The following is a 178,332-nucleotide window of genomic DNA, read 5'->3' as shown; positions in this document are numbered from 1 at the left end:
CCACGACCTCACCGGCCGCCCCGGCCTCACCCCACCCGGCCCCACGCCCGGCTACCGGCCCAGCGCGGCGCTGGACCGGCACGTGCGCGCCCGCGACCGGCGCTGCCGCTTCCCCGGCTGCCGCCGCCGCGTCCCCAAGGCCGGGGAACTGGACCACGTGCGCACCTGGCCCGACGGGGAGACCTCCGCGGCCAACCTGGCCGGCTTCTGCACCAGCCACCACCGCGGCAAGCACCAGGCACCCGGCTGGCACCACGAGCTGACACCCGACGGCACGCTGACCGTCACCACCCCCACCGGGCTGACCGCGGTCACCGAACCCCCGCCCTACTGAGCGGCGGGCGGTGGACCCTGGCCCCGCGCACTGTCGCCAGCGCCGACCATCGGCCAGGCTGAGCCGTGGCGTACGACCGGGAGACCGCCGACCGGGTCCGCCGCATGCTCGCCGTCCGCGACGACGTCGTCGAGAAGCGGATGGTCGGCGGAGGGCTGTCGTTCTCCGTCGGCGGGCGGATGTGCTGCGGCGTCACCGCGACCGGCCTGCTGGTCCGGCTCGGACGCGACGGCGTGACCGCGGCGCTGGCCGAGCCGCACGTGGGCCCGATGGTGCTCGGCGGCCGGACGCTGTCCGGTTTCGTCCTCGTCGACCGGGCCGGGTACGCCACCGACCCGGACCTCGCCGCCTGGGTCCGGCGGGCGCTCGCGCTCGTGGCCGGGCACGCGTGATCGAGACGTGCACGGCGCCGTCCGCGCCTACGCTCTGACCGCCGGTGGGGACGACGGTGTCCCCGTGCAGGGAGGTCGACCATGTCGCAGCTACCCGAGGGGATGCCCGTCCTGAGCCGCGGACGGCACCGCAGCCCGGTCCGCGGGGCGTGCTTCCTCGAGTACACGTCACTGCTCGCCGGTGAGCCGTTCAGCGACGAGCCCGCCTGCGTGGACGGCGAGCTGGCCGCCGTCCTGCGCCACGCGAACGACACGCTGTCCGCTGCCGCGCGACAGCGGCTGGTGCCCCTCCTCGGCCGGGCGATCGGCCTCGCCGTCCCCGAGCCGGCCGTGGCACCGCGGCGCGGACGGGCCCGGCGGTCCGCCTGGGACGTCCGGGCGCTCGCCGCGTACGCCGGCACCGTCGCCGCGCTGCGGGAGAACGTGGCCCGCCGCTTCACCGCCGCACTCGGCCTGGAGCTCCCGGCACCGGAGTGGCGCGGGGTCGGCCGCGGGCGAGACCTCGACCGCCTGTTCTGGTCCCTGATGACCGAGCCGACGGCGGTCAGCACGTCGGCGGCCTGGGGCGACCGGCTGGTGGGCCGCCTGGTGCTGCTGCACGAGTGCTACGAGCAGGCGATGGACGAGCTCGGGCTGGTCCGCCCGGCCGCCGAGGGGCAGCTCCTCCCGTCCTGACCACCCGCCACCAGCCGCCGGCGCGTGCGACGATGTCGCGCGCCGGCGCGAGACCCCGCCCGGGGACACCCGCCGGCCCCGACCCGCGAGGCGCACCCTCCTCGGCGCCGGCCCGGCAGCTGCCGGTCACCCGCCGCGGAGGACGCCGTCTCGCGCGAGGACCGCGATGACCCTCCCGACCTCCTCCGTGCGGCCGCCCTCGCCGTGGCCCGGCTCGCGCCACGAGACCGAGCACCGCTGGCAGCTCGAGGGTGTCCGCACCCTCGGTGACGCCGTCGCCGGGTTGCGCGCGCTCGCCGCGGAGCTCCGGGCCGCCCACGCCGCCGGCTGGTCACTCGCCCAGCCGATGCGCGACGGCCACCTGCTCGCCACCCGGCCCTCCCGCCGGGAACGTTCCCGCGGCGTCGAGCCGCCGACGGCGCCGGCCGTGCCCCCGTCCCTCTCCCGGTGGCGCGTCCGGGTGGTCGACGAGCCGCCGCTGCCCGGCGACCGGGTGCTGTCCGTCGACGACGTCCCGGGGACCCCCGTGGTGACGGCGGCCGGCGGCGTGCTGCGGCAGGTGGGCGGTCCGCCGCTGCCGCCGGGCGTCCTGGACGAGCTGGCCCGCCAGGTGTCGCCCCAGGAGCTGGGCCGGCGGCGCTGGGCGGTCGTGCCCGCCCGGGTGGGCCCCGCGCGGGACCTCGTCGCCGACGGCGGTGCCCTGTCCGTGCACGCCGTGGTCGACGGCGCCCTGGTCCGCACCGTCGAGGTGCTGGGCCTGCGGCACGCCGCCGACCGGTCGACCGGTCTCCCGGCGGCCGCGGCGGCCTACGAGCGGCTGGCGCACGCGGCCGAAGCGATGGCCGCCGTCGGCGGACGCCTCGCCGAGGTGGACGACGGCCTGCTGCACGTCCGGTACGACCGCTGACGACCGCGCGCTCGAGCGTCGACCGGTCCGCGCCACCGTCAGAGCCGGGCGTGGTCGACGGCGACCTCGACCCGCACCACATCGCCGTCGTCCTTGCCGGCGCGGATCCGCGCCGGCACCGGCAGCAGCCAGCCGCCGGCACGGTCGCGCCACACGCTGGTGGGCCAGGTCCGCCCGTCGACCGTCGCGGTCACCGGCACCCGACCGAAGGGTCCCGCCGCCTCCGGCGCGTGCTCGTCGGGGACGGGGGCGAACACCCAGCCGCCCGCCCCGGGCCAGCGCAGCAGCGTCGCGTCGAAGGGCACGGGCGCATGCTGCCCGACGGGGACGACGGTCCCCGGGCCGCGCGCTGCGACGGCTGCGCCGTCCGGGACGGGCGGGACGACCGGGGCGAGGCGGACGCCGGGCGTCCCGGGCGGGGCGCGGCGCTGTGCCACCGTGCTGACCGTGCCCGCCCCCCGCCGCCGGACCGCCCGGTGACCGGCGTGGTCCTGGCCGTGGCCGCGGTGCTCGGCGCGGCCGTGGGCGCGCTCGTCGACCGCGCGGCGGCCCGATTCCCCTGGCCCCGCCCGGCCACAGTCGGCGGCGTCCTGCGCGGGAGCGGGGGAGCGGCCCCGCCCGGGGTCCTGCCGGTGGCGACCGCGGCCCTGTTCGCCCTCGTCGCGCTGCGGTTCGGCGCCACCGCCGAGCTGGCCGCCTGGCTGTGGTTCGCCGCCGCGGGCGTCCTGCTCGGCGTGATCGACCTGCGCGAGCGGCTGCTGCCCGACCGCGTGCTGGCCCCCGCGGTCGCCGGCTCGGCGGTGCTGCTCGCCGTCGCCGCCGCGGCCGGGGACGCCTGGCTCGACCTGGGGCGCGCCGCCCTCGGTGCGGTCGTGCTGTTCACCGCCCTGCTGGCGCTGGCCCTCGCGGCGCCGGGGCAGCTGGGGATGGGCGACGTCAAGCTCGGCGTGCTGCTCGGGCTGCACCTGGGCTGGCTGGGCTGGCCGGCGCTGCTGCTGGGCGTGCTGGCCGCGTTCGTCGTCCAGGCCGCGGTGTCCCTCGTGCTGCTGGCCGCGCGCCGGGTCGGCCGGCGCAGCGAGCTCCCGTTCGGCCCCGCGCTGCTGCTGGGCGCCCTGCTCACCGCGACCTGGACCGCCGGCCTCGCCTGAAACCGGTCACCCAGTGTGACCGCGGCCTCACCGAGGTCGATCGACCGGGTGGCCGGGGTCCTCCGATGCGGTGGCCGCCTCTCAAGTCGGCGAGCCGTCGTGGCGATGGGCCCTGCACAGCCGCGAGGACGGGTCAGCCGACCCGTACCGGCCGGCTCCGCCTCCAGGGAGTACCCGTGCAGAACGTCTTCGCCACCCTCGTCAGCCTCGTCGCCGTCGCCCAGGACCGCCTCCGTGAGGAGAAGGGCGCCACCGCCGTCGAGTACGGCCTGATGGTCGGCCTCATCGCCGCCGTCATCGTCGGCCTCGTCGCCACCCTCGGCACCGAGCTCCGCGGCATGTTCCAGGACGTCCTCGACGCCATCGGCGACTGACCGATCCCGCAGAGCCGATCGTCCGCTGCCCGGCGCAGCGGCCTCCAGCGCGAGGCCGCTGCGCCGGAGCGCACCCGAGACCCGAGACCCGAGAGAGGAGGACCGACGATGCAGTCGCTGCGGAGTGAGCGCGGGGCCAGCGCCGTGGAGTTCGCGCTGATCGTCCCGCTGCTGGTCCTCCTCGTGTTCGGCATCGTCGAGTTCGGCCGCGGGTTCCAGGTGAACGGCACGCTGTCGGCCGCCGCCCGCGAGGGCGTGCGGATGATGGCGCTGCAGAACGACCCGGCCGCCGCTCGGGCCACCGTCCGCTCGGTGGCCTCCTCGCTGGACCCGGCGCTCACCGACGCCCAGATCGTGATCACCCCGGCCCGCTGCCCGACCACCACCGGCTCGACGCTGGTGCGACTGCGGATCGACTACGAGATGCCCTTCGTCACCGGCCTCTTCGGGGCGTCGGTGGACATGACCGGGACGGGGGTCATGCGGTGCGGTGGCTGATCCGCCGGCTGCGTCCCCGGCTCGCCGAGGAGCGCGGCGCCGCGGCCGTGCTGCTCAGCCTGCTCCTCGTGCCGCTGCTCGGCTTCGCCGCGATCGCGGTCGACGTCGGCGCCGTCTACGCCGAGCGCGCCCGCCTGCAGGTGGCCGCCGACGCCGGCGCGCTCGCCGTCGCCCAGGACTGCGCCCGCGGCGCCTGCGGGGACGTGCAGGCCACGGCCGACGCGATGGTGGCGGCCAACGCCGGCACCGCCGACGCCGACCGGCCCGTGCTCGCCAGCGGGCCGACGCGGGTGACCGTGACCGGCCGCCAGCCCACCGAGCACTGGTTCGCCCCGGTGCTCGGCATCGACGCCACGGCGGTCTCGGCGTCGGCGACCGTCGCCTGGGGCGCCCCGGGCGGGGGGACGGCGGTGCTGCCGCTGACCTTCTCCTGGTGCGAGTTCGCCCAGCAGACCGACGGCGGGATGCCCTCGGGCACCACCGTGCGCACCATCCGGCTGACCAAGACCTCGGGCACCACCGACTGCACCGGGCCGTCGCACAACACCGTCCCCGGCGGCTTCGGCTACCTGGTGACCGACGCCGGCCGGTGCCAGGCCACCAGCGCGGTGAACGGCCGGTCGACGTCGTCGACCGGCAACACGCCGCCCTCGGCCTGCCAGCCCACCGACCTCTCCCGCTGGCTGGGCTCCACGGTGCTGCTGCCGATCTTCGACCAGTACGGCAGCACCGGCAGCAACGCCTGGTACCACGTCTACGGCTACGCGGCGTTCCGGATCACCGGCTACTTCCTCGGCGGCCAGTTCGAGACCACGCCGCGCCCGTGCACCGGCAACGACCGCTGCATCACCGGCTACTTCACCCGCTTCGTCGAGCTCTCCGACGCCTTCTCCCTCGACCCCGACGCGCCCGACCTGGGGTCGGCCGTCCTGCGCCTGATCCGGTAGGTACCCCGTGAGACGACTGCTCGCCGCCCTGGCGGCGCTCCTGCTCGCCCTCGTGGGCACCGTGGTCCTGGTGGCCTACGTCCGCGCAGCCGACGCCCGCGCCCTCGCCGGCGTGGAGACCGTGGAGGTCCTCGTCGTGGACCAGCCGGTCCCCGAGGGCACCCCCGCCGGCGACCTCGAGGACCTGGTCCGCACCGAGCTGCTGCCGGCCAAGGCCGCCGCCGAGGGCCGGGTCACCGACCTGGCCGAGCTCGCCGGGCGGGTGGCCACCGCCGACCTGCAGCCGGGGGAGCAGCTGCTGGCCGCCCGGTTCGGCGACCCCGCCGCGCTGCGCGACCCCGGCAGCGTGGCCCTGCCCGACGGTGCCGAGGAGGTCGCCGTGCTGCTGACCCCCGAGCGCGCCGCGGGCGGCCGGCTGGTCGCCGGCGACACCGTCGGCGTCTTCCTGTCGCTGACCTACGAGGACGGCACCGCGACGACGCACGCCGTCCTGCACCGCGTCCTGGTGACCCGCGTCGACGGCGGCGTCGTCCCGGCGAGCGCGGACACCGAGACCGCCGCCGCGGACGGGGAGGGCGACGCCGTCCCCACCGAGAGCCTGCTGGTCACCCTCGCGCTGCCCGCCTCCGACGCCGAGACCGTGGTCTTCGGCGTCGAGCACGGCACCCTCTGGCTCTCGCGCGAGCCGGCCGGCGCCGACACCGGGGGCACCGGGGTCCTCACCCAGACCGACGTCTACACCCGGGAGCAGAAGTGAGCCGCATCGTCCTGGCCGCCGCCGACCAGGAGCTGTGCGGCCGCGTCCTCGCCGCCGCCGACGGCGACGTGCACGTCCTGCCGCCCGGCCGCCTGCCGAGCGACCCGGCCCGCCTGTTCGAGCAGCTGTGGGACGGCGAGCTGCCCGACGTCCTCGTCGTGGGCCCCGACGCCGCCCCCGCCGAGGCGCTCTCGCTGGCCGCGCGGCTGGACGTGCAGTGCCCCGGCATCAGCGTGGTCCTCGTCGCCGCGCCGACGCCGGAGCTGTGGCAGGAGGCCATGCGCGCCGGCATCCGCGACCTGCTGGCGCCCGACGCCCCGGTGGAGGCCCTCCGGGCCGCGATCGACCGCGCCGGGGCCGCCGCTGCCGGCCGGCGCCGCGTGCTGCGCCCGCTGGAGGAGACCGCCCGCTACACCGGCCGGGTCATCACCGTCGCCTCGCCCAAGGGCGGCGTCGGCAAGACCACCGTGTCCACCAACCTGGCCGTCGGGCTCACCGCTGCCGCGCCGCAGTCGACGGTCCTGGTCGACCTCGACGTGCAGTTCGGCGACGTCGCCTCGGCGCTGGGCCTGACGCCGGAGTACACGCTGCCCGACGCCGTCCACGGCCCGGCCAGCCAGGACACGATGGTGCTCAAGACCTTCCTCACCCAGCACCCGTCGGGCCTCTACGCCGTCTGCGGCGCGGAGTCCCCGGCCGCCGGGGACTCCATCACCGGCGCCGACGTCAGCCGGCTGCTGGCCTCGCTCGCGCGCGAGTTCCGCTACGTCGTCGTCGACACCGCCCCCGGGCTGTCGGAGCAGACGCTGGCGGCCCTCGACCGGGCCACCGACGTGGTGATGCTCAGCAGCATGGACGTCCCCGGCGTCCGCGGGCTGCGCAAGGAGCTCGACGTGCTGCGCGAGCTGTGCATGATCCCGGCCGGCCGGCACGTGGTCATGAACTTCGCCGACCCCAAGGGCGGGCTGTCGGTGCGCGATGTCGAGACCACCATCGGGACCGGCATCGACGTCGTCCTGCCGCGCTCCTCGTCGGTCCCGGCGTCGACCAACCGCGGGGTGCCGCTGCTGCAGGACGGCGGCCGCGAGCCGGTCGTCAAGGAGCTGCGCCGGCTGGTGTCGCGCTTCGCGGCCACCCCGATCGTCCGGCCCGGCCGCTACCGGGCCAAGCACCGGGCGGCGTCGTGAACCTCGCGACCCGCCTCGACGTCGCCCGCGGCCGGCACAGCGCCCCCGACGGGCCCGCGCCCGTCGTCCCCCCAGCACCCGCGGCGCCCGCGCCGCCTCCCGCGGTCGACGCCCTGGCCCGGCTCAAGGACCGGGTCGGCAAGGCGCTGTTCGAGCGCATGGGCAGCCGGATGACCGACGCGAGCCTCGGCGAGGAGCAGCTGCGGGCGATCGTGCTCGGCGAGCTCGACGCCGTCGTCGACGAGGAGCGGGTGCCGCTGAGCCCCGAGGAGCGCCAGCGGCTCACCGCCGAGCTCGCCGACGACGTCCTGGGCTACGGGCCGCTGCAGCGGCTGCTCGACGACCCGACGGTCACCGAGATCATGGTGAACGGCCCGGAGAACATCTACGTCGAGCAGGGCGGCAAGCTGCGCCGCAGCAGCGCCCGCTTCGCCTCCGAGGAACACCTGCGGCGGGTCATCGACCGCATCGTGTCCCGGGTGGGCCGGCGCATCGACGAGTCCTCGCCGCTGGTCGACGCCCGCCTGGCCGACGGGTCGCGGGTCAACGCGGTCATCCCGCCGCTGGCCTTCAGCGGCTCGACGCTGACCATCCGCAAGTTCGCCCAGGACCCGTTCACCGTCGAGGACCTCATCGGCTTCGGCACCCTCACGCCGGAGATGGCCGAGCTGCTGCGGGCCTGCGTCGAGGCCCGGCTCAACGTCATCGTCTCCGGGGGCACCGGCACCGGGAAGACGACGCTGCTCAACGTGCTGTCCTCCTTCATCCCCGAGGGCGAGCGGATCGTCACCATCGAGGACGCCGTCGAGCTGCAGCTGCAGCAGGACCACGTCGTCCGCCTGGAGTCCCGGCCGCCCAACATCGAGGGCAGGGGCGCGGTCACCATCCGCGACCTGGTGCGCAACTCGCTGCGGATGCGGCCCGACCGGATCGTGGTCGGGGAGTGCCGCGGCGGGGAGAGCCTGGACATGCTGCAGGCGATGAACACCGGCCACGACGGGTCGCTGTCGACGGTGCACGCCAACTCCCCGCGCGACGCCGTCGCCCGGCTGGAGACCCTCGTGCTCATGGCGGGGATGGACCTGCCGCTGCGCGCCATCCGCGAGCAGATCGCCTCCGCCGTCGACCTGGTCGTCCAGCTGACCCGGCTGCGCGACGGCACCCGGCGGGTCACCCACGTGACCGAGGTGCAGGGCATGGAGGGGGAGACGGTCACCCTCCAGGACGCCTTCCTCTTCGACTACTCCGCCGGCGTCGACGCCTCGGGCCGGTTCCTCGGCCGGCCGGTGTCCACCGGCGTGCGGCCGCGGTTCACCGAGCGGTTCGCCGAGCTGGGCATCGCCGTCGACCCGCGGGTCTTCGGCGCCCCGCCGCCGCGGCAGCGGGGGTGGGGCGCGTGACGCCGGCCCTGCTCGTCGCGGGCCTGCTCGCCGCCACCGGCGCGCTGCTGCTCGCGGTGGTCGCGGTCGTGCCGCCGGCCCCGCGGCGGGTGCCGCTGCACCGGCTCGACCCCGCCGTGGTGCCGCAGGGATCGGCGCTGGCCGGCGCCGGGGCGGCCGCCGGCGCCGCCGTGGCGCGGGCGCTCGCCCGCCGCGGCCGGCTGGCCTCCGGGACGGCGGCCCTCGAGCGGGCCGGGCTGGGCGTGACCCTGCCGGAGTTCGTGCTGCGCACCGGGCTGGCCGCGCTCGGCCTGGGGCTGCTCGGCGCGCTGCTCGGCGGCGTCGTCCTCGGCGTGCTGCTGGCTGCCGCCGCCCCGCTGGGCGCGCGGCTGCTGCTGGCGTGGCGGACCGGACGGCGGCAGGCGGCCTTCGCCGACCAGCTCGACGACTCGCTGCAGCTGATGGCCAGCAGCCTGCGGGCCGGCCACAGCCTGCTGCGCGCGATCGACTCGGTGTCGCAGGAGGCCGAGGCGCCGACGTCGGAGGAGTTCGCCCGGATCGTCAACGAGACCCGGGTGGGCCGCGACCTGGCCGACGCCCTCGACGAGGTGGCCGCCCGCACCGCCAGCGACGACTTCACCTGGGTGGCGCAGGCCATCGCCATCCACCGCGAGGTCGGCGGCAACCTGGCCGAGGTGCTCGACGTGGTCGGCCGGACCATCCGCGAGCGCAACGCCATCCGCCGCCAGGTCAAGGCGCTGGCGGCCGAGGGCAAGCTGTCGGCGCTCGTGCTCATGCTGCTGCCCTTCGGGGTCAGCGGCTTCATCGCGCTGACCAACCCCGACTACCTGTCGGCCTTCACCGAGAGCGCCGCCGGGTTCGTCATGCTCGGCGCCTGCGGGCTGCTGCTCACCGCCGGCGCGCTGTGGCTGAAGAAGACCGTGAGCATCCGGTTCTGATGAGCGCCGTCCCCGTCCCCGTGCTCGCCGCGGCCCTCGCCGTGGCCCTCGCCGTGCCCCTGCTGGGCTGGGCGCTGCTGGCCCGCCCCGACGCCGCCACCGTGCAGGCGCGCGACAACCTCACCCGCGGGCTGGACGCCGCGCCCGTCGGCGCGGCCGTCCCCGTGGGCGGCGGCGCCGCCGGCCGGCTGGTGCGCGCCCTCACCCCGCCGGGCACCGTGGCGCGGGTCGACCGCCTGCTGGGCACCGCCGGGCGGCCGGCGGAGTGGCCGCTGGCGCGGGTGCTCACCGTCAAGCTGGTGCTGCCCGCGATCGCCGCCGCGCTCGGGGTGCTGCTGCTGAGCGCCCGGCCCGGCGCCCTGCTCGCCGTCCTGGTGGTGGCGGTGACCGTCGTCTGCTGGTTCGTGCCGGAGCTGCTGCTGACCAGCCGCGGGCAGGAGCGGCGGCAGGCCATCGAGCTGGAGCTGGCCGACACCCTCGACCAGATGACCATCGCGGTCGAGGCGGGACTGGGCTTCGAGTCGGCGCTCGCCCGTGCCGGGCGCACGGGCAAGGGGCCGCTGGCCGAGGAGCTGGTGCGCACCCTGCAGGACATCGGCGTCGGCCAGCCGCGCCGCGAGGCCTACCTCGCGCTGGCCGAGCGCACCGGGGTGGCCGACCTGCGGCGCTTCATCCGCGCGGTGGTGCAGGCCGACGTCTACGGCGTCTCCATCGCCGACGTGCTGCGCACCCAGGCCGCCGAGATGCGGCTCAAGCGGCGGCAGCGGGCCGAGGAGAAGGCCATGCAGATCCCGGTGAAGGTGATCTTCCCGCTGATCCTGTGCATCCTCCCGACCCTGTTCATCGTGCTGCTCGGGCCGGCCGCGATGGACATCGCCGCCACCTTCAGCGGGGACTGAGCCACCCAGCCCGGTGCACGTCCGCGGACGTGCACCGGGCACTCCCGCGGACGTGCGGGGGTCAGCCGGTCGAGCGCGGCTGGGCCGGGTTGGTCGGGTCGCCCTGCGACGGCGGGTTCATCGCCGGGCCGGTGGTCGCCTCGGACACCTTGGAGCCGCCCGCCGCGTGCACCGGGTCGTCGGCGGCCGCGGCCGCCGGGTCGCCGCCGGAGGGCTGGGCGCCCTCGTGCAGCGACCGCAGCCGGTTCTCCATGGCCATCACGACCTGGAGCCGGTCGGCGTGGGCGCGCTCGTAGTCGAGGAGCGTCTGCAGGCCGGTGGCGTCCAGCGTGCGGATGCGCGAGATCAGTCCCTCCACCGGCAGGTGGTCGTAGTCGGGCAACGGCAGCTGGTCGTGCTCGGTCATGCCCGACCGCCTACCCCTGCCTCCGCGGTCCGACACGGTGTGTGGCGTCCGGGTCGGTGGGTAGGCGGCGAGCAGAGCGCGCCCCGCCGCGGGCGCCGCCCCCGACAGCAGAACGAGGAAGTGGTCCCCACCCCATGGACGTGTCCTTCCTGGCGCCGGTGTTCCAGGCAGCCGGTCCCTACGCCACCGTGTGCGCCGACGTCACCCACGTGACCGAGAGCGCCGACACCGAGCTCGACCTCCGCGTCCGCGCGGTCGCCGAGAAGCTCGGGGAGCAGGGTGCGCCGGAGGCCGTCGTCGAGGCGGTGCGCGGCCGGCTGCTCGAGGGCAACGACGGCGGTGAGGCGGGCACCGTCCGCGGCCGCGCCGTCGTCGTCGCCGCCGACGGCACCGTGGTGTTCGACGCGCAGCTGGCCGACGTGCCGCGCCAGGAGCTCGCCGAGTGGTCGCCGCAGCCCGACCTGCTGCCGGTGCTGCGCGCGCTGCCCGGCCGCGTCCCGCACGTCGTCGTCCTCACCGACCGCACCGGCGCCGACCTCACCGTCGCGAGCCTCCCCGGGCAGGTCGAGGAGGAGGAGACGGTCAAGGGCGACACGTTCCAGATCCGCAAGTTCCAGGGCGGCGGCTGGGCGCACCACCGCTACCAGCACAACGCCGAGAACAAGTGGGTGCACAACGCCGACGACGTCGCCGAGCACATCGCCTCGGTGGTCCGCCGGCTGCACCCCCGCTTCGTCCTGCTGGCCGGCGACATGCGCGCCCGGCAGATCCTCACCGACCGCGCCAGCGGGCTGTGGTCGGACCTGATCGTGTCGATCGACGAGGGCGGCCGGGCCGCCGGCGCCGACCGCGAGCCGATCGAGCGCAAGGCCGCCGAGCTGGTCGCCGAGCACGAGGCGCACGACGAGGCCGACGCCGTGGAGAAGATCAGCTCGGCCGGCGCCCACGGGCTGGCCGTGACCGGGACCGCCGCCGTGGTCGAGGCCTTCCGCAAGGCCCAGGTCGAGACGCTGGTCCTGGCCGACCCCGCGGACGACGAGAAGCTGCTCGTGGGCGGCTCGCCCCTCGAGCTCGGCGTCGACCAGGCCGACATGGAGGCCCTCGGCGTCCGGGACGCGCACTCGGTGCCCGCCGAGGGGGCGCTGCTCGCCGCCGCCGTCGCCAGCTCCGCCGGCGTCGTGGTCGTGCCCCGGGCGGCCCTGCCGGGCGACATCCCGGTCGCGGCGATCCTGCGCTACACCGACGACTCGACCCCCACCCCGCAGTGACGGAGGCAGCAGCCATGACCGACCCCCGCCAGGAGGGCACCCCCGCCGGCACGAGCCCGGCCGACATCGACCGCCGCGCGGCCATCGCCGAGGCGCTGGGCAAGGAGGTGTGGCCGGCCGACCGCGACGCCCTGCTCGCCCGCGCGCAGGAGTCGAACGCGACCGACCGCGTCCTCGGCGACCTGCGCCGGCTGCCCGAGGGGCAGCGGTTCGAGAACGTGCAGGACGTCGCCCGGGCCCTCGGCCTGGGCACCGAGCAGCAGCGTTTCTGAGGAGGTCCGCGTGGTCACCCAGAAGGAGCCCAGCCCCGAGGCGCTGGCGAACGTCACCGAGCACAACGTGGAGACCCGCGCCGACCTGCTGCCCGAGGAGAAGGACATGCAGGGCAGCGGCATGGAGGAGGTCGCCGCCGAGGTGATCCTGGCCGAGTCGGAGGAGCGCACCGTGCACCCCGACCCCGACGACGCCCAGGGCGCCCACCGGCAGTCGGCAGAGACGGCGGACCTGCCCTGAGCACCGGTCCCGCACGGGGCGGCGTCCACGAGCACCCCGTCCAGCTGCGCTGGGGCGACAGCGACGCCTTCGGGCACGTCAACCACGCGCGGGTGCTCGGGCTGCTCGAGGACGCCCGGCTGGCGATGGCCGCCCCCGGCGCGGGCATCATCCTGGCCCGGCTGGAGATCGACTACCTCCGGCAGGTGCACTACCGGGTCTCCGAGCACCTGACGGTGAGCAGCACGATCACCCGGCTGGGCCGCAGCTCGATCGGCATGCGCCAGGACCTCACCCAGGACGGCGAGCTGGCCCTGCGCGCCGACATGGTGCTGGTCGCCTTCGACTACGCCGCCGACGCGACCAGCCCGCTGACCGAGCAGCAGCGGGCGCACTGGTCCCAGTGGCTGGTCGGGTGACACCGCCGTTGACCGCCGCCCATGCTGGGTAGGGCCCGGCCATGGCCAAGACGACGAAGAGCGGGGACGCGAAGGCCGACGAGATCCCCAGCACGCTGCAGCGCTCCGACGAGAAGGCCCAGCGCACCTTCGCCAAGGCGCACGACTCCGCCGTCGAGAACTACGACGGTGACGAGCAGCGCGCCAACCGGGTGGCGTGGGCCGCGGTCAAGCACACCCACGAGAAGGTCGGCGACCACTGGGAGCCCAAGGACCACGCGGGCCCGTCCGACGCGCAGGCCGAGGGTGGCGCGGACACCGACCGGGAGACCAAGGGCGGCGTCGACGCGAACGCCACCAAGGCCCACCTGATGGACCTCGCCAAGCGGCTCGACGTGCCCGGCCGCTCGACGATGTCCAAGGACGAGCTCGTCGACGCCGTCCAGAAGGCCAGCGACCGGGAGACCCGCCGGGCGCGGGAGTCCTAGGCAGGCAGCGTCCAGAGCTCGCGCTGCGGACGGCCGAGCCAGCGGGTCCCGCGCGGGGTGAGCGCCACGCCCTCCTCCAGGGCGAGCCGCACGCACTGCCCGCCCCACTCCGGCACCGGCAGGCGCACGGCCAGCTCGAGGGCGTAGACGGTGTCGGGGTGCAGCACCCGGTCGCCGTCACCGGGGACGCCGTGCTGGTCGTCCCACCGGCCGATCGCCGGCCCGGCGCCGTGCCCGTGGACGCCGACCGGGTGGGAGTAGACCGCGGCCTCCAGGCCCTCGGCGGCGGCCGCGGCACGGGCGGCGGCGAGCACCTCGTTGCCGGTGCGCCCGGCGCGCAGCGCGGCCGCGGTCAGCGCCTGCGCCCGGGTGCCGGCCGCCCACGCCCGGCCCAGGCCCTCGGGCGGCGCGGTCTCGCCGGGCTGCCGCAGGTAGACGGTGCGCTGCAGGTCGGTGGCCAGGCCGAGGCTGGTCAGCCCGGCGTCGCAGGTCACCAGGTCGCCGGGCAGCAGGGCGGCGTCCTGCGGCACGGCGGGCAGCTCCACGCCGCGCCGGCCGCGCAGCGGCACCCCGGCCCGCTGCACGGTGACTCCGGGGTGGAACCAGGGCGGGACGCCGAGGTCGGCCAGCCGCTGGTGCACCCACCAGGCGAGGTCGGCGGCGGTCGTCGTCCCCGGGGTGAGGACGGCGGGGGACAGCGCCTCGGCCAGGACGCCGTCGGTGAGGCCGTTGAGCGCGTCGAGGGCGGCGACCTCCTCGGGCAGCCGGGTCTCCAGCCAGCCCACGACGAGGTCCTCGGCCGGCACCAGCCGCCGGGCGTGGGGGCCCAGCGCCTCGGTGAGCAGGCCGTGGTCGCTCACCGACAGCCCGTCGGCCAGCGAGCAGCGCGCGGAGACGTCGATGCCGATGCGGCGCGGGGCGGCCTGCTCGACGATCCGCCGCACCGCCGCCCACTGAGCCTGCTCGTCACCCTCCCGGCCGGCCTCCCGGTCGCCGTCCCGGTCGTCGTCCTCGCCGGTCCAGGCCGGCAGGAACTGGCCCACCGGGTAGCGGGACACGGCCACCGGCGTGACGCCGTCGTCGCTGCGGTGCAGCACCAGCACCACCCGGCGCCGCGCCGACAGCCAGGTCGCCGGCAGCAGCGTGGCCAGCACCGGGTCCTCGTTGTTCTCCCGCCCGACCACCAGCCACAGGTCGATGCCGGCGCGGTCCATGAGCACCGGCAGCAGGTCGAGCAGCCGCTGGCTCAGCCACCCGTCCCGGACGTCGGCCTGCTGCCGCAGCGGCAGCGGCACCGTCCGCGTCGGGTCCGGGACCACCAGGGTCATGGGGACAGGGAAGCAGAGAACCGCGGTCCCCACCCCTCGGGGAACTCAGCCCACGTCGGTGCGGGCCGCCCCCGGGCGGGTCGGCGGGTCGACCACCTCACCGGTCGGCGCGGACCGTGGCCGCGGCACCCGGGAGGTGGCCACCCGGTCGCGGCCGGCCTGCTTGGCCTCGTACATGGCGGCGTCGGCGCGGTCGACGAGCCGCCACAGGGCCTCGGTGACGTCCTCGCCGTCGACCGGGTTGGTCAGCGCCACCCCGATCGAGGCGGTGACGGGGTGGCCGTGGGCGCCGCTGCTGCCGGCCACCGCCGAGCGCAGCCGCTCGGCCAGCCGGGCGGCCTCCGCGTTGTCGGCGACCAGGCCGAGGACGACGAGCTCCTCGCCGCCGAGGCGGGCCAGCAGGTCGCTGGGGCGGACGCAGTCGGACAGCGCGGTGGCCACGCCCCGCAGGACGGCGTCGCCGGCGGCGTGCCCGTGCGCGTCGTTGACCTGCTTGAAGTGGTCGAGGTCGAGCACCATGGCGGCCACCCGGAGCCCCTCCCGCCGGGCCGTCCGCCAGGCTCGCGGCGCCTGGTCGACGAGGTGCCGGCGGTTGGCCAGCCCGGTGAGCGGGTCGCTCTGGGAGAGCGCCTCGGTGGCGGCGAGCAGCCGCTGCACCCGCCGGCGCAGCAGGTACACGGTGACCGAGACGAGGACGAGCATCCCGCCGTCCACACCGACCCGGACGGCGAGACCGAGGGCGCCGGGGTAGCTGCCGGCCAGCGCGGCCAGGCAGGCCACGGGGGTCAGCGCCATCACCACGCCCAGCATCCAGCGGTCGAGGAACCACGCCGCGGCCGAGCAGGAGAACAGCAGCACCATCGGCGTCGCGTAGCGCACCGGGTCGTCGATGCACTGCGCGACGACGACGTAGACGAGGTGGCCGAGCAGCACCAGGCCGAAGGTCGACCAGCGGCCCACGCGGCGGCGCACCACCAGGGGCACCGCCGCCAGCACCAGCGCCGCCATCGTCGCGGTGTAGGTCCAGCCGGTGACGCCGTCGCGGGCCACCCCGTCCAGTGCCGCGTTGACCAGCCCGGTGCAGCCGCCGACCACGAGGAGGACGGCGATCACGAGCGCGGCGAGGCGGTGTTCGGCGCTGCCGGGTCCCATCCTCTCCCCGGGGGAGCTCGAGCCGTCGGTGCCGCGGGACCAGGGACGCACGACGAGCAGGATGCCGTACCCCGAGGTGGCACCGGCGTTTCCCACGCGCAGAGTCCCCCGGGTTGGGGACCGGCCCGTTCCCCTCGCCGCGGGGCACCGGCGCTGGCAGGCTGCGTCCGTGTCGCACCCCGAGCCCGGCCTCGTGCAGGTGCGGACGCTGGCCGACCACCCGATGGTCGGGTCCGGCGCCGCCGCGCTGCGGATGGTCGCGACCGGTGCGGTGACCGCGGGCCGGTTCGGGCTGGTCGAGTACCGGCTCGCGCCGCACTCGCCCGGCGCGGCCCCGCACTTCCACCGGACGTTCTCCGAGTCCTTCTACGTCCTCTCGGGCGAGCTCACCCTCCACGCCGACCGGCGCTGGCAGCCCTACGGCCCCGGGGACTTCGCGCTGGCCGCCGAGCACGGCGTGCACGGCTTCCGCAACGACTCCGACGAGCCGGTGTCCTTCCTCATCCTGTTCACCCCCGGCATCGCCCGGGAGCGGTTCTTCGCCGAGACCGCGGAACTGCGGCGCAGCGGCCGCACCCTCTCGGCGGAGGAGCGGGCGGCCTTCTACGCCCGTCACGACCAGGTGATGGTGGAGGAGTGAGCTCCCCCGTCGCGGGGCACGCCCGTCGGGAGGGACGACGTCGAGGAGGGGCGCGATGGCGCAGGGACCGTGGTTCTACTGCCTGAAGCACCACACCGTGGAGGACCGGGACGGCTGCGCCGAGCGGCACCGGCTGGGCCCCTACGAGACCCGCGAGGAGGCCGAGCACGCGCTGCAGGGGGTGGCCGAGCGCAACGAGCAGCTCGACGCCGAGGACCGTGCCTGGCGCGACGGCGACTGAGCGGGTGACCGCGGCAGGGGAGCGGCCGGTCGGCGAGCTCGTCGTCGGGGTGCTCGGCGGCACCGGACCGCAGGGCAGGGGGCTGGCCGTCCGGCTGGCCTCGGTCGGGCAGCGGGTGCTGGTGGGCTCCCGGGACGACGCCCGCGCACGCGAGGTGGCCGCGTCGGTGGCCGGGCGCGCCACCGCGGCGGGCGGGGCGCAGGCCTCCGTGCAGGGCGGGTCGAACGCCGACGTCGCCGGCGCCGCCGACCTGGTGGTGGTGGCGGTGCCCTTCGACGGGCACGCGGCGGTGCTGGCCGGGCTGGCCGGGCCGCTGGCCGGCAAGGTCGTCGTCGACTGCGTGGTGCCGATGGGCTTCGACGAGCTCGGCGCCTACGCCGTCGACGTCGCCGAGGGGTCGGTCGCCCAGCAGGCCGCCGCGCTGCTGCCCGACTCGGCCGTCGTCGGCGCGTTCCACCACGTCTCGGCGGTGCTGCTCGAGGACCTCTCCCGGCCGACCCTCGACGGCGACGTGCTCGTGGTCGGCGACGACCGCGCGGCCACCGACACCGTGCAGGCGCTGGCCGGGCAGCTGCCGGGCATGCGGGGCGTCTACGCCGGGCGGCTGCGCAACGCACGCCAGGTCGAGGCGCTGACGGTCAACCTGGTCTCGGTCAACCGGCGCTACAAGGCGCACGCCGGCATCCGCGTCACCGACGTCTGACCGCTCGAGGGGCGCTGGCGCCGGCTGCTTCTCGGGCTGGTTCCGCGCTGCCCGGGTCCGATGCCGTCCGCCGAGCGCGGAACGGGCCCGGGAAGCGCGCCGTCCACAGCGCGCCGCCCGTCCACGGCGCCTCCCGGGGGCCCGCCCGGGCGTACCGCTCACCCGATGCTCGGCGTCGTGGACCCCCTCCTGCCACCCGACCTCGTCCTGCGCCGGCGTGCGCTGCCCGGCGGCTGGTCGGACGAGGAACTGACCGCCCGCCTGCGTCGGGGCGAGCTGACCCGGTTGCGCCCCGGCGCCTACCTGACCGACCCCGCGACGCTCGACGCCGTCGCGCGGCACCGTCACCTGCTCGTCGCGACGGTCGCCGCGCTCCGGCGGCCTGCCGTGGTGAGCCACCAGTCGGCTGCGGTGCTGTGGGGGCTGCCGCTGTGGGGGGTGCCGCTGGACCGCGTGCACGTCACGCGCCGGCCGCCTGCGTCCAGCGAGGTGAGCCGGTACCTGCGCTGTCACGCCGTCCGGCTGTCCGACGACGAGGTGGCCACTGTCGACGGCGTCGCGGTCACCACGCCGGCCCGGACGCTGCTGGACCTCGCGCGCACGCTGCCCGCCGAGCCGGCGGTCGTCGTGCTGGACGCGGCGGTGCGGCTGGGTCGCGTGGCGCGCGAGGACCTGCTGCACCGGCTCGCCGGCGCGGGAGGCGTCCCGGGAAGTCGGCGCGCCGCCCGGGCCGTCGCGTTCGCCGACGGTCGCAGCGAGAGCGTCGGCGAGAGCCGCAGCCGCGTGCTGCTGCAGCGCCTGGGGCTGCTGCCGTCGTCCCTGCAGCACCCGGTCCGCACCACCGACGGGCTGTTCCTCGGCCGGGCCGACTTCGGCTGGGAGGAGGAACGGGTCCTCGGTGAGTTCGACGGGCGGGTGAAGTACGGGCGGCTGCTGCGCCCCGGGCAGGAGCCGGGCGACGTCGTCTTCGAGGAGAAGCGCCGGGAGGACGCCCTCCGCGACGAGGGGTGGGGCGTGGTCCGCTGGACGTGGTCCGACCTCACCGTGGAGGTGCTCGGACCGCGGGTGCGCCGTGCGCTGGACCGGGGGCGGCGCCGCAGTGGCTGAGCGGAGCTCTGCGGGCTGGTTCCGCGTCTTGCCGCTCCGATCGCGCCCTTGAAGCCCGGAACCAGCCCGCGCAGTGGCCGTGGGGGGCCACGATGGCGGCGTGGTGCTCGCGGGCGCGGTCGCGGTCCTGCACGGCGCCGTCGTGCTGTTCATGCTGACCGGGGCGGTCCACGCGGCCGCCGTCCAGGTGGGCACGTACACCGTGGCGCTCGGCCTCAACGCCGTCGGCTACGGACTGCTGCTCGCCCGGGCCCGCCGGCGCGCCTGAGGGCGGGGCTACTCGAAGGAGTGCTCGGGACCGGGGAAGGTGCCGCTGCGCACCTCGTCGGCGTACTCCCGCGCCGCCCGCAGCAGCTCGCCACGCAGGTCGGCGTACCTCTTCACGAACCGCGGCACCCGACCGCCGGTGAGCCCGGCCATGTCCGGCCACACCAGCACCTGCGCGTCGCAGTCGACACCGGCCCCGATGCCGATGGTCGGGATGGCCAGCTCCTTCGTCACCTGGGCGGCCAGCCCGGCGGGCACCATCTCCAGGACGACGGCGAACGCACCCGCCTCCTGCACCGCGCGCGCGTCGGCCAGCAGCTGCTCGGCACCGGCGCCGCGGCCCTGCACCCGGAACCCGCCGAGGGCGTGCTCGCTCTGCGGCGTGAAGCCGACGTGTGCCATGACCGGGACGCCGTTGTCGGCCAGCAGCCGGATCTGCGGCGCCACCCGGGCCCCGCCCTCGAGCTTGACCGCCTGGGCGCCGCCCTCCTTCATCATCCGGACCGCGGTGCCGAACGCCTGCTCCGGGGAGGCCTCGTAGCTGCCGAAGGGCAGGTCGGCCACGACGAGGGCCCGCGACGTCGAGCGGGTGACCGCCCTCGTCAGCAGCAGCAGGTCCTCCACGGTCACCGGCACCGTGGAGGAGTGGCCGAGGACGACGTTGCCCGCGGAGTCGCCGACCAGCAGCACCGGGATGCCGGCCTCCTCGAAGACCGCGGCGGCGTAGGTGTCGTAGGCGGTGAGCATCGCCCACCGCTCGCCGCGCTCCTTGGCCTGCTGCAGGTGGTGGATGCGCACCCGCGCGGTCGACGTCCCGCCGTACAGCACCGACTCGCTCACGCCTGCGCTCCTTCGCGGACGCTGGGCAGGCTCTCCCGCCAGCGGTTGGTGATCGGCAGGCGCCGGTCGCGGCCGAACGCCTTGAGGCTGATCTTGGTCCCGGGTGCCGACTGGCGGCGCTTGAACTCCGCGACGTCGACCAGCCGCAGCACCCGCGCCACCACCTCCGGGTCGTGGCCGCGCTCGAGCAGCGCGGCCATGCCGAGGTCGCGGTCGACGTAGTCGGCGATGACGGCGTCGAGCTCCTCGTAGGAGGGCAGCGAGTCGCTGTCCTTCTGCCCCGGCGCGAGCTCGGCCGACGGCGGCTTGTCGATGGAGTTCTGCGGGATCGGCTCGGTCTCGCCGCGCTCGCGGGCGTGCGCGTTGCGCCAGCGGGCCAGCTCCCACACCAGCGTCTTGGGCACGTCCTTGATCGGCGCGAACCCGCCCGCGGCGTCGCCGTAGAGCGTGGAGTACCCGACGGCGACCTCGCTCTTGTTGCTGGTGGCCAGCAGCAGGTGCCCGTGCTGGTTGGACAGCCCCATGAGCAGCGTGCCGCGCACCCGCGCCTGCAGGTTCTCCGCCGCCGTCCCCGACAGCTCCACCGAGGTCTCGTAGGCGTCGACCATCGGCGCGATCGGCACGGTGGAGAAGTGCAGGCCCAGCCGGCGCGCGCTGTCCTCGGCGTCGGCGATCGAGTGCTCGCTGGACCACCGCGACGGCAGCGCGACGCCGTGCACCCGGTCGGCGCCCAGCGCGTCCACCGACAGCGCCGCCACCAGCGCCGAGTCGATGCCGCCGGAGAGGCCGAACACGACCGAGGGGAAGCCGTTCTTGTCGATGAAGTCCCGCAGCCCCAGCACCAGCGCGCGCCACACCTCCTCGCAGTCCGGCAGCGGGTCGGCCACGGACCCGGGGCGCGGCTCGAAGGCGGGCACCGGGTCCTCCGAGACGACGGTGCGGACGACGGTCATCGGCCCGACCCGGCCCTCCCGCCGCTCGGGCACGCGCGCCGGGTCGAGGGCGAGGTCGACGCAGAGCAGGTGCTCGACGAACTGCGGGGCCCGGGCGAGCAGCTCGCCGTCGGCGGAGACGGCCAGCGAGTCGCCGTCGAAGACCAGCTCGTCCTGCCCGCCCACCTGGTTGCAGTAGACGACCGGCGCGTTGGCCTCGGCGGCGCGGCGGCGCACCAGCGGCAGCCGCAGGTCGTCCTTGGCCCGCTCGTAGGGGGAGGCGTTGGGGGAGACGACGAGGTCGACGCCGGCCTGCCCGGCCACCCCGCACGGCCCGCCCTCGACCCAGAGGTCCTCGCAGATCGTGAGTGCCACGTCGGCTCCGTGCAGCCGCACCACCGGGAGGTCCGTACCGGGCACGAAGTAGCGCGCCTCGTCGAAGACGCCGTAGTTCGGCAGGTGCCGCTTGGCGTAGCGGGCCACCACCCGTCCGCCGTGCAGCAGCGCGGCGGCGTTGCGGGGCTGGACCCGGCGCGGGTTGGCGTCGCCGGGCCGTTCCTCGTCGAGGGTCTCCTCGTCGCTCGGCGGCCGGTCGATCGCCGCCGGGCCGTGGGTGTGCGCCAGGTACCCGACGACGACGGCGAGCTCCCCGAGGCCCTCGTCGGCCAGCGTCGCGGCGAGGTCGGTGAGCGCTTCCTCGCTGGCGTGCGCGAAGGACTCCCGCAGCACGAGGTCCTCGGCCGGGTAGCCGGTGAGCGTCATCTCGGGGAAGACGACGAGGTGCGCGCCGTCGCCGGCGGCCCTGCGCGCCCACTCGACCACCAGCGCGGCGTTGCCCGCCAGGTCGCCGACGCGGGTGTCGACCTGGGCCATCGCGACTCTCAGCTGCACCGTCACGGGACCATCCAACAACCGGCTCCCGGGACCGGCCAGACCGGCATAGCCTGACCGGCGTGGCCGAGTGGCTCACCGTCGAGGTGCTCGACGGGGAGGAGCCGGCGTCGGGCTGGCGCCGGGCGTGGGAGGACGGCCTCGTCGAGGCCGCCGTGACCCAGGGCGCGCGCTACTGGGAGTGGCACGACACCCGCTGGGGCGTCGTGCTCGAGGTCGTGTTCGACGACGACGAGCGGCTCGAGCGCTTCCGTGCGCTGCCCGCCGTCCGGGCCGCGCTGGACGCGGTGCCCGACCCCGTCGCCGGCCTGCTGGTCTACCGGGGACGGGGCGGCGGTGCGGGCGTGCTCGTCCCGCGCCGGCCGCGCCCCCTGCCCGCCGCCGGCGCCGCGGCGCTGCCGGAGCCCGGACCGGAGCCGTTCCTCAGGCTGGGCGCCTGACCTCGGCGGCCGTCGACGGGCGCGGGGCCGGGACGGGTGCCGGCGCGGGCGGGGGTGTCGCGCTCTCCAGGAAGCGCAGCAGCTCCACGGGGAAGGGCAGCACGACCGTGGAGTTCTTCTCCGCCGCCACCTCGACCATGGTCTGCAGCAGGCGCAGTTGCAGCGCGGCCGGCTGGGCGGCCATCACCTCGGCGGCCTGGGCGAGCTTCTCCGAGGCCTGCAGCTCGCCCTCGGCGGTGATCACGCGCGACCGGCGCTCCCGCTCGGCCTCCGCCTGCCGGGACATCGACCGCTTCATCGACTCGGGCAGCGCGACGTCCTTGATGTCGACCCGGTCGATGTGCACCCCCCAGTCGACGGCGGGGGAGTCGAGCATCAGCTCCAGTCCCTGGTTGAGCCGCTCCCGGTTGGAGAGCAGGTCGTCGAGGTCGCTCTTGCCGATGATCGACCGCAGCGACGCCTGCGCCACCTGCGCGATCGCCGCCTGGTAGTTCTGCACGTCGACGACCACGCGCACCGGGTCGTACACCCGGTAGTAGACGACCGCGTCGACCCTGACCGTCACGTTGTCGCGGGTGATGCCCTCCTGCGCGGGGACCGGCATGGTCACCACCTGCAGGTTCACCTTGCGCAGGCGGTCCGCGCCCGGCGCGATGAGCGCGAGCCCCGGCGGCCGCGGGTCCCCGTGCAGCCGCCCGAAGCGGAGCACGACGCCGCGCTCGAACTGGGTGACGACCCGGACCGAGGTGCCCGCCAGGACCAGCAGGGCCACGACCACGACCGTCAGGACCACGAGGACCGCGTCCATGTCGCCCTCCGTCGGACGCACCGGTGAGGCGGTCCCCAGCGTAGGCCCGCGCCCGCTCGCGCGGCACTCTTCGACCAACGCCGGTTGCTCCTAGAGTGGCGGGGTGGACCCCCGCGCGGACCAGGTCGCCGCCGTCGCCGCCCTGGCCGAGCCCACCCGGCGCCGGCTCTACGACCACGTCGTCCGCCAGCCGGGGCCGGTCGGCCGTGACGAGGTGGCCGCCGCCTGTGGCGTCCCCCGCGCGACGGTGGCCTTCCACCTCGACCGGCTGGTGGGCGACGGCCTGCTCGACGTGCACTTCGAGCGGCGGACCGGGCGCAGCGGACCGGGGGCCGGGCGGCCCGCGAAGCTCTACCGGCGGGCGGCGGAGCCGGTCGCCGTCTCGCTGCCGGAGCGGCACTACGACCTGGCCGGCGACCTGCTCGCGGGCGCCGTGACCGACGCCGAGGGGTCGGGCGAGCGGCCGGCGGCCGCGCTCGGCCGCCGCGCCCACGCGCGCGGGCTCGAGCTCGCGGCCGCCGACGGGGCGCGGGGCGGGGAGGCAGTGCTGCGGGTGCTCGAGGCGCACGGCTACGAGCCGCGGGCCGGTGCGGACGGCGTGACGCTGGTCAACTGCCCCTTCCACCGGCTCGCCCGGCAGCACACCGAGCTGGTCTGCGGGATGAACCTGCGGCTGGTCGAGGGCGTGCTCGACGGCGCCGGGGCCGACCGGCTCGAGGCCCGGCTGCGGCCCCTCGACGGGGTCTGCTGCGTGCACCTCGTCCCCGTCTGACGCGCCGCGGCGGCAGCCGTTGACGGACCGGTGACCCAGGTCTCTAATACCAAGCATCATTGGTGATAGAGGAGGTCGTCATGGCCGTCCACCTGAGCCGCCCGCACGGCGTGGCGGCGGATCCCGCCCGCTCGGCGTTCCGGCTGCTGCGCACCACGTACGCGGTCGCGCCCGTCGTCTTCGGGCTGGACAAGTTCGCGAACCTGCTCACCGACTGGCCCCGCTACCTGGCCGGCTGGATCGACGCGATCGTCCCCGGGACGGCGCAGCAGGCGATGTACGCCGTCGGCGTGGTCGAGGTCCTGGCCGGCGTCCTCGTCGCCGTCGCGCCCCGGGTCGGTGCCTGGGTCGTCACCGCCTGGCTGGCGGGCATCGTCGTCGACCTGGTCACCGGCCCGGGGTACTACGACGTCGCCCTGCGCGACCTCGGCCTGCTGGCCGGCGCAGCGGCGCTCGGGCTGCTCTCGGCGCGGTACGCGCGCGGCGCGGCGGAGGTGCGGGCGTGACCGGCGGGCCGGCGGCGCGCGAGGAGCACGCCGGGCACCTCCGGGTCGTGCGGGACGACGCCGGCGTCGACCTCCCGGCCGCGGAGCGGGCCGTCGCCGCGCTGCTGCGGGCCCTCGGTCGCGACCCGGCCGCCCCGCACCTGGCCGACACGCCCCGCCGGGTCGCCGAGGCCTACGCCGAGTTCCTCACCGGCCGGCCGTTCGCGCTCACCACCTTCCCCAACGACGGGGGCTACGACGAGATGGTCGTGGCCACGGGCATCCCGGTCACCTCCCTGTGCGAGCACCACCTGCTGCCCTTCACCGGCGTCGCGGCGATCGGCTACGTGCCCGGCGAGCGCATCCTCGGCCTGTCCAAGCTCGCCCGCGTGCTCGACCACCTCGCCCGCGACCTGCAGGTGCAGGAGCGGCTCACCCGGCAGGTGGCCGACTGGCTGCGCGACCACCTCGCGCCCCGCGGCGTGGGGGTGGTCATCGCCGCGGAGCACCAGTGCGTGTCGCTGCGCGGCATCCGCGCCGCGGGCTCGCGGACGGTCACCTCCGCGCTGCACGGGCTGCTGCGCGAGGACCCGCGCTCCCGCCAGGAGTTCCTCGCCCTGACCGGCACGGCCGCCTGAGGGGAGCCGGACCCGTGACCGCACCGTTCGTCGTCGTCGGCGGGGGGCTCGCCGGCGCGAAGGCCACCGAGACCCTGCGCGCCGAGGGGTTCGACGGGCCGGTCGTGCTCGTCGCGGCCGAACCCGAGGTCCCCTACGAGCGCCCGCCCCTGTCCAAGGGCCGCCTGCTCGGCACCACCGCCCGCGAGGAGGTCCGCGTCCTCGACCCGGGCTGGTACGCGGCGCACGACGTCGACCTGCGGCTCGGGGTGCGGGCCACCGCGCTCGACCCCGGTCGGCACCGGCTGGTCCTGGACGGCGGGGAGGTGCTCGACTACGCGCGGCTGCTGCTGGCCACCGGGTCCGCCGCCCGGCGGCTGCCCGTGCCCGGTGCCGGCCTCGACGGGGTGCGGTACCTGCGCACGCTGGCCGACTCCGACGCCCTGGCCGCCGACCTCGACGGCGGGGGACGGCGGGTGGTCGTCGTCGGGGCCGGGTGGATCGGCCTGGAGGTCGCGGCCGCCGCGCGCACCCGTGGCAACGAGGTGACCGTCCTCGAGCCGCTGCCCACACCGCTGCACCGCGTGCTGGGCCCGGAGATGGGCGAGGTCTTCGCCCGGCTGCACCGCGAACACGGGGTCGACCTGCGGACCGGGACCGGTGTGCGCGGGTTCGCGGGCGACGGCGCGGTGCGGTCGGTGCTCACCGACGGCGGGGAAGTCCCCGCGGACCTCGTGGTCGTGGGTGTCGGCGCCGTCCCGGAGACCGGCCTGGCGGCGGCGGCCGGGCTCGACGTCGACGGCGGGGTGCTCACCGACGCGGCGCTGCGGACCTCCGCCCCGGACGTGTTCGCCGCCGGGGACGTCGCGGCCGCCCACCACCCGCTGTACGGCCGGCACGTGCGCGTCGAGCACTGGGCCACCGCGCTGCACCAGGGCCCGGCCGCGGCCCGGTCGATGCTCGGCCGGGACGTCGTCCACGACCGGCTGCCCTACTTCTTCACCGACCAGTACGACCTCGGGATGGAGTACTCGGGGCTGGGCTCACCGGGGGCGCGGGTGGTCTGCCGCGGCGACGTCGGAGCCCGGGAGTTCGTCGCGTTCTGGGTGTGTGGGGGCCGCGTCGAGGCCGGGATGAACGTCGGGGTCTGGGACGTCACCGACGCGATCCAGCAACTGGTCCGCTCCGGCCGGCGGGTCGACGTCGACCGGCTGGCCGACCCCGCGGTGCCGCTGGCGGACGTCGCGGCCTGAACCCGGGCGCGACGGCGGGCCCCCGTGTGCCCGGCGGCCGGACCGGGCAGGCTGGGCCCGACGTCACACCCCGGAAACGAGCGGACCCGATCATGGCCAGCATGGACCGACAGCAGGAGTTCGTCCTGCGCACCCTCGAGGAACGCGACATCCGCTTCGTGCGGCTGTGGTTCACCGACGTCTCGGGCTACCTCAAGGCCGTCGCCGTCGCCCCCGCCGAGATCGAGGCGGCCTTCGCCGAGGGCATCGGCTTCGACGGCTCGGCGATCGAGGGCTTCGCGCGCGTCTACGAGTCCGACATGCTGGCCAAGCCCGACCCGGGCACCTTCCAGGTGATGCCGGCGACCAAGGGTGGCGCCAGCGACACCGCGCGGATGTTCTGCGACATCACGCTGCCCGACGGGTCGCCGTCCTGGGCCGACCCGCGGCACGTGCTGCGCCGGGCGCTGTCCAAGGCCGCCGACATGGGCTTCACCTTCTACACCCACCCCGAGGTCGAGTTCTTCCTGCTCGAGGACCTGCCCACCGACGGCAGCGCCCCGAGGCCGGCCGACAACGGCGGCTACTTCGACCTGTCCACGCACAACGTGGCGCACGACTTCCGCCGCGAGGCGGTCTTCGCCCTCGAGGCGATGGGCATCTCGGTGGAGTTCAGCCACCACGAGGTCGCGCCCGGCCAGCAGGAGATCGACCTGCGCTACGCCGACGCCCTGTCGATGGCCGACAACGTGATGACGCTGCGGCACGTCGTCCGCGAGGTCGCGCTGGCCCAGGGCGTGCACGCGACGTTCATGCCCAAGCCGTTCACCGAGCTGGCGGGCTCGGCCATGCACACGCACGTCTCGCTGTTCGAGGGCGACCGCAACGCCTTCCACGACCCGGCCGACCCCATCCGGCTCTCGGCCACCGGGCGGCAGTTCATCGCCGGCCTGCTCACCCACGCGCGCGAGTTCACCGCCGTCACCAACCAGACGGTCAACTCCTACCGGCGGCTGCTGGCCGGCACCGAGGCGCCGACCGCGGCCACCTGGGGGCGGGCCAACCGCTCGGCGCTGGTGCGGCTGCCCTCGTACAAGCCGAACAAGGGCCAGTCCGCGCGGGTCGAGGTGCGCTCGCCGGACTCCGCCTGCAACCCCTACCTCACCTTCGCGGTGATCCTGGCCGCGGGGCTGCGGGGCATCGAGAAGGGCTACGAGCTCCCGCCGGAGGCCGAGGACGACGTGTGGTCGCTCACCGACACCGAGCGCCGGGCCGCCGGCTACGAGGACCTCCCGGTGTCGCTGGGGGAGGCGCTGACCGCCATGCAGGGCAGCGAGCTGGTGGCCGAGACGCTCGGCGAGCACGTGTTCGAGTTCTTCCTCCGCAACAAGTGGGAGGAGTTCAACTCCTACCGGCAGAACGTCACGCCGTTCGAGCTCAAGCGCTACCTCCCCGGCCTGTGACAGGACCCCCTCGCCCCCCACGACGCGCTGCGCACGCCGCGGGGCCCCGCGAGGGGGCCGTTCCCTAAGCTCACCCCGTGCCGGACACCGCCGCCCGCCTGCTCGTCGTCGTCCCCAGTGACACCGCCCCGACCGCCCGGCTGGGGGAGTGGTTGCGCGACGCCGGTCTCGAGCTCGACGAGCGGCGCCTCGACGCCGGCGACCCCCTGCCCGCCGACCTCTCCGGCCACGACGGGTTGCTGGTGATGGGCGGTCCGCAGTCCAGCGTGGACGACGACGCCACCAGCGGGCTGGGCCCGGTCCGCGACCTGCTCGCCCGCGCGCTGGCCGACCGGGTGCCCGCCCTGGGGATCTGCCTCGGCGCCCAGCTGCTCGCCCAGGCCGGCGGCGGCCGGGTGCGGGTGGGCGCCGACGGGCCCGAGGTCGGCGCCACCCTCGTGGCCAAGCGGGACGCCGCCGAGCACGACCCGCTGTTCGGCCCGGTGCCGCTGAGCCCCGACGTCGTCCAGTGGCACCACGACGAGATCAGCGAGCTGCCGGCCGGCGCCACCCTCCTGGCGGGCAGCCCGCGCTACGCCCACCAGGCCTTCCGGGTCGGGCGGGCCTGCTACGGACTGCAGTTCCACGTCGAGACCACCCCGGAGATCGTGCGCGAGTGGGCCGACGGCGACCCGGTGGGCGTCGCCTCGACCGGCCTCGACGCGCCGACCGTGGCCGAGCGCGCGGCCGTCGTGCACCCCGACCTGGAGGAGGTGTGGGCGCCGTTCGCCGCGCGCTTCGCCGACCTGGTCCGTGCGGTGAGCTCGTCGAGGGTCTGAGGTGTCGGCCACCCGGGAGGTCCCCTGGCGGGCGCGGGTGCGGCTGGCGCGCTTCGGCTTCCTCGACGCCGAGCGGGCCGCGCTGCAGCTGTCCGACCCGGCCCTGGGCCTCTGGGACCTCGACCGCAACGAGCCCGCCGACCCCGAGGCCGGCCCGGTCGTCTCCGCGCTGGCCCGCGCCGGCGACCCCGACCTCGCCGTCCGCTCGCTGACCCGGCTGGTCGAGGCGCTCGACGCCGCCGACGCCACCGGCAGCTCCGCCGCGGCGCTGCTGGCCCGGCTGCGCGGCTCGGCGCTGCTGCGCGGCCGGCTGCTGGCGGTGCTCGGCGCGAGCGCCGGGCTGGCCGACCACCTGGCCGCGCACCCCGGCGACTGGACGGTCCTCGACGCCGACGGCCACGGGCAGGGGCGCGGCCCGGTGCGGCCCACCGCGCAGGCGCTGGAGCGGCAGATGCTGATGGCCGTCGGCGCCGACCCCGACGACCCGCCGTGGGGCGTGCGGCTCGGGCGGCCCGCGCCCGACGCCACCCCGCAGCGGGTGGCCGCGCTGCGGCTGGCCTACCGCCGCGCCGTGCTGTCCCTGGCCGGCCGCGACCTCGGCGAGGGCCTGTCGGCCGAGGACGTCGCCGCCGAGCTCGCCGACGCCGCGGCCGCCGTGCTGTCCGCCGCGCTGGCGATCGCCGTCGCCGAGCAGCCCGCGAGCGCCGCGCCGTGCCGGCTGGCGGTCATCGGCCTGGGCAAGTGCGGCGGCCGCGAGCTCAACTACGTGAGCGACGTCGACGTCGTCTTCGTGGCCGAGCCGGTCGACCCGAGCGATCCCGAGGCGCCGGCGGTGCAGAGCGCCACCCGGGTCGCCGCCGCGCTCATGCGGATCGCCCACGAGGCGGCCTGGGAGGTCGACGCGGCGCTGCGGCCGGAGGGGAAGGCCGGCGCGCTGGTGCGCACGCTGGCCAACCACGCCGCCTACTACCGGCAGTGGGCCAGCACCTGGGAGTTCCAGGCGCTGCTGAAGATGCGCCCGGTGGCCGGCGACCCCGACCTGGGCCGCGGCTACGTCGAGGAGCTCTTCCCGCTGGTCTGGCAGGCCGGCGAGCGGCCGGGCTTCGTCGGCGAGGTGCAGGCCATGCGCCGCCGGGTGGAGGAGAACATCCCGCCCGCGCAGGCCGAGCGCGAGCTCAAGCTCGGCCGCGGCGGCCTGCGCGACGTCGAGTTCGCCGTCCAGCTGCTGCAGCTGGTGCACGGCCGCGTCGACGTCCGGCTGCGGGTCGGCGGCACGCTGCCCGCGCTGACGGCGCTGGTCGACGGCGGCTACGTCGGCCGCGACGACGGCGCCACGCTCATCGCCTCCTACCGCTTCCTGCGCACCGTGGAGCACCGGCTGCAGCTGCTGCGGCTGCGGCGCACCCACCTGCTGCCCACCGACGAGCAGCAGCTGCGCTGGCTGGCCCGCTCGCTCGGCTACAAGCCCGACCACCGCGGCGACGCCGTCGACGTGCTGCGCGCCGAGCTCGCGCTGCACACCCGCGAGGTGCGCCGGCTGCACGAGAAGCTCTTCTACCGGCCGCTGCTGTCGGCCGTGGCCAAGGTGCCGGCCGAGGCCGCGCAGCTCGGCTCCGCCGCCGCGGGCGACTGGCTGCGGGCGCTGGGCTTCGCCGACCCGCCGGGCGCGCTGCGGCACATGGCGGCGCTGTCGGGCGGGGTGTCGCGCTCGGCGTCGATGCAGAGGTACCTGCTGCCGGTGGTGCTGCAGACCCTGGCCGACTGCGCCGACCCCGACGCGGGCCTGCTCGCCTACCGGCAGGTGAGCGAGGCCCTCGGCGGCAACCAGTGGTACCTGCGGCTGCTGCGCGACGAGGGCCAGGTGGCCGAGCGGCTGGCCCGGCTGCTGGGCTCGAGCCAGTACGTGGCCGCGCTGCTCACCCGCACGCCCGACGCGCTGCGCACCCTCGCCGACGACGCCGAGCTCGAGCCCCGCGGCGCCGGGGCGCTGGCCGGTGCCTGGCGGGCCGCCGCCCGGCGCGCGCCCGACCCGCAGGCCGGCATCCGGGTGGTGCGCTCGCTGCGCCGCACCGAGCTGCTGCGGATCGCCGCCGCCGACCTGCTCGGCCGCCTCGACGTCGTCCGGGTCGGGCAGGCGCTCACCGACGTCGCCGTGGCCACCCTGCAGGCCGGGCTCGACGTCGCCGTCCGGGCGTGGGCGCGCGAGACGGGCACCGCCGAGGACGACGTGCCGGTGGACCTCGCCGTGATCGGCATGGGCCGGCTCGGGGGCGGGGAGATGGGCTACGGCTCGGACGCCGACGTGCTGTTCGTGCACCGCCCGAGGCCGGGCGCGGAGGAGGCGCGGGCCACCCAGGCGGCCAACGCGATCGCGCACACGCTGCGGCGGCTGCTGGGCGAGCCCGCGCCCGACCCGGCCTTCGAGGTCGACGCCGACCTGCGCCCCGAGGGCCGGCAGGGCGCGCTGGTGCGCAGCCTGGACGCCTTCCGCGAGTACTACCAGCGCTGGGTGTCGGTGTGGGAGGTGCAGGCGCTGCTGCGCGCCACGCCGGTGGCCGGCGACGCGGAGCTGGGCGCGGCCTTCGTCGCGCTGGTCGACCCGCTGCGCCACCCCGCCGAGGGGCTGACCGACGCGCAGGTGGCCGAGATCCGGCGGATCAAGGCCCGCGTCGAGCGCGAGCGGCTGCCCCGCGGCGCCGACCCGGCCACCCACACCAAGCTCGGCCGCGGCGGGCTGGCCGACGTCGAGTGGACCGTCCAGCTGCTGCAGCTGCAGCACGCCGCCGCCGTCCCCGACCTGCGGCTGGCCTCGACGGTGCAGACGCTGGAGCGGCTGGCCGCCCACGGGCTGCTCGCGGCCGACCAGGCCGAGGCGCTGCGGGAGGCGTGGGAGCTGGCCAGCCGGGCCCGCAACGCCGTCTTCCTGGTCCGCGGCCGGCCCAGCGACCAGCTGCCCCGGCCCGGCCTGGAGCTGGCCGGCGTGGCCCGGGCCAGCGGGTACGGCCCCGACACCGACCCCGGCCAGTTCCTCGACGAGTACCGGCGCACCACCCGGCACGCCCGCACGGTGGTCGAGCAGGTCTTCTACGGGCAGCCCCCGGCCTGAGCGCGCGCAGGTGGGTGGAACCCGGCGGCGTCGAGGAGGACGATCGGGGGAGGCCCGAGTGACCGGGAGGAGAGCGCGATGTCGGATCCCGTCCACCGCCCACCGGAGCACAGCGGGGGTGCGGACTCCCCGTACGCCGACATGTCCGCGGCCGAGAAGCTGGCCTGCGAGTGGGAGGCCCGTCACGACGTGGCCGCCCGCGGCAGACGGGTCGACCCGGCGGCGGCGCTGGCGCACTACCTGAGCCACAACCGCTGCGCGGAGCTCCACCACGAGCACCCGCACCCGCCGGCGGCGGCCCGGCGGCGGGCGGCCGCCGAGGGGTTCGCCGCGGAGCACCCGCTGACGGCGTCGTGGGTGCGCTGGGGCGAGCCGGACTGACCGTCGCGCCCCACCCACACCCCCGGGCCGGCCGGCGGGTGTGCCGGTGGCGCGCGCGGGGCACGCTGGGGGAGTGAGCTCCGCGCTGCCCGCCGACGACGACCTGAACGACGACCTGCCCGTCGACCCGACCACCGGCCAGCCCGCCGACCAGCCCGCCGACGCCGTGGGCGCCACCATCACGCCCTACCGCGACGGGCCGCTCATCGTGCGCGGCGACTTCCGGCTGGTCGACCAGGACGGCGCCGAGATCGACCCCGGCCGCCGGACCGTGGCGCTGTGCCGCTGCGGCAAGTCGGGCATCAAGCCATTCTGCGACGGCACCCACAAGCGCTCGGGCTTCTCGGCGCCGAGCGCGCCCAGCCGGCCGCGCCCGGCCGCCGCCATCCGCAGCGCGTCCCGGGAGGGCGGCCGGCCGGCCTGAGCCCTGCTACTGCGCCTGGATGGACTGCGCCATCCGCACCTGCTCCTCGAGCACGTCGGTGATCCGGGCCTGCACGGCGTCGAGCCGGCCGATCACCTCGCTGGTCGCGTGGATGCCCGCGGTGACCTGCTCGCTGCTGGCCTGGATGCCGGCGATCTGGTCCGACACCCGCTGGGTCGCCGTCGCGGTCTCGCGGGCGAGGTCCTTGACCTCGCTGGCGACGACGGCGAAGCCGCGGCCGGCCTCCCCGGCGCGCGCGGCCTCGATCGTGGCGTTCAGCGCCAGCAGGTTGGTCTGGTCGGCGATGCCGGAGATGATCCGGATGACCTCGCCGATCGACGTCGACGCCTCGGTGAGCGCGGCCACCTCGGAGGTCATCGAGGAGGCCTGCGCGACCGCGGAGTCGGCCACCTCGCCGGCCGCGACCGCGGCGCCGCGCAGCCGCTCGACGCTGTCGAGGAGCTCGCGGGAGCGCTCGGCGTCGGCCGCGGCCCGGCGCAGCGCGTCCAACCGCTGGGAGACCAGGTGCTGCACGTTGCGCAGCGCCGAGGCCCGCGAGTCCGACAGCTCGATGGTCTCGGTGACGAAGAAGTCCATCGTGCCGATGACCTGACCGCCGGCGGTGATCGGGAAGCACACGCCCGAGCGCACCCCGGCCCGCTGGGCGGCGGGGGCGCGGACGCAGTCGGTGACCTCGGCCAGGTCGGGGACGAAGACCAGGTCGCGCTGCCGCCAGGCCCTGCCCGACAGGCCCACGCCCTCGGCGAAGCTGGCGGCCAGGGTGACCTTGCGGAACTCCTCGCCCGCCGAGCCGGACTCGGTGCGGAAGCGCAGCACCTGCTCGGCCTCGTCCAGCCCCCAGAACGAGCCGTAGGCCCAGCCGAACGCCGAGCGCACCGTCTCCAGCGCCGCGCGCAGCACCGACGCCTCGTCGGCGGCCTCCCCGAGGCGGGTGACCACGGCGGTCACCGCGGCCCGGTCGTGCACGGTCTCCCGCTGCGCCGCCGTGGCGAGCGCGGCCGCGCGCATCGAGGCGAAGAGCCGGTGGATCGACTCCCACTTCTCGGTGCGCGAGCCGAAGAAGGGCAGCTGGTGCGGGGTGAGGTACTCGACGACGGCGGTGACCCGCCCGTCGTCGACGGCGGGGATGAAGCAGCCCTCGCGGGCGCCGGCGGCCCACGCGGCGGCCCAGCGCGGCTCGGCCCCGCGGGCGGCGGGGGCGCTGTCGAGGTGCACCGCGCGGCGCTCGCGCACGGCCTTCCCGCCGGTGGCGTCGGGCAGCCGGCCGTCGGACGGCCGCGCCCCGGCCATCGCCGCGGCGAGGGGGCCGGTCTCGTGGGCCAGGGTGAACACGCCGCCGGGGCCGGGGACCCAGACGGCGCCGTAGGCCAGCCCGCACGCCTCGGTGAGCGTGCGCACCACCGCGACGTGGGCGTCCAGCGGCGTGCGCACCCCGTCGTCGAGGGCGGCGACGACGGCCTCCAGCGTCTCGATGTCCCGCGGCATCGGCGGCAGGGCCGGGCCGCCGGCCGGGGTCTCTTCGGTGCGCCGCCACATGTGGGTCTCCGCGTGCTCGGGGACCACGGGGTCCTCCGCGGTCCTGCGCGGACAGGATCGGCAGCGCACGACCGACCTGCAGCCGAGGCGGCGAGGTCCCCGCTCAGGCGGCGAGGGCGCGCTCCCCGCGCAGCGCCGAGCGGCCGGCCTCCCACGCGCCGAGCAGGTACCGGGCGGTCAGCCCGTCGACGGCCAGCGAGCAGGCGGCGCCGAAGAGCACGTCCCCGGCCAGGGCCGGGTCCTCGGCCACCAGCGAGCCGCACATGTCCACGGCGGCGATCTGCTCGTGGACGGCGTCGGCCTCCACGTGCTCGTCGTAGAAGACCGTCGTCGTCGCGTCGTGGCCCAGCCGGCGCAGCCCGGCCGAGTAGCGGCGGCTGGGCTCGGAGGAGGTCATCTCCACGCAGGCCAGGTGGCCGAGCGCCGCGGCGCGCCAGCGCCGGTGCAGGGCGAGCAGCGACATCGTGTTCACCGAGGTGAAGGCGACGGCGGGCGCGTCGTCCCAGAGGGCGCCGTACCCGGCGTCGAGGCCGAGGTCGCGCATCATCCCGGCGAACAGCTCGCTGTGCATGCGCTCGGCCGAGCCGCCGCCGTACTCGTCGGCCTGGATCTCCACCATCGCCGCCTTGGCCCGGCCGGCCAGCCGCGGGACGGCGAAGGTGTGCGGGTCGCCCTCCTTGAGGTGGTACACCGACCTCAGGGTCAGGTACTCGCGCCACTGCTCGGCGGTGCCGCGCTTGCTCATGAAGGCCGACAGCGACGGGCCGTCGTCGGCGGCGACGAGCGCGGCCAGCTGCTGGTCGACCGGGTCGCCGGTGGCCTCCGGCGGGCCGGTGAGCTCGCGCAGCGCGGCGAGGTGGCGCCGCTCGAGGTGCGCCCGCAGGGTCAGCAGCGCGGGGTCCCACTCGAGGGCGTCGTCGACGTCGTCGAAGCCGCGGTAGTGCAGCTCGTAGCAGGACGCCAGCGCGAGCTGCAGGTCGTCGTCGAGCAGGGGGTCCGGCGCCGCCTCCGCGGTCCGGCGGGCCAGGTCGACGGTGGCGGGGGAGACGGCCCCGGCGCGGAGGTCGTCGGCCAGGGCGGCGGTCATGGGACCCCGGGGCTCGGGCAGGCGCATGGTGCGGGCCATGCCCCGCGGCGTGGCATCTGATGCGTCGTGCGCGATGTGATGCCGTCCCGGGCGGTCGGGCGGCGCACGCGCCGGGCACGCGCACCCCGCCGGGGGCAGGATCGCGGGGTGCCCTTCGACCCACCCTCCGCGGTCCTGAGCACCGCCGGCGCCGGCGGCTGGACGCTCGTCGAGCCCCTGAGCTACGTCGGGCGCAGCGACCGCTTCGTCGTCCCCTCCGGCTTCCGCACCGACCTCGCCAGCGTGCCGCGGCCGGTGCTGTGGCTGGTCCCGGAGTCGGGCCGCTACACGCTGGCCGCGGTGCTGCACGACTGGCTGTGCACGGTGGGCATCGCCACCGGGGTGGTCACCTCCCGGCAGGCCGACGGCGTCTTCCGCCGGGTCATGCGCGAGGGCGGGGTGCCGGTGCTGCTGCGCTGGCTGATGTGGGCCGGCGTCCGGTGGGGCGCCCTCACCGACCCCGAGCGGCGGCCCGGCTGGTGGGCCAGCGCGCCGGGCGTGCTGGCCATCTCGGTGCTGGCCGCGCCGCTGGTGCTGCCCTCGGTGCTGCTGCTGCCCGGGCTGCTGCTCTACGCCGTCGCCGAGCGGCTGGTGTCGGGGGAGGGGGTGCGGCCGTGGGACCGGGCTGCGCGCGACGGCCGGGCGGACGAGGCTGCCGGGCATGAGTGACACCTCCGGACCGCCGTTCCGCGCCGACCACGTCGGGAGCCTGCTGCGCCCGCCCGCGCTGCTCGAGGCCCGCGCCCGCCACGCCGCCGGGGAGCTCGACGACGCCGGGCTGCGCGCCGCCGAGGACGAGGCGGTCGCCGACGTCGTCCGGCTGCAGGGCGACGTCGGCCTGCGCACCGCCACCGACGGGGAGTTCCGCCGCGCCTCGTGGCACATGGACTTCATCTACGCCATCGGCGGCATCAGCAAGGTCACCGGCGAGGACATCGTCGTGCACTTCAAGAACGCCGACGGCACGATCGACTTCACCCCGGCGGGCCTGCACGTGGACGGGCCGCTGTCGATCGACGAGCCGATCTTCGCCGCGGACTTCGGCTACCTGCAGCAGCAGGTGACCGGCCGGCAGACGGCGAAGCTGACCATCCCGTCGCCGTCGATGGTCCACTACCGCGGCGGGGCGGCGGCCATCGACCCGGCCGTCTACCCCGACGAGGACGCGTTCTGGGAGGCGCTGTCGGCGGCCTACGCGCAGCAGGTGCGGGGCATCGCCGCGCAGGGCTGCACCTACCTGCAGCTCGACGACACCAGCCTGGCCTACCTCAACGACCCCGCCCAGCGCGCCGAGCTCGCCGCCCAGGGCCGCGACGCCGAGCACCAGCACGAGCGCTACATCCGGCAGATCAACGCCGCCCTGGCCGGCCGGCCCGAGGGGCTGACGGTGACCACGCACATGTGCCGCGGCAACTTCCGCTCCTCCTGGGTGGCCGAGGGCGGCTACGACTTCGTCGCCGAGGCGCTGTTCGGCGGCCTGGAGGTCGACGGCTTCTTCCTCGAGTACGACGACGCCCGCTCCGGGGGCTTCGAGCCGCTGCGCTTCGTGCCGCCGGGCAAGCGGGTCGTGCTGGGCCTGGTGACGACGAAGCGGCCGGAGCTCGAGTCGAAGGACGCCCTCAAGCGGCGCATCGACGAGGCCGCCCGCTTCGTGCCGCTGGAGCAGCTGGCGATCTCCCCGCAGTGCGGCTTCTCCTCCACCGTCGAGGGCAACGCGCTGACCCGCGACGAGCAGGTGGCCAAGCTGGCGCTGGTCGTCGAGGTGGCCCAGGAGGTCTGGGGCTATGCCTGACCCACCACGGCCCGACACCCCGGCCCGACCCGGTCACGGGGTGGTCACGACCGGGCCCCCGGCCCGGCGCGCCGCCCGGGGGCTTGGCATGCTCGCACCGTCCCGAGGACAGCGTCGTCCGGGCGCTGTCTGCGCACGCGAGGAGGACGCCCGTGTCCACGACGGTCAGCAGGCCCGACACCGAGGGCGGACCGCCCGGAGGCACCGGTCGCCGCCGCCCGACCCTGAAGAGCGTCCTGGTGTGGACGGCGGTGGCGGTCGTCGGCGCCGTCGCCTGGACCGTCCTCGCCCTCGCCCGGGGCGAGACGGTCTCGGCGCTGTGGATGCTGTTCGCCGCGCTGGCCTCCTACGCGATCGCCTACCGCTTCTACGCCCGGTTCATCGCCCACCGCGCGCTGCGCGTCGACGACCGGCGGGCCACCCCGGCCGAGCGGCTGCACAACGGCGTCGACTTCGACGTCACCGACCGGCGGGTCCTCTTCGGGCACCACTTCGCCGCGATCGCCGGCGCCGGCCCGCTCGTCGGCCCGGTGCTCGCCGCCCAGATGGGCTACCTGCCGGGCACCATCTGGATCGTCGTCGGCGTCATCTTCGCCGGCGCCGTCCAGGACATGGTCGTGCTGTTCTTCTCGATGCGGCGCAACGGCAAGAGCCTGGGCCAGATGGTGCGCGAGGAGATCGGCATCGTCGGCGGCGTCGCCGCGCTGATCGCCGTCTTCGCGATCATGATCCTCATCCTGGCCGTCCTGGCGCTGATCGTGGTCAACGCGCTGGCCGAGTCGCCGTGGGGCGTCTTCTCGATCGCGCTCACCATCCCGATCGCGCTGTTCATGGGCGTCTACCTGCGGGTGCTGCGGCCCGGCCGGGTGCTCGAGGCGACGGCCATCGGCGTCGTCCTGCTGCTGCTGGCCATCGTCGGCGGCGGCTGGATCGACAACACCGGCCTGGCCGACGCCCTGACGCTGTCCAAGGAGTGGCTGGTCCTCGCCCTGGTGGTCTACGGCTTCGTCGCCTCGGTGCTGCCGGTGTGGCTGCTGCTGACCCCGCGCGACTACCTGTCGACGTTCATGAAGGTCGGCGTGATCGTGCTGCTCGCCGTCGGGCTGCTGATCGCCCGGCCGGTGCTGCAGGCCGACGCGCTCACCCAGTTCGCCCGCGAGGGCACCGGGCCGGTGTTCGCCGGGTCGCTGTTCCCGTTCGTCTTCATCACCATCGCCTGCGGCGCGCTCTCGGGCTTCCACGCCCTGATCTCCTCGGGGACGACGCCGAAGATGGTGGCCAAGGAGAGCCAGGTCCGCCTGATCGGCTACGGCGGCATGCTGATGGAGTCCTTCGTGGCCATCAGCGCGCTCATCGCCGCCGTGGTCATCGACCAGGGCCTGTACTTCGCGATGAACGCCCCGGCCGGCGTCACCGGCGGCACCCCGGAGACCGCGGCCGCGTTCGTCAACGGCCTGGGCTTCCCCACGTCTGCACAGGACCTCGCGGCCGCCTCGGCCGCCGTCCAGGAGCCCAGCCTGATCTCGCGCACCGGCGGTGCCCCGACCCTCGCCGTCGGCATCTCGGAGATCTTCCACAACGCCTTCGGCGGGAACCTGCAGGCGTTCTGGTACCACTTCGCGATCATGTTCGAGGCGCTGTTCATCCTCACCGCCGTCGACGCCGGCACCCGCGTGGGCCGGTTCATGCTGCAGGACACCATCGGCAACGTCTGGAAGAAGTTCGGCGACCTGTCGTGGCGGCCGGGCAACGTCATCGCCAGCGCGGTCGTCGTCGGCCTCTGGGGCTCGATGCTCTACATCGGCGTCACCGACCCGCTCGGCGGGGTCAACCAGCTGTTCCCGCTGTTCGGCATCGCCAACCAGCTGCTCGCGGCCATCGCGCTCACCCTCTGCACGGTGCTGCTGGTCAAGCACGGGAAGCTGAAGTACGCCTGGATCACCGCCGTCCCGCTGGCCTGGGACCTCGTGGTGACGATGACGGCGAGCTGGCAGAAGGTCTTCTCCGACAACCCGGCGATCGGCTACTTCGCCCAGCGCAACCGCTACGCCACCGCGCTGGACGCCGGGGAGGTCCTCGCGCCGGCGCAGGACGTGGGCCAGATGCAGCAGGTGGTCACCAACTCCACCATCAACGGGGTGCTGCAGGCCTTCTTCGCGCTCCTGGTCGTGGTGGTCTTCTTCAACGCGCTGGTGGTCATCGCGAAGGCGATCCGCGCCCGGGGTCCGCTGCCCACCACCGAGGAGCCGGCCGTCCCGTCGCGGATCGTCGAGCCCTCGGGGCTGTTCGCGACGGCGGAGGAGAAGCAGGCCATCGCCGAGCACGAGCGGCTGGTCGGCGCCGGTGCCCGCGGTCGGGGCACGTTCACCGAGGAGGGACCGACCCGGTGACGGCCGACGTCGCCGGCCCGGTCCGCTCCGCCGCCGTCCGGGCCTGGCGCGGGGTGCGCTGGTACCTGCGCGAGTGGAGCGGCGAGGCCCGCTGGGACGACTACCTCGAGCACTGCGCCGCGCACGGCCACCGGCCGGTGAGCCGGCGGGAGTTCGAGCGGCGCCGGGCCGACGAGCGGGAGCGCACCCCGGTCAGCCGCTGCTGCTGAGCCCGCCGTCCCGTGGCCCCGGTCCTCCGTCGGAGGGCCGGGGCCACGGTCGTCCCGCGGGGACGGGGTCGGCGCCACCCGCGCCGGGACGGCAGCGGCCGAGCCGCCGGGCGGTCAGCCACCCGCCGCGCAGCGCGCCGTGGGCGCGCAGCGCCTGCAGGCCGTAGGTGGAGCAGGTCGGGGTGAACGGGCAGCACGGCGGCCGGGTGGGGCTGACCCGCTCGCGGTAGGCGACCACCAGCCGGGCCGGCCAGCGCGCGGCCCACGGCGTGCCCGGCGGGGGAGCGGTGAGCAGCGCGGCCGGGACCACGAGCGCCAGCAGGCCGACCAGGTCACCGACCTCGCAGCACGCGTCGCCGCAGTCGCACCAGTCCCCGCGGTCGCGGTCTCTGTCTCTGTCGCGGTCGCGATCGCGGCGGCGTCGGCGGCGGGTGCGCCCGGGGCGGCGGATCACGGGGGGATGCTGCCCGGTCCCGGCCGGGTGGCGGGTCGGGCGCGCAACGGTCCGCCCCACCCGCCCCACGGGTGCCCCGGCGTCACGGCCGCGGTCAGCCGGTGCGGGCCGGGTGCCGACTCTGCAGGCACGTCCCGAGGCCCGCGGGCCCGTCCGAGGAGTGCCCATGCCGTCGTCCCCCGACCGTCGGTCCCGCCGGCTCACCGAGCTGCGGGCCGGGATGTCCGTGCTGACGAGCGCGGCCGCCGACCTCGGCGTCGGCGGCCAGACCGAGGTGCGGGTGCTGCCCGACGGCCGGCTGTGGCTGGCCGAGCAGGGCATCGCGGTCACCGCCGCCGACGTCTACCAGGCCGCCCGCGGGCTGGTCGCCGCCCAGCTGGACGCCATCGCGCGGACCACGGGCGACCCGGTCGAGGACCACGCACTGGCCTGGCTGGTCACCCTGCAGACCAACGAGGTCCTGGTCGGCGTCGAGGACGGGCCGGCCCGCGAGGACGACGCCGCCTGATCCCGCAGGACGCCGCGCCCTCAGCCGGCCGGGCGCCGGCTGACCAGCAGGCCGATCTCGCCGTCCTGCAGCACCTCGCCGTCCTGGTCGAGCAGGGTGAACCGCCGGGCGAGGACGCCGGCGTCGCCGCGGCTGGTGAGCCGGGTGCCGAGGACCTCCACGCGGCAGCGCACCGTGGCGCCGATGCGCAGCGGCCTCCGGAAGCGCCAGCCGTCGACACCGAGCAGCGCGATCGAGCACTCCTCGAACACGCCGATCCGCGACGCCAGCCCCATCGCCACCGACAGGCCGAGCAGCCCGTGCGCGATCCGCTCGCCGAAGCGGCCCGCCCGCGCCGACTCCGCGTCGGTGTGCACCGGGTTGGTGTCCCAGCTCCACCCGGCGAAGGTGACGACGTCGGCCTCGGTGATCGTGCGGGCCTGGCTGGTGAACACCTGGCCGGGGGAGAAGTCCTCGAAGTGGTGGGCCACGCTGCCCCTGCCTACCAGGGGCCGGGGCACCCGACGAGCCGGGCCCCCGGCGGGACCGACGGTGAGTCCGGGCACACCCGGGATGCCGGCGCGCCCGACCCCGCTTGTGCTCTGGCGTGGACAACCCGTGGGGGCTCACGCGACGCCGTGAGCTGGACTACGGCCGGCTGACGACCGCCGGCTGACGACGCGCGCTGACACCGCAGCCCGCCGCCGTCCCCACCTCCGCTCCGACCCCCTCGAGAGGCACGTCCGTGCTCGCACGTCTCCGCTCCGTCCCCTTCGCCGCGCAGGTCCTCCTCGCGCTGGTCGCGGGCATCGCCCTGGGCCTGGTCGCCCGCGACCTCGGTCCCGTCGCCGACGGGTCGCCGAACTGGCTCACCAGCACCCTGCAGACCGTCGGCCAGACCTTCGTCACGCTGCTGAAGGTCCTGGTCCCGCCGCTGGTCGTCACCGCCGTCATCGTCAGCATCGCCAACCTGCGGCAGGTCTCCAACGCCGCCCGGCTGGCCGGCCAGACGCTGCTGTGGTTCGCGATCACCGCGCTGGTCGCCGTCAGCATCGGCATCGGCCTGGGCCTGCTCACCCAGCCCGGCCGCAACAGCTCCGTCGACGCCGCCGCGCAGGCCCCGCCGGAGACCACCGGCTCGTGGTGGGACTTCCTCACCGGCCTGGTGCCGGGCAACGTCCTCGGCCTGCAGGGCTCGGTTGGCGACGACGGCTCGATCGGCCTGTCGTTCAACGTGCTGCAGCTGATCGTGCTCTCGGTCGCCGTCGGCGTCGCGGTACTCAAGGTCGGCGAGCCCGCCGAGCCGTTCCTCGGCCTGGTCCGCTCCGCGCTGGCCGTCGTCCAGAAGCTGCTGTGGTGGGTCATCCTGCTGGCCCCGATCGGCACGGTGGGCCTGATCGGCAACGCCGTCGCCACCTACGGCTGGGACTCCCTCGGCTCCCTCGGCGTGTTCGCGGGCTCGGTCTACGCCGGCCTGGCGCTGGTGCTCTTCGTCGTCTACCCGGTGCTGCTGCGGCTGCACGGCCTCTCGCCGCTGCGCTGGTTCGCCGGCGCCTGGCCGGCGATCCAGCTGGCGTTCGTCTCGCGGTCCTCGATCGGCACGCTGCCGGTGACCGAGCGGGTCACCGAGCAGAGCCTGGGCGTCCCGCGCTCCTACGCCTCGTTCGCCGTCCCCCTGGGCGCGACGACGAAGATGGACGGCTGCGCGGCGATCTACCCGGCGCTGGCGGCGATCTTCGTGGCGCAGTTCTTCGGCGTGGACCTGTCGCTGACCGACTACCTGCTCATCGCGCTGGTGTCGGTGGTCGGCTCGGCCGCCACCGCCGGCGTGACCGGCGCGGTGGTCATGCTGACCCTGACGCTGTCCACGCTCGGTCTGCCGCTGGCCGGTGTCGGCCTGCTGCTGGCGATCGACCCGATCCTCGACATGGGCCGCACCGCGGTGAACGTGGCCGGCCAGGCGCTGGTCCCGACGATCGTGGCCAAGCGCGAGGGCATCCTCGATCTGGAGCGCTTCTCCACCGGCCGCGCCTCCGGCCCGGTCGCCGACCCGACCGGCGTCGACGCCGACCTGCGGCAGCCCGCGACCGCCTGACCCCGGGTCCGACCCCCGACGGGCCGGTGACCTGCCCGGGAGGTCGCCGGCCCGTCGGCGTCCGGTCACCCCTGGGTGGCGAGGCGCTCGTCGAGCAGGAGGTCCACCCAGTCCTCCGCCTCGTCGACGGCCCGGGCGTTCGCCGCGCTGGGACAGCGGTCCCACGCGCTGCGGGCCGCGCCGAGCGCCACGTAGGCGACCGCGATGGCGTGGTCGAGCTGGTCGAGGGTGGCAACGGTCGGGCTCATGGCGACCTCCTCGCATCGGTTAGTCCTGCAGCGCACGGTAGGCGGGGGGTGTGACGTTCCTGTTGCACGGAGGCTGCAGGTGGGCGTCCCGATACACCGGGTCCCCACTCGCCCCTCACCAGCACGAACGGGTGGCCGCGGCCTTGCCCGGCCGGCCGTCCACCCGCCAGGATCGCCCCGGCCGCACCACCGTCGGCAGCGCTGTCGGCGACCACAGCTAGGGGACCGATGGACTGGGACGCGTACGCGCACACCTACCCGCAGCTCGACGACGAGACCACCGTGCCGCCCCTGCTGCGCCGGGTGCTGGACGACTCCGCCGGCCGGCTGATCGACGTCGGGTGCGGCGAGGGCGCGCTGCTCGACCGGCTCCGGGAGACCTACGGGGAGGCCTGGTCGCTGACCGGCTTCGAGGTGTCCACGGTGCGGGCGGAGAAGGCCCGCGGTTCCGGTCACACCGTCCTCGTGTCCGGTGACGGCGTGGTCCCCGTCGAGGACGGATCGTTCGACGTCACGACGGCCTGCCACGTCATCGAGCACGCCCCCGACGACGAGGTCTTCGCCCGCGAGCTGGTCCGCGTCACGCGGCCGGGTGGCCTCGTCTACGTCGAGACGCCGGTGAAGCTCCCCGGCGCCTGGTACTTCCGGCGCAACCCGCAGGCGGGCTGGGTGCTCGACCCCACCCACGTCCGGGAGTACCGCTCGGCCGCCGCCGTCGACGAGGTGCTCACGCGGGGCGGGCTCGCCGTCGTCGCCGAGGATCTCACCCCGATCACCTACCCGCTGGCCGCGGCCGGCCTGCTGGTCCGGCGGGTCCTGCGGCTCCCCGTGTCCACGGCGCGGCCCCGGGGCCTCGCCGCCCGGGCGGTGCCCATCCCGCGCTACCGCCAGCAGGCCGTGCTGGCCCGGCGGCCGGAGGCGGCTCCCGGCTGAGGCCCGGACGCCACGAGAGCCGGTGACCCGCCGCGGCGGCGGCCTGGCGCCTACCTCGCCCGGCGGAGGGCCCGCACACCCAGCGCGACCGCACCCACGGCCAGCAGGACCCCGAGGCCCTGGAGGCCGGGGGAGTCGTCCGCCTCCCCGAGCACCACGGCGATGACGCCGAGGGCCACGGCGACGAGGACGGCGACGACGACGGAGGCTGCGCGCACACCGCGAGCATACAATGATTTTCGATCACAACACATCGACCATCGATAGGCCCGGGTCGCGTCCCGGGGCCCGGTCGTGACGAGGGCCGGTGACCTGGGCGTGCAGGTCACCGGCCCTCATGCGGTGCGGGTCGATCAGATGTCGTAGTACATCGCGAACTCGTGCGGGTGCGGGCGCAGGCGGATCGGGTCGATCTCGTTCTCCCGCTTGTACTCGATCCACGTCTCGATCAGGTCGGGGGTGAACACCCCGCCGTCGATGAGGTAGTCGTGGTCGACCTCGAGCCGGTCGAGGACGGCGTCCAGCGAGGCGGGCACCTTCTCTATGCCCAGGGCCTCCTCGGGCGGCAGCTCGTAGAGGTCCTTGTCCACCGGCGCCGGCGGCTCGATCTTGTTCTTGATGCCGTCGAGGCCGGCCATGAGCATCGCCGAGAAGGCGAGGTAGGGGTTGGCCGACGGGTCGGGCACGCGGAACTCGATGCGCTTGGCCTTGGGGCTGTCGCCGGAGATCGGGATGCGGCAGCAGGCCGAGCGGTTGCGGGCGGAGTAGACGAGGTTGATCGGCGCCTCGTAGCCGGGCACCAGGCGGTGGTAGCTGTTGACCGTCGGGTTGGTGAAGGCCAGCAGCGACGGGGCGTGGGCGAGCAGGCCGCCGATGTAGTGGCGGGCGGTGTCGGACAGGCCCGCGTAGCCGGTCTCGGCGTGGAAGAGCGGCTCGCCGTCCCGCCAGAGGCTCTGGTGGCAGTGCATGCCCGAGCCGTTGTCACCGAAGAGCGGCTTGGGCATGAAGGTGGCGGTCTTGCCGTGCGCCCAGGCGGTGTTCTTGATGACGTACTTGAACAGCATCAGGCTGTCGGCCGACCGCAGCAGCGTGTCGAACTTGTAGTTGATCTCGGCCTGGCCGCCGGTGCCCACCTCGTGGTGACCGCGCTCGAGCTCGAGGCCGACGCCGATGAGGTTCTTCATCATGTCGGCGCGCAGGTCGCTCTGCTGGTCGTAGGGCTCGACCGGGAAGTAGCCGCCCTTCATCCGCGCCTTGTAGCCGCGGTTGGGGCCGACGCCGTTCTCGCCGGTCGGGGAGCCGGAGTTCCACGAGCCCTCCACCGAGTCGATGTGGTAGTAGGCCTCGTTGATGCTGGTGTCGTACCGGATCGAGTCGAAGACGTAGAACTCCGCCTCCGGCCCGAAGTAGGCGGTGTCGGCGATCCCGCTGCTGGCCAGGTAGGCCTCGGCCTTCTTCGCCACGTTGCGCGGGTCGCGGCTGTAGGCCTCCCGCGTGATCGGGTCGTGGATGAAGAAGTTGACGTTCAGCGTCTTGTGCTTGCGGAACGGGTCGACGAAGGCGCTGTTGGCGTCGGGCAGCAGCAGCATGTCCGACTCGTTGATCGCCTGGAAGCCGCGGATCGACGAGCCGTCGAAGCCGAGGCCGTCGGAGAAGGTGTCCTCGCCGAACGTCGACGCGGGGATCGTGAAGTGCTGCATGACGCCGGGCAGGTCGCAGAAGCGGACGTCGACGAACTCGACGTCGTTGTCGCGGATGTAGGCGGCGACCTCGTCGGGACTGGTGAACATCGATCCTCCGGGAGTGGGCGAACAGCCGTCGAGCACGCTACGAGCGGGGGGTTGCCCCGCGGTGTCCCGTCTGTTTCGGGGCGGTAACAACGGCCTCCGGCGTGTCGGCGGCGGCGGGTGCCCTGGCTCGGCGGGGGTGCGCTGCGGTGAGTCCTACGCTGGTGGGCGTGGAGCCACCCTCTCAGGGACGACGCCGGGGCGCCTCCCTGGGCCTGCCGTCCGACGGACCCGGCTCGCTGGCCCCCTTCGGGACCCGGGTGCTCGCCTTCCTCGTCGACGCCGTCCTCTCGGCGGTCGTCGCGGGCCTGTTCACCGCGCCCGACCTGCCGGGCAACTGGAGCCTGCTGTCCTTCGCCGCGGTCTACGTCGTCTTCCTCGTCGCCGTCGGGCAGACGCCGGGGATGCGGCTGCTCGGCCTGCGGCTGGCGCACCCGCGGCCGGCGGCGCGGCTGGCGCTCTGGCGGGCCGTCGTCCGGACCGGGCTGCTCATGGTGCTCGTGCCCGCCCTGGTGGTGGACGCCGACGGCCGCGGCCTGCACGACCGCCTCACCGACACCGCCGTCGTCCGCGACAGGTGATCGTCCGCAGGGAGCGGCCGGCCGACCACCGCGCCGTCGGCGACGTCCACCGGGCGGCCTTCCCGACCGCGGTGGAGGCCCGGCTGGTCGGCGAGCTCCGCGAGGACGCGGGCTTCCTGCCGCACCTGTCCCTGGTGGCCGTCGACGGGGACGACGTCGTCGGGCACGTGATCGCGACCCGCGGGTGGATCGAGCCGCTCGGCGCCCCCGCGCTCGGGCTCGGGCCGCTCGCCGTCCGGCCGGCCGTGCAGCACCGCGGGACCGGCACGGTGCTGGTGCACACGCTGCTCGCCGTCGCCGAGGCGGCGGGGGAGCGCCTGGTCGCGCTGCTCGGGTCACCGCACTGGTACGCCCGCCTCGGCTTCCGGCCGGCGGCCGACCTCGGCCTCGCCCCGCCCGACCCCGCGTGGGGCGTGCACTTCCAGGCCCGTCGGCTGGCCGGGCCCGAGCAGCGCGGCACCTTCCGCTACGCCGCGCCCTTCGACCGGCTCTGACGGCCACCCTGCAGGGGCCCGCCGCGAGCGTCGATCGGCCCTCCTGCAGGGGCCCGCCGCGAGCTCGCGAGTGGCGGGGGGCAGGAGGGTCCTTCATGGGGGGCAGGGTGGTCCTCCGGTCAGCGGCGCCGGACCTGGCGGGCGCTGACCGACATCTGCCGGCCGCCGGGCAGCGGGCCGCCGGGGACGGGCATCCGCGGGCCGCCGAGCGCGGACATCCGCCGGCCGAGGCTGTTGACCTCGGCGGCCGAGAGGTTGCGCGGCAGCTTCATCACGTGGGTGCTGAGCTTGCGCAGGGGCACCTGCCCCTCCTCGTCACCCACCAGGACGTCGTAGATCGGGGTGTCGCCGACGACCCGGGCGACCTTCTTCTTCTCCTGGGCGATGAGGCTGCGGACGCGGGCCGCGGAGCCCTCGCCGACCAGGATGATCCCGGGCCGGCCGAGCACGCGGTGCACGCTGTCGAGCTGGGTGGTGCCGGCGACGCCCGCGGTGACCCGCCAGTCACCGCGCATGCCCTCGAGCACCCAGGCGGCCGCGCCCGGCTGGCCCTCCACCTGGCGGTAGGCCGAGCCCTGCGCCCGGCGGCCGAAGACGATCATCGCGGCCATCACGCCGAGGACCACCGCGAGCGGGAGGAGCAGGAACGGCGCGCCGAACAGGATCGCCAGCAGCTCCACCACGCCGGCCACCACCACGAAGGCGATGAGCATCAGCCAGGGCAGCTTCGGGTCGTTCTTGCGGGTCAGCGAGTAGGCCTGCTTGACCATGCGGGCCTGGTTGCCGATCTTCTTGAGCCGGCCGACCTTGGGCTGGCCGTCCGCGCCGACCTTCGGGGCCTTGCCCTTGCCGGCGGCGCCCGCCGCGGTGGCACCGCCCGTCGTCCGGCCGCGGGAGCCGGGACCGGTCGCGGCCTTGCCGCGTCCGGACGGCGCGGTGGAGTCTGTGGGCTTGCTGCGTGCCATGACCCCAGGATAGGGGCGCGCGGGCGGGTGGCCCGGGGGCGCGGCGGGAGATCAGCCCCGAGGGGTCAGACCGCGGGCCTCGACGGCCTGCTGGTAGAGCCGGCCGGCCCGGTAGGAACTGCGCACCAGCGGCCCGGCGAGGACGCCGGGGAAGCCGATCTCCTCCGCCTGCTGCTGGAACCCGACGAACTCGTCGGGCTTGACCCAGCGGACGACGGGGTGGTGCCGCGGCGAGGGCCGCAGGTACTGGGTGATGGTGAGCAGGTCGCACCCGGCCTCGTGCAGGGCGCGCATGGTCTCCACGACCTCGTGCGGCTCCTCGCCCATGCCGAGGATGAGGTTGGACTTGGTCACCAGCCCGGCCTCGCGGGCGGCGGTGATCACCGCGAGCGAGCGCTCGAAGCGGAAGCCGGGCCGGATCCGCTTGAAGATCCGCGGCACGGTCTCGACGTTGTGCGCGAGCACCTCCGGCCGCGAGGAGAAGACCTCGGCGAGCTGGTCGGGGTCGGCGTTGAAGTCGGGGATGAGCAGCTCGACCCCGCAGCCCGGGACGGCGGCGTGGATCTGCCGGACGGTCTCGGCGTACAGCCACGCCCCACCGTCGGGCAGGTCGTCGCGGGCGACGCCGGTGACGGTGGCGTAGCGCAGCTGCATCGCGGCCACGCTCTCGGCCACGCGGCGCGGCTCGTCGGCGTCGAAGTCGGCCGGCTTGCCGGTGTCGATCTGGCAGAAGTCGCAGCGCCGGGTGCACTGGTCGCCACCGATGAGGAACGTGGCCTCCCGGTCCTCCCAGCACTCGTAGATGTTGGGGCAGCCGGCCTCTTCGCAGACGGTGTGCAGGCCCTCGCGGCGCACCAGCGACTTGAGCTCGGTGTACTCCGGGCCGGTCTTGAGCCGGGTCTTGATCCAGTCGGGCTTGCGCTCGATCGGGACCTGGCTGTTGCGCACCTCCAGCCGCAGCAGCTTGCGTCCGGCGGGCTCGACCTTCGCGGGGGGAGTGGGGACCGCCGTCTCGCTCATGACCAGCACGGTACCCCCGGACGCCCACCGCCCCCGCTGCCTCGGGGGCAGCGGGGGCGGCGGGGGAGAGCTCTCGTCGGGGCTCAGGCCTGGCCGGCCCCGGGCGGGCCCGCGGTCGGGCCCGCGTCCTGGGCGCCGCCCCCGCTGGTGTACGGCTCGGGAGCGGTCCGGGTCGGGTCGGTCTCGCCGGCGGCGTCGTCACCGGCCACGTTCTGCGCGTCGCGGATGCCCATGTCGGACTCGTTGGGCGCGGAGTCGCCGGCCTCCCACTGGGCGCTGGAGACGGTCTTGCCGGCGTTGTCGTTGCTCGGGGAACTGGGCACGGGGTCCTCTCGGTAGCTGGGCACGGGCCCGTCCCCGGCCGGGGCCGGCGTCCACGGGTCCGCCTTCTTCCGGCGCAGCAGCACGAAGGCCACCGTCCCGGCGACGAAGGCGGCGACCACCCAGGGCCAGCGGCGCGGCGCGGGCGCCAGCCCGGCCCTCCGCCTCGCCCGCGCGGCCGTCTTCGCCGCCTTCCTCCTCGTGTCCTTACCCGCCCGCGCCGACTTCGTGCGCAGGTCGGCCGTCGCTCTCGCGGTGGTGGCCAGCAGGTCGGCGCGGCGGTGCTCGAGCTCACCCAGGGCGGACTCGACGCCGGCGGCCAGGGAGCCGCGGGCGTTCTCCAGGGCCGGCCCGACCGCGTCGCGGGCGGCCGCCACGCGGGGGGCGACCTCGCTGGTCAGCGCCTCGCGGGTGGCTGCCGAGGCGGCCCCCACGAGCGGGGCCAGGTCGGCGGCGGCCCGCGCGGCGGCGGCGCCGGCCGCGGTCAGCGCGGAGGTGACCGCGGGGCCGGCGGCACCGCGGGCGGCCTCCAGGCGCGGGGTGAGGGCCTCGACGGCGGCGTCCACCCGCTCGCGGGCCATCTCCAGCACCGGGCCGGCCGCGTCGCGGGCCGACTCCACCCGCGGCGAGAGCGCCTCCCGCGCGGAGGCGACCGCCGGGGCGGCGACGGCGACGGCGGCGGCGACCTTGGGGACGACGACGTCGCGGGCGGCGTCGAGCGCCGGACCGGCCGCGTCACGGGCGGCCTCGACGCGGGGGCCGAACTGCTCGGCGGCGGCCCGCGACGCCTCGGTCACGGCGGCGCCCAGGTGGCTGAACCCCTCCTGGAGCTCGGCCCCGATGACCTGGCCGCGGGTTTGACTACGGGACACGGATGGACCTCCGGGTTGATCGACTCCGGCCATCCTGCCCGGTCCCGCCGACGGGCACACCCCGAGGCGGCACGCCCGGCGGCGTTCAGACGCGGTTGCTGGACCCGCCCGTGCGCGCGCCGGCGAGCCAGCCGACGAAGTCGGCAACGGGCATCGGTCGGGCGATGGCGTAGCCCTGCGCGACGTCGCAGCCGAGCTCGGCCAGCCGCCGTCCGGTGGTCAGGTCCTCCACGCCCTCGGCGACCAGGCTCAGCCCCAGGTCGTGGGCCAGCGCGGCGGTGTGCCGCACGATCGCCGCGGCCCGCTCGTCGCGGTCGACGTCGGCGGTCAGGCTGCGGTCGAGCTTGAGCTCGTCGGCGGGCAGGTGCCGCAGGTAGGCCAGCGAGCTGTAGCCGGTGCCGTAGTCGTCGATCGACGTCCGCACGCCGAGCCGGCGCAGCTCGCCGAGCACGCGGCGGCCGCGCTCGGGGTCGGCCATGAGGGTGTCCTCGACCAGCTCCAGGGTCAGCGCCTCGGCGGGCAGCCCGCGCCGGTCGAGGGCGGCGGCCACCTTGGCCGGCAGGTCCAGGTCGGCGACGTTGGCCGCCGACAGGTTCACCGAGATCGGCACCCGGTGCTCGGCCCACCACAGCGCGACCGCGTCCAGCGACCGGTCGAGCACCGCGTCGGTGAGCGGGCGCAGCAGGCCGGCCTGCTCGGCGGCGGGCAGCACGAACGCGGGGCTGAGCAGCCCGCGCGTGGGGTGCTGCCAGCGCAGCAGCGCCTCGACGCCGACCGGCCGGCCGTCGTCCATGGCGACCTGCGGCTGCAGGTGGACGATCAGCTCGTCCTCGGCCAGGGCGGTGCGCAGCTCCTCCATCGTGCGCAGCCGGTCACCGGAGTCGCTGCCGGGGTCGGGTACGTACACCTGGACGCCGGTGCGCCCGGTCTTGGCCGCGTACATGGCCACGTCGGCGCAGCGCAGCAGCTCCTGGACGTCGTCGGCCGGCACCGGGGCGGTGGACACGCCGATGCTCACCCCGACGTGCAGCCGGATACCGCCCACGGGGAAGGGCTCGCGCAGCAGCCCGTCGACGACGCCGGCCCGCAGGGCGGCGGTCTCGAGGTCGGTGCCGGGCAGCAGGACGGCGAACTCGTCGCCGCCCAGGCGGGCGAGCACCTCGCCGGGCTGCAGGACGGGGGCCAGCCGCGGGCCGACCTGGCGCAGCAGCTCGTCGCCGGCGCCGTGGCCGAGGCTGTCGTTGACCTCCTTGAAGCCGTCGAGGTCGAGCAGCAGCAGCGCCGCCGGGCGGGCGGTGGTGGCCGCGGCGACGACGTCGCGGGCGGCCTCGAGCAGCGCGCGCCGGTTGGGCAGTCCGGTCAGCTCGTCGGTGCGGGCCTCGAGCTTGACCTCGCGGATGGTGCGGACCTCGCGGAAGGTGACCGCCGTCCGGGCCAGCGCGGCGAGCACGCAGCCGATCGCGGCCCACGCCGCCCACGGGGACATCCGGTCGCCCCAGCCCAGGCCCAGCACGAACAGGCTGGCCAGGTTGCACACCAGCGGGACGGCGAGCACCCGCCAGCCCACCTGGGTGTCGGCCTCGCGCGCCGGCGGGGCTCCCTGGTCGCTGCGGTGGGCGGCCACGGCCATCAGCAGCATGCCGGTCAGCCAGGTGAGGTCGAGCGGCCCGCCCTCGACGTAGTCCCCGGCGGTGGCCAGGTCGAGGTAGACGATGTCGCCCACCAGGTTGGCCACGATCCCGGCGCCGAGCAGCAGCAGGGCGGGGTCGCGGCGCACGCCGAGGATGGCCGAGACGGCGACGAGCACGGCCAGCAGGACGACGTCGGCCACCGGGTAGGCCAGGTTGGTGACGACGGCGGCGAGGCTGCCCTCGGTCAGGCGCAGGGCCGGCTCCAGCAGCACCGCGACGGCGACGGCCGTGGCGCCCAGCGCCCCGATGCCGCCGTCGAGCCACATGCTCGCGTGGAAACGGTGTACGCGGGTGCGGATCAGCGCGATGAGCGCCACGTACAGCGGTGCGAAGTAGGCGAGGTAGAAGAAGTCGGCCAGGGAGGGGTAGGGCTCGTGGGTCATCCGGGCGATGACGAGGGTGTAGACGAGGTTGCCGACGGTGTTGAGCACGAAGGCGACGGCCAGGCTGGTCCAGGCGAGCCGCTCGGCGCGGTTGCGGCGGGCGGCCAGGACGCACACGGCGGCGGCCAGCAGGCAGACGGCGTTGTAGAGGACGAGGTCGTAGGCCAGGGCCCACGCCTCGCCGTCCGGGCGCGGCCCGACGCCGGTGGCGAACAGCGCGAGGACGAGCCCGGTCAGGGCCAGGGTCCGGCGGGAGCCGCGGCGGTCGGGCGCGCTCGGCGCATCGGGTGGCACACGATCCCTCTCGGCAGGGCGGGGCCGCGGGTACACCGGGTGGGCCGCGGGTTCACCCTCCGGGGTGGGGGCCGGCCGGACCGTCCGTGCGCGCGGCCCGCCGGCGCGGCGGAGTAGGCTCGCGCGCGTGAACGGGCAGCTGCTCCTTCGCCGGCCGTGCTGATCTGACCGACGCAGACAGCACGGCGACCCCTCCTGCGCGAGGGGTTTTTTTCTGCCCGCCGCACGACCCGCCGAGGAGAACCGCGACCATGAGCCAGACGGTCAGCCAGCCCGCCACCGACCCGGCCGGCGACGGCGTCCCGCCGCACCGCTACACGCCGGCGCTCGCGCAGCGGATCGAGCTGGAGTGGCAGGACCGCTGGGCGCGCGAGGGCACCTTCCACACGCCGAACCCGGTCGGCCGGCTGGCGGAGGGCTTCGACCGGGTCGCCGACCGGCCCAAGGCCTTCCTGATGGACATGTTCCCGTACCCCTCGGGCGCCGGGCTGCACGTCGGGCACCCGCTGGGCTACCTGGGCACCGACGTGACCAGCCGGTTCCTGCGGATGGACGGCCGCAACGTGCTGCACCCGATGGGCTACGACGCCTTCGGCCTGCCCGCCGAGCAGTACGCCGTCCAGACCGGGCAGCACCCGCGGGTCACCACCGAGGCCAACATCGCGGCCATCCGGGCCCAGCTGCGCCGGCTGGGCGTCGACCACGACGAGCGGCGCACCTTCGCCACCATCGACCCGGGCTACTACCGGTGGACCCAGTGGATCTTCCTGAAGATCTTCGGGGCCTGGTTCGACGAGCAGGCCGGCCGGGCCCGCCCGGTGGAGGAGCTGGTGGCCGAGCTGGACGCCGGCACGCGGGAGCCCGCGCCCGGCACCAACCCGGCGGGCCGGCCCTGGGCGGAGCTGTCCGACGTCGACAAGCGGCGCGTGGTCGACGCGCACCGGCTGGCCTACCGGCACGAGGCGCCGGTCAACTGGTGCCCGGGCCTGGGCACGGTCCTGTCCAACGAGGAGGTCACCCCCGACGGCCGGTCCGAGCGGGGCAACTTCCCGGTGTTCCGGCGTCCGCTGACCCAGTGGATGATGCGGATCACCGCCTACGCCGAGCGGCTGCTGGCCGACCTGGACCGGCTGGACTGGTCGGACTCGGTCAAGCAGATGCAGCGCAACTGGATCGGCCGCTCGACCGGTGCGCGGATCCGGTTCGCCGCCGGGCAGGAGACCATCGAGGTCTTCACCACCCGGCCCGACACCCTGTTCGGCGCCACGTACGTGGTGCTGGCACCCGAGCACCCGCTGGTCGGGACGCTGACCGCGACCGCCTGGCCCGACGGTACCGACCCGCGGTGGACCGGCGGCGCGGCCACCCCGGCCGAGGCGGTGCGGGAGTACCAGCGGCAGGCCTCGCGGCGCTCGGAGCTCGACCGCCAGGACACCGGCCGGGAGAAGACCGGCGTCTGGCTGGGCACCACCGCCGTCAACCCGGTCACCGGGCGCGCGCTGCCGGTGTTCATCGCCGACTACGTGCTGACCGGCTACGGCACCGGCGCGATCATGGCGGTGCCCGGCGAGGACACCCGCGACTGGGAGTTCGCCGAGGCCTTCGGGCTGCCGGTCGTGCGCACGGTGCAGCCGCCGGAGGACTTCGCGGGCGGCGCGTACACCGGCAGCGGCCCGATGGTGAACTCCTCGAACGAGCATGTGTCGCTGGACGGGCTGACCGACAAGGCCGCGGCCATCGCCCGGGTGACCGAGTGGCTGGTGGCCTCCGGCCACGGGGAGGCGACGACCACCTACAAGCTGCGCGACTGGCTGTTCAGCCGGCAGCGCTACTGGGGTGAGCCGTTCCCGGTGGTCTACGACGAGAACGGCCTGCCGCGGGCGGTGCCGGAGTCGCTGTTGCCGGTGCTGCTGCCCGAGGTCGACGACTACTCGCCGAAGACCTTCGCCGACGACGACGCCGAGTCCGCGCCCGAGCCGCCGCTGTCGCGGGTCTCCGAGTGGACGACGGTGGAGCTGGATCTGGGCGACGGGCCCAGGCCCTACCGCCGCGAGACCAACACGATGCCCAACTGGGCCGGGTCGTGCTGGTACTACCTGCGTTACCTGGACCCGGGCGACGACACCCAGATGGTCGACCCGGAGCTGGAGCGCTACTGGCTGGGCCCGCGCTCGCCGGGCGACGTCGGCGGCGTCGACCTCTACGTCGGCGGCATGGAGCACGCGGTGCTGCACCTGCTGTACGCCCGCTTCTGGCACAAGGTGCTGCACGACCTGGGCTACGTGTCCAGCGAAGAGCCGTTCCGTCGGCTGGTCAACCAGGGCTACATCTCCGCCTACGCCTACACCGACGAGCGCGGCTTCTACGTGCCCGCCGCCGAGGTGGAGGAGCGGGACGGGCAGTTCCTCTTCGAGGGCAGGCCGGTCAACCGCGAGTACGGGAAGATCGGCAAGTCCCTGAAGAACATGGTGACGCCCGACGAGATGATCGGGGCGTACGGCGCCGACACCTTCCGGGTCTACGAGATGTCGACCGGGCCGCTGGAGCAGTCGCGGCCGTGGGACACCAAGGCCGTCGTCGGCTCGCAGCGGCTGCTGCAGCGGATCTGGCGGGTGGTCGTCGACGAGCAGACCGGCGCGGTCCGGGCCGCCGACGCCTCCCACGCCGAGGCCCCGGAGCCGTCCGACGACGTGCTGCGGGCGCTGCACCGGGCCATCGCCGGGGTGCGCGACGGCATGGCGACGCTGCGGTTCAACGTCGCCATCGCCCGCATCGCGGAGCTCACCAACGCGCTGACCGCGGCCTACGGCGCCGATGCGGCCGTGCCGCGCCCGGTGGCCGAGGCGCTGGTGCTGCTGGTCGCCCCACTGGCCCCGCACCTGGGCGAGGAGCTGTGGGCGCGGCTGGGCCACGACTCCTCGGTCGCCTGGGCGTCGTTCCCGGTGGCCGACGAGCGGTGGCTGGTCGAGGACACCGTGGAGGTCGCCGTCCAGGTCAACGGGAAGGTGCGCGCGCAGGTCAGCGTGCCGGCCGACGCCGACGCCGCGGCCCTGGAGCAGGCGGCGCGGGCCGACGAGCGGATCGCCGGGCAGCTGGCCGGGCGGACGGTGCGCCGGGTGGTCGCCGTCCCGGGCCGGCTGGTCAACTTCGTCGTCGGCTGATCCCCGCCGTCCCGCCTGGGCGCCCGCTCAGGCGGGACGGATGCGGATCATCGCGTGGCGCTGCGTGCCCGGCCGGGTGAGCCGCTGCCACAGTCGCGCGCTGGTGTAGGAGATCCGCCAGCGCCAGCCGTAGCGCCGGGCGAGGGCCGCCCGCGCCTGCCGCCACTCGTGAGCCGGCACGAGGACGGCGGTGGCCTCGACGGCGTCGCCGAGGAGGCGGCCGCGGACGTCGCACGGGGCGACGGTGACCCGGCTGGTGTGCCGCAGCCGTTTGACCTTGCCCGAGTCGGCGCGGGTCCAGACCACGAGGCTCCCGCCGTCGGGCGCGGCCCACACCGGGGTGGGCACCGGCTGCCCGGTGCGGCGGAACGTGGTCAGGCTGACGTAGGTGCTCCGCGGCAGCTCGGCCATGCTGCGGTGGCCGGGCTCAGGCGGCCGGCGCCAGGGTGAGGACCTGCCGCACCGCGTCCTCCACCGCGTCGACCACCTCGGCGACGGGCACGTCCCGGCCGAGCTCGGCGCTCAGCGAGGTGACCCCGGCGTCGACGATGCCGCAGGGCACGATCGCGCCGAAGGCCCCCAGGTCGGGGTCGCAGTTGAGCGCGAAGCCGTGCATGGTGACCCCGCGCGCGACCCGGACGCCGATCGCGGCGATCTTGCGCTCGGGGCGCAACCGGCTGCCGGGGCCGGGTGCGTCGGCGGCCACCCAGACGCCGCTGCGGCCCTCGACCCGCTGCGTCGACACGCCCAGGCCGGTGCACACCGACATGAGGGCGTCCTCGAGCCGGCGCACGTGCGCGACGACGTCCACGGGGTCCGGCAGCGCCACGATCGGGTAGCCGACCAGCTGGCCGGGCCCGTGCCAGGTGATCTTGCCGCCACGGTCGACGTCGATCACGGGGGTGCCGTCGAACGGCCGCTCGTGGGGCTCGGTGCGCCGGCCGGCGGTGTAGACCGACGGGTGCTCGAGCAGGAGCAGGGTGTCGGGGCCCTCCCCGGCCACGCGCGCGGCGTGGATCTCGCGCTGGCGCTCCCAGGCCTGCTCGTAGGGGACGGTGCCGGCCCGGACGACGTGCAACTCGGTCACGCCGTCCAGCCTATGCCCGGGCTCACCGGAGCCGCCGCGGCTCGAGGCGGGTCTCCACCGCGCTGCCGTCGGGGCCCAGCTCGACGCGGTAGGCCGCCTTGCCCGGGCGGTCGGCGACGGCCTCGACCATCGCGGTGCCGCGGTACACCAGGCCGACGCCGTCGTCGGTGGCGTGCCCGGCCGGGAGCGTCCCGTCGGCGACCAGCCGCTGGTACAGCGGGCGGCGCTGCTCCTCCGAGTCGTAGTGCACGCCGTTGGACGTCGGGATCAGGCCCAGGCCGTTCGTGACCGGCCGCAGGTCGGGACCGTAGGAGTCGGTCGTGCCCCCGACGTGCCAGCACAGTGACCCCGCCGACACCCCGCCCAGCACGACCCCGGCCCGCCAGCACTCGGCCAGCACCTCGTCGAGCCCGTGCACCCGCCAGACCGCCAGCAGGTTGGCCACGCTGCCGCCGCCGACCCACACGACGTCCTGCGCCAGCAGGTGCGCCCGCACGTCGGGCACCGTCGGCATCGGGAACAGGCTCAGGTGGCTGACCCGCACCGCGCTGCCGGCGAACGCGCCGTAGACCCCGGCCACCCGCACCGGGTCGTCACCGGTCGCGGTGCCGAGGTAGCACAGCCGCGGCTGCTCCGGCGCCCCCGCCAGCTCGACGGCCAGGTCGAACACCGGCCCGGGAGCCCAGTCGTAGGGCCCACGGCCGCGGGAGTCGAAGCCGATGCTGGTGGCGAGGATCGTCGGGGCGGTCGCGGGCATCAGGCGGCTCCTCGCCGGGTGCCCGGCTGCAGTCTCCGCAGCACCGCCGCGGCGGTGCGCCGGCCGCTGGCCATGGCTCCCTGGATGGACGGGGTGTCGCGGTGGTCACCGCACACGAAGAGCCCGCCGCCCAGGTCGACCGGGCGGCGCGGCTGCAGCGGCGGCAGCGCGGCCGGCTGCGCGCCGGTGACCGTGACGGTGGTGAGGTGCTCGAGGTCGGCGACCGCGACGCCGTGCAGCCGCGCAACCTCCGCGCGCACGTCGGCCTCGCGGGTGGGCAGGAGGGAGTTGCTCGCCAGCAGGGCCCGGCCGTCGGGGCCGTAGGCGGGCTGGGCGTCGGTGAGCACCACGCTGTTGACCAGCTGTCCGCCCGGTGTGCCGAGGACGATGAGCGGATCGGGCCAGGGGCTGCCCGGCAGCACGTGGTAGTGGGTGGTCACCTGCCGCGGCGCGCTCGCCTGCACGGCGGGCACCAGTGCGGCCGCGGTGGCGGGGTCGGTGGCGACGACGACGGCGTCGGCCTGCACCCGTCCGGCGTCGCTGGTGACCGACGTCCCCGACACCTCGCCGACCCGCACGCCGTGGTGCAGCCGCTCGGCGCCGACCCGCCCGGCCAGCTGCTCGCCGATCGCCTGGATGCCGCGGGCCGGCAGACCCGTGGCGCCGCGGGCGAAGCTCCGCCAGAGCAGGTCGAGGTAGCGGCTGGAGGTCTCGAGCCGGTCCTCGAGCAGCACGCCGGCGAGGAAGGGGCCGAAGAACCGTTCCCGGGCCGCGGCCCCGATGCCGGCCCGGGCCAGGTGCTCGTCGGCGCCGGTCTCGGGCGCGGCCAGCAGCCGTGACACCGGCGTGTAGGCCGCCCGTGCCGAGAAGGCGGCGACCGCCAGCTTGCGGGGCAGCGGGCCCAGCGGGGCGCGCAGCGTGTCCAGCGCCGCGCCCGGGCGGCGTCGGGGGTCGACCACCCGGTGGGCGCGCCCGCCCTCCCACACCACCGCGCCCGGGGTGAACCAGCCGAGCTCGAGCGCGGCCAGGTCGAGGTCGGCCGCCCGGGGGTAGCCGGTGTTGAGGACCTGGAAGCCCCGGTCGACGACGAAGCCGTCGACGCGCTGGGTGGCCAGCCGGCCGCCCGCGTGCGCGGCGGCCTCGAGGACGTGCACGTCGCGCCCGGCGGCGGCGAGGCGGGTGGCCACCGACAGCCCGGCCAGGCCCGCGCCGACGACGACGACCTCGGCACGGGTGGGCAGCGACATGTCCCGAACCTAGGTGCTCGCCGCCCCGGTCACCCGTCCGGGACGGGGCTGTGGACGCCGCAGCGGCCTGTGGACGGACGGAGCGGGCCGGCGGCCGACCGGCCTAGCCTCCCCGCCGTGCCTGCCACCCCGGACCCCGCCGGCCCCGCCGACGCCCTGCCCGACGGTGCCCCGCGGCCGCCCGCGGTCCCCGGGTACCGGCTCGAGAGCCTGCTCGGCCGGGGCGGGTCCGGCGAGGTCTGGCGGGCGGTGCCCCGGGCCGGCGGCCGGCCCGTGGCGGTCAAGGTGCTGCTGGCCGGGGACGCCGAGCGGCAGGCGCGGGAGGCGGCGCTGCTGGGCGCCCTGGACCACCCGCACCTGGTCCGGCTGCACGAGGTGGTGCACCAGCCGCGCCGGGGCGGCCCGCCCCGGGTGGCGCTGGTCCTCGACCTGCTGGAGGGCGGCAGCCTGGCCGACCTGCTGTCCCGGCGCGGGCGGCTGAGCCCGGGGGAGGTGGTCACCGCGCTGGCACCGGTGGCGGCGGCGCTGGCCTGTGCCCACGAGCAGGGCGTCGTGCACGGTGACCTCTCCCCGGGCAACGTCGTCTTCACCGCCGAGGGCCGCCCGGTGCTCACCGACCTGGGGGTTGCCCGGGTGCTCGGCGAGGAGGCGGCAGGTGCGGTCACGCCGGCCTACGTCGACCCCGCGGTGGCCCGTGGCGCGGCGCCCGGCCCGGCGTCGGACGTCTTCGGGGTCGCGGCCGCGGCGTTCCACGCCCTGACCGGGGTGGCACCGTGGAACGCCGCGACCCCGGCCGACACGCTCGCCGTGGCCGCGACCGCGGAGCTCCCCGACCTCGCCGAGCTGGCTCCCGGAGTCCCGCCGGCCCTGCTCGACGTCGTCGCCCGGGGCCTGTCACCCGATCCGCACGAGCGGGGCTCGGCGGCGGCCTTCGCACTCGACCTGCGGCACGCCTGCCGTCCGGAGCCGGTGCGGTTGGCCGCCACGGGCGTGGAGGGCGCGGGCGCCGGACGGGTCCCGCGCACCGAGCTGACCCACGAGGTGCCCGGGCGGCACCGGCGGCCACCGCCACGCGAGGTGCGGCCGGCCCGGCGGCGTCTGCTGCGGCTGCCCCGGCCGGGCGGTGCGCTGCTGCGCCGCACCGTCGCGGCGGTCGGCGTGGCCGCGCTGGTCACCGGCGCCGTCTGGCTGGGGACGGTGTGGACCCGGTCGGGGCCCGGGGGAGCGGGCGGGCAGGCCGCCGTGACGTCGTCGACCGCGGCGGCGACCGGCGGCACGTCCACCGCACCCGCACCGACGTCGTCTGCGGCGCCGGCACCGACCTCGTCTCCGGCACCGGCACAGACCTCGGGCCCGCCGCCCGCAGCCGAGCCCACGGTCGCCGAGCCCACGGTCGCCGAGCCCACGGTCGCCGAGGCCCCCGACTGGCCGGTGGTGCTCGCCGCGCTCTACGCCCGCCGCGCCGAGGCCCTGTCCGACGCGTCCCCGGCGGCGCTCGCGGAGGTCTACGCGCCGGACAGCGCGCTGCTGGCCGCCGACCGCGCGTACGCGGCGTCGCTCGCTGCGTCCGGCGAGCTGCTGCGCGGCTTCCGGCCGGTCGTCGAGGAGGTGCACGTCACCGGCACCCCCGGCGCCGATGGCCGGGTGGCGCTGCGGCTGGTCGACAGCTGGCCGGCCTACGAGGTCGTCGCCGCCGACGATCCCGGGGGTCCCCCGCTGCGCACCGAGGACGGTCGCGGGCGGACGGCGGTCGGCATGGTGCTCGTCCCCACCCCCGGCGGCTGGCGGATCGAGTCGGCCGGGCGGCTGGCGTGAGGCCGGTCAGCCCCGCGCGAGGGCGTCGCGCAGCGCCGCGGGCAGGTCGTGGTGGGTGAAGTCGTACCCGGCGGCGCGCAGCCGCGCGGGGACGGCCCGCTGACCGGCCAGGACGCTGGAGCGGCCGAACTCGCCGAGGGCCAGCCGGATGACCGGGGCGGGGACCGGGAGGACGGCCGGCCGGTGCACCGCCCGGGCGAGGTCCCGCACGAAGTCCGCGTTGGTCACCGGGTCGGGGCCGGTCAGGTTCACCGGGCCGGACACGTCCTCGGCGGTGAGCAGGAAGCGGATGGCACCCACCTCGTCGGCCAGGCTCACCCACGGCCAGTACTGGTGGCCCGAGCCCATCCGGCCGCCGAGTCCGGCGCGGAACACGGTGCCGAGGATCCGGACGAGCATCGCGCCGCGGCCGATGACCAGTCCGGTGCGCAGGGTGACCACCCGCACGCCGGCGTCGGCCGCCGGTCGGGTGGCGTCCTCCCACTGCACGCAGAGGCGGGCGAGGAAGTCGTCCCCGGGCGGGGCCTGCTCGTCGGTCACGCGGCCGCCGGTGTCGCCGTAGTAGCCCACCGCGGAGGCCGAGAGCAGCACGCGGCGACGACCCGGCTCCTCGGCGGCCACCACCGCCAGCGCCTCGCTGATGGTGCTGGTGCTGTCGACCCGGCTGGCCAGCAGGTCCCGGCGGTAGCGCGCGGTGAAGGGACGCGGGCGGATCGGCGTGCCGGCCAGGTTGACCACCGCGTCGACGTCGCGCAGCAGCGCGGGGTCGATCGAGCGGTGCTGGGGCTCCCACCGGTGCTCGTCGGCGGTGCGGGGGGTTCGGCGGACCAGCCGGACGACCTCGTGCCCATCGGCGCGCAGGGCGGGGACAAGCGCGTTGCCGATCAACCCGGACGCGCCGGTGACCGCGATCTTCATGAGCCTCCTCGATCCCCTGGGCCGGGACGCGGTCGGGCCCCGGCGCGCACGCCGGGGCCCGACCGTGTGACGTCAGGCGAGACCGAGGTCGCCCTCGAACTGGCCTGCTTCCAGCCGGTCCTTGACCGTGACGAGGAAGCGAGCGGCGTCGGCGCCGTCGACGATCCGGTGGTCGTAGGTGAGGGCCAGGTAGACCATCGACCGGACCGCGATGACCTCACCGAGGTCGGGGTCCTGGACGACCACCGGGCGCTTGACCACGCTGCCGGTGCCGAGGATGGCGACCTGCGGCTGGTTGATGATCGGCGTGTCGAACAGGGCTCCGCGGCTGCCGGTGTTGGTCAGCGTGAACGTGCCGCCACCGAGCTCGTCGGGGGTGACCTTGTTCAGCCGGGTCCGCTCCGCCAGATCGGCGATCTTGCGGGCCAGGCCGCCGATGCTCAGGTCGCCCGCGCCGTGGATGACCGGCACCAGCAGCCCGCGCTCGGTGTCCACCGCGACGCCCAGGTTCTCGGCGTCGTGGTAGGTGACCGTGCCCGCCTCGAGGTCGATCGAGGAGTTCACCGACGGGTGGGCCTTGAGCGCCTCGACCGCCGCCTTGGCGAAGAACGGCAGGAAGGAGAGCTTGACGCCCTCACGCGTCTGGAAGTCCTTCTTGGCCCGGTCGCGGAGCTTGGCGATCCGGGTGATGTCGACCTCGACCACGGTGGTCAGCTGCGCGCTGACCGCGAGCGACTCGACCATCCGCTGGGCGATGACCTTGCGCAGGCGCGACATCTTCTCGGTGCGGCCGCGCAGCGACGTGTCCTGCTGCGCCGCCGGCGACGGGGTGGCCGGCCGCCCACCGGCCGCGGCCGGTGCCGACGGGGCCGACGGGGCCGGGGCCTCGGCGGGTGCCGCGGCCTGCTCGGCGGCCGCGAGCACGTCCTGCTTGCGGATCCGCCCGCCGACACCGGTGCCGGTGACGGAGTTCAGGTCGACCCCGTGCTCGGCGGCCAGGCGGCGCACCAGCGGGGTGACGTAGGTGCCCGCACCGTCGGCGGGCGCCGGCGCGGATGCGGATGCGGGCGCCGGGGCCTGTCCGCCGGAGGGGGCCGGGCGCGGCTGGCTCGGCGGGGCGCTCCGCTGCTCGGCGACCGTCTCGGCGGCACCGGACCCGTAGTCGGCACCGGCCGGGACCGACGGCGGCGGGCCGGGGGGCGCGGCGGCCGGCGGCTCCTGCCGCGGTGCCGGCGGCTGCGTGACAGGGGTGTCCTGCTGGGCCGGAGCAGGGGCGGGCGCGGACGGGGCGGGCTCGCTCGCCGCCGCGCCGCTGCCGATGACGGCCAGCTGGGCACCGACCTCGACGGTCTCGTCCTCGTTGACCGTGATCTCCAGCAGCGTGCCGGAGACCGGGGCGGGGATCTCGGTGTCGACCTTGTCGGTCGAGACCTCCAGCAGCGGCTCGTCGGCGCTGACCTCGTCACCGACGGCCTTGAGCCAGCGGGTGACGGTGCCCTCGGTGACGCTCTCGCCGAGCGCCGGCATGGTCACCGGCGTCCCCTCGCCGCCGCCGCCACCGCCACCGCCACCGCCACCGCCACCGGAGCCGCTGTCGGCCGACGCCGGGGCCGGCTCCGGCTGCTGCTCCTGCTGGGGCGCGGCCTGCTGCTCCTGCGCGGCCGGGGCGGCGTCGTCGACCTGCTGGTCCGGCGTCTGCGGGGTGTCCTGGTCGTCCGCGGAGGCGGGGGCGCCGCCGCCGTCCCCGTCACCCTCGCCGCCGATCACGGCCAGCTCGGCCCCGACCTCGACGGTCTCGTCCTCCGACACCAGGATCCGGGTGAGCACCCCGGCGGCGGGCGAGGGGATCTCGGTGTCGACCTTGTCGGTCGACACCTCGAGGAGGGGCTCGTCGACCTCGACCTGCTCACCCTCCTGCTTGAGCCATCGGGTGACCGTGCCCTCGGTGACGCTCTCGCCCAGGGCGGGCATGGTGACGGAGGTCGGCATCGGGGCAGGGCTCCTTCGTGGCGGCGCGGGTGGGGGAGACGGGTTGCTCGGTCAGCTGTGCGCGTGCAGGGGCTTGCCGGCCAGGGCCAGGTGGGCCTCGCCGAGGGCCTCGCTCTGGGTGGGGTGCGGGTGGATCAGGGCGGCCACCTCGTCGGGCAGGGCCTCCCAGTTGAAGATCAGCTGGGCCTCGGCGACGAGCTCGCCGACGCGGCTGCCGACCATGTGCACGCCGACGACCGGCCCGTCCTTCTGGCGGATCAGCTTGACCGCACCCTGGGTCTTGAGGATCTGGCTGCGCCCGTTGCCGCCGAGGTCGTAGGTGAGCGTCTCGACGTCGTCGCCGTACTGCTCGCGGGCCTGCACCTCGGTGAGGCCGACCGAGGCGACCTCGGGCTCGGAGTAGGTGACCCGGGGGACGCCGGCGTAGTCGATCGGCACGACCGGCAGCCCGGCAAGGCGCTCGGCGACGAGGATGCCCTCACCGAAGCCGACGTGGGCCAGCTGCAGGGTGGGGATGAGGTCGCCGACGGCGGAGACGGTCGGCACGTTGGTCTGGCAGTACTCGTCGACCAGCACGTAGCCGCGGTCCATCGCGACGCCGGCCTCCTCGTAGCCCAGACCCTGGCTGACCGGGCCGCGGCCGACGGCGACCAGCACGATCTCGGCCTCGAACTCCTTGCCGTTCTGCAGGCTGACCTTGACGCCGTTCTCGGTGTGCTGCACCGACGACACCAGGTTGCCGAGCTCGAAGTTGATCTTCCGGCGGCGGAACGCCCGCTCGAGCAGCTTGGAGGAGCTCTCGTCCTCCAGCGGGACCAGGTGCTTGAGGCCCTCGATGATCGTCACGTCGACGCCGAAGGACTTCCAGGCGCTGGCGAACTCGCAGCCGATGACGCCGCCGCCGAGGATGATCGCGGAGGTCGGTACGCGGTCGAGGCCCAGGGCCTGCTCGCTGTCGATCACCCGCACGCCGTCGAGCTCGACGCCCGGGATGCTGCGCGAGTAGGAGCCGGTGGCCAGCAGGACGTGGCGGCCCTCGTAGGTCCGCCCGCCCACCGACACGGCGGTGGGGGAGACCAGCCGGCCCTCGCCCTCGACGTAGGTGATCTTGCGGCTCTTGATCAGCCCCTGGAGGCCCTTGTAGAGCCGGGAGACGACGCCGTCCTTGTAGGCGTTGACGCCGTCCATGTCGATGCCGGCCAGCGACGTCTTGACGCCGAACTGCTCACCCTCGCGCGCCTGGTCGGCGATCTCGCCGCTGTGCAGCAGCGCCTTGGTCGGGATGCAGCCCCGGTGCAGGCAGGTGCCGCCGACCTTGTCCTTCTCGATCAGGACGACCGACAGGCCGAGCTCGGCCGCCCGCAGCGCGGCGGCGTAGCCACCCGAGCCACCACCGAGGATGACCAGGTCGGCGGGGGAGGTGGGTGCGCTCACGACGTGCTCCTCGAAGTCCGTGGAGTGCCCCGCTCGTCCGAACGGGGGATGGTCCGCGCCCATCCTGCCACTCCGGAGATCGACCGGCCGAGGGCGGCGACCACGGCGGGGCGCAGGTCGCCGCGGACGGCGCGGGCGCCCCGCCGGTGGTGCGGGTCAGCCCGCGATCAGGTCCTCGATGGTGGCCAGGAGCGTGCGCACCGGCACGCCGGTGCCGCCCTTGGGCGTGTAACCCCACGGGGCGCCGGTGTTGTAGCTCGGCCCGGCGATGTCGATGTGCGCCCACGGCAGCCCGGCCGGCACGAACTCGGCCAGGAAGTGCGCCCCGACCAGCATGCCGCCCATCCGGTCGGCGTTGGCGTTGACGAAGTCGGCGATCGGCGAGTCGATGCCGCGGCGCAGCTCCTCGGGCATCGGCATCGGCCACATCGGCTCGCCGCTGCGCCGGCTGGCCGCCACGACGGCGTCGCGCAGGTCGTCGCTGCCCATGACGCCCGCGGTCCGCGAGCCGAGCGCGACGAGCTGGGCGCCGGTGAGCGTCGAGGTCTCGAGCAGGACGTCGGGGGAGTCCTCGGCCGCGCGGGCGATCGCGTCGGCCAGGACCACCCGCCCCTCGGCGTCGGTGTTGGTGATCTCGGCCTTCTTGCCGTTGCGGAAGGTCACCACGTCGGCGGGGCGGTAGGCGCTGCCGCTGGGCAGGTTCTCGGCCATCGGCACCGTGGCGGTCAGCTCGACGGGCAGACCGAGCCGGGCGACCAGGCAGGCCGTGGCGATGACCGCGGCGGCGCCGGCCATGTCGCTGGTCATGTGGTGCATGTTGGCGGCGGGCTTGATCGACAGGCCGCCGCTGTCGAAGGTGATGCCCTTGCCCACCAGGGCCACCTTCCGGCGCGCCTTCCGGCCGCTGTAGGTCAGCCGCAGCAGGCGGGGACCGCGCGCCGAGCCGCTGCCCACGGCGAGCACGCCGCCGTAGCCGCCGGCGGCCAGGTCGTCCTCGTCGAGGATCTCCGCCGACAGGCCGGCGGCCTTGCCCGCCTCGGCGCCGCGGGCGGCGAGCTCGGCGGGGTGGAGGTCGTTGGGCGGGGTGTTGACCAGGTCGCGCACCAGCGCGACGGCCTCGGTCACCGCGCGCACCCGGGCCAGCGGCGCCTTGGCCGCCCCGGCGTCGGGGACGACGACGGTGAACTCGGTGGGCGGCGCCGGCCGGTCGGCGGGCAGGTCGGACTTGTAGGCCGTGAACTCGTAGGCGCCCAGCAGCGAGCCCTCGCCGACGGCGTGCACCCGCTCGGCGTCGGGCGCCCCGCCGACGGCGGCGAGCAGGGTGACGACCGAGCCGCGCCCGGACAGCGCCCGGCTGGCGGCGCCCGCCGCCCGGCGGACCGCCTCGGGGGAGTAGCCGCCGGTGGGCTCCGGTGCGCCGAGCCCGACGGCCGCGACCACCGGGAAGGGGCCCTGGCCGAGGGTGGACAGCCGGGTCACCTCGTCGGGGGCGCCGCGGGCGCCGAGGTCGGCGAGCGCCGACAGCAGCCGGCCGCCCAGCAGCCGGTCGACGGCCTCGGCGCCCGGCGTGGGCAGCGGGCCGGACGTGCCCTTGCCGATGCCGACGACGACGGCGTCGGCGGGGGTCTTCTCGAGCGGGCGGTCGGTGGCGGTGATCGTCGGCGGCACCGCTCGATCCTAGAAGTCGAAGGACCCCGTCCTCCTCACCCCTCGCGAGCTCGGGGCGAGCCTCGGGACGGGGCCGGGCCCCGGATAGCGTGCCCGTCGTGAGCCCGCGGACCTCGCCCCTGCACGACCGGCACGTCGCCGCCGGCGCCAAGCTGGCCGACTTCGGCGGCTGGTCGATGCCCATCGAGTACGCCGGTGGCGGTGTCCTCGCCGAGCACGCCGCCGTGCGCGAGGGGGTGGGCCTCTTCGACGTCTCCCACCTGGGCACCGGGACCGTCCGCGGCCCCGGCGCGGCGGCGCTGGTGGACGCCAGCCTCACCAACGACCTCGGGCGGATCGGCCCGGGCCAGGCGCAGTACACGCTGTGCTGCGTCCCCGACGGGGAGGCCGACGCCGGCGGGGTCGTCGACGACCTGATCGTCTACCTGCACGGTCCCGACGACGTGCTGCTGGTGCCCAACGCGGCCAACGCCGCGGAGGTGCTGGCCCGGCTGGCCGCCGCGGCGCCGCCGGGAGTGACCGTCACCGACCGGCACGAGGAGGTCGCCGTGCTGGCCGTCCAGGGTCCCCGGTCGGCCGCCGTCCTCGCCGCCGCCGGGCTGACCGCGGGCACCGGCGGGGCGGACCTGGACTACATGGCCTTCTCCGGTGGGGAGGGCCGAGAGGTCACCGTCTGCCGGACCGGCTACACCGGCGAGCACGGCTACGAGCTGCTCGCCCCGGCCGAGCGGGCCGGTGCCCTGTGGGACCGGTTGCTCGAGGCCGGTGCCGCCGAGGGCATCCGCCCGTGCGGCCTGGGCGCCCGCGACACCCTGCGCACCGAGATGGGCTACCCGCTGCACGGTCACGAGCTGTCCCCGCAGATCACCCCGAACCAGGCGCGCAGCGGGTGGGCCGTCGGCTGGCGCAAGCCGGCGTTCTGGGGCCGGGAGGCGCTGCTGGCCGAGCGGGAGGCCGGGCCGGCCCGGCTGCTGTGGGGGCTGCGCGCGCCCGGCCGGGGCATCCCGCGACCGGGCATGGCGGTGCTCGACGGCGCGGGCGCGCGCGTCGGGGAGGTCACCAGCGGCACGTTCTCGCCCAGCCTGCGCACGGGCATCGCCCTCGCGCTGCTCGACACCGCCGCGGGCGTGGCGGCGGGCGCCGAGCTCGCCGTCGACGTGCGCGGCCGCCCGCAGCCGGTCGAGGTCGTGAAGCCCCCGTTCGTCCCCTCGCACGTGCGCTGAGCGGCGCTCAGGCCTTCTGCGTCGACTCCTTCGTCGGCTCGGGCGGGTCGGGCAGCTCGTCGGCCATCGTCGCGTTGCGCTGACCCATCGGCACCGGGTCGCCCTCGGTGGTGTCCTGCGCCGTCTGGTGCTCGGCCTCGGAGTTGATCTCCGCGCCCAGCAGGACCAGGTAGCAGGTCAGGTACAGCCACAGCATCAGCACGATGACGCCGGCGATGGTGCCGTAGGTCTTGTCGTAGGACCCGAAGTTGTTGACGTAGAAGCTGAAGCCGAGGCTGACCAGCGCCCAGATGATCGTGACGACGATGGCGCCGAGGCTCACCCACTTCAGCTGCGGCGCGTCCCGGTCGGGGGCCACCTGGTAGAGGACGGCGAGCGAGCCGGCGAACACGCCGAGCAGCAGCACCCAGCGCACCACCTGGGCGAGGACCGTCCCGACGACGCCCAGCGGGAGCGTGTCGAGCACCGCCGGCACCACCGCGACCAGCGCGAAGGTGACCAGCACGAACACGATGGCGCCGAGCGTGAGCCCGAGCGCGAGGGCCTTGCGCTTGACGAAGCTGCGGGTCTCCACCTCGTCGTAGGCGATGTTCACCGCTGTGATCACGTTGCCGGTGCCGCCCGACGCCGACCACAGCGCCCCGAGGACCGACACGAGCAGCGAGAGCGACAGCGCCCCGCCGCTGTTCTGGGTGATCGAGGTGAGCTGGTCGCCGATGAGGCTCGCCGCGCTGTCGGGCAGCTGGGCCGAGAGGCTCTCGACCTGCTCGGCGACCGTCTCCGGCGAGGCGACGAGGCCGTAGATGGAGATGGTCGCGATCAGCGCCGGGAAGATCGCCAGGAAGGCGAAGAACGCGACGCCGCCGGCGATGATCGGCATGTTGTCGGCGTTGTTCTCGGCCCAGGCCCGCTTGACGACCTGCTTCCAGCCCCGGGCGGGGATCTCGGTGGGCTTCTCGGCGTGGATGCCCGGCAGCTGCGAGGGCGAGGGGCTGCCGGGCGGGACACGGCCCGGGTCGGGCGCGGACCCGCCGCGCGCCGTCCGCTCGGCCTCCTCGCGCGCCGCCGCCCGGCGGGCCGCCTTCTCCTCGACCCGCTCGCGGATCCGGTCGACGGCGCTCTCGCGGCGCCGGACGGGGGGTCCGCCCGGGTTCCCCTCGGGTCGTGTCCGGGTCATCTCGCTCCCTCCCGGCGTCAGTCGCCCGGCCAGCTGCCGGTCAGCTTGGTGAACCCGCGGGCTCCGGCCCGGTCGATGGCGGCCTTGGTCGCGGCGAAGATCGCGCCCTGGATGGCGGCGGCCAGCACCACCTCGCGCATGCGGTACTCGCTCTGCAGGGCGTCGGGGGCGTCGTCCTCCCCGGAGACCCGCTTCCACACCTGCTTGAACACCGCGCCGGAGATGACACCGGCGAGCACACCGCCGATCAGGCCGACCGGCCGGTAGACCAGCATGGCGCCCTTGCTGGCCCGCCTGCTCTCGCTCACGTCCGCACCCTCCTCGCCGTCCTGCGCGTCGTCCGCCCCGTCCGCTTCGCGTTCCTCGCCACCGCCCGGCGTGCGCGGGCGGCCTCGCGGGCCGCCTCCTGACGGGCCCGGCGTGCCTCGGCCCGGGCCTCGGCCAGGGCGGCCCCGCTGGCCACGGCGGCCGCGGCGCGGCGGCGCTTGCGCCGGCGTCGCCAGAGGAGCAGCCCGGCCAGGCCCACCAGCGCGGCCCCGGCGCCCGCGACGACCGGAGGGCTCTCCCGGTAGGTCTCGACGGCGGTGTCACGGGCGCGCGCGGCGCCCTCCTTGGCGCGGGCCGGGACGTCGAGACGGTGGCTGAGCTCGTCGACAGTGCCGGCGAGCTGCTCGCGGGTGGCCTCGATGTCGGCCTTGATCGCGTCGGGGTCGGCGGGACCCCGGGCAGCCGCGTCGTCGGGTCGGGAGCTGCCGGACGGGGTGCTCATCGGCGGGCACTCTCCTTGACGGTCGCGATGTCGGCCTTCGTGCTCGCGATCGCCTCGGTGGGCACCGGCGGCGTCCCCTGCTGAACGTCCTTCTTCCCGATGAGGGCGAGCACCCCGGCGACGGCGAACAGGACGACGGCGACGATCAGGGCAGCCAGCCACGCCGGGAGCACGAGGTCGAGCAGCAGCACGAACGTGGCCACCAGGACGCAGAGGCCGAGGAAGCCGAACAGGCCGGCGCCGCCGAACAGGCCGGCCCCGGTGCCCAGCCGCTTGGCCTTCTGCGTCATCTCGGCCTGGGCCAGCCGGGCCTCGTCCCGGACGAGGCGGGAGACCTGCTCGGTCAGCTGGCTGATCAGTTGGCCGGTCGAGGCCTCCTCCGTCGTCGGTGGTGGCGGGGTCGCGCGCGAGGCGCCGCCCGTGGGGGGCGTGGTCATCGGTCCTCCGGTGCTGGCGGGACGGTCGACCACTGCAGGTTCCCGGCGGGGACCGCGCTAACCCCGGTGCGGGTCACACCACGGACACGGCGCCGGCCGGCCGCTGCCTACGCTCGCGGGCATGACCTGGACGTGGCGGCTCGAGGACCCCGACGGCGCACCCCTGGACCCGGCCGCTCTCGGCGTCGAGGTGCCGGGAGCGGACAACCAGGGCGACGCGGAGTCGTGGCTGGGGGAGAACTGGCGGGACCTGCTCGGCCGCGGAGTGGCCGCGGTGACGCTGCTCGACGGCGACACCCGCGTCTACGGCCCGATGGCCCTCGCCCCGGCCTGAACCTCAGGTCGAGGTCCAGGCCGGCGGCCTGCTGCAGGGGCCCACCGCGAGCGTGCGAGTGGTGGGGGCAGGGAGGTCCTCCCTCAGCCGCGCGCGGTCTTGGCCGGGTCGCGCTCGACGACGTCGCCGAGCACCTCGTCGATGCGGGCGAGCACGTCGGCCTCGAGCCGGACGCCGGCCGCCTTGACGTTGTCGTGCACCTGCTCGGGGCGGGTGGCGCCGATGATCGCCGCGGCCACGTTCTCGTTCTGCAGCACCCACGCCACCGCGAGCTGCGCCATCGACAGGCCGAGGTCGTCGGCGACCGGACGCAGCTCCTGCACCCTGGTGAGCACGTCGTCGGTCATGAACCGCCGGATGAACCGCCCGGCCTCGGGGTCGGTGGCCCGGCTACCCGCGGGCGGCTGCTCGCCGGCGCGGTACTTGCCGGTGAGCACGCCCTGCGCCAGCGGCGACCAGACGATCTGCGAGACGCCCTCGCGCTGCGACGTCGGGACGACCTCGTCCTCGATGACCCGCCACAGCATCGAGTACTGCGGCTGGTTGCTGATGAGCTGGATGCCGAGGTCGCGGGCGAGCGCCGCGCCGGCGGCGATCTCCTCGGCGCGCCACTCCGACACCCCGACGTAGAGCACCTTGCCCGCCCGCACCAGGTCGGCGAAGGCGGTCATCGTCTCCTCCAGCGGCACCGTCTCGTCGTAGCGGTGCGCCTGGTAGAGGTCGATGTGATCGGTCTGCAGCCGCCGCAGCGACGCCTCGCAGCTCTCGGTGACGTGCTTGCGGCCCAGGCCGCGGTCGTTGGGTCCCGGGCCGGTGGGCCAGTAGACCTTGGTGAAGACCTCGAGGCCCTCCCGCCGCCGGCCGGCCAGGGCGCGGCCGAGCACGGACTCGGCGCGGGTGCCGGCGTAGACGTCGGCGGTGTCGAAGGTCGTGATCCCGGCGTCGAGGGCGGCGTGCACGCAGGCCTGCGCGGCGTCCTCCTCGACCTGGCCCCCGTGGGTGAGCCAGTTGCCGTAGGCGATCTCGGAGATGGTCAGGCCGGAACGGCCGAGGCGTCGGTACTCCACGTGCCCCGACGCTAGTGCGGCCCCGGGGGATCGGCCTCCCTGGGACCGCGGCTCAGACGTCCGCGCCGATGGGCACCTCGGCCCGCGGGAACCGCCACCGCCGGATCATCGTGGCGCGGCTGATCCCGTACCAGACCAGGCCGCGCATGCGGTGCGGCTGGCCCGGGAAGCGCTCGAGCACCTTCTTCTTGATCCGCCGGCCGAGGAACACCGAGTCGACGACGATGGCGAGGAAGAAGAAGAACCAGACGAAGACGGTGTAGCTCTGCACCGCCGGGTTGGGGATGAAGTACCCGACCAGCACCAGCGCGGCCACGCCGAGGAAGAAGCTGCCGGCGTTGCGCCGGGAGTCGACGACGTCGCGCACCAGCCGGCGCACCGGGCCGCGGTCGCGGGCGGGCAGGAACTGCTCGTCGCCGCGCGCCATCCCGGCGCGGGTCTGCGCCCGCCGGGACGCCTGCTGCTCGCGCGTGCGCCGGTAGGCCTCCTTGCGCGTGGTGGGCGGCGGCGGCGGGGGGCCGGGACGGCGGCCCTGGGCCTCCACGCGCTTGGGCGTGGGCCGGCCCTTGCCGCTGGCCTTCACCAGCTGCGGGGTCAGGTCGGCGGCGTCGTCCGGGACGGGCGTGGCGGCGGCACGGTCCCGGCGCCCGGGCAGGCGGAGCTTCACGGCCGCAGTCTACGTGCGTCCCCGCGGGGGACTGGCTCTGTGCGGTCCGCGCCGTACAGTGGGAAGAGGCCCCGCCACGGCGGTGTTGACCCGCGGCAGGGAGTGCCGCAACGGACGCCCTCGGATGTGGGAGGACAACGACATGACGGTGCAGGACACCGAGACCCCCGGCAGCACCGGCGTGCTGCTGAGCGAGCCGGCCGCCTCGAAGGTCAAGGCGCTGCTGGACCAGGAGGGCCGCGACGACCTGCGTCTGCGCATCGCCGTGCAGCCGGGTGGCTGCTCCGGCCTGCGCTACCAGCTCTTCTTCGACGAGCGGTTCCTCGACGGCGACCAGACCTACGAGTTCGGTGGCGTCGAGGTCATCGTCGACCGGATGAGCGGCCCGTACCTGGGCGGTGCGGTGATCGACTTCGTCGACACCATCGAGAAGCAGGGCTTCACGATCGACAACCCCAACGCGCAGGGTTCCTGCGCCTGCGGCGACTCGTTCCACTAAGCACGCAGCGCGCACGCACGACGGCGCCCGTCCCCTCCGGGGGGCGGGCGCCGTTCGCGTCCGTCAGAGCTTGACGGGGTAGTGGGTCTCCGGGACGTCGACGGCGATCCGCTCCTCGACGAAGATCCCGTGCCACACCATGAAGACCAGCACCGACCACAGCTGACGGGCGACCCGCTTGCTCGGCACCTCCTCGGCGCGCAGCCGGTCGAGCAGGCCGAGGACGACGTCGCGGTCGAGCCACTGCTGCGTCTGGCTGCTCGTGACGACGTCGCGGGCCCAGTCGTGCAGCGGGCCGGCGAGGAAGTCCGCCGTCGGCACCGGGAAGCCCAGCTTGCGGCGGTTCATGATCCGCGGCGGGACGATCTGGCGCATCGCCTGGCGCAGCGCGTACTTGGTCGCGTCACCGCGCCGCGGCACCCGCTGCTCGACCGGCAGGGAGCTCGCGACGGCGAACACCTCGGGGTCGAGGAAGGGCACCCGCAGCTCCAGCGAGTTGGCCATCGTCATCTTGTCGGCCTTGACGAGGATGTCGCCGCGCAGCCAGGTGAACAGGTCGACGTACTGCATCGCCGTCACGTCGTCGTAGCCGGCCTCGCGGGTGCGCCGGTAGAGGTCCTCGGTCACGGCGACGTGCGAGAGGTCGGGGTCGCGCCCGGGCAGCAGCGCGGCCAGCTCGTCGTCGCGCATGTTGCGGGCGTTGCCGTAGTAGCGCTGCTCGAGCGGGGTCGCCGCGCGGCGCAGCAGGTCCTGGCCACGGACGCCCTCGGGCAGCAGGCCGGCGATCCGGGCCATCGCGCGGCGGCCCGCGGGCGGCAGACCCGAGGCCCAGGCGAGGCTGATCGGCTCGCGGTAGATGGTGTAGCCGCCGAACAGCTCGTCGGCGCCCTCGCCGGAGAGCACCACCTTGACGTGCTTGCGCGCCTCGCGGGCCACGAAGTACAGCGGCACGAGCGCGGGGTCGGCGACCGGGTCGTCGAGGTACCAGACCACCTCGGGGATGGCCGCCGCGAACTCCTCGGCGGTCACCTCCACCGGCACGTGCCGCACGCTGAGGATCGACGCCGACTCCGCGGCGATCTCGATCTCCGACTGCGCCTGCCGCTGGAACCCGACCGTGAAGGTCATCAGGTCGGGGTTGTAGCGGTGCGCCAGCGCGGCGATGGCGGTCGAGTCGATGCCGCTGGAGAGGAACGACCCGACGGTGACGTCGGCGCGCATGTGCTTGGCCACCGACTCGTCGAGGACGGCGGCGATGCGGTCGTAGAGGTCCTGCTCCCCGCCGGCGGGCACCGGCTGCGGCCGCCACGCCGGGTGGAAGTAGCGCGCGGTGGCGAGCTCGCCGTCGACGACGGTGAAGCTGGTGCCGCTCTCGATCCGGCGGATGCCCCGGTGCAGCGTCGCGGGCTCGGGCACGTACTGCAGCGTCAGGTAGTGCTGCAGCGACGCCGGGTCCACGCCACCGGCGGCCGCGCTGCCGCCGAGCAGCTGCAGCAGCGCCTTCTTCTCCGAGCTGAACACCAGCCCGCCGTCGGCCAGGCGCGCGGTGAACAGCGGCTTGATGCCGAACGGGTCGCGGGCGCCGAACGCGGTGCGGGTGTGGGTGTCCCAGATGACGAAGGCGAACATGCCGCGCAGCCGGCGGACGACGTCCTGGCCCCACAGGTGGTAGCCGGCGACGATCGTCTCGGTGTCGCCGTGCGTGCTCAGCTGCGCGCCGGCGGCCGCGAGCTCCTCGCGCAGCTCGACGTAGTTGTAGATCTCGCCGTTGAACAGGATGCGGTAGCGGTCGGCGGCGTAGGGGAGGGGCTGAGGGCTGCCCTCGACGTCGATGATCGACAGCCGGTTGAACCCGAGGACGACGTTGGGGTCCGACCAGACGGCGGTGTCGTCGGGGCCGCGGTGGTGCAGGCAGTGCAGCGCCTCGCGGACGCCGTCGACACGGTCGTCGTCGACCCGGGGGGCGTCGGTGGACAGGTAGGCCAGCAGGCCGCACATGAGGCGCAGGTCTCCGGGGGTCTCGGCTCGAGCCCGGCCGTGGGCCGGGACGCAGGTCAGACGCGCTCGCCGGCGCGGGTCTTGCGGGTGGCGATCCGCTCGGCGACGAAGGACAGGAGCGGAACGGTCCCCGCCAGCAGGATGAGCACCGTGCCGCGCAGCGTCCAGCGGGCGCGCAGGGCGAGGTCGCAGGCCGTCACGAAGAAGACGGCGTACAGCCAGCCGTGCAGGGTGCCGATGACCGCCACCGGCTCGTCGACGTGGCCGAGGTACTTGACCGGCACCGCCACGAGCACCAGGGCGACGAGCAGCACACCGACGACCCAGGCCATGACCCGGTAGCGGGTCAGCGCAGCCGGGACGCCCTGCCCGACCCGGCGGGCGAGGGCGTGCGGCAGCCGGGCGCGCTCGGCGGTGCGCTCAGCGGCCACCGGGACCCCGCTGGCCGAGCGCCCGCTCGTTGAGCTCGGCGAGGTAGGCGTTGTAGGCGGCCAGCTCGGGGTCGCCCGTGGTGTCGATCCGCGGGCGCTGGTAGAGGACGACGGCGTTGCCCGGCTCGTCCTCGTCGGGGTCGCGGCGGAGCTCCTCGCGCACCATGCGGACGTAGAACCACAGGCCCATGAAGCCGTAGAGCGGCCACTGCAGCGCGTAGCTCCAGTTCACCGCGCCGCCGCCGTCCTCGGCCTTGCCCAGCTGCCAGGCGCCGAGGAAGAACGTGGCGACGAACAGCGCGGCGACCAGCAGGTGCAGCAGCACCCAGCGGAAGGTCAGCAGCCGCGTCCACACGCCCCCGACTCTAACCGCCGGGGGGACCGCGGGGGCGCCGCGGTGAGGGGGCTCACCGCGCTCCCGCGGCGCCCTCCGGCGGCCGGTGCCGGGCCCGACGCGCGGCCGTGCCGGCCGGGCCTGCCCGGCGCCGTCAGGACGGTGAACGCGCCGGTGGAGGGTCGACCCGCCGTGATCGGGTCTCCGGTCGCCGCCCGTCCTGCGAGGTCGGTTAGTCTCGGCCCAGACTGAGGTCGGCGCACGGACCGCCGTGGGGTCCCCGCGGCCGGTCGCGCCGGAGAACCACCCGGGTCACCCGGGTGGAGGAACGAGGAGGCAGCGAGCAGTGGCTCGACGCAGCAGGCTCGCGCGGGTCGCCGCGCTCGGTCTCCTGGGGGCGCTCACCCTCACCGGGTGCGACCTCAACAACGAGTTCTGGCGCTTCGGATTCCCCGAGGGCATCACCGAGGAGTCCGAGAGCGTCCGCGAGCTGTGGACCGGCTCGGTCATCGCCGCCCTGGTCGTCGGGTTCTTCGTGTGGGGCCTGATCGTCTGGTCGGTCCTCTTCCACCGGAAGAAGGGCGACGAGCTCCCGCGGCAGACGGCCTACAACCTGCCGCTCGAGATCGCCTACACGATCTTCCCGTTCCTGGTCATCGCGGGCCTGTTCTTCTTCACGGTCGTCGTGCAGAACCAGGTCCAGGAGCGCAGTGACGACCCCGACACGACGATCGCGGTCAACGCCTTCAAGTGGAACTGGCAGTTCGTCTACCCCGAGACCACGGGTGAGGACGGCGAGCCGGTGAACACCGTGGGCGCCACCGACGAGATCCCGATCCTCGTCATGCCGGTCGACCAGGACGTCCGCTTCGAGGTCGCCTCCGCCGACGTCATCCACTCGTTCTGGGTGCCGGAGTTCCTCTTCAAGCTCGACGTCATCCCGGGCAACGAGAACGGCCGGGACAACGTCTTCGAGGTCCACGCGAACCAGGAGGGCGCCTACGTCGGCCGGTGCGCCGAGCTGTGCGGGAGCTACCACGCGTACATGAACTTCGAGGTCCGCGTGGTCAGCGGTGAGGACTACGACGCCTACCTGGCCGCCCGCGAGGCCGGTCAGACCACCTACGAGGCGCTGGAGAGCATCGGCCAGGACGGCGAGGCGACGACGACCCGTCCCTTCCGCGTGGGCGACGGGTACTACCAGCGGGCCGCGGACTGAGCCCGCCGCCCTCGTGACCACCACCGCCACCAACGCGCAGGGAGGACGACCGTGAAGGTCGAGGCGCTGATTCTCAACTTGATCGCGGTCTTCTGCGTCGTCGCCGCGGCCGTCTACGGCATCTGGTCCCGGGAGCCGATCGGCACCACGGCCCTCATCCTGTCCGCGGGGCTGTCCGGGCTCATCGGCGGGTTCTTCTGGTTCGTCTCCCGCCGCATCGACCCCCGCCCCGAGGACCGCAAGGACGCCGAGATCGCCGAGGGCGCCGGCGAGCTGGGCTTCTTCAGCCCGGCCAGCTACTGGCCCTTCGGGCTGGCCCTCTCCGCCGCCGTCACCGGGCTGGGCCTGGCGTTCTGGTACGCCTGGCTGATCCTGATCGGCGTGGTCGCGCTGCTGATCGCCACCGGCGGGCTGCTGTTCGAGTACTACGTGGGGCAGAACGCGCAGTCCAGCTGACGCCGACCGCCTGACCGAGGGCCCTCTCCCGCACCGCGGGGGAGGGCCCTCGGCCGTTCCGGCACCAGGCGGGTGTGGCGACCGGCCGTGGACGTCGTCCGCCCGTGGACGTCGTCCGCCCAGGGGCCTGCACGGCCGGCCTGCCGCACCCACTCCACGCCGCACCGACGCCGCTCCGCCGATGCCGCGAGTGCGATCCGGGGACGCCGGCCTCGGTGGGGGAGTCGGGCGGCTGAGCGCGTCCGACCGGGTCCTCGACCCGTCGATCGTCCCGGTCCAGGCTCCTCCGGCACGGAGGAGCTCCCGGCGCGGCAGGCACACGACACCACCGTCGTCGGCCCTCTGCGCTGTGGGACGGTCATGGTGGGCCACTGGGAGGTGGGTGCTTCCTCCGAGCCGTCCGCGCCTGCAGCAGAACGGGCGCGGCCCCTCCGGTGGGCCCGTCCGCGGTGGTCGGTGCGGTCCGGGTCGAGCAGCACCCCGCAGCGGCGGAGCGCGGCAGGGCCCGTCACTCCTGCACGAGGTGCCACCCCGGAACGCAGCAGGGCCCCGGTGGGAGTCCCACCGGGGCCCTGCTGGCCGCCCCCTGACGGGGGCGTCGATCACTCGCGGGTCAGTCGCGCGGCTCCTGCGGACGACCACCCTCGGACGGCCGCCCACCCTCGGAGGGGCGACCACCCTCGGCCGGGCGGCCGCTGGTGGTGAGCTCGCGCTGCGGCTCGGCCGGGGCCAGGCCGCGGTCCTCGCCGCGCTGCTCGAGCTCGACCGCGGCCGGCTCCTCGATCGGGGAGAAGAACCCGCGGATGGCCCGGCGGGCACCGCCCACCTGGTTCATCTTCTTGGGCACCGGAGCGCCGCCGTAGGCCAGCTGGCCGTGGCCGTGCTCGTCCACCGGGCCGAGCGGCTGGTGGACCTCGATGAACTCACCGTGCGGCAGCCGGCGGATGACACCGGTCTCGATGCCGTGCTCGAGCACCTCGCGGTCGTGCTGCTGCAGACCCAGGCAGATGCGGTAGGTCAGCACGTACACGATCGGCGGGATGATCAGCAGCCCGATGCGGCCGATCCAGGTCATCGCGTTGAGGCTGATGTCGAACTTGTCCGCGATGACGTCGTTGGCGCCCGAGAGCAGCAGCACGATGTAGAACGAGATCGCCATCGTGCCCAGCGAGGTCCGCACGGGGACGTCGCGCGGGCGCTGCAGCAGGTGGTGCGAGGCGGTGTCGCCGGTGAGCTTCCGCTCCAGCATCGGGTAGGCCAGCAGGAGCGTGAAGATGATGCCCGGCAGGACGACCGTCGGCCAGAACAGCGCCGGGATGTTGTAGTTGCCCGGCAGGTAGATGTCCCACGCCGGGAAGAGGCGCGTCGACCCGTCCAGGAACATGACGTACCAGTCGGGCTGGGACGCCGAGGACACCTGGGCCGGGTTGTACGGACCCCACAGCCACAGCGGGTTGATCTGCACCAGGCCACCCAGGGCGGCGCAGACGCCGAAGACCACGAGCAGCAGGCCGGTCGCCTTCCCGGCGAAGGTCGGGAAGAGCCGGTTGCCGACCACGTTGTGCTCGGTGCGGCCGGGGCCGGGGAACTGGGTGTGCTTCTGCTTGACCAGGATCAGCAGGTGGACCGCGATCAGGCCCAGGATGATCGCCGGGATGATCAGCACGTGGGCGATGTAGAGCCGCCCGACGATCAGCTCGCCGACGTAGTCACCGCCGAAGACCGCCCAGTGCGCCCAGGTGCCGATGACCGGGATCGACAGGATGATCGCCGACATGATCCGCAGGCCGGTGCCCGAGAGCAGGTCGTCGGGCATCGAGTAGCCGGCGAAGCCCTCGAAGATGCCGAGGATCAGCAGCGCGACACCGATGAGCCAGTTGGTCTCGCGCGGCCGGCGGAACGCGCCGGTGAAGAAGATCCGCAGCATGTGGCAGACGATCGACGCCATGAACAGCAGCGCCGCCCAGTGGTGCATCTGCCGGATGAGCAGACCACCGCGGACGTCGAAGGAGATGTCCAGCGTCGAGGCGTAGGCGATCGACATGTCGATGCCCCGCAGCGGCGCGTACGAGCCGTCGTAGGCGACCTCGGTCATCGAGGCCTGGAAGAAGAACGTCAGGTACGTGCCGGTCAGCAGCAGGATGATGAAGGAGTAGAGCGCGATCTCGCCGAGCAGGAACGACCAGTGGTCGGGGAAGACCTTGTTGAGCGTCCTGCGCAGCGGGCCGGCGACGATGAGCCGGTCGTCGACCTCGAGCGCGGCCTTGCCCAGGAGCGTCTTGGGCGCACCCGGGGCAGTGGCGGTACGGGCCATCAGATGCGCTCCCGGTTCCAGTAGGTGGGACCCACGGCTTCAATGTAGTCGCTGCGCGCGACGAAGAAGCCCTCGTCGTCGACCGCGAGGGGCAGCTGGGGGAGCGAGCGGGTGGCCGGGCCGAAGACCGGCTTGGCGCCCTGCGTCACGTCGAACTGCGACTGGTGGCAGGGGCAGAGGATCCGGCTGGTCTCCTGCTCGTACAGCGACACCGGGCAGCCGGCGTGCGTGCAGATCTTGGAGTAGGCGACGTAGTCGCCGTAGCCGAAGTCCTCCTGGCCGCTGCGCGGGGTGGCCTGCTCCAGCTGCGAGGGGCGCAGCCGGATGAGCATGGTGGCCGCGTCGGAGAGCCGGTTGCCCTCGGGGACCGCCGGGAAGACCGTCTCCAGCGAGCCGGGCTCCTGGTCGCCGGGGCGGATCGGCGTGCCGTCGTCGCGGACCAGCCGGACACCCTCGGCCCACTCGGTGGTGCCCAGCGGGTCACCCTCGTTGGGGTCCTTGATCAGGCCGCCGAGCGGGGCCACCAGCATCAGGCCCAGCCCGCCGCCCATGAAGGCCAGGCTGCGGGTGATGAGCTTGCGCCGCTTCAGGCCGCTGTTGTGCAGGCCGCCGACGAGGGTCGCCCCGGTGGTCACCCGGTCGAAGTGCGACCCGTCGTGCTTGTCCTGGACGGCGGTCTCGTGCGGCAGCAGCTTCTTGGTGTAGAGCACCAGGCCCACGCCGAAGAAGGTGAAGGCCAGCGCCATGAGCAGGCCGAGCAGCGGGGTGTACAGCACGCTGAAGGTGTTGCTGCCCAGCTCCCACTGCCAGTCGGGCAGGAACCACCCGGCGCCGGCGTAGACCACCACGAACGCGAAGGCCGACAGCCCGGCGAGGCCGAACATGAGGCCGACCTGGCGGACGGCGCGCTTCTCCAGCGCCGAGCCGGGCTCGGGACCCGGCTCGACGTGCAGCACCTCCACCCCGTCGTAGCGGGCGCCGAGGCGGTCGAGCTCCTCCCGGGGGAGGGTGGCCAGCTGCTCGGGGGTGTAGTCGTCGTCCGGGCCGCCGTGCAGCGGGCCGGGGGTGTCCGCGCCGCCGGTCGAGCCGGGGCGGGTGTCGTGCGTCGTCACGCCTTGCTCCCCATCCAGAAGATCCCGAACAGCAGGGCCGCGATGCCGACGACCCAGATGACCAGGCCCTCGCTCACCGGGCCGATGCGGCCGATGCCCGCGCCACCCGGGTCGGGCATGTCGGTGATCGTCTGGATGTAGTTGATGATCGAGCGCTTCTCCTCGGGGGTCAGCTGGTTGTCCCCGAAGATCGGCATGTTCTCCGGCCCGCTGAGCATGGCCGCGTAGATCTCGAGGTCGTTGGCGTCCTCGAGGCTGGGGGCGTACTTGCCCGACGAGAGGGCGCCGCCCTCGCCGACGAAGTTGTGGCACTGCGCGCAGTTGAGCCGGAACAGCTCACCGCCGGCGGCCAGGTCGCCGTCGCGCAGGTCGCCGGAGGGCAGCACGGGGCCGCCGCCGTTGGCCTGCACGTAGGCCATCAGCTGGTCGATCTCCTCGTCGGAGAAGATGGCCGGCTTGTCGGGGGCCTGGGCCTCCTGGCGGACCAGCGGCATGCGGCCGGTGTGCACCTGGAAGTAGACGGCCGCCTCGCCGACGCCGATCAGCGACGGGCCCCGGTTGGGCACGCCCTCGAGGTTCTCGCCGTGGCAGCTGATGCAGCTGCGCTCGTAGAGCTCGCGGCCGGCGGCCTCGGCGCTGGACTCGCTGCCCTCGTCGGCGGCCTGGGCCCCCGGGGCGAGGGTGGAGTAGAGGGCGCCGGTCAGGACCAGGCCGGTCATCAGGGCGGCGACGTTGGCCAGCCGGCGACGCTGCTTGGAGCGGCGGCGGGCCCGGGCGGCGGCCGCCGGGGAGCCCTCGGCCGGCCGCCGCGACCAGCGGGACCGGCGCGGCCCCTCGTCGGGCTGGGTGTCGGACTGGGGGTTCGTGGTGGACACCGGTTCCCTAGCGGATCAGGTAGATCGTGGCGAAGAGCCCGACCCACACGACGTCGACGAAGTGCCAGTAGTAGGAGACCACGATGGCCGAGGTCGCCTGTGCCGGCGTGAACCGGCCCATGGTGGACCGGATGAGCACGTACACGAAGGCCACGAGGCCACCGATGACGTGCAACGCGTGGAAGCCGGTCGTCAGGTAGAAGACCGAGCCGTACGTGGAGCTCGAGATGGTGGTCGCGTGCTCGGTGACCAGCACCCGGTACTCGTTCGCCTGGGCGAGGACGAACACCAGGCCCATGACGAAGGTGATCACGAACCACCGGCGCAGGCCGTAGACGTTGCCGCTCTCCGCCGCGAAGACGCCGATCTGGCAGGTGACCGAGGAGGCCACCAGGATCAGCGTGAACACCAGCGCGTAGGGCAGGTTGAGCTCGGTCGGCTCCGGCGGCCAGCCCTCGGTGGCCCGGGCGCGCGCGGTGAAGTACATGGCGAACAGACCGGCGAAGAACATCAGCTCGCTGGAGAGCCAGATGATCGTGCCGACGCTGACCATGTTCGGTCGGGTCAGGGAGTGCACCCGCGAGGTGTCGAAGGTGCTGCTCGCCACGGGGGCCGTTGTCACGACGCCCATCATGGCACCGGCCGGCGACACGCACCGAGCGCGGGTGGCACGGCGTGCCTGCTCCGTGACCGGGTCGAGACCGTCCCCCGTCCGGGTGCCGTCCGCACCGGGCGGGGCGGGGCCGGGGCACTAGGCTCCGGCACGTGAGCGACGCGCCCGCCACCGTCCTGGTCTACAGCTCCCGGCCCGAGGTCCGCGAGGCCGTCCGCACCGCCGTCGGCCGCCGTCCGGCACCCGACGTCGGCCCGCTCACCTGGCTGGAGTGCGCCACCGGGCAGGACGTCGTCGACACCGTCGACGGCGGCGGCGTGGACCTCTGCATCCTCGACGGCGAGGCGCAGCCCACCGGGGGCCTGGCGCTGTCCCGCCAGATGGTCGTGGAGGTCGCCGACCGCCCGGCGATCTGCGTGCTCATCGCCCGGCAGCCCGACCGCTGGCTGGCGCACTGGTCGCAGGCCGACGGCACGCTGGCCCTGCCGGTCGACCCGCTGGCCGCCCCACAGGTCGTGGCCGGGCTGCTGCGCGAGCGGGCCGGGCGCGGCCCGTCCCGCCGATCCGTCTCCCGGTGAGCGCGCGCACCTCCGCCGGGCCGTCGTGGCCCGGCCTGCTGACGCGCCTGCTGGCCGGTGAGGACCTCGCCGCCGACGACACCGCCTGGGCGATGCGCGAGATCATGACCGGCGAGGCGACGCCGGCGCAGGTGGCCGGCTTCGCCGTGGCGCTCCGGGCCAAGGGCGAGGCGCCGGCGGAGGTCGCCGGGCTGGCCGCCACGATGCTGGAGCGCGCCACGCCGGTGCAGCTGCCCGGGGCGACCGTCGACGTCGTCGGCACCGGCGGCGACGGTGCGCACACGGTGAACATCTCCACGATGGCGGCCGTGGTCACCGCGGCGGCCGGCGTCCCGGTGGCCAAGCACGGCAACCGGGCGGCGTCGTCGTCGTCCGGGGCCGCCGACGTGCTGGAGGCGCTGGGCGTGGTCATCGACCTCCCGGCGCCGGCCGTGGCCCGCTGCGTGCAGGAGGCCGGCATCGGCTTCTTCTTCGCCCCGGTCTTCCACCCCGGCTACCGGCACACCGCCGCCCCGCGCCGGGAGATGGGCATCGGCACGGTGTTCAACTTCCTCGGCCCGCTGACCAACCCGGCCCGCCCGGTCGCCGCCGCCATCGGCTGCGCCGACGCGCGCATGGCGCCGGTGCTCGCCGCGGTGGTCGCCGGCCGGGGGAGCCGCGCGCTGGTGTTCCGCGGGGACGACGGCCTCGACGAGCTCACCACGGCGACGACGTCGCGGGTGTGGGTGGCGCGCGACGGCGCGGTGACCCCGGGCGTCGTCGACCCGGCCGACCTCGGCATCGCCCCGGCCGGCGCGGACGCCCTGCGCGGCGGGGACCCGGCGCACAACGCCGAGGTGTTCCGGCGGGTGCTCGGCGGCGAGGCGGGGCCGGTGCGCGACGCCGTGCTGCTCAACGCCGCGGCGGCCCTGGTCGCCTTCGACGAGCGCGGCGGGGAGCTCACCGGCGCGCTGGCGGGCGGCATCGAGCGCGCCGCCGCCGCGGTGGACGACGGTCGGGCGGGCGCGCTGCTCGACCGCTGGGTGGCGGTCAGCCGCGCGGCCGCCGGGCGCTAGTCGGCGTTGTCGAAGCCGAGGGAGAAGGCCGCCTCGAGGTCGTGCCGCGAGTAGGCGCGGAAGGCGATGTGGGTGTCGGTCTCGAGGACGCCGGGCACCTTGTTGATCCGGCCGGCGATCACCTCGGCGACCTGCTCGAACTCCCGGACCCGCACGATCGCGACGAGGTCGGTGTCCCCTGCGACGGAGTAGACCTCGCTGACGCCGTCCAGGTCGGCGACGGCCTGGGCCACCTCGCCGATGGCGTCGGTGGCGGCGTCGATCATCACGATGGCGGTGATCACGCCGGGGATGGTAGAAGGACCCCGCTGCCCCCCACCACTCGCTCCGCTCGCGGCGTGTCCCTGCAGCGGGGCCGTAGGAGGCGTTCTCGCAGGTCAGCTGCCTGCGGTCAGTCTTTCGGGGCGGGTGCGGGTGCCCAGCTGCCGGTCGTCGGCGAAGGGGTCGCGCAGCGCCCGGCCGGCCTCCACCCGCGCGAGGAACCCGCTGAGCCCGCCCGTGCCCGGTGCCGCGCACGCCAGCGTGCCGTGCACCTCGACCAGCCGGGAGCCCGGCTTCTCCATCCACCGCAGCACCAGCTCGGTCTCGTCCACCGACGCGGCCAGCTCGCCGTCGGGTCCCGTGGGCGTCTCCGCGGTGGCGCGCAGGCCGGCCAGCGTGTCGCGCACCGACACCCCGCGGGCGGCGCAGCCGGCGGCCACCAGCCGGCCGCGGCGCACCACCGACAGCGCCCAGCCGCCCTCGCCGTCGGGCCGGGCCAGCACGAGCTCCGGGACGGCGGCCAGCGACTCCAGCCGCTGCCTCCGGCGGACGGCGCGGACGAGGACGGCGACCCGGTCGCGCAGCACCGCGGCGTCCTCGAAGCGCTCCTCGGCGGCCAGCCGGTCGACGCGGTCGAGCAGGGGGGCGACCAGGTCGCGCGGGTCGCCGGCGACCGCGGCGCGCAGCACGGCGGCGATCGCGGCGTACTCCTCGACCGACTGCGCCCCGGTGCACGGCGCGCCGCACCGGCCCATCCCGAACAGCGCGCAGGCGCTCGTGTGCACGCGCGGGGACAGCCGCGCGGTGCACTGCCGCAGCGGCAGCGCCTCGTGGACGGCGGCCATCGCCATGTCCGCGGCCCGCCGGTCGGCGAACGGGCCGAGGAACAGCCCCGCCCCCGGCCGCACCCGCCGCACCGCCGACAGCCGGGGGAAGGCCTCCTCGGTCAGCCGCAGCCACAGCGCCCGCTCGGGGAAGCGCGAGCGGCGGTTGTAGCGCGGCTTGTGCTCGGCGATCAGCCGCAGCTCCCGGACGGCGGCCTCCAGGTCGTGCGCGCACGGCAGCGCCTCGACCCGCTGGGCGAGGGCCACCATCTCGGTCATCCGGCTGCGCTGCTCGCTGGAGGAGAAGTAGCTGCGCACGCGGGTGCGCAGGTCGGTGGACGTGCCGACGTAGAGCGGCTCGTCGCGCGGCCCGCGGAAGACGTAGACCCCCGGGCCGGAGGGCACGTGCTCGGCCAGGTGCCGCTTGCGGCGGCGCTCGGGGTCGACCTGGCGGGTGAGGGAGGTCAGCTCCTCGAGCGAGGTGACGCCGAGCGGCCCGAGCCGCTCGAACAGGCCGTGCAGGACGTCGACGGTCGCCCGGGCGTCGTCCAGTGCCCGGTGGCACGGCGAGGTGGCGGCGGAGAAGAACGGGGCCAGCGTGGCCAGCTTGCAGTTGGGCACCTCGTCGCGGGAGAGCAGGCGGCGGGCGAGGACGGCGGTGTCGACCGAGGCGGCGGGGGGCCAGGCGGTGCCGGTCTGCTCGCACGCGGCCCTGAGGAAGCCGAGGTCGAAGGGCGCGTTGTGCGCCACGAGCACCGCGCCGCGGGCGAACTCGAGGAATGCGGGCAGCACCGCGGCGATGCGGGGCGCGGTGGCCACCATGGCGGTGGTGATGCCGGTCAGCACGCTGATGTAGGGCGGCACCTCGCAGCCGGGGTCCACCAGCGTCTGGAACTCCCCGAGCACCTCGCCGGCGCGCACCTTGACCGCGCCGATCTCGGTGATCGCGCTGTCCTTGGGCGAGCCCCCGGTGGTCTCCAGGTCGACGACGACGAAGGTGACCGCCGCCAGCGGCGTCCCCAGCTCGTCGATCGTGGTCTGCGCGGGGGAAGAGCCGGGGTGGGCGGCGGCCCGCTCGTGACGGGACAGCCGGGGCCCGGTGCCGCCGGGACGGGCGCTGGGGAAGTGCACGGCGGGACGGTAGGCCGGGGGTCGGACAGTCCCGCGGGCACCCGTCGGGGCACCGGCGCTCGCCCGGGCGGGGGAGGCAGGCCGCACCTGGTGGCGCGGGTGGCGGACGCTGGGGCACGATCCGGCCACGGGCCAGGGTGGCCGGCAGGTCGGGAGGGGGACCGATGCGCGCGCGGTCGCCGCGGGGGACCCGGTCGCGGTCGGCGGCGCTGGGCCTCGCCACCGCGGTCGCCGTCGTGCTGACCGTGGTCCTCGCCGCACCCGCCGCGGCCGCGCCCAGCGACCAGCCGGGGGGCACCAGCGGGGTGCTCGACAGCGAGGCCCTCGACCGGTTGCAGCAGCGGGCCGCCGAGGTGCAGGCCGACCTGCAGCAGCGCCAGGCCGAGGTCGCCGCCGCCCGGGACGCGCTGGCCGCCGCCCGGGCCGACGTCGAGACGGCGCGCGCCGCGGTCGCCGACGCCGAGGCCGCGCTGGCGCGGGACCAGGACGTGCTGGCCGACTACGCCGCGGCGGTCTACCGCGACGGCGGGGCGCTCACGCCGCTGACCGTGCTCCTGGCCGGTGGCGACCCCGGGGACGCCGCCGCCGCGCTCGCCTACCTCGAGGCGGTCGACGCGCACACCGCCGACGTCGTCGACGGCGCCGTGCAGCAGCGCGCGGCGGCCGTGGCCGGGCAGGAGGCCGCCGACGCCGCCCTCGCCGAGGCGCAGGGGCGGGCCGACCGGCTGGCCGGGGAGGCCGCCGACCTCGAGGCCGCCGCTGCCGCGGTCACCGGGGAGCTCGACGCGGCGCTCGGCGAGGTCGACCGGCAGCTCGCGCAGCTGCAGCGCGCGCAGGGCGACGTCAACGCGCAGACGGCGGCGAACTGGCGGGCCCACCTCGACCGGCTCGCCGCGGCCGGCGTGCAGGCCCCGCCGGCCTCGGCGCTGCGGGACCCCGCGGCCGGCCTGCCGGCCGGGCTGGCGCCCGTCGCGGCCGCCGGTGGGGGAGCGCAGGCCGGCGCCGCCCAGCTGCCCCGGCAGCCGACGTCACTGCTGGTGCTGCCCGCCGAGACCCTCGCCGCGGTCTCCGCCGCCATGGACACCCTCGGCCGGCCCTACGCCCCCGGGACGGCGGGGCCGGACTCCTGGGACTGCGGGTCGCTGGTGTCCTCCGTCTACGGCGCCGCCGGCATCGACCTGCCCGCCGACCAGGCCGGGCTCTTCGCCGTCAGCACGCCGGTCGACCCCGCCGACGTGCTGCCCGGCGACCTGGTGTTCCTGGGCACCCCCGAGTCGGGCCTGGGCCACGTCGGCATCGCCCTCGACCGGGAGACCATGCTGGCCGCCGACGGGCGGGCCGGCGCGGTCGTCGTCCGGCGGGTGCCCACCGACGAGGTGCTGCTCGTGGGCCGGCCGAGCCTGGGCCCGCGGCCCGCGGTGCCGGCACCGGGTCCCACCGGCGGCGCGCTGCGCGTCGAGTGCGGCAACCCGGTCCACCCGCCGAGCTTCGACGGCGCCCGCTCCTGGGGCGGCTACCCCAACGGCCTCATCCCGCCCAGCGCGCTGTGCCCGATCGGCGTGGCCGGTCACGCGCTGCGCTGCGACGCGGCCGCGGCCTGGCGGGCGATGAGCGCGGCCTACGCCGAGGCCTTCGGTCAGCCGCTGTGCATCACCGACTCCTACCGGACCTACGCCGGGCAGGTCCGCCTCTACGGCGAGAAGCCGGCCCTGGCGGCGGTGCCGGGTACCAGCAACCACGGCTGGGGGCTCGCGGTGGACCTGTGCGGGGGCGTCGAGGCGTTCGGCACGCCGCAGTACGCGTGGATGGTGGCCAACGCCGGCCGCTTCGGCTGGCTGCACCCGACCTGGGCCGACGCGGGCAACGGCCGCGAGGAGCCCTGGCACTGGGAGTACGCGGGCCGCTGAGCAGGGACTGTCGGTGGCCGTCCCTAGCGTGCGCAGCGACCGACAGGGAGACCGTCCCGACCGCGGCCCGGCACCGGGCGGCGCGGCCGGGCCACCGGAGGGACACGGCCATGCTGATCGACTGCGACTCGTGCACCGCGCGCGGCACCGGCTGCGCCGACTGCGTCGTCACCGCCCTGCTGGGGGCGCCGCCGGGGGAGCGGGGCACCGAGCCCGTGCTGCTGCCGGTGCCGCCGGTCCCGGCGGCGCGGGCGCCGGGGCGCGACGACGCCCCCCGCCCGGGTGTGGTGGTGGAGTTCGACGACGTCGAACGGCGCGCGGTCCGGGCCCTGGCCGAGGGGGGCCTGGTGCCTCCGCTGCGTCACCGGCCGGCGGGGTCGGCGCGACCGGCCGGGAGGCGCCGGACGGGCTGAGGCCGAGGTCGGAGCCCCGTGGGCACGCTCCGGCGTGGCGCGGCGACCGAGCGTGTGCTTCCCCACAGTCACCGCGACCCCCGTTTGTCACAACTGCACCACGTCCGTACTGTGGCCCGCGTTCGGCCGGGTGGTCGTCACCCGATGCGAGGTGGCCTCGGCCGGACACCGCCGAGTCGCCGGACGCCGCCCCCGGGCGCGCGCGAGGTGAACCGGGGACCCACCGCAGCACTGGGGTGAGTTCTCGTGTGCGCCGGACCCGCTCCGGCGCACGGAGATAGGGCACGTCTTCCCAGCCCGAACCCGTCAGCTAACTCGGTAGGCGGTTGCTGAGGAAGAACGGAGAGCCGCCGACCGTGGCGACCCCCCGCCCTGCCCTGGGGCACGCACGCGCACAGTCCACCGCCGGCCGCAGCACCCGCACCGCCAGTGCCGCCGGCCCGCACACCCCCTCGCTGGTCCGCCGCCTCGGCCGGGTCGTGCTCGTGGGGACCACTGCCAGCCTGACGCTGGCCCTCCTCCCCGGCACCGCCACCGCCGATCCCGAGCAGGCGGACACGGCCGCGCAGGCCGCCCGGCTCGCCGCCGAGGCCGGGCACCGGCTCGAGGTGGTCAGCGAGCAGGTCAACGAGGCCCGCGAGGTGCTCGGCCAGCAGCAGGCCGCCGTCGAGGAGGCCGACCGCGCCGCCGCCGACGCCCAGTCGCAGCTCGACGCCCTCGACGGCCGGCTGCGCGAGGTCGCTCGCAGCGCGTACACCGCCGGCGACTCGATGGCCGAGCTCGACCTGCTGATGACCAGCGACTCCGCCGAGGACTTCGTCAGCTCGCTGGCCACCCTCGACCAGATCGCCGGGCACACCACCGACGTGCTGGCCGAGGTCGGCGAGGCCGCCGCGGACGCCCGGCAGGCGCAGGCCGACGCCGACGAGGCCGAGGCCGCCGCGCAGCGGACCCTCGACGACCTCTCCGCCCAGGAGGACCGCCTCCAGGACGACATCGCCGACTACCAGGAGCAGGTCGCCGCGCTGACCGCCGCCGAGCAGGAGGCGGCCGCTGCCGCCCAGCGGGCGCTGGCCGCGCAGCAGGCCGGCTCCGTCGGGCAGAGCGCGCCGGTCGCCGCCGGGCCGGCCCCGGTCGCCTCGGCCCCCGCCCCGGCGGCCGCCGCTCCGGCTCCGGCCCCGGCCGGCGGCAGCGGCGCGGCGCAGACCGCGGTGCAGACGGCGCTGGCGCAGGTCGGCGACGCCTACGTGTGGGGAGCCGGCGGGCCCGACGCCTTCGACTGCTCGGGCCTGACCCAGTACGCCTACGCGGCGGCCGGGATCAGCCTCCCGCACTCCAGCCGCATGCAGTCGCAGACGGGCACCGCGGTCAGCCGCTCGGAGCTGCAGCCCGGCGACCTGATCTTCTACTTCAGCCCGGTCAGCCACGTGTCGATGTACATCGGCAACGGCCAGATGGTGCACGCCTCCACCTCCAGCGAGCCGGTGAAGGTCGTGTCGGTCGACTCGATGGGCGGCATCACCGCCATGCGCCGCATCGCCTAGCAGCGCCGCGGCGACCGGCCGGACGGTCGGACACCCGGGCCGGGGACCCCACGCGGGGTCCCCGGCCCGCGCCGTCCCCGGAGCCGTCCGGCCGTCCCCGGAGCCGTCCCGGGACGGGGGCGGGGCGGCACCTAGGATCGGCCGGGTGGACGGCTCGCGCCGGGCCGGCGCTCGGGCCGCCCTCCTCGCGGCGGCCGTGCTCGGTGCGGCGTTCGTCGTGGTGGTCGCCGTCCGCACGCCGTGGACGCTGCTGCCCACGCCGCCCGGCGGGGCCACGCCGGCGAGCACCGACGCCGGTCTGCCCGCCGCCGTCGTCGTGCGCGCCGAGGCGCTGGCCGCCGCGATCCGTCCCGCCTCGGTGGTCGGCCTGCTGCTCGGGCTGGCCAGCTCCGCGCTGCTGGGCCTGAGCCGCCTGGGCAGCCGGCTGGTGACCGCGGCCGGCCGGCCGGTGGGCGGGCGCTGGGGCTGGCAGGTGCTGCTGGGCACGGTCGCGCTCGTGGTCGTGGGCCGGCTGGTGACGCTGCCGGTGGCCGCCTACGGCGAGGTGGTCCGGCACCGCTACGGGCTGTCCACCCGCTCCTGGCCGCTGTGGCTGCGCGACGTCGGCGTCTCCACCGCCATCGACGCCGGCCTGACCGCGGTCGTCGTGCTGGTGCTCGTGGCGCTGGCCCGGCGCGCGCCGCGCACCTGGTGGGCGTGGGCGTCGGCGGGGGCGGCCGGGCTGGTGGTGGCCGGCTCCTTCCTCTACCCGGTGGTCATCGAGCCGGCGTTCAACAGCTTCCAGCCGCTGCCGGCCGGCCAGCTGCGCACCGACCTGCTGGAGCTCGCCGAGGAGAGCGGCTCCCCGGTGCAGGACGTCCTCGTCGCCGACGCGTCCCGGCGGACGACGTCGCTCAACGCCTACGTGTCCGGCTTCGGCTCCACCCGCCGCGTGGTCCTCTACGACACGCTGCTGGCCGACGTGCCCGACGACGAGATCGAGTCGATCGTGGCGCACGAGCTGGGCCACGTGGCCACCGACGACGTCCTCACCGGGACGCTGCTGGGGGCGCTGGGCGCCGCCGCCGCCGTCTGCCTGCTCGGCTGGCTGCTGACCCGGGCGCCCCTGCTGCGCCGCGCCGGCGCGGACGCACCCGGGGACCCCCGCGTGGTGCCGCTGGTGCTGCTCCTGGTCCTCCTCGGCTCGCTGGTGGCCACGCCCGTGCAGAACCTGGTGTCGCGGCACGTCGAGGCCCGCGCCGACCTGTACGCGCTCGACCTCACCGGCAACGCGGCGGCCTTCATCGAGATGCAGCGCCGCCTGGCCGAGACCAACGTCTCCGACCCCAGCCCGCCGGCGCCGTGGCAGTGGTGGTTCGGGTCGCACCCGACGACGGCGCAGCGGATCGCGCTGGCCGAGGACTGGCTGCGGCTGGGCGAGCGGTGACCCCGGCGCAGCGCACCCTGGTCGTCACCAACGACTTCCCGCCACGGCAGGGCGGCATCCAGACCTTCGTGGCCGCGCTGCTGGAGCGGCGGCCGCCGGAGTCGCTGGTGGTGCTGGCCTCCCGGTCGCCGGGCTGGGAGGCGCACGACGCCCGGCTGCCCTACCGGGTGGTCCGCCGGCCGACAGGCGTGCTGCTGCCCACGCCCGGCACCGCCCGCGCAGCCGCCGCGCTGGCCGGCGAGCACGGCTGCGACACCGCCTTCTTCGGCGCCGCCGCCCCGCTGGGACTGCTCGCGCCGGCGCTGCGGGCCGCCGGCGTCCGGCACCTGGTCGGCGCCACCCACGGCCACGAGACCGGCTGGGTGGCGCTGCCCGGTGCCCGCGGGCTGCTGCGCCGCATCGCCGGCGGCCTCGACGTCCTCACCTACATCAGCGAGTACACCCGCAGCCGGCTGGCGCCGGCGCTGGTCGGGCGCACGCGGCTCGCGCAGCTCTCACCCGGGGTCGACGTCGACCGCTTCACCCCGGCCGCCGACGGGGCGCAGGTGCGCCGCCGCCACGGGCTGGGGGAGGGGCCGGTGGTGGTCTGCGTGTCCCGGCTGGTGCCCCGCAAGGGACAGGACGTGCTCGTCGCCGCCTGGCCCCGGGTGCTCGCCCGGCACCCCGGCGCGCAGCTGCTGCTCGTCGGCGGCGGGCCGCTGGAGGCCGACCTGCGCCGGGCGGTCGCCGCGCGGGGCCTGGAGCGCTCGGTCGTCCTCGCCGGCCCGGTGCCGCCGGCGCGGCTGCCCGAGCACTACGCGGCCGGTGACGTCTTCGCCATGCCCTGCCGCACCCGCCGCGGCGGCCTCGACGTGGAGGGCCTGGGCATGGTGTACCTCGAGGCCGCGGCGTGCGGCCTGCCGGTGGTCGCGGGGACCTCCGGCGGCGCACCGGAGGCCGTCCGCGACGGCGAGACCGGCACCGTCGTCGGCGATCCCCGCGACCCGGCGGCGGTGGCCGACGCGGTCACCGCCCTGCTCGACGACCCGGCGCGGGCCCGGGCCCTGGGCGCGGCCGGCCGCGCGTGGGTGGAGCAGCGCTGGTCGTGGACGACGATCGCGGCCACCTTCGCCGACCTGCTCACACCCCCGGCCCGGTGAGGCCGCGCCTCAGCGGGCGTAGAGCTCCTCGACCTCGGTGTCGAACTCCTTCATCACCACGGCCCGCTTGAGCTTGAGGCTCGGGGTGAGCATGCCGTTGTCCTCGGTGAAGTCGGTGCCCAGCACCCGGTACCTCTTGATCGCCTCGGCCTGCGACACCGCCTTGTTGGCCTCGGCGACGGCGGCGTCGAGCTCGGCCCGGACGTCGGGGTCGTCGACGAGCTGCTCGACCGGGGTGTCGGGGGCCCGCCCCTTCGACTGCAGCCACAGCGGCAGCGCCTCGGCGTCGAGGGTGACCAGCGCGGCGATGAAGGGGCGCTGGTCGCCGACGACGATGCACTGGCTGACCAGCCGGTGCGCGCGCAGCCGGTCCTCGAGGACCGCGGGGGCGACGTTCTTGCCGCCGGCGGTCACCAGGATCTCCTTCTTGCGCCCGGTGATCCGGAGGAACCCGTCGGTGTCGATCTCGCCGATGTCGCCGGTGGCGAACCAGCCGTCGGCGTCGATCGCCTCCGCGGTGGCCTGCGGGTTGTTCCAGTAACCGCGCATGACCACGCCGCCGCGGACGAGGATCTCGCCGTCGTCGGCGATGCGGAAGCCGACGCCGGGCAGCGGCCGGCCGACGGTGCCGACGCGGACGGCCTCGTCGTGGTTGACCGCCGCGGCCGCCGTCGTCTCGGTGAGGCCGTAGCCCTCGTAGACGGTCACGCCGATGCCGCGGAAGAAGTGGCCGAGGCGCTCGCCGAGCGGGGCGCCGCCGGAGATGGCGCCCTTGCAGCGGCCGCCGAGCGCGGCGCGCAGCTTGCCGTAGACCAGCCGGTCGAACAGCGCGTGCTGCACCCGCAGCGCCAGGCCGGGGCCGCCGTGGTCCTGGGCGCGCGACCAGTCGACGGCGACCTGCGCGGCCCGGTCGAAGATCCTCCCCTTGCCGTCGGCGTCCGCCTTGGCCTTCGCGGAGTTGTAGACCTTCTCGAACACGCGGGGGACGGCGAGCACGAACGTCGGCCGGAAGGCGCCGAGGTCCTCGACCAGGTTCTTCACGTCGGGGGTGTGGCCGGTGACGGTGCGCGTCTTGACCGCGCCCACCTGCAGGACGCGCGCCAGCACGTGCGCCAGCGGGATGAACAGCAGCAGCGAGTCCTCGTCGCCGAGGAGCCGGTGCAGCAGCGTGATCCCGTTGTCGATCTCGAACAGGAAGTTGCCGTGGGTGAGCTCGCAGCCCTTGGGCCGGCCGGTGGTGCCGCTGGTGTAGATCAGCGTGGCGAGGCTGTCGGCGTGCAGCGTCGCCCGGCGGGCCTCCAGCTCGCTGTCGGGCACGCCCGCGCCCGCGGCGGTGAGCGCGCCGACGGCGTCGTCCTCGATGACGTACAGCGGCCCGAGGTCGGGGGCCTGCTCGCGCACCGAGTCGACGGCGACCGCGTGCTCGGGCCGCTCGACGACGGCGGCGACCGCGCCGGAGTCGGCGAGGATCCAGGCCACCTGGTCGGCGCTGGAGGTCTCGTAGACCGGCACGGTGACCGCGCCGGCCGTCCAGATGGCGAAGTCGAGCAGCGGCCACTCGTACCGGGTCTTGGCCTGCAGGGCGACGCGGTCGCCGGGGCCGACACCGGCGGCGATGAGCCCCTTGGCGACGCCGGCGACCTGGTCGCCGAACTCGCGCCAGGTGACGTCCTCCCACCGGCCGCCGCGCTGCACCCGCAGGCCGACCTCGCCGCCGTGCCGGGCGACGTTGTCGGCCAGCAGGTCGGTGAGGGCGGCGTCGGGGGCCACCTGGCTCCTCGCCGGGACGCTGTACTCGCGCACGCTCGGTCCTTCCTGCCCGCCAGGCCGGGGCGCCGGTGCCCGCGGTCCCCCCACGGGACACGTCGGCGCGAATCTACCGGGTGCCCCTACCGGTGAGTAGGCGCACGTCGGCCGCCCGGCGGGCGGGCGGGTGCCGAGCGGCTAGCCTCGTCGCATGGCCGAGCAGTCCACCCAGTCGATCGTCGTCTCGGCGCCGGCGTCCGAGGTGATGGCGGTGATCGCCGACTTCGACGCGTACCCGCAGTGGGTGGGCGCGGCCAGGACCGTCGAGGTGCTCGAGAGCGGTGACGACGGCCGCGCCCGCCGGGTGCGCTTCGTCATCGACGCCACCGTGCTCACCGACGACTACGTCCTCGACTACACCTGGGACGGCGACCGGCAGGTCTCCTGGACGCTCGTGCGCAGCAAGATCATGAAGCGGCAGGACGGCTCCTACACGCTCGCCGAGGTCGGCGGGGGCACCGAGGTGACCTACCGGCTCACCGTGGACATGGCGGTGCCGATGATCGGGATGCTCAAGCGCCGGGCGGAGAAGGTCATCCTCGACACCGCGCTCAAGGAGCTCAAGAAGCGCGTCGAGGGCTGACCGGCGTGCCGATCCTGCTGTTCACCGGTCCCGGCGGTGCCGGGACCACCACGCTGGCGGCCGCCGCCGCGGTCCGCGCCGCCCGCGCCGGCCGCCGGGCCGTCCTCGTCACCGGCCAGCAGCCGCCGTCCGGCGCGGCGGGGCAGCCCGGGCTCGACGTCGTGCGGGTCGACCCGCAGGCGGACCTCGCCCGGTTCTGGGCCGGCCGGGCCGCCGAGCTCACCGGTGCGGTGCCCGGCCTCGCGCTGCCGCCGGCCACGTCGGTGGTGCCGCTGCCGGGGACCGGCGAGCTGGCGCTGCTGGCCGCCGTGGGCCGTGTAGCCGACACCGACACCGACGTCGTCGTCGACGCCGGTCCGCTGGCCGCGGCCGCGGCGCTGGTCGCCCTGCCGGGCGCGCTGCGCTGGTGGCTGGACCAGGCACTGCCGACGCGGGTGCGGGTGCTGGCCGCCGTCCGCACCGCCGCCGTCCGCGCGGGCACGCTGCGCCGCGGCGCCGCCGACGTGGCGCTCGGGGTGGTCCCCGAGCTGGAGGCGCTGCTCGACCGGCAGCCGCTGACCGACCCCGGCGCGACGGCCGTCTGGCTGGTCGCCCCGCCGCGTCCGGCCGCCGTCGCCGACCTGCGCCGCGCCGCCACCGCCCTCGCGGTGCACGGGCAGCGCCCGGCCGGGGTGCTGGTGCGCGTGCTGCCCGGGGGCGGCGCCGGCGACTGGTGGGCCGCCCGGCTCGGTGAGCAGGAGGCCGCGCTGGCCGCGCTGGCCGGGGTCGCGCCGGTGCACCCGGTCCCGGAGACGGCGTCCGCGCCGGAGGACGCCGGCGCGCTCGCCGCCCTCCTGCCCGATCTGCCGGGCCCGTCCGCGGGCCCGGTGCCGCCGGCACCCGAGCGGGTGGAGGACGGCTGGCGGCTGACGCTGCCGCTGCCGTTCGCCGAGCGGGCGGACGTGGCGCTGACCCGCTGGGAGGACGAGCTGGTGGTGACCGCCGCCGGCACCCGCCGGTCGCTGCGCCTGGACGCCCTGCTGCGGCGCTGCGTGGTGACCGCGGGCACCCTGACGGCTGCCGGGACCGATGCCGCGCGGCTCGAGGTGGGGTTCGCGGCGGACCCGGAGCTGTGGCCGGCCGACCTGCTGGCGGCCCACGCCGGGGACGGCGGCGGGCACCCGGGCGAGGAGAGGGGGACGCGGTGAGCGAGGGAGCCGACTGGCTCGACCAGGCGCGGCGGGTGGTCGCCGGGCTGGGGCAGGCGGTGGCGGAGTCCTGGGCGGAGACCGAGCCGGGACCGGGTGCGGAGGCCGCCGGGCACGTCCCGGGCGGCGACTGCCGCTGGTGCCCGGTCTGCCGCCTGGCCGCCGTCGCCCGCCGGCCGGAGGTGACCGAGGCCCTGGCCGACGCGCTCACCACCGCGGCCGCCGCGCTGCGCACCCTGGCCGAGGAGCAGCCGCCCGAGCCGGCCGAGCCGCCGCGGGCGGCGCCGGAGCCGGTCCCGGGCGACGCGGACCCGCCGGCGCCGGTGCAGCACATCGAGATCGGCTGAGTGGCCACGACCGGGGACGCCGGTCCCGCCGACCTGCCGGCCCTCGGGGTCGACGTCGGTGGCACCAAGGTGGCCGGCGGGGTGGTCGCGCCCGACGGCACCGTGCTGGCCACCGCGCGCCGCTCGACGCCGACCGCCTCGGTCGCCGAGACCGAGACCGCGGTGGCCGACGTCGTCACCGAGCTCGCCGGTGCGCACGGCGGGCCGCTGGCCGCCGTCGGCGTGGGGGCGGCCGGCTGGTTCGACCGCAGCGGCGACGTGGTGCTGTTCAGCCCGCACCTGGCCTGGCGGCACAGCTCGCTGCGCCGCGACCTCGTCGCCCGGCTGCAGCGCACCGTGTGGGTGGGCAACGACGCCGACGCCGCCGCCTGGGCCGAGTACCGCTTCGGGGCCGCCCGCGGCGCGGAGCTGGCACTGTGCGTGACGCTGGGCACCGGGATCGGCGGCGGCATCGTGGCCGGGGGACGGCTGCAGCGGGGCGCGCACGGCGTGGCGGGGGAGTGGGGCCACATGCGCGTGGTCCCCGACGGGCGGCTGTGCCCCTGCGGCAACCGCGGCTGCTGGGAGCAGTACGCCAGCGGCAGCGCGCTGGCCACCACCGCCCGCGAGGTGGCCACCCGCTCGCCGGCCGCGGCGGCCCGGCTGCTCGACCGGGTGGACGGCGACGCCGGCCGGCTCACCGGCGAGGACGTGGCCCGGGCGGCCGCGGAGGGCGACCCGGTGGCGCTCAGCCTGGTCAGCGACGTCGGCGAGTGGCTCGGGCAGGGCATCGCCGACCTGGCCACCGTGCTCGACCCCGACGTCGTGGTCATCGGCGGCGGGGTGAGCGTGCTCGGCGAGATGGTGCTGCGGCCGGCGCGCGAGCGGCTGGACCGGGCCCTGCCGGGGCGGGGCTTCCGGCCCGGCCCGCGGGTGGTGGCCGCGGCGCTGGGCGCGCAGGCCGGGCTGGTGGGGGCCGCCGACCTCGCCCGCGCCGCCGCCTGCACCGAGCGCCGCGGCTAGACGACCGCGCCGTCGTCCCCCTCGTCGGTGGAGCGCTCCCGCATGCGGGAGAGGAACAGCCCCGCGCTGCCCACCAGCGCGGCCACCCCGAGGACCAGGCCGGTGTCGGTGGTCAGGCCGAGCACCCGCGGCGCGCCCACCAGCACGACCCCGGCGGCGGCGAGCAGCACCGCGTACAGCGTCGAGGGGGAGGGCAGCGGCACCGGCGGGGCCGGCGGTGGCTCGTAGTGCTCCTCGGGCTCCTCCCGCTCCGGCACCACGGCGGGCGCGGGGCCGCGGGGCGGGAGGGCGTCCTCGACCACGGTCCGGCCGTGCTCGGCCTCGTACGCGGCCACGATGCGCGCCCACTCGGCGTCCTCGTCGAGGTCGCGGCGGGCCGGGCGGCGCACGGCCTCGGCGGGGGCGTGGTCGTCGGCGTGCCGGTCGACCAGCGCGCGGCCCTCGCCCAGCCGGGCGCGGTCGACGAAGAGCCGGTCGGCCGGCGGGCTGGGGTAGGTGACCGTGCGGGTGTAGGGCTCGACGTCGGCGGCCGGTTCCAGGTACGCGGCGATGCCGGCCTCGCGCAGCACGTCGAGCAGGTGCTCGCCCACCCGCGGGTCGACGTCGCGCACCGGCGCCCAGAGCGCGGCGTCCAGGCCGTTGTCGAGCCGGCCGCGGCCGCGGCGCGGGCCGGTCACGCGGTCCTCCGGGGACGTCGCACCGGCCGGTCTGGCACCACGGGGAGTCCTCCTCGGCGTCCGGCGACGGTGCCACGCGGGGGTGGCGACGCGCGGGTGCCCGGGGCGGATTGTCGCCGGGGCTCCCGCCTCCCTAGTCTGGCAGTTCCCCAGGGAGGCGTGTTGTTCTACTGGTTCCTCAAGTTCGTGGCGATCGGCCCGGTCGCGAAGCTGGTGTTCCGGCCCCGCGTCGAGGGCCGCGAGAACGTGCCGGCCACCGGCGCCGCGATCCTCGCGAGCAACCACCTCTCGGCCGCGGACTGGATCTTCATGCCGCTGTCGCTGCGGCGCCGGGTCACCTTCCTGGCCAAGGCGGAGTACTTCACCGGCCGCGGCGCGAAGGGTGCGCTGCGGCGGGCCTTCTTCTCCGGCGCCGGCCAGGTGCCCATCGACCGCTCCAGCGCCACCGCCGCCGAGGGCGCCATCCGCACCGGCCTGCAGATGCTGCGCCAGGGCCGGCTGCTGGGCATCTACCCCGAGGGCACCCGCTCGCCCGACGGCCGGCTCTACCGCGGCAAGACCGGCGTGGCCCGCATGGCGCTGGAGACCGGCGTCCCCGTGGTGCCCGTGGCGATGACCTACGCCCCGCGCCGGATCCCGTTCGGGCACAAGCTCGTGCGCATCCACGTGCGCTTCGGCGAGCCGCTGGACTTCTCCCGCTACGAGGGCCTGGCCGGCGACCGCTACGTCGAGCGGTCGATCACCGACGAGATCATGTACGAGATCATGACGCTGACGGGGCAGGAGTACGTCGACGTCTACGGCGCCGTCGTCAAGCGGGGCATGGACGCCACCGGCGCCAGCGCCGCGGAGGTCGTGAGCCGGTTGCAGCCGCCCAGCGACGAGGCCGGCCACCGGGCCCCGGACACGCTGGCCGGCTGAGCGGCGCGGCGGTGCGGCGCTACTTCTACGACACCGAGTTCATCGAGGACGGCACCACGATCGACCTCGTCTCCATCGGCGTCGTCGACGAGACCGGCCGGGAGTTCTACGCGGTCAGCACCGAGTTCGACGAGCGGCGGGCCATCCCGTGGGTGCGCCGCAACGTCCTCGACCAGCTGCCCCCGCCGGCCGACCGCGCCTGGCGCAGCCGCCGCCGCATCCGCGACGACCTGCTCGCCTTCCTCACCGGCCCGGGGGAGGAGGTCGAGCTGTGGGCGTGGTTCGCCGCCTACGACCACGTGGCGCTGGCCCAGCTCTGGGGACCGATGACGGCGCTGCCGCGGGCGGTGCCGCGGTTCACCCGCGAGCTGCGGCAGCGGTGGGACGACGTCGGCCGGCCCGAGCTGCCGCCCAAGCCCGCCGGCACGCACGACGCCCTCGTCGACGCCCGCTACAACCTCGCCCGCTGGCGCGCGATGGAGACCGCCCGCGGCCGCTGAGCCGCCCCGCGTCCGGTGCACCTCCGCGGCGGTGCACGGACCGGGCGGGTCAGATCGGGGGTGCCAGGACGGCCTGGGTCTGGGTCACCGAGGCCACCGGGCGGCCGTCGTCGTCGGTGACCTCGGTGAGGACGACGACCGTCGAGCGCCCGACGTGCAGCGGCCGCGCCGTGGCGTGCGCGGTGCCGCCGCGGACGGCCCGCAGCAGCGACGTGGCCGAGGCGAGCGTCGACGTCGACACGCCCGGCGGCAGGTTGAGGAAGGCGCAGACCGCGCCGACGGTGTCGGCCAGGGTCATGAGCGCGCCGCCGTGCAGCGCCCCGCCGGCGGTGCACCGCTGCGGCGCCCAGGGCAGCCGGCCGGTGACCTCCCCGGGTGCGGCGGTGTCGAGCTCGACGCCGGTGGCGACGGCGAAGGGCATGAGGGCGAGCAGGTCGGCCGGGTCCACGGGCGGATCCTGCCGGTCCCGGGGCGGGGGACGGTGACCGCGGTCACCCCGCTGGGGCAGGATCGGTCCTGACCTGCGGTTCGTCACGGGGAGGCGTGGTGCGCATCGGGATCCTGACCGGCGGTGGGGACTGCCCCGGTCTCAACGCCGTCATCCGGGCCGTCGTCCGGAAGGCGACCGCCTCCGGCGACGAGGTCGTCGGCTTCCGCGACGGCTGGCGCGGCCTGCTCCAGGACGACGCCGTCCCGCTGGACCTGGCCGCCGTCCGTGGGCTGCTGCCCCGCGGCGGCACCGTGCTGGGGACCTCGCGCACGAACCCGTTCGCGCTCGAGGGCGGCCCGGAGCGGGTGCTCGGCTGCCTGGCGGCGCACGGCATCGACGCGCTGGTGCCGGTGGGCGGCGAGGACACCCTCGGGGTGGCGGCCCGGCTGACCAGCAGCGGCGTCCGGGTGGTCGGCGTGCCCAAGACCATCGACAACGACCTCGACGGCACCGACTACACCTTCGGCTTCGACACCGCGGTCGGGGTGGCGATGGAGGCCATCGACCGGCTGCACACCACCAGCGACAGCCACCACCGCACGCTCGTGGTCGAGGTGATGGGCCGGCACGCCGGGTGGATCGCGCTGCACGCCGGGATGGCCGGCGGGGCCAACGTCGTGCTGGTCCCGGAGCGGCCCTTCGACGTCGACGCGGTGGTGGCGCACTGCCTGCACCGCTTCGAGTCCGGCTACTCACCGATCGTGGTGGTGTCCGAGGGCGCGCGGCCGGCCGACGGGGAGCTGGTCACCTCCACCGGGCAGACCGACGCCTTCGGTCACGTCCGCCTCGGCGGCATCGGCGCGGCGCTGGCCGCCGTCCTCGAGGAGCGCACCGGGCGGGAGTCCCGGGCGGTGGTGCTCGGGCACGTCCAGCGCGGCGGCACGCCGTCGGCCTTCGACCGGGTGCTGGCCACGCGGTTCGGGCTGGCCGCGGTCGACGCCGTCCACGCGGGGCTGTCGGGCGTGATGGTGGCGCTGCGCGGCACCGACGTCGTCCCGGTGCCGATCGCCGAGGCCACCGCCCGGCTCAAGCTCGTGCCGCTGGAGCGCTACGCGGAGGCGGAGGTGTTCTTCGGCTGAGGCCCGTCGGCCCGCAGCGGCGACCGCCGTACCCTCGCAGGCGTGACTCTGCCCGATCCTGTGCAGCTGGTGCCCGGCCTCGACCGGTGGCGGGAGCTGCCCGCCGCCCAGCAGCCGGCGTGGCCCGACCGTGCCGCCCTCGACACCGTGCTGTCCACGCTGTCGACCGTGCCGCCCATCGTGGCGCCCAGCGAGGTCGACGAGCTGCGCGGCCGGCTGGCCGACGTCGCCCGGGGGAAGGCGTTCCTGCTGCAGGGCGGGGACTGCGCGGAGACCTTCGACCTCAACACCGAGCCGCACCTGCAGAGCACCACCCGCACGCTGCTGCAGATGGCCGTGGTGCTCACCTACGGCGCCAGCGTGCCGGTGGTGAAGGTGGGCCGCGTCGCCGGGCAGTACGCCAAGCCGCGCTCGTCGGACACCGACGCCCTCGGCCTGCCCTCCTACCGCGGCGACATGGTCAACTCGCTGGAGCCGGTGCTGGAGAAGCGGGTCCCCGACCCGAACCGGCTGGTGCGCGCCTACGCCAACTCGGCGGCGGCGATGAACATGATCCGGGCCTACGCCCGCGGCGGACTGGCCGACCTGCACGCCGTCCACGACTGGAACAAGGACTTCGTCGCCTCCTCGCCGGCCGGCGTCCGGTACGAGGTGATCGCCCGTGAGATCGACCGCGCGCTGGCGTTCATGAAGGCCTGCGGCGTCGACGACACGGCGCTGCGCGGGGTGGAGCTGTACAACAGCCACGAGGCGCTGATCCTCGACTACGAGCAGGCCCTGCTGCGGGTGCACGAGGGCCGGCCCTACGCCGCCTCGGCGCACTTCGTGTGGATCGGCGAGCGCACCCGCCAGCTCGACGGCGCGCACGTGGAGTTCATGTCGCGGATCGCCAACCCGATCGGCGTCAAGATCGGCCCGACGACGACGCCGGAGCAGGCCACCGAGCTCGTCGAGCGGCTCGACCCCGACGGCGTCCCCGGCCGGCTCACGCTGATCAGCCGGATGGGCAACGGCAGGATCCGCGACGTGCTGCCGCCGATCGTGGAGAAGGTCACCGCCAGCGGCCACCAGGTCGTGTGGCAGTGCGACCCGATGCACGGCAACACCCACGAGTCGCCCACCGGCTACAAGACGCGGCACTTCGACCGCGTCGTCGACGAGGTGCTCGGCTTCTTCGCCGTCCACCGGGCGCTGGGCACCTGGCCCGGCGGCATCCACGTCGAGCTGACCGGCGAGGACGTCACCGAGTGCCTCGGCGGCGCGATGGAGATCAGCGACGAGGACCTCAACAGCCGGTACGAGACCGCCTGCGACCCGCGGCTGAACACCGGGCAGTCGCTGGAGCTGGCCTTCCTGGTGGCGGAGATGCTGCGTGGGTGAGCTGATCGACCTCCGCTCGGACACGGTCACCCGGCCCACGCCGGGGATGCGCCGGGCCATGGCCGAGGCCGAGGTCGGCGACGACGTCTACGGCGAGGACCCCGCCGTCCGCGCGCTCGAGGAGCGGGTCGCCGACCTGTTCGGCCACGAGGCGGCGCTGTTCGTGCCCTCGGGGACCATGGGCAACCAGATCGGCATGCGGTTGGTCTGCGAACCCGGCCAGGAGGTGCTCTGCGACGCCGACGCGCACGTGGTCACCTACGAGATGGGGGCCGCGGCCGCGGTGTTCGGCATCTCCACCCGCACCGTGGTCTCCGACGGCGGCCTGCTCGACGCCGACGCCCTCGTCGCACAGGTGCGCCCCCGCGACGACTGGCACCTGACCGCCACCGCCGCCGTCGCCGTGGAGAACACGCACAACCGCGGCGGCGGGCGGGTGCAGCCGCTCGACGAGCTGGAGCGCCTGTTCGCCTGGTCGCGCGGCGCCGGGGTGGCCGTGCACCTCGACGGCGCCCGCGTCTGGAACGCCGCGGCGTCCTCCGGCGTGGACCTGGCCACCTACGGCCGGCTGGCCGACACCGCGTCGGTGTGCCTGTCCAAGGGCCTGGGCACGCCGGTCGGCTCGGTGCTGGTGGCCTCGGCCGAGCGCATCGCCGCCGCCCGCCTGTGGCGCAAGCGGCTCGGCGGCGGGATGCGGCAGGTCGGCGTCCTGGCCGCGGCGGGGCTGTACGCGCTCGACTCCCACCTGCCCCGGCTGGCCGAGGACCACGAGCACGCCCAGGTGCTGGCCAAGCGGCTCGGCGTCGACCCGGCGACGGTCGAGACCAACATGGTGGTGCTCGACGACGTCGCCGCGCCCGTGGTCGCCGAGGCGGCCAGGGCGCGCGGCGTGCTGGTGTCGCAGGTGAGCCCGCGGCGGATCCGGCTGGTCACCCACCTCGACGTCGACCGGGCCGCCGTCGACCGCGCCGGCGACGTCCTCGCCGACCTCCTCGACCGCTGATCGAGGCGCAGGAGGCGATCCCCCCGTCCTCAGGTCGAGGACGTGGGGATCGCCCCCTGTGCGTGGTGTCCGGCCGGCTCAGTACGTGCTGGTGAGCAGCAGGTCGGGGGTGCCCGCGGGCTCGCCGGTGATCCGCCCCGGGGTCGCGCCGCCGGTGACGGCCGCCGCGACGGCCGCGGGGGAGGCCGTCGGGGCGCCCTGCAGGTACAGCGCGGCGACGCCGGCCACGTGCGGGGTGGCCATCGAGGTGCCGCTGATGGTGTTGGTCGCCGTGGTGCTCGTGTACCAGGCGCTGGTGATGCCGACGCCGGGCGCGTACAGGTCGACGCAGGACCCGTGGTTGGTGAAGGAGGCCGAGACGTCGTTGCGGTCGCTCGCGGCCACGGTGAGCGCCGCCGGCACGTTCGCCGGGGAGCTGGTGCACGCGTTCGCGCCGTCGTTGCCGGCGGCCACGGCGTAGGTCACCCCGTCGGCGATCGAGGCCTTCACCGCGTTGTCGATGGCCGTGCTCAGGCCACCGCCCAGGCTCATGTTGGCCACCGCCGGGGCGCCGGCCGCGTGGTCGCGGGTGACCCAGTCGATGCCGGCGACCACGCCGGAGGTCGTGCCGCTGCCGTTGCAGCCCAGCACGCGGACCGGCACCAGCGTGACGTCCTTCGCCACCCCGTAGGTGGTCCCGCCGATCGTGCCGGCGACGTGGGTGCCGTGACCGTTGCAGTCCTCGGTGGTGTTCTTGCCGCTGACCGCGTTGAAGCCGGCGCGGAAGCTGTTCGCGACCTCGGTGTGGGTCGAGCGGATCCCGGTGTCGATGACGTAGGCGGTCACCCGGGCGCCGGTGGCGGTGTAGGAGTACGTGGTGCTGAGGGGCAGGTCGGACTGGTCGATCCGGTCGAGGCCCCAGGTGACACCGGGCTGCGTGGTGTCGACGCCGACCACCTGGTCGCGCTCCACGGCGACGACGCCCGGCTGGCCGGCCAGCCGGGTGGCCGCGGCCTCCGGCAGCGTGACGGCGTAGCCGCGCAGGGCCGCGGTGTAGAGGTGGTCGATGGACCCGCCGAGCCCACGGGCCCGCTCCGCCGCCTGCTCGGGCGGGGTGGCGCGGTCGACGGTCACGACGTAGGTGGCGCGGGGCCCGTCGGCCGGCGCGGCCAGGGCGGGGCCGGCGGTGACGCCGAGGCCGGTGGTCGCGAGCGCGGCGACGGCGCCGGCGACCAGGGTGCGACGAGTGGGCAAGGACGGCTCCTCGGATCAGCTCCCCGCGGCCGGGTGGCCGTGGGCAGATGCGACCCAACGCGGTGTCGTAGCTCACTGCAAGTCAGGACACGTGTTCCCAGCGTGAGCCCGCGTGTCGCCGTCCGCCGGTCGCGTCGGTCAGGCGGCCGAGGAGACCCCGTCGGCGGGATGGCCGTCGCGCAGGGCGCGCAGCAGCGCGATGTCACGGGCGTGGCCGCGGTCGGCGCTGGGCGTCTCCACGACCACCGGCACCCCGGCCACCGTGGGGTGCGCCAGCAGCTCGGCGAACGCAGCCACCCCGATCGAGCCCGCGCCGATGGTGGTGTGCCGGTCGCGCTTCGAGCCGCGCCCGTCGAGGGAGTCGTTGGCGTGCACCAGCCCCAGCCGGCCGGGCCCGACGGCGGCCTCCAGCGCGTCCAGCACCGCCGTCGTCCCGCCCGGGGTGGCCAGGTCGTGCCCGGCCGCCCACGCGTGGCAGGTGTCCAGGCAGACGCCGACCGCCGGGTGCGAGTCCAGCGCCGCGAGGTAGGGGCCGAGGTCCTCCACGGTGGCCGCCAGGGACCGGCCGCCGCCCGCGGTCGGCTCCACGAGCAGCCGCGGGCCGTCGTCGGGCAGTGCGTCGAGCACCGGCAGCAGCCGCTCGCGCAGCTGGCGCAGCGCGGCCTCGTACCGGTCCTCGTCGACCGCCGAGCCCGCGTGGACGACGACGCCGCGCACGCCCAGCTGCACCCCGCGGGCGAGGTCGGCGGCGATCGTCTCGACGGAGCGGTCGACGGTGGCCGGCGTGGGGGAGCCGACGTTGACCAGGAACGGCGTGTGCACGAACGACGGGACGCCGCGCTCGGCCAGGCCCGCGACGAAGGCGGCGTCCTGCGCGGGGTCACCGGCGCTGCGCCGCCAGCCGCGCGGGTTGCCGACGAAGACCTGCACCGCCTCGGCGCCGACGTCGTCGGTGTAGCGCAGCCCGCCGGTGGCCAGGCCCCCGGCCACCTGGACGTGCGCCCCGATGGGGCCGGCCGTCACCCGAAGCTCAGCAGCAGGCTGACCTCGGTGCGCACGTCCACGACCGTGCCCGGCGCCGGGTTCTGCCGGTAGACGCGGTCGCCGGTGATGAACGTCGAGCTGCTGTAGGTGAGGCCGACGGCGTCCAGGGCGGCGGCCGCCTCGCGCTCGCTCATCCCGGTCACGTCGGGGACGGTGACCTGCGGCAGCCCGATCGAGACCTGGATGGTCACCTCGGCGCCGAAGGGGGCCGCCTCGCCCGGCGTCGGGCTGACCGCCATGACCTGGCCGGTGCCGACGTCGGCGCTGCGGCCCTCGGTGCGCTCGACGGTGAAGCCGAGCGCCTCCAGGTTGGTCTGCGCGGCCTCCGGGCTCTGGCCGACGACGTCGGGCACCGCGACCGGCGCCGGGCCGCGGCTGACGTACACCGTCAGCGGGGCGTTGCGGGCGAGCTCGGTGCCGGCCTCGGGCTCGAACCCGGAGACCGACCCGACCGGGATGGTGTCGTCGTAGTCCTGCTGCACGGTGACCTGCGAGGGCACCCGCTCGGCGAGCCAGGCCTGCACCTCCTCCAGCGGGCGGCCGACCAGCTCGGGGTCGACGGTGAACCGCTCGGGCCCGCGGGAGACGACCAGTTCGACGTCGGAGTTGCGGATCGCCTCGCCGCCGTCGGGGTCGGCCGAGATGACCTGACCCTCGGGGACGGTCTCGCTGAACTGCTCCTCGGCGAACACCGGGTCCAGCCCCGCCTGCTGCAGCAGGTCGACGGCGCTCGCGCGGTCGGCGCCCTCCAGCGAGGGCACCGTCGTCCAGCGGCCCGAGCCGAGCCACCAGCCGACCGCGCCGACGGTGACCGCCAGGAGCAGGACGACCGCCACCGCGAGCCGGGCGCGGCGGCGGCGGATGTGCAGCGGCAGGCCGGGACGGGCGTGCGGCGGCGCGGGCCGCCGTCCGCCGACGTCGGTCGTGGGCCCGGCGCCCATGCCCGGCAGCATGCTGGTGCCGCGGCCGCGGGAGGACCGCCCCGCGCCGAGCACCTCGGTGCCCGGGTCGCCGGGGCCGGGGTCGCTGGGGTGGCGCGGGCGCGTGGGGCGGTTGGTCGGGCGGATGGTGCCGGGGCCGGCGGAGCTGCGGCCGGTGGGCACCGGCACGCGGGCCAGGCCGAGGTCGGTGCGCACGTCCTCGAGGTCGGCGAGGAAGGCGCCGGCGTCCAGGGGGCGGACGGCGGGCTCGCGGCGCGTGGTGCGCGTCACCAGCTCGTCGACCTGCCACGGCACGCCGGGCACCTCCTCCGACGGCACGGGGACGTCGTGGTGCACGTGCTGGTAGGCCACCGCCAGCGGGGTGTCGCCGCCGTAGGGCGGGTGGCCGGTGAGCATCTCGAAGAGCACCAGCCCGGCGGCGTAGACGTCGCTGCGGGCGTCGGCGCGGCCGCGCTCGAGCTGCTCGGGGGAGAGGTAGGCGACCGTGCCGATGAGCACGCCGCCGGTGTGGCTGGTCTGGCCGGTGCCGGTCAGCGCGCGGGCCAGCCCGAAGTCGGCGACCTTCACCGTGCCGTCGTGGCCGATGAGCACGTTCTCCGGCTTGACGTCGCGGTGCACGATCCCGGCGCGGTGCGCGGCGGTCAGCCCGGCGAGCACAGGCTCGAGGACGGCGAAGGCCTCGGCGACGGTGAGCCGGCCGCGCGCCTGCAGCAGGTCGCGCAGCGTGCGGCCCCGGACGAGCTCCATGACCAGGAACACCAGCCCCTGGTCGCTGCCCTGGTCGCTGACCGAGACGACGTTGGGGTGGCTGAGCATCGCCGCCGCGCGCGCCTCCCGGGTGAACCGGTCGACGAACGTCGGGTCGTGGGCGAGGTGCTCGGCCATGACCTTGACCGCGACCGTGCGGTGCAGCCGGAGGTCGGTGGCGGCGTAGACGGTGGACATGCCGCCGCGCGCCAGCCGCTCCTCGAGGCGGTAGCGCCCCTCGAGGACCAGGCCGACCACGGGGTCGGTCACGGCGGTGTCCACGGGCCCGAGTGTAGGAGCGCAGGTCGCCGGGACGGCCCGCACACGCGGGGCCGGTGAGCCCCTGCCACCCTCCCGTCACAGGGGTCACGGCGGGGGGCGGAGATGATCAGGTGACCTGATCGTGCAGCGTCCTACCCGACCGTGGGACGTCGGGTGGGACGCTCGGTGATCAGGTCACCTGATCGTCGCGCGGGGACGGGGCTCAGGAGAGCTCGAGGCCCGGGTAGAGCGGGTGGGCGGCGACCAGCTCGGCGGCCGCGGCGCGGGTCTTGTCGGCCAGGCCGCCGTCGACGACGTACTTCGCCTTCGACGGGGACCCGTCCCGCGTCGTCGTCGGTGTCGTGTTCGACAGCACGTCGACGATCAGCTCGGCGGTGCGGTCGAACTCGGCCGCGCCGAAGCCGCGGGTGGTCAGCGCGGGGGTGCCGAGCCGGACGCCGGAGGTGTACCAGGCGCCGTTCGGGTCGGCCGGGATCGCGTTGCGGTTGGTGACGATGCCGGCGTCCAGCAGCGCCGACTCCGCCTGCCGGCCGGTCAGCCCGTAGCCGGAGACGTCGAGCAGCACGATGTGGTTCTCCGTGCCGCCGGTGACCAGCCGGGCGCCGCGCCGGGTCAGCCCCTCGGCGAGGGAGACGGCGTTGTCGACGACGGTCCGCGCGTAGGTGGCGAACTGCGGACGGCGCGCCTCGGCGAACGCGACCGCCTTGGCCGCCATCACGTGCGGCAGCGGGCCGCCGAGCACCATCGGGCAGCCGCGGTCGACGGCGTCGGCGTACTCGGGCTGGGCGAGCACGAACCCGCCGCGGGGGCCGCGCAGCGACTTGTGGCTGGTGCTGGTGACCACGTGCGCGTGCGGCACCGGGTCGAAGTCGCCGGTGAAGACCCCGCCGGCGACCAGGCCCGCGAAGTGCGACATGTCCACGATCAGCGTCGCGCCCACCTCGTCGGCGATCTCCCGCATCCGCGCGAAGTCGACCTTGCGCGGGTAGGCGGAGTAGCCGGCCATGAGGATCAGCGGGCGGAACTCGCGGGCGCGGGCGGCGACGGCGTCGTAGTCGAGCAGCCCGGTCGCGGGGTCGGTGCCGTAGGAGGACTGGGCGAACATCTTGCCGCTGATGTTCGGGCGGAAGCCGTGGGTCAGGTGGCCGCCGGCGTCCAGGCTCATGCCGAGCATCCGCTGGTCGCCGAGGGCATGGCGCAGCGCCGCCCAGTCCTCGTCGGTGAGGTCGTTGACGTGCCGGGCGCCGGCGGCCTGCAGCGCGGGCGCCTCCACGCGCTGGGCGAGCACCGCCCAGAAGGCGACCAGGTTCGCGTCGATGCCCGAGTGCGGCTGGACGTAGGCGTAGGGGGCGCCGAACAGCTCGCGGGCGTGCTCGGCGGCCAGCGCCTCGACGGTGTCGACGTTCTGACAGCCCGCGTAGAAGCGGTGCCCGACGGTGCCCTCGGCGTACTTGTCGCTGAACCAGTTGCCCATGGTCAGCAGGACGGCGGGGCTGGCGTAGTTCTCGCTGGCGATCAGCTTCAGCGAGTCGCGCTGGTCGGCGAGCTCGGCGCCGATGGCCTCGGCGACGCGGGGCTCGACCTCGGCGATCACCTGCAGCGCGCTGCGGTAGGCGGTCGAGGCGGCGGCGCCGTCGAAGGAGGGGGTCACGTCGGTCATGGGTGGGCTCCTGCGCGGTCGGTGGTCGGCTCTGCCCAGGCGCCCGGCGGGGGACTGCAGGCCGCTCCCCGGTGGTGCCCCACCTCGATGCGCCAGTCACGGCCCGGTCCGATGCTACCGGGGGACGGCGACGCCCCGCGGCGGTCACCCGACCGTCAGCAGCCCCTCGGCGTCGTGGCCGAAGACGCCGCCGACCATGGTGGCGCGCACCTGCACGTCCCGGATCCGCTCCGGCGCCACCGCCAGCAGGTCGTCGGACAGGACGACGAGGTCGGCGGCCATGCCCCGGCGCAGGGTGCCCTTGCGCGTCTCCTCGAAGACCGCGTGGGCGGAACCGACCGTGTAGGCGCGCAGGGCCTGGGCGGCGGTGAGCGCCTCGTGCGGTCCGAGGGAGGCCCCTCCGGCGGACCGGCGGTTGACCATGTCGTGGATGCTCCGGATCGGCTCGCCGGGGACGACGGGCGCGTCCGTCGAGCCGGGCAGCTCGACGCCGGCGTCGACGAAGGACCGCATCCGGTAGGCGAGGCCGGCCCGCTCCGGGCCGAGCGCCGTGAGGATCCCGTCGCCGAGGGCGGAGAGGAACCGGCCCTGCGGCACCGGCAGGAGCCCCGCCGCGACGATCCGCGCGACCTGCTCGTCGGAGGCCACGCCGACGTGCTCGATCCGGTGCCGGGCGTCGGCGCGGGGTGCCCGGCGCTGCGCCGCCTCGTAGGCGTCGAGGACGACGTCGAGCGCCCGGTCGCCGATCGCGTGGGTGGCGACCTGCCAGCCGTTGAGGTGGCTGTCCACGATGCGCTCGCGCAGGTCGGCCGCGTCCTCCTGCAGGAAGCCCGCGTTCCCCGGGGTGTCGGCGTAGTCGCAGGTCATGGCCGCCGTCCGGCCCACCAGCGAGCCGTCGGACATGATCTTCACCGGCCCCAGCCGGAACCACTCGTCGCCGAGGCCGGTGCGGATCCCGAGGTCCAGCCCCCACCCCTCCAGTCCCTCGTCCACGCGGCCGAGCCCGTGGAGGGCGTCGACGAAGGGCATGGCGGTGACCCGCGTGCGCAGCACGCCGCGCTCGCGCGCCAGCTGGAAGGCGCGGGCGTCCGCCGGGCCGTGGCCGATCATCCGGCCGCCGATGCCGGGCTCGGTCACGCTGGTGAGGCCGTGGCGCAGCGCCCAGGTCGACGCCGCCCCGATCGCGGCGACGAGGTCCTCCTGGGGCACCGGCCGCAGCACCGAGCTCACCAGCGCCATCGCCTGCTCCTGCAGCAGCCCGGTGGCGACGCCGTCGACGCGCACGACGCTGCCGCCCGGCGGCGCCTCGACCGCGTCCGGGTCGGCGTGACCGGCGAGGCGGAAGGCCTCGGTGCTGGCGACCGCCATGTGGTTGGAGGCGTGCACGAGGTAGACCGGCCGGCCGCCGGCGACGCGGTCGAGCACCTGGCGCGTGGGGTGCGCGCCGATCTTGTTCTGGTCGTAGCCGTTGCCCACCACCCAGGCGCCCTCCGGGCGGGCGGCGGCCCACTCCCCGACCCGCCGGTAGAGGTCGTCGAGGGTGGGCGCGGCCTCGGCGGAGAGGTCGAGCTGCACCATCTCCCGGCCGAGCACCGAGAAGTGCAGGTGGGCGTCGTTGAAGCCGGGCACCACCGGGGCGCCGCCGAGGTCGTGGCGCACGTCCGCCGTCACGCCGTCGAGCTCCTCGTCGAGGCCGACCACCCGGCCGTCGAGGACCCCGATCGCCGACGCCGTCGGTCGCGCCGGGTCCAGGGTGGTGATGCGGGCGTTGGTGAGGACGGTGTCGATGCGCATCGTGGTCAGTCCCTCGGGGCCGGCGGGGCGACGGGTCCGTGCCCGGTCCACCGTCGCACGGCCGCGCTGCCCCCGGGCCGACCGCCGGCACCCGCGCCGTCCCCGGCTGCCTAGGCTGGACGGCCATGGAGACCCTCACGCCCGCGGAGGTGGCCGCGGCCCTCGGCGTCTCGCCGAACAAGGTCCGGCAGCTGGTCCGCGAGGGGAAGCTCATGGCCGTGCCGGGCAGCGGCAACAGCCGCATCCCCGCCGACTTCCTCCAGGACGGCGCGGTCCTCCGGCACCTGCCCGGGCTGATCACCGTGCTCAAGGACGGCGGGTTCACCGACGCCGAGGTCTTCGAGTGGCTGTTCCGCGAGGACGAGTCGCTGCCGGGCACCCCGGTCGAGGCGCTGCGGGGTGACCGGCACACCGAGGTCACCCGCCGCGCGCAGGCGCTGGCCTTCTGAGCCGCTACGCCCGGCGCTGCCGCAGCCGCACCGCCTGGGCGCTCGCCAGGCGGCGGGCGAAGATGCCCAGCCGGCGGGGCCTGGACACCGTCACCCGGCGGTCGAGCACCCGGAAGTCGGCGCGCTCGATCTCGGTGAGGATGCCGCCGTAGAGCGCGGTGGCGGCGCGCACGCAGTCGCGGGACTCCGGCGCGAGCATCGGCGTCCCGGGGGCGGCGTCGTCGTAGCGCCGGCGCACGATCGCGACCATCTCCTGCATGAGCGCACGGAAGCGGGCGTCGTACCGCTTGGCCTCGATCTGCTCGCGGGTCACGCCGTGCGCGGCCATGACGTCGGCGGGCAGGTAGACCCGGCCGCGGTCGGCGTCCTCGGCGACGTCGCGCAGGAAGTTGGTCAGCTGGAACGCCTCGCCCAGCGCGATGGCGTGCGGCGCGGCCTCCTCGCGGCTGACGCCGGGCGCGGTGCCGAGCACGGGCAGCACCTGCAGGCCGATCACCGACGCCGAGCCCCACATGTACCGGTCGAGCGCGGCGATGTCGGCGTAGCCGGTGACGGTGAGGTCGCTGGTCATCGCGGCGAGGAAGTCGACGAGGTGCTCCACCGGGATGCGGTAGCGCCGGTAGGTGTGCACGGTGGCCAGCCGCACCGGGTCGTCGGACCACCCGGCCTCCAGCTCGTCGAGCAGCGCCCGCGACCAGTCGGCGAGGTCGCGCTCGGGGTCGGCGCCGGGGTGGTCGACGAGGTCGTCGGCGGTGCGGGCCGCGGCGTAGAGCGCGTGGACCGCCGGGCGGCGGTCGGCGGTGAGCAGCCGGGTGGCCAGGTGGTAGCTCTTGCCGTGCTCGGCGTTGACCGCGGCGCAGTACCGGTAGGCGGCGTCGAGCCGCTCCTGCCGCTGCGCCTGCGTCAGCGGCCGCTCGGTCGCCGTCACCGCGTCACCGGCCCGGTGATCCGCTCGGCGGCCAGCCGGCCGGAGACCACGACCATCGGGACGCCGACCCCGGGCTGCACCGACGAGCCGGCCAGCACCACGTTCACCGGGCCGCGGCGGGGCAGCGTCGGCGTCCGGAACGGGCCGGTCTGGCCGAAGGTGTGCGCCAGGGCGAACGGCGTGCCGGCCGCCATGCCCTGCCGCGCCCAGGTCAGCGGGGTGTCCGCGTGCTCCACCTCGATCGCGCCGGTCAGGCCGGTCCAGCCGCGGGCCTCGAGCACGCCCAGCACCTCCTCGCGGTAGCGGGGCAGCAGCGCGTCCCAGTCGATGCCGGGGTTGCCGCCGCTGCGGGGGTCGAGGTTCGGCGCGGGCGCCACCACGCTGAGCACCTGCCCGCCCTCCGGCGCCAGCGAGCGGTCGGTGACCGACGGCGTGCTCACCAAGAGGCTCGGGTCGCTCATCGGCCGCCCCTCGCGGGTCAGCTCGTCGAACACCTGCTGCCACGCCGCGCCGAAGGAGATCGTGTGGTGCGCCTGGCCGGGCAGCTCGGACCGCACGCCGAGGTGCAGGGTCACGCAGGAGGGCGAGTAGGTCGGCCGCCGCCGGCGCGAGAACCCGGGCACCAGCCGCTCGGGGACGTCGGTGGTGACGACGACGGCGTCGGCCGCCAGCCGCTCCCCGCCCTCGAGGCAGACGCCGGTCACCCGCCGGCCGCGCAGGTCGAGCCGCTCGACGGTCGCGCCGTACCGGAACGCCACGCCGGCGTCCGCGGCCGCCCCGGCCATCGCGCGGGGGACGGCGCCGATCCCGCCGACCGGGTGCCAGACGCCGGCGCCGATGTCGAGCTGCGCGATGACGGCGTAGGCGGCGATCGCGCGGAACGGCGAGACGCCGGCGTAAAGCGCCTGGAAGCTGAACAGCCGCCGCAGCCGCTCGTCGGTGAAGAACCGGGCGACGTGGTTCGACAGCCGCCCGAACCCGCCGCGGCGGGCCAGTGCCCACAGCTCCGGGCCGAGCAGGTCCAGCGGGGTGTCGAGGTTGCGGTCGATGAAGGTGTCCATCTGAAGCCGGTACAGCTCGGCCAGGTCGGCGAGGTAGCGGCGCAGCGCGGCGGCCTCGGCCGGGCCGGCCAGCGCCTCCACCTCGGCGGCGAAGGCGTCGACGTCGGCGTGCACGTCGAGGTGCGAGCCGTCGGCGAACTGCGCCCGGTAGGTGGTCTCCAGCGGCACCAGCTCGAGCCGGTCCTCCAGCTTCTCGCCCACGGCGGCGAGCGTGTCGGCCACCAGCTCGGGCGCGGTGAACACCGACGGGCCGGTGTCGAGCACGTAGCCGTCGCGGGCGACGACGCCGGCTCGCCCGCCGGGACCGTCGCCGCGCTCGACCACGGTCACCTCGCGGCCCGCACCGCGCAGCCGCAGGGCCGTCGCCAGGCCCGCGAGGCCGGCGCCGACGACGACGACGCGGTCGGTGGGTCCGGGGACGGTGCGCACGTCAGGCGGTGCGGGAGGTCGCGGCGACGGCGAGCGCGTCGAGGGCGGCGCGGGCCTCGACGGCGATCGAGGCGTCGGCGATCGCGGCGCGCGCGGTGGCGGTCCGCTCGGCGATCCGCTCCTCCACCCGCGCCCGGGCGCCGGTGTCCTCGATGAGGCGGCGCAGCGCGTCGAGCTGGTCGGAGCCGCAGTCGGGGTTGCCCAGGCAGGTGCGCAGCAGCTCCCGGCCCTGCTCGTCGGCCTCCTCCTCGGCCAGCGCGACGAGCAGCGTCTGCTTGCCCTCCCGCAGGTCGTCGTCGGCGGACTTGCCGGTCACGGACGGGTCGCCGAACACGCCGAGGACGTCGTCGCGCAGCTGGAACGCCTCGCCCAGCGGCAGCCCGATCGCGGTGTAGACGTCGGCCGCGCGCGGGCCGGCGCCGGCGATCGCGGCGCCGAGCTGCAGCGGCCGCTGCACGGTGTAGCCGGCGCTCTTGTAGCGGGCCACGGTCAGCGCGCCCTGGGCGCCGGGCAGGCCGCCCGCGGCGCGCAGCAGGTCCAGGTACTGCCCGGCGGTGACCTCGGTGCGCATCGTGTCCCACACCGAGCGGGCGCGGGCCAGGGCCGCGGCGCTGATGCCCGAGCGGCGCAGCAGCTCGTCGGACCACACCAGCGCGAGGTCGCCGACCAGGATCGCCGCGCCCAGGCCGAAGGTCTCGCCGTCGCCGGACAGGCCGCCGTCGCCGTGCCGCGCGGCGAACCCGACGTGGGTGGCCGGCCGGCCGCGGCGGGTCAGCGCGCCGTCCATGACGTCGTCGTGCACCAGGGCGCTGGCGTGCACGAACTCCAGCGCGGCCACCGCGCGCAGCACCGCGGCGTCGTCCTCGGCGGGACCGCTGACGTCCTCGGCGACCCCGCGCCAGCCCCAGTAGGCGAACGCCGGGCGCAGCCGCTTGCCGCCGTCGGCCAGCGCGCACACCTCGTCGACGACCGGCTCGAGCGCGGGGTCCATGCCGGCCAGCGTGCTGCGCTGCTCCTCGAGGAAGCCGGTGAGCGCGGCCGCGACCGCGCCGCGCACGCGCCCCAGGTCGGCGGCCGCGAGCGACGGCGCCAGAGGGCGGACCACGGACTCCTGCTGTGCCGCCCCGGTGATCACCCGACCAGTATCGCCCCATCGAGTCGCGCGCGTCCTGCCCGGGTTCGGGACCACGGGACCTCCAGTCGTCGGTGGAGCACTGACGGACCTGCTTCTCCCGGGACCGCCCGGACGGATGCGGAGGAGCGGCGTGTCCCGCACGTACCCTCGGGACCCGTGACCCGAAGCGTCCGCGAGCTGCTCGCCTCGTCGCGGCCCACGTGGTCGTTCGAGTTCTTCCCCGCCAAGACGCCCGAGGGCGAGGCGCAGCTGTGGACGGCGCTGCGGCAGCTGGAGCGCCTGCAGCCCTCGTTCGTGTCGGTCACCTACGGCGCGGGCGGCTCCACCCGGGAGGGCACGGTCGCCGTCACCGAGCGGATCGCCGCCGAGACGACGATGACCCCGCTGGCGCACCTGACCGCCGTCGACCACTCGGTGGGCGAGCTGCGGCACGTGGTCAGCCGGCTGGCCGCCGCCGGCGTGCGCAACCTGCTGGCGCTGCGCGGCGACCCGCCCGGCGCCGACCCGCAGGCCGACTGGGTCCCGCACCCCGAGGGGCTGGAGTACGCGTCGGAGCTGGTGGAGCTCATCCGCTCCATGGGCGACTTCTCCGTCGGCGTCGCGGCCTTCCCCGAGCGGCACCCGCGCTCGCCGGACTTCGAGACCGACGTCGAGATGTTCGTGCGCAAGTGCCGCGCGGGCGCCGACTTCGCGATCACCCAGATGTTCTTCCGCGTCGAGGACTACCTGCGGCTGCGCGACCGGGTGTCCGCCCGCGGCTGCGACGTCCCGGTGGTCGCCGGCGTCATGCCGGTGACCAACGCGCGGCAGATCGCGCGGATCGTGCAGCTGTCGGGGCAGGCCTTCCCCGAGGAGCTGGCCGCCCGCTTCGCCGAGCTCGACGGCGACGCGCCCGAGGACAGGGCGGCGGTGCGCGCCTACGGCGTCGAGGTGGCGACGGCGATGTGCCGGCGGCTGCTGGACGAGGGCGTGCCCGGCATCCACTTCATCACCATGAACCGCTCGACGGCGACCCGGGAGGTCTTCACCAACCTCACCGGCGCCGGCACCTCGGTGCCCTCGACGCTGGCGGTCTCCTAACCTCGACCGACGCGCCGTCCCCGTGCCGGTCAGACCGTGACCGGACCGTCGGCCTCCAGCAGCTCCACGGTGCGCCGGGCCGCCCGGCGCAGCGCCTCCCGTTCGGCGGCGTAGCCGCCCAGCACGCCCACCAGCGGCAGGTTGGCCAGCGCGCGGGCGCCCAGGCGGCCCTTGGGCCGCGCGTCGAGCGCCTCGTCGATCCGGCTGAGCAGCCGGGCGGCCCGCCAGACGGTGCGCGCGGCGCCGCGCAGCCCGGCGCGGTCCTCGCGGGCACCCAGCGCCGCCTCGGTGTACGTGCCGCGGACCCGCTCCAGCAGCGGGCGCACCCGCTCGGCGGGCAGCTCGCGGGCCAGCAGCACCCGGGAGAGCAGCGACACGCGCTCGGCCGGGTCGGTGACGCCGTGCTCGCCGGCCACCCCGAGGACGACCAGCGACTGCACCGCCGTCCCGACGGTGTTCTGCAGCGGCAGCAGGTCGGCCAGCCGGCCGGCCAGCCGGGGCAGGCCACCGGCCGCGGCGGCCACCCGGGACACCCGCTCGGCCCACCAGTCGTCGCGCTCGGCGGCCGGCAGCTCCGGCGGGCGGCCCAGTCGCTGCACGAGGGGAGCGGTCAGCCGGTCGAGCCGGCGCAGCACGTCGACGACCACGGCGTCGCTCAGGGGAGGGGCCATGACCTGCACATACCCGGCCCGGTGGTGATCACCACTCGTCCACGGCGGTCGGGACGCGTGCTCCTCCTGCACCCCCTGCGGGGGGCGAGGCGGCATCAGGACTGGAGGACTGCCGTCGGGTTGCCGACAGCAGTCCGCGAGGTCGCGTCGCCATCAGGGGTCGCGAGTGCGACAGGGGGCCGATGTGTGGTGGTGGGGGCTGGCGGCGGTCGTCGTCGTGTGGGTGGTCGCTGAGTCGTGGGCCCTCCACGCGTCCGGCCTCCGGCGAGTCGGTCCGCGCACGTGGAACCGGTTGGCATCGACGGTCGCCCGACCGGACCTCCAGGTCGCGCACCGTCTCCCTCGATGGGCCGGCGTGCACGCGGGGGACACGGTGGCTGAGGTCCCGAGTGCCTTCGTCGGACGTGCCCCGGCCGACCAGGAGCTGATCGTCGGCGTCCGGCGAGCGGCGGAGTCGAGCATCGACGCCCGGCTCGACCTGTGGGGCGACGTGACGCGCGCGGACCAGGCGCTCCTCGCGGAGGACCTGGCGGCTCGAGTCGCCGGACCGGACGTGCTGGCCCACCTGACGGCCTGGGGCGCGGCGTCGGGCGGCCCCACCGGCCTCCTGAGTCGTGACGACCTGCTGGAGGCCCTGACCGAGATCCGCGCCGAGCCGGCAGCTGCCGGTGCTGAGGCGCCGGCCGCCGTCCCGAACGCCCTGCGGCAGCCGTTCACCCCGGACCTGCTCGCTGACCACGGAACCACCGTGGCTGACGCGATCGCACTGTCGGTCACGAGCGGGTCGATGGCGGCGGACGGCGCAGCGATCGTCGGTGACGGAGCCGAGGAGGTCGTCGAAGGCGTGCTCGACGCTGCGCTGTCCGGCGTTGCCGCCGTGAGACGGGTGGTGACGGCCGGACGTCGCGAGAGGGAGCTGCACGCGCTGCACGGGGACGGCGTCCGGGCGGTCAAGAACGTGGCCGTCGAGGTCGCGTGCACGGCCGGAGGTGGCGCCGCGGCGGCGGCGCTGCTGGGGCCTGGTGTCGGGGCCTTGATCGATGTCGCCTCGTTCGGCCTGACCGGTGGAGCGGGAGCCGTGGTCATCGGCCCCGTGCTGGTGAGGTACCTGGGCAAGAGGGCAGGTGCGGCGGTTGCGAATGCTGAGCGCATGCGTCCGCTGACAGTCGCTCTGGGGGCGACCGGCCGGGCGGTCGAGGAGTACGACGCGACCGTCACCAGGGCTCTGGCGGACGCGGCAGCAGCCTGGACCACCATCGTGCCGAGCCACGAACGAGCTGCGGCCCGCCAGGCCACGCGCCTCAAGGCCGCGGTGTCCCGACACGCGTCGTGCGCGCAGCACGAGATCCGGTCCGTCGAGGCTGCGGCGGTCGAGCGGATCGCAGAGCTCGTCGACGAGGCGCTGCAGGCGGTCGACGCCACCGGGCGCGCCTTCCGCTGGAGTGTCCTCGTACAGCGGCGGGTCAGGAACTGGCGGGCGGCCTGCTCGAGTCCTGGGAGGACCCTCGAGGAGACCCTGTCCTGCCTGAGCGCGGCGCCGGGTGTCGCGCGGGAGGTCCGGGGGCTGCTCCTCGACGTGGTCGAGGGACGCGCATCCGTCCTCGCGGCGATCGGTGCCGCCGTGGTCGCTTCCCTGCGGGAGGCCGACCAGGAGCGTGACGTGCTCGTCGCGTCGCTGGCCACGGAGCGGCAGCGATTGGAGACCCAGGTCCGCAGGGAGGTCGAGCCGGGCCTGACCACCATCCGCGAGGCGACTTCGGCAGTCCGCCGAGAGCTCGTCCACACCGGGGCCCGGTCGGAGGAGTGGGTGCGGGAGCACCTGCCCGTTCCCGGACCCGCCTAGCCGCGACGCGGCGGTGCGCTGGCGGCGCACTCGTACCGTGGCGCGCATGTCGGGACACGGGCGGGCCCGCCGCTGGGCGGTCGTGACCGCCCTGGTCGCCGTCCTGCTGTCACTGCCCGCGGTGGTCGGCGCCCTGCCGGCCGACGACGCCGACGTCCCGGCCGCCGAGCTGCGCGACGCCGTCCTCGCCAGCGCCGGCGTCGCGTTCTCCGGCTACGCGGTGTCCGCCGGCGGGCTCAGCCTGCCGGTGAGCGACCAGCTGCCCGCGGTGGCCGACCTGCTCAGCGACCGGACGGCGCTGCGCGTGTGGTGGCGCGGGCCCGACGAGCACCGCGTCGACGTGGTGGGCGCCGCGGGGGAGACCGGCGTGCACGTCGACCCCGGCGGCACGTGGACCTGGGAGTTCGAGTCGGCCACCGCCCGCCGGGCCGCCCCGGCCGCGCTGGCGCTGCCCGCCCCGCCCGACCTGGTGCCCGCCACGCTCGGCCGGCGGCTGCTCTCGGAGGCGGCCGACGCGGAGCTGTCCCGCACCGGCGCCCGCCGGGTGGCCGGCCGCGACGCGCTCGGCCTGCGCCTGGTGCCGGCCGCGCCCGCCGCGTCGGTGGCCCGCGTCGACGTCTGGGTCGACGCCGGCACGGGGCTCCCGCTGGCCGTGGAGGTGGTCGCCGACGGCGCGACCGTGCCCGCGCTGGACACCCGCTTCCTCGACCTCGACCTCACCGCCCCGCCGGCCGACGTCGTCGGGTTCACCCCGCCGCCCGGCGCCCGGGTGCTGCCCGGCGAGGACCCCGAGGGCCTGCTGCGCGAGGCGGCCGACCGGGAGCTCTCGCCGGTCCGGCTCCCCGCCGAGCTGGCCGGTCTCGCGCGGCGCGAGGTGGCCGGGGCCCCGGCCACCGTGGGGGTCTACGGCAGCGGCGTGACGCTGCTGGCGGTCGCCCCGCTGCCCGGCCGGCTCGCCGCGCGGCTGCGCCCGTCGCTGGCCGCCGCGCCCGGCGCGGTCAGCGACGAGGTCGGCACCCGGATCGACGCCGGCCCGCTCGGGCTGGTGCTCGTCGAGCCACCCCGCAGCGGCGCCTACCTGCTCGTCGGCACGGTCACCGCCGACGCGCTCGCCGAGGCCGCGGCCGCGCTCGCGGGGGCGCCGTCGTGACCTCGGTGGTGGTCACCCGCGGGCTGGTCAAGCAGTACGGCCGGGTGCGCGCGGTCGACGGCATCGACCTCGACGTCCGCGCCGGTGACGTCTACGGCTTCCTCGGCGCCAACGGCTCGGGCAAGACGACGACGGTGCGCGTGCTGCTGGGCCTGGTGCTGCCCACCCGCGGCGAGGTCGAGCTGCTCGGCGGCCGGATGCCGCGGGCCGGCCGGCGGGTGCTGCCCCGCGTCGGCGCGCTCGTCGAGGGGCCTGCGCACCACCGGCACCTCTCGGGGGCGGCCAACCTCGCGCTGCTCGACGCCGCCGGCCCGGGCGGGCGGCGCCGCGACCGCCGGCGGCGGATCGCCGAGGTGCTCGACCAGGTCGGCCTCGGCGGGGTCGGCCGCCGCCCGGTGGGCGCCTACTCCCTCGGCATGCGGCAGCGCCTCGGGCTGGCCGGCGCGCTGCTGCGCCGTCCGGAGCTGCTGGTGCTCGACGAACCGACCAACGGCCTGGACCCGCAGGGCATCCACGAGGTCCGCGAGCTCCTGCTCGACCTGCACCGCGGCGGGACGACGGTGTTCCTCTCCAGCCACCTGCTGGCCGAGGTGGAGCAGCTGTGCACGCGGGTGGGTGTGCTCGACCGCGGCCGGCTGGTGCTGCAGGACGAGATGGCCGCGCTGACCGCGCCCACCGGCGCCACCGTCGTCGACACCCCAGCCCCCGAGCGGGTGCGCGCGGTGCTCGACGGGCGGGTGCTGGGCACCGACGGCGACCGGGTGGTCGTGCGGGGGGCGGACCCGGCGGAGGTCAACGCGCTGCTGGTGGGCGCGGGCGTGCCGGTGCGCGGGCTGGCGCTGCAGCGGCCGACGCTGGAGGAGGTCGTGCTGGCCGCCGCGGGCACCAGCGCCGACCGGGTGGAGCGGTCGTGATCGGCGTCGAGCTGCGCAAGACGTTCGGCCGGCCGCGGACCTGGACGACGATCGCCGTGCTCAACGCGCTGCCGGTGCTGGTGGCCGTGCTGCTGCGGGTCACCGACCTGGCGCCGCGGCCGGGCGAGGGCCCGCCGTTCCTGTCCGCGGTCCTGGCCAACGGGCAGCTCTACCCGCTGGCGGCGCTGGCGATCGTGCTGCCGCTGTTCCTGCCGATCGCCGTCGCGGTGGTCAGCGGGGACGCCGTCGCCGGGGAGGCACAGGCGGGCACGCTGCGCTACCTGCTCGCCCGCCCGGTCGGGCGCACCCGGCTGCTGGTGGCCAAGCTCGTCGCCGTCCTCGCCTTCGTCCTGGTGACGGTCGTGGTGGTCGCCGCGGTCGGCTGGGTGGTGGGCCAGCTGCTGTTCGACGCCCAGCCGGTGGCGGCCGGGACGTCGGTGTCGGGCACCTCGCTCACCGCCGAGGAGCTGGCCGGGCGGACGCTGCTGGCCATCGGCTACGTCGCGGTGTCGATGCTCGGGGTCGCCGCGTTCGGGCTGTTCTTCTCCACCCTCACCGACTCGCCGCTGGCCGCCGCCCTCGGTGCGCTGGCGGTGCTGGTCACCTCCTCGCTGCTGCTCACCCTCGACGCCGCCTCGCCGATCGCGCCGTACCTGCCCACGCGCTACTGGCTGGCCTTCGTCGACCTCTTCCGCGACCCGGTGCTGTGGCGCGACGTCGTCCGCGGGCTGGCGCTGCAGGGGGTCTACGTCGGGGTGCTGCTGGCCGCGGCGTGGGCCAACTTCACCACCAAGGACGTCACCAGCTGACGGCGTCCCGTTCGCGTCAGGTCCCCTGATCGTGGCGCGACCCCCTCAGCCGCCGAGGCGGGCGCAGTCGGCGGGGCCGAGCTCGACCGGGTCCCCGGCCGCGAGCTCGGCCAGCACCATCGCCTGCACCAGCGGGTCGCCCGGCAGCCGACCGTGGGTCACCTGCGCCTGCGCGCACACCGACTGCACGGTCAGGTTGAGGGCGCCGTCGAGGCGGGCGGAGTCCGGCGGGGTCACCGTCTGGTCCTGCGTCGTCCAGATCGACACCCAGGTCGGCCCCTCCGGGGTCTCGTCGCCGGCGTTGAGGCCGGCCAGCAGCGCGCTGCCGGTGGTCAGCTGCCGGCACGCCTCCGGGCACTGGCCCGGCGCCACCCGCTCGGCGAGGTCGGCCAGCGTGGTGCCGTGGTGCGGGGAGCCGAGGGTGAGCACCCGCCGGGCGACGTCGGCCCCGCTGCCGGCGGCCCAGACCCGCGCGACGACGCCGCCGGCCGAGTACCCGACGACGTCGACGCTGCCGGCGCCGGTGCGCTCCAGCGCCGCCGCGGCCGCCGCGCCGAGCGCGGCGGCGGAGACGGCGAGGTCACCGGTGCCGCCGTCGGGGACGTCGACGACGGTGGCGTCGCGGCCCTCCGCGGTCAGCCGCCGGGCCAGGGACCCCAGCGACGCCCCGTTGCCGCCGTAGCCGGGCACCAGCAGCACCGGCCCGGGCTCCTCCTGCGACACCGGGTCGGCCGGCGCCGGGGTGTCGCTCCCGCGGGCCACCAGCAGCGCCGTCGCGGCACCGGCGGCCCCGAGGAGCAGCGCCAGCAGGACCAGGACGAGGCGGCGACGGGCGGGGGCGAGGCCGGCGAGCACCTCCCCACTGTCCCTGGTGCGGCCGGGCGCTGCGGGAGACTGCGCCCGTGCTGAGCCGCGACGAGTACCTCGCCGAGTGGTCGCGGTGGCACGGCGGCACCGACCCGGCCGGCAGCCGGCTGGTGCACGGCTGGCTGACGCTGGCCTACACGCTGGCCCGGTCGGTGGCCTGGCTGCCGCCGCTGGGCGCCACCGCCCTCGGCCTGGGCGTGGCGCTGGCCGCCGTCGGCCCCGCGCTGGCCGGCGGCGGGTGGCTGGTCGCCGCCGGCCTGCTGGTCGGGCTCTCCGGCCTGCTCGACTCCCTCGACGGCGCGCTGGCCCTGGCCGGCGGGCGGGCGTCGCGGCGCGGCTACGTCCTCGACTCCGCCGTCGACCGGCTCACCGAGGCCGGGTACGCGGTCACCCTCTGGGTGGCCGGGGCGCCGGGCTGGCTGGCCGCGCTGTTCGGCGCGCTGTGCTGGCTGCCCGACTACCTGCGCGCCCGCGCCGGGCAGGCGGGCGTGGCCGAGACCGGGTCGATCTCGGTGTGGGAGCGGCCCACCCGGGTGGTGATGACCGGCTTCACCGTGGGCGGCGCCGGCATCGTCGCCGCGGCCGGGCTGACGCAGGTGGCCGGCGTCGCCGACGTCCCGGCCGCGGTGGTGACCGCCGGGGCCGCCGTCGGCGCGGCGCTCGGCGTGGTGGGCACCGCGCAGCTGGGGTTCTCGCTGCGCCGGGCCCTCGGGGAGTGAGCGACGCCGGGGCGCGCGGGGCCCGCACCGCCTTCTAGGGTTGCCCTGCTCGCGTCCCCGCCTGCCTCGAGGAGCCCCCGTGCCCGTCGTCGTCACCGGCTCCATCGCCACCGACCACCTGATGACCTTCCCCGGCCGGTTCACCGACCAGTTCGTCGAGGGCCAGATGGAGAACGTGTCGCTGTCCTTCCTCGTCGACGACCTCATCCAGCACCGCGGCGGCGCCGGCGCCAACATGGCCTACGGCCTCGGGCTGCTCGGGCTGTCCCCGGTGCTCGTCGGGTCGGTGGGCAGCGACTTCGCCGACTACGAGGCCTGGCTGACCCGCCACGGCGTCGACACCCGGGACGTGCGCTGGTCGGAGCTGAAGCACACCGCCCGCTTCGTGTGCACCACCGACGCGGTGAACAACCAGATCGCCTCGTTCTACTCGGGCGCGATGAGCGAGGCCGGGCAGATCGAGCTCGCGCCGGTGTGCGCGCGCGTCGGGGAGCCCGACCTGGTCGTCGTCGGCCCCAACGACCCGACGGCGATGGTGCGGCACACCCGCGAGTGCCGGGAGCGCGGCACCGCCTTCGCCGCCGACCCCAGCCAGCAGCTGGCCTGGGCCGACGGCGAGATGATCCGCGACCTGGTCGACGGCGCCGAGCTGCTGTTCACCAACGAGTACGAGTCGGCGCTGCTGCTGCAGAAGACCGGCTGGTCCGACGGCGAGGTGCTCGCCCGCGTGGGCACCTGGGTCACCACCCGCGCCGCGCAGGGCGTGCGGGTGCGGCAGGCCGGCGGCGAGACGATCGAGGTCATCGCGGTGCCCGAGACCAAGCCGGTGGAGCCCACCGGCGGGGGGGACGCGTTCCGGGCCGGGTTCATCGCCGGCCGGACCTGGGGGCTGGGCCTGGAGCGGGCCACCCAGCTGGGCTCGGCGGTGGCCACCGAGGCCGTCGAGGTGGTCGGCACGCAGGAGTACGAGCTGCGCCGCGAGCCGTTCCTCGACCGCTTCGCCGACGCCTTCGGCCGCGACGCCGCCGACGAGGTCGCCGTGTTCCTGCCCTGACACCGCGGTCCTCCGGACCGCACCACGACCAGGTGCCCTCCCGGACCTGCGCCGAGCCCCGCCACGGCGTCCCGACCGGGAGCCTCCGGCCCCGCGGTCGGTCCGCCGTCCTGCGCAGGGCGGCTACGCCTCGCCGCGGACCTGCTCGCCGATCGAGGGGTCCTGCGCCCACGTGGTGTAGGGGATGCGCGGGATGGTGCGCACCTCGCCGATCGTCGACCACTCGTTGCCGCCGAGGCGGGCCAGGGGCCGCAGCTCCTCGATGCGCGGCCGGCCGTCGCGGACGGCGGACTCCCACACGCTGATCCACTCGACCCGCCCGAAGACGACGGTGCTGTCACCCAGCCGCAGCGTCGAGTGCAGCGTGCACTCGATGGCCACCGGCGACTGCGCCACCCGCAGCGCGGCCACCTTCTCGCTGGGCTCGAGCCGGACGCCGGTGTGCTCGGCCTCGCTCTGGTCGGGCGGGAAGTCGGTGCCGGTGGCGTTGGCCTGCTCGAACAGCTCCTCGGGCACCAGGTTGACGGTGAAGTCGCCGGTGGCCTCGACGTTGCTCAGCGAGTCCTTGCGGCCCACCGAGGTGAACTGCACGACCGGCGGCTGCACGCAGGCCACCGTGTAGAAGGAGTGCGGCGCCAGGTTGTGCACGCCCTCGGCCGAGCGGCTGCACACCCACGCGATCGGCCGGGGGACGACGACGGAGTTCACCACCCGGTAGAAGTCCCGGGGCGCCATCGCCCCGGGGTCGAAGGTGGTGCGGGGCCGGGGGTCGGCCGGGGGCGGTCCGGGGCTGGTCACGCCCCATCCTCGCCCGCCTCAGCCCACCGCGCGCCCGCGCCAGGTCAGCGTGCCCCGCCGGTGCCCGCGCACCGACCCGGCCAGCAGCACGTCGAGCGCCAGCAGCGACAGCGGGTGGGCCAGGGCGTCGGGCCACACCCGGCTGCCGGTGGCCGCCGCAGCCACGGCCCGCCCGGTCACCCCGGCCAGGTAGCCGGCCAGCCCGGCGCGCGAGCCGCCCAGCGCGGCCAGCGCCGGCACCACCCCGACGGCGGTGAGCACCGCGGCGGCGGCCAGCCCCGCCGCCGGCGACCCGCCGACGGAGGACCACAGCGACTTGCCATAGCCCTCGCGCATCGCCGCCCAGCCGTCGTACATCCGGCAGGTGGCCAGGTCGGCCCCGGCGGCGGGGACGGCGCGACCGCCCGCGCGCTTGACCGCCCGGGCCAGCGCGACGTCCTCCACCACCTGATCGCGCACCGCCGCGTGCCCCCGGGCACGCAGGTAGCCGCGGCGGGTCAGCGCCAGGAACTGGCCGTTGGCGGCGGTCAGCGACGGCCGCGGCGAGCGCTCGGCGGCCCGCAGCGGCAACGTGGTGAGCCACAGCCAGGGCGACAGCGGCTGCACCAGCCGCTCGGCCGCCGACACCGCCACCGGCCGCGGCCAGGGCGAGACCAGGTCCAGGCCGTGCGCCTCGAGCAGCCAGGCGGCGGCGGCGAGCGCGCCGGGCGCCAGCCGGACGTCGGCGTCGACGAACACCAGCACGCCGTCGTCGGTCGCGGCCTGCGCGCCGACCCAGCAGGCGTGCGGCTTGCCCAGCCAGCCGTCGGGCGGCGGCGGGGCGGTCAGCAGCCGCACCCGCGGGTCGCCGATGCCCCGGACGACGGCGGCGGTGCCGTCGGTGGAGCCGTCGTCGACCACCACCACCCGCAGGTCGGGCACGCCGGCCGAGGCCAGGACGGCGGCCAGGCAGTCGCCGATCCCGGCCTCCTCGTCGCGGACCGGCACCACGACGGTGACCGGGTGGGTTACCCGAGGGGGGTCGGCCGGAGCCCGGCGCAGCAGCGCGGCGTTGACCGCGGCGTGCGCGGCGCCCGCGACCGCCAGGCCGGACAGGACCCGGACGAGCGGGCCGCTCACGGACGGCGGGCCTGCACGGCCAGCGTTCCCAGCACCGGCAGGGCCAGCAGCGCGCCCCAGGCCGCGGAGCCCGGCAGGTCGAGGAAGGCCGCGTGCGCGAGCGCGCCGCCGAGGGTCATCCAGGCGAGCACGAGCAGCGGGGCGGCGTCACCGGCGCGCCGGCCCCCGGGCAGCGCGGTGCGGGCGACCACCAGGTCGAGCAGCGCCATGAGCACCAGCCCGGCCAGCAGCCAGCCGGCCAGGTTGGTCAGCGGCACGGTGTCGATGCCGGGCAGCCCCGGCTGCGGGCGCGCCCACGTCCAGTAGCCGGCCTGCACCAGCTGCGGGTCGAGCACCACGTCCCACGCGGCGAACACCGCGGCCGCGACCACGACGCGCGCGGGCCGCTGCCGCCCGGGCCGAGCCCGCCGGGTGAGCAGCCGGGCCAGCACCCAGCTCGGCCACGCCATCATCAGCCAGGCCAGCGGCACCAGGAACGGGACGCCGAGCAGGGTGGGGCCCAGCACGTCGCTGTAGGCGTAGGGGCCGTAGGGGAAGCCGGTGGCCACCCCGACCGACTCGAAGACCACCGCGGTGACCGCCACCAGCCCCAGCACCGCCAGCCCGGTGCGCAGGCCGTGCGCGGCGGCAGCCGAGGTCACCGACACCGCCGAGCCCAGCAGCACGATCGTCCAGGACACCGCGTCGCGGCCGTCGCCGCCGGTGAGCGGGTAGGCGATCGCGGCCAGGACGACCGCGACGGCCAGGGCCAGCGGCAGCCGCGCGGCCGGTGCCGGGGCCCACCGGGCGGCCGCCGTCACGGCGTTCACCGGGCCGCCCGCAGACGACCCGCCACGGCCCGGACACGGGTGCGCGCGCGGGCGAGCGGACGGCGGTCGGCGAGCACCGCGCGCGCCGCCGTCCGCCCCGAGTTGCCCGACACCCCGCCGCCGGGGTGGGTGGAGGCCCCGGCCAGGTAGAGGCCGGGCAGGCCGGGCACGCGGTAGCCCGACAGCGCCGGCGTCGGCCGGAACGCGAACATGCTGGCCAGGCCCATCTCCACGTGCATGACGTTGCCGCGCAGCAGCGACAGTTCCCGTTCCAGCAGCAGCGGCGTCTGCACGTACACCTGCTGCACCGAGTCGGCGAAACCGGGGGCGAAGCGGTCGACGGCGGCGACCAGGCGGGCCGCCTCGGCGTCGGCGAGGGCGTCCCAGTCGCCGCCGTCGGCGAGGTCGTAGGGGTACCACTGCCCCCAGACGGTGACCACGTGCTGCCCGGGCGGGGCGAGGGTGTCGTCGCTGGCGGAGAAGGACATCGCCAGCGGCACCGGCTCGCGCGGCAGCCGCCCGGCCAGCCAGTCGCCGTGCGCGGCGGCCAGCTGCGCCCGGTCGGTGCACAGCAGCTGCAGTCCCTGCGCCGACACGGCGGGGTCGACGCCGGGGTAGGCCGGCAGCGCGTCGGTCAGGCAGCGCAGCACCAGGCCGAAGCCGTTGCCCACCGGCGGGGCGGCGCCGGCCAGGGCGGGCGGGGCGTGCTCGCCGGCGAGGTCGCGGGTGGCCAGCACGTGGCAGGCGGCGACGACGACCGGCGCGCTGATCCGCCGTCCGGACCCGGTCTCCACGCCGGCGACCCGCCCGTCCTCGACCAGCAGCCGCGCGGCGCCGTCGCCGAGGGTGACCCGCCCGCCGTCGGACTCCAGCCGCCGGCGCAGTGCCTCCGTCAGCCCGCCGGAGCCGCCGACCGGGTGGCCCGGTGGGGTGTCGTGCAGCAGTGCCACCCAGGCGACCATCGCCGCGGTGCCCGGCTCGGACATCGGCGGGCCGGACTGGGCGCCGAACCAGGCCAGCGCCGCTTTGAGCCGCTCGCTGGTGAACCAGCGGTCGAGCAGCGCGTCGCCGGAGCCGAGGAAGTCGACGGCGAGGTCGCCGCCGGGGGTGCGCGGGGCGCCGCCGGTGGGCGCGCCGAGCGGCCAGAACGCGCGGACCAGGCCCAGCGGGGTCGGCTGCCGGCCGAAGGAGTCGACGACGGCGCGGCTGCGCGGGCCCCACACGCCGACGAAGCGGCGGTAGGCGTCCGCGTCGTCCGCCCCGCAGGCCGCTGCGATCGAGGCGCAGGTGGCGTCGAGGTCGACGGAGAAGACCAGCGGCCGCCCGTCGGGGCCGGGGTCGCCGGGGACCGGCGCCGGCGCGAACCCCCACGGGTCGCAGTCGACGTAGCGCAGCCCGTGCGCGGCGAGGTCGAGCTCCTCGACGACGCCGCTGTGCCGGACGATGACGTGCGCGCTGGAGCCGCGGTCGACCCGCACCCCGGGCCAGCGCTCCACCGTGGACACCGCGCCGCCGAGCACCTGGTCGCGCTCGACCACCTCGACGGCCAGCCCGGCCCGGGCGAGGTGGCAGGCCGCGACCAGGCCGTTGTGCCCCGCGCCGACGACGACCGCGTCGACGCGGCGGTCGCCGGCCGGCACGCCGGTCAGGACGCGGAGGCGCGCAGCGGGAGCCGGGCGCCGAGGATCGCGAAGGGGCGCGCGTCACCGGGGAAGTGGTGACCGCGGGCGAGGTCGACGAAGCCGTCGGCGTGGTAGAGCCGGAACGCCTTGGTGTCGGCGTCGGGCGTCGACAGCAGCGCCACCGGCGCCGGGACGCCCTCGACCAGGGCGTGCAGCAGCCGCCGGCCCAGCCCGCGGCTCTGCGCGTCGGGGTGCACGTGCAGCTCGCAGACCTCGAAGGCGCCGGGCAGCCAGCGCTTGGCGGTGCGCCGGTCGAGCGCGGCGCGCACCTGGTCGTGCCACCACTGGCCGGGGGCGACGAGGTAGCCGTAGCCGAACCCCACGAGCCGGTCGCCGTCCCTGTTCTCCTCGAAGGCGCCGACGGCGCGGAAGCCGGGCCGCTCGGTGTGCTGGACGGCGTAGCCGTAGCGGCCGGCGACCACCGAGGCGTCGTAGCCCATCGCCTCGCCGTAGATGGCCAGCGCCTCGTGCAGGTGGTCGCGCAGCCAGCCGACGGGCAGCTCGGTCACCCGCGTCGCGGGTGTCGTGCCGGTCACGGGTGTCTCCTCGCTCACGGGCCCACCGCGGCGGCGGGGTCGTGGGTGGTTCCGGTGGGGGTGGTCCCGCGGGGCGTGGTCCCGGGCGGCGCGGCTGCGTGCGTCGCCGCCTCGGCCCGGGCGGCCTCGGTCGGCCCGTCGCCGACCTCGGCGGCGGTGCCGGCGGTCAGCCGCAGCAGCTCGTCGTAGCTGGTCGGGAACACCGCCGACGGGTGGCCGGCCGCGGCCCAGACCCGGTCGTGGCGGGCGAGCTCGACGTCGACGAGCGTGCCGATGGGCGTGGGGTGGCCGAGGGGGGCGACCCCGCCGATGGGCTGGCCGGTGTGCTCGCGCACGAAGTCGGCCGAGGCCCGCCGGACCTGCCGGACGCCGAGCAGCGCGGCGACCCGGGCGACGTCGACCCGGTGCGCGCCGCTGGTGAGCACCAGCAGCGGCGCGCCGTCGACGTCGAAGACCAGGCTGTTGGCGATCGCGCCGATCGGGACGCCGAGCGCGGCGGCGGCCTCCGCGGCGGTGTGCGCGCCGGAGGGGAGCTCGTGGACCCGCCCGCTCGCCCCGGCTCCGGAGAGCAGGTCGGCGATCGCGGCCACCCGCGGGTGGACGGGTCGGCTCATGCGTCGATCCTGCCACCGCTGTCGGTGCCCCGCCGTACCCTCCCGGCCGCGTGGGGCGCCGGCACACCTGCCGGGGCCGTCCACGGGCGCGCCCGTGGTACGGGACTCCCGGCGGCGGGCGTGACGCACGGTGTCCGCGCCAGTGCTCTCGGACGTGGACGCGAACAGCCGGGCTCCGGTGCCTGGCCTGCCCCGGACTCCGTCCTGACCATGACGACGTGACCTCGGGTGGCGGCACCGAGCCTGTCCGTGACCGGTGTCCAGGAGGTCCCTGCGGTCTGGTGGGACGCGATGACGAGCTCCGCGTCCTGGCCGACGCCCTCGGGGCAGCCGCAGCCGGCGCGGGCCGGCTCGTGCTGGTCGAGGGTGCCGCCGGGGTCGGCAAGACCCGGCTGGTCGAGGCGACCGGCGTGCTCGCCCGCGAGCGGGGGTTCCGGTTGCTGCGCGCCCGGGGGGTGGCGTTGGAGGCGGACCTGTCCTTCGGCGTGGTGCGCCAGCTGTACGAGCGGTTGCTGGTGGGGATGTCCTCGGCCGAGCGGGACGACGTCCTCAGCGGGGCGGCTCAGCTGGCCCGGCCGCTGGTGGACGGCGGCCTGACGGCGGACGCGCCGGCTGCGGATGCCCACGGTCTCCTCCACGGCCTGTACTGGCTGACCGCCAACCTCGCCCGGCGCCGTCCGGTCCTGCTCGTGGTCGACGACCTGCACTGGGCTGACGCCTCGTCGGGCCGCTGGCTCGACTACCTCGCCCACCGCCTCGACGGGCTGCCGGTGGGCCTCGTGCTGGCGCAACGACCGACGCAGACCGTGGCCTGGTGGCCGGGGTCTGCGCCGGGGACTCCCGGCCGCGATGTCGAGGGCGTCGACCACCTGGTCCTCCACGGGCTCGACCCCGCCTCTGTCGCCGTGCTCGTGCGCCGAGCACTGGGGGTGCGGGCGACGCCGGAGGTGGTGGAGGCGTGCGTGACCCAGACCGGCGGCAACCCGTTCCTGCTGCACGAGCTGCTGGACGCGCTGCCTGGTGGCCCACTCGGGGTCACCGCCGTGCGCGAGTGCGGTCCGGCGCGGCTGGGGCGGGCCGTGGCGGCCAGGACGGCGGCTGCGGGGCCGACCGCCGTGGCACTCGCCGACGCGGTCGCGGTGCTCGGTGACGGTGTCGAGCTGCGTCTGGCCGCCCGGCTCGCGGGTCTCCGTGTCGCCGAGGCGGAACTCGCCGCCGATGCGTTGGAGCACGCCGGCGTCCTCGCACCGGGCCGACCGGTCGCCTTCGCCCACGCCATCGTCCGGCAGGCGCTGCAGAGGCGGCGGCCGGCTGGTGAGCGAGCTCTCGCCCACGCGACCGCCGCCCGCCTGCTGGCTCGTGAGGGCGCACCGGACGAGCAGGTCGCCGCCCATGTGCTGCGGGCCGGGCCGGCCGGTAGCACGTGGGCCGTCGACCGGCTCCGGGCGGCAGCGCGCCGGGCGCTGGAGCACGGTGCCCCGGACAGCGCCGTCACCTACCTGCGCCGTGCGCTGCGGGAGCCCCCGCGTCAGAGGTACAAGGTGCTGCTCGAGCTCGGCCGGGCGGAGGCGCGCATCCACCACCCGGAGGCCCGGGTACACCTGGAGCCCGTCGTCGGCGGTGCCCGCCGCCCAGAGGACCGGGCGACCGCCGCGCTCGAGCTCGCCCGGCTCCTGCTCGCATCCGGGGAGCCCTCTCGGGCGACCGACGTCCTCGACCGGGCCGTCCGTGGCCTCGGGACGGCGCATCCCGAGCTCAGCCTGACCCTCGAGTGCGAGCGGATGGCGGCCGCGATGGGGTCGCTGTCCCGGGCGGCCGGAGCAGTGGAGCGGTTCGAGTCGGCGCACGCCTCCTCACCGCCGTTCGGGCCTCCGCTGATCCGGCTCGTCATGGCGCAGCGGGCGATGGGGCGGCTGGCCATCGGGGAGGACCGGGACGGGACCCTGGAACTCGCCCGCGGCGCCCTGGCCGGTGGCCGGCTCCTCGCCGAGCAGGGCTGCGAGGCCCCGGGCTACTACTTCGCCTGCAACGCCGTGGCCGGGTGCGACGAGCTGGCCGAGGGGGGCACAGCTCTCGCCGCCGCCGTGGAGGTGGCGCAGCGACAGGGATCGCGGCACGGGTACGCCTTCGCCTCGTCCTGGCGGGCGTGGGCTCTGCTGCGGGCGGGTGACGTCCGAGGCGCCGAGCTGGACGCCTCGAGCGTCGTCGAGCCCGAGGACGAGGTCGGCCAGGGGTTCAACCAGACGGTCGCCGCGAGCGTGCTGGCGGAGGCGCTGATCGAGCGCGACGACCCGGCGGCCGCGCGCACGAGGTTGACCCGGGCCTGGGCCGAGTGTGCGTCGGACCAGGTCACCAATCTCTACCTGCACTTCGTGGACGCCCGGCTGCGGCTGCTCACCGGGGACCCGGCGGGAGCCCTGCGGGAGGCGCTGGCCGTTGGGCAGCGGACGAGGGCGGCCGGGTACGTCTTCCCTAGTCTGCTGCCGTGGCGGAGTGTCGGCGCCTCCGCCCACCGGGCACTCGGTCAGGACGAGGAGGCCGCCGTGCTCGTGGCGGAGGAGGTCGGGCTGACACGGCGTTTCGGCGCCCCGCGGGCGCTCGGCATCGCGCTGCGCACTCAAGCGCTGGTGGGGCGCGCGGCCGAGCGCGTCGACGTGCTGCGCCAGGCTGTCTCGGTGCTGGAGTCGAGCCAGGCGCGGCTGGCGCACGCACAGGCGCTGCTCGACCTTGGCACCGCGCTGCGCCGCGCCGGTCACCGCGCCGAGGCCCGCGGCCCGCTGGGGGAGGCGTTGGAGCTGGCGACCAGGTGCGGCGGCGTGTGGGTCGCGCGCCGGGCGCGCGAAGAACTGGTAGCCGCCGGGGCGCGCCCGCGCCGACCGGCCCAGCACGGGCCGGACGCGCTCACCCCGGCCGAGCTGCGGGTGGCCCGCTGTGCTGCACAGGGGATGACGACCCGAGAGGTCGCTCAGTCCCTGTTCCTGACGACCAAGACGGTCGAGACGCACCTGACCAGGACCTACCGCAAACTGCGTGTCGCCTCACGCACCGAGTTGCCGGCTGCTCTGGACAGGACCACGACCGGCTGACCGTTCTGGCACGACCGGTGGTCGTGTTCAGCGGAGCGGCCTCACGTGTGCAGCCGGAGCGATGACGTGTCGGGGTCGGGGTCGGGGTCGGGGTCGGGAGGACAGAACATCAGGGTCCGGTCCCTGACGACGGGCGTGGTCGCACGGGACAGAGTCCGTGCCTGACGTCCAGCGACCGGCGGCCGCCTGGCGGCCCGTCACCACCGACGCTGGCGAAGGGGTCGAGTGGCGGGTTCGTGTGGCCTGACCACTGGGACGACGTTCCGGAGGGGACCGATGAACGCGATCGCGAACGGCGGGGAGGGACTGCCACTGCGCTACTGCGCGGTCCAGCCGCAACGACCTCGTGTGCTCGACGGCACCATCTCGTCGTCCCGGGAGCGGGCCATCCTCCTGGGGGAGGGTCTGTGGGTGAACCACACCGTCCTGCACTACTACTTCTTCGACGGTGAGGATGCCGGCAGTGAGGTCGTCGACGACGCCGGTCAGGTCCAGTGGGTCACCTGGGTGGGTGACAAGCGTCAGTGCGATGTCGTCCGACAGGCTTTCGAGCAGTGGAAGAACCTCGGTCTGGGCTTGGAGTTCACGGAGGTGCCGGAGCGGAGCGAGGCGGAGATCCGGATCGGGTTCATGGCCGGTGACGGCTCGTGGTCCTTCGTCGGACGCACACGGGTACTGCAGGAACCGCAGACCGCGAGGACGATGAACTTCGGCTGGGATCTCACCGCTGATGCCCATGGCAGGACCACTGCGCTCCACGAGATCGGTCACACCCTGGGCATGCCGCACGAGCACCAGAACCCGTTCGCCGGGATCGAGTGGGACGAGCCGGCGGTCTACACCTACTTCGCAGGACCTCCGAACGAGTGGGACCGAGAGAAGACGTACCACAACGTCCTCCGGAAACTGGAGCCTCGGTGGGTCACCGGTTCCCACTGGGATCCCGACTCGGTCATGCAGTACTCGTTCCCCCCGCGTCTCATCCGGAAGCCGGAGGCCTACTACGACGCGGGTCTCCGCCCGCCGGGCACGATTTCGCCAGTGGACCGGCAGTTCGCCATGTCCTGGTATCCGGCCGGGAAAGCAGCCCTGCCGACCCTGCAGCCCTTCGTGTCCGTGGGTCACTCACTGACTCCAGGTGCTCAGGTCGACTTCGAGATCCGACCGGATGCCACGCAGCGGCGCATCATCAGCACCTTCGGGGCCACGGACACCGTGATGGTGCTGTTCGAGGAGGTCGACGGGGAGCTGCGGTACGTCGCAGGCGACGACGACAGCGGTGAGGAACGAAACAGTCGGATCACCACGCAACTCTTCCGTGGCCGACGCTACGTCGTCCGGATCCGGCTCTACCACGCCGGCGCGTCCGGCGACTTGGCGGTCATGTACTGGTGACCCCTCGGGGGAGGGGCGGACCCGCACACGACAGCCCGAGCTCGACAGGCCGCCGCTCCTGTTGCGGTCGCGCCATCCACTACCCGTTCGACTAGATCCGATGCGAGATGACAGGGGATGGACATGTCGGAACACCGTGACCGCTCCTCCGACGCTGCTGCCGGCTCGTCGCCGCCAGCCCAGGCCACGGACGGTGCCCCCGGCACCGGGGTGGCGGACGCCACCGGAGCCACGGGGGCCGTGGAGGAGCTCGTACAGGGGGTCGTGGAGACCGTCGCGTCCAACACGTCCCCGACCGGCCCCCTGGCGACGGGTGGCGCTGCGCGGTCGGCGGAGTCATCAGGGCTCGCGGACTCCGACGTCACCGATGAGATCAACCGCGGCGGACCTGCACTCGGTTCCCTGATGAAGGCGATCGGCAAGGTGGTGCCGGCCAGCCAGCGCGGCATGGACGAGGTCTCGGTCGCAACGGCGCAGTCCCTGTCGAACACGTCCATCGACGTCGTCGCCATCTACGAGCAGGTGGTGAACAAGAACGGCGAGATGGAGGACGGTCGGCCGATCATCCAGAAACTGCCACTGATCAACTACGTCATGCCGACGTTCTACCAGTGGACCCGTGTCCACATGCAGGCGGACATGCAGGTCTCGGAGTTCAACTCGGAGAACGGTTTCAACGTCAAGGGCAAGCGCAGTTCCGTCGATCTGAACCTCAACGGCAACGCCGGGTTCGGGCTCATCGGCGGAGGACTCGGACTGTCCAACGGCAGCATCGGCGGCGGGCTCGACTTCTCCGCGAGCGAGTTCGAGCGCGGGACCACTGCGACGAACTCCGTCGATCGAGCGGCCGGTCAGTTGCACCTCGAGGCGACCCTCGAGCCGCGGCCCGACATCACGCTGCCACGGCCGCTGATCGTCCAGAAGGGGCCGAGACTGCGCGTGACGGCGAGTGGGGTGGAGCAGATCCAGGGGTCGAGCCCGCAGCCACCCCCTCCCGGGACCACGCCCCAGCCCACCGTGGTCGGCAGGAGGGTGAAGCTGTCGGCGGAGTTCCGCGACTTGGACGGGCAGCCGATCGCCGATGCTCCCCTCGAGGTCAGGGTCAGCCAGCCACTGCTCGGCATCGTCGCCTCGAACGACTCGAGGACGGACGCCGAGGGGCGGCTCGAGATCCAGATCAACCGTGAGGGCAATGCGTTCGACGCCACCCGGCCGCCCGAGTCGGTGCTGGTGTCGGTGTCCCGCAACCTGATCAGCCAGCAGGTCTCGATCTCCGTCTGAGGTAGACGTGCAACCAGGAGGTCGGTCTCGACTCTTCCACGGCTATGCCGATGGCATCCGCTGGAGGACCACGGACCGTGGTGTGGAGATCGAGGGGTCGGGGGTCGAGCGCACCAGGGGACGGCCGGCCACCGTGCAGCGGGTGTGGGAGGACTACGGGGCACTCGTCGTCCGCGTCTCCCGTGAGCGCGGTGTCCCACGGCCGCTGATCGTTGCGACCATCTGCACGGAGTCGGCGGGTCGTCGGGATGCCGTGCGGACCGAGCCTGCCTACGTCTCCGACGAGCGGACACCACACCGGGTCAGCATCGGGTTGATGCAGACGCTCCTGTCCACGGCTCGGGAGGCGGTGCAGATGAGTTTTGGTCGTGACTGGTTGCTCGATCCGGGCAACTCGATCGACGCCGGTGCTGCGTACATCGCCAGTCAGGCGAGAGGGACCGGTCTCGATCCGCCACTCGTGGCCGCTGCCTACAACGCTGGGCGCCTGGCGCACCAGCCCGGGGTCCGGAACCGTTGGAAGCTCCGGCAGTACCCACTGGGGACGGGTGAGCACTGCGACCGGTTCGTGCGCTTTTACAACGACGCGGTCGCGGTACTGAGCACCTCGGTCGAGCCCGCAGGCAGCCCTGCTGTGGGTCCTGGTCCCCCCTCGACGGTGACCCGGCGGACGGCTGGCCGCAGCACCGCGGTGGAGATCGCGTTCGGTCCCAGAGCCGTACGTGCAGCTGTCTCCGCCCGATCCCTGGCGATCCTCGAGGCGGTGTGCAGCCGGGCAGGTGTGCCTGGGCTGCTCATCACCAGCACCTCACGGACCCCCGCTGACCAGGCTCGCGTCATGTACGTCAACCTCGAGCAGCACGGAGTCGCCGCACAGCGGGCGCTCTACGCACGGGCCGGCGACCAGGTGATCGACGTGTACGTCGCCGGTCGACGGGCCGGACGCAACCCGGCCGACGTCATCGGTGACATGACGTCCGAGATCGAGCGTCTGGGCCCCGCCACCGTCTCGAAGCACACGGCCGATCCCCGTGTCCTCAACGTCATCGACGTCGCGCCGGGATCGGTCCGCGACAGACGGGCGTTCGAGTCCGCGGTCCGTGGTGATCAGGGGATCTCGCGTTTTCTCACGCCGTCGTCGTCGGATCCGGCATACCACCTGGAGATCCCGCAGTGAGGCGGACCCGTGGACGCCTCCTGCGGGGATCTCCCCGTCCCTCGCGGAGGCGAGCGAATGGCTGCACCACGGCGGGCGCCGTCACTGCCCAGCGTCATGACGGCGCTGGGCAGACAGGTGGTCGATGCCCAACGTGAGCTGGATGCGCAGATCCAGTCACCGCCCGAAGGCGACTGCCCGGTCGTGGGTCGACCGGGCTGGACGTGGTCGCGTCTGCGGATGGTGCTCCGTCTGCCGCTCGTCATGGGCGCGCGGCCCCGTCGGGCTCCTGTCCTGCGGGTGTCCACCTCACCGGACGCACGGAGATCGAGTCAGATCACGCTGAGCCTGATGGGCCGTCCTCTGTCGGATCCGCCACCGGGCGACGGCGGTCCGGGCGGACCGCCGGACGAGGTCTCCGGTGACGTGGTCGGGCCGACCTCCGGGGTGCCGCACTCGACCGAGGTGGCGGTGCACGAACTCGGTGAGTCGCTCGCGTTCAGCATGGCCTTGGCCCAACATGAGCTCAACCGTCATGCCACGGTCGGCGGCGCCTTCGTCCTGGACGATCTCGACGCCACCCTCGCGGTCGGGTTCCGTGTCGATCCGCTCGGACAACTGATGGCGACCGTCACCGACGGTGAGCCGGTCGGTGGCGCAGGCCGACCGGTCTCGCAGTTGCGGCTGCGTCTCACCGCGAGAGAGGGCGTCACACCTCCTGCGCCGTCGGTCCCGGCACCTCCGGTGTCCGCCCTCCCTGGGCTCACCAGGGAGCAGATCACGCGGCTGGAGTCCTTCCGGATCTTCTCCGTGCAGGACCTCGCCCGTGTCCTGCGCACTCCCTCCGGGCGAGCAGCGCTGCGTGGCCGGCTGACCGGTGTCGACCCTGACGAGCTGCTGGAGCGTGTGACCCTCCTGGGTCAACCTGGGCTGCCCGCTGCTGTCGCGTCGGCTCTGCTGGCACTCAAGGTCTCGTCCGTCACCGACTTCCTCAAGGCCGATGCCGACAGGCTCGCTCGACGACTGGCTCCGCTGCTGGACGACCTCACCGACGGAGCCGTCACGGAGGAGGACGTGCGTGCGTGGCAGGCCGCGGTCCGGGCCTCGAGACGAGTGTCACGGCCGAGCAAGCGCACGCCCGACTCTGCGTGACACCGGGCTGCGGTGGGCGACCGGACTCCGGCCGCTGGGCTCTGTCGGGACCGAGCTGCTGGGGCATGTCACACGCCCGCTTGACGTCGTCATCGGGGTGAGGTCTACTCGTGGTGTTCGAACAGGCGTTCGAACGGCCGGCCGCCGCTCCCGGGACCTTCCCCGCCCGGGCGGTGGTCGAGCCGGTCGCGGGCACGGGGGTGGGGAGTCGGTCATGAGCCGGGTGCTGGGTGACGTCGGCGAGCGGGTCGGCGAGGAGGTGCGGGTCGAGCGGGGGCCGCTCGGTCCGGCGCAGTTCTGGCGCGGCCAGTGGCGCTACGTCGTCGGCGAGCTGCTCGACTCGTGGGTGGAGACCCCGCCGTGGTGGCAGCGGCCGGTCGCCGGCGGCGCCTCGGCCGACCTGGTCGCACCCCGCGAGGTCTTCCGCGTCGAGGCGGTGCGGGCCGGGCGGTCGCGGATGAGCTTCGCCGGCGTCTACGACCTGTCCTGGGACGCCGCCGACAACCGGTGGTCGCTCGTGCGGGTGCACGACTGATGGGCGCCGCTCGCGTCATGGCCGACCAGCTGCCCCTGCCCCCGCCGCTGCCGACGGCCGCCCTCCAGCTGCTCGACCAGGCCACCCGGGCCCTGGACGAGGCGGCGGGCTCGACCGACCCGCGCCGTCGCTACGCCACCGCCCACCTGGGCGCGCTGCGCGCCGCGGCGGCGGTGCTGGCCGCCCGCACCCGGCCCGAGGGCAGCCGCCGTCGGCCGCGCAGCGCCTGGGTGCTGCTCGGCCAGGTCGCTCCCGAGCTCGGCGAGTGGGCCACCTTCTTCGCCGCCGGCGCGGCCAAGCGGGCCGCGGCCGAGGCCGGGCTGTCCCGCGCGGTCACCGAGCGAGAGGCCGACGACCTGGTCCGCGACGTCGGCTCCTTCCTCACCGTGGTCGAGGACCTCTTCGGCCACGAGCCCGAGCCCGCCCCGCGCCCGCGCGTGGTCGGCGGCACCGCCCACCGTCCCGCCCGCGGGCGGTGAGCGGGGACCCCTTCGTCCACCTCCACGTCGCCTCCGGGTACTCCCTGCGGTACGGGGCCAACCACCCCGCCGACCTGGTGGCGCGCGCCGCCGAGCACGGCATGGGCGCGCTGGCGCTGACCGACCGCGACGGCCTCTACGGCGCGGTCAAGTTCGCGCTCGCCTGCCGGTCGGCCGGGGTGCGGCCGCTGTTCGGGGTCGACCTCGCGGTCGCCCCGGCGGTGGACGCCGCCGTGCCGCGGGCCCGGGCGCGCGTGCTGGGGGAGGACGACGAGCTGACCGTGCCCGGGGTGGACCGGGGCCGGGGTGCGCCGGTGCGGCCGGCCCGGCGCAGTCCGGCGCGCGGCGGGGCGAGCGTCGACCCGCGGTTGCCCCGGGTGACCTTCCTGGCCCGGGACGGCGCCGGCTGGCGGGCGCTGTGCCGGCTGACCAGCGCCACCCACCTGCGCGGCACCCGCGGCGAGCCGGTGGCCTCGCTGGCGCTGGCCGCCGAGCACGCCCCGGGGCTGGTCGCCGTGCTGGGGCCGGACTCGCCGGTGGGCCGGGCGCTGGCCGCCGGCCGGGCCGACGTCGCCGCGGCCCGGCTGGACGCCTGGCGCTCGGTCTTCGGCCCGGGCTCGCTGGTGGTCGAGCTGGTGCACCACCGCGGCCGGGGCGACCGCTCTCGCGCGCAGGGGCTGCTGCGCTTCGCCACCGAGCAGGGCGTGCCGGTCGTGCTCGGCAACGCCGTCCGCTACGTCGACGCCCTCGACGCACCCACCGCCGACGTCCTCGACGCCTCGCGGCGGCTGGTCGCCCTCGACCCCCGGCACGTCGACCGGCGCACCGCCGAGGGGTACCTCAAGTCGGGCAAGGAGATGGCCGAGGTCGCCGCCGAGATCGCCGGCCCCGACCGCGACGCGGCGCTGCGGCTGCTCGAGCACACCGCCCGGCTGGCCGAGCAGTGCGTCGTCGACGTCCGCGAGGACCTCGGCATCGGCACCGTGCGCTACCCCGAGCTCGACGTCGTCACCTCGCCGGCCGAGCGCGGGATGGGTCCCTCGCAGGTGCTGCGGGCCCGCTGCGAGGCCGGGCTCGGCCGGCGCGGGATGGCGGCCACCGCGGCGGTCACCCGGCGGCTGGACGACGAGCTGGCCGTCATCGACTCCCTCGGGTACCCCTCCTACTTCCTCACCGTCGCCGACGTGGTCGACCTCATCAGGAGCCTGAGGGTCCGGGCCGCGGCGCGCGGGTCGGGCGCGGGGAGCCTGGTCACCTACCTGCTGGGCATCTCCGACGTCGACCCGATCCGCTACGGCCTGCTGATGGAGCGGTTCCTCTCGCCGCTGCGCCACCAGCTGCCCGACGTCGACATCGACGTGGAGTCCGCCCGCCGCATGGAGGTCTACGACGCGGTCATCGACCGCTTCGGCGCCCACCGGGTCAGCTGCATCTCGATGATGGACACCTACCGGGTGCGGCACGCCGTCCGCGACGTCGGTGCCGCGCTCGGGCTGCCGCCGGCCGAGGTCGACGCGATCGCCAAGGCCTTCCCGCACGTCCGGGCCAGCCAGGTGCACGCCGCCCTGCGCGACCTGCCGGAGCTGCGGGCCAGCCGGCTGGGCTCGCGCCGGGGCGGCGGCACCGGCGACCTCGACCTGCTCTTCGACCTCGTCGCCCGGCTCGACGGGCTGCCCCGGCACATCGCGCTGCACCCGTGCGGGGTGCTGCTCTCCGACGCCACGCTGCTCGACCGCACCCCGGTGGAGAACAGCTACCTCGGCTACCCGATGAGCCAGTTCGACAAGGACGACGTCGAGGAGCTGGGGCTGCTCAAGCTCGACCTGCTCGGCATCCGGATGCAGTCGGCGATCGCGCACGCCGTCGAGGAGGTGGCCCGGGTCGACGGCGAGACCCTCGACGTCGACGCGATCCCGAGGGACGACCCGACGACCTTCGAGCTGATCCGCAGCACCCGGACGCTCGGCATGTTCCAGATCGAGTCGCCGGGGCAGCGCGAGCTGGTCGGCAAGTTCGGGCCGGAGACGTTCGAGGACATCGTCATCGACATCTCGCTGTTCCGGCCCGGCCCGGTCAAGAGCGACATGGTGACGCCGTTCCTGCTGGCCCGGAACGGCTGGCGCGACCCGGTCTACCCGCACCCCGACCTCGCGCCGTTCCTCGAGCAGACCGCCGGCGTCGTCGTCTTCCACGAGCAGGTGCTGCAGATCGTGGCGCAGATGACCGGCTGCGACCTCGCCCAGGCCGACGAGGCCCGCCGGGCGCTGGGTGACAGGGAGCTGCACCCGGAGGTGCGGGCCTGGTTCGCGCCCGAGGCGCTGCGGCGCTACCCGGTCGAGGTGGTGGAGCAGGTGTGGGAGGTGCTGGTCGCCTTCGGCTCCTTCGGCTTCTGCAAGGCGCACGCCGCGGCGTTCGCGCTGCCCACCTACCAGTCGGCGTGGCTGAAGACCCACCACCCGGCGGCCTTCCTCGCCGGGGTGCTCACCCACGATCCGGGCATGTACCCGAAGCGGCTGATCCTCGACGACGCCCGCAACTTCGGCATCCGCGTGCTCGGTCTCGACGTCAACGCCTCGACCGGCAGCTACCGGGTGGAGCGGCTCGCCCCGCCCGGTGGCGAGCCCGACCGGACCGACTGGCGGCGCCCCGACTGGATGCCGGCGGCCATGCCCGACCCCTCCCGCTACGGCATCCGGCTCGCGCTCGCCGACGTCAAGGGCATCTCCGACGAGGAGGTGGCGCGGATCGTCGCCGGGCAGCCCTACCGGTCGCTCACCGACTTCTGGACGCGCGCCGCGGTGTCCCGCCCGGTGGTCGAGCGGCTGGTGCTGGCCGGCGGGTTCGACTCCCTCTACGGCTTCGGGGTGCGCGACCGGGAGGCCGGCCGGCCCACCCGCTCCCGCGGCTCGATGACCCGCCGCGACCTGCTGCTGCAGATCAGCGAGCTCGACCGGTGGAGCCGCAGCGGCGCGAAGGCCGGCTCGGTGGGGCAGCTCAGCCTCGACCTGTTCGGCCTGGAGCAGCCCGACGACGGCCCCGGGGACGGCGAGGGGACCGCCGAGGACCCCGCCGGTGTCTCCGAGGCGGAGGAGACGGCCCTGTCGGGGGAGGGGCCGGGAGGTGTGCTGTCGTGGGGCGCGGGCTCCGGGCTGCCCGAGTTCACCGACGCCGAGCTGGTGCGCGCGGAGCTGGAGGTGCTCGGGCTGGACGCCAGCCGGCACGTCGTCGACTTCTACCGGCCGTTCCTCGCCGCGGTCGGCGCGGTGCCGGCCGGGGAGCTGCTCGGCAGCCGCAGCGGTGCCGAGGTGCTGGTGGCCGGGGTCAAGGTGGCCACCCAGACCCCGCCCATCCGGTCGGGGCGGCGGGTGGTGTTCGTGACCCTCGACGACGGCACCGGCTGCACCGACTCGACCTTCTTCGAGGACGTGCAGGGGCCCTACGCGGCGACGGTCTTCCACTCCTGGCTGCTGGTGATCCGCGGGGTGCTGCGGCGCACCGGCCCGCGCGGGGTGTCGATCCGGGCGACCGGGGCCTGGGAGCTCCCGGCGCTGCACGAGGCGTGGGAGACCGGCGGGCTGGCCGCGGTGGCCGAGCAGATGGCCGCGCCGGGGGAGTACACCGAGCAGGCGATCAGCGGCGCGGCGGCCTCGCACGGGTCCCGGCCGGTGGTGGTCAAGCCGGTGCTGGTGCACCCCACCGGCTTCCGCATGTCGCCCTACGCCGACGTCAGGCCGGCCGGTGACGACGCCGCCACCGCCGCCCGGCGCGCCGCGGCCGCCGCACCCCGCAAGCTCTGGCACTCCAGCCCCGGCAGCCCGGGCCACTGAAGGAGGACCCCACTGCCGCGTCCCCTGCCGCGGGCCGCCGCCGGTGCACCACGGGTCCGGCACGATGGTCCCGGTGAGCCCGGACCTGCGCGTCTGCTTCCTCGGCGACTCGTTCACGGCCGGCGTTGGCGACCCCGAGCACCTCGGCTGGGTCGGCCGGCTCGCCGCCCGCAGCGCCCGGGCCGGACGCCCCCTGACCGCCTACCCGCTGGGCGTGCGCCGGCAGACCGGCGTCGAGGTCGCCGCCCGCTGGGCCGCCGAGTGCGCGCCCCGGCTGGCGGGGGACTGGGATGCGCGGCTGGTCGTCTCGTTCGGGGTCAACGACACCACGCTCGACGACGGCACCCCGCGGGTTACACCCGAGCGCTCCGTCGCCGCTCTCGACGCGGTGCTGGCCGGAGCCCGGGCCGCGGGATGGCCGGTGCTGGTGGTCGGCCCGCCGCCGGTGGCCGACGCGGGGCACATCGCCCGCACCGCACGACTCGACACCCGCTTCGCCGAGCTGTGCGCCGGCCGCGGCGTGCCGTACGCCCCCGTGCTGGCCGCGCTGGCCGCCGACCCGGCGTGGACGGCAGAGGTGGCCGCCGGCGACGGGGCCCACCCGGGTGCGGCCGGGTACACGGCGCTGGCCGACCTGGTCTGGCCGCGCTGGCGGGCCTGGACGGCGTGACCGCACGGCACCGCGGCACACACTGCCGCGCGACGGTGTGCGCGGACGCCCTGGTCCGCCGCCCGGTCCCGGGCACGGGCGCACACCGTCGACGCCGACGACCGCACCACCGGCGCACCGATGACCCCGGCCGCGGCGCGCCGTCTCCTCCGGTACCCCATCCGGCCCGCAGGAGGAGGAAGGTCCCCGCCATGCCGAAGCAGATCCCGTGCCTGTGGTTCGACGGCCGCGCCGAGGAGGCCGCGCAGTACTACACGTCGGTCTTCCCGAACTCCTCCATCGACCAGGTCACCCGCTACGGCCCGGACATGCCCGTCCCCGAGGGCACCGCGATGACCGTCAGCTTCACCCTCGACGGGCAGGCCTACGTCGGCCTCAACGGCGGTCCGCAGTTCCCCTTCACCGAGGCGATCAGCTTCCAGGTCCACTGCGCCGACCAGGACGAGGTCGACCACTACTGGGCGCACCTGACCGCGGGCGGCGAGGAGGGCCAGTGCGGCTGGCTCCGGGACCGCTTCGGCGTCTCCTGGCAGGTCATCCCGGTGGAGCTGTTCACGCTGCTCTCCGACCCCGACACCGGCCGGGCCCAGCGCGCCACCGAGGCGATGCTGCAGATGCGCCGGATCGTCGTCGCCGAGCTGCGCGAGGCCGCCGACCGCGTCCCGGCCTGACCCGTCGCCCGCCAGTAGGGTCGGGCGGGTGAGCGCCCCCGCCCCGTCCACCGGCGAGCAGCTGCCCGTCCGGACCGCCGCGGTGTGGGCCGCGCTCGACCCGCTCGTCGCCGCGGGCGGCCTGCTGCGGGTCCTCGACGTCGGCGGCGGCAGCGGCGGGTTCGCCGTCCCGCTCGCCCGGCTCGGCCACCAGGTCACCGTCGTCGACCCCAGCGCCGACGCGCTGGCCACCCTCCAGCGCCGGGCGCAGACCGCCGGGGTGGGCGAGCGGGTCCGCGGCCTGCAGGGCGACGGCGACCTGCTGCACGAGCTGCCCCTCGACGACGGGCACGGCGCCGGCGGCGGCTACGACCTCGCGCTGTGCCACTCGGTGCTCGAGGTCGTCGACGACCCCTCGGCCACCCTCCGCGAGATCAGCCGCGCGCTGCGGCCCGGCGGCCAGGTCAGCATCGCCACGGCCAACCGCGCCGGCGCCGTCCTCGCCCGGGCGCTGGGCGGGCACCCCAAGGAGGCGCTGGCACTGCTCGAGGACCGCGACCCCGCGCCCGGCCGCACCCGCCCCGCCCGCCGCCGCTTCGGCCCCGGTGACCTGCTGGCGCTGGTCAGCGGCGCCGGGCTCGAGCCGGGGGAGTGGCGCGGCGTCGCCGTCGTCGCCGACCTGCTCGACGCCGCCTCCGGCGCCGACCCCGAGGCGGTCCGCCGGCTGGAGCTCGCCCTGGCGGTCGCCTCGCCCTACCGCGACGTCGCCACCGGCCTCCACGTGCTGGCCGCGCGGCCGTGACGGGGCTGCCGGCCGGCCTGACCCGCCCGGCCTACGGCAGTGCCACGCTCGCCGACGTGCTGCCGGGCACGGCCGCCGCCCTCGGGGTCGACGTCGACCGCGGCGGGCTGCCGGCCGACCCGCTCGGCCTCACCGCGGCCCTGGCCGGCGCCCGCCGGGTGGCCGTCCTGCTCGTCGACGGCCTCGGCGCGCACCTGCTCCGCGAGCACGCCGACCTCGCCCCGACCCTCGCCGGCCTCGCCTCGCCCGCCGGCGACCTGGCCGCCCCCTGTCCGAGCACCACCCCCGTCAGCCTCGCCACGCTGGGCACCGGGGTCCCCCCGGGCGGGCACGGCGTCCTCGGCTTCGTCACCGCCGTCCCCGGCCAGGACCGCGTGCTCAACCACGTGCAGTGGGCCGACGACCCCGACCCCGCCCAGTGGCAGGCGCGGCCGACCGTCTTCGAGCAGCTCGCCGCGGCCGGCGTCCCGGTCACCGCCGTCGCCCCCTACGCCTACCGCGGCTCGGGGCTGTCCACCGCCGCCTACCGCGGCGCCGGCTACTCCGGCACGGTCGGCGCCGGCGACCTGGCGGCCGTGGTCCGGCAGTCGCTGACGCTGACGCCCACCGGCGTGGTCTACGGCTACACGCCCGAGCTCGACCTCACCGGGCACGTCCGCGGCGTCGACTCCGACAGCTGGCGGCTGCAGCTGGCCCTGGTCGACCGGCTGGTCGAGCAGGTCGTCGACGGCCTGCCCGACGACGCCGCGCTGCTGGTCACCGCCGACCACGGCATGCTCGACGTCCCCGCGCACACCCGCGTCGACCTCGACGAGGAGCCCGACCTGCTCGACGGCGTCGCCCTCCTGGCCGGGGAGCCGCGGGCCCGCTACGTGCACGCCGTCCCCGGGTCGGCCGGCGACGTCCTAGACGCCTGGCGCGGCGTGCTCGGCGACCGCGCGTGGGTCGTCGGCCGGGAGGAGGCGGTGGCCAGCGGGGTCTTCGGAGACGTCGACCCCGCGCTGGCCGCCCGCATCGGCGACGTCGTCGCGCTCGCCCGCGGCCCGTGGGCGATCACCGCCCGCCTCTCCGAGCCCGGGCCGAGCCGGCTGGCGGCCTACCACGGCTCGCTCACCGACGCGGAGCTGGCGATCCCGCTGCTGCTGGCCCGCGGCCGCTCGCTGGGCTGAGCGCTACCCGTCCACGGACAGCGTCGTCCACACCCGCGAGTGCGCCGGGTGCGTCGCCCGGCAGGTCAGCTGCACCGCCTCCGCCGACGGCCGGCTCTCCAGCCGGACGACGAGGTCGCCGGTAGGGCCGCCCAGCACCACCTCGAACCGCTCGACGCCCTCGGCCTCCTCGGCGGCGGTGCCCGGCAGCCGCCGCGAGCCGCGCACCGGCAGGTCGTCGACGCCGAGCAGGCCCGCGGACTCCCGCACCGCCGCCTGCGCCGCCTGCGCCGGCGCGGGCAGCCCGGCCCGCCCGCGCAGCCAGAGCGGCGCCACCTGTCCCCGGGCGTGCGCGGCCACCAGCTCGGCGCCGTCGCCGGGCACCGCGCCGTAGGCGAACCCGTGCGGCAGCACCAGCACGTTGGAGGCGAACCGGCACCCGCCGAGGTGGCTGCACTCCCAGACGTCGGCGGTGGGTTGCGACCGGGCCAGCGACCGGGCCAGTGGCCGGCCGCGCAGCGCGCAGCACGCGTCGTGCTGGCCGTGCGTGCAGACCAGGTACGCCGGGCCGGGCGCCCGCTCGCCGACCGATCCGTCCCAGGGCGCCGTGAGTAGGTCGGCGTCGTCGGTCCGGGCCGACCACCACAGCCCCTCGTGGCCGGGCCGGCCGTCGGCGTAGGCCCAGCGTCGGCCGGTGTCGGCGAGCCGCTCGCCGGGACGGCGGACCAGCAGCACCCGCACGCCCTCGGCCCGGGCGCGGGCCGACAGCCGGGCGGCGACACCGCGGTCGAAGCGCGACTCGCCGAGCGCGTCGCGTCCCCACGGCCCCGGCTGCTCGACCAGCAGCCAGCGCTGCGCCGGCGAGGCCGTGCCCACGGGGGAGTCCCCGCGGGCCGCGGCCGTCACCGAGCACCGGGTGGCGTCGAGCCGGCCGGCCGGGGTCGAGCGGGAGGCGGCCGGGGCGCTCACCCGGGGCAGGGCCGCGGGCTCACGACCCGGTCCCGAGGGCGTCGGCACGCTCCCCATCGTCCCCGCCGGCGTCCGGTGCGGGGGCACCGGGACCGCCCGGGCCGGGTTCCGGAGCGGTGGCCGGGACGCCGTCGACCCCGCCGGAGCCGGGGGAGGCCGCGTCGGCGACCAGGGCGATCGACTCCGTCACCAGCCGCCGGGCGAGCGTGAGCCGGTCGTCGGGGTCCAGGCCGGCCAGGTCGGCGACCTTCAGCTCGCCGGCGGACAGCAGCGCGGCCAGCGCGGGGCGGGTGGCGGCGGGGAACTCGTGCCGGCGCCGGCCGCCGAGCAACACGACCCGGTCACCGCCGTCGCCGTCGCGCAGTGCCACCCGCAGGCGGCGGCGCAGCCGCAGCACCGAGTCGGGGGTGAGCGCGGCGGCGGCGGTGGCCTGCGCCAGCGGCGCCACCGGCTCGGGGCGCACCTGCGCCCAGGTCCGCGAGCGCAGCCGGTCGGCCACCTCGTCGGGGTCGACCCGGTCCAGCCAGTCCCCGAGCGCGGCGACGACGGCGCGGACCTCGTCGCGCACCGACGCAGGGTCGGCCAGGTCCAGGCCCAGCGGGAGCGAGCGGCGCAGCTCCCGGTCGTCGGCGGCCAGCACGCGGACCAGGTCCAGTGCCGACTCCGCGGCCGCCCAGCGGGTGACCGGGTGCACGCCGATGGTCAGGTGCGCACTGGTCTGGCCGAGGGCCACCGCCGAGTGCAGGTAGCCGCGCGGCAGGTAGAGGGCGTCGCCGGGGCGCAGCACGGCGTCGATGACCGGCGCGCGCTCCGCGGCGGCGGCGACGGCGGCCGACCGGTCGGTCCAGGGCTGGGTGCGCAGCGGGTCGGGCAGCACCGGCTCGTGGATCGTCCAGTGCTTCTCGCCGGCCACCTGCAGCACGAACACGTCGTGCACGTCGTAGTGGGGGGAGAACCCGCGCGAGGACGGCGGGGTGACGTAGGCGTTGACCTGCGTGGGGTGCCCGAGGTCGGCGGCGAGCTGGTCGGCGAACTCGATCAGCGGCGGCCAGAGCCGGTGCAGGCCCTGCAGGACGACGGTGCTGCCGTCGGCGAACAGCCGCAGAACGGAGTCGGAGGAGACCTGGTCGGCGATCTCCGCGCCGGCGCCGCCCGAGCTGGTGAAGCGTTTCGCGTCGACGACGGCGCCGTCCTTGGCGATGCGCAGGAAGGGGGTGCGCAGGCCGCGGCGGGAGAGCAGCTCGTCGACGTCGGCCAGGGTCAGCAGGTCGGCGAAGGACTCACCGGTGTCCTCGGCGCGGGCGAGCAGGGGACGGCGGGACCAGTGCCGCGCGGCGAAGACCTCCGGGTCGAGGTGCGTGCACCGGCGCAGGGCCGGGCGGGAGTCCCCGCCCGGCCCCGTGCCTGCCGGGTCCTGGCTCAGGCCGAACCGTCCGCGCCGCCGTCGGCACCACCGTCGGCGCCGCCGTCCGAGCCGCCGCCCGCGGCACCGCCGTCGGCCGGGCCGTGACCCGCGCCGCCGTCGGCACCACCGTCCGCGCCGCCGTCGGCGCCCCCGTCGGAGCCGCCGCCCGCGGCACCGCCGTCGGCCGGGCCGTGACCCGCGCCGCCATCCGCGCCGCCGTCGGCGCCGCCGTCCTGGTGGCCCGGCGTGCCCTCGCCCGCGCCGCTGTCGGCCGGACCCTCCACGCTGGTCATGTCGTCGTCGTCGAGCGCCATCGAGCTCCTCCGGGATCCGGGTCGGGACCGTCCGCCGGGCGACGGTCGGTCGCGTCCCACCTAACCCGATCGGCAGCGCGCCACACATGGTCCGACCAGCCGTTTCCCGACACGCGCGGGCACCCTGCCGACGGTGTGCCGCCGCCCGGTGCGGGCGGCTACGCTCCCCGCGTCGGTCCGAACAGGTGTTCGAGGAGAGGGGGAGGCGTGACGCCGTCGCGGGGGCGGGCGGAGGGGTGCAGCGTGCTGCACGTCGACATGGACGCCTTCTTCGCCAGCGTCGAGGTGCGCCGGCACCCCGAGCTGGCCGGCACGCCCGTGGTCGTGGGCGGGGCCGGCAACCGGGGGGTGGTCACCTCGGCCACCTACGAGGCCCGGGCGTACGGCGTGCACGCCGCCATGCCGACGGCGCGGGCGCTGCGGCTGTGCCCCACCGCCACCGTGCTGCCCGGGGACGTGGCGCTCTACGCCGAGGTCTCCCGGTCGGTCATGGCGCTGTTCCGCTCGATCACCCCGCTGGTGGAGCCGCTGAGCCTGGACGAGGCCTTCCTCGACGTCTCCGGGGCCGGTCGCCGGCTCGGGGACGCCGCCGAGATCGGCGAGTACCTGCGCGCCCGGGTCTTCGACGAGCAGGGCATCACCTGCTCGGTCGGGGTGGCCGGCACCAAGTTCGTCGCCAAGCTCGCCTCCACCCGCGCCAAGCCCGACGGGCTGCTCGTCGTCCGCCCGGCCGAGGTCATCGACTTCCTGCACCCCCTGCCGGTCGGCGCGCTGTGGGGCGTGGGCGCGAAGACCGAGGAGGTGCTGCTGCGGCTGGGGCTGCGCACGGTGGGCGACCTCGCGCACGTCCCGGCGCGCACCCTGCAGCGGGCGGTGGGGCCGGCGGCGGGCAGCCACCTGCACGACCTGGCGTGGGGACGCGACCCGCGCCGGGTGGTCCCCGACGAGCCGGAGAGGTCGACCGGGCACGAGGAGACCTTCGGCACCGACGTCGACGACCCGGCCGTCGTCCACCGGGAGCTGCTGCGGCTGGCCGAGCGGACGGCGGGCCGGCTGCGCGCCGGGGGCTGGCTGGCCCGCACGGTGAGCATCAAGGTCCGCTTCGCCGACTTCACCACGATCACCCGCAGCCGCACCCTCGGGGTGCCCACCGACGTCGGGCAGGAGCTGTACGAGACCGCGCGGGCGCTCTTCGACGCCCTCGGCCTGGACCGGGCGCGCATCCGGCTGGTCGGCGTGCGCGCCGAGCGGCTCGTGGACGCCGGGTCGGCGCCCCGCCAGCTCGAGCTCGGCGCCCGCGAGCACGGCCGCCGCGACGCGGAGCTGGCCGCCGACCGGGCCGCCCGGCGGTTCGGCGCGGGCGCCGTCCGGCCGGCCACCCTGCTGCACCGCGACGGCGACCGGCGGGTCCGGGACCACCCGCGGGGGTGATCACGGACGCCGCCCGGCGGGTCGCCGCGCGCTCGCCTTTCGCACCCCGCAATCGCCTCGTATCCTCGGTGTCACCGCCGGGTAGAGACCGGCGGTATTGGCTCCGCCCACCTGGAGGTCTCGGTGCCGCTCTCCGAGCACGAGCAGCGACTGCTGGAGCAGATCGAGCGCGCCCTCGTCGACGACGATCCCAAGTTCGCCTCCTCCGTCCGCACGGGTGACCGAAGGCTCAAGGCCCGGCGGAAGCTGCAACTCGGTGCGCTGCTGGTGCTGGTGGGTCTGGCCGTCCTCGTCGGTGGCGCCGTCGCCCCGTCCGTCCCGCTGGGGGTCCTCGGCTTCCTGGTGATGTTCGGCGGTGCCGCCCTCGGCGTCCTCAACTACCGCACCGCCACCGGCGCGGTCGAGACCGGCCCGGCCGGTGCCCGCGGGGGCAGCACCGCCCGCGGCCGCGGCGGCAAGCCGCGCCGGCAGCCGCTGAAGAACCGGCTCGAGGAGCGCTTCCGCCGCCGCTACGACCAGTAGCACCCGACCTCCGCCGACGGCCGCCGTCCCACCCGGGACGGCGGCCGTCGGCGTTCCTGCCCAGTTGTGGTCTGCCGGACGCGGCCCCACGCGGTCCCGGACCTCACCCCGCGGTGCCCGACCTCACCGCGCAGCGCGAGGTCCGGCACCACCGGGTGAGGCCGGCCGGCGAGACCGCGCTCCCCGCCGTCAGCCGGTCCGGCGGCGCGGAACCCGGGCGGCGAGGCCGGCGCGGACGGCGTCGCCGAGCGAGACCGGCCACAGCGCCGCCCGCACCCGCACCCCGACCGGCACCGCCGCGGTCAGCCCGCGCCGCGCCACGGCCAGCGCGTCCCGCAGCGCCGGGTCGGCCGGCGCCCCGGGCCGGCCGTAGCTGGCCGACTCCTCCGCGCGCGCCAGCCGCCCGACGGCCTCGGCCGCGCCGGAGGCGCCGGCGCGGTGGGCGCCCGCCCCGTGCCCCCGGCCGGTGCCGACGGTCCCGGCCAGCGCGGCGGCCTGCTGCCGGGGCGTGTGCGCCGGGTCCCACGGCAGCCCGAGGTCGCGGGCCGTGGCCGCCAGCTCGTCCCACAGCGCGGCCGGGCCGCCGTCGGCGAGCCGCCGGCGCCGCTGCAGCGCGCGGGCACCGGCCGGCGCGGCCGCCAGCCCGGCGAGCCCGAGCAGCACCCCGGCGCCCACGAGCACCGGCCGGGCGGAGCCGGCCTCGGCCGCGGCGCCCTCGCCCTGCGGCGTGGCGCCGTCGACCCGGTCGGTCTGCGGCGTCGGTGCGGGCTGCGGCGCAGTGGGCACGGTCGGCACGTCGGCCGGCCGCTCGAGGACCTCCTGGTCGGCCGGCCGCGGCGCCCACGGCAGGTCGACGGCGCGCTCGGTGTCGATCGGCGTCGGGTCGAAGGGGATCCAGCCCAGGCCGTCGAAGTACACCTCGACCCAGGCGTGCGCGTCGTCGCTGGTCACCATCCGGCCGCCCCCGGGCTGCACCCGGCCGGGCGTGTAGCCCAGCGCCACCCGGGCGGGGACGCCGGCGGCGCGGACCATCGCGGCCATCGCGCCGGCGTACTGCTCGCAGTAGCCCTGCTTGAGGCGCAGGAAGTCGGCGAGGTCGTCGCCGCTGGTGCCCGGCGCGGTGGAGAGGGAGTAGACGAAGCCGTTCTGGCGGGAGAAGGAGTCGTGGATGGCGCGGACCGCGTCGTAGGGCGTCGCCGCGCCGGCGGTGAGCGCCGCCACGAGGTCGGTCACGGAGGGGTCCAGGGGCGGCAGGGCGGTGTCGCGCTCCCGCAGCGGCGAGTCCGCCGGCAGCGGTCCGGCCGCGCGCAGCTCCTCCTCGCTCGGCTGCGGCTCGACCGCGGTGACCGTGTAACCGGCGCCGGCGGTGGTCACGTCGCGGCCGAACACCGTGCCGGTGGCCGGGTCGAAGCGCCAGGCCTCGGGGTCGTCGATGCGCACCCGCAGCGGCGAGGTCGGCACCGGAAGGAACCGGTCGTCGTGGCCGACCGCGGTCACCGCCACCTCGACCTCCCGGCCGCCGCGCCGCCCGGGCAGCGGAGCGAGGTCCTCGTCCTGCGCCACCGACGCCTCGCCGTCGAGGTTGCCCAGCGTCCAGCCGGCCTCGGCGTCGTACACGTCGAGGGTGACCACCCGCAGGTAGCCGGGGTCGAGCACGGAGCTGTCCACCTGCAGCAGGTCGATCGGCTCGGGGAGGGTCAGCTGCCCCTGCAGCGCCGCCGCCGGGTCGAGCGCGGTGCCGGTGGCGCCGCCACCCCCGCCCCCGGGGCCGAGGCCCGCCGCCAGCCGGCCCTCGGGCAGGGTGGGCACGAGGCTGCCGAGCACCAGCCCGGCCGCCAGCGCGACCGCGGCGGTGACCACGGCCGCCGTCCCGCCGCCGCGACCGGTACCCGGCCGCCCGGAGCGCTCGGCCAGCCGCCGCGCCTGGTCGGCCCACAGCAGCAGCGCGAGCCCGGCGGCGGGCGCGGCCAGCGCCAGCAGCCCGACGTCGCCGGTCACCGTGCTGACCGGCACGCAGAACAGCACGAGCAGGCCCAGCCCGGCCAGCGCCGGCTGCCGCCCCCCGACGGCGACCAGGTCGACGGTGACCGCCACCAGCCCGACCAGCAGCACGGTCAGCGCCAGCAGCCCGGTGAGCGGCAGCGCCGGCGTCGACTGCTCCCGGATCTCGGCCGAGCCGTCGAGCAGCACCCGCCCCAGGGCGTCGAGCGACGCGGGCGTCGGCAGCCAGCCGCCCAGCGCCCGGCCCGGGGCGAACTGCGCGGTGAGCAGGCAGGTGAGCAGCCCCAGCTGGCCGAGCGGCACCAGCGGGACGGCGACCGCCGAGACGCGGGCGGGTGCCGGGCGGCCACCGGAGGCCCACGCCCACAGCGCCGGCCCGGCGGCGCGCAGCAGCAGCCCGCCGGCCGCGACGACGGCGATCGCCGCGAGCGCGGGCGGCACCCACGCCGGGCGGGCGAAGACCGGGCCCAGCGAGCAGGTGCCCAGCGCCGTCGCGGCCGCGGCGGCCAGCGTGGTCCCGCCGTCGCGGCGCAGCGTCCCCGGCGGCAGCGGCGCCGCGTCGGCCCGGGACGGCGGGGCAGGCGTCCGGACCGGCGGCGGGGCGAGGGTGGTCACGCCGGCACCCCCACCGCCACGCCGCGCGCGTGCCCGAGCTCGGCCCACACCGACTCGACGCCGCGGTCGGCGCCGGCGCGCACCACCTGCCAGCCCGCGCCGCGCAGCAGCGCCGCCGACTGCTCGAGCTGATCGGCCAGGTGCGCGCGGGAGGACGCCGACAGGGCCCGGCGGCTGCGGCTGCCGGCGGGGTCGGCCCAGCCGGTGACGTCGAGCAGGACGGCGACGTCGCGGGCCGGGCCCGACCGGGCGGCCACCAGCTCGGCGAGGTCGTCGGGGCCGACGGCGCCCAGCAGGGCGACCACGGGACCGTCGCCGGCCACCCGGGAGAGCAGGTCGACCGCCGGGGCCAGCGAGGCGCCGCGGGTGGGGGTGAGGCCCGCCAGCCGGTCGAGCAGGTCGGCCGGGCCGAGCCCGCCGCGGCCCGCCGCGGGGGCCAGCTCGCCGCCCTCGGTGACCACCCGCAGCGCCGCGCCGCGGCGGGCCAGCTGGCAGCCGATGCTCGCCGCCGCCTCCACCAGCCACTCGAGGCTGTCCGGCGGCGGCGCCGGGTCGCCCGGCGGCCCGGGGACGGCGGCGGCCGCCGCGGCGCCGGGGGTGGCGGTGCGGGCGAGCAGGTGGGCGCGCACGCGCGTGTCCAGCAGCAGCGCGGCCGACGCCCGCCACGGCCGCTCCTCCATGCGCACCTGCAGCTCCCCGGTGCGGGCGGTGGCCCGCCAGTGCACCTTGCGCAGGTCGTCCCCGTGCCGGTACGCCCGGGTGCTGACGTCGTCCTCGCCGTGCACCGCGATCGACCGGCGGACCCCCTCCGCGCCGCCGCCCTGCCCGCCGGCGGGACCGCCGGGGCCCAGCTCGCGGACCCGCGGCACCACCAGCAGCGGGGCGTCGCCGGTGCCGCTGGTGGTGCGCTGCACCAGGCCGAAGGGGTCGACCAGCCGCAGCCGCAGCGGGCCGATCCGGTAGCGCCCGCGCCGGCCGCCGTGCACCCGGTAGCGCAGCGCCGTCGTCGCGCCGCCGGCCAGCCGCTCGACGACGAAGCGCGGGGCACGGCCGAGCTCGGCGGGCAGCTGCTCGGTCAGCAGCCACAGCCGGCCGGCGCGCCGCTGGGCGTTGGTGACCTCGAGCAGCACCTCGGCGTCCTCGCCCCGGGGCACGCGCGCGGGCGTGACCGTCCGGCGGGCGCCCACCCGCACCCGCTGCCGGGAGACCGCCGCCGCCGACAGCAGCGGCAGGGCGAGCACGAAGACGGCCAGCTGGGCCAGCGCCCGCTCGCCGAGCAGCGCGGCGAGGGCGAGCAGGGTGAGGCCGGCGGCGACCAGGCAGCGGCCGCGGAGGGTGAGCGAGGTCAGGGCGGTCCGCAGCGAGCCGGTCACGGTCCTCAGCGCCCCCGCGGGACGGGCACGCCGGCCAGCAGACCGGCCACCACCTGCTCCGGGGTGCGCCGGGCGGCCGCGGCGTCGGGGGTGAGCAGCAGCCGGTGGGCGAGCACCGGCTGCGCCATGGCCTGGACGTCGTCGGGCAGCACGTGGTCGCGGCCGGCCAGCGCCGCGGCGGCGCGGGCGGTGCGCAGCAGCTGCAGGCCGGCCCGCGGGGAGGCGCCCAGCCGCAGCTCGGGGGAGCGGCGGCTGGCCTCGACCAGGTCGACGACGTAGCGGCGGACCGCGTCGGAGACGTGCAGCCGGCGCACCGCGGCCACCAGCGCGCGCACCGTCGCGGCGTCGGCCACCGGGCCGAGGGTGGCCAGCGGGTCGGTGGTGCCGCGGTCGTCGAGCATCGCCACCTCCGCCTCGCGGTCGGGGTAGCCCATCGACACCCGGGCGGTGAACCGGTCGCGCTGCGCCTCGGGGAGGGGGTAGGTGCCCTCCATCTCCACCGGGTTCTGCGTGGCCACCACGAGGAAGGGCGCGGCCAGCTCGTAGCTGACCCCGTCGACGGTGACCTGCCGCTCCTCCATGGCCTCCAGCAGCGCCGACTGGGTCTTGGGCGAGGCCCGGTTGATCTCGTCGGCGACCACCACGTTGGCGAACACCGCGCCCGGCTTGAACTCGAAGGAGCGGGTCTCCTGGTCGTAGACCGACACCCCGGTGACGTCGCTCGGCAGCAGGTCGGGGGTGAACTGGATGCGCCGCACGCTCGCGTCGACCGACGCCGCCAGCGCCTTGGCCAGCGTCGTCTTGCCGACCCCGGGCACGTCCTCCACCAGCAGGTGGCCCTCGGCCAGGAGCACGACCAGGGCGAGGTGCACCACCCCGGGCTTGCCCTGGACGACGCGGGAGACGTTGGCCGCGATCCGCGCGCCCTCCGTGGCGACGTCGACCGGCAGCCCCGCCGTCCCGTCGGCCGCACGCATGGTGTCGGTCACCCGGCCCACGGTACGTGCCACGCGGGCTCCGAGCGGGCGTCCCGCTCCCCACCCCGCGCCCCCGCCGGACCTCCCGGCGGGCGCGGCGGCCCCACCGCGACCCACCTGCCGCCCCACCCGGCCCCACCCCGCGCCGCCGGGGTGGCCGCACGCCGCTGACCTGCACGGCAGGCCGTGGGGAGCGCCGGTCACGACATGGTGTCGAGTGGTGTCCGGTGGGGCGTAGTGGGTTAGTGTGTGGCGCGGTGGGGAGCCAGGGCCCGTCCCGGGTCCAACGAGGACACGAGGAGGACCGATGGGGGAGGTGATCCGGTGTTCGTCGGCAGCTACACCCTGCGGCTCGACGAGAAGGGCCGGCTCGCACTCCCGGTCCGGTTCCGCGACCAGGTGGCCGACGGCATGGTGATCAAGAAGGGCCAGGAGCGCTGCATCTACGGCCTCACCATGGCCCGGGTCGCCGAGCAGAGCGCCGCCGCCGCCCACATGGCCCCCGCCGACACAGCCGAGGCGCGCATGCGCGCCCGCATGAGCTTCGGCTCGATGGTCGAGGTCGAGCCGGACAAGACCGGCCGCATCACCATCCCCGCCGGCCTGCGGCAGTACGCCCACCTCGACCGCGACGTGGTCGTGGTCGGCGTCGACACCCGGTTCGAGATCTGGGACCAGGCCACGTGGGACTCCTACGTGGAGGAGCAGGAGGCGGCCTTCGCCGCCATGGAGAGCGAGGGGATGCCCACGCTGTCCTGACCCCCCGTCCCGCCGGTCGCCCCGACCACCTGCGCACCCCGACGCGAGCCGTCTTCCCCGCGGCTCGACCGGGTGCGGACCGAACCGTCTTCCCCGCGGCTCGGTCCCCGCGCACCGGGCGGCACCGCGCCGCCGGTCGGACCGGCACCGGCTCCGGCGACCCCCGCTCCCCGTGGGCACCACCTGACGCACTTCCCCGGCGCCAGGCGGAGCCCGCGGGGGGTGGGGGTCACCACCCCGCTCCCGCGGCCACCCCACCGCGCCCCACCGTCCCCACCCCGCCCCACCGGCCGGCCCGGGACGGACGCGGGCCCCTCCCGCCTGCCCACCCCTCGCCGCCCGCCCGACCGTCGCGCCCCACTCGTCGCGCGGCGCGCCCGCCCGGCTCCCGCCGACGACCCGCCGCCCGCGCCACCATGGGACGACGCGCCACCCGTCCCGGCGCGGGAGCCCGACCCGAGGAGGCCGACGATGAGCACGCCCGAGCCCACGCGGCCCGCGCCGCCGGACTCGGCGGCACGGCCGCGGCCCGTGCACGTGCCCGTCCTCCTCGACCGGGTGACCGGGCTGCTCGGCCCCGCCTGCGCCGGCGAGGGCGCCGTCCTCGTCGACGCCACCCTGGGGCTGGCCGGCCACGCCCTGGCCCTGCTCGACGCCCACCCCGGCCTCCGGCTGGTCGGGCTCGACCGCGACCCGCAGGCCCGCGCCGAGGCCGCCGCCCGGATCGCCGCCGCCGGCCACGCCGACCGCGCCACCCTGGTGCCCGCCGTCTTCGACGAGCTACCCGACGTGCTCGACCGGCTCGGCCTGGCCGAGGTGCAGGCCGTGCTGTTCGACCTGGGCGTCTCCTCGCTGCAGCTCGACCGGCCCGAGCGCGGCTTCAGCTACGCCGGCGACGGCCCGCTGGACATGCGGATGGACCCGGAGGCCCCGCGCAGCGCCGCCGACGTCGTCAACACCTACTCCGCCGCCGAGCTCGCCCGGGTGCTGCGGGTGTACGGCGAGGAGCGCTTCGCCTCGCGCATCGCCGCGGCCATCGTCCGCGAGCGGGCGCGGGCGCCGTTCACGCACACCGAGCGCCTGGCCCACCTGGTGCGCGACGCGATCCCCGCGGCCACCCGCCGCACCGGCGGGCACCCGGCCAAGCGGACCTTCCAGGCCCTGCGCATCGAGGTCAACGACGAGCTCGGGGCGCTGCAGCGGGCCCTCCCGGCGGCGCTCGACGCGCTCGCCGTCGGGGGCCGCGTCGCCGTCATCACCTTCCACTCCCTCGAGGACCGGATCGTGAAGCAGACCCTCGCCGCCGGGGCGACCGACCGCACCCCGCCGGAGCTGCCGGTGCGCCTGCCCGAGTACGGGCCGGTGCTGCGGCTGCTCACCCGCGGCGGCGAGGCGCCGTCGGAGGCCGAGGTGGCCGCCAACCCCCGCGCGGCCTCCGCCCGCGTGCGGGCCGCCGAGCGCACCCGGCGCGCCGCGTGAGTGCCGCCGCCCGCGCGCCCCGCGACGGCGCCGCCGCGACGACGACACCGGCCACGCCCGCCCGCCCGGCACCGGCCACGCCCTCCCGCCCGGCACCGGCCACGCCCTCCCGCCCGGCACCGGCGATGGCCTCCCGGCCCGTCCGCGTGCAGACCTCCGGCGCGCTGCCCTCCCGCCCCCTGCGCGCGCTGCCCTCGCGGCCGGCCCGCGGCCGGGCGACCGGACCGACCCCCCGCGTCAGCGCGCCGGCGCTGCGGCTGGTCCCCGGCGGCGACGCCGGCCGGACGCCGCGTGGCCTCCTCGGCAGCCGCCGGGCGCCGTTCGTGCTGCTCGTCGTCGCGCTGCTGGTGCTCACCACGCTGGGCCTGCTCGTGCTCAACACCGCCGTCGCGGTCAACTCGCTCAAGGCGACCGCGCTGCGCACCGCCAACGCCGAGAAGGCCGAGGAGGTGCAGCGGCTCGAGCAGCAGGTGGTCGACGGCGCCACGCCGGCCCAGCTCGCCGCGGCGGCCGCCGCGGCCGGCCTCGTGCCCGCCGGTGCCGCCGCCTACCTCGTCGTCGCGCCCGACGGCAGCGCCACGCTCCGCGGCACCCCCGAGCCCGCGCCGGCGCCCGGGGAGCCCGAGGCGGGGGAGGGGGGCTGAGCCGTGGCCGTCCCACCCCGTGACCCCGGCCGCCGCACCGCGCCGCGCCCCGCCGTCCGCGGCGCCCGCTCCGGCGTCCCCGTCCGTCCCCGCGCGCCCCTGCCGCCGGCCGCCACGCGCGGCGGCGCGCCTCGCGGCGCTGCGGCCCGCGGCGGGGCACCCCGCGCCGGTGCCTTCGCCCCGCGCCGCCCGCCCGGCAGCCGCCGCGCCGGCCGCCCGCTGAGCGTCGGCCCCCGCCGGCTGTGGTGGGGCCTGGTGCTCGTCGTCGTCCCGCTGCTGGTCGTCACCGGGAAGCTGGTGCTGCTGCAGGGCGTCGACGGCGCCGACTACGCCTACGCCGCCGAGCAGGACCGGCTGGCCACCTACCCGATCGCCGCGCTCCGCGGTGCCGTCGTCGACCGTGACGGCCACCCCTTCGCCTACACCGTCGACGCCTCCCGGGTGGTCGCCGACCCCACCGTCGTCGAGGACCCCGAGAAGACGGCGCTGGCGCTGTCCGCGCTCCTCGACGCCCCCATCGACGAGCTGACCGACCAGCTCTCCGCGGACGGCCGCTACGTCGTCCTGGCCCGGCAGGTCGCGCCGGAGACCACCGACGCCATCGACGAGCTGGGCCTGGCCGGCGTCTCCTTCGAGGACGACCCCGTGCGCCTCTACCCGGCCGGCTCCGTCGGCGGGCAGATCGTGGGCTGGGTGGGCCGCGACGGGGCCGGCCTGGGCGGCATCGAGCTGCGCTTCGAGGACCAGCTGGCCGGCACCGACGGGCAGCGCCGGGTCGAGGTGGGCAGCGGGGGCAACCCCATCCCCTCGGGCATCGACGAGTCCACGCCGGCCACCGACGGCAGCACCGTCGAGCTCACCGTCGACCAGGACGTGCAGTTCATGACCGAGCAGCGGCTGGCGGAGGCCTGCGCCGACGGCGCCACCACCCGCGCCTCCGCGGTCGTGCTCGACGTGCACACCGGCGAGGTGGTCGCCATGGGCTCGTGCCCGGGCTACGACCCCTCGCAGGCCGGCCGCACCGACCCCGAGCTGCTCGGCAACCCGGTCGTCTCCGACGTCTTCGAGCCCGGCTCGGTGATGAAGGCGGTCACCCTCGCCGCGGCCGTCGAGGAGGGCAGGGCACGGCCGGACACGGTGCTCATCGTCAACGGCCACATCGAGGCCGGCGACGTCGTCGTCACCGACGCCCACGACCACGCGCCGGTCGACTGGACCGTCACCGGCATCCTCGCCAAGTCCAGCAACGTCGGCACGATCATGCTGGCCCGCGAGGTGGGCGACGCGACGCTCGAGCGGTACCTGCGCGCCTTCGGGGTGGGGGAGGAGACCGGCGTCGAGCTGCCCGGCGAGAGCGCCGGCATCCTCGAGGACTCCGCCGACTGGACCGAGAGCCGCGCGGCCAACGTCCCGATCGGCCAGGGCGTGTCGGTGACGACGCTGCAGATGGCGTCGGTCTACCAGGCCATCGCCAACGGGGGCGTGCGGATCCCGCCGCGGCTGGTCGAGTCGCTCACCGCGCCGGACGGGACGACGGCGACCCCGGAGGCGCCCGAGGCGACCCGCGTGGTCAGCGAGGACACCGCCGACGCGCTGGCCTACATGCTCGAGGCCGTCGTCGGCCCGGGCGGCACCGCCCCGCTCGGCGAGGTCGAGGGCTACCGGGTGGCCGGCAAGACCGGGACCGCGCAGCGCCCCAACCCGGAGTGCAACTGCTACGCCGGCGGTGGGTACGTGACCACGTTCGTCGGGTTCGCCCCCGCCGACGACCCGCAGTACGTCGTCGCCGTCGACCTCGAGCGGCCCAGCAGCGACGCCGAGGGCGGCCAGGTCGCCGCGCCCGTGTTCGCCGACGTCATGCGCGCGGTGCTCACCCACAACGGGGTGGTGCCGTCGGGGACCGAGCGGCCGGACTTCCCGCTCACCGCCGCCGACCTCGCCGCCCGCGACCCCGCCGGCGACTGACCCGAGGCCACCTACCCGGTGCACGTCCGCGGATCTGCCCGGTGCACTTCCGCGGAGTTGCCCGGGAGGGACACCGCCGAGGGGCCGTGGGTGCACGGGGCGCGAGGTGCCCGCCGGTAGATTGGCCCGACGTGAGCCCGACCGGACCCGGGTCGGTGCCCCGGCCAGCGGGGACCCGCCCGCTCGCCCTCAGCGCGCTGGCCGACCTCGTCGGCGACCCCGTGCAGGGCGACCCCGGTACCGCCGTCCGCGGCGTCACCCTCGCCTCGCCCGAGGTGCGCCCCGGTGACCTCTACGCCGCGCTGCCGGGCGCCCGCACGCACGGCGCGCGCTTCGCCGCCGACGCGGCCGCCCGCGGCGCGGTCGCGGTCCTCACCGACCCCGGCGGCCGGGACCAGGCGGCCGCCACCGGCCTGCCGGTCTGCGTCGTCGACGACCCGCGCGGCGTGCTCGGCGCCGTCGCCGCCCGCGTGTACGGCGAGCCCGCCCGCCGGCTGCCCGTCGTCGGCATCACCGGCACCAACGGCAAGACGACGACGAGCTACCTGGTCGAGGCCGGCCTGGCCGCGGCCGGCCGGGCCACGGGCCTGATCGGCACCGTCCAGTCGCGCACCCGCGGCCGCGACGGGCGCGAGGCCGCCCTCCCCAGCGTGCGCACCACCCCCGAGGCACCGGTGCTGCACGCGCTGCTGGCCGGGATGCTCGAGTCCGGCGTCGACACCGTGGTCATGGAGGTGTCCAGCCACGCGCTCGTCCAGGGCCGCGTCGGCGGGGTGCCCTTCGCGGCGGCCGGGTTCACCAACCTCAGCCAGGACCACCTGGACTTCCACGGCGACCTGGAGAGCTACTTCCGGGCCAAGGCGCTGCTGTTCGACGGCCGCGCCGCGCGGGAGGTCGTCGTGGTCGACGACGAGCACGGCCGCCGCCTCGCCCGGGAGCTCGGCGGCCGCGCGGTCACCGTGTCGGCGGAGGGCACCCTGCTCGACGGCCGCCCCGCCGACTGGACCGCCACCGGCGTCGCGGCGGCGCCCGACGGCGGCTCCGCGTTCACCCTCACCGGGCCCGGCGGCACCTGGCCGGCGCGGGTGCGGCTGCCCGGGCGGTTCAACGTGACCAACGCCGTCCTCGCCGTCGCGCTGCTCGACGCGGTCGGCGTGCCGGTCGCCGCCGCGCTCGAGGGCGTCGCCGGCACCGTCGTCCCGGGCCGCATGGAGCCGGTCGACGCCGGCCAGCCGTTCACCGCCGTCGTCGACTACGCGCACACCCCTGACGCGGTCGCCACCGCCCTCGACGCGCTGCGCGGCGCCACGCGGGGCAGGCTGATCACCGTGCTCGGCTGTGGCGGCGACCGCGACCCCGGCAAGCGCCCGGCGATGGGGGCCGCCGCGGCCACCCGCAGCGACCACCTGGTGGTCACCGACGACAACCCCCGCTCGGAGGACCCCGCGGCCGTCCGCGCCGCCGTCCTCGCCGGGGTGCCCGCCGACCGCCGGCACGTGGTGGAGGAGGTCGGCGACCGCCGGGCGGCGATCGCCCGCGCCGTGGCGCTGGCCGGGCCCGGTGACACCGTGCTGATCGCGGGCAAGGGACACGAGACCGGTCAGGAGGTCGCGGGCACCGTGACGCCGTTCGACGACCGCACGGTGCTGCGCGAGGAGATCGCCGCGCTGCCGTCCACCGCCGGGGCGGCCCCCCGGTGATCGCCCTCTCCCTCGCCGAGGTCGCGCAGGCCGTCGGCGCCGCCGTCCCGCACGCCGGGACGGCGACCGTCACCGGCGTCACCCTCGACTCGCGCGCCGTGGGCCCCGGCGACCTGTTCGTCGCCGTCGCCGGGGAGCGGGTCGACGGCCACGACTACCTCGGGGACGCCGCGGCCGCCGGTGCCGTCGCCGCGCTGACCACCCGCCCCGGCGGCCCGCTGCCCGCCCTCGTCGTCGACGACACCGTCGCCGCGCTGGGCCGGCTGGCCGCGGCGGTGCACGCCCGCCTGGCCGACGGCGACCTGGTCACCGTCGGCATCACCGGCTCCGCGGGCAAGACCTCCACCAAGGACCTGCTCGGCCAGGTGCTCGGCGCCGCCGGCCCCACGGTCAGCCCGCCGGGGTCGTTCAACAACGACATCGGCCTGCCGCTGACCGTGCTCGCCGCCGACGCCGACACCCGCTTCCTCGTCCTGGAGATGGGCGCCCGCGGCGTCGGCCACATCGCCCGGCTGTGCGCGGTCGCCCGGCCCGACGTCGGCGTGGTGCTCAACGTCGGGTCCGCGCACCTGGGCGAGTTCGGGTCGGCCGACACCATCGCGCTGGCCAAGGGCGAGCTGGTCGAGGCGCTGGCGGAGACCGGCACCGCGGTGCTCAACGCCGACGACCCCCGCGTCGCCGGCATGGCGCCGCGCACCCGCGCCCGCGTGGTCACCACCGGGCGCTCCGCCGGCGCCGACGTCCGCGCCGCCGACGTCACCCTCGACGAGGCCGCCCGCGCACGGTTCACGCTCGTCGCCGGCGGCGAGCGGCACCCGGTCGCCCTGCAGGTGGTCGGCGAGCACCAGGTGGCCAACGCGCTGGCGGCGGCGGCCGCCGCGGTCGCCGCCGGGATGACGCCGGCCGCGGCCGCCACCGCGCTGTCGGCGGCCACCGCCCGCAGCCGCTGGCGCATGGAGGTCACCCGCCGCGCCGACGGCGTCACCGTCGTCAACGACGCCTACAACGCCAACCCCGAGTCGATGCGGGCCGCGCTGGCCGCCGTCGCCGGGATGCCCGCCACCCGCCGCGTCGCCGTCCTCGGCGGCATGGCCGAGCTCGGCCCCACCGCCGACGCCGAGCACGAGCGGCTGGGCCGCGACGCGGTGGCCGCCGGGGTGGACCTGCTCGTCGCCGTCGGGCCCGAGGCGGCCGGGCTGGTCACCGGCGCGGCGGCCGCCGGCGCCCGCTCCGGGGAGACCGCGGTGTCCGTGCCCGACCGGGCGGCGGCCCACCAACTGCTCGCGGAGGTGCTGGTGCCCGGTGACGTCGTGCTGGTGAAGGCCAGCCGGTCCCACGGGCTGGAGGCCCTGGCCGCGGACCTGCTCGACGTCGGGGCAGGCGCGTGAAGTCCGTCCTCGTCGCCGCGTCGTTCGGGCTGATCATCTCGATCCTCTGCACGCCGCTGGCCGTGCGCGCCTTCCGGCGCCGCGGCTTCGGCCAGGAGATCCGGGACGACGGCCCCGAGTCGCACCTGTCGAAGAAGGGCACGCCCACCATGGGCGGCACCGTCATCGTGGGCGCGACCGTCGGCGGCTACCTGCTGGCCCACCTGTTCGTCATCAACCAGCCCGGCCGGGGGGTCACCGCCACCGGGCTGCTGCTGCTGTTCCTCATGGTGGGCCTGGGCACCGTCGGCTTCCTCGACGACTACCTCAAGATCCGGCACCGCCGCAGCCTCGGGCTGAACAAGACGGCCAAGCTGGTCGGCCAGCTCGTCGTGGGTGTGGGCTTCGCCGTCCTGGCGCTGAACTTCCCCGACGAGGCCGGGGTGACGCCGGCGTCGGAGTTCGTCTCCTACGTCCGCGACATCCAGCCGCTGTTCGTCAGCGCGATCGGCTTCGTCGTCCTGGCCTACCTGTTCATCGCCGGGTTCTCCAACGCCGTCAACCTCACCGACGGCCTCGACGGGCTGGCGGCGGGCTGCTCGGCGATGGTCTTCGGCGCCTACGTGGTGATGAGCTTCTGGCAGTTCACCCACGACTGCGCCGCCACCGCGGTCGACGGCTGCTACCAGGTGCGCGACCCGCTCGACGTCACGCTGGTCGCGGCCGCGGCCATGGGCGCCTGCCTGGGCTTCCTCTGGTGGAACACCAGCCCGGCGCGGATCTTCATGGGCGACACCGGGTCGCTGGCGCTGGGCGGCCTCATGGCGGGCCTCGCCATCGTCACCCGCACCGAGCTGCTGCTCGTCGTCCTCGGCGGGCTGTTCGTCGCCGTCACCCTCTCGGTCGTCATCCAGGTCGCCTTCTTCCGCGCCACCCGCCGCCGGGTGTTCCGGATGGCCCCGCTGCACCACCACTTCGAGCTGGCCGGCTGGGCGGAGAACACCGTCATCGTCCGGTTCTGGCTGGTCACCGGGATGGCGGTGGCCTTCGGCCTGGGCCTGTTCTACGCCGACTGGCTGTCCGTCACCGGCCTGTGAACGGCGGTCCGGCCCCCGAGCGCCGGGCGCGACACGCGCGGTTGCTGCAGGGGCGAGGGCCGGTCAGCGGCGACGATGGCCGGATGGACAGCCGGACCGCTCCGTCCCGTGGCGGCACCCGACGCACCACCGGCCGCGCCGCCCGCACCGGGGCCGCCGGCGCCCGGCCCCGGCTGCGCGGGCCGGCCTGGCTCGACGGCCCGATGACCAGCTGCCACCTGGTCATCGGCGCGGCCGGCCTGCTGCTGGCCATCGGCCTGGTCATGGTGTTCTCGGCCTCGGCGATCGAGGCCGCGCTCAACGACGAGCCGGCCTGGAAGCCGGGCCTGGACCAGCTGGTCTTCGCCGCGCTGGGCCTGGTCGCGCTCGGTGTCGCGGTGCGCCTGCCGACCGGGCTGCTGCGGCGCTGGTCGCCGATCGCGCTCGTCGTCGTGACCCTGCTGCTGGTGGCGGTGCTCGTCCCCGGCGTCGGCGTGGCCTACAACGGCTCGCGGGCCTGGATCAGCCTCGGGTTCACCGACTTCCAGCCCTCGGAGCTGTCCAAGCTCGTCGTCGCCCTGTGGGGCGCGCACGTGCTCGCCCTGCGCGGCCGGTCGCTGACGGTCCGGACGCTGCTGGTCCCGCTCGTCCCGGTGTTCCTCCTGCTGTCGGTCCTGCTGATCCGCGAGCCCGACTTCGGGGCCGTGGTCAGCCTGCTGCTGGTCGTCGGCGGGCTGCTGTGGGCCGGGGGCGCGCCGTGGCGGGTCTGGGCGATCGCCTTCGCCTCCGCCGTCACCGCCGTCGTCCTGCTGGTCATGGCCGCGCCCTACCGGCTGGAGCGCATCACCGCGTTCATGGACCCCTTCGCCGACCCCACCGACACCGGCTTCCAGGCCATCCGCGGCTTTTACGCGCTGGCCACCGGCGGGCTGTGGGGCGTCGGGCTGGGCAACAGCGCCATGAAGTGGAACCTGCTGCCCGAGGCGGAGTCGGACTACATCTTCGCGATCATCGGCGAGGAGCTGGGCTTCCTCGGCTGCCTGGTGGTGGTCACCCTCTACGCCGTGCTGGCCTACGCCGGCTTCCGGATCGCCCGCCGCGCGGCCGACCGCTTCGTCTCGCTGGCCAGCGTCGCCATCACCGTGTGGCTGGTCGGCCAGGCGGCCATGAACATGGGGTACGTCGTCGGTCTCCTCCCGGTCACCGGCGTCACCCTGCCGCTCGTGTCCGCCGGTGGCACCTCGCTGGTGCTCACCCTGTTCATCGTGGGGATCCTCATCCGCTTCGCACGGTCCGAGCCCGAGGCCATCGAGCACGCCCGGCGCACCGAGCGCGGCCGCCTGGCCCGCTGGCTGCTGCCGGTGCCCGAGCACGCCGTCGACCCCGTCCGGCCCCGCCGGTCGCGCCCCGGCCGCCCCGAGCGCCGGGACGGCGCCCCCGCGGCCCGCGCCGGCGCGTCGCCGCGGCGCCCGGTCGACGCCCACCCCGTCCGCCGGCCCGCCGAGGCGCCCCGGCCCGACCGGTCCGACCGGCGCGCCGTCCCGCCGCCGGCCCGCCGTCCCGACCGCGACCGCGTGCCGGCCCGCCCCGCCGACCGCCCGGGGCGGTCCCGGTGACCGCCGGGGGAGCGCCGGAGGGCGTGCCCGGGGGAGTGCGCAGCGTCGTGCTCGCCGGCGGGGGCACCGGCGGGCACATCGAGCCGATGCTCGCGCTGGCCGACGCGCTGCGCCGCCGCGACGCCGGAGTGCGGATCACCTGCCTGGGCACGGCCCGCGGCATGGAGACCCGGCTGGTGCCCGCGCGCGGCTACGACCTGCGGCTGATCCCGCCGGTGCCGCTGCCGCGCCGGCCCACGCTCGACCTCCTGCGGGTGCCCGGCCGGGTGCGCCGCTCGGTCGCCGAGACCCGCGCGCTGCTCGACGAGGTCGGCGCGGAGGTCGTCGTCGGGTTCGGCGGCTACGTCGCGCTGCCGGCCTACCTCGCCGCGCGCCGGGCGGGGGTGCCGGTCGTGGTGCACGAGCAGAACGCGCTGCCGGGCCTGGCCAACCGGGTCGGCGCCCGCATCGCTGCGCGGGTCGCGGTCACCGTGCCCGGCACGCCGCTGCACCGCGGGGAGCACGTGGGCATGCCGCTGCGCGCCTCGATCACCACCCTCGACCGCGCCGCCCGCCGCGCCGAGGCCCGGGCCACCTTCGGCCTGGACGCCGACCGGCCCACCCTGCTGGTCTTCGGCGGGTCGCAGGGCGCCGCGTCGCTCAACCGGGCCGCCGTCGCCGCGGCCGACGCGCTCACGGCCGCGGGCGTGCAGGTGCTGCACGCCCGCGGCCCGAAGAACACCGACGTCACCGTGCCGCCCCGCCCGGCGGGCGCGGCCCCCTACGTCGTCGTCGACTACCTGGAGCGGATGGACCTCGCCTACGCCGCCGCCGACCTGGCGCTGTGCCGCTCCGGGGCGGTCACCGTGGCCGAGCTCTCGGCCGTCGGGCTGCCCGCGGCGTTCGTGCCGCTGCCCATCGGCAACGGCGAGCAGCGGCGCAACGCGCTGCCGGTGGTCGAGGCCGGCGGCGCGTTCCTGGTCGACGACGCCGACCTGTCCGCGGCGTGGATCGGGTCGACCCTGGTCCCGCTGCTCACCGACCCCGCAGCCCTGGCCGGGTACGCCGCGCACGCCGCCGCGGCCGGCGTCCCCGACGCCGACGACCGGCTGGCCGACATCGTCCTGGAGGTGGCGACCGGTGACCGCTGACGCGACCGCCGCGTGGACCGACCCGGTGCCCGCGCTGGAGGAGCTCGGCGCGGTGCACTTCGTCGGGATCGGCGGTGCCGGGATGAGCGGCATCGCGCGCATCCTGCTGGCCCGCGGGGTGGCGGTGTCGGGCAGCGACCGCCGCGACACCCCGACCCTGCTGGCGCTGCGGGCGCTGGGCGCCCGGGTGGAGCTCGGTCACGACGCCGCGCACCTCGGCGACGCCGACACCGTGGTGGTGTCCTCGGCCATCCGCGAGGACAACCCCGAGCTCGCCGCGGCCCGCGCGCGCGGCCTGCGGGTGCTGCCCCGGGCGGTGGCCCTGGCCGCGGTGATGGCCGGGCGGCGCAGCGTCGCCGTCGCCGGCACGCACGGCAAGACGTCGACCACCTCGATGCTCACCGTGGCCGTGCAGGCCTGCGGCGTCGACGCCTCCTTCGCCATCGGCGGCGACCTCAACGAGTCCGGCAGCAACGCGCACGCGGGGGAGGGCGACGTCTTCGTCGCCGAGGCCGACGAGAGCGACCGCTCCTTCCTGCTGCTGGCGCCGTACGGGGGCATCGTCACCAACGTCGAGGCCGACCACCTGGACAACTACGGCGACCTGGCCGCGGTCGAGGCGGCCTTCGACCGGTTCCTGCAGACCGTCGACCCCGCGGGCTTCGTCGTGCTGTGCGCCGACGACCCCGGCTCGGCGCGGCTGCGCGACGTCCCCACGCCGGCGCAGGTGCGCACCTACGGCACCGCGGCGGACGCCGACCTGCGGCTGGTCGACCTCGAGGTCGGCCAGGACGCGACCAGCTGGACCGCCGTCCTCGACGGCACGGAGCTCGGCCGGGTGCGCATCCGGGTGCCGGGTGAGCACATGGCCCGCAACAGCGCCGCGGCGCTGCTGGCCGGGCTCGAGCTGGGCCTGCCCGCCGCCGGGCTGGTGGCGGGGCTGGAGCGCTTCGGCGGGGTGCACCGCCGCTTCGAGCTCAAGGGCACCGCCGCGGGCGTGCGCGTCTACGACGACTACGCCCACCACCCCACCGAGGTGACCGCCCAGCTGCACGCGGCGCGCGCGGTGGCCGGCGGCGGCCGCGTGGTGGTGGCCTTCCAGCCGCACCTCTACAGCCGCACCCGCGAGTTCGCGGCCGCCTTCGGCGAGGCGCTGGGCCTGGCCGACGAGGTCGTGGTGATGGACGTCTACGGCGCCCGCGAGGACCCCGTCCCCGGCGTCACCGGCGCGATGGTCGCCGACGCGGTGCCGCTGCCGGCCGAGCAGGTGCACTTCGAGCCCTCCTGGTCGGCGGCCGCCCCGGCCCTGGCCGCCCGGGCCCGCCCCGGCGACCTGGTGATCACCATGGGCGCCGGCAACGTCTCCATGCTCGGCCCCGAGGTGCTCACCGCCCTCGCCGGCACCGGCACCGGGGACGGCGGCGGGACCGGCGGCGGCTGCGCCGACCCCGACCGGTGAGCCGCACCGGCCGCACGACCGCCGATCGGGAGCGCGCGGTCCCGGCGGAGGTCGTCCGGCCGGCGCGCCGCCGCCGGCGGCCCGACACCCCCGCCGAGCGGCGCCGCCGGCGGCTGGTGCGCGCGGCCCTGGCCGTCGCGGCGGTCGCCGCGCTGTGGTGGGCGGTGTGGGCCAGCCCGCTGCTGGCCGTCCACGCGGTCCGGGTCGACGGCGCCACCACGCTGACCGCCGAGCAGGTGCGCACCGCGGCCGGTGTGCCCGACGGGACGCCGCTGCTGCGGGTCGACGTCGACGCCGCCGCCGAGCGCGTCGCCCGGCTGCCCCAGGTCGCCTCCGTCGAGGTCACCCGGGGGTGGCCGCGCAGCGTCGTCGTCACGGTGGTCGAGCGGCGACCGGTCGCCGTCGTCGAGCAGACCGGCACCCGCGCCCTGGTCGACGCCGGGGGAGTCCTGTTCGACACGGTCACCGGCGAGGCGCCCGCGGGCGTCGTCCCGCTCGACGTCGCCGACCCCGGCCCCGACGACCCGGCCACCCGCGCGGCGCTGGGCGCGCTGGTCTCGCTGCCGGCCGACGTGCGCGGCGAGGTGGCGGCGGCCTCGGCGACCTCCGGTGAGGACGTCACGCTGACCCTCGCCGACGGCACCACCGTGGTGTGGGGCGGGGCCGACGACGCCACCGGCAAGTCCGACGCGCTCGTCGCGCTGCTCGCCCAGCTCTCCTCCGGGGGGCTCGAGCCGGCGGGGACGATCGACGTCAGCGCGCCCGGCGCCGTCGTCCTGCGCTGAGGACCCTCCGGCCGGCGCCGGGTTCGTCCCCGGGTTCGTCCCCGGGTTCGTCGCCGTGCGTGTCGAGGCGGGCGCGCACCGCTGTGACGGCGCCCTCCGCCGACACGCCCACCGACGCGACACGCCCGACACGGCAGATGACCTGGTGAGTTCCGCACGACGTCGCCGGGAGCAGGTCTCGACCCGGACCTGAGGCTCGGGACAGGCGGGTCGTCACCGACCGTGGTGTAGATGTGACCAGCGGGTCGTTGGAGATCCGTGGTGTTCGGCTCCTGCGACACGCCGGACCGGGGAGGGTGCTTGTAGGCCCCGCGAACGCCCACCTAACTTCGTGCGCGTCGACCCAGTTGACATAACTATAAGGCTTTACTTGAGGATGAGGGTCGAGGTCGGGAGCCCCACATGACACCTCCGCACAACTACCTCGCGGTCATCAAGGTCGTCGGCATCGGCGGCGGTGGCGTGAACGCGGTCAACCGGATGATCGAGGTCGGTCTGAAGGGCGTCGAGTTCATCGCCATCAACACCGATGCGCAGGCGCTGCTGATGAGCGACGCCGACGTCAAGCTCGACGTCGGCCGCGAGCTCACCCGCGGCCTGGGCGCCGGCGCCCAGCCCGACGTCGGCCGCCAGGCCGCCGAGGACCACCGCGAGGAGATCGAGGAGGTGCTCAAGGGCGCCGACATGGTCTTCGTGACCGCGGGCGAGGGCGGCGGCACCGGCACCGGCGGCGCGCCCGTCGTGGCCTCGATCGCCCGCAAGTTGGGCGCGCTGACCATCGGTGTGGTCACCCGGCCGTTCTCCTTCGAGGGCAAGCGCCGCGCGGTGCAGGCCGAGTCGGGGATCGAGGAGCTGCGCAACGAGTGCGACACGCTCATCGTCATCCCCAACGACCGGCTGCTGCAGCTCGGTGACCGCAACGTCAGCGTCATGGACGCCTTCCGGACCGCCGACCAGGTCCTGCTCTCCGGTGTCCAGGGCATCACCGACCTGATCACCACCCCGGGCCTCATCAACCTGGACTTCGCCGACGTCAAGTCGGTCATGTCCGGCGCGGGCTCGGCGCTCATGGGCATCGGCAGCGCGCGGGGCGACAACCGGGCGCTGCTGGCCGCCGAGCAGGCGATCGCCAGCCCGCTGCTGGAGGCCTCGATGGAGGGCGCCCACGGCGTGCTGCTGTCGATCTCCGGTGGCTCCGACCTCGGCCTGTTCGAGATCAACGAGGCCGCCTCGCTCGTCTCCGACGCCGCGCACGCCGACGCCAACATCATCTTCGGTGCGGTCATCGACGACGCCCTCGGCGACGAGGTCCGGGTGACCGTCATCGCCGCCGGCTTCGACGGCGGCCGCCCCTCGGCCCGCAAGGAGGGCGGCGTGGCCGCGGTCCCGGCCGCCCCGCCGGCGCCGCCGCGCGTCGCCCAGCCGCCGTCGCTGCCGTCGAGCCCGAGCCTGCCGCGCGCCACCGGCGAGCGGCTGGTCGGCCAGGTGCCCCCGGCGCCGGCCGCCCCGGCCCCGGTCCGGCCCGCTCCGCAGGGCGGCCTCACCGTCCCGCCGCTGCCGCCGGTGCACAACGCCGCCGCGGGCACCGGCTCGGCCGCCCCGGCCGCCGGTCGTCGTCCGCTCGGCAACGAGGACTTCGAGGAGGAGCTCGACATCCCGGAGTTCCTCCGCCAGTAGGAGAAGGACCCCCGTGCCCCCCACCCCTCGCTCCGCTCGGGGCGGGCCCCTGCACGGGGGCCGTTCCAGTGCCTCGCCCGCCTCGCCGGCGGTGCGACCCCGACGGGTCGTCACCGACCGGCGGGGCGGCTCGTCGCGGCCGCCCTACGACGCGTTCAACCTGGGCGGGCACGTCGGTGACGACCCGGCGGACGTCGCCGCCAACCGCGCCCGGCTGGCCCGCGAGCTCGGCGTGCCCGGCGACCGGCTGGTCTGGATGGACCAGGTCCACGGCACCGGCGTCGCCGTCGTCGACGGGCCGGTCGACGGCCCCCTCCCGGCCACCGACGCCGTCGTCACCCGCACGCCCGGTCTGGTGCTGTGCGTGCTGGTCGCCGACTGCGTGCCCGTGCTCCTCGCCGACCCGGTCGCCGGGGTGGTCGCGGCCGTGCACGCCGGCCGGGAGGGCGTGCGGGCCGGCGTCGTGCCCGCCACGCTCGCCGCCATGGGGCGCCTGGGCAGCCGCCCCGCCGACACCACCGCGCTGCTCGGCCCGGCCGTGTGCGGCGCCTGCTACGAGGTGCCCCGGGCCATGCAGGCCGAGGTGGCGCGGGTGGCGCCGGCGGCCGCCGTCCGCACCCGCAGGGGGACGCCGGGGCTGGACCTGCGCGCCGGGCTCGCGGAGCTGGTGACCCGCGCCGGGGTGGCGCAGGTGGTGCACGACCCGCGCTGCACCGTCGAGGACCGGCGGTTGTTCAGCCACCGCCGCGACGGCGTCACCGGCCGCCAGGCCGGCGTCACCTGGCTGGGCTGAGCGCGCCATGATCGCGGGGTGACCTCACCGGCCGACCGGCTCCGCGCCGTCCGCGAGCGCATCGCGGCGGCCGCCCGCGCCGCCGGCCGCGACCCGGCGTCGGTCGGGCTGCTGGCGGTGAGCAAGACCTGGCCGGCCGACGACGTCCGCGCGCTGGCCGCCCTCGGGCAGGCCGCGTTCGGCGAGAACCGCGCCCAGGAGCTCACCGCCAAGGCCGCCGAGCTCGCCGACCTGCCCCTCGAGTGGCACTTCGTCGGCCAGCTGCAGCGCAACAAGGCCGCCGCCGTGGCGCGCACCGGCGCCGTCGTCCACTCGCTCGACCGGTCGTCGCTGGCGCGGGCGCTGTCGCGAGCGGGGGAGGAGCGCGGCCACCCGGTCGACGTCTTCGTCCAGGTCGACCTCGGCGGCGCCGCGGGGGAGCTGGCCGAGCGCGGCGGCGCCGCCCCGGCCGACGTCCCCGCCCTCGCCGACGCCGTCGCCGGCCTGCCCGGGCTGCGGCTGCGCGGTCTCATGGCGGTCGCCCCCCGCGACGAGGAGCCCGGGCCCGCCTTCGCCCGCCTCGCCGCCCTGGCCGAGCGGCTGCGCGCCGACCACCCCGCCGCGCGCGAGGTCTCGGCCGGGATGAGCGGCGACCTCGAGGAGGCGATCGCGGCCGGCGCCACGCTCGTGCGTGTCGGAACCGCGCTGTTCGGCTCGCGACCCCTAACCTCGCCCCGAGTCACACCAGTCACAGGGGTCCCACCGGAGGGGTCCGCGGAGGAGGTCTGATGGCCGGGGCCATGCGGAAGATGGGCATCTACCTCGGACTCGTCGAGGACGACGACGCCCGCGCCTACGGGCGCTACGACGCGCGCCAGGCCGACCCCGCCGGGCACTACGACGGCGAGCGCTTCGACGCCGACCGGTTCGACGGCGACCGCTTCGACGGCGACCGCTTCGACAGCCGCCCCGGCCGCTACGAGGGCCGCTACGACGACCGCTACACCTCCGACCCGCACGGCTCCTTCGACTCCTACGCCGGCGAGTACGACCGCTACGACGACCGGCGCGACGACCGGCGGCTCGACGACCGCCGCCTCGACGACCGGCGCCTCGACGACCGGCGCTACGACGACGACCGCGACGCCGGCCGTCCCGGCGAGCGCGGCCGCGGGGTGGAGCTGGCGCCGGCGCCCGACCCGGAGCCGGTCGCGCTGCGCCGCGCCGGTGCCACCCGACTCGGCCTGGCCCAGCCGCCGGCCGCCCCGGTGACCGCCGCGTCCGTCGGCCCGGCCCGGCTGGGCCCGGTCGGTGCGGGCGCCGCGGCGGGCCTGGCCGCCCGCGAGCCCGTGGCCGTCGCCCCCGAGCCGGCCCCCGCCCCGGTGCGGGAGCCCTACCGGATCACCACGCTGCACCCCAAGACCTACAACGAGGCGCGCGCCATCGGCGAGGCCTTCCGCGACGGCAGCCCGGTCATCATGAACCTCACCGAGCTCGACCACGCCGACGCGCGGCGGCTGGTGGACTTCGCTGCGGGCCTCATCTTCGGCCTGCGCGGTAGCATCGAGCCGGTCACGGCCAAGGTGTTCCTGCTCAGCCCGCAGGACGTCGACGTGACGGCCGAGGACAAGGCCAAGATCCGCGAGGGCGGGTTCTTCGACCAGTCCTGACGCCGTCGGCCGGGGCGCAGGAGGTCAGGCCCACCCGGCACCGCAGGTGCCCCGGCACGAACGAGGACAGTGGCTCTCTTCTGGCAGATCGTGTCGTCGGTCCTGCTCGTCTTCCTCATCCTGCTGTTCGCGCGCTTCGTCGTGGACTGGGTGATGGTGCTGGCCCGCAGCTGGCGGCCCTCCGGGCTGGTGGCCGCGGGCCTGGAGGTCGTGTACGCGACCACCGACCCGCCGCTGAAGGTGATCCGGAAGGTCATCCCGCCCCTGAACCTGGGGTCCATCCGTCTCGACCTCGCCTTTATGGTGTTGTTGATCGCCGTCTACATCCTGCGGAGCATCACGCTGTCGCTCGCCATCGGCGCGTGACCCCGAGTCCGCGCGGCCCGCGCGTGGGACCGACCGACCCCTATCCGCCGTCCACCACGAGGTGAGCCCGTTGCCACTCACGCCAGCCGACGTGCACAACGTCGTCTTCAAGAAGCCGCCGATCGGCAAGCGGGGCTACGACGAGGACGAGGTCGACGCGTTCCTCGACGTGGTCGAGGCCGAGCTGGCCCGGCTCATCGAGGAGAACAACGAGCTGCGCGCGGGCTCGAGCACCGGCCGGGTCACCGCCCAGCCGGTCGCCCCCGAGCCGACGCCGGCCCCCGCGCCGCCGCCCCCGGCCCTGCGCGAGGACGACACCGCGCGCGCCTCCCGCATGCTGGCGCTGGCCTCCGAGACCGCCGACCGCTACGTCAACGAGGCGAAGTCGCAGGCCGACCAGATGGTCGCCACGGCCAAGGGCAACAGCGAGCGGATGGTCGCCGAGGCCCGCGCCAAGAGCGAGCAGATGGTCACCGAGGCGCGCACCCGCGCCGACTCGATGCTCAGCGACGCCCGCACCCGCGCGGACACGATGGAGCGCGAGGCCCGGGCCAAGGCCGCCGCGCTCGAGCAGGACGCCGAGCGCCGGCACACCGAGGTCATGGGCGGCCTGGAGGAGAAGCGGGCCAACCTCGAGCGCAAGATCGAGGAGCTGCGGACCTTCGAGCGGGAGTACCGCACTCGCTTCCGCTCCTACCTCGAGTCCCACCTGCGCGACCTGGACACCCGCGGCTCGGCCGAGCCGTCCTCGGCCAGCCGGCAGAGCCAGCACGCCCCCGCCTGACCCCGCACACGGCGAAGGGCCCCGGACGCGAGTCCGGGGCCCTTCGTCGTATGGCCTCCTCCTAGGGGCCCGCCCCGAGCTCGCGAGGGGTGGGGGAGGAGGAGGTCCTTCAGCCCTTGACGCTGCCGGCGAGCAGGCCGCGGACGAAGTAGCGCTGCAGGCCGAGGAACACGACCAGCGGCAGCACGATCGACACGAACGCGCCCGCCGCGAGCAGGTACCAGTCCGACCCGCGGGTGCCGGCCAGCTCGGCCACCCGCACGGTCAGCGGGACGACGTCCGGGGCGCCGCCGGCGAAGGTCAGCGCCACGAGCAGGTCGTTCCAGACCCAGAGGAACTGGAAGACGCCGAAGGCCGCGATCGCCGGCGTGAGCAGCGGCAGCAGCACCTGGAAGAAGATCTTCACGTGGCCGGCGCCGTCCATGCGGGCCGCCTCGACCAGCGACGCGGGGATCTCCTTCATGAAGTTGTGCAGCAGGAAGACCGCCAGCGGCAGGGCGAAGATCGAGTGCGACAGCCAGATGGTCCAGAAGGACCCGGCCAGCCCGGTGTCGACGTAGATGCTCAGCAGGGGGATGAGGGTGACCTGGATCGGCACCACCTGCAGCGCGAACACCGCGACGAACAGGACGTTGCGCCCGGGGAAGTCGATCCAGGCGAACGCGTAGGCCGCCAGCAGTGCCAGCGTGATCGGGATGACGACGGCCGGCAGCGTGATCACCAGCGAGTTGACGAACAGCGAGGCGAAGTTCGTCCCCCCGCCGTAGAGCACCTCGTTGTAGTTGTCGAGGGTGAACGTCGGGTCGGTGAACACCGTCCACCAGCCCGAGCGGCGGATGTCGAGCTCGGGCCGGAAGGAGGTGATGAGCAGCCCCAGCGTCGGCACCGTCCACAGCACCGCGATGACCAGCGCGATGACCGACGCCGCGGGGGAGCTGAACTTCGTGCGGGCGGCGACCGCTCGGCGCTCGGCGCGGGTGAGCCGGCGCTCGTCGACGGGGACGGGCGCCATGACCGGCGTGGTCGTGGTCATCGGATCTCCTCGGCGAGACGCAGCTGGCGGACGTTGTAGGCGATGATCGGGATGACCAGCACGAACAGCAGGACGGCGAGCGCCGCGCCCAGCCCGACGTTGAACTGCCGGAAGGCCTGCGTGTAGAACTCGTTGGCCACGACGCTGGTGCCGAACTGGCCGCCGGTCATGGTCCGGACGATGTCGAAGACCTTCAGCGTCACGATGGCGACCGTCGTCAGGACGACGACCAGCGCGGGCCGGATGCTCGGCACGGTGACGTAGCGGAACATCTGGATCCCGCCGACGCCGTCGAGGCGGGCGGCCTCGACGATGTCGTCGGGGATGGCCTTGATGGCCGCCGACAGCACGGTCATGGCGAAGCCGGCCTGGATCCAGATCATCACGACGATCAGCCAGAAGGTGTTCGACGGCGCGTTGAGCAGGAACTGCTGCGGCTCGATGCCGAGGAGGACCAGCAGCTGGTTGAGCAGGCCGATCTGACGCACGCCCGGCTGGTCGGGGCGGTACTCGTAGACGAACTTCCAGATGACGCCGGCGCCCACCATGGAGATCGCCATGGGCAGGAAGACGAGGGCCTTGGCCAGGGACTCGAAGCGGGTGCGGTCGACCAGGTAGGCGTAGACCAGGCCCAGGCCGGTGGTCACCAGCGGGACCAGGACCACCCACAGCAGCGTGTTGAGCAGGACGGTCTGGAAGCTGTCGGTGGTGAAGACCGTGGCGTAGTTGTCCAGGCCGACGAACTCCGAGCCGTCCCGGCTGTAGAAGGAGCCGCGGATGGTGTCCAGGGCCGGGTAGACCAGCCCGACGAGCAACAGCAGGACGGTCGGGCCGAGGAAGCCGGCCGCGACGACCCAGTTCGGTACCCGCCGCGGCCGGTCGACCGCGAACAGGATCGCGCCCATGACGGCGGCGAACAGGAGGATGGCGACCACCATCAGGGCGAGCTTGTGCCCCGTGGTGCTCGCGTCGAGGAACCACTGCACCGTTGACGACCTCTCTCCGGCAACGGAACGCCGGGGGGACCGCAGCGGCGCTGTGGTCCCCCCGGCCTCCGGGGTGGGTGGGGCGTCCCGTCAGCCGGTGGCTGCCGGGACCTCGTGCGTCAGGCCGCCGGCCAGGCGTTCTCGACGTCGGTGAGCACCTGCTGGGTCGGCTTGTCGTTGGCGATCCAGTTGGTCAGCTCCGTCCAGAGCGCACCGGCGCCGATCTCACCGGGCATCAGGTCCGAGCCGTCGAAGCGGAACACGGCGTTCGGGTCCTGGAACTGCTCGGCGGCGAGCTGGTCGATCGGCGAGACGAGGTTCTCCACGTCCAGGCCGGTGTTGGCGCTGACCCACCCCGGGCCGGAGACCTGGGCCTTGACGTTGGCCCAGTCCGCCGAGGACAGGTAGGTCTGGAAGGCCTGCACCGCCGGCTCGTCGTTGAACGCGGCGGTGAACTCGCCACCGCCGAGGACCGGGGCCGACTCGCCCTCGATGGGCGGCAGCGGGAAGGCGAACACGTCGCCGTCCTCGGCCACCTCGGTGCCCTCCGGCCAGTTGGCCTGGTAGAAGGACGCCTGGCGGTGCATGAAGCAGCTGCCGTCGAGGATGGGCAGGCCCGCGTCACCGAACTCGGTGGAGGCGATGGACTGCACCTCGCCGAGACCGCCGTTGACGTAGTCGGGGTTCTTCAGGATGCCGCCGACGAGGTCGAGGGCCTCGACGATCTGCGGGTCGTTGAAGGGGATCTCGTGGTTGACCCACTGGTCGTAGACCTCGGGACCGGCCGAGCGCAGGACGACGTCCTCCAGCCAGTCGGTGGCCGGCCAGCCGGTGGCGTCACCGGAGCCGATGCCGGCGCACCACGGCTTGCCGCCGCTCTCGGCGATCTGGTCGGACAGCGCGACCATCTCGTCCCAGGTCTGCGGGACCTCGTAGCCGGCGTCCTCGAACGCCGACGGCGAGTACCAGACGAAGGACTTCGCGTTGGCGCCCAGGGGAGCGGCGTAGAAGGTGCCGTCCACGGTGCCGTAGGTCTTCCAGCTCTCGTCCCAGTACTCGTCGACGTTGGCCACGACCTGCTCGGGCGCGGGGACGACGGCGCCGGTGCCGACCAGGGTGGCCAGCAGGCCCGGCTGCGGGATGAAGGCGATGTCGGGGGCGTTGCCGCTCTGCACGCGGACGACGAGCTGCGCCTCGAACTCGCGCGAGCCCTCGTACTGCACGTCGACGCCGGTGCACTCCTCGAAGGGCACGTAGGAGTCGATCTGCGGCTGGTCCTCGGGGTCGACGATCGAGGTGTAGACGCTGACCGTCTGCCCCTCCAGGTCGCCGAACTCCTCGTAGGGCGCGCAGTCGATGCTCAGGTCCGCGGCGTCCGCGGTGTCGCCACCGCCGCCGCCGCTGGTCTCGCTGGCACCGCAGCCGGCGAGCACCATCGCCACGCCCAGGCCGCCGGCCAGCGCGGCGTTGCGCCGGCCTCTCGCGCGCATCGTCATGGGGTCGTCCTCCAGCTCCCTGCGGGGGTCCCCGCAGCGTGTGGTCCGGGTTCGGGTGTCCGGGCCCGGGTGTCCGGGTCCGGGTGGACGTGCCGGGCAGGTGCCGGCCGTCACGGTCGCCGGGGGACCATAAGCCTCACCGTGCGGAGTCGCCCGGCACCTTGCTGAAACCGTTACGCAACGCCCCCCGAGTGGCGGACACGGCTGCCGTCCAGGTCACGGGCCGGTCACGGTCGATGGCGCGGACGGGTGCCACCGGGGCCGGACGCTGGTCGACCGGACCCCTGCGTGTCACAGTGGGCGCGCTCTGCAACGGCGCGGAAGGGATGCTCAGGAAGACCATGGCCGCCATCACCTACGACCGGGCCACGCTCGTGTACCCGGGGGCGAACCGCCCGTCGGTCGACGCGCTCGACCTCTCCATCGCCGACGGCGAGTTCCTCGTCCTCGTCGGTCCCTCGGGCTGCGGCAAGTCGACGTCCCTGCGGATGCTCGCCGGGCTCGAGGAGGTCACCGACGGGTCCATCCGCATCGGCGACCGCGACGTCACGAAGCTGCCGCCCAAGGACCGCGACATCGCGATGGTCTTCCAGAACTACGCGCTGTACCCGCACATGACGGTCGCGGACAACATGGCGTTCGCGCTGAAGATCGCCGGGATGGGCAAGGAGGAGCGGCTGACCCGCGTGCGGGAGGCGGCCCGG

General features: G+C 75.9%; 174 protein-coding genes and 2 riboswitches (1 of these 176 only partly in view). Of the genes, 106 read left to right on the top strand and 68 right to left on the bottom strand.

The window, feature by feature from the left end; genetic code table 11:
- The 4 genes from BLQ97_RS17865 to BLQ97_RS17850 all read left to right on the top strand — a co-directional run.
- Positions 1-334, top strand: a 334-nt coding sequence (locus BLQ97_RS17865; RefSeq protein WP_139173733.1) for an HNH endonuclease signature motif containing protein, incomplete at its 5' end; no start/stop codon positions are given.
- A 65-nt stretch (positions 335-399) separates the two neighbouring features.
- Complete coding sequence (locus tag BLQ97_RS17860; RefSeq protein WP_091367337.1) at positions 400-726, top strand: TfoX/Sxy family protein; 327 nt, start codon at positions 400-402, stop codon at positions 724-726.
- A gap of 81 nt (positions 727-807) precedes the next feature.
- Entirely contained in the window at positions 808-1,401 is a 594-nt protein-coding gene (locus BLQ97_RS17855; RefSeq protein WP_139173731.1) for a hypothetical protein, read from the top strand.
- Positions 1,402-1,567: 166 nt separating this feature from the next.
- Positions 1,568-2,308: a hypothetical protein gene (locus BLQ97_RS17850; RefSeq protein WP_091367335.1), complete on the top strand. Its 741-nt coding sequence runs from the start codon at positions 1,568-1,570 to the stop codon at positions 2,306-2,308.
- 38 nt (positions 2,309-2,346) lie between these two features.
- Here the strand turns inward: BLQ97_RS17850 and BLQ97_RS17845 are convergent, their stop codons facing one another.
- The gene (locus tag BLQ97_RS17845) at positions 2,347-2,613 is read right to left on the bottom strand and encodes a DUF1905 domain-containing protein (protein WP_175471799.1); all 267 of its coding nucleotides are present in this window, start codon (positions 2,611-2,613) and stop codon (positions 2,347-2,349) included.
- Positions 2,614-2,784: 171 nt separating this feature from the next.
- Between BLQ97_RS17845 and BLQ97_RS17840 the strand changes: the two genes are divergently transcribed.
- From BLQ97_RS17840 to BLQ97_RS17800, 9 genes are all read left to right on the top strand, one after another.
- Positions 2,785-3,456, top strand: a complete 672-nt coding sequence (locus BLQ97_RS17840) for a prepilin peptidase (protein ID WP_091367333.1) — start codon at positions 2,785-2,787, stop codon at positions 3,454-3,456.
- Between the two features lie 176 nt (positions 3,457-3,632).
- The gene (locus BLQ97_RS23690; protein ID WP_217637242.1) at positions 3,633-3,830 is read left to right on the top strand and encodes a Flp family type IVb pilin; all 198 of its coding nucleotides are present in this window, start codon (positions 3,633-3,635) and stop codon (positions 3,828-3,830) included.
- Between the two features lie 108 nt (positions 3,831-3,938).
- The gene (locus BLQ97_RS17830; RefSeq protein WP_091367331.1) at positions 3,939-4,328 is read left to right on the top strand and encodes a TadE/TadG family type IV pilus assembly protein; all 390 of its coding nucleotides are present in this window, start codon (positions 3,939-3,941) and stop codon (positions 4,326-4,328) included.
- Complete coding sequence (locus BLQ97_RS24295; protein ID WP_281181443.1) at positions 4,316-5,275, top strand: pilus assembly protein TadG-related protein; 960 nt, start codon at positions 4,316-4,318, stop codon at positions 5,273-5,275. The genes BLQ97_RS17830 and BLQ97_RS24295 overlap by 13 nt, the downstream gene beginning before the upstream one ends.
- A gap of 7 nt (positions 5,276-5,282) precedes the next feature.
- Positions 5,283-6,032, top strand: a complete 750-nt coding sequence (cpaB, locus tag BLQ97_RS17820; protein ID WP_091367330.1) for a Flp pilus assembly protein CpaB — start codon at positions 5,283-5,285, stop codon at positions 6,030-6,032.
- Positions 6,029-7,219: a CpaE/TadZ family protein gene (locus BLQ97_RS17815; protein WP_091367329.1), complete on the top strand. Its 1,191-nt coding sequence runs from the start codon at positions 6,029-6,031 to the stop codon at positions 7,217-7,219. Before cpaB ends, BLQ97_RS17815 begins: the two co-directional genes overlap by 4 nt.
- The gene (locus BLQ97_RS17810; protein ID WP_091367328.1) at positions 7,216-8,619 is read left to right on the top strand and encodes a TadA family conjugal transfer-associated ATPase; all 1,404 of its coding nucleotides are present in this window, start codon (positions 7,216-7,218) and stop codon (positions 8,617-8,619) included. Before BLQ97_RS17815 ends, BLQ97_RS17810 begins: the two co-directional genes overlap by 4 nt.
- A complete protein-coding gene (locus BLQ97_RS17805) occupies positions 8,616-9,557 on the top strand; it encodes a type II secretion system F family protein (RefSeq protein WP_091367327.1) in 942 nt (313 codons plus the stop codon). Before BLQ97_RS17810 ends, BLQ97_RS17805 begins: the two co-directional genes overlap by 4 nt.
- Positions 9,557-10,456, top strand: a complete 900-nt coding sequence (locus tag BLQ97_RS17800; RefSeq protein ID WP_091367326.1) for a type II secretion system F family protein — start codon at positions 9,557-9,559, stop codon at positions 10,454-10,456. Before BLQ97_RS17805 ends, BLQ97_RS17800 begins: the two co-directional genes overlap by 1 nt.
- A 61-nt stretch (positions 10,457-10,517) precedes the next feature.
- On the opposite strand, the gene BLQ97_RS17795 is transcribed toward BLQ97_RS17800, so the two are convergent.
- On the bottom strand, positions 10,518-10,862 hold the full coding sequence (locus BLQ97_RS17795) for a DUF8129 domain-containing protein (RefSeq protein ID WP_091367325.1): 345 nt from the start codon (positions 10,860-10,862) through the stop codon (positions 10,518-10,520).
- Between the two features lie 134 nt (positions 10,863-10,996).
- Between BLQ97_RS17795 and BLQ97_RS17790 the strand changes: the two genes are divergently transcribed.
- Genes BLQ97_RS17790 through BLQ97_RS17770 form a run of 5 tightly spaced genes read left to right on the top strand, consistent with a single transcriptional unit; the run spans position 10,997 to position 13,508 of the window.
- Entirely contained in the window at positions 10,997-12,130 is a 1,134-nt protein-coding gene (locus tag BLQ97_RS17790) for a baeRF2 domain-containing protein (protein ID WP_091367324.1), read from the top strand.
- Between the two features lie 14 nt (positions 12,131-12,144).
- Positions 12,145-12,402, top strand: coding sequence for a DUF2795 domain-containing protein (locus BLQ97_RS17785; RefSeq protein WP_091367323.1), 258 nt, complete (start codon positions 12,145-12,147; stop codon positions 12,400-12,402).
- Positions 12,403-12,412: 10 nt separating this feature from the next.
- Positions 12,413-12,643 carry a hypothetical protein gene (locus BLQ97_RS17780; RefSeq protein ID WP_091367322.1) on the top strand — a complete coding sequence of 77 codons (231 nt, stop codon included), beginning with the start codon at positions 12,413-12,415 and terminating at the stop codon, positions 12,641-12,643.
- Complete coding sequence (locus BLQ97_RS17775) at positions 12,640-13,041, top strand: acyl-CoA thioesterase (protein WP_091367321.1); 402 nt, start codon at positions 12,640-12,642, stop codon at positions 13,039-13,041. The genes BLQ97_RS17780 and BLQ97_RS17775 overlap by 4 nt, the downstream gene beginning before the upstream one ends.
- A gap of 41 nt (positions 13,042-13,082) precedes the next feature.
- The gene (locus BLQ97_RS17770; RefSeq protein ID WP_091367320.1) at positions 13,083-13,508 is read left to right on the top strand and encodes a ChaB family protein; all 426 of its coding nucleotides are present in this window, start codon (positions 13,083-13,085) and stop codon (positions 13,506-13,508) included.
- Here the strand turns inward: BLQ97_RS17770 and BLQ97_RS17765 are convergent.
- Together BLQ97_RS17765 and BLQ97_RS17760 are read right to left on the bottom strand one after the other, a co-directional pair.
- The gene (locus tag BLQ97_RS17765; RefSeq protein WP_091367319.1) at positions 13,505-14,836 is read right to left on the bottom strand and encodes a M24 family metallopeptidase; all 1,332 of its coding nucleotides are present in this window, start codon (positions 14,834-14,836) and stop codon (positions 13,505-13,507) included. The two genes, BLQ97_RS17770 and BLQ97_RS17765, sit on opposite strands and share 4 nt — an antisense overlap.
- A gap of 45 nt (positions 14,837-14,881) precedes the next feature.
- Positions 14,882-16,084: a GGDEF domain-containing protein gene (locus BLQ97_RS17760; RefSeq protein WP_245692368.1), complete on the bottom strand. Its 1,203-nt coding sequence runs from the start codon at positions 16,082-16,084 to the stop codon at positions 14,882-14,884.
- 73 nt (positions 16,085-16,157) lie between these two features.
- Here BLQ97_RS17760 and BLQ97_RS17755 point away from each other — a divergent pair, with 73 nt between their 5' ends.
- The 5 genes from BLQ97_RS17755 (at position 16,158) to BLQ97_RS23440 (ending at position 18,947) form a co-directional block, all read left to right on the top strand.
- On the top strand, positions 16,158-16,628 hold the full coding sequence (locus BLQ97_RS17755) for a cupin domain-containing protein (protein ID WP_091367318.1): 471 nt from the start codon (positions 16,158-16,160) through the stop codon (positions 16,626-16,628).
- Between the two features lie 55 nt (positions 16,629-16,683).
- Positions 16,684-16,869 (top strand): hypothetical protein, encoded by a 186-nt coding sequence (locus tag BLQ97_RS17750; protein ID WP_091367317.1) that lies wholly within the window; start codon positions 16,684-16,686, stop codon positions 16,867-16,869.
- A 4-nt stretch (positions 16,870-16,873) separates the two neighbouring features.
- Positions 16,874-17,572 carry an NADPH-dependent F420 reductase gene (gene npdG, locus BLQ97_RS17745; RefSeq protein ID WP_091367316.1) on the top strand — a complete coding sequence of 233 codons (699 nt, stop codon included), beginning with the start codon at positions 16,874-16,876 and terminating at the stop codon, positions 17,570-17,572.
- A 177-nt stretch (positions 17,573-17,749) separates the two neighbouring features.
- Entirely contained in the window at positions 17,750-18,679 is a 930-nt protein-coding gene (locus tag BLQ97_RS17740; RefSeq protein ID WP_139173729.1) for a type IV toxin-antitoxin system AbiEi family antitoxin domain-containing protein, read from the top strand.
- A 100-nt stretch (positions 18,680-18,779) separates the two neighbouring features.
- Positions 18,780-18,947, top strand: a complete 168-nt coding sequence (locus BLQ97_RS23440; protein ID WP_175471798.1) for a hypothetical protein — start codon at positions 18,780-18,782, stop codon at positions 18,945-18,947.
- Positions 18,948-18,955: 8 nt separating this feature from the next.
- Here BLQ97_RS23440 and panB read toward each other — a convergent pair whose 3' ends face one another.
- Positions 18,956-19,786, bottom strand: a complete 831-nt coding sequence (gene panB, locus BLQ97_RS17735) for a 3-methyl-2-oxobutanoate hydroxymethyltransferase (RefSeq protein ID WP_091367314.1) — start codon at positions 19,784-19,786, stop codon at positions 18,956-18,958.
- Positions 19,783-21,615, bottom strand: coding sequence for an NAD+ synthase (locus BLQ97_RS17730; protein ID WP_245692366.1), 1,833 nt, complete (start codon positions 21,613-21,615; stop codon positions 19,783-19,785). Before BLQ97_RS17730 ends, panB begins: the two co-directional genes overlap by 4 nt.
- A gap of 56 nt (positions 21,616-21,671) precedes the next feature.
- Between BLQ97_RS17730 and BLQ97_RS17725 the strand changes: the two genes are divergently transcribed.
- The gene (locus tag BLQ97_RS17725) at positions 21,672-22,049 is read left to right on the top strand and encodes a hypothetical protein (protein ID WP_091367312.1); all 378 of its coding nucleotides are present in this window, start codon (positions 21,672-21,674) and stop codon (positions 22,047-22,049) included.
- Here the strand turns inward: BLQ97_RS17725 and BLQ97_RS17720 are convergent.
- Positions 22,033-22,857 (bottom strand): slipin family protein, encoded by an 825-nt coding sequence (locus BLQ97_RS17720; RefSeq protein ID WP_091367311.1) that lies wholly within the window; start codon positions 22,855-22,857, stop codon positions 22,033-22,035. The two genes, BLQ97_RS17725 and BLQ97_RS17720, sit on opposite strands and share 17 nt — an antisense overlap.
- Positions 22,858-22,960: 103 nt before the next feature.
- On the opposite strand from BLQ97_RS17720, the gene BLQ97_RS17715 reads away from it, so the two are divergent.
- The 9 genes from BLQ97_RS17715 to BLQ97_RS17675 all read left to right on the top strand — a co-directional run bounded on the left by BLQ97_RS17715 (position 22,961) and on the right by BLQ97_RS17675 (position 32,155).
- A complete protein-coding gene (locus BLQ97_RS17715; protein ID WP_091367310.1) occupies positions 22,961-23,629 on the top strand; it encodes a helix-turn-helix transcriptional regulator in 669 nt (222 codons plus the stop codon).
- Positions 23,630-23,709: 80 nt separating this feature from the next.
- Positions 23,710-24,135: a DoxX family membrane protein gene (locus tag BLQ97_RS17710; protein ID WP_091367309.1), complete on the top strand. Its 426-nt coding sequence runs from the start codon at positions 23,710-23,712 to the stop codon at positions 24,133-24,135.
- Positions 24,132-24,752, top strand: coding sequence for a GTP cyclohydrolase I (folE, locus tag BLQ97_RS17705; protein ID WP_091367308.1), 621 nt, complete (start codon positions 24,132-24,134; stop codon positions 24,750-24,752). Before BLQ97_RS17710 ends, folE begins: the two co-directional genes overlap by 4 nt.
- A gap of 14 nt (positions 24,753-24,766) precedes the next feature.
- Complete coding sequence (locus tag BLQ97_RS17700; RefSeq protein WP_091367307.1) at positions 24,767-25,984, top strand: NAD(P)/FAD-dependent oxidoreductase; 1,218 nt, start codon at positions 24,767-24,769, stop codon at positions 25,982-25,984.
- A gap of 101 nt (positions 25,985-26,085) precedes the next feature.
- Entirely contained in the window at positions 26,086-27,426 is a 1,341-nt protein-coding gene (gene glnA / locus BLQ97_RS17695) for a type I glutamate--ammonia ligase (protein ID WP_091367400.1), read from the top strand.
- Between the two features lie 77 nt (positions 27,427-27,503).
- Complete coding sequence (locus BLQ97_RS17690; protein ID WP_091367306.1) at positions 27,504-28,244, top strand: type 1 glutamine amidotransferase; 741 nt, start codon at positions 27,504-27,506, stop codon at positions 28,242-28,244.
- A gap of 1 nt (position 28,245) precedes the next feature.
- Positions 28,246-31,350, top strand: a complete 3,105-nt coding sequence (locus tag BLQ97_RS17685; RefSeq protein WP_091367305.1) for a bifunctional [glutamine synthetase] adenylyltransferase/[glutamine synthetase]-adenylyl-L-tyrosine phosphorylase — start codon at positions 28,246-28,248, stop codon at positions 31,348-31,350.
- Positions 31,351-31,428: 78 nt separating this feature from the next.
- Positions 31,429-31,731 carry a hypothetical protein gene (locus BLQ97_RS17680; RefSeq protein ID WP_091367304.1) on the top strand — a complete coding sequence of 101 codons (303 nt, stop codon included), beginning with the start codon at positions 31,429-31,431 and terminating at the stop codon, positions 31,729-31,731.
- 73 nt (positions 31,732-31,804) lie between these two features.
- Positions 31,805-32,155 carry a CDGSH iron-sulfur domain-containing protein gene (locus tag BLQ97_RS17675; protein ID WP_217637241.1) on the top strand — a complete coding sequence of 117 codons (351 nt, stop codon included), beginning with the start codon at positions 31,805-31,807 and terminating at the stop codon, positions 32,153-32,155.
- A 6-nt stretch (positions 32,156-32,161) separates the two neighbouring features.
- On the opposite strand, the gene BLQ97_RS24290 is transcribed toward BLQ97_RS17675, so the two are convergent.
- Together BLQ97_RS24290 and BLQ97_RS17665 are read right to left on the bottom strand one after the other, a co-directional pair.
- The gene (locus BLQ97_RS24290; protein WP_281181442.1) at positions 32,162-33,739 is read right to left on the bottom strand and encodes a methyl-accepting chemotaxis protein; all 1,578 of its coding nucleotides are present in this window, start codon (positions 33,737-33,739) and stop codon (positions 32,162-32,164) included.
- Between the two features lie 76 nt (positions 33,740-33,815).
- On the bottom strand, positions 33,816-34,838 hold the full coding sequence (locus BLQ97_RS17665) for an iron-containing redox enzyme family protein (protein WP_245692364.1): 1,023 nt from the start codon (positions 34,836-34,838) through the stop codon (positions 33,816-33,818).
- Positions 34,839-34,946: 108 nt separating this feature from the next.
- On the opposite strand from BLQ97_RS17665, the gene BLQ97_RS17660 reads away from it, so the two are divergent.
- The 4 genes from BLQ97_RS17660 (at position 34,947) to BLQ97_RS17645 (ending at position 39,229) form a co-directional block, all read left to right on the top strand.
- A complete protein-coding gene (locus BLQ97_RS17660; RefSeq protein ID WP_245692362.1) occupies positions 34,947-35,507 on the top strand; it encodes a DUF1353 domain-containing protein in 561 nt (186 codons plus the stop codon).
- Positions 35,500-36,630, top strand: coding sequence for a 5-methyltetrahydropteroyltriglutamate--homocysteine S-methyltransferase (locus BLQ97_RS17655; protein WP_091367303.1), 1,131 nt, complete (start codon positions 35,500-35,502; stop codon positions 36,628-36,630). Before BLQ97_RS17660 ends, BLQ97_RS17655 begins: the two co-directional genes overlap by 8 nt.
- 152 nt (positions 36,631-36,782) lie before the next feature.
- On the top strand, positions 36,783-39,020 hold the full coding sequence (locus tag BLQ97_RS17650; protein ID WP_091367302.1) for a carbon starvation CstA family protein: 2,238 nt from the start codon (positions 36,783-36,785) through the stop codon (positions 39,018-39,020).
- Complete coding sequence (locus tag BLQ97_RS17645; RefSeq protein ID WP_091367301.1) at positions 39,017-39,229, top strand: CstA-like transporter-associated (seleno)protein; 213 nt, start codon at positions 39,017-39,019, stop codon at positions 39,227-39,229. The genes BLQ97_RS17650 and BLQ97_RS17645 overlap by 4 nt, the downstream gene beginning before the upstream one ends.
- Here the strand turns inward: BLQ97_RS17645 and yidD are convergent.
- Positions 39,213-39,683, bottom strand: a complete 471-nt coding sequence (gene yidD, locus BLQ97_RS23435) for a membrane protein insertion efficiency factor YidD (RefSeq protein WP_245692359.1) — start codon at positions 39,681-39,683, stop codon at positions 39,213-39,215. The two genes, BLQ97_RS17645 and yidD, sit on opposite strands and share 17 nt — an antisense overlap.
- A 166-nt stretch (positions 39,684-39,849) precedes the next feature.
- Between yidD and BLQ97_RS17635 the strand changes: the two genes are divergently transcribed.
- Complete coding sequence (locus BLQ97_RS17635) at positions 39,850-40,191, top strand: hypothetical protein (protein WP_245692356.1); 342 nt, start codon at positions 39,850-39,852, stop codon at positions 40,189-40,191.
- A 20-nt stretch (positions 40,192-40,211) separates the two neighbouring features.
- On the opposite strand, the gene BLQ97_RS17630 is transcribed toward BLQ97_RS17635, so the two are convergent.
- Complete coding sequence (locus BLQ97_RS17630; RefSeq protein ID WP_091367299.1) at positions 40,212-40,661, bottom strand: MaoC/PaaZ C-terminal domain-containing protein; 450 nt, start codon at positions 40,659-40,661, stop codon at positions 40,212-40,214.
- A gap of 254 nt (positions 40,662-40,915) precedes the next feature.
- Between BLQ97_RS17630 and BLQ97_RS17625 the strand changes: the two genes are divergently transcribed.
- Positions 40,916-42,265, top strand: a complete 1,350-nt coding sequence (locus tag BLQ97_RS17625) for a dicarboxylate/amino acid:cation symporter (RefSeq protein WP_091367298.1) — start codon at positions 40,916-40,918, stop codon at positions 42,263-42,265.
- A 65-nt stretch (positions 42,266-42,330) separates the two neighbouring features.
- On the opposite strand, the gene BLQ97_RS17620 is transcribed toward BLQ97_RS17625, so the two are convergent.
- Positions 42,331-42,513 (bottom strand): hypothetical protein, encoded by a 183-nt coding sequence (locus tag BLQ97_RS17620; protein WP_091367297.1) that lies wholly within the window; start codon positions 42,511-42,513, stop codon positions 42,331-42,333.
- 228 nt (positions 42,514-42,741) lie between these two features.
- On the opposite strand from BLQ97_RS17620, the gene BLQ97_RS17615 reads away from it, so the two are divergent.
- Positions 42,742-43,446: a class I SAM-dependent methyltransferase gene (locus BLQ97_RS17615; protein WP_091367296.1), complete on the top strand. Its 705-nt coding sequence runs from the start codon at positions 42,742-42,744 to the stop codon at positions 43,444-43,446.
- A 50-nt stretch (positions 43,447-43,496) separates the two neighbouring features.
- Here BLQ97_RS17615 and BLQ97_RS23430 read toward each other — a convergent pair whose 3' ends face one another.
- A complete protein-coding gene (locus tag BLQ97_RS23430) occupies positions 43,497-43,664 on the bottom strand; it encodes a hypothetical protein (protein ID WP_175471797.1) in 168 nt (55 codons plus the stop codon).
- Positions 43,665-43,799: 135 nt separating this feature from the next.
- Positions 43,800-45,236, bottom strand: coding sequence for a type I glutamate--ammonia ligase (gene glnA / locus BLQ97_RS17610; protein ID WP_091367295.1), 1,437 nt, complete (start codon positions 45,234-45,236; stop codon positions 43,800-43,802).
- 167 nt (positions 45,237-45,403) lie between these two features.
- On the opposite strand from glnA (BLQ97_RS17610), the gene BLQ97_RS17605 reads away from it, so the two are divergent.
- Both BLQ97_RS17605 and BLQ97_RS17600 read left to right on the top strand, forming a co-directional pair.
- Positions 45,404-45,814 (top strand): RDD family protein, encoded by a 411-nt coding sequence (locus tag BLQ97_RS17605; RefSeq protein ID WP_245692354.1) that lies wholly within the window; start codon positions 45,404-45,406, stop codon positions 45,812-45,814.
- The gene (locus BLQ97_RS17600; RefSeq protein WP_091367294.1) at positions 45,811-46,308 is read left to right on the top strand and encodes a GNAT family N-acetyltransferase; all 498 of its coding nucleotides are present in this window, start codon (positions 45,811-45,813) and stop codon (positions 46,306-46,308) included. The genes BLQ97_RS17605 and BLQ97_RS17600 overlap by 4 nt, the downstream gene beginning before the upstream one ends.
- A gap of 119 nt (positions 46,309-46,427) precedes the next feature.
- Here BLQ97_RS17600 and BLQ97_RS17595 read toward each other — a convergent pair whose 3' ends face one another.
- The 4 genes from BLQ97_RS17595 to BLQ97_RS17580 form a co-directional block, all read right to left on the bottom strand.
- Positions 46,428-47,273: a DUF4191 domain-containing protein gene (locus tag BLQ97_RS17595; protein WP_091367293.1), complete on the bottom strand. Its 846-nt coding sequence runs from the start codon at positions 47,271-47,273 to the stop codon at positions 46,428-46,430.
- 51 nt (positions 47,274-47,324) lie between these two features.
- Positions 47,325-48,293, bottom strand: a complete 969-nt coding sequence (gene lipA, locus BLQ97_RS17590) for a lipoyl synthase (RefSeq protein WP_091367393.1) — start codon at positions 48,291-48,293, stop codon at positions 47,325-47,327.
- 83 nt (positions 48,294-48,376) lie between these two features.
- Positions 48,377-49,486 (bottom strand): hypothetical protein, encoded by a 1,110-nt coding sequence (locus BLQ97_RS17585; protein WP_139173727.1) that lies wholly within the window; start codon positions 49,484-49,486, stop codon positions 48,377-48,379.
- Positions 49,487-49,571: 85 nt separating this feature from the next.
- Complete coding sequence (locus tag BLQ97_RS17580) at positions 49,572-51,854, bottom strand: putative bifunctional diguanylate cyclase/phosphodiesterase (RefSeq protein ID WP_091367291.1); 2,283 nt, start codon at positions 51,852-51,854, stop codon at positions 49,572-49,574.
- A gap of 251 nt (positions 51,855-52,105) precedes the next feature.
- Here BLQ97_RS17580 and leuS point away from each other — a divergent pair, with 251 nt between their 5' ends.
- Positions 52,106-55,015, top strand: coding sequence for a leucine--tRNA ligase (gene leuS / locus BLQ97_RS17575; protein ID WP_091367290.1), 2,910 nt, complete (start codon positions 52,106-52,108; stop codon positions 55,013-55,015).
- Positions 55,016-55,042: 27 nt separating this feature from the next.
- On the opposite strand, the gene BLQ97_RS17570 is transcribed toward leuS, so the two are convergent.
- The 4 genes from BLQ97_RS17570 to BLQ97_RS17555 are packed head-to-tail and all read right to left on the bottom strand — an operon-like array spanning position 55,043 to position 58,106.
- Positions 55,043-55,426, bottom strand: coding sequence for a PPOX class F420-dependent oxidoreductase (locus BLQ97_RS17570; RefSeq protein ID WP_091367289.1), 384 nt, complete (start codon positions 55,424-55,426; stop codon positions 55,043-55,045).
- A gap of 16 nt (positions 55,427-55,442) precedes the next feature.
- The gene (gene lipB / locus BLQ97_RS17565; RefSeq protein ID WP_091367288.1) at positions 55,443-56,102 is read right to left on the bottom strand and encodes a lipoyl(octanoyl) transferase LipB; all 660 of its coding nucleotides are present in this window, start codon (positions 56,100-56,102) and stop codon (positions 55,443-55,445) included.
- A gap of 22 nt (positions 56,103-56,124) precedes the next feature.
- Positions 56,125-56,859 (bottom strand): Type 1 glutamine amidotransferase-like domain-containing protein, encoded by a 735-nt coding sequence (locus BLQ97_RS17560; RefSeq protein WP_091367287.1) that lies wholly within the window; start codon positions 56,857-56,859, stop codon positions 56,125-56,127.
- Positions 56,859-58,106 carry an NAD(P)/FAD-dependent oxidoreductase gene (locus BLQ97_RS17555; protein WP_091367286.1) on the bottom strand — a complete coding sequence of 416 codons (1,248 nt, stop codon included), beginning with the start codon at positions 58,104-58,106 and terminating at the stop codon, positions 56,859-56,861. Before BLQ97_RS17555 ends, BLQ97_RS17560 begins: the two co-directional genes overlap by 1 nt.
- Before the next feature lie 117 nt (positions 58,107-58,223).
- On the opposite strand from BLQ97_RS17555, the gene BLQ97_RS17550 reads away from it, so the two are divergent.
- Positions 58,224-59,921, top strand: coding sequence for a serine/threonine-protein kinase (locus BLQ97_RS17550; RefSeq protein ID WP_245692351.1), 1,698 nt, complete (start codon positions 58,224-58,226; stop codon positions 59,919-59,921).
- Positions 59,922-59,927: 6 nt separating this feature from the next.
- Here the strand turns inward: BLQ97_RS17550 and BLQ97_RS17545 are convergent, their stop codons facing one another.
- The 4 genes from BLQ97_RS17545 to BLQ97_RS17530 form a co-directional block, all read right to left on the bottom strand.
- Entirely contained in the window at positions 59,928-60,839 is a 912-nt protein-coding gene (locus tag BLQ97_RS17545) for a TIGR01777 family oxidoreductase (RefSeq protein WP_091367284.1), read from the bottom strand.
- A gap of 72 nt (positions 60,840-60,911) precedes the next feature.
- A complete protein-coding gene (gene sucB, locus BLQ97_RS17540; RefSeq protein ID WP_091367283.1) occupies positions 60,912-62,828 on the bottom strand; it encodes a 2-oxoglutarate dehydrogenase, E2 component, dihydrolipoamide succinyltransferase in 1,917 nt (638 codons plus the stop codon).
- A 51-nt stretch (positions 62,829-62,879) separates the two neighbouring features.
- The gene (lpdA, locus tag BLQ97_RS17535) at positions 62,880-64,262 is read right to left on the bottom strand and encodes a dihydrolipoyl dehydrogenase (RefSeq protein ID WP_217637240.1); all 1,383 of its coding nucleotides are present in this window, start codon (positions 64,260-64,262) and stop codon (positions 62,880-62,882) included.
- A 156-nt stretch (positions 64,263-64,418) separates the two neighbouring features.
- Positions 64,419-65,930 carry a leucyl aminopeptidase gene (locus BLQ97_RS17530; RefSeq protein ID WP_091367281.1) on the bottom strand — a complete coding sequence of 504 codons (1,512 nt, stop codon included), beginning with the start codon at positions 65,928-65,930 and terminating at the stop codon, positions 64,419-64,421.
- Between the two features lie 98 nt (positions 65,931-66,028).
- Between BLQ97_RS17530 and gcvT the strand changes: the two genes are divergently transcribed.
- Complete coding sequence (gene gcvT, locus BLQ97_RS17525; RefSeq protein WP_091367392.1) at positions 66,029-67,153, top strand: glycine cleavage system aminomethyltransferase GcvT; 1,125 nt, start codon at positions 66,029-66,031, stop codon at positions 67,151-67,153.
- A gap of 7 nt (positions 67,154-67,160) precedes the next feature.
- Here the strand turns inward: gcvT and BLQ97_RS17520 are convergent, their stop codons facing one another.
- From BLQ97_RS17520 to BLQ97_RS17505, 4 genes are read right to left on the bottom strand one after another with little or no spacing between them, the layout of a single operon-like run.
- Positions 67,161-68,330, bottom strand: coding sequence for a YihY/virulence factor BrkB family protein (locus BLQ97_RS17520; RefSeq protein WP_091367280.1), 1,170 nt, complete (start codon positions 68,328-68,330; stop codon positions 67,161-67,163).
- A 17-nt stretch (positions 68,331-68,347) separates the two neighbouring features.
- Positions 68,348-68,638, bottom strand: coding sequence for a DUF4235 domain-containing protein (locus tag BLQ97_RS17515; RefSeq protein ID WP_245692348.1), 291 nt, complete (start codon positions 68,636-68,638; stop codon positions 68,348-68,350).
- Positions 68,635-69,099 (bottom strand): DUF3618 domain-containing protein, encoded by a 465-nt coding sequence (locus BLQ97_RS17510; protein ID WP_091367279.1) that lies wholly within the window; start codon positions 69,097-69,099, stop codon positions 68,635-68,637. Before BLQ97_RS17510 ends, BLQ97_RS17515 begins: the two co-directional genes overlap by 4 nt.
- Positions 69,096-69,536: a phage holin family protein gene (locus BLQ97_RS17505; protein ID WP_091367278.1), complete on the bottom strand. Its 441-nt coding sequence runs from the start codon at positions 69,534-69,536 to the stop codon at positions 69,096-69,098. The genes BLQ97_RS17510 and BLQ97_RS17505 overlap by 4 nt, the downstream gene beginning before the upstream one ends.
- Before the next feature lie 121 nt (positions 69,537-69,657).
- On the opposite strand from BLQ97_RS17505, the gene BLQ97_RS17500 reads away from it, so the two are divergent.
- Entirely contained in the window at positions 69,658-69,870 is a 213-nt protein-coding gene (locus BLQ97_RS17500; protein ID WP_091367277.1) for a hypothetical protein, read from the top strand.
- A gap of 83 nt (positions 69,871-69,953) precedes the next feature.
- Here the strand turns inward: BLQ97_RS17500 and BLQ97_RS17495 are convergent, their stop codons facing one another.
- Together BLQ97_RS17495 and BLQ97_RS17490 are read right to left on the bottom strand one after the other, a co-directional pair.
- The gene (locus BLQ97_RS17495; RefSeq protein ID WP_091367276.1) at positions 69,954-70,937 is read right to left on the bottom strand and encodes an aldo/keto reductase family protein; all 984 of its coding nucleotides are present in this window, start codon (positions 70,935-70,937) and stop codon (positions 69,954-69,956) included.
- Positions 70,938-70,989: 52 nt separating this feature from the next.
- Positions 70,990-71,604, bottom strand: a complete 615-nt coding sequence (locus BLQ97_RS17490; protein ID WP_091367275.1) for a DUF3043 domain-containing protein — start codon at positions 71,602-71,604, stop codon at positions 70,990-70,992.
- A 142-nt stretch (positions 71,605-71,746) separates the two neighbouring features.
- Here BLQ97_RS17490 and BLQ97_RS17485 point away from each other — a divergent pair, with 142 nt between their 5' ends.
- Entirely contained in the window at positions 71,747-72,103 is a 357-nt protein-coding gene (locus tag BLQ97_RS17485) for a HesB/IscA family protein (protein ID WP_091367274.1), read from the top strand.
- Positions 72,104-72,166: 63 nt separating this feature from the next.
- Here the strand turns inward: BLQ97_RS17485 and asnB are convergent, their stop codons facing one another.
- Genes asnB through BLQ97_RS17470 form a run of 3 tightly spaced genes read right to left on the bottom strand, consistent with a single transcriptional unit; the run spans position 72,167 to position 74,887 of the window.
- On the bottom strand, positions 72,167-74,101 hold the full coding sequence (gene asnB, locus BLQ97_RS17480; RefSeq protein ID WP_091367273.1) for an asparagine synthase (glutamine-hydrolyzing): 1,935 nt from the start codon (positions 74,099-74,101) through the stop codon (positions 72,167-72,169).
- 56 nt (positions 74,102-74,157) lie between these two features.
- The gene (locus tag BLQ97_RS17475; protein WP_091367272.1) at positions 74,158-74,532 is read right to left on the bottom strand and encodes a DUF3817 domain-containing protein; all 375 of its coding nucleotides are present in this window, start codon (positions 74,530-74,532) and stop codon (positions 74,158-74,160) included.
- Positions 74,522-74,887 (bottom strand): metalloprotease, encoded by a 366-nt coding sequence (locus tag BLQ97_RS17470; protein ID WP_091367271.1) that lies wholly within the window; start codon positions 74,885-74,887, stop codon positions 74,522-74,524. The genes BLQ97_RS17475 and BLQ97_RS17470 overlap by 11 nt, the downstream gene beginning before the upstream one ends.
- Before the next feature lie 325 nt (positions 74,888-75,212).
- Here BLQ97_RS17470 and ctaC point away from each other — a divergent pair, with 325 nt between their 5' ends.
- Positions 75,213-76,085, top strand: coding sequence for an aa3-type cytochrome oxidase subunit II (gene ctaC / locus BLQ97_RS17465; protein WP_091367270.1), 873 nt, complete (start codon positions 75,213-75,215; stop codon positions 76,083-76,085).
- 51 nt (positions 76,086-76,136) lie between these two features.
- A complete protein-coding gene (locus tag BLQ97_RS17460; protein WP_091367269.1) occupies positions 76,137-76,541 on the top strand; it encodes a cytochrome c oxidase subunit 4 in 405 nt (134 codons plus the stop codon).
- A gap of 613 nt (positions 76,542-77,154) precedes the next feature.
- Here BLQ97_RS17460 and qcrB read toward each other — a convergent pair.
- From qcrB to ctaE, 4 genes are read right to left on the bottom strand one after another with little or no spacing between them, the layout of a single operon-like run.
- Positions 77,155-78,855: a cytochrome bc1 complex cytochrome b subunit gene (gene qcrB / locus BLQ97_RS17455; protein WP_091367268.1), complete on the bottom strand. Its 1,701-nt coding sequence runs from the start codon at positions 78,853-78,855 to the stop codon at positions 77,155-77,157.
- Positions 78,855-79,967, bottom strand: coding sequence for a cytochrome bc1 complex Rieske iron-sulfur subunit (gene qcrA / locus BLQ97_RS17450; protein WP_091367267.1), 1,113 nt, complete (start codon positions 79,965-79,967; stop codon positions 78,855-78,857). The genes qcrB and qcrA overlap by 1 nt, the downstream gene beginning before the upstream one ends.
- On the bottom strand, positions 79,964-80,842 hold the full coding sequence (gene qcrC, locus BLQ97_RS24285; protein WP_091367266.1) for a cytochrome bc1 complex diheme cytochrome c subunit: 879 nt from the start codon (positions 80,840-80,842) through the stop codon (positions 79,964-79,966). Before qcrC ends, qcrA begins: the two co-directional genes overlap by 4 nt.
- A 7-nt stretch (positions 80,843-80,849) precedes the next feature.
- A complete protein-coding gene (gene ctaE / locus BLQ97_RS17440) occupies positions 80,850-81,473 on the bottom strand; it encodes an aa3-type cytochrome oxidase subunit III (RefSeq protein ID WP_342670513.1) in 624 nt (207 codons plus the stop codon).
- A gap of 134 nt (positions 81,474-81,607) precedes the next feature.
- On the opposite strand from ctaE, the gene BLQ97_RS17435 reads away from it, so the two are divergent.
- Entirely contained in the window at positions 81,608-82,033 is a 426-nt protein-coding gene (locus tag BLQ97_RS17435) for a hypothetical protein (protein WP_091367265.1), read from the top strand.
- Positions 82,030-83,088, top strand: coding sequence for an anthranilate phosphoribosyltransferase (gene trpD, locus BLQ97_RS17430; protein ID WP_091367264.1), 1,059 nt, complete (start codon positions 82,030-82,032; stop codon positions 83,086-83,088). The genes BLQ97_RS17435 and trpD overlap by 4 nt, the downstream gene beginning before the upstream one ends.
- Here the strand turns inward: trpD and BLQ97_RS17425 are convergent.
- Together BLQ97_RS17425 and BLQ97_RS17420 are read right to left on the bottom strand one after the other, a co-directional pair.
- On the bottom strand, positions 83,085-83,372 hold the full coding sequence (locus tag BLQ97_RS17425) for an Lrp/AsnC family transcriptional regulator (protein WP_091367263.1): 288 nt from the start codon (positions 83,370-83,372) through the stop codon (positions 83,085-83,087). The genes trpD and BLQ97_RS17425 overlap by 4 nt on opposite strands.
- 93 nt (positions 83,373-83,465) lie before the next feature.
- Positions 83,466-85,304: a DEDD exonuclease domain-containing protein gene (locus tag BLQ97_RS17420; RefSeq protein WP_091367262.1), complete on the bottom strand. Its 1,839-nt coding sequence runs from the start codon at positions 85,302-85,304 to the stop codon at positions 83,466-83,468.
- A gap of 164 nt (positions 85,305-85,468) precedes the next feature.
- Here BLQ97_RS17420 and BLQ97_RS17415 point away from each other — a divergent pair, with 164 nt between their 5' ends.
- The 5 genes from BLQ97_RS17415 to BLQ97_RS17395 all read left to right on the top strand — a co-directional run bounded on the left by BLQ97_RS17415 (position 85,469) and on the right by BLQ97_RS17395 (position 91,733).
- On the top strand, positions 85,469-87,211 hold the full coding sequence (locus BLQ97_RS17415; RefSeq protein WP_091367261.1) for a M15 family metallopeptidase: 1,743 nt from the start codon (positions 85,469-85,471) through the stop codon (positions 87,209-87,211).
- Between the two features lie 110 nt (positions 87,212-87,321).
- Positions 87,322-87,624 (top strand): hypothetical protein, encoded by a 303-nt coding sequence (locus BLQ97_RS17410; protein WP_091367260.1) that lies wholly within the window; start codon positions 87,322-87,324, stop codon positions 87,622-87,624.
- 174 nt (positions 87,625-87,798) lie between these two features.
- Positions 87,799-87,964: riboswitch (cyclic di-AMP (ydaO/yuaA leader) on the top strand.
- 145 nt (positions 87,965-88,109) lie between these two features.
- Positions 88,110-89,168, top strand: a complete 1,059-nt coding sequence (locus BLQ97_RS17405) for a C40 family peptidase (protein WP_342670512.1) — start codon at positions 88,110-88,112, stop codon at positions 89,166-89,168.
- A 145-nt stretch (positions 89,169-89,313) separates the two neighbouring features.
- Positions 89,314-90,594, top strand: a complete 1,281-nt coding sequence (locus tag BLQ97_RS17400) for a M48 family metallopeptidase (protein ID WP_091367259.1) — start codon at positions 89,314-89,316, stop codon at positions 90,592-90,594.
- Positions 90,591-91,733, top strand: coding sequence for a glycosyltransferase family 4 protein (locus BLQ97_RS17395; protein WP_091367258.1), 1,143 nt, complete (start codon positions 90,591-90,593; stop codon positions 91,731-91,733). The genes BLQ97_RS17400 and BLQ97_RS17395 overlap by 4 nt, the downstream gene beginning before the upstream one ends.
- 9 nt (positions 91,734-91,742) lie before the next feature.
- On the opposite strand, the gene BLQ97_RS17390 is transcribed toward BLQ97_RS17395, so the two are convergent.
- The gene (locus tag BLQ97_RS17390; RefSeq protein ID WP_091367257.1) at positions 91,743-93,536 is read right to left on the bottom strand and encodes an AMP-dependent synthetase/ligase; all 1,794 of its coding nucleotides are present in this window, start codon (positions 93,534-93,536) and stop codon (positions 91,743-91,745) included.
- A gap of 154 nt (positions 93,537-93,690) precedes the next feature.
- Between BLQ97_RS17390 and BLQ97_RS17385 the strand changes: the two genes are divergently transcribed.
- From BLQ97_RS17385 to BLQ97_RS17370, 4 genes are read left to right on the top strand one after another with little or no spacing between them, the layout of a single operon-like run.
- The gene (locus BLQ97_RS17385; protein ID WP_091367256.1) at positions 93,691-94,122 is read left to right on the top strand and encodes an SRPBCC family protein; all 432 of its coding nucleotides are present in this window, start codon (positions 93,691-93,693) and stop codon (positions 94,120-94,122) included.
- A 5-nt stretch (positions 94,123-94,127) separates the two neighbouring features.
- Positions 94,128-95,309: an ArsA family ATPase gene (locus BLQ97_RS17380; protein WP_091367255.1), complete on the top strand. Its 1,182-nt coding sequence runs from the start codon at positions 94,128-94,130 to the stop codon at positions 95,307-95,309.
- On the top strand, positions 95,306-95,656 hold the full coding sequence (locus BLQ97_RS17375) for a hypothetical protein (protein ID WP_091367254.1): 351 nt from the start codon (positions 95,306-95,308) through the stop codon (positions 95,654-95,656). Before BLQ97_RS17380 ends, BLQ97_RS17375 begins: the two co-directional genes overlap by 4 nt.
- Complete coding sequence (locus BLQ97_RS17370) at positions 95,657-96,658, top strand: ROK family protein (protein ID WP_091367253.1); 1,002 nt, start codon at positions 95,657-95,659, stop codon at positions 96,656-96,658.
- Here the strand turns inward: BLQ97_RS17370 and BLQ97_RS17365 are convergent.
- Positions 96,655-97,335, bottom strand: coding sequence for a hypothetical protein (locus BLQ97_RS17365; protein ID WP_091367252.1), 681 nt, complete (start codon positions 97,333-97,335; stop codon positions 96,655-96,657). The two genes, BLQ97_RS17370 and BLQ97_RS17365, sit on opposite strands and share 4 nt — an antisense overlap.
- Before the next feature lie 159 nt (positions 97,336-97,494).
- On the opposite strand from BLQ97_RS17365, the gene BLQ97_RS17360 reads away from it, so the two are divergent.
- Together BLQ97_RS17360 and BLQ97_RS17355 are read left to right on the top strand one after the other, a co-directional pair.
- On the top strand, positions 97,495-98,256 hold the full coding sequence (locus BLQ97_RS17360) for a lysophospholipid acyltransferase family protein (protein ID WP_245692345.1): 762 nt from the start codon (positions 97,495-97,497) through the stop codon (positions 98,254-98,256).
- Positions 98,257-98,267: 11 nt separating this feature from the next.
- Positions 98,268-98,756 (top strand): polyadenylate-specific 3'-exoribonuclease AS, encoded by a 489-nt coding sequence (locus tag BLQ97_RS17355; protein WP_091367250.1) that lies wholly within the window; start codon positions 98,268-98,270, stop codon positions 98,754-98,756.
- A gap of 49 nt (positions 98,757-98,805) precedes the next feature.
- On the opposite strand, the gene BLQ97_RS17350 is transcribed toward BLQ97_RS17355, so the two are convergent.
- Positions 98,806-99,204, bottom strand: a complete 399-nt coding sequence (locus BLQ97_RS17350; RefSeq protein WP_091367249.1) for a PaaI family thioesterase — start codon at positions 99,202-99,204, stop codon at positions 98,806-98,808.
- Positions 99,205-99,302: 98 nt separating this feature from the next.
- On the opposite strand from BLQ97_RS17350, the gene BLQ97_RS17345 reads away from it, so the two are divergent.
- Genes BLQ97_RS17345 through BLQ97_RS17335 form a run of 3 tightly spaced genes read left to right on the top strand, consistent with a single transcriptional unit; the run spans position 99,303 to position 102,708 of the window.
- Positions 99,303-100,325, top strand: a complete 1,023-nt coding sequence (locus BLQ97_RS17345; protein WP_091367248.1) for an ATP-dependent 6-phosphofructokinase — start codon at positions 99,303-99,305, stop codon at positions 100,323-100,325.
- Between the two features lie 42 nt (positions 100,326-100,367).
- Positions 100,368-101,705 carry a class II 3-deoxy-7-phosphoheptulonate synthase gene (locus BLQ97_RS17340; protein ID WP_091367247.1) on the top strand — a complete coding sequence of 446 codons (1,338 nt, stop codon included), beginning with the start codon at positions 100,368-100,370 and terminating at the stop codon, positions 101,703-101,705.
- Positions 101,698-102,708, top strand: coding sequence for a threonine aldolase family protein (locus tag BLQ97_RS17335; RefSeq protein WP_245692344.1), 1,011 nt, complete (start codon positions 101,698-101,700; stop codon positions 102,706-102,708). Before BLQ97_RS17340 ends, BLQ97_RS17335 begins: the two co-directional genes overlap by 8 nt.
- 78 nt (positions 102,709-102,786) lie before the next feature.
- Here the strand turns inward: BLQ97_RS17335 and BLQ97_RS17330 are convergent, their stop codons facing one another.
- The 5 genes from BLQ97_RS17330 to BLQ97_RS17310 all read right to left on the bottom strand — a co-directional run bounded on the left by BLQ97_RS17330 (position 102,787) and on the right by BLQ97_RS17310 (position 110,409).
- Positions 102,787-103,941, bottom strand: coding sequence for a S8 family peptidase (locus BLQ97_RS17330; protein WP_217637239.1), 1,155 nt, complete (start codon positions 103,939-103,941; stop codon positions 102,787-102,789).
- Positions 103,942-104,079: 138 nt separating this feature from the next.
- The gene (locus BLQ97_RS17325) at positions 104,080-104,964 is read right to left on the bottom strand and encodes a deoxyribonuclease IV (protein ID WP_091367246.1); all 885 of its coding nucleotides are present in this window, start codon (positions 104,962-104,964) and stop codon (positions 104,080-104,082) included.
- Complete coding sequence (gene pknB, locus BLQ97_RS17320) at positions 104,961-106,955, bottom strand: Stk1 family PASTA domain-containing Ser/Thr kinase (protein WP_091367245.1); 1,995 nt, start codon at positions 106,953-106,955, stop codon at positions 104,961-104,963. Before pknB ends, BLQ97_RS17325 begins: the two co-directional genes overlap by 4 nt.
- Before the next feature lie 202 nt (positions 106,956-107,157).
- Positions 107,158-108,615 carry a glycine hydroxymethyltransferase gene (locus BLQ97_RS17315; protein WP_175471796.1) on the bottom strand — a complete coding sequence of 486 codons (1,458 nt, stop codon included), beginning with the start codon at positions 108,613-108,615 and terminating at the stop codon, positions 107,158-107,160.
- A gap of 26 nt (positions 108,616-108,641) precedes the next feature.
- Positions 108,642-108,725: riboswitch (ZMP/ZTP riboswitch) on the bottom strand.
- A gap of 34 nt (positions 108,726-108,759) precedes the next feature.
- On the bottom strand, positions 108,760-110,409 hold the full coding sequence (locus BLQ97_RS17310; RefSeq protein ID WP_091367244.1) for an amidohydrolase: 1,650 nt from the start codon (positions 110,407-110,409) through the stop codon (positions 108,760-108,762).
- 125 nt (positions 110,410-110,534) lie between these two features.
- Between BLQ97_RS17310 and BLQ97_RS17305 the strand changes: the two genes are divergently transcribed.
- Entirely contained in the window at positions 110,535-110,858 is a 324-nt protein-coding gene (locus tag BLQ97_RS17305) for an Rv2175c family DNA-binding protein (protein WP_091367243.1), read from the top strand.
- Positions 110,859-110,862: 4 nt separating this feature from the next.
- Here the strand turns inward: BLQ97_RS17305 and BLQ97_RS17300 are convergent, their stop codons facing one another.
- From BLQ97_RS17300 to BLQ97_RS17290, 3 genes are read right to left on the bottom strand one after another with little or no spacing between them, the layout of a single operon-like run.
- Positions 110,863-111,786 carry a phytoene/squalene synthase family protein gene (locus BLQ97_RS17300; RefSeq protein WP_091367242.1) on the bottom strand — a complete coding sequence of 308 codons (924 nt, stop codon included), beginning with the start codon at positions 111,784-111,786 and terminating at the stop codon, positions 110,863-110,865.
- A complete protein-coding gene (gene crtI / locus BLQ97_RS17295; protein WP_091367241.1) occupies positions 111,783-113,276 on the bottom strand; it encodes a phytoene desaturase family protein in 1,494 nt (497 codons plus the stop codon). The genes BLQ97_RS17300 and crtI overlap by 4 nt, the downstream gene beginning before the upstream one ends.
- Position 113,277: 1 nt before the next feature.
- Positions 113,278-114,381, bottom strand: coding sequence for a polyprenyl synthetase family protein (locus BLQ97_RS17290; protein WP_245692342.1), 1,104 nt, complete (start codon positions 114,379-114,381; stop codon positions 113,278-113,280).
- Between the two features lie 186 nt (positions 114,382-114,567).
- Between BLQ97_RS17290 and metF the strand changes: the two genes are divergently transcribed.
- Positions 114,568-115,491 carry a methylenetetrahydrofolate reductase [NAD(P)H] gene (gene metF, locus BLQ97_RS17285; RefSeq protein ID WP_091367239.1) on the top strand — a complete coding sequence of 308 codons (924 nt, stop codon included), beginning with the start codon at positions 114,568-114,570 and terminating at the stop codon, positions 115,489-115,491.
- A gap of 29 nt (positions 115,492-115,520) precedes the next feature.
- On the opposite strand, the gene BLQ97_RS17280 is transcribed toward metF, so the two are convergent.
- Positions 115,521-116,162, bottom strand: coding sequence for a hypothetical protein (locus BLQ97_RS17280; protein ID WP_091367385.1), 642 nt, complete (start codon positions 116,160-116,162; stop codon positions 115,521-115,523).
- A gap of 373 nt (positions 116,163-116,535) precedes the next feature.
- Here BLQ97_RS17280 and BLQ97_RS17275 point away from each other — a divergent pair, with 373 nt between their 5' ends.
- From BLQ97_RS17275 to BLQ97_RS17260, 4 genes are read left to right on the top strand one after another with little or no spacing between them, the layout of a single operon-like run.
- Entirely contained in the window at positions 116,536-118,005 is a 1,470-nt protein-coding gene (locus BLQ97_RS17275) for a hypothetical protein (RefSeq protein WP_175471795.1), read from the top strand.
- A 46-nt stretch (positions 118,006-118,051) separates the two neighbouring features.
- On the top strand, positions 118,052-119,155 hold the full coding sequence (locus BLQ97_RS17270; protein ID WP_139173723.1) for a transcriptional regulator: 1,104 nt from the start codon (positions 118,052-118,054) through the stop codon (positions 119,153-119,155).
- Entirely contained in the window at positions 119,152-120,069 is a 918-nt protein-coding gene (locus BLQ97_RS17265) for an ABC transporter ATP-binding protein (protein WP_091367236.1), read from the top strand. The genes BLQ97_RS17270 and BLQ97_RS17265 overlap by 4 nt, the downstream gene beginning before the upstream one ends.
- Positions 120,066-120,878 (top strand): ABC transporter permease, encoded by an 813-nt coding sequence (locus BLQ97_RS17260; RefSeq protein ID WP_091367235.1) that lies wholly within the window; start codon positions 120,066-120,068, stop codon positions 120,876-120,878. Before BLQ97_RS17265 ends, BLQ97_RS17260 begins: the two co-directional genes overlap by 4 nt.
- Before the next feature lie 45 nt (positions 120,879-120,923).
- On the opposite strand, the gene BLQ97_RS17255 is transcribed toward BLQ97_RS17260, so the two are convergent.
- The gene (locus BLQ97_RS17255) at positions 120,924-121,733 is read right to left on the bottom strand and encodes a lipase family alpha/beta hydrolase (protein WP_091367234.1); all 810 of its coding nucleotides are present in this window, start codon (positions 121,731-121,733) and stop codon (positions 120,924-120,926) included.
- A 47-nt stretch (positions 121,734-121,780) separates the two neighbouring features.
- On the opposite strand from BLQ97_RS17255, the gene BLQ97_RS17250 reads away from it, so the two are divergent.
- Together BLQ97_RS17250 and BLQ97_RS17245 are read left to right on the top strand one after the other, a co-directional pair.
- Positions 121,781-122,464, top strand: a complete 684-nt coding sequence (locus BLQ97_RS17250; protein WP_091367233.1) for a CDP-alcohol phosphatidyltransferase family protein — start codon at positions 121,781-121,783, stop codon at positions 122,462-122,464.
- Positions 122,465-122,543: 79 nt separating this feature from the next.
- Entirely contained in the window at positions 122,544-123,518 is a 975-nt protein-coding gene (locus BLQ97_RS17245) for a carbohydrate kinase family protein (protein ID WP_091367232.1), read from the top strand.
- Between the two features lie 123 nt (positions 123,519-123,641).
- On the opposite strand, the gene BLQ97_RS17240 is transcribed toward BLQ97_RS17245, so the two are convergent.
- From BLQ97_RS17240 to BLQ97_RS17215, 6 genes are read right to left on the bottom strand one after another with little or no spacing between them, the layout of a single operon-like run.
- Positions 123,642-124,316 carry a flavin reductase family protein gene (locus tag BLQ97_RS17240; protein ID WP_245692341.1) on the bottom strand — a complete coding sequence of 225 codons (675 nt, stop codon included), beginning with the start codon at positions 124,314-124,316 and terminating at the stop codon, positions 123,642-123,644.
- 18 nt (positions 124,317-124,334) lie between these two features.
- Positions 124,335-125,435 (bottom strand): glycosyltransferase family 2 protein, encoded by a 1,101-nt coding sequence (locus BLQ97_RS17235; RefSeq protein ID WP_091367231.1) that lies wholly within the window; start codon positions 125,433-125,435, stop codon positions 124,335-124,337.
- The gene (locus tag BLQ97_RS17230) at positions 125,432-126,244 is read right to left on the bottom strand and encodes a carotenoid biosynthesis protein (protein WP_245692339.1); all 813 of its coding nucleotides are present in this window, start codon (positions 126,242-126,244) and stop codon (positions 125,432-125,434) included. The genes BLQ97_RS17235 and BLQ97_RS17230 overlap by 4 nt, the downstream gene beginning before the upstream one ends.
- Complete coding sequence (locus tag BLQ97_RS17225) at positions 126,241-127,884, bottom strand: phytoene desaturase family protein (RefSeq protein WP_091367230.1); 1,644 nt, start codon at positions 127,882-127,884, stop codon at positions 126,241-126,243. The genes BLQ97_RS17230 and BLQ97_RS17225 overlap by 4 nt, the downstream gene beginning before the upstream one ends.
- 5 nt (positions 127,885-127,889) lie before the next feature.
- Entirely contained in the window at positions 127,890-128,462 is a 573-nt protein-coding gene (locus tag BLQ97_RS17220) for a GNAT family N-acetyltransferase (RefSeq protein ID WP_091367229.1), read from the bottom strand.
- A 14-nt stretch (positions 128,463-128,476) separates the two neighbouring features.
- Complete coding sequence (locus tag BLQ97_RS17215; RefSeq protein WP_091367228.1) at positions 128,477-129,076, bottom strand: YbaK/EbsC family protein; 600 nt, start codon at positions 129,074-129,076, stop codon at positions 128,477-128,479.
- Between the two features lie 281 nt (positions 129,077-129,357).
- Here BLQ97_RS17215 and BLQ97_RS17210 point away from each other — a divergent pair, with 281 nt between their 5' ends.
- The 12 genes from BLQ97_RS17210 (at position 129,358) to BLQ97_RS17155 (ending at position 145,278) form a co-directional block, all read left to right on the top strand.
- Positions 129,358-132,162, top strand: a complete 2,805-nt coding sequence (locus BLQ97_RS17210) for an AAA family ATPase (RefSeq protein WP_175471794.1) — start codon at positions 129,358-129,360, stop codon at positions 132,160-132,162.
- A gap of 276 nt (positions 132,163-132,438) precedes the next feature.
- Positions 132,439-133,557, top strand: coding sequence for a matrixin family metalloprotease (locus BLQ97_RS17205; protein WP_175471793.1), 1,119 nt, complete (start codon positions 132,439-132,441; stop codon positions 133,555-133,557).
- 264 nt (positions 133,558-133,821) lie between these two features.
- Positions 133,822-134,838 (top strand): hypothetical protein, encoded by a 1,017-nt coding sequence (locus BLQ97_RS17200; RefSeq protein ID WP_175471792.1) that lies wholly within the window; start codon positions 133,822-133,824, stop codon positions 134,836-134,838.
- An 82-nt stretch (positions 134,839-134,920) separates the two neighbouring features.
- Entirely contained in the window at positions 134,921-136,015 is a 1,095-nt protein-coding gene (locus tag BLQ97_RS17195; protein WP_175471791.1) for a transglycosylase SLT domain-containing protein, read from the top strand.
- Between the two features lie 96 nt (positions 136,016-136,111).
- Positions 136,112-137,146, top strand: a complete 1,035-nt coding sequence (locus tag BLQ97_RS17190) for a hypothetical protein (RefSeq protein WP_139173719.1) — start codon at positions 136,112-136,114, stop codon at positions 137,144-137,146.
- Positions 137,147-137,360: 214 nt separating this feature from the next.
- A complete protein-coding gene (locus BLQ97_RS17185; RefSeq protein ID WP_091367223.1) occupies positions 137,361-137,681 on the top strand; it encodes a DUF6504 family protein in 321 nt (106 codons plus the stop codon).
- Positions 137,681-138,160, top strand: a complete 480-nt coding sequence (locus tag BLQ97_RS17180) for an SAV_6107 family HEPN domain-containing protein (protein ID WP_091367222.1) — start codon at positions 137,681-137,683, stop codon at positions 138,158-138,160. The genes BLQ97_RS17185 and BLQ97_RS17180 overlap by 1 nt, the downstream gene beginning before the upstream one ends.
- Entirely contained in the window at positions 138,157-141,987 is a 3,831-nt protein-coding gene (locus tag BLQ97_RS17175) for a DNA polymerase III subunit alpha (protein WP_091367221.1), read from the top strand. Before BLQ97_RS17180 ends, BLQ97_RS17175 begins: the two co-directional genes overlap by 4 nt.
- 73 nt (positions 141,988-142,060) lie before the next feature.
- Positions 142,061-142,657: a GDSL-type esterase/lipase family protein gene (locus BLQ97_RS17170; protein ID WP_091367381.1), complete on the top strand. Its 597-nt coding sequence runs from the start codon at positions 142,061-142,063 to the stop codon at positions 142,655-142,657.
- 191 nt (positions 142,658-142,848) lie between these two features.
- On the top strand, positions 142,849-143,328 hold the full coding sequence (locus BLQ97_RS17165; RefSeq protein WP_091367220.1) for a VOC family protein: 480 nt from the start codon (positions 142,849-142,851) through the stop codon (positions 143,326-143,328).
- A gap of 28 nt (positions 143,329-143,356) precedes the next feature.
- Positions 143,357-144,109 carry a class I SAM-dependent methyltransferase gene (locus BLQ97_RS17160; protein WP_091367219.1) on the top strand — a complete coding sequence of 251 codons (753 nt, stop codon included), beginning with the start codon at positions 143,357-143,359 and terminating at the stop codon, positions 144,107-144,109.
- The gene (locus tag BLQ97_RS17155) at positions 144,106-145,278 is read left to right on the top strand and encodes an alkaline phosphatase family protein (RefSeq protein WP_091367218.1); all 1,173 of its coding nucleotides are present in this window, start codon (positions 144,106-144,108) and stop codon (positions 145,276-145,278) included. Before BLQ97_RS17160 ends, BLQ97_RS17155 begins: the two co-directional genes overlap by 4 nt.
- Before the next feature lie 3 nt (positions 145,279-145,281).
- Here BLQ97_RS17155 and BLQ97_RS17150 read toward each other — a convergent pair whose 3' ends face one another.
- Together BLQ97_RS17150 and BLQ97_RS24365 are read right to left on the bottom strand one after the other, a co-directional pair.
- Positions 145,282-146,226, bottom strand: coding sequence for a sucrase ferredoxin (locus tag BLQ97_RS17150; protein WP_245692337.1), 945 nt, complete (start codon positions 146,224-146,226; stop codon positions 145,282-145,284).
- Between the two features lie 19 nt (positions 146,227-146,245).
- On the bottom strand, positions 146,246-147,265 hold the full coding sequence (locus tag BLQ97_RS24365; protein ID WP_342670517.1) for a cupin domain-containing protein: 1,020 nt from the start codon (positions 147,263-147,265) through the stop codon (positions 146,246-146,248).
- Between BLQ97_RS24365 and BLQ97_RS24360 the strand changes: the two genes are divergently transcribed.
- The 3 genes from BLQ97_RS24360 to BLQ97_RS17130 all read left to right on the top strand — a co-directional run bounded on the left by BLQ97_RS24360 (position 147,227) and on the right by BLQ97_RS17130 (position 149,898).
- On the top strand, positions 147,227-147,736 hold the full coding sequence (locus BLQ97_RS24360) for a hypothetical protein (RefSeq protein ID WP_342670518.1): 510 nt from the start codon (positions 147,227-147,229) through the stop codon (positions 147,734-147,736). The genes BLQ97_RS24365 and BLQ97_RS24360 overlap by 39 nt on opposite strands.
- 416 nt (positions 147,737-148,152) lie before the next feature.
- Positions 148,153-149,376 carry a DNA polymerase IV gene (gene dinB / locus BLQ97_RS17135; RefSeq protein WP_091367217.1) on the top strand — a complete coding sequence of 408 codons (1,224 nt, stop codon included), beginning with the start codon at positions 148,153-148,155 and terminating at the stop codon, positions 149,374-149,376.
- A gap of 123 nt (positions 149,377-149,499) precedes the next feature.
- Entirely contained in the window at positions 149,500-149,898 is a 399-nt protein-coding gene (locus BLQ97_RS17130) for a DUF3040 domain-containing protein (RefSeq protein ID WP_091367216.1), read from the top strand.
- Positions 149,899-150,087: 189 nt separating this feature from the next.
- On the opposite strand, the gene BLQ97_RS24280 is transcribed toward BLQ97_RS17130, so the two are convergent.
- The 3 genes from BLQ97_RS24280 to BLQ97_RS17115 are packed head-to-tail and all read right to left on the bottom strand — an operon-like array spanning position 150,088 to position 154,876.
- Positions 150,088-152,514 (bottom strand): transglutaminase domain-containing protein, encoded by a 2,427-nt coding sequence (locus tag BLQ97_RS24280; RefSeq protein ID WP_281181437.1) that lies wholly within the window; start codon positions 152,512-152,514, stop codon positions 150,088-150,090.
- Entirely contained in the window at positions 152,511-153,887 is a 1,377-nt protein-coding gene (locus tag BLQ97_RS17120) for a DUF58 domain-containing protein (RefSeq protein WP_091367215.1), read from the bottom strand. Before BLQ97_RS17120 ends, BLQ97_RS24280 begins: the two co-directional genes overlap by 4 nt.
- Positions 153,888-153,892: 5 nt before the next feature.
- Entirely contained in the window at positions 153,893-154,876 is a 984-nt protein-coding gene (locus BLQ97_RS17115) for an AAA family ATPase (RefSeq protein WP_245692335.1), read from the bottom strand.
- Between the two features lie 312 nt (positions 154,877-155,188).
- On the opposite strand from BLQ97_RS17115, the gene mraZ reads away from it, so the two are divergent.
- The 17 genes from mraZ to BLQ97_RS17030 all read left to right on the top strand — a co-directional run bounded on the left by mraZ (position 155,189) and on the right by BLQ97_RS17030 (position 174,113).
- A complete protein-coding gene (gene mraZ / locus BLQ97_RS17110) occupies positions 155,189-155,623 on the top strand; it encodes a division/cell wall cluster transcriptional repressor MraZ (RefSeq protein ID WP_091367214.1) in 435 nt (144 codons plus the stop codon).
- A gap of 471 nt (positions 155,624-156,094) precedes the next feature.
- Complete coding sequence (rsmH, locus tag BLQ97_RS17105; RefSeq protein WP_091367213.1) at positions 156,095-157,102, top strand: 16S rRNA (cytosine(1402)-N(4))-methyltransferase RsmH; 1,008 nt, start codon at positions 156,095-156,097, stop codon at positions 157,100-157,102.
- A complete protein-coding gene (gene ftsL, locus BLQ97_RS17100) occupies positions 157,099-157,746 on the top strand; it encodes a cell division protein FtsL (protein ID WP_091367212.1) in 648 nt (215 codons plus the stop codon). Before rsmH ends, ftsL begins: the two co-directional genes overlap by 4 nt.
- A gap of 3 nt (positions 157,747-157,749) precedes the next feature.
- Positions 157,750-159,711, top strand: a complete 1,962-nt coding sequence (locus BLQ97_RS17095; RefSeq protein ID WP_245692333.1) for a peptidoglycan D,D-transpeptidase FtsI family protein — start codon at positions 157,750-157,752, stop codon at positions 159,709-159,711.
- 131 nt (positions 159,712-159,842) lie between these two features.
- Positions 159,843-161,411, top strand: a complete 1,569-nt coding sequence (locus BLQ97_RS17090; RefSeq protein ID WP_091367211.1) for a UDP-N-acetylmuramoyl-L-alanyl-D-glutamate--2,6-diaminopimelate ligase — start codon at positions 159,843-159,845, stop codon at positions 161,409-161,411.
- Positions 161,408-162,799 (top strand): UDP-N-acetylmuramoyl-tripeptide--D-alanyl-D-alanine ligase, encoded by a 1,392-nt coding sequence (locus tag BLQ97_RS17085; protein WP_091367210.1) that lies wholly within the window; start codon positions 161,408-161,410, stop codon positions 162,797-162,799. Before BLQ97_RS17090 ends, BLQ97_RS17085 begins: the two co-directional genes overlap by 4 nt.
- Complete coding sequence (gene mraY / locus BLQ97_RS17080; protein ID WP_091367209.1) at positions 162,796-163,875, top strand: phospho-N-acetylmuramoyl-pentapeptide-transferase; 1,080 nt, start codon at positions 162,796-162,798, stop codon at positions 163,873-163,875. The genes BLQ97_RS17085 and mraY overlap by 4 nt, the downstream gene beginning before the upstream one ends.
- 83 nt (positions 163,876-163,958) lie before the next feature.
- A complete protein-coding gene (ftsW, locus tag BLQ97_RS17075) occupies positions 163,959-165,470 on the top strand; it encodes a putative lipid II flippase FtsW (protein ID WP_091367208.1) in 1,512 nt (503 codons plus the stop codon).
- Positions 165,467-166,600 carry an undecaprenyldiphospho-muramoylpentapeptide beta-N-acetylglucosaminyltransferase gene (murG, locus tag BLQ97_RS17070; protein ID WP_175471790.1) on the top strand — a complete coding sequence of 378 codons (1,134 nt, stop codon included), beginning with the start codon at positions 165,467-165,469 and terminating at the stop codon, positions 166,598-166,600. The genes ftsW and murG overlap by 4 nt, the downstream gene beginning before the upstream one ends.
- Positions 166,590-168,059, top strand: coding sequence for a UDP-N-acetylmuramate--L-alanine ligase (gene murC / locus BLQ97_RS17065; RefSeq protein ID WP_091367206.1), 1,470 nt, complete (start codon positions 166,590-166,592; stop codon positions 168,057-168,059). The genes murG and murC overlap by 11 nt, the downstream gene beginning before the upstream one ends.
- Complete coding sequence (locus BLQ97_RS17060) at positions 168,056-168,844, top strand: cell division protein FtsQ/DivIB (protein ID WP_245692331.1); 789 nt, start codon at positions 168,056-168,058, stop codon at positions 168,842-168,844. Before murC ends, BLQ97_RS17060 begins: the two co-directional genes overlap by 4 nt.
- Positions 168,845-169,246: 402 nt before the next feature.
- Complete coding sequence (gene ftsZ, locus BLQ97_RS17055; protein WP_091367205.1) at positions 169,247-170,521, top strand: cell division protein FtsZ; 1,275 nt, start codon at positions 169,247-169,249, stop codon at positions 170,519-170,521.
- A 91-nt stretch (positions 170,522-170,612) separates the two neighbouring features.
- Positions 170,613-171,314 carry a peptidoglycan editing factor PgeF gene (gene pgeF / locus BLQ97_RS17050; RefSeq protein ID WP_091367204.1) on the top strand — a complete coding sequence of 234 codons (702 nt, stop codon included), beginning with the start codon at positions 170,613-170,615 and terminating at the stop codon, positions 171,312-171,314.
- A gap of 18 nt (positions 171,315-171,332) precedes the next feature.
- Positions 171,333-172,082 (top strand): YggS family pyridoxal phosphate-dependent enzyme, encoded by a 750-nt coding sequence (locus tag BLQ97_RS17045; protein ID WP_091367203.1) that lies wholly within the window; start codon positions 171,333-171,335, stop codon positions 172,080-172,082.
- The gene (locus BLQ97_RS24455) at positions 172,082-172,963 is read left to right on the top strand and encodes a cell division protein SepF (RefSeq protein ID WP_091367202.1); all 882 of its coding nucleotides are present in this window, start codon (positions 172,082-172,084) and stop codon (positions 172,961-172,963) included. Before BLQ97_RS17045 ends, BLQ97_RS24455 begins: the two co-directional genes overlap by 1 nt.
- 69 nt (positions 172,964-173,032) lie before the next feature.
- Positions 173,033-173,329 carry a YggT family protein gene (locus tag BLQ97_RS17035; RefSeq protein WP_091367201.1) on the top strand — a complete coding sequence of 99 codons (297 nt, stop codon included), beginning with the start codon at positions 173,033-173,035 and terminating at the stop codon, positions 173,327-173,329.
- Between the two features lie 70 nt (positions 173,330-173,399).
- Positions 173,400-174,113, top strand: coding sequence for a DivIVA domain-containing protein (locus BLQ97_RS17030; RefSeq protein WP_091367200.1), 714 nt, complete (start codon positions 173,400-173,402; stop codon positions 174,111-174,113).
- A 109-nt stretch (positions 174,114-174,222) separates the two neighbouring features.
- On the opposite strand, the gene BLQ97_RS17025 is transcribed toward BLQ97_RS17030, so the two are convergent.
- The 3 genes from BLQ97_RS17025 to BLQ97_RS17015 all read right to left on the bottom strand — a co-directional run bounded on the left by BLQ97_RS17025 (position 174,223) and on the right by BLQ97_RS17015 (position 177,628).
- Positions 174,223-175,146: a carbohydrate ABC transporter permease gene (locus BLQ97_RS17025; protein ID WP_091367199.1), complete on the bottom strand. Its 924-nt coding sequence runs from the start codon at positions 175,144-175,146 to the stop codon at positions 174,223-174,225.
- On the bottom strand, positions 175,143-176,132 hold the full coding sequence (locus tag BLQ97_RS17020; RefSeq protein ID WP_217637238.1) for a carbohydrate ABC transporter permease: 990 nt from the start codon (positions 176,130-176,132) through the stop codon (positions 175,143-175,145). The genes BLQ97_RS17025 and BLQ97_RS17020 overlap by 4 nt, the downstream gene beginning before the upstream one ends.
- A gap of 119 nt (positions 176,133-176,251) precedes the next feature.
- On the bottom strand, positions 176,252-177,628 hold the full coding sequence (locus tag BLQ97_RS17015) for an ABC transporter substrate-binding protein (RefSeq protein WP_217637237.1): 1,377 nt from the start codon (positions 177,626-177,628) through the stop codon (positions 176,252-176,254).
- A 341-nt stretch (positions 177,629-177,969) separates the two neighbouring features.
- On the opposite strand from BLQ97_RS17015, the gene BLQ97_RS17010 reads away from it, so the two are divergent.
- Positions 177,970-178,332, top strand: the 5' portion of a protein-coding gene (locus BLQ97_RS17010; RefSeq protein ID WP_091367198.1) for an ABC transporter ATP-binding protein. Its footprint extends 753 nt past the window's final position; 363 of the gene's 1,116 nt are visible here — the first part of the coding sequence; it begins with the start codon at positions 177,970-177,972; its stop codon lies off the right edge, out of view.

It is taken from the genome of Geodermatophilus telluris, assembly GCF_900102745.1.
Taxonomy (GTDB): domain Bacteria; phylum Actinomycetota; class Actinomycetes; order Mycobacteriales; family Geodermatophilaceae; genus Geodermatophilus; species Geodermatophilus telluris.
This window is presented reverse-complemented; position numbering and strand designations above follow the sequence as displayed.

Coding starts and splice junctions, on each gene's coding strand:
- BLQ97_RS17795 (WP_091367325.1), bottom strand. CDS start 10,862: ATGACCGAGCACGACCAGCTGCCGTTGCCCGACTACGACCACCTGCCG.
- asnB (WP_091367273.1), bottom strand. CDS start 74,101: ATGTGCGGCCTGCTGGCCTACCTGTCCACCGACGCCCCCCGGGTCGAC.
- BLQ97_RS24455 (WP_091367202.1), top strand. CDS start 172,082: ATGGCCGGGGCCATGCGGAAGATGGGCATCTACCTCGGACTCGTCGAG.
- BLQ97_RS17710 (WP_091367309.1), top strand. CDS start 23,710: ATGGCCGTCCACCTGAGCCGCCCGCACGGCGTGGCGGCGGATCCCGCC.
- leuS (WP_091367290.1), top strand. CDS start 52,106: ATGAGCCAGACGGTCAGCCAGCCCGCCACCGACCCGGCCGGCGACGGC.
- glnA (WP_091367400.1), top strand. CDS start 26,086: ATGGACCGACAGCAGGAGTTCGTCCTGCGCACCCTCGAGGAACGCGAC.
- BLQ97_RS17800 (WP_091367326.1), top strand. CDS start 9,557: ATGAGCGCCGTCCCCGTCCCCGTGCTCGCCGCGGCCCTCGCCGTGGCC.
- BLQ97_RS17545 (WP_091367284.1), bottom strand. CDS start 60,839: ATGAAGATCGCGGTCACCGGCGCGTCCGGGTTGATCGGCAACGCGCTT.
- BLQ97_RS17205 (WP_175471793.1), top strand. CDS start 132,439: ATGAACGCGATCGCGAACGGCGGGGAGGGACTGCCACTGCGCTACTGC.
- BLQ97_RS17015 (WP_217637237.1), bottom strand. CDS start 177,628: ATGACGATGCGCGCGAGAGGCCGGCGCAACGCCGCGCTGGCCGGCGGC.
- BLQ97_RS17025 (WP_091367199.1), bottom strand. CDS start 175,146: ATGACCACGACCACGCCGGTCATGGCGCCCGTCCCCGTCGACGAGCGC.
- BLQ97_RS17410 (WP_091367260.1), top strand. CDS start 87,322: ATGCTGATCGACTGCGACTCGTGCACCGCGCGCGGCACCGGCTGCGCC.
- BLQ97_RS17190 (WP_139173719.1), top strand. CDS start 136,112: ATGACGGCGCTGGGCAGACAGGTGGTCGATGCCCAACGTGAGCTGGAT.
- BLQ97_RS17720 (WP_091367311.1), bottom strand. CDS start 22,857: ATGGACGCGGTCCTCGTGGTCCTGACGGTCGTGGTCGTGGCCCTGCTG.
- BLQ97_RS17665 (WP_245692364.1), bottom strand. CDS start 34,838: ATGGCCCGCACCATGCGCCTGCCCGAGCCCCGGGGTCCCATGACCGCC.
- BLQ97_RS17620 (WP_091367297.1), bottom strand. CDS start 42,513: ATGAGCCCGACCGTTGCCACCCTCGACCAGCTCGACCACGCCATCGCG.
- BLQ97_RS17505 (WP_091367278.1), bottom strand. CDS start 69,536: ATGACCACGCCCCCCACGGGCGGCGCCTCGCGCGCGACCCCGCCACCA.
- BLQ97_RS17855 (WP_139173731.1), top strand. CDS start 808: ATGTCGCAGCTACCCGAGGGGATGCCCGTCCTGAGCCGCGGACGGCAC.
- sucB (WP_091367283.1), bottom strand. CDS start 62,828: ATGCCGACCTCCGTCACCATGCCCGCCCTGGGCGAGAGCGTCACCGAG.
- BLQ97_RS17385 (WP_091367256.1), top strand. CDS start 93,691: ATGGCCGAGCAGTCCACCCAGTCGATCGTCGTCTCGGCGCCGGCGTCC.
- BLQ97_RS17215 (WP_091367228.1), bottom strand. CDS start 129,076: ATGAGCCGACCCGTCCACCCGCGGGTGGCCGCGATCGCCGACCTGCTC.
- BLQ97_RS17850 (WP_091367335.1), top strand. CDS start 1,568: ATGACCCTCCCGACCTCCTCCGTGCGGCCGCCCTCGCCGTGGCCCGGC.
- qcrB (WP_091367268.1), bottom strand. CDS start 78,855: ATGGCCCGTACCGCCACTGCCCCGGGTGCGCCCAAGACGCTCCTGGGC.
- BLQ97_RS17305 (WP_091367243.1), top strand. CDS start 110,535: ATGGAGACCCTCACGCCCGCGGAGGTGGCCGCGGCCCTCGGCGTCTCG.
- BLQ97_RS17770 (WP_091367320.1), top strand. CDS start 13,083: ATGGCCAAGACGACGAAGAGCGGGGACGCGAAGGCCGACGAGATCCCC.
- BLQ97_RS17765 (WP_091367319.1), bottom strand. CDS start 14,836: ATGACCCTGGTGGTCCCGGACCCGACGCGGACGGTGCCGCTGCCGCTG.
- ftsZ (WP_091367205.1), top strand. CDS start 169,247: ATGACACCTCCGCACAACTACCTCGCGGTCATCAAGGTCGTCGGCATC.
- BLQ97_RS17635 (WP_245692356.1), top strand. CDS start 39,850: ATGCCGTCGTCCCCCGACCGTCGGTCCCGCCGGCTCACCGAGCTGCGG.
- BLQ97_RS17315 (WP_175471796.1), bottom strand. CDS start 108,615: ATGACCGACGTGACCCCCTCCTTCGACGGCGCCGCCGCCTCGACCGCC.
- BLQ97_RS17655 (WP_091367303.1), top strand. CDS start 35,500: ATGAGTGACACCTCCGGACCGCCGTTCCGCGCCGACCACGTCGGGAGC.
- BLQ97_RS17615 (WP_091367296.1), top strand. CDS start 42,742: ATGGACTGGGACGCGTACGCGCACACCTACCCGCAGCTCGACGACGAG.
- lipA (WP_091367393.1), bottom strand. CDS start 48,293: ATGAGCGAGACGGCGGTCCCCACTCCCCCCGCGAAGGTCGAGCCCGCC.
- BLQ97_RS17310 (WP_091367244.1), bottom strand. CDS start 110,409: ATGCGCATCGACACCGTCCTCACCAACGCCCGCATCACCACCCTGGAC.
- BLQ97_RS17570 (WP_091367289.1), bottom strand. CDS start 55,426: ATGGCCGAGCTGCCGCGGAGCACCTACGTCAGCCTGACCACGTTCCGC.
- ftsW (WP_091367208.1), top strand. CDS start 163,959: ATGGACAGCCGGACCGCTCCGTCCCGTGGCGGCACCCGACGCACCACC.
- BLQ97_RS17790 (WP_091367324.1), top strand. CDS start 10,997: ATGGACGTGTCCTTCCTGGCGCCGGTGTTCCAGGCAGCCGGTCCCTAC.
- BLQ97_RS17785 (WP_091367323.1), top strand. CDS start 12,145: ATGACCGACCCCCGCCAGGAGGGCACCCCCGCCGGCACGAGCCCGGCC.
- BLQ97_RS17185 (WP_091367223.1), top strand. CDS start 137,361: ATGAGCCGGGTGCTGGGTGACGTCGGCGAGCGGGTCGGCGAGGAGGTG.
- glnA (WP_091367295.1), bottom strand. CDS start 45,236: ATGTTCACCAGTCCCGACGAGGTCGCCGCCTACATCCGCGACAACGAC.
- BLQ97_RS17750 (WP_091367317.1), top strand. CDS start 16,684: ATGGCGCAGGGACCGTGGTTCTACTGCCTGAAGCACCACACCGTGGAG.
- BLQ97_RS17485 (WP_091367274.1), top strand. CDS start 71,747: ATGACGGTGCAGGACACCGAGACCCCCGGCAGCACCGGCGTGCTGCTG.
- BLQ97_RS17520 (WP_091367280.1), bottom strand. CDS start 68,330: ATGACCCGGACACGACCCGAGGGGAACCCGGGCGGACCCCCCGTCCGG.
- BLQ97_RS17680 (WP_091367304.1), top strand. CDS start 31,429: ATGTCGGATCCCGTCCACCGCCCACCGGAGCACAGCGGGGGTGCGGAC.
- BLQ97_RS17560 (WP_091367287.1), bottom strand. CDS start 56,859: ATGCCCGCGACCGCCCCGACGATCCTCGCCACCAGCATCGGCTTCGAC.
- ctaE (WP_342670513.1), bottom strand. CDS start 81,473: ATGGGCGTCGTGACAACGGCCCCCGTGGCGAGCAGCACCTTCGACACC.
- BLQ97_RS17415 (WP_091367261.1), top strand. CDS start 85,469: ATGCGCGCGCGGTCGCCGCGGGGGACCCGGTCGCGGTCGGCGGCGCTG.
- BLQ97_RS17555 (WP_091367286.1), bottom strand. CDS start 58,106: ATGTCGCTGCCCACCCGTGCCGAGGTCGTCGTCGTCGGCGCGGGCCTG.
- BLQ97_RS17500 (WP_091367277.1), top strand. CDS start 69,658: ATGACCTGGACGTGGCGGCTCGAGGACCCCGACGGCGCACCCCTGGAC.
- BLQ97_RS17180 (WP_091367222.1), top strand. CDS start 137,681: ATGGGCGCCGCTCGCGTCATGGCCGACCAGCTGCCCCTGCCCCCGCCG.
- rsmH (WP_091367213.1), top strand. CDS start 156,095: ATGAGCACGCCCGAGCCCACGCGGCCCGCGCCGCCGGACTCGGCGGCA.
- BLQ97_RS17830 (WP_091367331.1), top strand. CDS start 3,939: ATGCAGTCGCTGCGGAGTGAGCGCGGGGCCAGCGCCGTGGAGTTCGCG.
- BLQ97_RS17270 (WP_139173723.1), top strand. CDS start 118,052: ATGTCGGGACACGGGCGGGCCCGCCGCTGGGCGGTCGTGACCGCCCTG.
- BLQ97_RS17280 (WP_091367385.1), bottom strand. CDS start 116,162: ATGGCCCCTCCCCTGAGCGACGCCGTGGTCGTCGACGTGCTGCGCCGG.
- BLQ97_RS17510 (WP_091367279.1), bottom strand. CDS start 69,099: ATGAGCACCCCGTCCGGCAGCTCCCGACCCGACGACGCGGCTGCCCGG.
- BLQ97_RS17165 (WP_091367220.1), top strand. CDS start 142,849: ATGCCGAAGCAGATCCCGTGCCTGTGGTTCGACGGCCGCGCCGAGGAG.
- BLQ97_RS17595 (WP_091367293.1), bottom strand. CDS start 47,273: ATGGCACGCAGCAAGCCCACAGACTCCACCGCGCCGTCCGGACGCGGC.